The 161,918-nt window shown below is 41.3% G+C and carries 146 protein-coding genes, 5 tRNA genes, 1 rRNA gene, 4 pseudogenes and 1 riboswitch; of the genes and pseudogenes, 102 read left to right on the top strand and 54 right to left on the bottom strand.

What is annotated here, in order from left to right; all coding sequences use genetic code 11:
- The 4 genes and pseudogenes from rrf to ACE01R_RS08090 all read left to right on the top strand — a co-directional run.
- Window positions 1–111: ribosomal RNA gene (rrf, locus tag ACE01R_RS08105) — 5S ribosomal RNA — on the top strand; the annotation flags it as partial.
- 101 nt (window positions 112–212) lie between these two features.
- Window positions 213–671 (top strand): annotated as a pseudogene (locus ACE01R_RS08100) (Na/Pi symporter).
- A gap of 8 nt (window positions 672–679) precedes the next feature.
- Window positions 680–961 carry a Na/Pi symporter gene (locus tag ACE01R_RS08095; protein WP_395550298.1) on the top strand — a complete coding sequence of 94 codons (282 nt, stop codon included), beginning with the start codon at window positions 680–682 and terminating at the stop codon, window positions 959–961.
- 295 nt (window positions 962–1,256) lie between these two features.
- Window positions 1,257–1,484 carry a hypothetical protein gene (locus ACE01R_RS08090; RefSeq protein WP_395550297.1) on the top strand — a complete coding sequence of 76 codons (228 nt, stop codon included), beginning with the start codon at window positions 1,257–1,259 and terminating at the stop codon, window positions 1,482–1,484.
- Between the two features lie 214 nt (window positions 1,485–1,698).
- On the opposite strand, the gene ACE01R_RS08085 is transcribed toward ACE01R_RS08090, so the two are convergent.
- The 4 genes from ACE01R_RS08085 to ACE01R_RS08070 all read right to left on the bottom strand — a co-directional run bounded on the left by ACE01R_RS08085 (window position 1,699) and on the right by ACE01R_RS08070 (window position 5,299).
- Window positions 1,699–3,081 carry a dihydrolipoyl dehydrogenase gene (locus tag ACE01R_RS08085; protein WP_395550296.1) on the bottom strand — a complete coding sequence of 461 codons (1,383 nt, stop codon included), beginning with the start codon at window positions 3,079–3,081 and terminating at the stop codon, window positions 1,699–1,701.
- A gap of 80 nt (window positions 3,082–3,161) precedes the next feature.
- Complete coding sequence (locus ACE01R_RS08080) at window positions 3,162–4,340, bottom strand: hypothetical protein (RefSeq protein WP_395550295.1); 1,179 nt, start codon at window positions 4,338–4,340, stop codon at window positions 3,162–3,164.
- A gap of 205 nt (window positions 4,341–4,545) precedes the next feature.
- Window positions 4,546–4,971, bottom strand: coding sequence for a beta-lactamase hydrolase domain-containing protein (locus tag ACE01R_RS08075; RefSeq protein WP_395550294.1), 426 nt, complete (start codon window positions 4,969–4,971; stop codon window positions 4,546–4,548).
- Window positions 4,964–5,299: a TIGR01244 family sulfur transferase gene (locus ACE01R_RS08070; protein ID WP_395550293.1), complete on the bottom strand. Its 336-nt coding sequence runs from the start codon at window positions 5,297–5,299 to the stop codon at window positions 4,964–4,966. Before ACE01R_RS08070 ends, ACE01R_RS08075 begins: the two co-directional genes overlap by 8 nt.
- 124 nt (window positions 5,300–5,423) lie before the next feature.
- Here ACE01R_RS08070 and ACE01R_RS08065 point away from each other — a divergent pair, with 124 nt between their 5' ends.
- Genes ACE01R_RS08065 through ACE01R_RS08055 form a run of 3 tightly spaced genes read left to right on the top strand, consistent with a single transcriptional unit; the run spans window position 5,424 to window position 7,185 of the window.
- Window positions 5,424–6,320, top strand: a complete 897-nt coding sequence (locus ACE01R_RS08065; RefSeq protein ID WP_395550292.1) for an alpha/beta hydrolase — start codon at window positions 5,424–5,426, stop codon at window positions 6,318–6,320.
- On the top strand, window positions 6,321–6,758 hold the full coding sequence (gene trxC, locus ACE01R_RS08060; RefSeq protein WP_395550291.1) for a thioredoxin TrxC: 438 nt from the start codon (window positions 6,321–6,323) through the stop codon (window positions 6,756–6,758). It abuts the gene before it with no gap.
- Entirely contained in the window at window positions 6,739–7,185 is a 447-nt protein-coding gene (locus ACE01R_RS08055; RefSeq protein WP_395550290.1) for an acyl-CoA thioesterase, read from the top strand. Before trxC ends, ACE01R_RS08055 begins: the two co-directional genes overlap by 20 nt.
- A gap of 120 nt (window positions 7,186–7,305) precedes the next feature.
- Here ACE01R_RS08055 and ACE01R_RS08050 read toward each other — a convergent pair whose 3' ends face one another.
- Entirely contained in the window at window positions 7,306–7,806 is a 501-nt protein-coding gene (locus tag ACE01R_RS08050; RefSeq protein WP_395550289.1) for a DUF4442 domain-containing protein, read from the bottom strand.
- 31 nt (window positions 7,807–7,837) lie between these two features.
- On the bottom strand, window positions 7,838–8,326 hold the full coding sequence (locus tag ACE01R_RS08045; RefSeq protein ID WP_166171424.1) for a YajQ family cyclic di-GMP-binding protein: 489 nt from the start codon (window positions 8,324–8,326) through the stop codon (window positions 7,838–7,840).
- A 92-nt stretch (window positions 8,327–8,418) separates the two neighbouring features.
- On the opposite strand from ACE01R_RS08045, the gene ACE01R_RS08040 reads away from it, so the two are divergent.
- Window positions 8,419–8,733 (top strand): rhodanese-like domain-containing protein, encoded by a 315-nt coding sequence (locus tag ACE01R_RS08040; protein ID WP_395550288.1) that lies wholly within the window; start codon window positions 8,419–8,421, stop codon window positions 8,731–8,733.
- A gap of 156 nt (window positions 8,734–8,889) precedes the next feature.
- On the opposite strand, the gene mnmC is transcribed toward ACE01R_RS08040, so the two are convergent.
- From mnmC to ACE01R_RS08020, 4 genes are read right to left on the bottom strand one after another with little or no spacing between them, the layout of a single operon-like run.
- Window positions 8,890–10,791 (bottom strand): FAD-dependent 5-carboxymethylaminomethyl-2-thiouridine(34) oxidoreductase MnmC, encoded by a 1,902-nt coding sequence (gene mnmC, locus ACE01R_RS08035; RefSeq protein ID WP_395550287.1) that lies wholly within the window; start codon window positions 10,789–10,791, stop codon window positions 8,890–8,892.
- Window positions 10,792–10,849: 58 nt separating this feature from the next.
- Window positions 10,850–11,377 carry a hypothetical protein gene (locus tag ACE01R_RS08030; RefSeq protein WP_395550286.1) on the bottom strand — a complete coding sequence of 176 codons (528 nt, stop codon included), beginning with the start codon at window positions 11,375–11,377 and terminating at the stop codon, window positions 10,850–10,852.
- Window positions 11,378–11,381: 4 nt separating this feature from the next.
- Window positions 11,382–11,684, bottom strand: coding sequence for a YciI family protein (locus tag ACE01R_RS08025; protein ID WP_395550285.1), 303 nt, complete (start codon window positions 11,682–11,684; stop codon window positions 11,382–11,384).
- 26 nt (window positions 11,685–11,710) lie between these two features.
- Entirely contained in the window at window positions 11,711–12,325 is a 615-nt protein-coding gene (locus ACE01R_RS08020; RefSeq protein ID WP_395550284.1) for an inner membrane-spanning protein YciB, read from the bottom strand.
- A gap of 45 nt (window positions 12,326–12,370) precedes the next feature.
- Between ACE01R_RS08020 and ACE01R_RS08015 the strand changes: the two genes are divergently transcribed.
- The gene (locus ACE01R_RS08015) at window positions 12,371–13,222 is read left to right on the top strand and encodes a PHP domain-containing protein (protein ID WP_395550283.1); all 852 of its coding nucleotides are present in this window, start codon (window positions 12,371–12,373) and stop codon (window positions 13,220–13,222) included.
- Between the two features lie 83 nt (window positions 13,223–13,305).
- Here the strand turns inward: ACE01R_RS08015 and ACE01R_RS08010 are convergent, their stop codons facing one another.
- Together ACE01R_RS08010 and radC are read right to left on the bottom strand one after the other, a co-directional pair.
- On the bottom strand, window positions 13,306–14,217 hold the full coding sequence (locus ACE01R_RS08010) for a bestrophin family protein (RefSeq protein ID WP_395550282.1): 912 nt from the start codon (window positions 14,215–14,217) through the stop codon (window positions 13,306–13,308).
- A gap of 82 nt (window positions 14,218–14,299) precedes the next feature.
- On the bottom strand, window positions 14,300–14,983 hold the full coding sequence (radC, locus tag ACE01R_RS08005; RefSeq protein WP_395550281.1) for a DNA repair protein RadC: 684 nt from the start codon (window positions 14,981–14,983) through the stop codon (window positions 14,300–14,302).
- A 113-nt stretch (window positions 14,984–15,096) separates the two neighbouring features.
- Between radC and coaBC the strand changes: the two genes are divergently transcribed.
- Complete coding sequence (coaBC, locus tag ACE01R_RS08000) at window positions 15,097–16,362, top strand: bifunctional phosphopantothenoylcysteine decarboxylase/phosphopantothenate--cysteine ligase CoaBC (protein WP_395550280.1); 1,266 nt, start codon at window positions 15,097–15,099, stop codon at window positions 16,360–16,362.
- A gap of 157 nt (window positions 16,363–16,519) precedes the next feature.
- Window positions 16,520–16,897, top strand: coding sequence for a cytochrome b562 (locus tag ACE01R_RS07995; RefSeq protein WP_395550279.1), 378 nt, complete (start codon window positions 16,520–16,522; stop codon window positions 16,895–16,897).
- 184 nt (window positions 16,898–17,081) lie between these two features.
- On the opposite strand, the gene dusA is transcribed toward ACE01R_RS07995, so the two are convergent.
- A complete protein-coding gene (gene dusA, locus ACE01R_RS07990) occupies window positions 17,082–18,113 on the bottom strand; it encodes a tRNA dihydrouridine(20/20a) synthase DusA (protein ID WP_395550278.1) in 1,032 nt (343 codons plus the stop codon).
- A 133-nt stretch (window positions 18,114–18,246) separates the two neighbouring features.
- Here dusA and xerC point away from each other — a divergent pair, with 133 nt between their 5' ends.
- Window positions 18,247–19,395 (top strand): tyrosine recombinase XerC, encoded by a 1,149-nt coding sequence (gene xerC, locus ACE01R_RS07985; RefSeq protein ID WP_114182712.1) that lies wholly within the window; start codon window positions 18,247–18,249, stop codon window positions 19,393–19,395.
- On the opposite strand, the gene ACE01R_RS07980 is transcribed toward xerC, so the two are convergent.
- Window positions 19,379–19,651, bottom strand: a complete 273-nt coding sequence (locus tag ACE01R_RS07980; protein WP_114182713.1) for a pyocin activator PrtN family protein — start codon at window positions 19,649–19,651, stop codon at window positions 19,379–19,381. The genes xerC and ACE01R_RS07980 overlap by 17 nt on opposite strands.
- A 185-nt stretch (window positions 19,652–19,836) precedes the next feature.
- On the opposite strand from ACE01R_RS07980, the gene ACE01R_RS07975 reads away from it, so the two are divergent.
- Window positions 19,837–20,718 (top strand): hypothetical protein, encoded by an 882-nt coding sequence (locus ACE01R_RS07975; RefSeq protein ID WP_114182714.1) that lies wholly within the window; start codon window positions 19,837–19,839, stop codon window positions 20,716–20,718.
- An 86-nt stretch (window positions 20,719–20,804) separates the two neighbouring features.
- On the opposite strand, the gene ACE01R_RS07970 is transcribed toward ACE01R_RS07975, so the two are convergent.
- Window positions 20,805–21,749 (bottom strand): hypothetical protein, encoded by a 945-nt coding sequence (locus ACE01R_RS07970; RefSeq protein WP_180080763.1) that lies wholly within the window; start codon window positions 21,747–21,749, stop codon window positions 20,805–20,807.
- 175 nt (window positions 21,750–21,924) lie between these two features.
- On the opposite strand from ACE01R_RS07970, the gene ACE01R_RS07965 reads away from it, so the two are divergent.
- The 18 genes and pseudogenes from ACE01R_RS07965 to ACE01R_RS07880 all read left to right on the top strand — a co-directional run.
- Entirely contained in the window at window positions 21,925–23,715 is a 1,791-nt protein-coding gene (locus ACE01R_RS07965; RefSeq protein WP_114182716.1) for a hypothetical protein, read from the top strand.
- Between the two features lie 453 nt (window positions 23,716–24,168).
- Window positions 24,169–25,170 carry an inovirus-type Gp2 protein gene (locus tag ACE01R_RS07960; protein ID WP_180080761.1) on the top strand — a complete coding sequence of 334 codons (1,002 nt, stop codon included), beginning with the start codon at window positions 24,169–24,171 and terminating at the stop codon, window positions 25,168–25,170.
- Window positions 25,171–25,212: 42 nt separating this feature from the next.
- Complete coding sequence (locus ACE01R_RS07955; protein WP_180080759.1) at window positions 25,213–26,175, top strand: hypothetical protein; 963 nt, start codon at window positions 25,213–25,215, stop codon at window positions 26,173–26,175.
- Window positions 26,176–26,787: 612 nt separating this feature from the next.
- Window positions 26,788–27,048 (top strand): hypothetical protein, encoded by a 261-nt coding sequence (locus ACE01R_RS07950; protein ID WP_002058491.1) that lies wholly within the window; start codon window positions 26,788–26,790, stop codon window positions 27,046–27,048.
- Between the two features lie 17 nt (window positions 27,049–27,065).
- Window positions 27,066–27,644, top strand: a complete 579-nt coding sequence (locus ACE01R_RS07945; protein WP_395550277.1) for a hypothetical protein — start codon at window positions 27,066–27,068, stop codon at window positions 27,642–27,644.
- Window positions 27,645–27,655: 11 nt separating this feature from the next.
- Window positions 27,656–28,036 carry a hypothetical protein gene (locus tag ACE01R_RS07940; protein ID WP_002058070.1) on the top strand — a complete coding sequence of 127 codons (381 nt, stop codon included), beginning with the start codon at window positions 27,656–27,658 and terminating at the stop codon, window positions 28,034–28,036.
- A gap of 112 nt (window positions 28,037–28,148) precedes the next feature.
- Complete coding sequence (locus ACE01R_RS07935; RefSeq protein ID WP_002126054.1) at window positions 28,149–28,448, top strand: hypothetical protein; 300 nt, start codon at window positions 28,149–28,151, stop codon at window positions 28,446–28,448.
- Between the two features lie 111 nt (window positions 28,449–28,559).
- Window positions 28,560–29,597, top strand: coding sequence for a DUF932 domain-containing protein (locus ACE01R_RS07930; protein WP_395550276.1), 1,038 nt, complete (start codon window positions 28,560–28,562; stop codon window positions 29,595–29,597).
- 144 nt (window positions 29,598–29,741) lie between these two features.
- Window positions 29,742–30,815 (top strand): YqaJ viral recombinase family protein, encoded by a 1,074-nt coding sequence (locus ACE01R_RS07925; protein WP_395550275.1) that lies wholly within the window; start codon window positions 29,742–29,744, stop codon window positions 30,813–30,815.
- Between the two features lie 139 nt (window positions 30,816–30,954).
- Entirely contained in the window at window positions 30,955–31,857 is a 903-nt protein-coding gene (locus tag ACE01R_RS07920) for a hydrolase or metal-binding protein (protein WP_395550274.1), read from the top strand.
- 240 nt (window positions 31,858–32,097) lie between these two features.
- Window positions 32,098–33,828, top strand: coding sequence for a type I restriction-modification system subunit M (locus ACE01R_RS07915; RefSeq protein WP_395550273.1), 1,731 nt, complete (start codon window positions 32,098–32,100; stop codon window positions 33,826–33,828).
- On the top strand, window positions 33,818–35,221 hold the full coding sequence (locus ACE01R_RS07910) for an RNA-binding domain-containing protein (protein ID WP_395550272.1): 1,404 nt from the start codon (window positions 33,818–33,820) through the stop codon (window positions 35,219–35,221). The genes ACE01R_RS07915 and ACE01R_RS07910 overlap by 11 nt, the downstream gene beginning before the upstream one ends.
- Window positions 35,218–36,570 carry a restriction endonuclease subunit S gene (locus tag ACE01R_RS07905; RefSeq protein WP_395550270.1) on the top strand — a complete coding sequence of 451 codons (1,353 nt, stop codon included), beginning with the start codon at window positions 35,218–35,220 and terminating at the stop codon, window positions 36,568–36,570. Before ACE01R_RS07910 ends, ACE01R_RS07905 begins: the two co-directional genes overlap by 4 nt.
- Complete coding sequence (locus ACE01R_RS07900) at window positions 36,557–37,630, top strand: DUF4917 family protein (protein ID WP_395550261.1); 1,074 nt, start codon at window positions 36,557–36,559, stop codon at window positions 37,628–37,630. Before ACE01R_RS07905 ends, ACE01R_RS07900 begins: the two co-directional genes overlap by 14 nt.
- 10 nt (window positions 37,631–37,640) lie before the next feature.
- Window positions 37,641–40,742, top strand: a complete 3,102-nt coding sequence (locus ACE01R_RS07895; protein ID WP_395550260.1) for a type I restriction endonuclease subunit R — start codon at window positions 37,641–37,643, stop codon at window positions 40,740–40,742.
- A gap of 43 nt (window positions 40,743–40,785) precedes the next feature.
- Window positions 40,786–41,856, top strand: coding sequence for a hypothetical protein (locus ACE01R_RS07890; RefSeq protein WP_395550254.1), 1,071 nt, complete (start codon window positions 40,786–40,788; stop codon window positions 41,854–41,856).
- On the top strand, window positions 41,837–42,436 hold the full coding sequence (locus ACE01R_RS07885) for a hypothetical protein (protein ID WP_395550248.1): 600 nt from the start codon (window positions 41,837–41,839) through the stop codon (window positions 42,434–42,436). Before ACE01R_RS07890 ends, ACE01R_RS07885 begins: the two co-directional genes overlap by 20 nt.
- A 463-nt stretch (window positions 42,437–42,899) precedes the next feature.
- Window positions 42,900–43,261, top strand: a pseudogene (locus ACE01R_RS07880) (integrase); the annotation flags it as partial.
- Window positions 43,262–43,350: 89 nt separating this feature from the next.
- Here the strand turns inward: ACE01R_RS07880 and ACE01R_RS07875 are convergent.
- Window positions 43,351–43,557 (bottom strand): transposase, encoded by a 207-nt coding sequence (locus ACE01R_RS07875; protein ID WP_395550312.1) that lies wholly within the window; start codon window positions 43,555–43,557, stop codon window positions 43,351–43,353.
- A gap of 484 nt (window positions 43,558–44,041) precedes the next feature.
- On the opposite strand from ACE01R_RS07875, the gene ACE01R_RS07870 reads away from it, so the two are divergent.
- The 4 genes and pseudogenes from ACE01R_RS07870 (at window position 44,042) to wecB (ending at window position 49,451) form a co-directional block, all read left to right on the top strand.
- Window positions 44,042–44,872, top strand: a complete 831-nt coding sequence (locus ACE01R_RS07870; protein ID WP_395550245.1) for an ABC transporter permease — start codon at window positions 44,042–44,044, stop codon at window positions 44,870–44,872.
- Complete coding sequence (locus ACE01R_RS07865) at window positions 44,862–46,172, top strand: ABC transporter ATP-binding protein (protein WP_395550243.1); 1,311 nt, start codon at window positions 44,862–44,864, stop codon at window positions 46,170–46,172. Before ACE01R_RS07870 ends, ACE01R_RS07865 begins: the two co-directional genes overlap by 11 nt.
- Before the next feature lie 3 nt (window positions 46,173–46,175).
- Window positions 46,176–48,350: a methyltransferase domain-containing protein gene (locus tag ACE01R_RS07860; protein WP_395550242.1), complete on the top strand. Its 2,175-nt coding sequence runs from the start codon at window positions 46,176–46,178 to the stop codon at window positions 48,348–48,350.
- Between the two features lie 49 nt (window positions 48,351–48,399).
- A pseudogene (gene wecB, locus ACE01R_RS07855) lies at window positions 48,400–49,451 on the top strand (non-hydrolyzing UDP-N-acetylglucosamine 2-epimerase).
- Between the two features lie 196 nt (window positions 49,452–49,647).
- Here the strand turns inward: wecB and ACE01R_RS07850 are convergent.
- Window positions 49,648–50,745 (bottom strand): hypothetical protein, encoded by a 1,098-nt coding sequence (locus ACE01R_RS07850; protein WP_395550241.1) that lies wholly within the window; start codon window positions 50,743–50,745, stop codon window positions 49,648–49,650.
- Window positions 50,746–51,062: 317 nt separating this feature from the next.
- Entirely contained in the window at window positions 51,063–51,824 is a 762-nt protein-coding gene (locus tag ACE01R_RS07845; protein WP_395550240.1) for a glycosyltransferase family 2 protein, read from the bottom strand.
- 504 nt (window positions 51,825–52,328) lie between these two features.
- Between ACE01R_RS07845 and ACE01R_RS07840 the strand changes: the two genes are divergently transcribed.
- Window positions 52,329–52,973: a hypothetical protein gene (locus tag ACE01R_RS07840; RefSeq protein WP_395550238.1), complete on the top strand. Its 645-nt coding sequence runs from the start codon at window positions 52,329–52,331 to the stop codon at window positions 52,971–52,973.
- A gap of 54 nt (window positions 52,974–53,027) precedes the next feature.
- On the opposite strand, the gene ACE01R_RS07835 is transcribed toward ACE01R_RS07840, so the two are convergent.
- Complete coding sequence (locus ACE01R_RS07835) at window positions 53,028–54,221, bottom strand: MFS transporter (protein ID WP_395550237.1); 1,194 nt, start codon at window positions 54,219–54,221, stop codon at window positions 53,028–53,030.
- A 187-nt stretch (window positions 54,222–54,408) separates the two neighbouring features.
- The gene (locus ACE01R_RS07830) at window positions 54,409–55,335 is read right to left on the bottom strand and encodes a DMT family transporter (RefSeq protein ID WP_395550236.1); all 927 of its coding nucleotides are present in this window, start codon (window positions 55,333–55,335) and stop codon (window positions 54,409–54,411) included.
- 981 nt (window positions 55,336–56,316) lie between these two features.
- Here ACE01R_RS07830 and ACE01R_RS07825 point away from each other — a divergent pair.
- The 5 genes from ACE01R_RS07825 (at window position 56,317) to ACE01R_RS07805 (ending at window position 61,595) form a co-directional block, all read left to right on the top strand.
- The gene (locus ACE01R_RS07825; protein WP_395550235.1) at window positions 56,317–57,444 is read left to right on the top strand and encodes a Re/Si-specific NAD(P)(+) transhydrogenase subunit alpha; all 1,128 of its coding nucleotides are present in this window, start codon (window positions 56,317–56,319) and stop codon (window positions 57,442–57,444) included.
- A gap of 11 nt (window positions 57,445–57,455) precedes the next feature.
- A complete protein-coding gene (locus tag ACE01R_RS07820) occupies window positions 57,456–57,779 on the top strand; it encodes a proton-translocating transhydrogenase family protein (RefSeq protein WP_395550232.1) in 324 nt (107 codons plus the stop codon).
- A 3-nt stretch (window positions 57,780–57,782) separates the two neighbouring features.
- Window positions 57,783–59,237, top strand: a complete 1,455-nt coding sequence (locus ACE01R_RS07815) for an NAD(P)(+) transhydrogenase (Re/Si-specific) subunit beta (protein ID WP_395550230.1) — start codon at window positions 57,783–57,785, stop codon at window positions 59,235–59,237.
- 381 nt (window positions 59,238–59,618) lie between these two features.
- Window positions 59,619–60,953: an ammonium transporter gene (locus tag ACE01R_RS07810; RefSeq protein ID WP_395550229.1), complete on the top strand. Its 1,335-nt coding sequence runs from the start codon at window positions 59,619–59,621 to the stop codon at window positions 60,951–60,953.
- Between the two features lie 21 nt (window positions 60,954–60,974).
- Entirely contained in the window at window positions 60,975–61,595 is a 621-nt protein-coding gene (locus tag ACE01R_RS07805) for a hypothetical protein (RefSeq protein ID WP_395550228.1), read from the top strand.
- 119 nt (window positions 61,596–61,714) lie between these two features.
- Here ACE01R_RS07805 and rsfS read toward each other — a convergent pair whose 3' ends face one another.
- The 5 genes from rsfS to ACE01R_RS07780 all read right to left on the bottom strand — a co-directional run bounded on the left by rsfS (window position 61,715) and on the right by ACE01R_RS07780 (window position 67,700).
- A complete protein-coding gene (rsfS, locus tag ACE01R_RS07800) occupies window positions 61,715–62,116 on the bottom strand; it encodes a ribosome silencing factor (RefSeq protein WP_395550311.1) in 402 nt (133 codons plus the stop codon).
- A 77-nt stretch (window positions 62,117–62,193) separates the two neighbouring features.
- Window positions 62,194–62,988, bottom strand: a complete 795-nt coding sequence (locus ACE01R_RS07795; RefSeq protein WP_395550227.1) for a hydroxypyruvate isomerase family protein — start codon at window positions 62,986–62,988, stop codon at window positions 62,194–62,196.
- A 36-nt stretch (window positions 62,989–63,024) separates the two neighbouring features.
- A complete protein-coding gene (locus tag ACE01R_RS07790) occupies window positions 63,025–63,891 on the bottom strand; it encodes an NAD(P)-dependent oxidoreductase (RefSeq protein WP_395550226.1) in 867 nt (288 codons plus the stop codon).
- Between the two features lie 36 nt (window positions 63,892–63,927).
- Window positions 63,928–64,716: a crotonase/enoyl-CoA hydratase family protein gene (locus ACE01R_RS07785; RefSeq protein ID WP_395550216.1), complete on the bottom strand. Its 789-nt coding sequence runs from the start codon at window positions 64,714–64,716 to the stop codon at window positions 63,928–63,930.
- A gap of 173 nt (window positions 64,717–64,889) precedes the next feature.
- Complete coding sequence (locus ACE01R_RS07780; RefSeq protein ID WP_395550214.1) at window positions 64,890–67,700, bottom strand: ATP-binding protein; 2,811 nt, start codon at window positions 67,698–67,700, stop codon at window positions 64,890–64,892.
- Between the two features lie 153 nt (window positions 67,701–67,853).
- On the opposite strand from ACE01R_RS07780, the gene cysM reads away from it, so the two are divergent.
- The 23 genes from cysM to ACE01R_RS07665 all read left to right on the top strand — a co-directional run bounded on the left by cysM (window position 67,854) and on the right by ACE01R_RS07665 (window position 90,300).
- The gene (gene cysM, locus ACE01R_RS07775) at window positions 67,854–68,774 is read left to right on the top strand and encodes a cysteine synthase CysM (protein WP_395550211.1); all 921 of its coding nucleotides are present in this window, start codon (window positions 67,854–67,856) and stop codon (window positions 68,772–68,774) included.
- Between the two features lie 20 nt (window positions 68,775–68,794).
- The gene (locus ACE01R_RS07770) at window positions 68,795–69,616 is read left to right on the top strand and encodes a 3'-5' exonuclease (RefSeq protein WP_395550209.1); all 822 of its coding nucleotides are present in this window, start codon (window positions 68,795–68,797) and stop codon (window positions 69,614–69,616) included.
- A 6-nt stretch (window positions 69,617–69,622) separates the two neighbouring features.
- A complete protein-coding gene (gene rlmD / locus ACE01R_RS07765) occupies window positions 69,623–71,014 on the top strand; it encodes a 23S rRNA (uracil(1939)-C(5))-methyltransferase RlmD (RefSeq protein WP_395550207.1) in 1,392 nt (463 codons plus the stop codon).
- 29 nt (window positions 71,015–71,043) lie between these two features.
- On the top strand, window positions 71,044–73,350 hold the full coding sequence (locus tag ACE01R_RS07760; protein WP_395550198.1) for a RelA/SpoT family protein: 2,307 nt from the start codon (window positions 71,044–71,046) through the stop codon (window positions 73,348–73,350).
- Window positions 73,351–73,583: 233 nt separating this feature from the next.
- Window positions 73,584–74,222 carry a beta-ketoacyl synthase chain length factor gene (locus tag ACE01R_RS07755; RefSeq protein ID WP_395550197.1) on the top strand — a complete coding sequence of 213 codons (639 nt, stop codon included), beginning with the start codon at window positions 73,584–73,586 and terminating at the stop codon, window positions 74,220–74,222.
- On the top strand, window positions 74,207–75,016 hold the full coding sequence (locus ACE01R_RS07750) for a lysophospholipid acyltransferase family protein (RefSeq protein WP_395550196.1): 810 nt from the start codon (window positions 74,207–74,209) through the stop codon (window positions 75,014–75,016). Before ACE01R_RS07755 ends, ACE01R_RS07750 begins: the two co-directional genes overlap by 16 nt.
- Complete coding sequence (locus tag ACE01R_RS07745; RefSeq protein ID WP_395550194.1) at window positions 75,013–75,273, top strand: phosphopantetheine-binding protein; 261 nt, start codon at window positions 75,013–75,015, stop codon at window positions 75,271–75,273. The genes ACE01R_RS07750 and ACE01R_RS07745 overlap by 4 nt, the downstream gene beginning before the upstream one ends.
- 9 nt (window positions 75,274–75,282) lie before the next feature.
- Complete coding sequence (locus ACE01R_RS07740) at window positions 75,283–75,531, top strand: acyl carrier protein (protein ID WP_092820298.1); 249 nt, start codon at window positions 75,283–75,285, stop codon at window positions 75,529–75,531.
- Window positions 75,528–76,082 carry a septation protein IspZ gene (locus ACE01R_RS07735; protein ID WP_395550186.1) on the top strand — a complete coding sequence of 185 codons (555 nt, stop codon included), beginning with the start codon at window positions 75,528–75,530 and terminating at the stop codon, window positions 76,080–76,082. Before ACE01R_RS07740 ends, ACE01R_RS07735 begins: the two co-directional genes overlap by 4 nt.
- Window positions 76,083–76,094: 12 nt before the next feature.
- Complete coding sequence (locus ACE01R_RS07730; protein ID WP_395550180.1) at window positions 76,095–77,765, top strand: AMP-binding protein; 1,671 nt, start codon at window positions 76,095–76,097, stop codon at window positions 77,763–77,765.
- Window positions 77,766–77,777: 12 nt separating this feature from the next.
- Window positions 77,778–78,512: a glycosyltransferase family 2 protein gene (locus tag ACE01R_RS07725; RefSeq protein WP_395550174.1), complete on the top strand. Its 735-nt coding sequence runs from the start codon at window positions 77,778–77,780 to the stop codon at window positions 78,510–78,512.
- Window positions 78,513–78,567: 55 nt separating this feature from the next.
- Window positions 78,568–79,446 carry an acyltransferase gene (locus ACE01R_RS07720; RefSeq protein WP_395550310.1) on the top strand — a complete coding sequence of 293 codons (879 nt, stop codon included), beginning with the start codon at window positions 78,568–78,570 and terminating at the stop codon, window positions 79,444–79,446.
- Window positions 79,446–80,978: a histidine ammonia-lyase gene (gene hutH, locus ACE01R_RS07715; RefSeq protein WP_395550167.1), complete on the top strand. Its 1,533-nt coding sequence runs from the start codon at window positions 79,446–79,448 to the stop codon at window positions 80,976–80,978. The genes ACE01R_RS07720 and hutH overlap by 1 nt, the downstream gene beginning before the upstream one ends.
- Window positions 80,979–80,997: 19 nt before the next feature.
- Window positions 80,998–81,417, top strand: coding sequence for an acyl-CoA thioesterase (locus tag ACE01R_RS07710; RefSeq protein ID WP_395550166.1), 420 nt, complete (start codon window positions 80,998–81,000; stop codon window positions 81,415–81,417).
- Window positions 81,418–81,486: 69 nt separating this feature from the next.
- Window positions 81,487–82,071, top strand: a complete 585-nt coding sequence (locus ACE01R_RS07705) for an outer membrane lipoprotein carrier protein LolA (protein WP_395550305.1) — start codon at window positions 81,487–81,489, stop codon at window positions 82,069–82,071.
- Window positions 82,046–84,379, top strand: a complete 2,334-nt coding sequence (locus ACE01R_RS07700) for an MMPL family transporter (RefSeq protein ID WP_395550165.1) — start codon at window positions 82,046–82,048, stop codon at window positions 84,377–84,379. The genes ACE01R_RS07705 and ACE01R_RS07700 overlap by 26 nt, the downstream gene beginning before the upstream one ends.
- An 11-nt stretch (window positions 84,380–84,390) precedes the next feature.
- Complete coding sequence (locus tag ACE01R_RS07695) at window positions 84,391–85,689, top strand: NAD(P)/FAD-dependent oxidoreductase (RefSeq protein ID WP_395550155.1); 1,299 nt, start codon at window positions 84,391–84,393, stop codon at window positions 85,687–85,689.
- A 1-nt stretch (window position 85,690) separates the two neighbouring features.
- A complete protein-coding gene (locus ACE01R_RS07690; RefSeq protein WP_395550153.1) occupies window positions 85,691–86,257 on the top strand; it encodes a DUF3261 domain-containing protein in 567 nt (188 codons plus the stop codon).
- A 6-nt stretch (window positions 86,258–86,263) separates the two neighbouring features.
- A complete protein-coding gene (locus ACE01R_RS07685; protein WP_395550151.1) occupies window positions 86,264–87,469 on the top strand; it encodes a beta-ketoacyl-[acyl-carrier-protein] synthase family protein in 1,206 nt (401 codons plus the stop codon).
- The gene (locus ACE01R_RS07680) at window positions 87,466–87,903 is read left to right on the top strand and encodes a 3-hydroxylacyl-ACP dehydratase (RefSeq protein WP_395550150.1); all 438 of its coding nucleotides are present in this window, start codon (window positions 87,466–87,468) and stop codon (window positions 87,901–87,903) included. Before ACE01R_RS07685 ends, ACE01R_RS07680 begins: the two co-directional genes overlap by 4 nt.
- The gene (locus tag ACE01R_RS07675; protein ID WP_395550149.1) at window positions 87,900–88,625 is read left to right on the top strand and encodes a 3-ketoacyl-ACP reductase FabG2; all 726 of its coding nucleotides are present in this window, start codon (window positions 87,900–87,902) and stop codon (window positions 88,623–88,625) included. Before ACE01R_RS07680 ends, ACE01R_RS07675 begins: the two co-directional genes overlap by 4 nt.
- The gene (locus tag ACE01R_RS07670; RefSeq protein ID WP_395550147.1) at window positions 88,625–89,845 is read left to right on the top strand and encodes a beta-ketoacyl-ACP synthase; all 1,221 of its coding nucleotides are present in this window, start codon (window positions 88,625–88,627) and stop codon (window positions 89,843–89,845) included. Before ACE01R_RS07675 ends, ACE01R_RS07670 begins: the two co-directional genes overlap by 1 nt.
- A 20-nt stretch (window positions 89,846–89,865) precedes the next feature.
- On the top strand, window positions 89,866–90,300 hold the full coding sequence (locus ACE01R_RS07665; RefSeq protein WP_395550144.1) for an excinuclease: 435 nt from the start codon (window positions 89,866–89,868) through the stop codon (window positions 90,298–90,300).
- A 122-nt stretch (window positions 90,301–90,422) separates the two neighbouring features.
- Here ACE01R_RS07665 and secF read toward each other — a convergent pair whose 3' ends face one another.
- The 7 genes from secF to queA form a co-directional block, all read right to left on the bottom strand.
- Window positions 90,423–91,394 (bottom strand): protein translocase subunit SecF, encoded by a 972-nt coding sequence (secF, locus tag ACE01R_RS07660; RefSeq protein WP_395550138.1) that lies wholly within the window; start codon window positions 91,392–91,394, stop codon window positions 90,423–90,425.
- A 7-nt stretch (window positions 91,395–91,401) separates the two neighbouring features.
- Entirely contained in the window at window positions 91,402–93,303 is a 1,902-nt protein-coding gene (gene secD / locus ACE01R_RS07655; RefSeq protein WP_395550127.1) for a protein translocase subunit SecD, read from the bottom strand.
- Window positions 93,304–93,354: 51 nt separating this feature from the next.
- Window positions 93,355–93,684 (bottom strand): preprotein translocase subunit YajC, encoded by a 330-nt coding sequence (gene yajC, locus ACE01R_RS07650; protein ID WP_131288646.1) that lies wholly within the window; start codon window positions 93,682–93,684, stop codon window positions 93,355–93,357.
- Between the two features lie 102 nt (window positions 93,685–93,786).
- The gene (tgt, locus tag ACE01R_RS07645; RefSeq protein ID WP_395550119.1) at window positions 93,787–94,917 is read right to left on the bottom strand and encodes a tRNA guanosine(34) transglycosylase Tgt; all 1,131 of its coding nucleotides are present in this window, start codon (window positions 94,915–94,917) and stop codon (window positions 93,787–93,789) included.
- Window positions 94,918–95,164: 247 nt separating this feature from the next.
- A complete protein-coding gene (locus ACE01R_RS07640) occupies window positions 95,165–95,731 on the bottom strand; it encodes a LemA family protein (protein ID WP_395550118.1) in 567 nt (188 codons plus the stop codon).
- Window positions 95,732–95,760: 29 nt separating this feature from the next.
- Window positions 95,761–96,789 (bottom strand): hypothetical protein, encoded by a 1,029-nt coding sequence (locus ACE01R_RS07635; protein WP_395550117.1) that lies wholly within the window; start codon window positions 96,787–96,789, stop codon window positions 95,761–95,763.
- Between the two features lie 25 nt (window positions 96,790–96,814).
- Window positions 96,815–97,852, bottom strand: a complete 1,038-nt coding sequence (queA, locus tag ACE01R_RS07630) for a tRNA preQ1(34) S-adenosylmethionine ribosyltransferase-isomerase QueA (protein WP_395550113.1) — start codon at window positions 97,850–97,852, stop codon at window positions 96,815–96,817.
- A 194-nt stretch (window positions 97,853–98,046) separates the two neighbouring features.
- On the opposite strand from queA, the gene ACE01R_RS07625 reads away from it, so the two are divergent.
- A tRNA-Leu gene (locus tag ACE01R_RS07625) sits at window positions 98,047–98,133 on the top strand.
- A 132-nt stretch (window positions 98,134–98,265) separates the two neighbouring features.
- A complete protein-coding gene (locus tag ACE01R_RS07620; RefSeq protein ID WP_395550112.1) occupies window positions 98,266–98,910 on the top strand; it encodes a hypothetical protein in 645 nt (214 codons plus the stop codon).
- Between the two features lie 132 nt (window positions 98,911–99,042).
- Here the strand turns inward: ACE01R_RS07620 and ACE01R_RS07615 are convergent, their stop codons facing one another.
- Window positions 99,043–101,274: an NADP-dependent isocitrate dehydrogenase gene (locus tag ACE01R_RS07615; protein ID WP_395550111.1), complete on the bottom strand. Its 2,232-nt coding sequence runs from the start codon at window positions 101,272–101,274 to the stop codon at window positions 99,043–99,045.
- A 43-nt stretch (window positions 101,275–101,317) separates the two neighbouring features.
- On the opposite strand from ACE01R_RS07615, the gene ACE01R_RS07610 reads away from it, so the two are divergent.
- From ACE01R_RS07610 to ACE01R_RS07565, 10 genes are all read left to right on the top strand, one after another.
- Window positions 101,318–101,479, top strand: a complete 162-nt coding sequence (locus ACE01R_RS07610; protein ID WP_395550109.1) for a hypothetical protein — start codon at window positions 101,318–101,320, stop codon at window positions 101,477–101,479.
- A gap of 453 nt (window positions 101,480–101,932) precedes the next feature.
- The gene (locus ACE01R_RS07605; protein WP_395550108.1) at window positions 101,933–103,204 is read left to right on the top strand and encodes a sensor histidine kinase; all 1,272 of its coding nucleotides are present in this window, start codon (window positions 101,933–101,935) and stop codon (window positions 103,202–103,204) included.
- Between the two features lie 83 nt (window positions 103,205–103,287).
- Window positions 103,288–106,047 carry a bifunctional [glutamate--ammonia ligase]-adenylyl-L-tyrosine phosphorylase/[glutamate--ammonia-ligase] adenylyltransferase gene (gene glnE / locus ACE01R_RS07600; protein WP_395550104.1) on the top strand — a complete coding sequence of 920 codons (2,760 nt, stop codon included), beginning with the start codon at window positions 103,288–103,290 and terminating at the stop codon, window positions 106,045–106,047.
- Between the two features lie 18 nt (window positions 106,048–106,065).
- Window positions 106,066–106,992, top strand: coding sequence for a branched-chain amino acid transaminase (locus ACE01R_RS07595; protein WP_395550103.1), 927 nt, complete (start codon window positions 106,066–106,068; stop codon window positions 106,990–106,992).
- A 94-nt stretch (window positions 106,993–107,086) separates the two neighbouring features.
- Window positions 107,087–107,863: a GT-D fold domain-containing glycosyltransferase gene (locus ACE01R_RS07590; RefSeq protein ID WP_395550102.1), complete on the top strand. Its 777-nt coding sequence runs from the start codon at window positions 107,087–107,089 to the stop codon at window positions 107,861–107,863.
- A 41-nt stretch (window positions 107,864–107,904) separates the two neighbouring features.
- A complete protein-coding gene (locus ACE01R_RS07585; RefSeq protein ID WP_395550101.1) occupies window positions 107,905–108,786 on the top strand; it encodes a mitochondrial fission ELM1 family protein in 882 nt (293 codons plus the stop codon).
- A 12-nt stretch (window positions 108,787–108,798) separates the two neighbouring features.
- A complete protein-coding gene (locus tag ACE01R_RS07580) occupies window positions 108,799–109,827 on the top strand; it encodes a glycosyltransferase (RefSeq protein WP_395550100.1) in 1,029 nt (342 codons plus the stop codon).
- Window positions 109,824–110,579: a polysaccharide deacetylase family protein gene (locus ACE01R_RS07575; protein WP_395550301.1), complete on the top strand. Its 756-nt coding sequence runs from the start codon at window positions 109,824–109,826 to the stop codon at window positions 110,577–110,579. Before ACE01R_RS07580 ends, ACE01R_RS07575 begins: the two co-directional genes overlap by 4 nt.
- The gene (locus ACE01R_RS07570; RefSeq protein ID WP_395550300.1) at window positions 110,573–111,352 is read left to right on the top strand and encodes a glycosyltransferase family 2 protein; all 780 of its coding nucleotides are present in this window, start codon (window positions 110,573–110,575) and stop codon (window positions 111,350–111,352) included. The genes ACE01R_RS07575 and ACE01R_RS07570 overlap by 7 nt, the downstream gene beginning before the upstream one ends.
- Window positions 111,349–112,383: a glycosyltransferase gene (locus tag ACE01R_RS07565; RefSeq protein ID WP_395550099.1), complete on the top strand. Its 1,035-nt coding sequence runs from the start codon at window positions 111,349–111,351 to the stop codon at window positions 112,381–112,383. Before ACE01R_RS07570 ends, ACE01R_RS07565 begins: the two co-directional genes overlap by 4 nt.
- On the opposite strand, the gene ACE01R_RS07560 is transcribed toward ACE01R_RS07565, so the two are convergent.
- Window positions 112,384–113,268: a hypothetical protein gene (locus ACE01R_RS07560; protein WP_395550098.1), complete on the bottom strand. Its 885-nt coding sequence runs from the start codon at window positions 113,266–113,268 to the stop codon at window positions 112,384–112,386.
- 79 nt (window positions 113,269–113,347) lie between these two features.
- Here ACE01R_RS07560 and ACE01R_RS07555 point away from each other — a divergent pair, with 79 nt between their 5' ends.
- Window positions 113,348–114,109: a glycosyltransferase family 25 protein gene (locus ACE01R_RS07555; protein WP_395550096.1), complete on the top strand. Its 762-nt coding sequence runs from the start codon at window positions 113,348–113,350 to the stop codon at window positions 114,107–114,109.
- A gap of 13 nt (window positions 114,110–114,122) precedes the next feature.
- Window positions 114,123–114,893, top strand: a complete 771-nt coding sequence (locus ACE01R_RS07550; protein ID WP_395550094.1) for a glycosyltransferase family 25 protein — start codon at window positions 114,123–114,125, stop codon at window positions 114,891–114,893.
- A 104-nt stretch (window positions 114,894–114,997) separates the two neighbouring features.
- Here ACE01R_RS07550 and ACE01R_RS07545 read toward each other — a convergent pair whose 3' ends face one another.
- The 4 genes from ACE01R_RS07545 to ACE01R_RS07530 form a co-directional block, all read right to left on the bottom strand.
- Window positions 114,998–115,219, bottom strand: coding sequence for a hypothetical protein (locus ACE01R_RS07545; protein WP_395550091.1), 222 nt, complete (start codon window positions 115,217–115,219; stop codon window positions 114,998–115,000).
- A 121-nt stretch (window positions 115,220–115,340) separates the two neighbouring features.
- The gene (locus tag ACE01R_RS07540) at window positions 115,341–116,207 is read right to left on the bottom strand and encodes a lysophospholipid acyltransferase family protein (RefSeq protein WP_395550084.1); all 867 of its coding nucleotides are present in this window, start codon (window positions 116,205–116,207) and stop codon (window positions 115,341–115,343) included.
- A 290-nt stretch (window positions 116,208–116,497) separates the two neighbouring features.
- A complete protein-coding gene (gene aspS / locus ACE01R_RS07535) occupies window positions 116,498–118,288 on the bottom strand; it encodes an aspartate--tRNA ligase (RefSeq protein WP_395550076.1) in 1,791 nt (596 codons plus the stop codon).
- Window positions 118,289–118,415: 127 nt separating this feature from the next.
- Complete coding sequence (locus ACE01R_RS07530) at window positions 118,416–119,711, bottom strand: O-antigen ligase family protein (RefSeq protein WP_395550070.1); 1,296 nt, start codon at window positions 119,709–119,711, stop codon at window positions 118,416–118,418.
- A 425-nt stretch (window positions 119,712–120,136) separates the two neighbouring features.
- Between ACE01R_RS07530 and znuD the strand changes: the two genes are divergently transcribed.
- Window positions 120,137–122,245, top strand: coding sequence for a zinc piracy TonB-dependent receptor ZnuD (gene znuD, locus ACE01R_RS07525; RefSeq protein WP_395550069.1), 2,109 nt, complete (start codon window positions 120,137–120,139; stop codon window positions 122,243–122,245).
- Window positions 122,246–122,351: 106 nt separating this feature from the next.
- Window positions 122,352–123,815 carry a phospholipase D family protein gene (locus ACE01R_RS07520; protein ID WP_395550068.1) on the top strand — a complete coding sequence of 488 codons (1,464 nt, stop codon included), beginning with the start codon at window positions 122,352–122,354 and terminating at the stop codon, window positions 123,813–123,815.
- An 86-nt stretch (window positions 123,816–123,901) separates the two neighbouring features.
- Here the strand turns inward: ACE01R_RS07520 and ACE01R_RS07515 are convergent, their stop codons facing one another.
- The gene (locus tag ACE01R_RS07515) at window positions 123,902–124,354 is read right to left on the bottom strand and encodes a hypothetical protein (RefSeq protein ID WP_395550067.1); all 453 of its coding nucleotides are present in this window, start codon (window positions 124,352–124,354) and stop codon (window positions 123,902–123,904) included.
- A gap of 184 nt (window positions 124,355–124,538) precedes the next feature.
- Between ACE01R_RS07515 and ACE01R_RS07510 the strand changes: the two genes are divergently transcribed.
- A complete protein-coding gene (locus ACE01R_RS07510) occupies window positions 124,539–124,997 on the top strand; it encodes an RcnB family protein (RefSeq protein WP_395550066.1) in 459 nt (152 codons plus the stop codon).
- A 92-nt stretch (window positions 124,998–125,089) separates the two neighbouring features.
- Here ACE01R_RS07510 and ACE01R_RS07505 read toward each other — a convergent pair whose 3' ends face one another.
- Window positions 125,090–125,587 carry a phosphate-starvation-inducible protein PsiE gene (locus tag ACE01R_RS07505; protein ID WP_395550065.1) on the bottom strand — a complete coding sequence of 166 codons (498 nt, stop codon included), beginning with the start codon at window positions 125,585–125,587 and terminating at the stop codon, window positions 125,090–125,092.
- Between the two features lie 179 nt (window positions 125,588–125,766).
- Here ACE01R_RS07505 and ACE01R_RS07500 point away from each other — a divergent pair, with 179 nt between their 5' ends.
- On the top strand, window positions 125,767–125,976 hold the full coding sequence (locus tag ACE01R_RS07500) for a hypothetical protein (protein WP_395550064.1): 210 nt from the start codon (window positions 125,767–125,769) through the stop codon (window positions 125,974–125,976).
- A gap of 66 nt (window positions 125,977–126,042) precedes the next feature.
- Here ACE01R_RS07500 and ACE01R_RS07495 read toward each other — a convergent pair whose 3' ends face one another.
- The 3 genes from ACE01R_RS07495 to ACE01R_RS07485 all read right to left on the bottom strand — a co-directional run bounded on the left by ACE01R_RS07495 (window position 126,043) and on the right by ACE01R_RS07485 (window position 130,737).
- Window positions 126,043–127,824: an acyl-CoA dehydrogenase C-terminal domain-containing protein gene (locus ACE01R_RS07495; protein WP_395550063.1), complete on the bottom strand. Its 1,782-nt coding sequence runs from the start codon at window positions 127,822–127,824 to the stop codon at window positions 126,043–126,045.
- A gap of 170 nt (window positions 127,825–127,994) precedes the next feature.
- The gene (locus ACE01R_RS07490) at window positions 127,995–129,797 is read right to left on the bottom strand and encodes an acyl-CoA dehydrogenase C-terminal domain-containing protein (RefSeq protein WP_395550062.1); all 1,803 of its coding nucleotides are present in this window, start codon (window positions 129,795–129,797) and stop codon (window positions 127,995–127,997) included.
- Window positions 129,798–130,092: 295 nt separating this feature from the next.
- Complete coding sequence (locus ACE01R_RS07485) at window positions 130,093–130,737, bottom strand: hypothetical protein (protein ID WP_395550061.1); 645 nt, start codon at window positions 130,735–130,737, stop codon at window positions 130,093–130,095.
- 134 nt (window positions 130,738–130,871) lie between these two features.
- Between ACE01R_RS07485 and baeS the strand changes: the two genes are divergently transcribed.
- Both baeS and ACE01R_RS07475 read left to right on the top strand, forming a co-directional pair.
- Window positions 130,872–132,533 (top strand): sensor histidine kinase efflux regulator BaeS, encoded by a 1,662-nt coding sequence (gene baeS / locus ACE01R_RS07480; RefSeq protein WP_395550060.1) that lies wholly within the window; start codon window positions 130,872–130,874, stop codon window positions 132,531–132,533.
- A gap of 13 nt (window positions 132,534–132,546) precedes the next feature.
- On the top strand, window positions 132,547–133,233 hold the full coding sequence (locus ACE01R_RS07475; protein ID WP_395550059.1) for a response regulator: 687 nt from the start codon (window positions 132,547–132,549) through the stop codon (window positions 133,231–133,233).
- A gap of 74 nt (window positions 133,234–133,307) precedes the next feature.
- Here ACE01R_RS07475 and ACE01R_RS07470 read toward each other — a convergent pair whose 3' ends face one another.
- The 7 genes and pseudogenes from ACE01R_RS07470 to ACE01R_RS07440 form a co-directional block, all read right to left on the bottom strand.
- Window positions 133,308–134,021 carry a hypothetical protein gene (locus ACE01R_RS07470; protein WP_395550058.1) on the bottom strand — a complete coding sequence of 238 codons (714 nt, stop codon included), beginning with the start codon at window positions 134,019–134,021 and terminating at the stop codon, window positions 133,308–133,310.
- A gap of 38 nt (window positions 134,022–134,059) precedes the next feature.
- Window positions 134,060–134,423: pseudogene (locus tag ACE01R_RS07465) on the bottom strand (MmcQ/YjbR family DNA-binding protein).
- A 75-nt stretch (window positions 134,424–134,498) separates the two neighbouring features.
- The gene (locus tag ACE01R_RS07460; RefSeq protein WP_395550057.1) at window positions 134,499–135,944 is read right to left on the bottom strand and encodes a YdiU family protein; all 1,446 of its coding nucleotides are present in this window, start codon (window positions 135,942–135,944) and stop codon (window positions 134,499–134,501) included.
- Window positions 135,945–136,045: 101 nt separating this feature from the next.
- The gene (locus ACE01R_RS07455) at window positions 136,046–137,212 is read right to left on the bottom strand and encodes an acyl-CoA desaturase (RefSeq protein WP_395550056.1); all 1,167 of its coding nucleotides are present in this window, start codon (window positions 137,210–137,212) and stop codon (window positions 136,046–136,048) included.
- Between the two features lie 290 nt (window positions 137,213–137,502).
- Window positions 137,503–138,213 carry a glycerophosphodiester phosphodiesterase gene (locus ACE01R_RS07450; protein ID WP_395550055.1) on the bottom strand — a complete coding sequence of 237 codons (711 nt, stop codon included), beginning with the start codon at window positions 138,211–138,213 and terminating at the stop codon, window positions 137,503–137,505.
- Between the two features lie 335 nt (window positions 138,214–138,548).
- Complete coding sequence (locus tag ACE01R_RS07445) at window positions 138,549–139,127, bottom strand: cob(I)yrinic acid a,c-diamide adenosyltransferase (RefSeq protein WP_395550054.1); 579 nt, start codon at window positions 139,125–139,127, stop codon at window positions 138,549–138,551.
- A gap of 103 nt (window positions 139,128–139,230) precedes the next feature.
- Window positions 139,231–141,069 (bottom strand): TonB-dependent receptor plug domain-containing protein, encoded by a 1,839-nt coding sequence (locus ACE01R_RS07440; RefSeq protein ID WP_395550053.1) that lies wholly within the window; start codon window positions 141,067–141,069, stop codon window positions 139,231–139,233.
- 35 nt (window positions 141,070–141,104) lie between these two features.
- A riboswitch (cobalamin riboswitch) is annotated at window positions 141,105–141,309 on the bottom strand.
- A 145-nt stretch (window positions 141,310–141,454) separates the two neighbouring features.
- On the opposite strand from ACE01R_RS07440, the gene ACE01R_RS07435 reads away from it, so the two are divergent.
- From ACE01R_RS07435 to ACE01R_RS07415, 5 genes are all read left to right on the top strand, one after another.
- On the top strand, window positions 141,455–142,096 hold the full coding sequence (locus ACE01R_RS07435; protein ID WP_395550052.1) for a phosphoribosylanthranilate isomerase: 642 nt from the start codon (window positions 141,455–141,457) through the stop codon (window positions 142,094–142,096).
- Window positions 142,080–143,309: a tryptophan synthase subunit beta gene (trpB, locus tag ACE01R_RS07430; RefSeq protein WP_395550051.1), complete on the top strand. Its 1,230-nt coding sequence runs from the start codon at window positions 142,080–142,082 to the stop codon at window positions 143,307–143,309. The genes ACE01R_RS07435 and trpB overlap by 17 nt, the downstream gene beginning before the upstream one ends.
- An 82-nt stretch (window positions 143,310–143,391) precedes the next feature.
- Window positions 143,392–144,324, top strand: coding sequence for an FRG domain-containing protein (locus ACE01R_RS07425; protein WP_395550050.1), 933 nt, complete (start codon window positions 143,392–143,394; stop codon window positions 144,322–144,324).
- Entirely contained in the window at window positions 144,324–144,842 is a 519-nt protein-coding gene (locus ACE01R_RS07420) for a DUF1543 domain-containing protein (RefSeq protein WP_395550049.1), read from the top strand. The genes ACE01R_RS07425 and ACE01R_RS07420 overlap by 1 nt, the downstream gene beginning before the upstream one ends.
- A 171-nt stretch (window positions 144,843–145,013) precedes the next feature.
- Window positions 145,014–146,006: a DUF2804 domain-containing protein gene (locus tag ACE01R_RS07415; protein ID WP_395550048.1), complete on the top strand. Its 993-nt coding sequence runs from the start codon at window positions 145,014–145,016 to the stop codon at window positions 146,004–146,006.
- 68 nt (window positions 146,007–146,074) lie between these two features.
- Here ACE01R_RS07415 and ACE01R_RS07410 read toward each other — a convergent pair whose 3' ends face one another.
- Window positions 146,075–146,953 carry a metal-dependent hydrolase gene (locus tag ACE01R_RS07410; protein WP_395550047.1) on the bottom strand — a complete coding sequence of 293 codons (879 nt, stop codon included), beginning with the start codon at window positions 146,951–146,953 and terminating at the stop codon, window positions 146,075–146,077.
- Between the two features lie 135 nt (window positions 146,954–147,088).
- Between ACE01R_RS07410 and ACE01R_RS07405 the strand changes: the two genes are divergently transcribed.
- The 5 genes from ACE01R_RS07405 (at window position 147,089) to ACE01R_RS07385 (ending at window position 152,571) form a co-directional block, all read left to right on the top strand.
- A complete protein-coding gene (locus ACE01R_RS07405; protein ID WP_395550046.1) occupies window positions 147,089–148,126 on the top strand; it encodes an AraC family transcriptional regulator ligand-binding domain-containing protein in 1,038 nt (345 codons plus the stop codon).
- 440 nt (window positions 148,127–148,566) lie between these two features.
- Entirely contained in the window at window positions 148,567–149,370 is an 804-nt protein-coding gene (gene trpA / locus ACE01R_RS07400; protein ID WP_395550045.1) for a tryptophan synthase subunit alpha, read from the top strand.
- Entirely contained in the window at window positions 149,367–150,263 is an 897-nt protein-coding gene (gene accD, locus ACE01R_RS07395; protein ID WP_395550044.1) for an acetyl-CoA carboxylase, carboxyltransferase subunit beta, read from the top strand. Before trpA ends, accD begins: the two co-directional genes overlap by 4 nt.
- The gene (gene folC, locus ACE01R_RS07390) at window positions 150,260–151,543 is read left to right on the top strand and encodes a bifunctional tetrahydrofolate synthase/dihydrofolate synthase (protein ID WP_395550043.1); all 1,284 of its coding nucleotides are present in this window, start codon (window positions 150,260–150,262) and stop codon (window positions 151,541–151,543) included. Before accD ends, folC begins: the two co-directional genes overlap by 4 nt.
- Entirely contained in the window at window positions 151,540–152,571 is a 1,032-nt protein-coding gene (locus ACE01R_RS07385; protein WP_395550042.1) for an SPOR domain-containing protein, read from the top strand. The genes folC and ACE01R_RS07385 overlap by 4 nt, the downstream gene beginning before the upstream one ends.
- Window positions 152,572–152,589: 18 nt before the next feature.
- Here ACE01R_RS07385 and ACE01R_RS07380 read toward each other — a convergent pair whose 3' ends face one another.
- The 3 genes from ACE01R_RS07380 to ACE01R_RS07370 form a co-directional block, all read right to left on the bottom strand.
- The gene (locus ACE01R_RS07380) at window positions 152,590–153,168 is read right to left on the bottom strand and encodes a dual specificity protein phosphatase family protein (RefSeq protein ID WP_395550299.1); all 579 of its coding nucleotides are present in this window, start codon (window positions 153,166–153,168) and stop codon (window positions 152,590–152,592) included.
- Window positions 153,168–153,983 (bottom strand): MBL fold metallo-hydrolase, encoded by an 816-nt coding sequence (locus tag ACE01R_RS07375; protein WP_395550041.1) that lies wholly within the window; start codon window positions 153,981–153,983, stop codon window positions 153,168–153,170. Before ACE01R_RS07375 ends, ACE01R_RS07380 begins: the two co-directional genes overlap by 1 nt.
- A 374-nt stretch (window positions 153,984–154,357) precedes the next feature.
- Window positions 154,358–154,999 carry a peroxiredoxin gene (locus tag ACE01R_RS07370; protein ID WP_395550040.1) on the bottom strand — a complete coding sequence of 214 codons (642 nt, stop codon included), beginning with the start codon at window positions 154,997–154,999 and terminating at the stop codon, window positions 154,358–154,360.
- 339 nt (window positions 155,000–155,338) lie between these two features.
- Here ACE01R_RS07370 and secA point away from each other — a divergent pair, with 339 nt between their 5' ends.
- The 8 genes from secA (at window position 155,339) to ACE01R_RS07330 (ending at window position 161,730) form a co-directional block, all read left to right on the top strand.
- The gene (secA, locus tag ACE01R_RS07365; RefSeq protein ID WP_395550039.1) at window positions 155,339–158,071 is read left to right on the top strand and encodes a preprotein translocase subunit SecA; all 2,733 of its coding nucleotides are present in this window, start codon (window positions 155,339–155,341) and stop codon (window positions 158,069–158,071) included.
- Window positions 158,072–158,252: 181 nt separating this feature from the next.
- The gene (locus ACE01R_RS07360) at window positions 158,253–158,585 is read left to right on the top strand and encodes a hypothetical protein (protein WP_395550038.1); all 333 of its coding nucleotides are present in this window, start codon (window positions 158,253–158,255) and stop codon (window positions 158,583–158,585) included.
- A 161-nt stretch (window positions 158,586–158,746) separates the two neighbouring features.
- A complete protein-coding gene (argJ, locus tag ACE01R_RS07355; RefSeq protein WP_395550037.1) occupies window positions 158,747–159,967 on the top strand; it encodes a bifunctional glutamate N-acetyltransferase/amino-acid acetyltransferase ArgJ in 1,221 nt (406 codons plus the stop codon).
- 148 nt (window positions 159,968–160,115) lie between these two features.
- Complete coding sequence (nadA, locus tag ACE01R_RS07350; protein WP_395550036.1) at window positions 160,116–161,183, top strand: quinolinate synthase NadA; 1,068 nt, start codon at window positions 160,116–160,118, stop codon at window positions 161,181–161,183.
- 153 nt (window positions 161,184–161,336) lie between these two features.
- Window positions 161,337–161,413 (top strand) — tRNA-Pro (locus ACE01R_RS07345).
- Between the two features lie 44 nt (window positions 161,414–161,457).
- Window positions 161,458–161,534 (top strand) — tRNA-Arg (locus ACE01R_RS07340).
- Between the two features lie 39 nt (window positions 161,535–161,573).
- Window positions 161,574–161,649, top strand: a tRNA-His gene (locus ACE01R_RS07335).
- 4 nt (window positions 161,650–161,653) lie between these two features.
- Window positions 161,654–161,730, top strand: a tRNA-Pro gene (locus tag ACE01R_RS07330).
- The last annotated feature ends 188 nt before the right edge of the window (window positions 161,731–161,918 follow it).

Here is a 161,918-nt window from a genome sequence, read left to right as displayed (position 1 = left end):
GCGACCATAGCAAGAGTGAACCACCTGATCCCTTCCCGAACTCAGAAGTGAAACCTCTTAGCGCTGATGGTAGTGTGGGATTACCCATGTGAGAGTAAGTCATCGCCAGCTCATTATTCCTAAAACACCCTCAGTCAAACGACTGGGGGTGTTTTTTTTTATGCGTGGGATTTAACTAATAAAATATTTAATCCTTAATAAAAAATGATAGCTTGAAAGAAATTGCTGGGGAGCCCTTACGTCTTTGGATCGCGAAATTTACTGGCTCACCGATTAAAGCCATGAATTCGCGCATTATATTTACTTTAATTGTGCAATCTTCTACAGTAACAACACTTGCTACAATCGGGTTCGTGAGTGCTGGTGTGCTCATATTTAGCTAAGCCATCGGAGTTTTGGTCGGTGCAAATATAGGTACAACCAGTACAGGTTGGATGGTCGCTTTATTAAGGGTAAAGTTTTCTATCGGAAAAATTGCACTTGGTGCTTTGGCGAAAATTCTTACACATGGACGTGTAGCTTTATTTGGACTGGTTCTGGCTGGTTTTGGTCTCATTTTTTATGGCATTGAATTATTACAAATCGCCATGTCTAGATTGGCGGATAAGATTGATTTATCTATCTTTTCTACAAAGAAAGTGTATTTGATCAATTACTGTTGGTGCTATTGAGGATAGTGATGACGGTCATCCTGTACTCCTCTAGTGCTGCAATTACCACAACCATAGCGGAGCTTGCTACGCAGGTCATTCAACTTGAACAAGCCTTATTTTTGGTGATTGGGCAAAATGTAGGAACTGTTGCTACGGCTATATTGGCTGCAATCGGTGCGAATGCCAGTGCCAAACGTACTGCAGCTGTGCATGTGGCTTTTAATATGATGTATGCTATTTTGGCATTTTTGATCTTATCTCCTTTATTTTTATGGTTATATCAATCCAAGAATCTATTTCAGCTCTAGAACCTGTATTAGTTGTGACTGCATTTCATACTGCTTTCAGTTTGTTGGGTGCTGCAATTTTTCTTCCACTTGTTGAACCATTTAAAACTTTAATATCGCGTTTGATTCCTGATAAAGAAGATAATCTTTTACAGATTTTAGATTAATTAAGTTTATCCGTACCTGCTTTAGCAATAGCTACGGCAGAGCATGTACTGTATCAATTGATTTGGCAGCAGCAAGATTGGTTGAGAGTTTCAATTAGGGATGGTGTTCTATATCTGCCAATCAACTGAAACAGCACTAAACGTCGATTATGAAGCTACAAGATTATTTATCTAAAATAGATGTTTCAGAAGACAGTGCGTTATACCCACGATTATTTAATTTATTAAGAGCGCTGGTGTATTTAAAAGTCTTTAGACGTGATCTAGAATTTGCACTCATGCAATCTATACGAACGCAACCGATGCTGTATCAAGTGGCACTCGATTATAGCCATATTTTAGAGCAATACTGGGATGCTCTTGAAGATCGAATGTAGTTTGATCTGAATCAGCCTTTATTTGAAGAGCTACAAAGTCTTAAAAAATGGACTAAACAATCTCGATCAGAATTGCGAGAAGAGATTCAAGCCTATACAAAAAATCATCAGTTAAGTGCTGCTAAAACACTTCAATTACTCGCAGCACATCGTTGGTTAGACCGTTTAATTGCACATCATCATCGGTTTATGAATGTCTTAGTGGATACAAATGCTACTGATGAGGAAGCAGCTGTCGGCGTGCATGTTTAAGGGCTGTTCTTAGTCCTTCTTCTAAGGTTGGATGATAGTAAGGTTTAGATAATACCTCATCAATTGTCAGTTTTTCACCAATCATCCATGCCAAAAGATGCGCAAGATGCTCGGCTTGAGGGCAGAAAAGTTCAGCGCCTAAGATCTGTCTAGATTGGGGATCTATATAGATTTCTACAGCACCATGATTTTCAGCCTGAACAAGCGCACGACCTTGCTTTTCATATGAGACGTGGCCAGTAATAAACGGTATATGCTGATCTTGTAGTGATTTAAAGCTTTCACCCACGATGGCCATTTCAGGCTGACTAAACACAATGCCTAATTGGGGTAATTTAGGAATATTTTGAATATTTGGAAAATTGAGACAATTTTGGATTACACTTTTGCCAGCATATGCAGCTTCATGTTGAATAGGATTTTTCATGGCAGCATCGCCAACAATAAAAATAGGTAAATTTGCTAACTGTTTGCTTTGATGGTTTAAAGGCAGATTCTTTAAATCTTTAAACTGTAGATCGATATTTTCAAGAGCTAAGGTGTCAAGGTAACTGGTACGACCAGTTGCGGAGAGGACGTAATCCACCTCTATACTTTGGGCTTGTTCCTGCTCCTTAAAATGTACTTTGACCGCGTTATTTATCTTCTCATAATGATTAGGCAGCACTTTAAACTTAAACTCAAGCTCTTGACTGAGTTTAGATTGAGCTATGGTTTGCAGTTCGGGGCTGGTCAGTACACCTACTTTTTGGCTACGTGCAAAGATGGTCGTTTTTACACCCAATCTTTGCATGGCTTGTGCAAGTTCAATCGCAATCACACCACTGCCAATCACCGCTATTGCTTTTGGTAATTGGGGAATTTCAAAAATCTCATCCGAGCTAATGAGCTGCCGCCCCAGTTGTTGCTTGAGTTTTGGGTCAAGGGTTGGATAAGAACCGACAGCAAGTACAAAAGACTTAGATTGGTACTGATGACCATTTACTTCAACAGTGTTGGCATTGATAAATTTGGCATGACCTGAAAGTTTATGCTCTTCTGGCCATGAATTCACATCTTTTAACGTAGCACGGGTAAAGTGATCACGAAGCTCACGTACACGTATCATTACTTTAGATGTATCAACTTTAAATTCAATTGATAAAGCTAAGTCATTTGCATGTTTAACATCATGCATGCGATTAGCTGAAGCAATCAGTACCTTACTTGGCATACAGCCGACACGGGCACAGGTTGTATCCCATGGGCCATCATTAATAATTAGAATATTTTGGGTATATTTAATGGCTTCATTATATGCAGCAATACCTGCTGTACCTGCACCGATAATAATGATGTCGTACATATAAGGACCAATTTTAGAGAATATTGTTTTAACTATATAAAAAACCCTCAGTCATGAGGGCTTTATATCAATAAATAAAATTAATATTTAATGTTATTTGGCGAGATAAAGGTCGTCACAATCCCGGAATTTGTATTAGTTGATGTCCCTTCATAGGTAACACCATTGATTATATGCTTGAATTTTAAAATAGAATTTAATGCAGATTGTTTAAAATCAAGAATGTTTGGACCTTCTAGGAAAATACTACCCTTAAATTCTTTAGCATTTAGTGTCGGTTGTTCATGTTCTACCCGTGTTCCGGAAATTGTTACACTTGGTAAATTTAAAGTTTCAACACCATTTAAGATTTTATAGGTGCTAGGTGCTTCACCAGATTTAGAATCAATGCGAAAATTTATTGGTTCAGCAAAAGCAACATTAGTATTGTCATTAATTAATGTATTGAAACCAGAACCAGCTTCAGTTACGTAGTACTCGCTGTTATCGGCTGTGGGAACTTTATAAATGCTCAATGCACCCATGACTGTTCCAGTAGTTGCGCCTAGTTTGGTAACAGTTATTTTAAAATCGCTAGTAGCTTCATTGATTAGGATAAAGCGTTTTTGTAGTCCTTGTGCTTGTTGGAAAGGATGCGAGAATGCACCTGCAATTGTAATGTCTTGTAAGTTTTTTTGAGGATGTTCATTTTCAAATACTAATAGGTAAGTTTCACCATAGTAACTTTCTAGATTTGGTGTGATGTCAGCAGATTTTAAGCGAATATTTGCTAAATCATCTCCTAGAGTTTGATCATTTTGATTGTCCACTTTCCCATCATCTATAACGAAATCCCAAGAATCATATTTTGATCCTAGTAATTTGTTAATTTCATCCCCTATAAAAACATAACAAGCACGATAATCACTTTTACTTTCATCGAAACACTTCGCTTTACGGTTTGTTGTTTGATAAGCTGTAAAGTCAACATTTCTAATATCTTGTGAAATTTTTAAAATACTTTGAGCATACGCATCGATAGCGTGATCAATATAACCCTTTTGATTAGGATCTGACTGACCAAATAATGATGTTGCTTCTGTTTTAAGTGCATTAAAAGTTTTTTGAGCATCAACTGATGTTACATTACCTTCTGTAGGTGATTGATTAGAATTAACATTACTACCGTTATTATTGTAGTAACCCTCGCTACCGCCGCCGCCACATGCTGCTAAAGTTGCCGTAAGTGCTAAAGTCAGTGTCCCTTTAAGTAATTTCATGTGTACCCCGAAAAAAATAATTTTATGTATGAAATGTAGTTATATTGTGTAAAGATAACATACATAAAAAATGACGCAAAGAGCACCATTTATAATATTTATAGAAAATTAGATGGATGTTCCCACACTCACTCCAACCGTAGGTCGAACATTCATCGAGCTACATCCTACAACAACACATGAAATAAGTAATAGAAGAATGATTTTATTCATTGAGCAATCCTAATTTTTTTGCTTCATTAAATAATAGGGAAGAGCGTGTGCCACTTCGGCATATCATTAATATGGGTTTTGGAAGCTCATTATAATATTTTGCAAATTCAACCATGTCTGTTTCAGAAACTTTAGCACTGCTAATGGGTTGGTAAATTACGCTGATATGAGATTGTTCGGCAATATCGCGCAATTGATTGACTGTAACCAAATTTCCTTGTTCCTGATCGGGAGGATTGAAAATGATGGACTTAAAACCTTGATGTATTAAGGTTTTAAATTTTTCGGTCGTCATTTGACCTGTCACACTTAACGAGGAATTTAAACTGCGGGTTAAATCAGTCGTTTCCGCAAAAAGAGCTGTGCTACAAGTCAAACTTAAACTTAATAAAGCACTATAAACAACGTGCTTAATCATCCAATAAATCCATTTGTTTTGCGAGTTGATATAAGTTATTTGAGCGATTACCAGTACGGCAGAACATCAATACAGGTTTTGGCAGTTCATTAAAGTGATTGGCAAATGTACGGACATCAACTTCAGTAATTTGACCGGCAACCACAGGTTGGAACACATAGTCTAAACCAGCATTGCGTGCAGCTTCTTCAATTTGTGCACTTGTAGGCTGCTCTGGACCACCTTCCATATCCGGACGATTGTTGATAATGGATTTAAAACCTTTTTCAACAATTTGTGTTACGTGTTCTGGGCTAATTTGACCTGCAAAGCCGACATTTTCGCTCATTTTGTCACTCCATAATTTGCTAAATAGATATATGCTTTATGATAGCATTAAGCTGAAACCTGAGCTTAATCTGTTGAAATTTTTATAAGCGATTACAATCATAAAATAACGCACCGGAGCACGTATGCATTCCTATACGGTTGAACCACTCTATGTAAATAGTGGGCAAGAGGTTATTGCTGCGGATTTCTATCATCCCAAAACTGAACACAAACCTGCTGTCATTATTATGGCGCATGGTCTGGCTGCTTTACGTCAATTTAAACTGGTGCAATATGCCAAGCGTTTTGCCCAAGCGGGTTATGCCGTAGTACTGTTTGATTATCGTTATTGGGGCGGAAGCACCGGCCGTCCACGTGAGCTGGTCTCGATTCAATCTCAGTTAGAAGATTGGAGAACCATGATTGCGCATGTTGTAGCACGAAAATCGATTGATTCCAGGCGCATCGTACTTTGGGGAACGTCTTTAAGCGGTGGCTATGTTCTAGATTTGGCGGCACATTTAAAAAATATTCAGGCGGTAATGGTGCAAGTACCATTTGTCGATGGGACAGAAAGTGCCAAGCTGTATCCTTTACAACAACTGCCAAAAGCCCTAAAAATATCCAGTCAGGACTATATGGGGGCGAAAGTGGGGATGTCACCAAAAACATTACCCGTTGTAAGCAAAAAAGGCTTATGCTTTATACCGACAGCGGATAGTTATGAGGGATATCTATCCATTATTCATCCAGATTATTACTGGAGTGGCGAGATTCCTGCGCGAGTCTTCTTCAACCTGATTCGTTATCGTCCTATTCAGGATGTGCGTAAAATCAGTGTGCCAGTTTTATTTATAGCCTCTAAACAGGATAGTCTGATTCCAATAGAATCTAGCCGTGAAACAGCGACCAATATCGCACCTTATGTACAATACCATGAATGGGATATGCAACACTTTGATATCTATCATGGCCAATGGTTTGAAAAAGCCATATCAACTCAATTAGAATTTTTACACCAACATATTGGAGTGAGCTAAATGATTATTGTATGTCCTGCGTGTGGTGCTAGAAACCGAGTACCAGAAGATAAACTAGAAGCAAATCCAAACTGTGGTCAGTGTCAACATGCGCTAATTCCTCTGGCTCCAATAGAGTTGAATGAGCACAATTTCAGTAACTTCGTTACCCATAGCGAATTACCAGTGCTGATTGACTTATGGGCGGAATGGTGTGGCCCTTGCAAGATGATGGCACCGCATTTTGAACAAGTGGCAAAACAGAATCCGAGAGTTGTTTTTGCCAAAATTAATACTGAAGAATCGCCTCGACTCAGTGGTGCATTTAATGTGCGTAGTATTCCCACCCTGGTTTTGATGAATAAAACCAATGAAATTGCTAGAATAAGTGGTGCGCTACGATCTACAGAGCTACAACAGTGGCTGGATCAACATTTAAATGCCAATACTGGGAGTTAATGTGTCAGATACTCATGTAAAACCGGAAGGAACGCTTTCCCTTCAAACCATTGCAATGCCAGCAGATACCAACTGGAGTGGTGATGTCTTTGGTGGGTGGATCGTTTCACAAATGGACTTGGCAGGTGCAATTCACGCAGAGCGTTTTAGTAAAGGACGCTGTGCAACCATTTCAATTAATCAGATGACTTTTTTGGTGCCTGTAAAAGTCGGTGATGTGATTAGTTGTTATACCAAAATTTTAAAAGTGGGCAATACCTCAATTCAAATGCAAATTGAAGTATGGGATAGTCATGACAGTTCTCGTGAACCGGTTCGCGTAACAGAAGGGGTCTTTACCTTTGTCGCGGTAGATGTAAAAGGTGGAAAGCGTCAGATTCCTGAGGATGTCAAACAAAAATATTTAGCTTCCCAGCAAGCTAAATAATCCAAGAGTCAAAAAGCCCAATCATGATTGGGCTTTTTTATCAGTTTAATTTTTGAGCATGGTCTTTCATTGCTCAAAATGATTCATTTTTAGCGATAAGTGACTATGATTAAAATGACATTAGTTCTTTAACTGCGACTTGGATATCCAGGCCCAAAGCATTTCACATTGAATGGGCTCTTCACCTGATTCATCAGTTACCTGAACTTTAACCAGCGTTTCACCTTTTTCAGTGCTTTGTATTAATTTCTGCTGCTCATCCGTCAAGGTCGCGGTTGCAACCATTGCACCTTTGGTTGGCTTTTTAAAATCAACTTTGAAGCTTTTGATCAACATAATACAGGAGTCCGGAACATTCATTCCAGTGACAAAACCTGTGGCGGTTTCAGCAATTAAAGCCATGGCACAGGCATGTACCTGACCAATATGGTTTTGCATGGCCCGATGATTTTCAATCTTGACCACAACTTTAGAATGACTGACTTCCAGATAGCGTATATTGGCACTTCCGACCATCGGCACGACCCGACCAAACACTTTGCTCCACAAGGTACTGCGAATACCCTTAGGTAACTTGGAAGTGGCTTTTACCAGTTTAGATAAGCGATTGGTCGGTGTCATGCGGTTCCTCGACTGCGATTACATCACAGTATTAGTCTTTGAAATTGTTGAACTGTAAAGGCACACCAAATTGTTGTTCTTTTAAAAATGCCATCACTTGTTGCAAAGTATCGCGCTTTTTATCAGTCACACGAATTTTGTCGCCTTGAATAGATGATTGCACTTTCACGCCACTTTCTTTAATGGCTTTATTAATTTTTTTTGCGGTATCCGAGTCAAGTCCATCTTTAAGCTTGATCACCTGAATCACATTTTTGCCAGAAGCAGTCATTTTTTGCGGGTCAAGTGCCTGAATATCCACTTTGCGTTTAAAGAAATGGTTTTCCAGCATGCTATAAACTTGTTCGCACTGGAAATCACTTTCAGTGCTGATTTTGATTTCCTTGTTTTTTTCATTCAGCTCAATAGAAACATCTTGTCCGCGGAAGTCAAAACGGGTTGCAATTTCTTTTTGCGTGTTTTGAACCGCATGATTTACTTCAAAAATTTCTAATTCAGATACAATATCGAAAGAAGGCATGGTTTAGACCTTTACAAATGGAAAGAATATCTGAGATGCTAGGGATGTTTTCTTCATTTGCCAAGTGTTGTTTTACATCAAAGGAGTGCGCAATGATCCGTAAACAAGAAATTACAACATTTGAGTTCCCAGAAAATGCAATTATCTGGGATGTTCGTGATACAAAAGCCTTTGCTGAAGGTCATGTGAAAGGTGCTGTTAACCAGCCCATTGATGGCTTGACGGCAGACAGCTTAACTCAGGTGGAGTCGGATCAGCCTATTTACATTTTATGTGGTGGTGGAAGTAAAGCTCCACGTGCAGCTGAAAAATTAGAGGGTTTGGATAGCTCACGTGAATATGTCATTCTGATGGGTGGTACTCGTGCTGCTCGTGATGCGGGCATGCCACTAGAACAAGGTGCATAATCATCTTGTTAAAAAAAGCGCCGCAAGGCGCTTTTTTATTGGCAATGATTGAATAAAAGAATGCTCTCCCTAACTCTTACTTGCACATAATTTTAAAAGGAGTGCTTTAGAATCTTCAGCAGAAGGAAATACCTCCCTTTTTAAAAGGCAGGAGGATTAGACCTGAGGCTTAAAATATGGTTTCTTCATTTTCACTTTCTTTTCAAAGCGTTTTGCACTAAGTTTCTTTAGTAAATTTGATGACACTGGGCATGCCTCCCCCAACACCTGTGCGGCCAGAACTTCACTGCATAGTGGCGCAAATAAAAATCCTTTCGAACCCAAACCGGCAAAAGTATAAATTTCCTGATTATCTTTCACCTGTCCCACGACTGGAAAATAGTCCTGCGTTTGTGCACGTATTGATGCACGGCCTTGCCAAGTTTCGACCGGTGGTAAAGTTTTGGCATATTCAGGAAAAACACTGTGGATAAGTTCATAGTTATGCACATGATCTTCTAGCAGCACTTCTTCATCATCACGATTTGGATAAAACGATGCCCCTAAAATAAGCTGAGCTGCATCAAGCTGCATGCAATAACCGCCATAGCTGTAGGCTTGATGGTGATCTAGCGGCTGAGCAGCATTATTTACCCAGCTAACTTGGCCACGAATCGGTTTGAGCATAGGAAAATGTTCAAAGAAATGCTGGCTATTTCGTGCAGCACAGACAACCACATGATCAAATTCACCCAATAGTTGCTGTGAACTAGAAAGCACCCTCACTAAAGTTGCTTGTTTGATTTCAGCAACTTCCGCTTGCTGATATTCGATCAGTGGATGTTCGAGGATCTGATCACGTAATTGATGCGGTGAAACAGCACCAGCTTGCAAGAGATTCAGATTTGGATATAGCGTTGTGACAGCACTCTCTGTCGCTTGCTGGCTTTGAAGAATATCTTTCGGATATTGCTCTGCCAGTCCGAGTAACTCATCGGCATTTTTCAGTGCTAACTGGCTGACTTTAATCGGACGGAAGGCTTTAAATTTTGCATAATGATTTATGGCATGCTGCCAGGCCAGAGTCATTAAATGATCTGCACTTTGTTCAATCGGACAAAGTTTGGGATTCAGCAAGGCCAGAGGATTACCAGAGCCTCCGGAAAGCGGTGCTGACTGGTCATAGAGGGTCACTTGATGGCCACGCTGAGCAAATGCCCAGGCACAGCTTAAACCAGCGATTCCTGCGCCAATAATCGCAATCTGGCGCTGTTTAAAAATCGCAGCGCTTAGTTCAGTTTGTTTTTCAGTGAAATTTAAATCATTGCAAGATTCCACCTGATCTTCAGGCGCATTCCAGATGGCTTTAAGCATTTCCCGTTTATGCCCAAAACCGCGCGGACGGGAAATTGAAATGTCATGATTTTTCAGACCACGTTTCAGTACACCAGCCACACTGAATGAAGCAAAAGTGCTACCGAAATCTGATAAACGCACGATGTTGTTGAGAACGTTTTCTTCCCACATATCCGGATTGCAGGAAGGAGCGAAGCCATCTAAAAACCATGCGTTTACTGCTGCTGTTTTTTCCATGACGGGAAAGACATCATGGGCATCGCCTAGCCATAAATCTATGCTAAAACGCTCATCTGGAAAGGATAAACGATGACAGCCTGCTATCGGCATTGGGTACTGTGCAATCAGTTGATCAGCTAAAGGTTTCAGTTCCGGCCATGCATTTAAGGCACGAATCAGGTCAGCTTTGCTGAGAGGAAATTTTTCTACAGATACGGCATGCAGATGGCTATGATTGTCCGGACGAACCTGTTGCCAGAGTTGCCACAAGGCCAGAATATTTAAACCGGTACCAAAACCGGTTTCACCGACACAGAAATATTCGAAGTCATTCAGCTTGGCCAGGCGGGTCGATAAATCATTGCCATTTAAAAACACATGCCGTGTTTCAAGCAGGCCATTATCTTTAGAGAAATAGACATCGCCAAATTGTTTGGAAACGGGAACATCAATTCCATCGACGTGTTGCCAATCCAGATCGGCAGTTTGAATAGGACTAGACAAAACCTCAATAACCTTTAAATCAATCAGTAAAAACTAAATGAAGCCGTAAATGTAGCAATTACCACTGACGACGACGTTTGGTGTAAACGTAACTTGCAATCAGGAATCCCAGCAACACGCCGACAGCAATTGTCGCTGCGCCGTATAAAAACATCTGTGCACTGCGTTCGCTTTGCAATACTTGCACCTGAACGCCCAGGCTGTCATTTTTTAATTGCAGTTCCTGGTTCTGTGACAAGGCATCCAAATTGGCTTTTTCCAGTTGCTGTAAACGCGTGGCCTGATCTTTGACTAGCGCTTTCACTTTGGCATCTTGCACTGCTTTATTTTTTGCAATTTGTTCTGCGGTTAAAGGTTTCGCTTCTTGCGGTAAACCATTGGCATCAAGGCTAACAGCAGGAACAGTACCGGGTTTATTTGCCGGTAAAGTCTGTGGCTTTTGGGGCTGGGCAGGAGTAGGAGATGTTGCAGTCGTTGCTTGAGCAGCAGGGGCTACAGCAGGTGTTGGAGCAGGAGCGGGTTCTACCGCCCAAGCTGTTGAACAGATTAAAGAGAAACCCAATAAGCTTGAAACTACAACACGCATGATTTTATCCTTGAGGGAAAGCTTTATTAAAAGGTTTCACATCAATATGACCATATACGCCTTCTTTTAAGAAAGGCTCATCTTGCAGCCATGCATCCAGTGCTTCACGGGTTTCAAAGTCTACAATAATCGTGCTGCCATAAAAACCGGCTTGTGGATTGCCGGGATCTTTAGGCATAGCACCTGCCACAATTAAACGACCCTCATCATTTAATTTTTGCAGGCGTTCCAAATGTTTTGGACGGGTAGCTAGACGTTTTTCGACAGTACCTTCGTTATCAGTACACGTTACCACGAATAAAGGCATATTTTTTCTCTATCAGCTGACCTGAATTATGCTTCAGGCGACTTAAAATATTTGCGCAAGACAATAAACTGAACAATGATAAAGGAAAACATCACAATCATGTCACCAAATGCGGTAAATTCGCCCCAATATTTTCCGCCAGCAAATATAAATGCGAAAAAAACATGCAGGAACGACATAAACGCGAACATGCCGGCCCATGCGAAGTTTAAGTTTTTCCAGCCTTTGGCGGTTAAACTAAAAATGGGGCCAAATAAGCGCTGAATCAGCGGACTTTTATCTTTGGTAAAATAAGGCGAGAGCAGGAAGGCACCCGCAAAGACAATATTTAACAGGGCAGCTTTCAAGCGAATATAAAAGTCATCGCTCAGCATTAAGGTAATACCACCAAAAATAACGGTCATAAACAGCACAATCCATTGCTGCTTTTCTAAACGGAATTTCTGCTGGACAAATAAAACGCCATATACCACCAGCATTGAGATGATCAGACCCGCGGTAGCCACCAAAATGTTATTATTATCTACACCACCTGCCGAACCGATCAAATGTAATAGCGGATGTTCGGTATCCTTGGGATCAACAGTTTTATATAAATAAAAGAAAATAATGAGTGGCACAAAGTCTAAAAGTGCTTTCATGTTAGAGTATCTAAATCTGATCAAATAAATGACATAGTATAAGTGATGCAAGGCGTAGATTTACATACACATAGTAATATTTCTGATGGAACTTTGTCTCCAGAACAACTTGTGCATGCAGCTATAGAAAAAGGTATTCATACCCTTGCGCTGACGGACCACGATAGCATGGATGGCTTAAAACTGGCTGAAAAATTTGCAGAAAATTTAGCCCTGAAGATAATTTCCGGGGTGGAAATTTCCAGCCAATGGTCACGTCCGGCAACGAAAAAAAACTATGCTGTACATGTGGTTGCATTGAATATGCAAAATCCGCAACCATTGCTGACCTTACTGGAACAGCAAAAACAGATTCGGGCGATTCGTGCCAAACAGATCTGTGATTTGCTGATTCCGCTGATTGGTGAGGATATTTATGCCGATGTGATTGCCAAGGTGGATGGCATTGCAGACCGGATTACCCGCACGCATATTGCCAAAACTTTGGTGGAAAAAGGTTATGTGAGTCGTCCACAACAGGCCTTTGATAAATATATTAAAGAAGGCAAAAAAGCCTATGTCAAATTTGATGGCTTGGGCTTGCAAGAAACCATTCAGGTGATTCATGAGAGTCAGGGTTATGCAGTACTGGCTCATCCCACCCGTTATGATCTGTCTGCGACCAATATCCGCTATCTGATTGAAATTTTTGCTCAGTTTGGTGGTGATGCCGTGGAGCTTCCACCTGCGATTGAGCCGGCGTCCACTCGACAAATGGTCGATCGGATGATTGAACAGTTCGGACTCAAAGTATCGGTAGGCAGTGATTTTCATGGTGACAATATGCCGTGGATCAAGCTGGGCAATATTCCGCGCGTTAAGGAAGGACAGGTCGGGGTTTGGGAGAGTTTTGTTTAGTTATGTCCTCATTCCCTTGCAGAACAATATTCCTCATCCCAAAGGGAAAAGGAGTTCCCTCTCCTATAAGGAGAGGTCATAAATTAAAGCAGATTATTATCTTGTGCCTGAATAGGTGGCGGGGTCGGCTTACCTAAGGTGCTCAATAATTCAATCTCGATGGTGCGTACCAATGAATCTAAGGGCAGATCATTGCTTTGAGTACCAAACGGTTCTTCGATTTCTGAACTTAAAGCATCCAGACCTAGAAAGGTGTAGGCTAAAATACCGACCATTAAAGGCGTAGCCAAACCCAAGGTTGAACCCAGGCTAAACGGTAGCATAAAACAGAAAAAATACACGGTACGATTCAGCAGCACTGAATAGGCAAAAGGCAGAGGGGTGGTGGCAATACGATCACAACCGGTTTGAACCCGACTCAGTTCAGCCACATGCTGGTTCATTTGCGTATAAATAATATCGGAAATTTCACCTTCTTTAAGCGCCTGCATCAACTCCCATTGAATTAAACTCAAGGTGTATTGCGGTGCATTGGCCTGCTGGTACAGCTGGGTTATAGCCTGCTGGCTCATGCCGCTAGTTTCTACTAGTGCCGTAGGATTAGCTGTCTGGTGACGCAAACGGTCACGCAGTACATTGGCAAATACAATTACATGCTGAATCACACGTTCTCGGCGTCCTTGGCTGAGCATACGACAGTCACGATCAAAATGCCGGGCATTGGCAATCAGCATGCCCCATAGCTTACGGGCTTCCCACCAGCGGTCATAACAGGCCGTATTTTTAAAGCCCAGAAAAATCGACAGCACAACCCCAATTAAGGTAAAGCCAACCAGTGGAAGTTCTGGAAAATGAAAGTAACCAATATAAGACAGCCCGCCAATCACTGAGGAGATCAGCATGACCACACCTAAAGGCGGCAAAACCTTGGGCAGGATGGTCCCGCGCCAGGAAAAGAGCAGCTTGAATACACTAGGTTGATCACGAACAATCATGTTATTAGTATCATCAAAATTTTTTGTTGATCTTCAATGTTAGTAGGGCTTTTGTCAATATTTGTTACAATTATTGTTGAGCTTAAATCAGCCCAAGTTCAGCAAATGAACAGGTGCCTTCCACTGATACAATACAATGATCAATCAGGTTAATTTCCAATAATTGACAGGCAGTTAAAATGCGCTGGGTGAGTTCAATATCCGCACTGGATGGCTGAGGCATGGCAAAAGGATGATTATGCGCAATCACGATGCTACTGGCATGTTGATTGATCGCATGGCGCATCAACTGATTTGTAGAAATTTCACATGAATTAAGCGAACCGTAGAACATTTTTTTAAAGCTAATTTTTCTTAAATGCGCATCAAGGCAAAGTACCGCAAAAACTTCCTGCATTTCACCCAGTAATTCGAATTTCAAAAAATCCAGGAGTATTTTTGAATTGCTTAATTCTATTTTTTCTTGCTGTAAATGGGTGGAAATATAGCGTCGTCCCAATTCCTTCACTGCAATCAGTTGAGCATATTTGCTTGCCCTAATACCATGAAACTGGCTTAAATCCTGAAGTTCTGCATCAAAAATTGGGTTAAGGCCGCCAAAATGTTGCAATAACAGGCGGGATAGTTCCACGGCAGAATGTTGCTTGGAACCGGAGCGTAAAAAGATGGCCAGCAGTTCCGCATCTGACAGACTGGCAGCACCTTGTTGAATCAGCCTTTCACGTGGACGTTCCTGTTCAGGCCAGTGTTTAATCGATAAATTCATTATTTTTAGACTTTTTTGTTATTAGTGAGGGGTATTACCCCGAGTCACTGACTTGGGTATCACTTTATTTAATGCTATTGTGAGCGCCACTGCAACAGAAAGGTAGCCTGTTCGTGAGCTTCGATTTGAGTGTGATTCCAAATAAAAACATTGTTTTAGCGGTAACTGGCGGTATTGCGGCATATAAAAGTGCCATTTTGGTCCGTCGTTTAAAAGATGCGGGTTTTAATGTCCGTGTGGTGATGACGCAGGGGGCGCAAGCTTTTATTACCCCGCTAACATTCCAGGCTTTGTCTGGAAATCCGGTACATACTGAATTACTCAATCCTGAAGCCGAAGCCGGCATGGGCCATATTGAATTGGCGCGTTGGGCTGACTTACTGCTGGTTGCCCCGGCAACTTGTGACACGTTGGCAAAGTTTGCGACAGGTTTGGCTGATGATTTACTCAGTACTTTATATCTGGCAACCAAAGCACCGGTTTGGGTAGCCCCGGCAATGAATCAGCAAATGTGGGCAGCCAAAGCCACACAGCGTAATTTAAATACCCTGGTGGAAGATGGCGTGCATGTGATTATGCCGGATGCCGGTTCACAGGCCTGTGGCGATGTCGGTTTGGGACGTATGCCTGCACCGGAAGATTTAGCGCGACAAGTCACCGAGTACTTCCACAAGGCGCAGCGTGCGATTGCAGAAAAGTTTGGCATGCTGGCCGGTAAACATGTAGTCATTACTGCAGGACCTACACGTGAAGCGATTGATCCGGTCCGTTATATTTCAAACCATAGTACCGGTAAGATGGGCTTTTCCCTGGCTGCAGCCTGTTATGCAGCTGGTGCCAAAGTCACTTTGATTGCAGGACCGGTCAGCCTGGATACGCCGAATGGTGTGCGCCGTATTAATGTGCAGTCTGCAATGCAGATGCTGGAACATAGTATGGATCAGCTGGATAAAGGTTGTGACATCTTTATTGCCACGGCTGCGGTGGCAGATTACCGCGTGGCAGAAGTTGCCGAGCATAAAATCAAAAAAGCCGGTGATGAGCTGAATGTGGCTTTAATTAAAAATCCGGATATCGTGGCGACCATTGCCCAGCAACAAAAGCGTCCATTTATGGTGGGATTTGCCGCCGAAACCCGCAATGTCGAAGAATATGCAGCCGGAAAACTGGTGGCGAAAAAACTGGACATGATTGCCTGTAATGATGTTTCACGTCCAGACATTGGTTTTGCATCTGATGAAAATGCCATGATTGTGTTCTTTGCCGAGCAGTATCAGATGCAGCAGCGTGATCTGGAAAAAGCATCAAAACAGGAAATTGCCCAGCAGCTGGTGGAAGCGATTCATGATGCCTTGCATCATGAAATGCAACCTGTTTAAAACAAACTGACTTGATTCATAAAAAATGCAGCGAATCCGTTGCATTTTTTATAGGATTTACTCTATGTTTAAGGTTTAAAATTCAAATATAAAGAATAATTAAATAGCAACAACAATAGCCCTGGTTTTTGAAATGGATCTTTAAAAGGACATCAACATGATCAAAAAAACTTTAGTCACAGTGATGCTTTCTGTCGCTTTGTCGTTCAGTAGCCTGAGTTTTGCCGGTGCGCTTGAACAAAATATGATGACGCTTGGAAAAAACTTTAAAATGTTTAACAAGGCTGATAATCAGAAGGATGCACTAAAAGCACTGGATAATATGAAGGCTGCTACTTTAGATGCAAAAAAAGTGAAGTTAAAAGCTCATGATGCAAAAGCACCAAGCTCAGATGCTTTATACAGTCAATTGCTGGTGGAGATTGAAAAAACCAGATTATTGGTTCAAAGTGGTAAATTGGACCAAGCCAAAGTAGAAGGCAAAAAAATTGCTCTGGTGAAAGATCAGGGACATGCGGTTTATAATCATCACTAATTTAATGTACATTTACCGTTTAAGGTTTGGAAGGGTGAAGTTAGATTAAGCACATCGTTTTATCTCGTGATTGTCAGATGAACTGTGTAAATCTTGCTTTAGCAAGCCTCATGCATAATTTAAATAAAAAATGCCAGCCCATTGCTGAATGGACTGGCTTGGCTTTTTATGAAGATACTCGTGATTAATTTGCAGCCAGATTTGACTGATTTTCTCTGACATATTCTTCAGTACGTTGCATGGCTTCCTGAATATTGATCAAGGCTGTTTCGACATCTTTTAGGGTTTTGGCATTGCCACCACTTAAAGCCTGACGCCATTTTCGTGCACCCGGTAAATTCTGAAATAAACCTAGAATATGACGGGTAATAATCGAAAGTGGAGCACCTTCTTCCATACGTTTAGCAATATACGGCATCATTTGTGCCATAATCTCAAAACGGTCAGGGGCTTCCAGATTCCATAGTTGGCCTAGTTCAGCCAATAAATATGGATTGTGATAAGCCTCGCGACCAATCATCACCCCATCGACATGTTTTAAATGCGCTTGGGTTTCGGCAAAGGTTTTGACCCCACCGTTAATCTCAATCAGCAGGTTTGGACGTTCCTGTTTTAAACGGTACACATCTTCATAACGTAAAGGCGGAACATCACGGTTTTCTTTAGGTGACAAGCCCTGAAGCAAGGCAATACGTGCATGTACGATGAAATTGTCACAACCGGTTTTAGCTACGGTATCGACAAAATGCAGCATTTCTTCATAAGACTGCATGTCGTCAATACCAATACGGTGTTTTACGGTCACAGGAATATCCACGGCATTACGCATTTCAGCAATACATTCAGCAACCAGGTCAGGTTCTGCCATTAAGCACGCGCCAATTTTGTTGTTTTGTACGCGGTCACTGGGGCAGCCCACATTTAGGTTGACCTCATCATATCCCCAGTCTTGTGCCATTTTAGTACAAGTCGCGAGGTCTTTCGGATTCGAGCCACCAAGTTGCAGCACAATCGGGTGTTCTTCGTTGTTATAGTCTAAATGACGTGCTGCTCCGCCAAACAGAATGGCGCCAGTGGTAACCATTTCGGTGTACATAATGATATTTGGATTAAACAGGCGGGCAAAAAACCGGTAGTCACGAGTGGTCCAATCCATCATCGGGGCAACACTGATTCTCGGAGATTGAGTGTTTTCAATGTTTTTGTTAATAGTCATTAAAAATCATACCTTTAATCTATATTCTGCAACCTGCGAGAATTTGTTTGAACCTGTGTTTAGGTGGGTGAATCCGTTTGCATTTACACCAAATTTTACACCATAATAAAAAAAATAGCTTTTGGTGTAAATTATGGGTTCAATTACAGCAAGGAAAGGTGCAGATGGTAAAGTTAACTATCGTGCTGCGATTCGAATCACTCGAAAGGGCTTTCCTGCTTTTTCTGAAAGTAAAACATTTCACTCAAAGAAATTAGCTGAAAACTGGATTAAGAAACGAGAAGTCGAAATTCAAGAAAATCCTGATATTTTGCTTGGCAAAGAAAAGTTGATTGATCTGACCTTATCAGATGCCATAGATAAATATTTGGATGAAGTCGGGAGCGAGTACGGAAGGACGAAACGCTATTCTCTGCTCTTAATTAAGAAGCTACCAATTGCGCGCAATATTATCACAAAAATAAAATCAGTACATTTGGCTGAGCATGTGGCTTTAAGGAAGGGTGGAATTCCGTACCTCGATCTTGAACCTATTTCGACTAGTACACTGCAACATGAGCTTTTACATATCAGAGGTGTTCTTTCTCATGCTGCTGTTATGTGGGAAATGGATATTGATTTAAATAGCTTTGATAAGGCTACTGCTCAGTTAAGAAAAACACGTCAAATATCCTCCAGTCAAAAAAGAGACCGACTGCCTTCGAGAGATGAATTGATTGCATTGACGAAGTATTTTGCAGAACGATGGAAGCTAAATCGTTATGGCTCTAAATACCCAATGCATTTGATTATGTGGTTTGCAATTTTCTCATGCAGACGTGAAGCTGAATTAACACGATTGTATCTTCGAGATTATGACCCACATCATTCAACGTGGAAAGTGCATGATTTAAAGAATCCTAATGGTTCTAAAGGTAATCATAAGTCATTTGATGTACTTGATCCTTGTAAGGAGCTGATCAAAAGACTGAAACATTCAGAAGTTCGAGAACGGATGCTAAAGCTTGGACATAATGAAAATTTGTTATTGCCTTTGAATCCCAAAAGTTTGGGTAAAGAGTTTAGAGAAGCTTGTAAAATTTTGGGGATTGAAGATTTACGATTTCATGACTTGAGACATGAAGGCTGTACTCGATTAGCTGAACAGAGTTTTACTATTCCTGAAATTCAGAAAGTAAGTTTGCACGATTCTTGGGGGAGTTTACAGCGATATGTATCAGTGAAGGCGAGAAGGAATGTTATACAGTTTGAAGAGGTGCTACGCCTCATTGATGAAACGTAGCATAGTCTTTGGAAGCTTCGGAATACTTTTTGTCTAGAACATCTGCCAGATCTTTAACGTGTACTAGAAAGGGTGCACGTTTACTTTTATCTATTTTGAATACTGAGAAAGGGAATTGTTGATTATTCGCTTTTCTCAGTGCTTCGGCTTTGCTGAGGTGGGGGTAATAGTCAGAAACTACTGTCATTAGTTCAACGGTCATAGAACGATACTTTATAAAAAGTAGTTCGGTAGTATTAATTTGAAAGCAATTCATGAAGTGGGTATTCCATACATAAAACTTTTTTAATTTGAATGGGTCACCTTTGAAGTAAGGCTGACCATCCCTATGTCTTAATCTTATTTTTTTGATGTAGGTCTTTATGTAATACTAATAATTAGAAATAATATTTTACTAGAGTTGTAGTATAAAATATTGAAAACTATTATTTAGATTCATAAATGAAAAATTGCACACTTCTTGATTTTGAGCAATTGAAGGATGAAATTCTGAATTGCTTTTTGGATCATGCTGGACGTTTTTTAAGAGAACATAAAATAATAAGCGATACTGACCCAAAGAGTGAGTTTGAAGCGTCAGAACGCGAATTTTTGGTTGAACTGATGGTAGAGCATAGTCAAATGCAGTTCTTTGGTGAAACGTATTCGGTACAGGACTTGCTGAATTTGCTTGGTCAAATTAATACGGTAATAGAGGGGATTCGTGATTATAGACAGCAGCAGATTAATGAGAAATATTCTGAAATATTAAATAAATATATTGAGTTGGTTGTTGATGAAGGCGGGAGAGTCTACACCTATAACCCGAGTTTGAAGCGTAGAATCAATGGAATTTTGAATATAAGAAAACGATATGCACCGCTGTTGCATAAAAAGCTTGAAATATTCTATTCAGAATTAACTGGTTATGCTCAAAAAAATGGCAGATTTAAAAATGCTTCGCAGGCAGTACAACTGATTTTACCCACGCTGCAAATCAAGTTTAGAGAGTTTGATTTGCAATGGGTTCAAAGCAGATTAGAGACAAATAAACAGAAAATTTTAGATTTAACAGAAGCCAGAAAAAATAACGAAAATAAAGACACCTGCGAAGATGATGATTGTGGTGTGTCATTTAAAATTCAGGATAGAACCTATCTAAACCAGATCAGGGAATTACAGAATGAAAATAAAAAATGGGAACAGTTTCTACAGCATCCAGAGCGGTATTTTCCACAGCAAAAGCAACTCCCATTTAATACAGCATATTGCGATGAAGTGCTGGTCAATCACTTAAGGCGTCGTCTTGATTTATTGAAAGAGATTATCCAAGTTCCATTATGAATATCATTGAGGTGATGAGGGGGCTCGTTCTTAGGCAGCAAGTGTGCACTATTGCTGCTTGCTCCTAGAAATGAGTAACTGTTAGCTCAGGTTTGAGCTGGTACAACTTCATCGTCATTTTGTACGGTATTGCCATATTGATGATGCTGATCAAACCCTAAAGCATAATTGGTATTTGGTTGATTTTTGATTGTTAAAAATTGCTTTTGTTTTGCGCATTCATTTCTCAATTGAGCTTCAATTTCGCTAAGTGCTTCGGGTGCAAGAGTTTGGTTAATGCTTTGTTGATCTGCTTCGTTAATCTCGCCTAAAAAAGCTTTAATTTTCTCTAATTCAATGGTTTGATTTGTAGCCAATTGAATTAGATATTCCTCAAACTCTTTTGCAGATTTGCTCATGTTTTCGTGGATGAAATTTTTTTGGTGCACGAGCTCTTTTTCGAGTTCTGTAATTTTTTCATCCTTTAATTTCAATTCTTGCTTTAAATTAGAATCATGATTTAAAGTTTGCTCTTTTTTGAGTCTTGATATTATTTTATCTTTTTCACTTAATTTAAAATTATGTGCATCAATTAAAAATTCTAAGCAGTTATCTAGACTTTTAAACTTACAATTTTTTTTAATTTTCTCAAGTTGTTTTAATATATTTTCGTCCATTGTGATTTGTTTAGTGATGCGGTTGGATTTTTTTTTCTCAGAGTGGTATTTAAATAAAAGGAATTTCTTTTTTAAAATTGCAAAATGCTCATCATTAGTTTTAATAATAAAATTTTTTGTCTCACATATGAGGGGGTTTATAAATATTTCGTTTATGTGGGATGTCGTAGTCAGGTTTTGTACAGAATCTGATATTAAATTCTCATTTGATCTAGGTTGGGGGTGATTTGTAGATATGTAAAAAATCTTTTGGCCAGGTTTATCCTGCTTAGTTAATAGACTTTCCTTCATGTAGCTCTCTTGATCCAAGAAATCTTTTTTTAAGTCCGTGTCAGTTGATATCCATTTATCTAAGGTTAAATGTGGTCGTGCCATTTTAAAATTCATAAATATTTACTTAACATTTATATATCAATAATTAAATATTAAGTAAATGTTAATTATATAAAAACTGTTAAAAAATCAAATTTAAATTATCATTTCATGCCTATCATTATTACTGTAAAATACATATACCCAAAGGAGAACTTGGTGAGTGGGAATTTTTAGTATGAGTATTCAGGATTCTGAACAGCGATTTTTGGCACTATTTATGGCTTTCTATCAGAGGGTGGAGGGGCAAATTTCAGCCTATGCCTTTTGGGCATTAATCACGTTTATCAGAAATTTTGGAGTCGGAAGTACATCATTGCCACTCGGTGAATTATCAAAAGTGATCGGCATACAGGTTAAAAAATTACGGGGTGTATTGAATGAGTTGGAACAACAGGAAATATTAAAAATAGATTTTCCTGAAACTGGAAAAAGGTCTAGAGTTCGTCATTTACAACTTAATCTTACTTATATAAGGCTTGATTCAGCCACGTCTATTGAATGGTTAGAAAATAGTAATAAGCGTATGGTTAGGCTGATCCCTTTATTAAAATTAATTCAGACTTTATTGATAAAGAGTGATGGCATAAGTATTAACAATTTACCTAAAAAAATAGAGATCGACTGCTATCTTGATTATCGAAGTTATCTTGTTTTATTACGGTTGCTTTACGGTGCAGACTCGTTTGGGATTATTATAGGGTGTGGAATTGGTGAAATTGAGCGAGCCACGGGTTTAAGCAAACAATCTATTTATCGCGCTATACAGCAGCTTAAAAAAAACGGATTTATCCGCTGCCAAGCGGATGGCGCAATTCGAAATAGTTTTATTCAAACAGAGTCTCCAATATACGCTTTAAACCTTTCGCATCGGTTTTGGGGGGATGCTGCGATCTACGGCAAATTTTATATTTTGAAGTACCCCCAGCCGCATGTTTTTGAAGTTCAGAAAGTGGCCTCTATTTTTACCGTGCTTGATCAAAAGAGTGACTTGCTCCTAAACGATGGAAAAGACAACTCAAAAACTGGTTTGGAGGTATTGAAATATAAAAATAACTATTTGCTGCACGATCCTTTGTGTTGGATGAAGCCCATTCTATACAAAAAGAATAATGATTTTGATGTAATACAAAGAGCGGAAGTCATGAAATTCTTTGATCATTATTTAGAGTTAAAGCAGCTGCGTCCAGAAAACCCATTATCCACTACTTTTAATTTAAAGCCGCATGAAAATATTTTGAAGGATGAGGCGGTTTTGGATCATTTAGCATCTATCCAGCATACTAAACTCAGCGGGATGAACAACCGCTTAGGTCTTTTTCAAAGCTTGCTTGAGCAGTGGTGCTGCCAAATATACTGTCAGAATAAATCGCTTTTTAAAATGCTGAAAGAAGCTAACCCAGTAGTAATCGATGATGAAAGCTTTGAGCGTTTAGGGTGCACAGACTTTCTCTATCCGTATTCATTGCAAGCCACTCAAATCAAAACAATCAAAGAGGATATGACGCTAAAAAATGAGTCTGATAAAATTGAATCAATGATCACCTTCAAGTTAAATGCTGAGCAGTCCAGAATTCATCAGTTTTTAATGGCCCTTATGGATCTGATTGCATATAACCAAATTTATTTTTTTCAGCAATGTATGCGGAAACATTCTGATATTGACCAAAAGCTCAGTGCAACTAAAAGTAGTTTGGGAAGGGCATTGGTAAATGCAACTGAAATAGTGACGCCTTTTAGGATTTTACCTCGGTCATTTATACAGAACACATACAGCTGTTGCTTTGTCCCTGATCAGCATGCGGAAGCTAACAGGTATGTCTTAAGTGAATTGGCGTTTCAAGAACCCTTTCAGGATGGAACTCGCTTTGATTTTCCTACACAGCAAATAACAGAAATTTCACCAACACTGGCAGAACTTAAAGATTACGGACTGCTGCATCATCACTGTTTGTCATTATTCGAATAGTTTTTTTGCGCTAAGTTTTTTTTGAAAAAACCATTTTTCTGACTTAACTATCGTAACGCTAAGATATATAAAAAGCCGAGCTTAGCCGAAGGTTTGGAAATTCTGCTGATCGGCTGGGCTATGGTTATTGCTTTTGCGCTAAGACGGTTTTATATATTATTAATATATAGAGATTAATACTAATAATAGATTAATGACTATAGCGTATAGAACTATAAATACTAGATATATCAATACAATTACAATTACTCATACAGATAACAAGAACAGTTGGACATGTCATACATATCCCAATATGGATGATGCTATGGATCAATAGTTCATGCAGGATGAGAGCACTATTCGATATATGCGGATTGTGGATGACTTGTCCTTACTCTAGATAAGGACTCCATTTAAAAAAATAAGTCGATTGCTTAACTATGACGTGAATCATAGTTAAGGAAGTTCAACGTGTTTCGATTGGATCTAGATGATCAGGCAGGGGTGATGTATACCATTCATCGCTTTATAGATGTATGTCTTAATTTTGATATTTCAGACGAAGCATTCATTTTCAACTTAGAACGCTTGTATTGCGCATTTGAAGCGTTTAAACAAGAAGGGCTTGAGTATGCAGCATCGATTCGGGCATTTATTGCAGTCACTGAGCACGTCAATAGCCAGCGTGGCATGCTTAGCTTTGGTGAATATCTATCAGGGTTGTCTATAGGTGAAATTAAGGCATTAAGACGAATCCTGAATGCGTATCGAGGGTTGATACGTGATGAGATCAAAAGCTTTGCGAGACAGAAAGAATTGAATCGAGTGGCATTACTTGAGGAGTTCGAAGGTGCAATCAAGGGGTATTATTCGGTTCTAGTGATCAGAGTGGATTTGAGCTATAGCAAGGACAGCATGAGTGAAATTACAGTAAATGACTTCTATCAGCATATTGGAAAACTACGTGATTTGATCACTGATAAGAATGGATATTTTGATGCACTTTTGACCTATGCGATCGCACTGGAGCAGGGTATAACCAAAGGCTTTCATGCTCATTTAACATTGGTGATTAATAGATCGAAGCATCAGAGTGATTATAAAATTGCTGAGGGAGTGATCGATAAGTGGAAGGAAATCACATTCGATAAGGGTTTTGGGCGGAACATCAACACGACAGCGAATAAAGACAACTACGAGAAGCAAGGTCGTTTAGGTATTGGAGATATTCGTCGAACGACACCCGAACAAGGCAACAATGCTTTGGGTGCAGTTGCTTATCTCAGTGACCCTGATAAATACGAGCAGACGTTATTGGTTAAACCACGAGGGCGTAAAACGTTTTATAAGGGGGATTATCAGCATCATGGTCGCCCAATACCTGATACAGAAGAAAATAGAAGAATCAAAGAATGGGATGCGCAGACCGCTTTAGCAAAGCTGGAAGAGGAGATTTGGTTTAAAAAATTATGAACATGCCAGTTCTATGAAATCAATTCATTCATAGGACAACACATGAGCCATTCAGAGTTAGAGTTTGTTACAGCACCCCGATTAGAACAAGACGTTTTAGAGCATTACCAAACGATTCGCTTTGCTCCAATTCCAGAAGGTACTGATTACGAAGCTCATCAAAAAAATATAGATCAGGAGTTCAAGCGGAAACTGTCTGGTTATTTTTCAGCATGGCGCAGAATGATGGCCGTTGGCATTCATGAGCATTTGTCTTTTTCCTTTTGGGCAGACAAGTTCTTTCAGGCTTACTGCAGTGTATTACAGGAAGAGCAGATTCGGTTCTTTGAGGTCACGGCGCAAAGAAACGCTGGTTTTTATATCGATAAGATCGTAAAGCGGCTGAGAGTGCTGTTTGAAAGCACCAGCTTAACTGAAGAAATGCATAAGCTGAATGAGCGCTACGAAAAGCGGATTGAAAAGTTGAGAGAATCCTACCGTAATACAAGCCAGATCTATCCTGATGCAGCGGATTTAAAACTGGAACTAAGTCTAAATGAGGGTGGAAATGAAATTATCGATTTGCGACAGTTAGAGCGATTTTTATCAAATTTCCAAAAAAGTCTAGCGGCTGAGTATTGGTATGGAACACAAGCCATTTACCGCTTTTATCAAATTGTACGGGATGATGTTCAGCAGCGTTATGTGATCCACTTTTATCTGAGCTTTAACCGATCACTCTATTCTGATCCTTTGGGATATTGCAATGATATCAGAGAGCACTGGATGAGAGCGACTGGATATCTGGGCACATGCGTTTATCCAGAAATGCATCATCAGCTTTCCGATGCTGATGCACAAAAAGCGCTGAGGATTGATCGGATTATGCAAGAAGAAGCGGGCTGTCCTTTGGGTGCATTAAATAGCATGCCGGAAAATCAAACAGGAATGGGTGGACTTGCGAATAGAATCTGCATCTACCCCAAAAGGTTTAAATGGTTTGATGGAGCACCTGTACGGCGCTGAAAATTTATATCAGAGTCCTGCACTTGCTTGACGCTCTACAGCGTGCAGATTATCCTTAGCCTGCTGACCTACATCGTCAGTCGGTTTTGACAGACCGTTATCATCTAGCACATCAAAAAAGTAATTTTTTGGTGGCGAACTCGTTCGTCCCCCTTCGTTGCGGTAGGGCGAGGGAGGGACGCCTTGTGCGTGCCGGTTCCTAGATGACTGGTCTGTCAACCCTTTCTCGTTCTACCACCATTATTTGACAGTGATTTTGGTAGAACTTCTAAATCATCTAGGAGTACGCCATGCGCTTACATCAAGACCGTCTTTTATATTTCTCTTTTTTATGTGTGCCCGATCTACACCACAGGGGTAATGTGACCTGATGCTGTGTATTTCGTGCATTGCTGTGTCGATCACTTTCTAAGAATAAAACTTTTTCAAGTACATATTACCGATATGAAGATGAATCTCTCATGCTGTTTTTGAGGGGCATAGATTTGTGTGCTTTATCGTCTATAACACTTCAAAAAAACATAGATATTCATTCCAACATTTATGACATGGGGAACACTGTGTTTGATTAAGACCAAGACCAGTGATGCCTATAAAAAAGAGAAAATGATGATGTTTAAAACTTTCCTAAAAACGACCCTGATTTCATCACTACTTGCAGGCGCATCATTGGCGCAGGCAGGCTGGTTTGCACAAGCCAGTGAATCCTACCTTGTTCAAGCACGTCATACAGGCGGTGGGGTTTATCAATGTCTTTATAAAACCAATCCTGGCAACCGTGGTTGGCGTAATTTCACGGTGAACTTTCAAGGTGGTTGTCCACGCTTTGTTCACTTTAATGCGCAGAATGGTCAAGTCACTGTGCCCAACTAAATGAGGGGAACATTCAAATGAACCAAAAAACCATCTTGGGCTTGGCGGCAATCTTAGCCCTGACCTTGATCAGCATCGCAGGCTTCTACTTCTTTAGCCCTAAGCAAGTAACTGAAAAAACGGTTCAAGCCAACACTTCTGAGGTCAGCTCTGCACAACCTTTAGAATCTGCCAATTCAGAAGCAGTATCCACTGAGATTGCAGCAGCAGAAGTGGATGGGATTGATGTCAAAGAATTGACCACGGGAAGAAAAAGTCTAAGTCCATCAGATCATGAACCTGAATTGCTGAGTTTTGAGTTTGATCAAAACCTTAAGGCGGATACCTTACTGTCGATGCTGCCCTATGATCAACTGCCTGAATTTGAGCAGGACAATATAGACAAGTATCAACGCTATATCTTTGCCAAAGCCGCAAAAGATACAGGCAAATCAGTGCAAGACTTTAGCTTGCAAGAACATGGCGCACTGGAGTCGGAGCAAGCGGGTAATCGCTACTACGTTTATAAATTTGATAACGGCACAGACTGTGAAATCCATTTGGCCAGCATTGATTTAAATACAGGCGATTATGGCGTGAGCTATAACTACTGCTAAGGATGAACTTGATGAAGCAACTTTTAAAACCCTTACTCTTCGCAGTGACTACAACGACAGGCATCATGTTGAGTGGATGTAATGCAGGTCTTGATCCAAACACGTTTACGGTCGAACTCGATGTAATTGATACCAGTAACTGGTATGCCCAAAATCAATCCGCTACGGTATTGACCATCCGTTCCAATATTGCAGAGCCTATCGATGTCAGCCATGTTTCTGTCAATCATGGACAATGTCGTTATGAAGGCTATCGTCGATCATTGGAATATCCGCAGCATTTTAAGATGGGGCAACGTTTAAGACTGAAATTAACAGACTGTAGCTACAGTAATGTGGTGCAGGTTGATGTCGAAACAGATAAAGGCACTGCAAGCTATAGCTTTCAATAGCGACTCTCCTCGACAAAGCAAAATTTAAATCAAACCGTGTCCTCAATGGGCACGGTTTTTTTATGCCCTTCATTCAGCGCTTTGCACTGAATTCATTTCGCGAGGAATCCCCATGTCTTTTATTCGATGTCCCTACTGTCAGTCTACCCAGGTCAGACAAACCGATTCAGGTAATGCGCATGCCAATTATTTTGAGCAACTACAACGTTGTATCTCACCAACACAGATGGCGATGTTTGGCATGCAGGTCGCTCGCAAGTCAGGCTTTTCACCGCTCTTCGGTGCAGCTGTTGGGGTAGTGGTGGGTGGCGTACTGGTGGTGGTGAGTCAGTATGCCTTTGAAAAATACTACAGCAATGCCGAGCAGTATCTCTGTTTGGATTGCCAACAAGCGTTTGCATGGGTGCCGTAATTGCATCTCTGACTTTACACGGTTACATCTTTGAATAGATGGATTGTTTAAACCCTTACAGCACATTTCTGCATCTTTATATCTTTCACTTTTAATTAAGGAATAATCAAAATGGCACATCAAATTGAACAAATGGCGTATGTCGGTCAAACCCCATGGCATGGTCTAGGCAATCAACTTAGCCAAAACCAACCGATTGAAGTCTGGGCCAAGCAAGCAGGTATGGATTGGCGTATTGAATCATCCAATGTCAGCTACATGGCTAAAAATGATCGTGGACAAAGCATCATTATGCCCTATGAGGAACAGCGGGTATTGTACCGTTCAGATACTCATGCGCCTTTATCGGTGGTGAGTCAGCGTTATCAAGAAGTCCAACCGATGGAAATTCTGGAGTTCTACCGTGACCTGACCGAACAATCGGGGTTTGAGTTGGAAACTGCGGGTGTCTTAAAAGGTGGGAAAAAGTTCTGGGCCTTGGCACGTACAGGCCAAACAGCAGAATTGAAAGGTGGGGATGTCAGCAATGGCTATATTCTGCTAGCAACCGCATGTGACGGTACGTTGGCGACCACAGCACAATTCACCAATATCCGTGTGGTGTGTAACAACACTTTAGCCATTGCCTTGCGTGGACAGAGTTCCAATGCAGGCGTGGTCAAAGTACCACACAGCACCAAGTTTGATGCTGATAAAGTCAAAGATCAACTTGGTATTTCAGTGAAAACATGGTACGACCACATGTATGAAATGAAACAACTCACCCAGCGTAAAGTCACGCAGAAAGAAGCAGCGGCTTATTTTGATGCGGTATTTAACAACAATAGCCTAAGTGCTATGGAGCAGGAGGATAATATTATTCAGTACTACCGCAATGTTGCATCTCAAGCCAATCCACAACCCAATAAAACTGAACCGAATGGACGTGCCATGACCAAGGTCATGAATATGTTTAATGGGCAGGGACGTGGAGCAGACTTATCTTCAGCCAAAGACACCGCCTATGGACTACTTTGTGCAATTACAGAATTTGTGGATCATGAACGTCGTGCGATGAGTACCGATCACCGCCTTGATTCTGCTTGGTTTGGTGCAGGGGCAGCATTGAAACAACGGGGATTGGAGCAGGCTTTACATTTAGCCGCTTAAGCTTGATTTAATCTTTAGACTTTATCATTAGAGCATCTGATCAGCACGATCATGTGTCCTCCTCATTAACGATCCCTCTTTGCCACATCTTCGGATGTGGCTTTTTTTATGCCGTTTTAAAATCAATGATAGAAGGATAAACCCATGAATCAGATTATAAACCCAACAGTAATGTCTCAATCTCAGTATTTACCAACTGTAGCCAATGACAAGCTTAAACAAAGTCAATCAGGTTCAAAACGTAGTTTAAATGCCAAACGTCTGATCAACACCAAACAATTGGACTATCAGGCATGGCTGGAAGTGCGTAAGCAGGGAATAGGCAGCAGTGATGCCGCAGCCGCCTGTGGCTTAAATCCTTATATGTCGATGCTAGAACTGTGGATGATTAAAACAGGACGGGTACAGCAAAACATCGAAGATGAAAGCTCAGGGCATGCACCTTTATATTGGGGTAAACAGTTAGAACCCTTGGTCGCAGAATACTACAGCATGCACACCAATAATAAAGTCCGTCGGGTCAATGCGGTGTTACAGCATCCTGATCCTGATAAAGCCTTTATGTTGGCGAACTTGGATTATGCCGTGGTGGGCAATGAAGACGTGCAAATACTGGAATGTAAAACTGCAGGGGAATATGGCGCCAAACTGTGGCGAGATGGGGTGCCGTTATACGTGTTGTGTCAGGTACAACATCAGTTGGCGGTTACAGGCAAACAAGCGGCACATATTTGTGTGTTGCTGTGTGGGCAGGAAACCAAAATCTACAAAGTCAGTCGTAACGAAGCCCTGATTGAACAGATCATTCAGGCAGAACGGCTATTTTGGGAATGTGTTGAAAATGACGTTCCGCCTGCTGTTGATGCCAGTGAATCGGCAGCCAAAGCTTTACAACAGCTCTATCCTGAACATACCCCACTGAGCTGTGTTGATCTAACGGAGGTGAAACTTGCTAATGAACTGTTTGATCAGCTGATACAGGAGAAACAGCAGCTTGAACAGCACCAAAGCCAGTTTGATCTACTCAAACACCGAGTTCAGGCACTGATGCAGGAACATGAACGTGCTGTATTTCAGCAAGGTTCGGTGACATGGAAGAAGAGCAAGGACAGTATAAGTCTGGATACCAAGTCCTTACTTCAGCAGCAACCTGAACTCATCCAACAATACCCATTGCAGAAAGCAGGCAGCCGTCGTTTCAACATTTATCACGATTAGCTCAAAGTTTAGAGTTAATCACTCAGCAAGAAGCAATCTGAATTCCCGTGCAGCCCTGCATGGGATTTTTTTATGCCGATTTTAATTTAAGCAAACAGTGCAACACATCTAAACATATCAACGACAGAGGAATTTCAACATGATTAAAGGTCTAGCCATTACACCGCCAATTCTTGGGCGGATCAGTATCGGCAAGGTTGTCGAAAAGAATGGGAAACGCATCCCTGAAAAGGATGACCAATTCACCATTACCAGCCAAATCCAAAGCAAAGAGAGTGGTTGGATAAAACATCCACTGGATGAACAGCTTCGAGCGAATATTCTCAATCAAAAGTTACGCTCAATCCCGGTCAGAATGATCTTCAATGATCCTGACTTAAACCTACGTGCAGAATACAGCCTATTTGACCGTCAGACTGGACGGCCAGTCTGTGTCGGTAACGGTGAAACATGCCAGCGTTTAACCAATCAAGGCGTAGAGCAACATCCCTGTCCATCCCCTGATTTATGCCCATTGGCTCAAGGAGGGAACTGCAAGCCCTACGGTCGCCTGCATGTGAATTTGGATGATTCTGATGAATTTGGCACCTTTATCTTTAGAACCACAGGCTTTAACAGTATTCGGACTTTGGCTGCGCGACTGAGTTATTACCATGCAGCGTCTAATGGTTTGTTATCTTGCCTCCCATTGCAGTTGATATTGCGTGGTAAGAGTACGACACAGAGCTATCGTCAGCCAGTCTATTACGTGGATCTGACTTTAAGAGAAGGGATTAGCTTGAATGAGGCGATTATTCAGGCGAAGCAAATTGATGAACAGAGCAAGCAGGCGGGGTTTTATCAGGAAGCTTTAGACTTTACCGCAAGGAAGGGTTTTGCCAATGCACGGTTTGAAACGGATATAGAGGAAGGGTTAGAGGTGCTGGAGGAATACTACCCTGAACAAGAACAAAACCGTACGGTGGAGCAACAAGCTTCGCATGAAGGGTTTGTGCAGAATATTCAGCAGGGGTTGCAGCAATCAGTCAGACCCGTCAACTAATCGGTTGGTTGGAAAAGAGCAGCTTTCTAGTTTGCTCTTTTTTACGACAGTATTAGTCGTGGGAGTCGTCAAAGTACTATTTTAGCTATAGTTATCCCGTTAAAATAACAAGACTTAATTAGTCTCTATTTTTTTTGTTAAGTGCATGACTTTTAATAGGTCGTAGATATGCTAACTTAGCAACATTGTTTAACATTAAGTATAAAACCAAAGCGGTTGATCTTGGATTGAGGAAATAAAATGCATTCATTGGAACAAAAATTTCTAAATGACTTAGATGACAAGCTTTGGAAAGCCGCCGATAAATTACGCAGCAGTCTGGATGCCGCTAACTACAAGCATATTGTTTTAGGACTGATTTTCTTAAAGTACGTATCAGATGCTTTTGATGAACGGCAATCTGAACTCAAAGAATTGTTTGCACAAAAAGACGATCACAACATCTATTACATGCCGCGTGATCAGTACGACAGCGAAGAAGAATACCAACAGGCTATTGCTGATGAACTAGAAATACTGGATTACTACCAAGAAAAAAACGTATTTTGGGTGCCAAAAGCAGCACGTTGGTTAAGTATCCGTAATGCAGCAGCACAAGCGATTGGCTCTATCATTTGGCAGGATGAACAAGGGCAAGATGTCAAACTACGCTCTGTATCCTGGCTGATTGACAATGCCTTTGATGAAATTGAAAAAGCCAATCCAAAACTTAAGGGCATTCTGAATCGTATTGGACAGTACCAGCTGGACAATGACAAGTTACTTGATCTGATCAATACTTTTTCTGACACTAGTTTTACTAATCCAGAATATAACGGTGAGCAACTCAGTCTGCACAGTAAAGATATCCTTGGGCACGTCTACGAATACTTTTTGGGACAGTTTGCCTTGGCTGAAGGGAAGCAAGGTGGGCAGTACTACACGCCTAAAAGTATCGTCACCTTAATCGTTGAAATGTTGCAGCCTTATAAAGGGCGAGTATATGACCCGGCAATGGGGTCAGGCGGATTCTTTGTATCTAGTGAAAAGTTCATTGAACAACATGCACAGGAAAAGCATTACAAAGCATCAGAGCAGAAAAAGCATATTTCTATTTATGGTCAGGAGAGCAACCCGACCACATGGAAACTGGCCGCCATGAACATGGCGATTCGTGGGATTGATTTTAATTTTGGTAAAAAGAATGCAGACAGCTTTTTAGAGGATCAGCATCCAGACTTACGTGCTGACTTTGTGATGGCCAACCCACCTTTTAATATCAAAGATTGGTGGCATGCTTCGCTAGAAAGTGATGTACGCTGGAAATACGGTACACCGCCACAAGGTAATGCCAACTTTGCTTGGATGCAGCACATGCTACATCATCTGTCACCAACAGGCAGCATGGCACTTTTACTTGCCAATGGTTCGATGAGTTCCAATACCAACAATGAAGGCGAGATTCGTAAAAACTTGATCGAAGCCGATCTGGTGGAATGTATTGTCGTGTTACCGGGACAACTGTTTACCAACACACAAATTCCAGCTTGTATTTGGTTCTTGACCAAAGATAAAAAGAATGGCTTGTCTTTAGATAAAAAGAAAGCTAACCGTGAAGGCAAGACCCTGTTCATCGATGCCCGTAATCTAGGCTATATGAAAGATCGTGTACTGCGTGACTTTACCGATGCCGATATTGCCAAAATCACCCAGACCTTGCACGCATGGCAGCAGGGCGAGAACTTTGAGGGTGAAAAGTATCAGGATGAAAAAGGTTTCTGTTTCTCTGCTGAGCTCAAAGATATTCAGAAGCACGACTATGTATTGACTCCAGGACGTTATGTGGGTGCAGTCGAGCAGGAAGATGATGGCGAGCCATTCGCTGAGAAAATGCTGCGTTTGACTGCTCAGCTCAAAGAACAATTTGCTGAAAGTGCTGTCTTGGAAAGTGAGATTAAAAAGAATCTAAAAGGCTTAGGTTATGAGTTCTGATCATCCTTTATTGCAAGAAATTCAGAAGGGTGAAAGTCAAACCCTTGAATTTAAAGAGCAGTTACCGAAAGGGCAACAGGTCGCAAAGACCCTGATTGCTTTTGCCAATACCAGTGGTGGTAAATTGGTAGTGGGTGTAAGTGATGATCGCCAACTCGTAGGTATTCAAGATGATATTTTTGAGCTGCAAGATCAGATCACTTCAATGATCAATGAGCTGTGTGCGCCCAATATTCTACCTTACATTTATATCGAGAATATCCAAGGCATAGAGTTGCTAGTGATTGAAGTCAGCCGTGGTTCGTTATTGCCTTATTATCTCAAGCCGCAAGGCAAGGCACAGGGAACCTATATCCGTCTAGGTGCAAGTAATCGTGTGGCATCGCCTGAGTATATCCAGCAACTTGAATTGCAACGTCTGAACCAAACTTTTGATGAACAGCCGAATCCGCAATACAGTTTAGATGACATAGATTTACAGCCTTTAAAGCAAGCCTTTGCTGAGGTGGGTAAAGAGCTGTCTTTGCAAAAGATGCGGAATCTTAAATTGATCATTCAGCAGAATGGACAGGATTATCCTAGTCATGGGTTACTCATTTTGTTGGGGCTTTATGAGCAGGTTGAAATCAAATGCAGCCGCTTTAAAGGCACGACCATGACGGTGTTTTTGGATAAAAAAGAATACCGTGGAGACTTATTTAGTCAGTTAACGCAAACAGAGCAATTCATCAAAAACCATCTGCATCTACGTGCTGAAATTCTAGGGTTACAGCGTACAGAAAGTTATGAAATTCCAATCCCTGCTATTCGTGAAGCCTTGGTGAATGCAGTGTTGCATCGTGACTATAGCAATGCAGGGCGTGATATTAAGGTTGGCATTTATGATGACATTCTGAATATTGTATCGCCGGGTGGTTTGCCCAATGGACTGACTGAAGAGGATTTGGCGCAAGGTCGTTCTGAGATTCGTAACCGTGTTTTGGCGCGTGTGTTTAAAGAGCTGGGTTATATCGAGCAGTGGGGCAGTGGTATTGCCCGTATTAAAGATCTTTGTTTACAAGCAGGTAATGCAGAACCTCAACTGAAAGCACAAGGTGATTTTGTCGATTGGGAATTTTATCGTCCTTCGATTGAGCAATTAGGTGGCTCAATAGGTGGCTCAATAGGTGGCTCAATCAAAGAAACTATGCTGACAGATCGTCAAAAAGAGATTTTAGTTTTAATTCAGCACAACCCGAAAGTTTCCTATCGTACTATGGCGGAGCAGCTTGGTATTAATGAGTCAGCGGTAAAAAAGCATTTGAACCATTTAAAAAATGCAGGTCGGCTTGAGCGTGTGGGTGGAACTCGTGGCTATTGGATGATTAAAAAAGAATTTGGGGGTGAAGTGTGAGTGTAAGTTTTGAAAAGTTGCAAGATATTGCGAAGGTAATAGATTCATTACATAAAACCCCAAAATATTCTGAAACCGGATATTCAATGGTACGTTGTACTGATGTGAAATATGGGTTTTTAAATTTACAAGGGACATTCAAAGTATCTAAAACTATATTTGATGAGTTCTCAAAACGTTACGAACCAAGCCGAAATGATATAGTTATTACGCGAGTTGGGACTTATGGTGTAACAGCACTAGTTCAAGATACTGAGTTTTGTTTAGGACAAAATACTTCTGTAATTATTGCAAAGAATATTAATCCTAAATACTTATATGCTGTACTAAATTCTTCAATATTAAAAAATCAAATCGAAGCATCAGTTGTTGGTAGCACACAGAAAACGTTGAGTTTAAAAGCTATAAATAATTTTGAAATTCCTAGATTTTCTCCTGAAGTAGAAGATCAAATTGCAAAAATGATTTCAGAACTAGATGAAAAAATTCATCTAAATAACCAAATCAATCAAACCTTAGAATCTATTGCTCAAGCAATTTTTAAAAGTTGGTTTATCGATTTTGATCCTGTCCGTGCCAAAATTGCAGCTAAGCAGGAAGGCAAAGACCCTGAACGTGCTGCCATGTGTGCCATTAGCGGTAAAAGTGAAGTTGAGATTCAGCAAATGGCTGAAGATGATTTTGCAGAGTTACAAGCGACTGCTGCACTGTTTCCTGATGAGTTGGTAGAGAGTGAGTTAGGGGAATTGCCGAAGGGGTGGGTGGTTTCAACAGTTGGAGAACAAGTCCAAACAGTTGGAGGAGGGACGCCTTCAACTAAGAATGCTGATTTTTGGGATAATGGAATTCATCATTGGACAACACCCAAAGACTTATCAAATTTAACAGATAAAATTTTGTTAAATACAGAAAGAAAAATAACAGATATTGGACTGAAAAAAATCAGTTCTGGAATATTACCAAAAGATACAGTGTTAATGTCATCTCGTGCACCAGTTGGTTATTTGGCTTTAGCTAAAATTGAAGTTGCTATTAACCAAGGTTATATAGCAATTTTGCCAAATACGAAATATTCGGCTGAGTATTTAATTCAGTGGTGTGAAGCTAATATGGCTGAAATCAAAGGGCGTGCATCAGGTACAACATTTCAGGAAATAAGTAAGAAAAACTTCAGGGAAATTAACTTTATTAGCTCAGATGAAAAAGTGGTTGCTATTTATACTAGAACAGCTAAAACGCTATATGATGAAATTACATTAAAAGCAAAAGAAAATCAGAGTTTAATTAATTTAAGAGATACATTGTTGCCGAAATTGTTGTCGGGTGAGATTGAGGTTGAAAACCTTTGATATGCCAAAAATATATGAATGGTCTGAGATAAAAGACGAGTTTACGGACTCTTTGCTGGTAGGTAACGGTGGGAGTATGGCTTTAAGCAATAATTTTGTTTACGAGTCACTGTATGAAAAAGCCACAGAAAAAGAAAATTTAGATCAGGCGACCCAACAGGTTTTCTCTAAATTTTATAAAGATAGTCATGACTTTGAGAGAGTCTTGTATCGATTGTGGCAAGCTAATTATATCAATCATTTATTTAGTGTTTCTGATGAAGAAAAACAAAAAATAAAAGATGGTTATAACTTAATACAAAAAGCCTTGCTTAAAGCAGTTAAAGATATTCATCCTGATCATAGAGAATTAAAGGGTCAGCTTTTTTTGGTAGGTAAATATCTTTCTCATTTTAAGTCTGTATTTAGTCTTAATTATGATTTAATTATTTATTGGTCAATGTTGGAATATAATGATCAATATAAAAATGTCTTAAAAGATGGATTTATTACACCTGATTCATTAATTTCTAATTCTAAAGTATTTGCGAAAAGCAGAATTGAAATATTGAAAAAACCTTACAATGGTAATAATTCAGCTACATTAGTCTTTTATCCTCACGGAAATTTAATTCTGCATAGAACCAAAAGTAGAGAGGGGAAAATCCAAGGTCACAAAGAGAGTTATAACTCGATTTTAGAAACCATTGCAGATTTTTGGGAAGAAAATAATTCAATTCCACTGTTTGTTAGTGAAGGTACTTATCAGGAAAAGTTAGAAGTAATTAGCTCATCTAATTACCTTTCTTATGTTATCCATGAGGAACTTCCTAATGGGGGGGACTCTTTGGTTATTTATGGTTGGGGTATAGGTAAGCAAGACACACACATTCTAGAGCAGATTGCTAGAGGAACTTATCAACAGATAGCTGTATCTGTGTATAAAGGCAATAAAGAAGATGAACAAATAGGTCGAGAAATAAAAGAAATTGTAGAGAGAATAATATCTACTGCTAAGCATATGGATGAAGAAAATATTAAGTTTTTTAATGCCCAAAGTGTGGGCTGTTGGAATAATTAAGAGTTAAATCATGAATGAAACACAATTAGAAAATCTCTGCCTCGATTGGTTCGCTGAAAATGGCTGGGAAGTCGTTCATGGTATCGATATTGCACCCGACAGCAGTAATCCCCTACGCAAAGACTATAAACAGATTGTATTGGAGGCTGATGTTCAGGCCACCTTTGAACGCTTGAATCCGCACCTTCCTGCAAGCTGTTTTGAACAGGTTTTGCAAAAACTGAATCAGCCTGAAAGTCTGGATTTGGTGACCAATAACCGTGCCTTCCACCGTATGTTATTGGAAGGTGTGCCTGTCACCTATAAGAAACAAGATGATTGGGTACATGACCATGCCTTCTTGGTGGACTTTAATCATGTGCATCAAAACCGTTTTGTTACGGTCAATCAATTTACGATTCTAGGCACTAAACAACCTCGACGCCCTGACATCATCTGTTTTATCAATGGTATTCCGTTTGCCGTGTTGGAGCTAAAAAGCCCAACCGATGAAAATGCAGATATCTGGGATGCCTTTAACCAACTGCAAACTTACAAAGAAGAAATCTCGGATCTGTTTGTCTTTAATGAAGCTTTGGTAGTCAGTGATGGTGTAACAGCACGTGTCGGTTCACTGACGGCGAATCAGGAACGCTTTTTACCGTGGCGTACGATCAAGAATGAAGATGATAAACCCGTTTTAGAATGGGAGTTAGAGACAGTTATTCGAGGCTTCTTTGATCGAGAATTGTTCCTAGATTACATTCGATTCTTTGTGTTGTTTGAAACAGATGGCGAAAAGACCATTAAGAAAATTGCAGGCTATCATCAATTCCATGCGGTTCGGGAAGCGGTACATGCGACCATTGCAGCAGCCAATCCAAGTGGAGATAAGAAAGCAGGCGTTGTATGGCATACCCAAGGCTCGGGTAAAAGTATCTCCATGTGTTGCTATGCAGGTAAACTTTTACAGCAGCCCGCTATGCACAACCCAACCTTGTTAATCGTGACTGACCGTAATGACTTGGATGGACAGCTCTTTGAAACCTTTAGCAATGCTCAAGATTTATTAAAACAAACCCCACTTCAAGCCAATAACCGTGATGAGCTGAGAAGGTTTTTAGCTGAGCGTGAGTCAGGTGGCATCATCTTTACCACAGTGCAAAAGTTCGCATTACTGGAAGGTGAGAGTGAGCATCCATTATTGAATGGACGCCACAATATTGTGGTCATGTCAGATGAAGCACATCGTAGCCAATATGGTTTGAAAGCAAAACTAGGTAACGATGGCACGTACAAGTTTGGCTATGCCAAGCACATGCGCGATGCTTTAAAGAATGCTGCTTTTATTGGCTTTACTGGAACCCCGATTTCGAGTGAAGATAAAGACACCCGAGCTGTCTTTGGTGATTATGTTTCCATCTATGACATTCAGGATGCCGTCGATGATGGTGCAACCGTCCCAATCTACTACGAATCACGCTTGGCAAAGCTAGATATTAATCAAGCTGAAATCGAAGAGCTATCTGATCAAGTCGATGAGGTTGTAGAAGATGAAGAAGATGTTGGTAACCGAGAAAAGACTAAGAGCGAATGGAGCCGACTAGAAAAGCTGGTTGGTGCCACACCACGGCTGAAACAGATTGCTGCGGATTTAGTCGCACACTTTGAAGCCCGTACCGAAGCCACGGCGGGTAAAGGCATGATTGTGACCATGAGCCGCGAAATCTGTGTCCACCTTTACAATGAGATTATTGCCTTACGTCCAGATTGGCATGACCCTGATCCTGAAAAAGGCAAAATCAAAATTGTGATGACAGGTTCAGCTTCAGATAAACCATTGTTACAGCCACACATTTATAACAAGCAAGTCAAAAAACGTCTTGAGAAACGCTTTAAAGATGTGAATGATCCTTTGCAGTTAGTGATCGTGCGCGATATGTGGCTTACAGGTTTTGATGCACCATGCACGCATACCATGTATATCGACAAACCGATGAAGGGGCACAACCTCATGCAGGCCATTGCACGTGTGAACCGTGTCTTTAAAGATAAGCAGGGTGGACTAGTTGTTGACTATATCGGCATTGCTAATGAATTGAAGCAAGCCTTAAAAACCTATACCGATGCCAAAGGTAAAGGGGAACCTACATTACGTGCAGAAGAAGCTTATGCGGTTCTTGCTGAAAAGATGGATGCGATACGGGGAATGTTTGCCAAAACCAATGAACAGGTTGGCATGGATTTAAGTGCTTATGAAACTCAGGCACACCGACTGATTATCCCCGCAGCTAACTATGTGCTGAGCTTGAAGGATGGTAAAAAGCGTTTTCTTGATTTAGTCTTAGCAATCAATAAAGCCTTCTCTTTATGCAGCACCTTGGATGAAGCGAAGAACCTGCACAAAGAAATTGCCTTTTACTCAGCCATTAAAGCGGTCATTAGCAAGCATACCTCTGTAGATCGTAAACTGTCGCAAGCGGAAAAGGACAGTACGCTAAAACAGATTCTGGATAATGCTGTCATTGCTGATGGGGTAACAGATGTCTTTGCAATGTGTGGTTTGGATAAACCCAACATTGGCTTGCTTTCAGATGAGTTCTTAGAAGATGTAAGGCAGATGCCATACCGTAACTTGGCAATTGAGCTGTTGGAAAAGTTACTCAATGATGGCATTAAGGCAAAGACACGAAACAATGTGGTACAGGAAAAACGCTTCTCTGACCGTTTGCAGGAAACCTTGAGGAAATACAATAACCGAGCGATTGAAACTTCTCAGGTCATTGAAGAACTCATTCAAATGGCAAAAGAATTTCAGGCAGAGATGCAGCGTGAAGCTTCACTTGGGTTAAATCCAGATGAAATCGCTTTCTATGATGCTTTGGCAAACAATGAAAGTGCGGTCAGAGAGCTTGGAGACGATACGCTGAAACAGATCGCACGAGAGATTACAGAGAAGCTACGGAAATCAACGACGGTCGATTGGCAGGTTCGGGATAGTGTGCGTGCTCAGCTGAAAATATTAGTACGTCGTACTTTGCAGCGTTGGAAGTATCCACCTGATAAAGCAGCTGAGGCAATTGAATTGGTGATGAAGCAGGCGGAGACTTTGTCGAATGCTTGGACGAAGTAAGATAACTATATATTGTAGATTTAAATAAGCGAGTAGAGAGGGGATGATGACTACTTCTAGTAGAAAAGTAATTCATGACATTGCGTGTGCGTACTACAAATTAAGTTTTAAATGTGAAAAAAAACCCAATCAGCCAAGGGGGAAATTTTCCCATTATTTGAAAGTAGAAGATGTTTTTGACTTTATAGGACAAAATAATCATAAAAATTTAGTAGTTACTTCTGTCAAAGGTCGTTATGTATTTTCAATAAAAGAGATTAAGAAAAAAGGTAATAACCTTTTGTTGTTGATTGAGAGATCTGATAAAGAGCATGAAGATGTAAGAATTTATAACCGTCCAACAGACAAGACTAAATTGGTCCCATTTGAGGATGGCGATGAATTACAGCGATTTTTTCACGTAGTAGTTAATTTGGACACTAAAGCTCCTTATTCTTCAAATATTTTGGTTGAACAATATGCGGGTGGAACAGGCTATACTTTTGCCTATATACTCTCAAAGATATTAAGTGATTTTAATTTAAATCATACTCAACCAGACTTTTTTAAAGTCCCTTATGAAGGCGGTGGTTTAAATGAAGATGGTACACCTAGAGTGGTAGAGTTTGGAATTAAAGCGCATGTTGATAATGTTGCTGGTATATCTTTACTAGATCGTGCTGCTGAGGGTAATTTACTTAGTATAAGTGCAATCGAGGAAACAAAAAAAAGTAGAATTGAAAGTGAACCCATGCTGGTCATTGCCAAGAAAGAATTCAAGTATATCCCGCAACAAACCGTTTTTTTAGATCAAAATGGACAAATTCTTGAAAGAGGGCTTCTTGCACAGGCAATGAATTCTATTTTATCCAAAATTAAGCAAGATGCAGCTTTGGGTGATGATTTTTTCTATAGAGTCCGATGTAAAGAAAAATCGCGCACTATGAGTGTAGACATTAAAGGTGACTATACTGAGTCGGATTTTGGTGTAAAAATAGATTTTGTTGAGCAATTTGAACGTCAGGCTGTGACGCAAGATGTAAAAGTTGATGAGCGATTATTTGATAAAATGATTACGCTATTAGATGCACATGTTGTATCGGAGAGTTTAAGCGATGAAGGAACTACTCCTTAAACCGATAGCATATTTATACATTAAATGGGCTATTGATGATCTAAATGGGAAAAATAGAAAGCCGATTTTTGATTGGTATTTACCAATTCTTTGTGCAGCTTTAGTGACATTTTTTTTCGATTTTACTTACTCAGAATCTTTGGATGATTTTAAAATTTTTTTTGAATCTAAAGGATTTGAGGTGTTAGGAAACTTTATATTGGCGTTACCTGGTTTCTTATTTGCTGCGCTAACAGCGGTAGTATCTTTTGGTAATAAAGAATTAGATATTACTGCAAAGGTAAATCCACCCATTAACGGTGATGGTCATGAAATTTCTAGGCGTAGATATTTGGCTAATGCTTTTTCGTACTTAACTTTTTTAAGTTTGTTTTTGCTCTTTGTAACAACATTTATAAATTATTGTTACAGCGCAAAAGTCTTAGGTGTTGTAGCCGAATTTTACAAAGCTAGTTATTTGCTTCTTAGTTTTTTTTATTTTACACTCGTATTTCAATTGTTTTTTATTCTCTGTATTACTCTCTACTATATAGGAGATCGTGTTCATCAACCAATGAACTACGATCAAAAAAATAACTAATAGCTCTTTTTTAACCAATGATGTTTATCTTATAAAAATTACACCATTTTTACGCCATGATGATGACTTTGTGGATGTATGTTTTTGATATTTATAACAAATGTTTATTTATTTGTCCAATCCATCATCGGTGCAACTGAAATGCGAGGAGTTAGGGATTGGATAATAGACATAAAGTAGACCTGATTACACGAACAACAAGAATGCAAATTATACGGTGTTTAACAAAAAAATCGACCATTTGGGTGAATTGATTAATTTCAGATTGCATCATGTTGAGAGGAGATAAGGTACGTAAGGTTATTTAGGGTGTTTTTTTTTTTGAAAAAACTATGAAATAGCCACTTAAATTCTGAACATAGATAACTATCTTTTAATGGCTCTTTTTATAATTCTAAAGGGGGCGTGTTGACCATTGGGTTATGTCTGCGTTTTGAATTGTAGGATATTTTATTCAAATTAGTTAGCTGAAAATTGGATTAAGAATAGAGGAGTCAAAATCCAAGAAAATCCTGATATTGTACTAGGCAAAGAGCAACTCATTGAGCTGACCTTATTAAATGTCAGAGATAATATTTGGATGGAGTCAGAAGCGAGTACGGAAGGACAAAACTCTATTAGCTGTTCTTAATCAAGAAGCTACCAATCGCGCGCAATTATCACAAAAATAAAATCAGTACATTTATTAGGGCATTCGCTTTGAGAAAAGGGGGGAATTCCTCATCTCAAACTGGAACCCATCGCTACTAGTACGCAACAATATAAGCTATTACAATCCGTAGTGTGCTTTCTCATGCTGCTGTAATGTGGGAAATGGATATAGATTGAAGGCTTTCACCACCTGAGCCATAGCAGTATCCATACTTGACATATGTCCATAGGCTAGGTAGAGAGCCTGATATCATCGATACGAATTATGTTGCTAGCACCTTGATTAATTCTGCTAAGGCAAGCGTTTCTGATGCCTGCCATTGTAACTCAATAGTGCTGTTGGTATTAATGCCATGCTGTAAAGCTACTGAGGTGATTGAGGTTTTTAGATCCTGATAGACTTTGAGAATGTTGATTTTGAACTCAGTGCTGTATTTTCTTCGTTTTTTGGGAACGGATACAGTGAACAGAAGATTTGTCGATGGTCATGGACTAAGTTCCCACTGAAAAAAAACAGGTGATAACTAAACATAAAACGGATTGGATCACTTGATAAGGAGGTACTTTACTGGATGCTTACCTTAGTCGAGTATTCGCTTTTAGATCGCTATGCTATTCAGTACAATACAGTGAAGTAAATAATGTTTGTGAAATGGAGGATTTTGATTTATCTACTCCCAAGAATCATGGATCATTCTTGCCATTGGGGGTATCTTCCTGAATTAATTCATAGAATTAAGGATGTTAGGGTTGAGTTTTGATACAATTTTGTTTGTGTAACAAAGCTAATTTATGTTGCTACTTATACACGATTAAGATGGTTGCAAGTTTGAAAGAATTCGATTTTATAATAAAGCATGTTATTATTTAATCCTTAAAAATATGTTTTTTAAAATAAAGTGCTAGTTAATAAATTCACAGTAATTTAGTTTACAAAATGAAAATGGAGTATTGTTGTTGAATCCGCATGCAAGTCCTTCTACTTCGCTCTTGGCTTTGATTAGAACAGTTATTATCAATAAAAATCTTATTTGGAGTTTAATTAAGCGAGAAGTTGTTGCGCGCTATCGTGGATCAATATTTGGGCTACTTTGGTCTTTTTTTAACCCAGTCTTAATGTTAGTCGTTTATACTTTTGTTTTTAGTGTTGTGTTTAAAGCAAAATGGATAGGCGGGTCGGATTCTAAAACTGAGTTTGCTTTAATATTATTTTCTGGATTAATGATATTTAACCTTTTTTCAGAATGCATTAATCGCTCTCCAAACTTAATATTAAGTAATGTGAATTATGTTAAAAAAGTTATTTTTCCTCTTGAAGTTCTCCCCATTGTAGCTTTAGGTTCTGCAACTTTTCACTTTTTAATTAGTTTTTTTGTGTGGATTATTTTTTATACCATATTTATGGGTATTCCTCACATTGAAATATTCTTATTTCCATTTGTTTTATTACCTTTAGTGATGTTGATTTTAGGATTTTCTTGGTTACTTGCTTCAATAGGGGTTTTTTTGAGAGATGTATCACAAATTGTGGGAGTCTTTACTACACTACTAATGTTTTTAACAACAATTTTTTACCCAATAACGGCTCTACCTGAAGCATACCAATCTTTAATGCAGTTAAATCCATTAACATTGATAATTGAACAAGCACGTGATGTCCTAATTTGGGGTAAAGGAATTAACTGGATTGAGTGGTTAATCCAAGTTATCTGGACTACTATATTTGCTTGGTCAGGTTTTGCATGGTTTCAAAAAACCCGTAGGGGATTTGCTGATGTTATCTAATTATGCCATTCGAGTAACTGATTTAAGTAAATGTTATAATATTTATGAAAAGCCACAAGATCGACTCTTTCAAATGCTAAGTTTTGGCAATAGAAAAAAGCCTCGCCAATTTTGGGCATTAAAAAATATAACATTTTCTATAAATCGAGGCGAAACCGTAGGAATTATAGGTCGTAATGGGAGTGGAAAATCAACCCTACTCCAAATGATCTGCGGTACAGTCACTCCGACAACTGGTAGTATTGACACAAATGGTCGTGTAGTCGCTCTGCTGGAGTTAGGAGCAGGCTTTAATCCAGAATTTACTGGATATGAAAATGTACTTCTAAATGCAGCTATTTTAGGATTTCCCAAAGACGCAATAGAACAAAGAATGGCTGACGTGCTTGAATTTTCAGAGCTTGGTGATTTTTTAGACCAGCCTGTTAAAACCTATTCTAGTGGTATGTATGCTCGGCTCGCATTTTCAATAGCCATTCATGTTGAACCCGAAATTCTCATTGTTGATGAAGCGCTATCTGTAGGTGATGCTCGATTCGTAGCGAAGTGTATGAAACGCATCAAGGAAATCCAAGAGCGTGGAACAACCATTTTATTTGTTAGTCATGATGTTGGTGTAGTTCGGACACTTTGTGATAGAGCAATCTGGCTTGATAAAGGTATGCTTGTTAAGGATGGAGACGTTTTTCCGGTTACTGGTAAGTATATGGAATATATGTTCCAAGATGAATTATCCGAGGAAAAGGGACTACATCAAAATATTAAAAAAAATATAGCAAATCAGACGGTGACCGACTCTTTAGAACAGAATGATCAGCAAATTGTACAAAACCATCATGCTTTGGATGCTCGTCCTGTTACCCATTGGGGGGCACGTAAGGGATTAATTCTTGGAGCATCGGTATGTGATCAACATGGTACTAGAAGTGATGTTATTGCTTGGGGCGAGCCTATAGAAATTGTGGTGCAGGTACATGTGCCTTTGGATATTCCTCGCAAGCATTTAAGTATTGCCTGTTCAATTAAAGATCTTAAAGGGACTGATCTAATTGTTTCAACAACACATGACAACGGAGATAGTGAGCTTCCTGAGCAGGAGCAATTTAGTATACGTTTTCGTATGAGTAATCCGTTGGTGACTGGGAAATACCTCTTGGTTGTTGCAGTAGAAAATCGTGCAGATTTAGATATCTACTATTATGAATATCTTGAGGGTGCTCACTATTTTTCATCTTTGTCTGAGCAGCGATTTTTTGGAATTTTTCAGCCGGCGATTGAGCAGAAAGCACAGGTTTTATAATAAATGTTATCAACTATTAATTCAGATACTTATTGGGATAAGCGATTTATCGAAGATTGGGAGGTTTATGAAGGACCGCGCCAATCTCGCTTTTTTGCACAACTTGCACTTGAAAATTTACCAACTTGGTTAATTGAGCAAATTCGGCGAGAATCTCTTACAGTTGTAGACTGGGGGTGTGCACAAGGGGATGGAACTGATATTTGGGCGAGTTATATAAATTCACAGCAGTTGTTTGGTGTGGATTTTTCAAAAATAGCGATTGAGCAGGCCCGTCAGCGTTATCCAGTGATTCAGTTTTTTTGTGAGAATTGGCTGGAACCAGATTCTGAGATTACACAAAGCTATGATGTGGTTTTTTCATCTAACACACTTGAACATTTCCATAATCCATTTGAAGTGTTGGCAACTTTAAGTACAAAAGCTAAAAAAGCCGTAATTCTTGCTTTACCTTATCGAGAGATTAATCGTATTGCTGAACATTTCTCAACTTTTTTGTCAGAAAATATTCCTTTGGAGTTAGACAATGGTTTTCGGCTAGTATGGTCCAAAGTTTTAGATTGTTCACATATTCCTTCTACACAATGGAGTGGTGATCAGGTTTTTTTAGTTTATGGCGATTCCTCTTGGATTCATTCACTTCAGCTTAGATTAAGTGATTGTGAACTAGAAAAAAATGATTTGAATACTGAGTTTAATATTCTAAATCAAGTTGTACTTGAACGAGACATACAAATTGCAAGTCTAACGCGGACAGTGACTGATAGAGATATACAAATTTTAAATCTAACACAGGCAGTGATTGATAAAGATATACAAATTGCCAGTCTTAAAAAAGATTTAATAGACAAGGAATCACAAGTTGTAGAGTTATATAATTCAACATCTTGGAAGATAACCACCCCCATGAGATTTTTAATGACATTTTTTCGTTCACCTTTTAGCCTATTATATCGCATGCTGAAAGTAGTTTATTGGAATTTACCTTCACCTATTCAACAGACTATTAAATCTACTCGGATGCTTTTATTAAATAAAAGAAATAATATAGAAAAAACATATAATGATATGTCATGGTATGATTTTAATTCAACAATTCTTTCTAATAGAAAAAAGTATAGGGGGATATTTATTCAGGAGTTAGTGATTGATTGGAATGTACCTCTATTCCAACGACCTCAACATATTGCAGCAGCATTTGGTCGATTAGACTATCTAGTAATTTATAGAACAGATAATTGGGCTGGAGATAATGTTAATGGGTTTAGAGAGGTATGCCCAAATGTTTGGATTACTAATTCTTCTAAAGTAAAAAATATAGAAGGGGCGGTACATTCTTTATATTCTACAGCTTATGCCAATACTGTAGATAAAATAAAAGATAATAAAAATGGAATATGGGTTTATGAATATATTGATCATATTGACCCAGAAATTAGTGGGGACAATGAAAATATTAAAAGACTTTTAAAGTTAAAGAATTTTGCTTTTAATGGGGGGGTAGATTATATCGTTGCTTCTGCTAAAAAACTTTATGATGAAGCTGTTCAGGCCGTAGGTGAAGAAAAAGTTGTTTTAGTGCCTAATGGTGTCGATACAAAACATTATCGTAATTCTATTCATCAGGTTACTGAAATACCAAATTTATTAATTGACTTCAAAAAGAAATATAAAAATGTCGTTGGCTATTTTGGAGCATTAGCCCCATGGCTTTGGTATGAAGCAATAAGCGAGTTAGTTTCTACGCGTAAAGATCTTGGATTTGTTTTTATTGGACCTGATTATTATGGAGGTGCTGAAAAGTTACCTGTAGGCGAGAATATATTATATTTAGGAAGTGTTGATTATAAAATTTTACCTGCTTATGCACAGCAATTTGATATTTGTTTTATTCCTTTTAAACCCGGTGAAATCGCACGTACTACCTCACCTCTTAAACTTTTTGAGTATTTTGCGCTAGAAAAACCAGTAGTTGTTACCTCAGAAATGCTTGAGTGCATTCAATATTCTGAAGTATTTAAAGGAGGGACTGTTGATGAGCTGAGTCAAGCATTTGATGTAGCAATCAATTTAAAAGATGAGACTGAATTTAAGAATCGATTAGCTAAGTTAGCTGATGAAAATGATTGGACGCAAAGAGCTCTAGTAATGACTAAATGTTTTGAGAATCTAAAATGAACCAAAAAAAATATTAGCCGTAATAGGTACCCGCCCTGAAGCCATAAAAATGACACCAGTAATTTTAGCTCTAAAATCTGAGCCATGGGCGGAAGTACGAGTCTTGGCAACAGCTCAACATAGACAAATGCTTGATCAAGTTAATCAATTTTTTGGTATAGAATCAGATATTGATCTTAACATTATGTGTCCAATCAAGCACTCACAACTTTAACTGCGCGATTATTATTAGATTTGGATGAAGTTTTACAAGCGGAAAAACCTGATGCAGTTTTAGTGCAAGGCGATACGACTACAGTTATGACAGTAGCTTTAGCCTGTTTTTATCATCGTATCCCTATTGGCCATGTAGAAGCAGGATTGCGAACTTGGGATATGCAAAATTCATTCCCTGAGGAGGCAAACCGAGTTGTTGCTGGAAAGTTGGCAAGCTGGCATTTTGCACCGACTGAAGGTTCTCGGCAGAATTTGCTAAAAGAAGGGATTCCAGATACAGATATTGTGGTCACAGGTAATACAGTTATTGATGCATTGCTTATGACTGCAGCCAAAGATTTAAAACTACCTATTGATATTGAAGAAAATAAACGTCTAGTACTTATAACTTCACATCGTAGATAAAATTTTGGAGAACCATTCCGAAATATTTGTAAAGCATTACGTACTTTAGCTAAAAATAATTTAGATGTTCAATTTCTTTACCCAGTACATCCAAATCCAAATGTCAAAGATGTAGCTCATGAATTTTTAGCAGAATTACCTAATGTCATTCTATGTGAACCTTTGGACTATGCACCATTTATTGCTGTAATGAAACGAGCATATTTGATTTTAACAGATTCGGGGGTACAAGAGGAAGCTCCTGCATTAGGCAAGCCGGTACTTGTACTACGTGATGAAACAGAGCGTCCAGAAGCAGTAGAACAAGGTGTAGTGAAATTAATTGGACCAAATTACGATCGAATCATTGAAGAAGCTCAGCGATTACTTGATGATGAGTCAGCTTATAAGGTGATGGCTCGTGGTGTTTCTCCGTATGGTGATGGTCATACAGCGGAGAGAATAGTTGAAATTCTTAGAGAATATTTTGATGTTCTTTAAATATCATCAGTTGCATGAGACACAATATTTTCTAAAGTTGGCTTGAATGGGGTTTATTGTGTAACCAACTGAATCATCATTTTCTAGCTATTAAAGTATTTAATAGTGTCCACATAATCATGTGGACACTTCTTTATTAATCTAAGATAGAATAACGTGCTTTTATTAATATTTGTAAAATATTGCTTAATCTTAATTAAGACTTCATTTTTTTAATGATTTTACCATATATACCTAAATATACGTCTTCATAGTAATTTTTATAGTGGTTTTCCCATATTTTTTTTGCATTTATTGACTTTATTTTTATCTGCTCTTTATCAACTAAGCTGTGAAAGAAATCATTTAAACTATCTTCTCCTTCATGAATGGACCAGCCTGTATTAAATTTTTCAGTTTTAATACCAGGAGGAATATCTTTAGTTGTAAGAAAAGCCTTACCTAGCATTAAATGTTCATAATATTTATTTGGTGCTGCATATAAATGATTTAATACATCTTTATAATACATACCAACTATAATATCCATTCTAGACATAATGGAAAGCCCTTTTTTTGATGATGCAGAGCCATAAAAAATGATATTGTTATTAGATTGATTAATAATAAAATTATCTAAAGGACCATATCCTATAATATGAAGCTCTAGATTATTTATTTTTCTTATTGCATTTACCAAATCTTCAATACCACGATGTTTTTTCTCTAAGACTCCAAAATAACCAATTTTAATTTTAGAGTTATCTTGAATATTTGAATTTATATTTGATATATTTATTTCTTTTGGTACATTTTCTATTACGATAATGTTAGTTAAATCAATACCATGTTGTTTTTTTCTTATTTCATCGGCTAAAATGCATAAATCACTTTGTTTTATAAGGTGATTTTCAACTTTATCTAAAATTTTTTTAAATTTCCCTTTTATCCTATGAGTGTCGGTATATTTATCATAAATATCAAAAATCATTTTTTTAGAAAAAATTTTACAAAAGACAAATGCTGTAAGTGCGGTATCTAGATCAATAGCTTGAACTATACTAATTTTTTTATGATTTTTGCATAAGGTGATAAAAATAAAAATATTCCATAGGATAAGGTTAAAAAAATTTTTTAAACCTCCACCTATATAACCCTTTTTTTTAAAAAGAATATTTTTATCATTACTTTTACTTTCACCTATACGATCCCAGCCAATAAAACGATACGAAACATCTAGGGTGTCTAAAACATTAAAGTATTTTTGAATTTTACCATCAAAGTCAGGTATATATGATCTAATAAAAAATAGCATATTATTAACAAAAAAAGAAATTTTTTAATTGTAAATAGACCTTCTTCTAAAGTCTACTTTTTTCTACAAAGTAGTTAATTTATTAGAATTCTGCTTAAGAACGTAGAATAATTAATTTAACACTATGAACAACTATTTTTAATAAAACCTTAATTTGATCTTATAGTGTTAAAAATTATTCCTATCTTACTTTATGAAGTTGTTATTAATTTATTAATCTAATTTACTTATAAAATATCATAAATTCCTAGGGGCTAAAATTTATAATTTAATAAAACTATTCATCAAGCGAATTTATTTATTTTTAAAATGCATGACTAAAGTTTATGTTTTATAAATGCCTTAATAGCATAATGAGAAAAATAATAGCAAGATTTAAGTAAACTTATTTTTAGAATATTTCTATAAACTTTCCACTGCCATTGTGCTGATTTTATTTTATTTCCTGAGAGGGATTCAGTTGATATTGTATAATTACATAAAGGTTTTTTGGTGATAACTTTAATAGCTTTTTCTGTACTTGATAATAGTTCAAGCCAGAATATATAATCTTCATGTCCGTGTTTTATAAATCTACTATTTTTAATAAGCTCTTTACTTACCATACAAGTTAGTGTTCCAATACAGTTTGATTTTAATAGACTATTTCGATTACATTCTATGGGAGGAATAATATTTTTAATAAATTTCCCTTTATCATCAACATGCCGATAGTCCATATAGCTTATTGAACATTTATGTTCATTCATATATTGAAACTGTAGCAATAATTTTTCTTCTAACCAAAAATCATCAGCATCAAGAAAGCAAATATATTTTCCTGATGCTAAATCTAATCCCTTATTTCGACTTTCTGCTACACCTACATTTTCAAAGTTATTAACTAAGATAATTTTAAGATGTGCTTCAATAATAAATTTTTTTATCAACTCTTCAGTTCCATCATTGGAATGATCATTAATAATAATCCATTCAAAGTTTTTAATTTTTTGATTTTTAAGAGAATTATAGGTCCTAGTGATAAATTTTTCAGCATTGTAGGCTGGTGTTATTACAGAAATATCAATATTTAGATCCATGTTATATATTTAACAAATTAAAAAAATATAAACTTATTCTATTGCTTTTTTTTAAGTTGGGCGAGTTAAATCATATAAAATTTAATAGAATTTTTTACCCCATTTTTAGTATAAATATTTGAAAGTTAAAGAAGTCTTCAATAGAGCCAAATTTAAGCTATGAGAAGCATTGCTTCGCAAGGGTAAGGTATATAGATCTGCCTAATCTGCTTCCTGACCTTGCCACCATACCAATCAGTACCTTACTTTCAAATTCACTTAATCTGCTCAGTATAATGTTGATTATGTAGATCTCGTTTTTATCACTTTTTTAGGTTATTTGTAAGATCCTGTTGTCGGTAAGAGGTCGATGGGAAATCCGTAAGATTTTACAGATCGACAGTAGCTTGCAGCAATGGTTGTCTTTTCATGAAGTTTGAAAATTAACTGTGCAGTCAGCTCAGAATTTGTATGTAATTTAATTTTTTAGTATTTTGAAGATATGACCACAGCAGGGAAAGTAATATGTTGGTTCTAGAAGAAATATATAGAAGTAAAAAAAATGAACATTCCATGTCCTTTAATTTACGTATCCAGCGCAGTTTAAGCTGGTTGAAAAAAGCACTGGTATTTCATGATGATCTTGATCTACAGTTTATTATGGTCTGGGTGGCATTTAATGCATTGTATGCGCAGGAGCAAGCTGCCGATCAGGAACAGCACACTTTAAAACAGTTTCTCAGCTTGATGTGCCATAAAGATGGTGATCAAAAAGTATTTCGTATTCTTTGGGAAAAAAAGCAGCCAATTATTAGATTACTCCTGAGTAATCCATATCTGTATCAAAGTTTTTGGGACTGGCGTAATCAGAAAATCAGTGAGGCAACATGGCGCTCAGACTTTGACACAGAAAAACAGCAGCTCCAGCAAATCCTGCAAGACCATGATTCAGTCAGTTTGTTGGTATCTCTATTTAGCCGTTTAATGACCTTGCATCGACAGTTAAGCCAAGGCGGAGCGACTTACAATAGTGCCATTAACCGGACGCAATTAGCCAATGCTTGCAGTGTTTTAGCGGTATTGGTGCCAACCTTTATCCAAATTTTATTGGAAAATGTCGAAAACATAGATTTTAGTAAACCTTTTTATCCTGTGGTACAAGTCTGTTAGGTCCTATCTTGCAATCAAGCGATTAGGGTAGAACATCCTTTATTTGCTAGCTTCTTATGTCTGAGTTGAAGGAGCAGCGTAATAATGCATATCCAGAAATGCAAAAAAGGCAGCGCAGAGCACCAGACTTAATCCTGCAATACAGGTCATGCTCCAGCCGCCATGATGCCATGAATAAACCCCGAGAGCCGAACCACAAGCCCCACCAATAAAGTAAGAGGTCATGTAGATCGAATTAATTCGTGATTTTGCCTCTGGATGTAAACGGAAAATAATACTCTGATTGCTGGTATGAACGATGGTCAAACCCAGGCTGATGATACCGTAACCCACAATATAGCCCCATAAAGCCTGTCCGCCAATATAGAAAAACAGCCAGCTGATCATCAGTAATGACAGGCCGATCCAGGTGAGGGCTAGGGTATGTCCCTGATCAGCAATCTTGCCAATTTTAGTGGTCGATAATGCTCCAAACACACCAATCAAAGTCACCACGCCAACCAGTACATCGGACAAATGAAACGGCTCGGCGCTGAGTAAAATGGCAATGGTAGAAAACAGGATACTCATGGCAGCAAAAATAAAACCGCCTATTAAAGAGCGTAATCCTAAACGTGGTTCCTGTTGCAGTAACACGGCCATAGATTTAAAAATCTTGGCATAACTCATCTTTAGAGTTGGAATATGGGGAAGCCTGCTTTTAAGCAGAAATGCCACCACTAGCATTAACAGGGCGCTGACCACATAAATGAGTTTCCAGTGAAACAAGTTGGAGAGTAAGCCTGCCAGACTGGTGGACAGCAGCAAACCGACGAGTAGCCCACTCATCAGAAAACCGACCACTTCACCGGTTTTTTCCGGTTTGACGGCCATGGTAGCTAAGGGAATCAGGACCTGTGCAGCAACAGAAAAAAGTCCTGCAATAATGGTTCCCAGCCACAGCATCGGCAGGTTGACTGCAAAAGCACAGAGCAATAAACCCATAGCGGCCAGAAACATGAGCAGGGGAATGAATTTGGTTTTATTGACAATGTCACCTACCGGAACAATAAACAGCAATCCCAGTGCATAAGACACCTGAGCAAAAGTCACCGTTAAGGCCACTTGCGATTCAGCCACATGAAAATCTTGCTGAATGGAATGGATTAAAGGCTGGCAGTAATAATTGGCTCCCGCACATAGGCCACACGCCATGGCCATCAGCCAAAGCAATGATTTATCCTGGCTAATGTCGAGAGAAGTTTTCATAACAGTCCTTGTTTTATTTCAGGCAAGCAAAGTTTGCCGACATTGCAATGTACATGCAAAGTATAGCAAGCCCTATCGGCCTGAACGTGTAAATATGTGGAAAAAGCAATCTTTGAGAGGCTTGCTATGGCTATTTCCCAGCCACACTTTTTAGGTTTTGGTAGGATTGAATCAGACTGAGCAAATATTAATGCGAGAATTTTTTTTTCGACAGGGTAATCATCATCACCCCAATAATATTGAGCACACAGCCTAGCCACTGAATGGCATTTAAATGCTCACCCAGAAAAATGGTGGCTAAGATAATGGTCAAAATCGGGCCAATCGAAGCAATCATGGCCGACTGCGCCGCGCCTAAGCGGGCAATACTTTGAGCCATCAGGATAGTCGGTAACACTGTGACCAAAAGGCCTAAGGCAATGCCGTACCAAATCACACTGACAGGCAGCTGGGTTAATAAATGCAAAGGCTGTGGCGTAGCAATCATGTAATGGGTTAAGGTACCTATACAGGCAATACTCAGCGCCAAACCGGTAAAGTTCCATGAACCAAAACGTTGAATCAGTCGAGGAGTAAGCAATAGATAAGCGGCAAAACATACAGCACTGGCAAATATCAGACTTGCCCCAAGCCAGAAATGACCTTCATGCGGAACATTGCTTTGTTCCTGTAACATCACGATGACCGTACCGCCATAACTTAACGCTATGGCAAACAGGCTTTTAAAGCTCAAGCGTTGTTTATAGATCACGCTGGAAGCCAAAACGGTCAGGGTTGGATAGAGAAATAAAATAATTCGTTCCAGAGATGCACTGATATACATCAGGCCGACAAAATCCAGCCAGCTTGAAAAATAGTAACCGATTAGCCCTGCAACAATTAACAGACCCCAGTCTTTCGCTGCCAGCTCTTTATTGTGATGACGGTTGAACCAGCAAAGCAGCAAAAAAAACGGTAAGGCGCTGGCCATTCTTAAAGCCATCAGTACCGTGCCATCGACCAACGGCGACAGGGCATAGGTTTGCTTAATAAAAATGGCTTTGGTACTAAATAGGAAAGCAGCACAGATCGCAAACAATGAACCTAGTTGTGTTTTAGTTAGACTCAGTTTCATTTTATCTACTTGATGAAGGCGTTTGATCTGGAAAGATAAGGTACTAAGCGTAAATTATAAAGTTTTTAGCTGTAGGGGTTAAATGCAAAAATATGATGGCTATGATTCCAATATGGAATGATTGATGGCAACACATTTGTCTGATTGCTGCCGGTCGCAATGATTCTTAGCGATGTTAAAAATCAACAGCTGAACTATTGAGTGAATTTTATGCAGACAATACTTATTCGAGGCACGCATTGCACGAATCATCAGTATTGAATTACGTAAAAAGTCGGAAATAAGCCTAAAAGTTGATTGTTTGCACTAAGTTGGTGCAAAAATACTCAAATTACGCTGACTAAGATTAAAACATCATCACGCGAAATGGTGATGAAAAAAATATTTATCCATTTTATTACCCTATTAGACTTATGATGAATAAGCATAAAACTACAAAAAAAATATAAAAATGAGGAAAATAAATATTTTTTACAGCAGAACAAATCTTTATTTTCAGCGAAAGCGGGATTTCTTCCGGCTATTATTATTTGCGCTCAAAAAATGGTCTAAATCTGTCACCTCGGCCAATCAGGTAAAGACAAGCATTTAAATTTAATAATTTTATAGATAAATCAGGTAACTTTGCCGCCTTATATCAAATGTCTCTGCATATCTGCGTTTGTCAGAAAGATCAATTGTAGACTTTGACCTGATATAGAACCTCAGCTTCCATCATTTAAACGGTATAGCCCTGTTGATTTTGAAACTGGCATATAAAGTCAGGACGACTGCTGCAAATAAAAGTTAAAGTAATAAATGAGCTATTGCGCAATTATTTTTATGAATCACCAGTTCAAAATATGGGTATTTATTAAATAAATATTGGGTGGTAATTTAAAAAAGTTCAATTAGAATCCAAAAATTCAACAAAAACGCATCCTGGGGGAAACATTGCTTACCGCGATGTTTACTTAAGAAAAATTAGCTTGAGGAACGCTCATGCAGATCGGAATCCCAACTGAAACTGTTGTCGGTGAAAGTCGTGTGGCTGCAACGCCAGAAACAGTAAAGAAGTTGATCAGTGCTGGTCATACTGTAGTCATTGAACGTAGAGCGGGTGTAAAAGCCGCTTATATTGACAGTGCTTATGAACAGGTCGGTGCCAAAATTACGGATGATGCCTATACCGGCAGTCAGATTATTTTGAAAGTTCGTGCCCCTCAAGGTGATGAAATTCAAAAACTTGCTCCAAATAGCGCAGTTATTGCAATGTTTGACCCGTATCGCAATACTGAACTTGATCAGTTTGCATCACAGCAGGTTTCTGCATTTGCATTAGAGCTTTTGCCTCGTACGCTTTCCCGTGCCCAAAACATGGATGTGCTGTCTTCTCAGGCTAACTTGGCTGGTTATAAGTCGGTACTTTTGGCGGCAGCAGAATATCAACGCATGTTCCCAATGCTCATGACTGCAGCCGGTACGGTAAAACCAGCTCGTGTTGTCATCATGGGTGTAGGTGTTGCCGGTCTGCAAGCAATTGCGACTGCAAAACGTTTAGGTGCTGTGGTTGAAGCAACCGATTTACGTCCAACTGCACGCGATCAAGTGGAATCACTTGGCGGTAAGTGGCTAGACGTACCAATGTCTGACGAAGAAAAGCAGAAAGCTGCTGACGCTGCTAAAAATGGTTATGGATGGATGCCAGGTGAGCAATACATCAAAGATCAGGCGGTCATTGTCGACAAAGCTGTTTCTAATGCGGACATCGTGATTACTACTGCGCTTTTACCAGGTCGTGATGCACCTCGTCTAATCAAGGCTGAAACTGTGGCCAAAATGAAACCAGGTTCAATCATTCTGGATATGGCGGTTGAATCAGGCGGTAACGTTGAAGGTTCTAAGTGCGGTGAAAACATCGTGACAGATAATGGTGTGACTATTTTGGGTATTCCAAATATTCCGTCGACAGTTGCGACTGAAGCTTCAGCACTGTATGCACGTAACGTCTTTAATTTCCTCGATACACTGTTTGATGCAGAGAAAAACTTTGCCATCAACCCGGAAGAAGAAATTCAAAAAGCCCTTCTAGTAACTCATGGCGGTCAAGTACTGCTGAAGCGTGGTTAAGGAGATAGATCATGGTTGAAACGATTACAATTTTCGTCCTTGCCATCTTCGTAGGTTACTACGTGGTTTGGGGCGTAACACCTGCTTTACATACGCCATTGATGGCTGTAACCAATGCATTGTCTTCGATCATTGTTGTCGGTGCGATGATTCAAACCGTAGGTTTGCCAGTGATTGGTGTCGATGCCAACGTTGCTTTTCAAAGCGTGAACATCGTGAGCATTTTAGGTGCGGTTGCAGTGTTCTTGGCAAGTATCAACATTTTCGGTGGTTTCGCCGTGACTGCACGTATGCTTGAAATGTTTAAGCCAAAGCAAAAGAAGAAAGAGGGCTAATCAATGGAATTTATTCGAGAATATGCCAATTGGTTCTACTTGATCGGCGCCATTCTTTTTATCTTGACCCTGCGTGGCTTGTCAGGTCCGAAGACTGCGATTGCTGGTAACCGTTACGGTATGATCGCAATGGCCATTGCCGTGATCACTACTTTCTTTGTTGCAGATCATCCTGTGGTCTGGATGATTGTTGGGGCGATGGTGTTGGGTGCGATCGTGGGTATTGCCCGTGCACGTACCGTTCCTATGACGCAAATGCCAGAAACTGTGGCATTGATGCACTCATTAGTAGGTTTGGCAGCTGTTTTAATTGCCATTGCTGCCATTCTGCATAATAACCAGTTAACTGCTCTATTTGCACAAAATGAAGCTGCCTTAACAGCTGCGGGTGTTGAACATGCCCACATGAGCAGCGTTCATTTTTTTGAATTGTTTGTGGGTTGCTTTGTTGGTGCGATTACATTCACCGCATCTGTGTTTGCTTACGGTAAACTGGCTGCGAAGAAATGGGCAAAAACCATTTCGGGTAGCTGGGTAAAACCGGTACAGGCAATTATTTTCCTGGCAATGCTTGGTTGTGGTTTTGTGTTCTTCTCAACTGGCAATATGCAGGCGTTCTGGGCAATGACTGCTCTGGCACTTGCGTTCGGTTGGGTATGGATTGCACCAGTCGGTGGCGGTGATATGCCGGTTGTGGTATCGCTTCTTAACTCGTTCTCTGGCTGGGCAGCTGCAGGTATTGGTTTCACGCTTGAAAACAATATGTTGATTGTTGCGGGTTCGCTGGTAGGTTCTTCAGGTGCGATTCTGTCTTACATCATGTGTAAAGCCATGAACCGTTCAATCATCAACGTTTTGTTTGGTGGTGCAATGGGTGGTGCGGCAGTTGCTTCTGGTGAGAAGGGTGAACAGGTTCAGCGTAACCACCGTTCAGGTTCGGCAGATGACGCGGGCTTCCTGATGTCAAATGCAGACAGCGTCGTGATTGTTCCGGGTTATGGTATGGCTCAAGGTCGTGCACAAAATGCCGTGAAAGAATTGTGTGAAATTCTGAAAGAACAAGGCGTGAAAGTACGTTTTGCGATTCACCCGGTTGCAGGTCGTATGCCTGGTCATATGAACGTATTGCTTGCTGAAGCGGACGTGGCTTATGAAGACATTTTGGAAATGGACGAAATCAACTCTGATTTCCCGGCAACTGACGTGGTACTGGTGATTGGTGCAAATGACGTGGTTAACCCGGCAGCGAAAGATGATCCAACTTCACCAATTTATGGTATGCCAATTCTTGAAGCGCATAAAGCGCGTACTATTATGGTGATCAAGCGTTCTATGGCAACAGGTTATGCAGGTCTGGACAATGACTTGTTCTATAATGAAAAAACCATGATGATCTTCGGTGATGCCAAGAAAGTTGTGGAAGACATGACTAAAGCCATTAATGGCGGCGGTCACTAAATCCACGCTTCAAAAGTCCCTCTTTATGAAAGAGGGATTTAGGGAGATTAAAACCACCTTCGGGTGGTTTTTTGTTTTTTAGAATAGATGATTTTCAATGGATGGAGGGGATGCAAAATAATGACGCATTCTATTGGACTGTAATCCGGGTTTTATCTTGTTTGGTGCAATATTGAATGGCGGTAGGACTACTATGCCTTATAAAGTAACATTTAAGTATTTATTTTCATTAATCATTTAAAAATAGAATTTCTTTTCAATTTAAACAACCAATATGGTCTTCAGTTAAGCGTGTTTCTTAGCATATTTAAAATAAAAAATATATCCAGAGAAATTGGCATTTGTTTTGCATTTTTGTGAGCGAGTTTTAGGGGACTGTTCATGAAAATAATAAAGTGTCTAGCGTTACTGCTATGCGTGTGTGCCTTACCTGCATTTGCAAGTGAAGCTGCGACAAATACAGCAAACATTCAAGAAATACGTTTATCACTCGACAGTGTCTGGGTGGTGATGGGCGGTATATTGGTGTTCTTTATGCAGGCTGGTTTTGCACTGGTGGAAAGTGGTTCTGTGCGAAGTAAAAATACCGTGAATGTATTAATGAAAAACTATATGGATGCTTGTCTGGGGGGATTGGTCTTCTGGTTAATCGGATTTGGTTTGATGTTTGGGGTTAACACTTCAGGTTGGATTGGCACCAGTCATTTTGCACCCGATGTGATGGATGGCTGGCATTGGAATCTATTGTTTTTTCAAATGATGTTTGCTGCAACGGCGACAACTATTGCCAGTGGTGCCATGGCTGAGCGAATTCATTTTGTTGCTTATGTGGTCAGTGCTGCCGTGGTCAGCGGTCTGATTTATCCTATCTTTGGCAGTTGGGCATGGGGCAGTATTTTTGAAGGTTCAGGCTGGTTAAAAGCAATGGGCTTTATAGACTTTGCTGGTTCAACCGTGGTGCATTCAATCGGTGGTTGGGTGGCATTGGCCGGCATTATCGTATTAGGTCCGCGCTTGGGGCGTTTCGGGCGTAATGGACAAAGTCATCATCTGGCAGGACATAATCTACCCTTAGTTGCTTTAGGCGGTTTTATTCTCTGGCTGGCATGGTTTGGTTTTAATGCCGCATCAACCGTCAATGCCAGTGTCAGTATCGGCCGAATTGCCTTGAATACCCATCTGGCGGCCTGTGCGGGAGCTGTCGCTTATATGTTCTATGCCTTAATTCGAGGCAAGGCGATTCTCATGAAGACCACCATTAATGCTTCATTGGGTGGTTTAGTTGGAATTACTGCGGGTTGCGCAACCATGTCTCCCATCTTTGCAGTCGTTACCGGTGCAATTGCAGGTTTGCTTGTGAGTACCTTACCCGTCTTGATGGAGAAATTAAAACTTGATGATGTGGTCGATGCGGTGACAGTGCATGGTTTTTGTGGGGCATGGGGAACAGTGGCTGCAGGCCTGTTTTTTGAAACCGATATGTTTAATTCACAAATTATTTCGATTCAGGTTTTAGGTGTGTTGGCAGCATTTGCCTGGGGCTTCGGAATCGCGTTTATCACCTTTAAAGTGCTGGAAAAAATCTTGGGTGGCTTACGAGTCAGCACGCAACATGAACAACGTGGTTTGGATTATACCGAACATGCCGAGCTGTCTTATCCCGAATTTCAGCGTGATGTGACTTTTGAAACAGATGATATTACCAAACGCCACTAAACCAAGAAGGGGAGTTTAGCTATGCCGAATAAATTACTCACTGTGATGCAAAAGAAACAGGCGATTGAACGCGGTTTAAGTCATTATTTGCAAGGAACTGTACTGGAACGGGTATTGAGTTACTGGGAACAGGAGTATGGCGACAAACCTTCATTTGTACTCAACCGTTTTATGAATGACATTTGTAATACTGATGAATTGCGTGTTCATCGCAAAGAAATGTTAAAACAGGTGTTATGTGAGATGTCGGCGGTTGAAAAACAGGTGCTACTGGATACCAAGCCGAAAAAGCAAACAGAAGTGCAGACTGAGGTGCTGATTTCCGCCGATTTTGCCGATGCCTTTTTTGATCTAATTAATGGGGTGGTACAGACAGTCGCTGCAGCTGATCTGAATAATTTTAATGTGGAAGTCAAAAATCATGTCCAAGCCTTGGGCATTGCGATTGAGAAATCTGCAAATCTGAATGATGCTGCTTTTGCAGAATGTTTACCTTTAACCAGTTATGCGCAGGTGATTACCGCATTATATGAATGCTATTGTGAATTCTATGGTCCAACCAAGGCCGATCAAGTCTATGCACGGGTGAAAATGGACATCAAGAGCAAATATCCGTCGGTGGACTTGCATCACTTATTATAGTGGGAATCAATTTTCATTGGATGGACGTTCAGACTTAACCTAAACTTAAGGCTGAACGTCACAATAAAACCGGCAGCACAAAAAAAGCGACCTGAAGGTCGCTTTTTTACTTTAATTTTTTAAGCTACTGATTCTGGTGTAGCGCGCCATAAGCTTTCCAGGTCGTAAAATTTACGCGCTGTTGGAAGCATAACGTGAACCACAACAAAACCAAGATCGATGAGGATCCATTCAGCATCACGTTCGCCTTCAACGCCGAGAGGGCGGAAACCCGCTTTACGTGCTTCTTCAGCAACATTGTCTGCGAGGGCTTTAATGTGACGGGTTGATGTGCCGCTTGCAATCACCATGGCATCTGCCACATTGCTGATAGAGCTGACATCAAGTTCTAGAATATCTTTTGCTTTTACATCTAATAGGGCTTCATGTACAACTTTCAAGCAAGCTTGTACATCTTTAGCATGAGTATTCATTGCGTGTTCGAGAGAATTAGAAGCGCTGGGCGATGGTTCTAAATTCATAAAAGGTTTAATTTCCGGACAATATCTCACTGTGTAATATAGCGGTTTTGGCGCTGAATTTCAAATCTGTTCATAATTTAACTTTGCGGATGTTTTGCAAAATATTTATCTTTCCAGGCAAAAGAATGGCTGGAATGCGCTTGTGGCCGGTATTCTGCTGCAGTGAAACCTGTATAGGTACTTTGGTTTAACCACTGAAAAATTTCTGCATAGGGAATTTGTGCAGTATCAGGCTGATGACGTCCCGGACAGTCTGCAAACTGGATGTGTCCAATATCCTGAATATTTTCCTTTAAGCCTTGTAGTACATCTTCACCCATCATCGCCATATGATAGCAGTCATATTGCATTTTTAGCGCCGGGTGTCGTACTGCTTCCAGCATTTCCTGGGCTTGGGCAATATTTTGTACCAGAAAGCGTGGCATGTCGGTGCCATTAATCATTTCAAACACCGGTTGAATATTGTGTACAGTAAACATTGAACACGCCAGTTTTAAATTTTTTGCCAGTGTATTTAGGCAAGGCAATAAATCTGAATCGAGCGGTTGCTTACCGGCCAAAATATTGACATTCGGTACATTGAGTCCAGTAGCGTATTGAATTGCCTGTTCCAAGGCACGATGAAACTCAATTTCTTGACCCGGGACACCAGCCAGACCATTGCCACCTTGCATCAGGTCGCCTGCAGGCACATTAATCAGGCACAAGCCCAGATCATGCAGGGTCAATTGAGTCTGAATCTGTTCGATGCTGAGTTCATAGGGAAACTGAATTTCAACATATTGAAACCCGTGGGCACGCGCCAGAGCAAAACGCTCAATCAGAGGCACTTCAGTAAAAATCATAGATAAATTGACCGCCAGCTTAATCATGCTTTTACTCCTCGCTCACTAAAGAAAATGGGCTGCTCAAGATTCAACAAGTTGAATGACAGTTGCCAGGTCAGCTTCAGCATAGCCTTTATTTTGGTGGGTTTTCAATTGTGAAAGTGCCTGTTTTGCGACAGGAATATTTAAATTGAACTGTTCAGCCAGCTGCACGGCGTTATTCAGGTCTTTGGACAGGGTTTGCACCTTCCATTGCACCGGCTCAAAAGTATGCGTCGCCATACGCGGAGTTAAAATCTGGAAAGGTTTCGAGTCGGCAAAACCGCCGGCGAGAGCAGGGGCAAGCAAGGTGGTATCGACACCGGCTTGCGCCGCTAAGGCCACTGCTTCAGCAATTAAGGTACTGTTCGCTGCAACAATCAGCTGATTGCAGATTTTAGTCGCTTGCCCGGTACCTGTTTCGCCCATACGCGTCACACGTTGCGAAAGCACATTATAAATCAGGGATAAATCCTGGATAGTTTGCATATCCCCACCGGCAAAAATCACCAGTGTGCCCAATTCAGCGCCGGCAGTTCCACCTGATACGGGGGAGTCAATCCACTGTACTTGGCAAGTTTTTGCCTGCTCTGCCAAAGTCTTGGTTTTATCCACAGACAAGCTAGAAAAATCAACAATAACTTGACCAGCAGTGAGTTGATCCTGGATTTGATCAAACACAGCCTGCACGGCAGTATCATCCGCCAGACAGGTCAAAATAACAGGATAGTTTGCAATCTCTTGCAGGTTTAAAGCTGTAGCACCCATGTCAATCAGCACATCACAGGCCGATACTGTTCTGTTCCACACTGCCACGTCAAAACCGGCCTGAATCAGCCGAGTCGCCATTCGGCTGCCCATCAGTCCCATGCCTAAGAATGCAATTTTTGTATTACGGTCAAAACCCATGTGTTTTTCTCTGGACAATGCTGTTATTTCACTATTTTACTTATATTGGCGCGGTAAAAACTGAACTTCCGGGTTCTTGTCTTTTTTACGCGCCAATTTACTGTTTTTGCCTAACAGTAATTTTAATTGCCAGATTTTCTCCAGACGTAACGATTTCTTCGGTTGATGTTCCATGGCATCCAGTACATGTTTGGCAGCAGCAAGTGCATCCGGAGAGCGTTGCAGCATTTCTTCTGCAATCGCTTGGGCTTTGCTCATCGGTGATTCATCCAGATGCGTCACCAAACCAATCTCTTTGGCATAATTGGCATCAAAAATACGTCCGGTCAAGGTCAGTTCTTTGGCTAGATCGATACTGATAATACCTTTAATCGAGCGGGTCAGCCCCATGTCTGGCACCAGTCCCCAACGGCTTTCCATAATCGACATTTTGGTCTCTGGATGGGCGATGCGAATATCTGCAGCCAAAGCCAGTTGCATACCGGCACCCAGGCAATAACCTTCAATTGCCGCAATGACCGGAACAGGCAGTTCCTGCCAGATTAAAAAGGCTTTTTGAAACAGGCTTTGTCCCGGTTTGAGCAGTTCCCAAGCCGCGTAAGCGGTATTTTTTGGTGCGTTTAAATCTGCCAGATCAATGCCGGCGCTAAAGACCTGCGCTTCGCCGGTTAAAATGACACAACGAATGGAACGGTCTTTTTTTATCTGTTTGGCTGCATTGACCAGTTCGTGTAATAAAGCAAAGCTCATGGCATTACGCTTTTCTGGACGGTTTAAAGAAACGGTTGCGATGCCATTATTTTTTTCTATGCGAAGTAACGCCATGAGGGTAGACCTGTATTTTTCTATAGTTTTGAGCATAACATGGGTATTTATGCGATACATGACAGCAGAGTCACATCTAAAGATGGACGCTACTGCCAAAAATTGGATAAGTCATGATTAGGGGCTGTTGCCATTTTATAAATGGCAGACATAGACGAAGTGTCAACCGGACCCTAGATACTTTGTTTGTTTAAAATTTGCTGTGAAGCCTGTTCAACCTGCTGAATGACCGACTGTAATTCATCAAATCGTTGCAGGGTTTCCTGAATGAAGGCTTCATCCGCCTTGCGGCGTTCTTTACGTAAAGCAGAAACAAACTGTTCGAATCCACCGGTGACTTCCTGAAGGCGAGGAACACCCACATAACGGGTTGCCCCATATAAACGGTGCAGCACATGTTCCAGTTGAGGGAAATCTTCCATCTCAATCAACTGCTGCATTTCATCCAGTTCTGTAGGGAAACTGTCGATCAGCATTTTCAGTAGGTCGATGGCCAGATCTTCTTTATTGGCTGCCAGTTGCAGACTTTGTTGCCAGTCCAGAATATTCGGATCCAGTGCTTCAATTAGAATAGCCTTTTCAACACTTTTGGCTTTTTTAAAGCTTTCCGAGGTCCAGTGGGTCAGAATCTGAATAATCTGTTCCATTTGAATCGGTTTGGTGACGTAATCATCCATGCCGACCTGCAACAGTTTCTGCTTTTCATCGGCCAAGGCATGTGCAGTTAGAGCAATAATCGGCAAGCGTTTATGGTTCTCTAAAGTGGACTCTAGCGAGCGAATGGCGCGGGTAGTATCAATACCGGACATCACCGGCATTTGAATATCCATAAACACCACATCAAATGCCGGTAAATCCTGTTCTATACGCTGCTGAATGATTTCAATCGCTTCCTGACCACTTAAGGCCTTGGTGGTGGTGACATTGAGTTCTGCGAGCAGCGCTTCCAGAACAATCAGGTTAGGCAAGTGGTCATCAACGGCCAATACATGCAGACCTTGTCCATTAAACTCTTCATGCACATCCTGCTCGAAAACAGGCTGATTGCTGAGCAGCTGAATTAAGGCGCTACGGCTGAGTGGTTGATACAGTGGACGGGCCCGGTACTCGTTCAGCATGTTTGGATCGAGTGCCATCTGGTAGCCATACACAGCAATATTGCCATGATAGCGGCTACGGATTTCTTTTAGCAGGGCTTCACCGTCACCACTATGATCGACAATCAGCCAGGTATTTTCATCGCTTTTCGTGATTTTATTCAGCTGGCTGAACAGGTCCAGAATCGAGCTGGTCTCGACATGATGCACACCATAATTTTCCAGATAATGGCGCAAAATGTTGGCTGTGGCAGGATGGGCCAAATAGGAAACCACCTGCATCTGTTCAAAGTGCGGATGTACAATTTCAATGTCTTCATCGACCACAAACATCGCAGTAAACCAGAAGGTCGAACCTTTTTCCGTCGGTGCACGTTCCTGGTTGTCTTCAAAGCCGATTTGCCCTTGCATCAAATGCACCAGCTGTTTGGAAATGGCCAGACCGAGTCCGGTACCGCCAAACTGACGGGTCACGGAAGCATCACCTTGCGAGAAGGACTCAAACAGTTTTTTGCGGTCTGTACCACTCAGACCAATACCGCTGTCCTGCACGCTAAAGTGCAACAGGCATTGACCGATATCATCATGTTCCATGCGGGCACGAACAATAATTTCCCCATCCGGGGTAAATTTAATCGCATTGGAGATCAGGTTGGTCAGAATCTGCTTGAAGCGTAAGGCATCGCCAATCACTTCCGTTGGAATATTGTCGGCATAGTAAAATGCCATATCGATATGTTTCTGTGCCGCTAAAGGCGAGAGCATATCCATCACATCAAAAATGGCTTCTTCCAGATCAAACGGTGCAGTTTCCAGTTCCAGTTTGCCGGCATCAATCTTGGAGAAATCCAGTACATCATTGATCAGTGCAAGCAGATGGGCAGAAGATTTACGAATAGTTTGCAAATACAGGTTCTGCTCATTGCTCAAGTTGCCTTGACGCAGCAATAAGTGAATAAAACCATCAATACTGTTCAACGGAGTACGTAACTCATGACTGATATTGGCCAGAAACACCGACTTGGACTGGTTGGCTGAAATTGCCTGGTCACGTGCCTGACGATAGGTAATGTTTTGCACTTCCAGAGTATCTAAAGTACGGCGTAAGTCATCTTCAGTCTGTTCGGTATGTTCTTTCAGTTCCAGAAAGCTGAAGTGCAGGCGTTTCACCACATTGGCAATATCGCGCTGCAATAAACGCAATTCACCGGTACTGTTAATCACCATGTGCTGATCAAGGGTGTCTGCATTCAGGCGTTGTAACTGCATCCGGATTTCGTACATCGGTGCAATCCAGCGCCGTGAATAGAAATTCAGGCACAGTAAAAGCAGTAATAAAGTCAGTAGACCGGTCGCGATCAGCACAATCATGACCCGGTAATGTGCAATTTCTAAGGGCTGGTTATCCAGCTCAATCACCAGTCTGGCTGGGTTATCCGTATGTTCATTAATTTTTAAGGCATAAATATGATTGTGATTATGCAGGATTGGGCCGACAAAATCGGCTTTAGAGTCAATCGTGGGCCAGGCTTCCTGGTCTTGAAAACCAATACTTAAACGGTTTCTGCCTTGGGGGTCGATAATTGCGGCACGGATTAAATGTTTTTCATCCAGCATGACCTGCAGGGTGTTGCGGGCCTGATCATACTGCCAGGGATAGCGGTTGAGCAGATCGAATGCGGCTTCGGCGGTCAGCTGATAGCGGGTTACAATAGCAATGGCCATCTGACGTTGCTGCGCCCGTGATGCATTTGAGGTTTCGGATAAAACCAGCACTGCCCCCACACATGCCAAAACCATAATGGGGACAAAAATCATGGCGATGAGTTGTCCATAAGCATGATTTAAGTGTAGACGCTTAAATAACTTTTTATTGATATTTGACATGGTTAAAGCAGTTTATTCCCTATGCTTTGCATATTAGCATGCTTTATTTAAAACTGACTGTGCTTTAATCACTTTCAATAAAAAGCCTGCTAAATGGGTGCAGGAGGAAGCATTTTTCCATACAATAGGCGCACCTCGATATAGGTGCAAATAATGAGTAATACCACCCCTGATTTCCAAGCTGACGAATTTTTACTGGACCATTATGTAGGAAAAACTCCTCTGGTGCGTTTACAGCGTCTAGCAAGTCACACTCAAGCAACAGTATTGGCTAAACTTGAAGGAAATAATCCTGCAGGTTCGGTAAAAGACCGCCCAGCGTACAACATGATTATGCAAGCTGAAAAACGTGGTCAAATTAAGCCGGGCGATACATTGATTGAAGCGACCAGCGGAAATACAGGGATTGCCTTAGCCATGGTTGCAGCCATGCGTGGCTATAAAATGAAACTCATTATGCCTGCAGGTTCAAGTCAGGAACGCAAAGATGCCATGCGTGCTTATGGCGCTGAACTGATTGAATCTTCCAGTATGGAAGAAGCGCGTGATATGGCGCAGCAAATGCAAAAAGAGGGTAAGGGGCTGGTATTGAACCAGTTTGGTAATCCGGACAATGTTGAAGCACATTACATGACGACCGGTCCAGAAATCTGGCAACAAACCGGCGGTAAAATTACCCACTTCGTCAGTTCCATGGGAACCACGGGTACGATTATGGGGATTTCCAAATACCTAAAAGAACAAAATCCTGATATTCAAATTGTCGGTTTACAACCTTCGGAAGGTTCAAATATTGCCGGGATCCGTCGCTGGCCACAAGAATATCTGCCAACCATTTTTGATCCAAAACGCGTTGACCGCATTATGGATATTCCACAAATTGAAGCGGAAAAAACCGCGCGTCAATTGGCACGTAAAGAAGGCATCAGTGCCGGAACATCATCAGGCGGGGCGGTTTGGGCTTCCATTAAACTGGCTGAAGAAAATCCGGGTGCCGTGATTGTCTGCATCGTCTGTGACCGTGGTGACCGTTACCTGTCTACCGGGTTATTCTCTGTAGTAGACCCTGAATAATTAAAAAACTGTGAGATAAAATGCGCTTACCTGTCTTAATTTTTGATATCGAAACCCTGACCGATTTAAAGTCAGGTGCGCATTTATATCATCTGGATTTGCCCGAAGCAGATCTGGAACAGGCACTGACAAAATTGCGCCGTCAGGAATCGGGTCTGGATTTTCAGCGTTTGCCGCTGCATGAAATTGTCTGTATTTCCGGACTGTGGATTGATGAAAATGGCGCGATGAAACTGTTTTCATTTAGCCGCGAGCGATATAGCGAAGCAGAGATTTTAAAAAAATTCCTGTCCATTTTTGATAAACGTCATCCAACCCTAGTCAGCTGGAATGGTTCACAGTTTGATTTGCCAGTGATTTTATTCCGTGCCATGTATCATGGTCTGTCGGCACCAAGTTTGTTTGATCAGGGCGAAATTGATCAGCAAAAGCGCTATAATAATTACCAGAACCGTTACCATCAGCGTCATGTCGATTTAATGGATGTCATGGCCATGTTCAATGGTCGTCACTTCCAGAAGCTGGATGATGTTGCACACTTACTCGGTTTTCCGGGCAAGCGCGGTGATGGTGCTTACCATGTTCCGGAATATGTCCGTGAGCAACAGTGGTCAAAATTGACCAGCTACTGTGAAGGTGATGTGCTGAATACCTGGCTGATCTATTTGCGCTGGTTATTGCTGAAAGGTCAGTTGCTGACAGAAGATCACCGTTACTGGATTCAAACGACCATTCAGTATTTACAGCATCAACCGCAACACGCAGATTTTCTTCAGGTATGGCGTGAAACTTCACAACATACCGAATTTACCGCTACAGATTTTATTTCTCCCACACTCTAGGTATTCATGAAACATAGAACCAAGCCACGTCCAGCTCAGCATCCGATTTACACTTTCCAGGTTGAGTCTCTTTCACATGAAGGACGGGGAATCGCGCACTATGGATCACATCCCGATCACCCAAGTGACAAGCAAGGTAAAAAGGTCTTTATCAGTTATGCCTTGCCTGGAGAGACAGTCAAAGCGCAAATCACCAATGTGGTGAAACGTTTAGAAGAAGCGGATAGTCTGGAAATCCTCAGTGCACCTTCTGCTTTGCGTGTGCAACCGCCATGCCCACATTTCGGTGTCTGTGGTGGTTGTAATATGCAGCACATTCAAGAAGATGAGCAGATTCGACTTAAACAGGACGTGTTAAAATCACATCTGGAACATTTTGCCGGCATCCAACCCGAGCAATGGCTCACGCCGTTACGCTCACAACGTGCAGACTACCGTCGTAAAGCACGTATCGGGGTGCGTTATATTCCGGCTAAAGATCAGCTGGTGGTGGGTTTCCGTGAACGTCAGAGCAATAAATTGACCCCGATTGATCGCTGTATGGTACTGGATCGTGAGTTCGGTTCTATTACTGTATTGAAACAGTTACTCGAAAGTCTAACGGCCAAAGCAGCCATAGGTCATGTAGAATTGGCCATGGGAGATCATGAAATTGCCCTGGTGGTGCGTCATACTGAAAAATTGTCATCCGATGATGTCAACCGATTAAAACAGTTTGCGTTAAACAAAGAGTGGCAATTGTATTTGCAGCCTGCAGGTAGCGACAGTTTACATCGTGTCGATGATCCGACAGCTGCCATGCGTTTGCATTACACTTTAGATGAGTTTGATGTGGAATTTGGCTTTAATCCGCTTGATTTTACCCAGGTCAATTCGACCATTAACCCGCAGATGGTGAAGCTGGCATGTGATTTGCTTCAATTGCAGCAAGGTGAGCGCGTACTCGACCTGTTTTGTGGTTTGGGTAATTTTTCCTTGCCGCTGGCTCGTTGTGTCGGTGAAACCGGTCAGGTGGTCGCTGTTGAGGGGAGTGAAGAAATGGTTCGACGTGGTGCAGAAAATGCCGAGAAAAACGGTATGCGTCACGTAAAATTTTATTCACAAGATTTAACAAAAGATTTTTCGCATCATTCTTGGGCAAATCAGGGATTTGATGCATTATTGATTGATCCTCCACGCTCAGGGGCGGAGGAAATAATGTATTATGTGCCCAAATTCGGTGCAAAAAGAATCGTTTATGTATCATGTAATCCTGCCACACTGGCGCGAGACGCGGGTGTGCTGGCGAAACATGGTTATCGATTAAAAAAGGCTGGGGTAATGGATATGTTTACCCATACGGGACATGTTGAATCTATTGCCTTATTCGAAAAATACAACGAAATAAACGATCTATAATATGAAGTGTAAAAAAGTAGGAGTAGGGTATGGTCACAGTACGTGAGCAGCTTCCTGGACGTCTCAATGAGTTGTCGGAGGAAGCGACTGTAGAACATGCCGAACAAGCTCGACATGATTTGGCTGAATGGCTAAATCGGGTTCGTGGCATATTAGATGATACAGCGCTAAAACAACTCGAAGATGTAGCGCATTTAACTTTACAGAAAGAACTGCAAAGTACGGTTAACCATCGTTCCAACACCTTTTATACCGGCATTGAAATGGCCGATATTTTGGCGCATCTGCATGTCGATGAAGCGACCTTGTCTGCCGCAATGCTGTACCGTAGTGTGCGTGAAGGCGTGATGACGCTGGAAGAAGTGCAGGAACATTTTGGTGAGCAAGTCTATAGCCTGGTGCAAGGGACACTGGCGATGGGTAAGCTTTCCGAGCTGATTGAAAAGAACAAGCGTCTGGAAGATCATTTTAATAATAACCAGCGTGAACATTTAAGCGGCATTTATAAAATGCTGATTGCCGTGACTGAAGATGTTCGTGTGGTACTGATCAAGCTGGCAGAACGTACCTATGCTTTGCGTGAGCTGACCCAAGCCTCTCGTGAACGTCAGGAACGTGTTGCGCGCGAGATTCTAACCATTTACTCGCCTTTGGCGCATCGTCTGGGGATTGCCCAGCTTAAATGGGAGCTTGAAGATCTTGCTTTCCGTTATCTGGCACCAGAACGCTATAAAGAAATTGCATCGCTACTGAATGAAAAGCGCTTGGAGCGTGAACAATATATTCAGTTTGTGATTGATAAGCTGAAAACTGAATTGGGCAGCTACGGGATTGAAGCTGAAATTACCGGACGGGTGAAGCACATTTATTCGATTTATCGAAAAATGAAAAGCAAAAACTTAAGCTTTGACCAGCTGTATGATATTCGTGCGGTGCGGGTTTTAGTTAAAACTGTACCCGAATGTTATCACTCCTTGGGTATTGTGCATCAAATCTGGCGCCATATTCCGCATCAGTTTGATGATTACATTACCAACCCGAAGGCCAATGGCTACCGTTCATTGCATACTGCCGTGATTGCCGAGAACAAGTCGCTTGAAGTGCAAATCCGAACCAAGGATATGCATGAAGAAGCCGAGCTTGGAGTATGTTCGCACTTCAACTATAAAGAAGGCGCCAAAAATACCGACCATTCCTTCAATCATCGTTTGCATTCATTGCGTGCCGTACTGGAACATTATCAGGAACGTAATGATGCCAGTGCGCATAAAGTAGAGGATGAACCAGAAAATTTTGAACAAATTCAAGATTTTGAAGGCTTTGAAAAAATTTATGTGTTTAGCCGTGATGGCGATATCAAAGAGTTACCGCGTGGTTCGACTGTTTTGGATTTTGCTTATCACGTGCATACTGAAGTGGGTAACAAATGTTATGCAGCACGCGTCAACCAGCGCTATGTGCCTTTAACCTATACCTTAAAGACTGGTGAGCAGGTTGAAATCTTAACCAAGAAAGACCGTGAACCGAATCGCGACTGGCTGGTGAATTCGCTGGGTTACATTAAAACAGCCCGCGCACGGGATAAGTTACGTCACTGGTTCAGACAGCAAGATCGCAGTAAAAATCTGGAAGTGGGTCGTGAAATTCTCAACAAAGAACTTTCACGTCTGGCGATTCATCCCAAAAGTATTGATTTAAGTGACTATTGCAATCATTTCAATGTCAAATTGGGTGAAGACATTCTGATTGGTCTGGTGAATGGCGACATTAGCCTGCACGCCCTGATCAATCAGGTCAACCGTCATATGCATATCGGTCAGGACGAGCCTGAACTGGTACTCAAACCGACCTTAAATCCGCGTGCCAGTCATACCTTGTCGGCACATGGCATTTTAATTGACGGTTTGGACAATGTGGAACTGCATATTGCCCAATGTTGTCAACCGGTGCATGGCGAATCGATTGGCGGTTATATCACCCTGAATCGTGGGGTCAGTATTCATAAGGTTGCCTGTCCGGATTATGTGCGCATGATTTCCCAGGAACCTGAGCGTGCCGTTGAAGCCGATTGGGAAATGCAGCCGACCCGTGGTCAAAGCGTACAGATTGTGGTGGAAGCTTATGACCGCCGTGGTCTGCTTAAAGACCTGACCCAAGTGATTTTCTCGGATCAGATCAATATTCGTCAGGTTAATACCATTTCTGAAGCGGATGGTATTGCTAACATGAAGCTGTTGATTGAGGTTAAAGGTTTGGCCCAGTTATCACGTCTGTTGGCGCGTTTGGAGCAGCAACCAGGCATTATTAGTGCGCGTCGTTTGGTACAAGGCAATTAATCTAACGCGGCACTGATAGGGTAAAAACCAGCAACATGTGTTGCTGGTTTTTTTATGCCTGATCAGTTTTTAAAGGTTTTTTAAATAAAATATACAATGAAATCAAAACTATAAATTTAAATAATTAATATTATACAAGATACATTTTGTGTAATTTTTATTACAAATGCTATAATCCGGCAAATTAAAATAGCCTCGAGCTAAAATATTTTAGGGTATGGAAAATTAGGGCAATGCTTCAAATCAATGTGTCACAACTGTGCATAAGTCGTGCCGATGAAACCGTTGCCGCCTTAGAACAAATTCCAGCCATGCAGCGCAGACGTTTGTCTGGGATTGCCAAACTCGCTTTAAGCAGTGCTATTCAATCGCTAAATGGTGAATCGGCAGATTATATCGTCTGGACTTCGCAATATGGCGATGAACATAAGACTCTGAAAATTCTGGCCGATGTGCTGCAAGATCAAACCCCGTCACCGACCCAGTTTTCCACCTCAGTGCATAATGCCATTGCCGGTTTGTATTCCATTTTATGTCAGGATGCCACGCCCTCGACCAGTTTGGCGGCTTCGTGGAGCGAAGCGCTGATTGAAGCCTATGCTTGGTTAAAAACCACAACGCAACCAAATCCACGCGTTCTGGTGGTGTATTACGACGAGGCATTACCCGCACTTTATCAGGAAGCTGAGCCTTTTACAGCCTTTGCCATGTCGGCAATTGTTGGTCTTGACGCACCCAACCTGCAACTGGATATGCAAGTACTAGGCAATCATTGCCATAAATATAAAGATGCACTCAATTTTCATGATTTCTGGCAGCAATCTGCACAGAGTCAAGTTCACCTGCATACTCAGGCGTGGCAAACATGTTAAAACCAGATCAACTTAAACAAAAAGCCAACTACCTGTGGCGTGTGGGTGCAACCGGGTTTAGTTTTGCCAGTTTCGGCATTGGGGGCGTGGCCATTGGTGGTTTAATTGCTCCTCTGGTGAATTTATCCACCCAAAATCCAAATTTACGTCAGCAGCGCACGCAAAAAGTGATCAAGCATAGTTTCAAAGGCTTTACCGAAATGATGGTAAAACTGGGAATTATGACCTATGACATCGAGGGGCTGGAAAAATTACAGCACAGTCAGCAGGAACTGGTGATTGCCAATCATCCGACACTGGTGGATGTGGTGGTGCTGATTGGTCTGATGGAACAAGCCAATTGCGTGGTCAAGCAGGCACTCTGGTCCAACCCGTTTACCAAAGGCCCGGTACAAAATGCCGGTTATATTTTAAATGCAGGTTCTGAACAGTTTATTCATGACTGCGTTGAAAAATTAAAGCAGGATCAGGCTGCCTCTTTGCTGATTTTTCCGGAAGGAACACGGACTGCAAAAGGCGAGTTGCTGAATGAATTTCAGCGCGGCGCTGCGAATATTGCGATTCGTGCCAACGTGCCGATTCGTCCGGTGCTGATCAGCTGTACGCCTTCAACCTTAACCAAGAATGAAAAATGGTATCACGTACCTTCCAAACCGTTTCATATTCATGTGAAGGTGCTGGATGCCATTCAAGTCGATGATCTGCTGGAGGATGCAACGGTAAATCCGAAACATGTGCGTCAGCTGAATCATCAATTACACCAATTTTTTAACCAAGAGTTATCTAAAAAATGAGCAATCTTGCTGATGAATTAAAGCAAATGATTATTGATGTTCTAGCCCTTGAGGACATCAGCACAGATGATATTGAAACCGAAGCCCCTTTATTTGGCGATGGACTGGGTCTGGATTCCATTGATGCTTTGGAACTGGGCTTGGCGCTAAAAAAACGTTACAACATTCATTTGAATGCTGAATCGGCAGAAACCAAACAACATTTTAAATCAATTCAAAGTCTGGTGGCTTTGGTTGAAGCACAGCAAAAGGCATAAGAGGTCGTGATGCTAACTCAGGAACAAGTACTTGAAAAATTAAGAGAATGGATGGAAGATCTGTTTGAGATTAGCCCTGAAGATGTGCAACTGGATGCAAATTTAGCCACTGATCTGGATGTCGACAGTATTGATGCGATTGATCTGGTGGTCAAAATTAAAGAATTGACCGGTAAACAGGTCAATCCTGAAGACTTTAAAAGTGTACGCACAGTGCAGGATGTGGTGACTGTGATTCAGAACATGTCTGCTGCATGAAACTGATGTTGAAAGGGATAGTGGCAATCGGACTGATTCTCTATCCCTTTTTAGTGGGCTATAGTCTGGCCCATGGACACTATGTCTGGGTCAGCAGCCTGCTGATTGTATTGGGACTATTGCGCCTGTTTAGTAAGGGCAATGCCTTGCTGTGGCCATTAACTGGCTTTGCCATTTTATGTGGTAGTTTGAGCCTGATTTTAAAAGATCATGCCTGGCTGAAATTGTATCCGGTATTCATGAGTGTAGGGGCATGTATGATTTTTGCCTCGACTTTAATTCATCCACCGTCAATGATCGAACGTTTTGCCCGATTGGCAGAACCGGACTTACCCGAAGCAGGCGTGATTTGGACCCGTAAAGTCACCATGGTGTGGTGCGGTTTTTTTATATTGAATGCCTTGATTGCCTTGGCGACTGTGCTCTTTGCCTCTATGCAGACCTGGGTGTTATATAACGGCTTTATTTCCTATGTATTGATGGGGCTATTGCTACTAGGTGAATTTATCTTGCGTAAGCGGCAACAGCGCTTAAATCAACTTCAGGAATAAAAACAGAATATTATGTTGTGTCATTTTCAAAATCATCTTAATTCACTGAAACCGCTGTGCATTCAGCCTGATTTAAGCCAAATCCGCTTTCGGGATTTTTGGCAGGATGTGATACAACAAAGCCATGCCATTGAGTTTCTGGAACAAGAAAGTTGGGCCTTATGGGAAGCTGACAGTTACCAGTTTTTAGTGCTGCTGTTTGCGGCACTGTTGGCCAAAAAACAGGTATTGTTGCCTCCGCATCGTGTTAGCGATTTAGAAAAAGAACTGGCTGAACAGAACATTTATTTTTTACAGCGCCAGCCTGTATCTACTCCCCATAACCAGCCGATTGAACTGAATCTGGATGATGCTTTTTTAAATCAGGCACAGCTCTATTTTTATACTTCGGGTTCAACTGGTCAGCCGAAGAAAATTCCGCGCACCTTGCATCAGTTGCTCAATGAAGTGCAGGGGCTGAATGCCAGTTTTCAGTTGCCTGAACAGGCGATTGCGATTGCTACAGTGAGCCATCAGCATATTTATGGTTTGCTGTTTAAGTTGCTCTGGCCACTGGCAAGCGGTCGCTGCTTTTATCAGGCACAGCGGGCATTTCCTGAAGATGTGGCGGATATCCAGAAAAAACTAAGCACTTTCAAGATTGATAATTATGTGATTTCCAGTCCGGCCCTGTTAAAGCGCTGGACCAGTGACGTTGTATTGCAAGATTGCATCACAGTTTATTCATCCGGTGGGAAACTGGAATCCGGTATACGACCGTATCTGAACCGGCCGATTAGCGAAGTGTTTGGCAGTTCGGAAACCGGGGGGATTGCCCATCGTCAGCAGGATGATGCTTTATGGACACCCTTTGCCAATGTGGATATTCAGGCCAGTGAACAGCAGGAACTACAAGTCAGAACCAATCATGCGTTTAGTGAAGACTGGATTTTCACTGGCGATAAAGTTGAAGTGATTGACCCGGACAATTTAAAAAGTTCCTTCCGTTTGTTGGGGCGCTTAGACCGGATTGTTAAACTGGAAGAAAAACGCTTAAGTCTGGATGCCATCGAGCAGAAAATTGTTGAGCTGGATGGCATTGAGCAATGCCATGTACTAATTCTGGAACGGGAACATCGTCAGATTTTAGCCTGTGTGGCAGTATTGTCTGAGCCGGCCAGACGACAATTAAAACAAGGCACTAAAGCGCAATGTGTGGCCGCCATCAAAGCACAGTTAAAGGCCAAGCTGGAAAGCATTGCCATTCCAAGACAGTGGCGATTTTTGACACAATTACCGCAAAATGCCCAATCTAAGCTGAATAAACAATACATGAAATCCTTATTTCAACCTATGTTGTTGCCTATAGTACTGGAACAGCAAAATGAGCCAGAGCAGGTGTTCTATCGTCTGGAGTTTTCTCCTGAGCTGGAATGCTTTAAAGGGCATTTTCCAGGTCACCCGATATTCCCTGGTGTAGGGCAAATCGGTTTTATTCAGCATTTTGCCCGTCAAACCTGGGCAGACCTTGAATGGTGCAACGGTTTTGAGCAGCTCAAATTTCAGGATTTGATTCAGCCTTGTATGGTACTGCAGTTAAAAATGTCGAGAAAATTGCACAAAGTCAGTTTTGAAATCACCCATGCAGAGCAGACCTTGGCCTCTGGACGATTGTTGTTTCATACACAAAACGATCCGATTTAAAGGTAAATGTAGATGCAGCAATGTTTTGTCATTCCAGTTTATAACCATCCTCATTATATTGAGGCGTTAGTGACTCATCTGGATCAGTTTCAGTTACCAATCATTATTGTGAATGATGGCAGTGATGCAGAATGCACGGCACTTTTACATGAGATTGTTACCAAACATCCTCAAGTTGATCTGGTTGAACATACTCATAATCAGGGCAAAGGTCAGGCGGTGATGAGCGGTTTGCGCCATGCCCATAAGCTTGGTTTTAGCCATGCCTTGCAGCTCGATTCTGATGGTCAGCATGACTGGCAGGATGTGGCAAAATTCCTGCAAATCTCTCAACAATATCCGGATGCGATGATTATCGGTCAGCCCATTTTCGATGAGTCTGTGCCGAAAAAACGCCTTTATGGACGTTATGCTACCCATATCTGGGTGTGGATTAACAGCTTGTCTTTAGATATCAAGGACAGCATGTGTGGCTTCCGGGTTTATCCTCTAGCCAAGACCATTCAAGTACTAGATTCAGCAAAATTTCAGCCACGTATGGGTTTCGATAGTGAGATTCTGGTGCGTTTAAAATGGGCCAATGTGCCTTTTATTAATGTGCCGACTAAAGTGATTTATCCTGAAGATGGCATCTCGCATTTCAATGTATGGCGAGACAATCTGGGGATGAGTCAGGCGCATGTACGCCTGTTTGGCGGCATGCTGCTGCGCTTGCCCAAATTGCTGTCACAGAAAGTGAAAGGTTGATTTTGTGGCTGAGCTGAATTCAAGCAAATGGAGTGATATTCAAGAACGTGGCGGGATGATGTCACTGAACTTGGTGCTGGCTTTCTATCGTCTGGGCGGTCGCTGGCTGTGCCGTGTAGTGATGTATTTTATTATTTTGTGGTTCTGGATTTTTTCAGTCACGGCGCGTCAGGCCTCACAACGCTATTTAACCAAGTTGCATCATTTTGCAGGTTCAGATTCACCATTTAAAACTCCACCGGGTTTAACTCATAGCTATCTGCACTTAATGCAGTTTGGTGAATGTATTCTGGATAAAATTGAAGGCTGGCTGGGGAAAATCCCCGAGCAGCAATTGCAGTTGCATGGACACGAACATTTCCGCGCGCATTATCAAAAAGGTGCGGTGATTGTGGTTTCGCATTTTGGCAATATCGAGTTGCTGCGCGCGATTAAGTCGGAACATCCACAAAAAATTAATGTGCTGGTCTATCAAAAGCATGCCACTAAATTTAACCAGTTCCTGAAAAAACTGAATGATCATGCCGATGTCAATCTGGTTTCGGTGGATGAATTGGGGATTGAAACAGCCTTGATTTTGCAGGATAAACTCGATCAAGGAGAGTGGGTGATTGTGGCAGCAGACCGCGTACCGGTGCAGTCAGACCGGGTTCAATCAGTTTCATTTTTAGGTGAACAGGCGAATTGGCCGCAAGGGGCGTGGATTTTAGCCAGTCTGCTAAAAGTGCCAGTACTGGCCGTGTTTTGTTATCGGGTAGGTCATCGTTTTGAAGTACATATTCACTCCATTGCGGAAAAGCTGAATTTTCCGCGCAAAAACCGTCTGCACGCCATGCAAACGACCATCCGTGAATATGTGGCTTTACTGGAACAGCACTGTATTCGTGCGCCGTATCAATGGTTTAATTTTTATAATTTTTGGAACAAAGATTAATGCAAGTTTTAGTTATTGGGGAAACACCACTTTCAATTGAAGATGTGGTGGCTGTTGCACGTCAGGAAAAATCAGTCGCTTTACCAGCCAGTGCAGAATGGCAGGATTTGATTCAGCGCGGTGCCGATTTTCTGGATCAGTTACTGCAAGATGAAGGCGTGATTTATGGAGTGACCACCGGTTATGGTGACTCCTGTCTGGTGGAAATTCCCGCGCATCAAGTCAATGAACTGCCTTTGCATTTATCCCGTTTTCATGGCTGTGGCCTGGGTCAAAATCTGGATTTAATTACTGCTCGTGCGGTGGTGGTGACACGTCTATGTTCATTGGCACGTGGTTATTCGGGAGTTTCGCATGCGCTGCTGGAACGTCTGGTCTGGATGCTGAATGAAAATGTCATTCCGGTGATTCCATCCGAAGGTTCAGTTGGGGCCAGTGGTGATTTAACGCCATTATCTTATATCGCGGGTGCTTTGGTCGGTGAACGAGATGTTTATTACCAAGGTCAGATTGTTCCTGTCAGTGCTGTGTATGCAGAAAAAGGCATGCAGCCCTTAGTGATGCGTCCCAAAGAAGGCTTGGCACTGATGAATGGCACTGCCGTGATGACGGCAATTGCCTGCCTAAACTATAAAAAGGCCGAACAGATTAGTTTAGCCAGCACCTGTATTACCGCGCTGAATGTGTTGGCTCTCGAAGGTAATCCAAGTCATTTTGATGAAGTGCTGTTTGCACAAAAACCGCATCCGGGGCAGCAACATATTGCCGCACAATTACGTGATTGGCTAAACAGTGAAGTGCAAACCGAACATCAGAGTTCACGCTTGCAAGACCGTTATTCGCTACGCTGTGCGCCGCATATTATTGGCGTGTTTGAAGATTCTAAAGTTTGGTTACGTCAGTTTATTGAAAATGAATTGAATTCCAGTAATGACAATCCGCTGATTGATCCGGTGAACTTACGCGTGTTGCATGGTGGCCATTTCTATGGCGGCCATATTGCCCAAGCCATGGACAGCCTGAAAATCATGATCGCCAATATTGCCGATTTAATGGATCGTCAGTTGGCACAACTGGTGGACTATAAAATGAATAATGGTTTGCCGCGTAATTTAACCGGGGCGACCGATGAGCGTCTACCACTGAATCATGGCTTTAAGGCCGTACAGATTGGGGTGTCAGCATGGACAGCAGAAGCCTTGAAACAGACGCTTTCAGCATCGATTTTTTCCCGCTCGACCGAATGTCATAACCAGGACAAGGTCAGTATGGGTACTATTGCGGCACGTGATGCCAGTCGTGTGATTGTACTGACCGAACAGGTGATTGCAGCGCTGTGCTGTGCCAGTGTACAAGCCATTCATTTAAAAGGTCTGGATGGCAATTTGGCAGAAGTATTGACTGCCTTTAAAGCGTGGGTCTTGCAGACTTTTGATTATGTGGTCGAAGATCGTCCATTGCAAAATGAATTGCAGCAACTGGTCGACCGCTTGGAAAATTTAGAATTATTAAGCAGTGACCTTGTTCACTAAACAGATCAGGAAACAGACGATGCATGCCGATGTGATTATTGAAGTGCCATTTCATGATGTGGATACCATGGACGTGGTCTGGCATGGGCATTATTTGAAATATTTTGAAATTGCCCGCTGTAAGTTGCTAGACCAGTTTCATTATAACTATAAACAGATGCGTGATTCTGGCTATGCCTGGCCGGTGATTGAAAGTCATGTACGTTATGCGCATGGCATCCTGTTTGAACAGAAAATTCGGGTGCGTGCCATTTTAAAAGAATGGGAAAACCGCCTGAAAATTGAATACCAGATTTTTGATGCCCAAAGTGGAAAAAGGCTCACCAAAGGCTATACCTCACAAGTGGCGGTAGATATTGCCAGTCGGGAAATGTGTTTCCAGTCACCGCAAATTTTATTGCAGCGTTTAAACGCCTGGTCTGAGTTTAAGCCGGAGTAAAGCAAGATGATATCTCTCAATCTACAACGTGCAGCAGGATTATTACTGGCAGGACTGCTGTCTCTGCTGATGATGCTGTCGCAAGCGGTGCATGCACAAAATCCGCAGCTCAGACAAATCTTCAGCCAGCTATCCGAAACGACAACAGTACGGGCCAATTTTGAACAGCAAAAAAAGCTGGCTGCAATGAATAAAACCTTTGTTTCTAAAGGCACGGTTTTATTTTCCAAATCTCAAGGTGTGATCTGGAAAATCCAGCATCCGGTCAAAGCAGACCTGATTGTCACTCCGCGTAAACTGGTGCAAAAAACCCAGCGCACGCATAGCCAGATTGCAATTGATAAATCACCGTATGGTTCGGTTGCCACTATGTTCTTGCAGCTGATGTCGGGTAATGAAGCGGCTTTGGCCAAAAACTTCAATATTGTTTCTGCCAGTTATAGCCCGGCACAATGGAATGTGGCTTTAACGCCAAAAAGCAGCCTGTTTAAAAAGTTATTTGTTCGTGTCGACGCGCAAGGCCAGCGCTATGTCGATCGTATCGTGATTCGTGAAAAAGCCAATAATAGCACCACCATTCGCTTTAGCCAGCAAATCACTCAACCCCAAACTTTAACGGCTGAGGAAAATGCACTTTTCCAACTGGCAAAATAAATTTACGGCGCTATGGCTGATTGTACTCGGCGTGATTGCCATCGCGCTGGGTACGGCCTGGCTGAAAAAAGATATTCATATTCAAACCAATATCTTTGCCTTATTGCCGGAAGCCCATCATGATCCACGGTTGGAGCGGGCGCAGCAACATGTCAGTCAGCAGCTGAATGACAAAGTGTTTATGGTACTAAATGCCAAAGATGATGTCGCCTTAGACAAAGCCACCGCCACCTTTAAACAAAGTGTGGCCGCAACGGATTTATGGCAACCGCTACATGCACAGCTGGACAGTGAGAAGTTTGCTCAGGTGTTATATCAGCATCGTGCCGGTCTGCTGTCATCCGCAGATCAAAAGCTGCTGGAGCAACAGGATTATACCGCGCTGAACGAACAAGGCCTGTTGCAGATCATGAGTCCAGGTATGCCGGTCACAGCAGAGCTGTTACAACAAGACCCGCTCTTATTATTTCCACGTTATGCCGTGGGCTTGTCCAGTTTACAGGCGAACCCGGATATTACGCTGGAACATGGTTTTGCCACTATTCGCGATGAGCAGGGCATTTCACGACTTGTGGTGCTGGAACTGAAAAGTAGTCCCTACAATATCGATTATCAGGAAAAAACTTCCGCATGGATTGAGCAGTTAAATTTAAAGCTGAAACAGATGCAGGTTGAACCGCATTGGACTGGCACCTTGCTGTTTGCCCAGTTCGGCACCACCTCGGCGGAAAAAGAAATTTCCACCATTGGCCTGGGTTCGACCCTAGGTATTTTCCTGCTCGTACTGTTTGGTTTCCGTTCGGTTCGTCCGATGCTGACCGAAATGATTGCCGTAGGTACCGGCTGTCTGGTGGCCTTTGCCATCACCCATGCGGTGTTTGGGGAAATTCACCTGATGACTTTGGTGTTTGGTGCCAGTCTGGTCGGAGTCTGTGTCGATTTTTCTTTTTACTTTATGGCCATGCAATCACAGCATCGGCATATTGACGGTTTTGCGGTATTAAAGCCATTATTGCCCAGCCTGTTTATGGGCCTGATGACCACCTTGGTCGCTTATATTTTCTTAAGCTTTACCCCATTCCCGGGCTTTAAGCAGATTGCAGTCTTTTCAATGGTCGGGTTGGCTGCGGCATGGATCACCAGCGTTTTATTGTTGCCGAGATTGCCACCTTTAAATGCTGAACCGGCCATTCGCCATTTAAGCTTTATTGGCAAAGCACGAGGTTTTGTACAGTCGAGAAACCGTCTGCGTTATGGCCTGATCGCCTTAATTGCTGTGGTCGCCGGCAGCAGTTTGATGTTTCTGCAAAGCAATGATGATATCCGTAACTTGCAAAGTATGGATCAAAAATTAAAGCAGGAAGATCAGTACGTACGTGAACGTTTTATGCAGCAGCAAAGCAGTGAATACTTTGTGGTGCATGGCAACACGGCGCAGGAACTGGAAAAAAATGAACAGAAACTGTTAGAAAAACTGCAAGTTTTGCAGACACAAAACAAACTGGATAGTTTTCAGGCTCTCGGTCAATGGCTGCCATCCAAAGCGCAGCAACAACACAATATTCAGTTACTGCAAGCCATTCCAGCCAGTGCCTTACAGGACTATGCCGCCGCATTGCAGCTCAATCCGGCAGAGGTGTTGGCTTGGCAAAAGCAACTGGCCCAGCAGCCTCTACTCAGTCCTGCTGAAATGAGCCAACATCCTTTGGCTTTTTTACAAATGAGCCCAACCGAGCGTCTGGTGCTGCTGCAAAATGCGCATGATGTGGCTGCCTTGCAACAGCTCAATACTCCGCAGGCACAGCTATTACGTCCGGTCAATCAACTGTCCGAATTATTCCAGCAGCATCGTATACAGGCACAGTGGTTACTGGTTTCGGCTTTAATCTGTTTGATGATTGGCTTAGGCATCATTTATGGCCTGAAGTCTATTTTGCCTTTGGTGCTACCGGTCAGTCTGGCTTTAATGACCACCTTTGCGATTCAGGCCTGGCTCGGTGTGGAAATCAATTTATTCAGCATCATGGGTACTTTCCTGATTATCGGGATTGGCGTGGACTATGCCATTTTCTACCGTCACGGACATGATCATCCCCAAGTGGTGGGCATGGCCTTATTCCTATGTATGATGTCGACCTTGCTGGGTTTCGGGTTATTATCCTTTAGCCAGACTTATGCCATTCACTGTTTTGGTCTGACGGTTTTACTTGGGGTAATTTTTTCATTTATCTATGCAACATTGTTTACGTCATCCGATGCCAAACATGTTGTGCTTCAACAGTATCAGCCAAAAGAGCTGAGAGAATAAGGTACAGTGCAATGAGCACCATGCAACACACAGATGTATTAATTATCGGCGCAGGGCCATCGGGGAGTTCGGCAGCAGCATTACTGCGCCAGAAAGGCTATCAGGTCACGATCATTGAAAAACAATATTTTCCACGCTTTTCCATTGGTGAATCATTGCTGCCACAGTCGATGGTGTTTTTGGAAGAAGCAGGCTTGCTGGACACCGTGCGTGAGCATGTAGAAGAATTTGCCTTCCAGTTTAAAAATGGCGCTGCCTTTTTAAAGGGCAAGCAGCGCAGTTTTTATGATTTCCGCGAGAAATTTAGTGACGGTCCCGGCACCACCTGGCAGGTGCGCCGTGCCAATTTTGACCATTTGCTGGCACAGCAGGCAGAAAAATACGGTGCCGACATCCGTTTCGGTCATGAAGTGATTGATGTTGATGTGGCACCAGAACAGCCGATTTTAACGGTCAAAGACGAACAGCAGCAGGTCTATCAGATTCAGGGCAAATTTTTACTCGATGCCAGCGGTTTTGGCCGAATCTTGCCAAAATTTCTTGATCTGGAAAGCCCGTCTGATTTTCCGGTACGCCGCGCCGTGTTTACCCATATTGAAGATGGCATTCTGGATGACCCCGATTTTGACCGGGAAAAAATCCTGATTACGGTACATGCCAAAGATCCACGTGCCTGGTACTGGTTGATTCCATTTGCCGATGGTCGTTCATCTTTCGGGGTGGTGGCCGAACAGGATTTCTTTGAGCATTATGGCTTTGATGACAGTGCTGACTATGATTTAGATGCCTTGTTGAAACGTATTTTGGCAGATGATGAAAGCCTGTCACAGGTACTTCGCAATGCCAAATTTGATACTCCAGTACGTACCCTGGTGGGTTACTCTGCCGATGTCAAACATCTGGCAGAATGTAACTATGCTTTATTGGGCAATGCCGGCGAGTTCCTTGATCCGGTATTCTCATCTGGTGTGACTATTGCCCTGAAATCTTCAAGTCTGGCTATTCCACTGGTTGATCAGGTGCTGCAAGGTCAGCCGGTGAACTGGATGGAACAGTACGAAAAACCGCTACGTGCTGGCATTCAGGTATTCCGTGCCTATGTGGAATCCTGGTATAGCGGTGAATTTCAGGATGTGGTGTTCTCGAAGAATCAGGATGAGAAAATCCGTCGCATGGTGTCTTCGTTACTGGCCGGTTATGCCTGGGATAATAGCAACCCGATTCATAAAAATGCCAAAAAGCGTTTAAATACTTTGGCGGAATATTGCCGGGATCCAGAACCGGTTCACACTGATCTGAGTGGTGTCTGATATGCAACTGAAATGGACGGGGATGATACTGAGCACCGTGTTGCTTTGTAGTGGCTGTCAATCAATGTTGCCTAAAGCACAGGGTTTGGCAACGGCAACCTGGACTGCACAGAATTATCAGCGTCAGGATCAGTTGGAAGTGCAATGGAAAGACCAAAGCTTCAGCTTTTTACTGTATCAGCAACAAAAAGGTCAAAAGCTGGAAATGCTGGCTTTGACCTTGACCGGGCAGCAGTTATTTAAGCTCAGTTTTGATGGTCATAAAGTCCATGTCGAACAGCGCATCGAGCAAATGAAGCTGTTGCCATTTGAATTTGTAGTGCGCGATATTCTCTATGCCACTTATCCAAATTTTGCCAGCTTACAGCAGCAAAATGTCAAAATTGAAACTTCAGCTCAGACACAAAGTATTTTTATTAATCAACAGCCTGTGTTAAAAATTTTGCATCAGGATGATGCGATTGAATTGAATAATCTACAGGTCCCTTATCAAATGGTGATCAGTGCTATCAGCGAAGGCCTGACCAACACAGATGGAGAAAACCCAGATGTGCAAAGCACTGAATAAAAGAGGATGATTATGGGCAATAACATGACCACAGCACATCCTGCGGTCGGCATTCAGTTGAGTGTGGGTTTGTCTGCACTCGGCAATACGGCTGAACAGACCAAACAGGCACTCACCACACAGCAAAATACTTTGAGTTTTGTTTCAGGATTTATTCCGGAAAAACAGGTCTGGGTGGGAGCATATCCACATGCCTTGATTGAAAAAGTACCTGAGTTTTTAAATGATGTCGATTCACGTAATTTACGGTTTGCCTTAACGGCGTTAAGGTCAATTGAAGCTGAAGTGCGGGCTTATACAGCGCAATTTGACCCTAAACGTCTGGCGGTGATTCTGGGCACATCGACCTCAGGCATTGCCGACAATGAAAAGCTGCTCAAACAATATTTTGTCAATCAGGCAGATATAGAAATTCAGCATTACAAACAGGAAATGGGCAGTTTGGCCAAAGGCCTACAAATGTATTTGGGCTGGGAAGGTCCAGCATACACCATTTCAACGGCTTGTTCTTCCAGTGCTAAAGCCATGGCAGCAGGCCAGCGTTTGCTTAATGCCGATCTGGCTGATGCCGTGCTGGTCGGTGGTGTAGACACCTTATGCCAGCTAACCTTAAACGGTTTCGATAGTCTAGAAAGCCTATCCAACGCTCTGTGTCAGCCTTGTGGGGCACAGCGCGGTGGCATCAATATTGGCGAAGCGGCGGGACTGTTTTTATTGTCCAAAGAAACTGCACCAGTGATGTTGATGTCAGCGGGTGAATCCATGGATGCCTGGCATATTTCCGCACCGCATCCGGAAGGAAAAGGCGCTGCGGAAGCCATGCAAAAAGCCTTGCAGATGGCTGGAATCACGTCTGACGAGATTGGCTATTTAAATATGCACGGTACGGCAACTCCGCAGAACGATGCTATGGAAATTAAAGCGGTTCAGACGGTATTTCAAAACTATGATGTGCCGATCAGTAGCACCAAACATAAGACCGGACATTGTCTGGGCGCAGCAGGTGCAATTGAAGCGGCGATTTGCCAGCAGGTGTTAGTCGATCAGTCCTGGCTGCCTTTGCATCAAGCAGGTCCTATTGATCCTGAACTGGACCAAGCCAACTATGTGCTAAATGTGCAGTTGCAACAACCGATAGAATATGTCATGAGTAATTCTTTTGCCTTTGGGGGCAGCAATATCAGCCTAATTTTTGGAACAAAATTGAAATGATGGATGTAGTACAGTTTATCCCGCATGAACAGCCGATGGTTTTTGTCGATCATCTGATTGAAGCCAATGATGTGTTTGCGATTGCCGAACTGGTGATTCGTCCTGAACTGATGTTTTGTGAAGCTGAAGGTTTACCGACCTGGACCAGTATTGAATTGATGGCACAAACCATTAGTGCCTATGCAGGACATAAAGGTCAGATGTCAGGCTTGCCGCCAAAAATTGGCTTTTTATTGGGTACACGCAAAATGCAGTTGCCTGTGCCTTATTTTGCTTTAGGGGAAACCGTCAGGATTAAAGCAGAACAGGGCTATCTGCATGAAGGCTTAGGGCAGTTTCACTGTGAAATTGAATATCAAGAACACCGTTTTAGTGCCATGTTGAGCGTCTTTGAACCGGCAGAAATTGAAGAAAATATTAGGGATACAGTGTGAATAGAAGAATTTTAGTAACAGGTTCAAGCCGTGGAATTGGTAAAGCCATTGCCTTGCAATTGGCACAGTCAGGTTTTGATGTCACCGTGCATGCACGTTCCAGACAGCAAGAAGCCGAGCAGGTGGTAGAGGAAATCCGAGCTTTGGGACAAGCCAGCCATGCACTGTTATTTGATGTGAATGAGCGCGAAAAAACCATGCAATTGCTGGAGCAAGATGTTGCCGAACATGGCGCATTTTACGGCGTGGTACTCAATGCTGGTTTAACCCGTGATGCGGCATTTCCGGCTTTAACTGACAGTGACTGGGATGAAGTAGTTTCGACTTCACTAGATGGTTTTTATAATGTGCTCAAACCTTTGGTGATGCCGATGATTCGCCTAAAACAGGGTGGACGCATTGTGACTTTATCTTCAGTTTCAGGTTTAATGGGCAATCGGGGACAGGTCAATTACAGTGCGGCTAAAGCGGGCTTGATTGGCGCGACCAAGGCTTTGGCACTGGAACTGGCGAAAAGAAAAATTACCGTCAACTGTGTGGCACCCGGTTTAATTGAAACTGAGATGGTCACTGAAGAAGTGAAAGAACATGCCTTAAAAATGATTCCATTACAGCGCATGGGGCATGTCGATGAAGTGGCCAAAGTGGTGAAATTTTTGTGTAGCGATGATGCCAGCTATATCACCCGACAGGTGATTTCTGTCAATGGGGGCTTGATTTGATGAAACGTGTTGTAGTCACGGGCATGGCGGGAATCACCTCTTTAGGTGAAACGGCAGATCAAATTTTTGCACAATTTGAACAGGGTAAAAGCGGCATTCGCTATATGCCGGACTGGGAAGTGTACACTGACTTACGCAGCAAACTTGGTGGTCCTGTCGAGTCCTATACCATTCCCAAGCATTTTAACCGTAAAGTGACCCGCGGCATGGGTCGGGTGGCTCTGATGTCAACGGTCTGTGCTGAAAAAGCACTGGAAGATGCAGGCCTGTTAAATGACCCGATTTTAAATAGTGGTCAAACAGGTGTAGCCTTCGGTTCATCCGCAGGCAGTGTCGACGCAATTGGCGAGTTTGGCAGCATGTTGATTGACAACAACATGAATAAGCTGAATGCCACCACGTATATCCGCATGATGTCGCATACCAGTGCCGTCAACATGACCGTTTATTTTGGCTTAAAAGGCTTAACTTTGCCGACCTCCAGTGCCTGTACTTCAGGTTCCATGGCGATTGGTCAGGCTTATGAAGCGATTAAATATGGCAAGCAAAGCGTGATGCTAGCCGGGGGCGCTGAGGAACTCAGTGCCGCAGGTTCTGCGGTGTTCGATGTGCTGATGGCTACCAGTAGCCAAAATGAACATCCGGAAAAAACGCCGCGTCCATTCGATAGCAAGCGTGATGGCTTGGTGGTCGGTGAAGGTGCAGGCTGTTTGATTCTGGAAGAATATGAACATGCTAAGGCTCGCGGTGCCAAAATTTATGCAGAAATCATTGGTTATGGCAGCAACACCGATGGTCAGCATGTCACCCGTCCAGATTCGGAAATGATGGGACGCTGTATGCAACTGGCTCTGTCAGATGCGCAAATTGCAGCAGACCAGATTGACTATGTGAATGCACACGGTACATCGACTGATCAAGGGGATATTGCGGAAACTCAGGCTACAGCACGTATACTGGGTAAAAAACCGATTAGTTCTTTAAAAAGTTATTTTGGGCATACGCTCGGGGCGTGCGGAGCAATTGAGGCGTGGCTGAGTATCGAGATGATGTCACGAGATACCTTCATCCCGACTTTAAATCTGGATGAAATTGATGCGGCGTGCGGCGATCTGGATTACATCGTCAAACAATCAAGAAATATGCATACCGACGTTATTATGAGTAATAATTTTGCTTTTGGAGGGATTAATACCTCCCTGATTTTTAAACGTGTCTAACAACAACTAGAGGGTACATCATGTTCATCAAGAAATTAGCACTTACAGCTGCATTATGTTTCGGTGGGGTAGTTTCAGCTCAGGCTGCAGATCAAATGCATGACTTCAACTTTCAGGAAGCGGTGAGTCGTGCCGTGGCTGACGGTACGCTAGATGGTTCGGTTAAATTTTATTTGGCTGGAACCAAAGCGGGTGGCAAAGTAATTAAAAAAGGTTTGGTCACCAACAAGAAAACCAACGGTTTTGCCAAATCTGCTGAAAGCTCATGTGATCATGTATTACGTTCAGCTTTAATCCAGTTCCAGAATACGGCAAAAGCCAACGGTGCTAATGCGGTCACCAATATTGTGAGTTTCTACAAGTCTAACGAAACCAAGAGCACCACGACGTACAAATGTGCCAAAGGTATGGCTGTTGCAGGCGTAGCTTTAAAAGGCGATCTTGCAAAGCTATAAGCTTGATTGGCATCTGATTTTTAAATATCGAGTTGAAGCGATAGCTTTTTGTATTTTTAGCTCAGATAAAAAAGCCCATCATGTGATGGGCTTTTTTATGCAATTTAAAGAAAATATAGAAATTACTTTGGAATTTCCTGTTCTTCATCAAATTCAGGTTTCACCTGTACAATAAAGTCTTGACGGTTTAGACCACGCCATAATGCAAATGCAGTACCGATATAAATTGAAGAATAGGTACCCACAAATACACCAATAAACATTGCAATCGAGAACCAGTGTAGACCTTCACCACCCAGGAACATCATTGCTACAACGACCAGCAATAAAGTCATGGAGGTGTGGATGGTACGACGTAAAGTTTCCGTTAAGGAAATATTGACAATTTCACGTGGGGTTGCACCACGGATCTTGCGGAAATTTTCACGGATACGGTCGGATACCACAATGTTATCGTTTAACGAGAAACCTAATAGCGCAAGAATTGCCGCCAATACCGTTAAATCAAACGGCCATTGCATCATGGCAAAAATACCAATGGTGACAACAACGTCATGGAATAACGAAAGCACTGCACCTACGGCCAGTTTGAATTCAAAACGAATGGTCACGTAAACTAGCATTAACAGTAATGCCAAGGCTACGGCACCTGCCGAACGAACATAAAGCTCATTACCGACTTGTCCACCGACAGAATCGACTTTGTGGACTACTGCAGGGTTATTCGGTAATTGTGCCGCTTTGGTGATGGCGTTATTCAGATCTTCTACTTCAATGTCTTGAACAGGCATACGAACCAAAAGGTCTTTGTTACTGCCGAGGGTTTGTACGACCGCATCTTTAAAACCTGCCTGGCTCAAGGCCTGAACAACTTCGACCTGGTTTGCAGCTTGTTTATAGTTCAACTCGGCAGAGACACCACCGGTAAAGTCCAAACCGAGGTTTAGACCTTTGGTAGCAATAAAGAAAATACTGGCGAGAGTCAGGATGATAGAGATGATTGCCGCTGGTTTGGCAATCTTCATAAAGTCAATGATGCGCTCATCATCAGGGCGACCGTATTTCTTTTTCGGTTGAGTCATATCAGTCATCATCGATCTCCTAAATGCTCAACTTTTTCAAGTTACGTTTTTTGCCATAAATAATCTGTACGATTGCACGTGTTACAGTAATTGCTGTAAACATCGAGCAGACAATACCGATCATTAAGGTCACCGCGAAGCCTTTAATTGGGCCTGTACCGATGGCAAACAGAATGAACGCAACCAGGAATGTGGTTAAGTTCGAGTCAAAAATGGTGTTATAGGCTCGATCATAACCGGCGACAATCGCCTGTTTGGGCGAGGCTCCCCATTTCATTTCTTCTCGTATTCGCTCACAGATCAGTACGTTGGCATCGACTGCCATACCAATGGTAATGACGATACCGGCAATACCCGGAAGGGTAAGAGAAGCGCCAATCCATGACATAACGGTCAGGATCATAGCCAGGTTAAACACCAGTGCAAAGTTGGCAATTACACCGAACAGACGGAAGAACACCACCATCCAGATCGCGACCAGAAGGAAACCGATTTGAGTCGATAATACACCTTTGTCAATATTTTCCTGACCTAGGCTCGGACCAACCACACGTTCTTCAACGAAGTACATTGGCGCAGCCAGTGCACCGGCACGAAGCATCAAGGCAAGTTCAGCCGCTTCCTGTGGTGAATCCAGACCGGTAATACGGAACTGGGAACCCAATACCGCCTGAATGGTTGCAGCGTTAATGATGACTGACTCAGCATAAGGAGTACGAACTTCGGTTTGCGCACCCGTCACCGGATCTGGAACATAGCTGATCTTCTGCTTGTTCTCGATGAACAATACCGCCATGCGTTTACCAACCGCATTACGGGTGGCATCTGCCATTAACTTACCGCCAGCGCTGTCCAAAGTAATGTTTACTTCAGCACCACCAGTATCCTGGCTAAAGCCGCTAGAGGCATTTTGAACACGTTCACCGGTCAGAATGCGGTTACGGTTCAATAATAATTCACGACCGCTATCCAACGATTCATAAGCAAAAGCTTCAGTACCCGGAGGTAGGGCCTGAGCTGTAGACTTGCCGGTATACGGATCGATGTACTGGTCATTCAAATCGGAAACCAGACGGAATTCCAGGTTGGCTGTACGGCCCAAGACGCGTTTCGCTTCAGCAGTGTCCTGAACACCCGGAAGTTCAACCACAATACGGTTGCTGCCTTGAGTTTGAACCAATGCTTCCGCTACACCTAACTCGTTAATACGGTTACGTAAAGTAGTTAAGTTCTGGTTAACGGCATAAGACTGAATTTCCTGCTTGCGCACGTCGGTATAGTTCAGACGTAAAGTTGAACCGGACTCCGAGGCAATCGCTTGCTGGTTGAATTCATTGCCATTACGACGCAAGAAATCCATTACAGCTTCACGGTCGCTATTATTGGCGAACTGAACGGTAATGGTATTGTTATTCAACGACAGGCTGTTGAATTTCAGCTTGTTATCACGCAGTTGCCGACGCAAATCAGTTGCCGATGTTTCCATACGTTGACTGATGGCCTTGTCCATATCCACTTCAAGCAGGAAGTGAACACCACCACGTAAATCCAGACCCAACTTCATTGGCTTGGCACCAATTTTTTGCAGCCATTCAGGTGTGGTTGGCGCGAGGTTTAATGCAACAACATAATTATCACCCAATCCGCGACGCAATACTTCTTTGGCTTTTAACTGTGCTTCAGAAGAGTCGAGACGTAAAAGGGCAGCATTATTGCTAAAGCTGTTGTCATGGCTTGTAATTTTTTCACTTTGTAATAATTGCTCTGCTTTTTGCACGATGCTCTGGTCAATTTGGGTACCAGCTTTGGCACCGGAAATTTGAACAGCAGGTTCATCGGGGTACAAACTAGGCAGGGCGTATAATGTACTGACCACCAAAACCACGAGGATCAGCAGATATTTCCATGCTGGGTAACGCATCTGTTTTCTTCTTAAAATGAAAAAGTCGTGCTAGAGCACGACTAATTTTGATTAGAGATTATTTAATGTGCCTTCCGGAAGAACCGAAATCACACTTGCACGCTGAATTTTTACTTCTACGCCACGGCTTAATTCAACCACGGCAAAATCACCTTCGATTTTAGTGATTTTACCCATTAAACCACCGGCAAAAACCACTTCACTACCTACACCTAGGCTTTCAACTAGTGTGCGGTGCTCTTTAGCGCGTTTTGCTTGAGGGCGCCAGATGAGGAAATAGAAAATTGCGACAAATACTGCAATCATCAAAAGGTTGGTTACCAAACTTGGCTGGGCTGCAGCTTCACCTGCTGCGTGAGCAGTAGAAATAAAAAGGCTCATTTCATTTTCCTAAAATAAAAAACTGTATATCAACAATATGATAATAAACTAACTTGTTCAGCAATTTACCTTGTCTTTTTCCTCAGCGCAAATGCTGATGGATTAATCTTCAGGACAAGGTGGCACTTCTAGACCACGACGCGCATAAAAATCCTGCACATATTCATCAAAAGTACCATTATCTAACGCATCACGGATGTCTTGTGTAAACCTTTGGTAATAACGCAGGTTATGAATAGTACCCAGCATGGAACCCAGCATTTCGCCACATTTTTCCAGATGGAACAGATAAGCACGGGTGAAATTTTGGCAGGTATAGCAGTCGCAGTCTGGATCGAGCGAACTTTGGTCATGACGATATTTGGCATTACGAATCCGCACCAAACCGTCTGTCACAAAATAATGACCGTTACGTGCATTACGCGTTGGCATGACACAGTCAAACATATCCACACCACGGCGGATGCCTTCCACGATATCTTCAGGCTTGCCGACACCCATCAGGTAACGTGGCTTGTCTTCCGGCATTTTCGGTGGAAGATGATCCAGAATTTTGATCATTTCTTCTTTCGGTTCACCGACAGAAAGACCGCCAATAGCAAAGCCATCAAAGTCGATTTCTTTTAAGCCTGCTAGCGATTCATCACGCAGGTCTTCATACATACCGCCCTGAATGATACCGAACAGGGCATTTTTATTTTTTAACACATCATGGTGATGGGTTTTACAGCGTTTTGCCCAGCGCAGTGACAGCTGCAAAGATTTCTGTGCTTCTTCACGTGTGGCCGGGTAAGGCGTACATTCGTCAAAAATCATCACGATGTCTGAATTCAAGGTATGTTGAATATCCATTGAAATTTCAGGTGATAAAAAGACTTTTGAACCATCAATCGGGGAGCGGAAGGTTACCCCTTCTTCTTTAATTTTACGCATGGCACCGAGGCTAAACACCTGGAAGCCGCCTGAATCGGTTAAAATCGGTTTGTTCCATTTCATGAACTCGTGCAAACCGCCATGTTCACGAATCACGTCCAGGCCGGGACGTAAATAGAGATGGAAGGTGTTACCTAAAATAATCTGGGCTTTAATATCTTCTACATCACGTGGGAGCATGCCCTTGACTGTACCGTAGGTACCGACAGGCATAAATACTGGGGTTTCCACCACGCCGTGTTCCAGTGTTAAACGACCACGACGGGCACGGCCCGACTGACCTAATTTTTCAAACTTCATAAAATATCCTGAACAAGAGCAAAGCACTGCTTTGCTTGCAGTGCAAGAGCGAAAAAACAGTTCGCCGCTAAAAGTTCGCTATTTTCCTTGATTACGCACATAAACGCCAGTGTTGTCGGATTTTAACCCGATTCTTTTTGCTGAAGAAAATAAGCTAAAAGTGTGGCTGTGCTTGACCTGCGGAGGGGCATGCAGAAATGATGCTTTTCTGCATACCGATATTTTGATTTATTATAATATTAACGACTTAAAAATTCGGTCGATAGTCAAAACTCTGTGTAGCTGCCAGATCGCGAAAGGGACGAATGGCTTTCTTACTCAGGGTCATGGTGTTAACAATATTATTCGGAAAGATCTGAATATGGTTGTTAAACAGCTCGACATTGCGGTTAAAAATACTAATGGCTGCCCCGACATTTTCATTTTGCTCTTCAATTTCATTCATCATTTTTAGATAAATTTCATTGGCTTTCAGTTCTGGATAGTTCTCTACCACAACATTAAGACTATGCATCAATTCTTTATTGAGGCTTTCAATACGTTGTAACTGGGCAACATCAGCATTGTTTAAATTGAGGTTTAAAATATTCTGGCGCAGTTCGGTGACTTTTTCCAAAGTGCCTTGTTCAAAATTGGAATATTGTTCAACCAAGGGTTGCAGGCCATCCAGAATCTTAAGTTTCTGACGCTCATAGGTTGCTACATCTGACCAGGCACGAATAGAAGCATTGTGATGACGCACAATATTATTGCGAATCATGATACAGGCTACAATCACGGCAATAATCAACAATAAAAAAATCAATAGCCCCATTTATTTGTCCCCAAACATTTACAAGATTGTTATTTTAAAAACTGTGTTAAATCACGCTGTAAGCTTTCCAGATACGGTAATTTAAAAGTACGTAAGTGTCCACGTAATGCGGAAATATCTTGAATTTTTTTTGCCCGGCTTGAAATGTGAAATAAATCGGCAGGCCCTAAAAAACATAAGATATGACTGTCGGGATGGAAGATTAAATCACCCTGACGCTGGGCAAAAAATTCATCCAGCTTCAGAACAAATGCAGGAGTGAGCTGTTTTGCCATCTGCATTTCATCACTGCCAAAAATATTGAGTTTCTGATTGATTTGTATATCACTGGTATGCCAGGGAAAACTGTAAGGATAATAAAAGTCCTTGTTGGCCGTGGTGACAGCCAGCCCCTGTGTCTCGACATCAAAAACAAAGACACCCCATAAATCTTTGTGTACTTCCCTGACCTGTACTTCATTACCGTCTTTATTACGAATCCGGATTTCATTGACATAATGATATTGAAACACCATGACCTGATGCTGTTTGCCTTCATCATCCGTCCATTGGGTACTGGCGTAATAGGGAAAGTCATTTGAAATGCTGCCCTGGTTAAAAACCGGAAACAGGCGCTTTAAATGAGCAATAAACAAAACCGGTTGCAGGGGAACAGAAATATGCTGCGGCTGTTGCTGGAAGGCAAGATTGTATTTTTTAGCAATGCTTTGCTGTTCCAGATATTCGATCACTTCATCAACGGGCTTGCTTTCTTCGTAGCTAATATAGGCCCAGAAAATCATAAAGAAACCGCTAATCAAACTGATCTGAATCCAGATATTGCCTGGGTTGATAAAAATCAGCAGGATAAAAAAAAGTCCTGTAGCTGCCAGAAGCAGCGGGAGGACATTTTCAAATTTGAGCACGATCGGGGCATTCCAGGGATGCAGGGCATCTAAAATATCCTGATGCGTTTGCGCCTTGCGGGCAATGTCCCAAAGCCGCGCAATATTATTAAAGACCCGTTCATTTTTTTTACGTCGAATATGAATCGAATGTTTAACAGTGTCGAGCGGCATGGCGTGCTTCTTTTATCGGCAATAATTAAGGTGTGATTTTATCAACCAGCATGGCATCGCCATAACTGAAGAAACGGTACTTGGCTTCTACAGCATGATGATAGGCAGCTAAAATATTATCACGATTCGACAAGGCCGAAACCAGCATCAATAAAGTAGATTCAGGAAGATGGAAGTTGGTAATCAGACGATCAACCACTTTAAATTCGTAGCCTGGATAAATGAAAATTTGCGTATCACCCGTCCAGCCTTTTAACTCACCGCCATTGGCCTGCGCTGCGCTTTCAGTGGCACGGGTTGCTGTAGTACCGACAGCAATGACTTTATTGCCACGGGCTTTGGTTTCTTTGATTAGCGCCATAGATTCATCAGACACATCACACCATTCACTGTGCATGATATGGTTTTCAATATCGTTGGTCCGTACCGGAAGGAAGGTTCCTGCACCGACATGCAAGGTCACAAAGGTTTTCTGGATGCCTTTTTCTTCAAGTTTTTTCAACAAAGCTTCGTCAAAATGCAGGCTGGCGGTAGGGGCCGCAACACTGGCCAGTTTGCTTGGATCATTAAAGACAGTTTGATAACGCTCGGTATCAATCGATTCTGCTTCACGGTTGAAATAAGGCGGAATTGGCAAAGCACCATATAAATCTAGAACATTTAAAATGGGCTGAGAAAACTCGACAATGAACAGGTTTTCATGACGGCCTTTGACTGTGACTTTAACTTCATCTGGACCAATGAACAGTTCTGCACCTTCTTTTGGCGAGTTGCTGGCTTTAATATGGCAATGCGCAATGAACTTGTCCAGCATGCGTTCCACCAAAACTTCAACCGCACCCCCAGTGGCACGTTTACCTTTCAGACGTGCTTTCATGACCTTGGTGTCATTTAAAACCAGCAAATCACCTTTATTCAGTAAATCTAGAATATCTGTAAATTGATGGTCATGATATTGACCTTGAGCATCAAGATGCAAAAGGCGTGAAGCACTACGGGTTTCAAGTGGATAACGGGCGATCAGCTCGTCAGGGAGATCAAAGTTAAAGTCAGAAAGTTGCATCTTCAATGTATTGAAATAAGAAAAACATCCGCATTATAGGCTGGAAATGCACAAAACTGATGATATGTGATGTTTTTTAAAACAAAGTTTTTGATTTTGATTTAAAATTGAGCGATCGGTTAATTTAGATAATTGACAATTTCAAGTTTGAGAGTAATATAGCCACCACAAGCTGATCAGCTTGCAACACCTTTCCCGAGGTGGTGAAATTGGTAGACGCGGCGGACTCAAAATCCGCTGTCAGAGATGACGTGTCGGTTCGAGTCCGACCCTCGGGACCAAGATTTTAAAGAACCCCAAGCATATTAAGTCTTGGGGTTTTTTATTGCCTGATAAAAAGTGTGGTAGTCGCATTTAAAGCATTGATGGAGTTTATGTTATTCTTTTAAAAATATTTTTTTATTTTTATGAAAATGATAACGATTGATTTATTAATTAAAATTTTGCCAGTATTTCTAGCTATTGTCCCTTTTTTAGTCTGGCTTGATAAAGCTAAGCGTTTTACGCATCGGCGGAAATTTTATTTGAATCGCTTGGAAGCGGTTAAGGAATACTTGGATAATTATTATAATTCGGACAAAAATAAATTGGAGAAGGATTGCGCTGCACAAGCATTAGTGTGTTCTGAGAAAATTGGACATTTAGAAGTGGATTATGTAATTAAAGAGTTTCCACAACGTTTTTTTATAATTGCTAAAAAATTAATTACTGCACGCCATTTTATAAAAGCATTTATTGCAGATGATAAAATAATTCTTGTGGCGCATTCCTCTAAAGAAAATTATAAAAAGAAAAGAATGATTTTGGTTGGGATGTATTTGTCTTCAATTATTATTATTCCTCTAAATAATATTTTGGTCTTTCTGATCAAAAAAATAGGCTGGTTTCCTTTATTTGATGTGTCGGAATGGGTGGTGGTAGCAGGAGGGTTCTGTACTCTTGTTATTGGTACAATTATTGCTATTATCTCTGGTCTTCTATTTCACGCGATTGATGCTGTTATAGAAATTTATGATGATTTACACGTAAGCTGTATTTCTAAAAAACAAGAAAACTAGACTTTCCTTTAAGCCCAATGATTTATCCTCTGAGGTGATGGGGAATTGTAGATTGTGTTGTAGGATTTAAAAAAAACCGGCATCTAAACGCCGGTTTTTTACATCACTAACTTTCGTCAGTTTTAGAAAAGCTTAGATTGAAGCAAGAGCAGTATTAAATGTAGCACTTGGACGCATTACTGCATTTACTTTCTCTTGATCAAGAGCGTAGTAACCACCGATGTCTACAGCCTTACCTTGTACTTGAGCAAGTTCAGCAACGATTTTCTCTTCGTTTTCAGCAAGTGCTTTTGCAAGAGGAGTAAACTTCGCTTTAAGCTCAGCATCTTCGTCTTGTGCAGCAAGCGCTTCAGCCCAGAATTTAGCCAGGTAGAAGTGGCTGCCACGGTTATCTAGCTCACCAGTACGACGTGATGGAGACTTGTCATTGTCAAGCAAGATACCGGTTGCTTTATCTAAAGTTTGAGCAAGAAGTTTCGCACGAGCATTGTTTTCTTTAATGCCCATTTCCTCTAATGACACTGCAAGTGCCAAGAACTCACCTAAAGAATCCCAACGCAAGTGGTTTTCTTCTACAAGCTGTTGTACGTGTTTAGGTGCAGAACCACCAGCACCAGTTTCGTACATGCCGCCACCAGCCATTAACGGCACGATAGAAAGCATTTTCGCAGAAGTACCAAGTTCCATAATTGGGAACAAGTCAGTCAGGTAGTCACGTAGGATGTTACCAGTTACTGAAATAGTATCCAGGCCACGTGCTACACGCTCAAGCGTATAACGCATTGCACGAACTTGAGACATGATTTGGATATCCAAACCAGTGGTGTCGTGATCTTTCAAGTATTTTTGTACTTTCTTGATCAGTTCGTTTTCGTGTGGACGGTACGGGTCAAGCCAGAAGATTGCAGGCATGCCTGAGTTACGTGCACGAGTTACTGCAAGTTTCACCCAGTCACGGATCGGTGCATCTTTCACCTGACACATACGCCAGATGTCGCCTTCTTCCACGTTTTGAGACATCAACACTTCACCTGTTTCAAGGTCAGTGATGTTCGCAACACCTGCTTCAGGAATTTCGAATGTCTTGTCGTGTGAGCCGTATTCTTCAGCTTTTTGCGCCATCAAACCAACGTTTGGCACAGTACCCATAGTACGTGGGTCGAAGTTACCATTCCATTTACAGAAATTGATCATTTCCTGGTAAATACGTGCGAATGTAGATTCAGGCATTACTGCTTTAGCATCATACTGTTTACCATCAGCACCCCACATTTTACCACCAGCACGGATCATTGCAGGCATAGAAGCATCTACAATGATGTCGTTAGGAGAATGGAAGTTGGTGATGCCTTTAGCTGAATCAACCATCGCAAGTGCTGGACGGTGTTCTTGGCAAGCATGAAGATCTTCGATAATTTCTTCACGTAATGAGGTAGGTAGTGTTTCGATTTTCTCGTAAAGACCAGCCATACCATTGTTGATGTTAATACCTAATTCATCAAACAGTTTGCCGTGTTTTTCAAACGCTTCTTTGTAGTAAATTTTCACACAGTGACCGAATACAATCGGGTGTGAAACTTTCATCATCGTTGCTTTAACGTGTAAAGAGAACAAAATGCCCGCTTCGCGACAATCTTCAAGTTCTTTCTCATAGAAATCGCAAAGCGCTTTCTTGCTCATGAACATTGAGTCAATGATTTCGCCGTCTAGAAGTGCAACTTTTGGCTTAAGAACGATTGTTTCACCATTCTTGGTGATGAGTTCCATTTTTACATTGCGAGCACGGTCTAAAGTCATTGATTTCTCACCGTGGTAGAAGTCACCTTCTTCCATGTGTGAAACGTGAGTTTGCGACCATTGTTTCCACTCGCTCATAGAGTGCGGGTGTTTTTTCGCATAGTTTTTCACTGCGGCAGGCGCACGACGGTCAGAGTTACCTTCGCGCAGTACCGGGTTTACAGCAGAACCTAAACATTTGCTGTAACGTGCTTTAATTGCTTTTTCTTCCTCGGTTGCCGGGTTCTCCGGATAGTCAGGAAGAGCATAGCCTTTCGATTGAAGTTCCTTGATACAAGCTGTCAACTGGCCAACTGAAGCACTAATATTTGGGAGTTTAATGATATTAGTGTCTGGGTCTTGTGTGAGATTGCCAAGCTCTGCCAGGGTATTCGGTACTTTCTGCTCATCGCTTAGGAAGTCCGTAAATTCTGCAAGCACACGTACAGCCACAGAGATGTCTTTTTTAACAATCTCTACACCAGCTGGCTTGGTAAAGGTCTCAATGATCGGCAGCAGGGAGTAGGTCGCCAACAATGGCGCCTCGTCGGTCAATGTGTAAATGATTTTTGACTTTCCACCAGCCATATATAGCCCCTTGCTTTGGATTGAGTTTTTAGGCACCGAGCTTGTGGCTCAGTCCCGCGAACCGGTTTGCTTAAATAAAACATTAAAAAGTATCGGTGCTTATTGCACCTCAGCCGAACAGCAATATCTTGCATATTGGTCTTTGGCTGAAAATTTGTATATATCAGTGTTGTTCACCAATCCTTCTATTCTACGTGAAATTTAGTCATTTTTCGAATCGGGATGGGGCCGCCAGTCTCTTATGTGGCAGTGACCCACACTTTGTCATATAAGCAGAGGTTTTGAGTCAATAGAAAATATAATTTATTATTATCAATAGCTTATTTTATTTTTGTGACTCTTGGTTGAAAAAAAACCAACTGGTTTTTATTGCCGATTTATAAAGTAATTACTTAAAACATGTTGGGTATCATGGAAATAAATTATCTAGCAGGGAATAAGAAGCAAATTTCTTTCCTTTTAAGGTCGAAAAAAAGTATTTTTGATGTAGGTGATGGAGATATTTCGATCTGAATTTGGCTTAAACTGCCCTAAATTGTCACTTTTTATTTGTCTGTGTCTTTCTTTATTGTATTGGATGTGAAATTTTGTTAATAAAGTTAATTGTAATAGTGGGTTTTTAACTATAGGGGTATCTACACACTCTAGAGAGGCAAATATGGCAATGCAATTACTCGAAATAGGCTCAACTACAGATCAGCTTAGTGCTTGCAAGTTATCATTGTTGCTTGGTGTTTTTACCTCAAATAATCGTGTTGAAGGTTTTTTAAAATTTGCACGCGGCATTCTGCAGGCAGATTGCGGCATTCTATGTTTTCATGATGAACCTTATATTTGGCATTCTTCAGCCGAAGGCTTTAAAGTATTTCAAGCAAGTGCAGAAGCCAATTTAGCCTCATTTTTTGCAGGCGATACCATCCTTAGTTCAACACATAAAAATTACCCAACTTTTTCCCGGCATATTCATGATTTAGGCGTTAAGCATCGCCGAATTGTAGGCTTTGACTTAAAAGTTAATAAAAATCAATCTATTGGGCAAATTATTTTGTTCGATAACCAGCTTGATCCATTTAACGGAAATAATCTGGAGCTGGTTCATGAATTTGCCATGAGCCTGATTAGCATTATTGAGTTACGTTCAGACTATGCTGAACTTAAAGAATTATATGAACAGCAATTGGCGCTAAATTTTAGTAAAACCAAGTTTTTTCAAATTATTGCCCATGATTTACGCGCTCCATTTCATGGCTTGATTGGCTTTTCCGAAGTGCTTGCTCAAGAGCGTGATACGCTGGACGATGCAAATATTCAGGATATTGCAGATTATTTGCTGGACACTTCTCAATCGACTTATAGTCTTTTAGAAAGTTTGCTGAACTGGGCAATGGCAGAAGGCGGACGCTTTGTTTATCACCCGATTAATTTTAATTTAAAACAGTCTTCAAGCATTGTTTATTCGGTCTTGAACAGCTTGGCAAGCAAGAAAAATATCCAGCTGATTGATCAGGTGCCTGAAGATTTAAAAGTCCATGCCGATATCAATATGGTCACTTCGGTTTTGCAGAATCTGGTCTCCAATGCGCTGAAATTTACCCATATGGATGGCACAGGAAAAGTGACCATGTATGCTGAAAAATCAGAAGGCTATGTTGATGTTTACATTCAGGATACTGGCTTGGGCATGACACAGGCCCAGATTGATGAACTTTTCCAGCCGCGTTTGACTATCAGCTTTAAGGGAACTGACGGTGAAAAAGGTACCGGGCTGGGATTGGTACTCTGTCAACGGTTTGTGGATTTGAATCAGGGTAAAATTTCGGTGCAGTCAAAAGAAGGTGTAGGTACCACATTTAAGGTCTCTTTACCCATAGCTGACCATGCTCATCAAGCTCTCTCTTTAGACAGGATGAAGCAGGCGATTGCTGAATAAATCAGAACAGAAACTAAATTTCTTTTCCACTATCTCTTTTCAGCTGCTATAACTAGAAAAAAAATCAGGCTGAAGGTTTTAAGATGAATGCGGAACAATTGCAGAACACATTGCGAGCGAGTCAATATGCAGAACAGGTATTGGGAAAACACAGCGCTTTATTAGAACAAGATTATGCAATTGATCAATTTATCCTTCCTTTAACGACCATTCAAATCCAGAACTTTGTTCATGACACGCTAGAGCAAATTGCAGATGAAACCACATGGATGCAGGCCATTCGTGTACTTCGCGCGCGCTTGATGTTCCGCTGGATTTGGCAGGATGCCAATCGGCTGACTGATGTAGTTACCCTGACCCGTGAGCTTTCCGATTTTGCCGATGCTGCCATTTGTGCGGCGAAAGATTTTGCCCGTGTGCCTTTGGTGGCCAAGCATGGTGAGCCGATCGGCTACGGTGGGGCTGTGCAGGATTTAATTGTGGTGGCCATGGGCAAGCTCGGGGCACAAGAGCTTAATCTTTCAAGTGATATTGATCTTATTTTTGCCTTTGATGAACAGGGCGAAACTGATGGTCGCAAATGTATCGATGTACAGCAGTTCTGTATTTTGTGGGGACAAAAACTGATTTATCTGCTGGATCATATGACCGCAGACGGATTTGTATTCCGTGTTGATATGCGCCTGCGTCCTTGGGGCGATGGTTCAGCTTTGGCGATTAGCCATGTTGCCCTGGAAAAATATTTAAGCCAGCATGGCCGTGAATGGGAGCGCTATGCATGGATTAAGGCACGTATTGTGACTGGTGGTAAAGAAGGTGCAGAACTGCTGGAGATGACCCGTCCATTCGTATTTCGCAAATACGTGGATTACACCGCCTTTGAAGCCATGCGTGAAATGAAGGCGATGATTGAACGCGAAGTACAACGCCGTAATATCGAAGATGATATCAAGCTTGGAGCAGGGGGAATTCGTGAAGTCGAATTCATCGTTCAAGTCTTTCAATTAATTTATGGTGGCTCAAAACTTGAATTACAGGATCGCCAGTGTCTGGTCAGCCTGCATCATTTGGGGGAAGTGGGGCTTCTTGAGCAAAATGCCGTATTTGAACTGGAAGATGCCTATCTGTTCCTGCGCCGGATTGAACATGCCATTCAGGCACTCAATGACCAGCAGACCCAATCCTTGCCCAATGAACCTGATTTAAGAAATCGTATGATTGAAACGCTGGGTTTTGACAGTTGGGAGCAATTTTTAGCCTTACTGAATCAAAAGCGTGCCAAGGTCATTTACCAGTTTGAACATCTGATCAAGGAAAAGGAGCCTGATCCTTTAATTGAAAGCTTTACTCAATTAGAGAAACAGCTGAATGAGGTTCTGGATGAAGACGCCAAAAATCTGGTACATGAGTTCTGGTATGGGCATGCGCTGAAAAAATTACCTGCCAAAGCTGTACAACGCCTGAAAACTTTCTGGCCACACCTGATTGAAGCTATTTTACAATCCGATAAACCACAAGTCGCATTACTGCGTTTAATGCCTCTAGTCGAATCGGTCCTGCGCCGTACTGTGTATCTGGTGATGCTGATTGAAAGTAAGGGTGCACTGCAGCGCTTGGTGAAAATGGCAACGGTGAGTCCATGGATTTGTGAGGAACTGACCCATTATCCGGTACTGCTGGACGAATTTTTATCGATGGATTTTGAATTGCCGAAACGTCAGGATCTGGAAGATTCACTGCGCCAGCAACTGTTGCGCATTGAGATTGATCAGGTTGAAGATCAGATGCGCGTGCTGCGTTTATTCAAGAAATCCAATGTATTGGCTGTGGCAGCCAGTGATGTTCTGGCAGAAAGCCCATTGATGAAAGTCTCCGATGCATTAACCGATATTGCAGAAGTTTCAGTGAATGCGACGCTAAATCTGGCTTATCAAATTACTGCTAAAAAGCATGGCTATCCTTTAGATGCAGAGGGGCAGCGCTGTTCACTCAATCATATGGCATTCGCGGTCGCAGGCTATGGCAAATTAGGCGGTATTGAGCTGGGTTATGGCTCGGATCTGGATCTGGTATTTATTCATTATATGAGTGAGCAGGGCGATACCGATGGCATTAAACCGATTAGCGGTTTTGAGTTTGCCATACGCGTAGCACAAAAATTCATGTCGCTGATGACTACCCAGACTTTAGATGGGCGCGTTTATGAAATTGATACACGTTTACGCCCATCTGGTGAAGCGGGATTGCTGGTCACTAGCTTGAAAGCCTTTGAACAATATCAATTAAAAAGTGCCTGGGTGTGGGAGCATCAGGCGCTGGTTCGTGCCCGATCCATCGCAGGTGAAGTTTCACTGCGAGAAAAATTTGAAGATTTACGCTGCCGCATTTTGACTCAACCACGGGATGAGGCGAATGTTCGAGCAGAAGTGCTAAAAATGCGTCAGAAGATGAAAGAGCATCTGGGTTCTTCCAAAGAGCAGCAAAAAGATGGGATTTTTCATTTAAAACAGGATACAGGAGGTATCGTTGATATCGAATTTATGGCACAGTATGCGGTATTAGCATGGAGTGGGTCGAATCCTGATCTCGCCCATTACTCCGACAACGTACGAATCCTTGAGGATGCCGCAAAAACGGATCGCTTATCCAGCGCCGACGCGACAGCATTGATTCAAGCTTATCTCAGTGAACGAGCCGAGAGCCACCGTTTAGCCCTTGCAAATCAATCCATGCAAGTTTCAGCTGACGACTGGCACGATACCCGAGAGGTCGTTTGCAAGTTATGGCAAAGATTAATTGATCCAAGTGCAGCTGTTGCCTTGGATAAAAATGACTGTGTATAAAAATTTGGAGTGTGTGCCATGAATTTGGCTGATCGTGATGGTTTTATTTGGCAAGATGGACAAATGGTTGACTGGCGTGAGGCGAAAATCCACGTCCTAACTCATACATTACACTACAGTATGGGTGTCTTTGAGGGTGTCCGTGCTTATGAAACACCAAATGGTACCGCGATTTTCCGTCTCCAAGATCATACAAAACGTTTGCTTAACTCTGCAAAAATTTATCAAATGAATGTTCCATTTGATCAGGCAGCACTTGAGCAGGCTCAAATTGATGTAGTACGTGAAAATAAATTAGCTTCATGCTATTTGCGTCCAATTATCTTTATCGGTTCGGAAAAACTCGGTATTGCTGCAACAAATAATACCATTCATGCGACTGTAGCTGCATGGGGCTGGGGTGCTTACCTTGGTGAAGAAGCAATGGCGAAAGGTATTCGCGTGAAAACTTCATCATTTACCCATCACCATCCAAACGTGACCATGTGTAAAGCAAAAGCGTCTGGTAACTATACTTTGTCTATTCTTGCACATCAGGAAGTGGCACATTCAGGTTATGATGAAGCGATGTTGATGGATCCGCAAGGTTATGTATGTCAGGGTTCTGGCGAAAACGTATTCTTGGTAAAAGATGGTGCATTGCATACGCCTGATATCGCTGGCGGTGCTTTAGATGGTATTACCCGTCAAACCATCATTACCATTGCTAAAGACTTGGGCATTGAAGTGGTTGAACGTCGTATTACACGTGACGAATTCTATATCGGTGACGAAGCATTCTTCACTGGTACTGCGGCTGAAGTAACGCCAATCCGTGAATATGATGACCGTATCATTGGTGAAGGCTGTCGTGGTCCAATTACGACAAAAATCCAAAAAGCATTCTTTGATGCAGTTCAGGGTAAAGATCCTAAATATGCACACTGGTTAACTTACGTAAAATAAGTTGATCGGTTAAGATGAGGAGGCGGAACGAAAGTTTCGCCTTTTTTGTATTTAATAGATATTCTGCAGGTGTTTAATGACATTTGAGTCGGCTATGCGTAGATTTAAACTGCGCATGAAAAAAAGAATGTACAAACTGGATAAAAAACGCTGGTTTTCGAAAAATCAGTCAGATTTACAATATTTTGAAGACAAATTGCTATATTCCATGCCGGAAACTTTGCAGCAGGTAGCACAAGGTAAATCACTAGCGCGTTTTGGTGATGGTGAAATCACCCTAATGGATGGTGATGATATTGATTTCCAGAAAAGTGATCCTACACTCGCAATGGAACTGGAAGATATCTTAAAAAACCAAGATGAAAAATTGTTGGTATGTTTGCCGACCATGTTGACAGCTTGCGACGACGATGAAGTCAATTGGTGGCTAAAATTTTGGTATGTACGCTGGAAAGACTTAAAACAAAAACTGAGCCTTGAGCATATGTATGGACATTCTATGGTGACACGTCCAGATTTTTTCATCATGTATCCAGAGCAAGCGGTGCAAGCGTGGAAATCAATCTGGCAGAACCGTAAAGTTGTTTTAATTACAGGTGAGGGGTCTAAGCTAAATTTAGAACACATGCTGTTTGATAATGTTTCAGCGCGTCAAATAATTTATTCGAAAGCGACGAATGCTTATGCTGATGTAGATAGGATTATTGCGGAAGTGCGAAATACTGCTGAGCAAAACAGTTTGATTTTGATTGCTTTAGGCCCTACTGGTACGGTTTTAGCCAAACGTTTTTCCGATATTGGCTATCAGGCATTGGATATTGGTCACATCACTAGTTCATATGACGCGGTTTTTCAGCAGAAAGCTGTTTGATTAGCAGTCAATTTAGTCCGTACTTGTGAGGATTTGTCCCTATGCATATTGTCTACGTCAGTGATGGAAAAGCGGGACACCGTTCGCAAGCAGTCGGTTTATATAAGGCCATGCAGCGCATAAGCAATATCGAAGTGAATTTTCAGGAAATCTCCATTCAGAAATTGCCAATTTTCACGCTGTTAAAAGGTATGTTGAGTCATCAATTGGCATTGTTTGAAAAAAAGCCAGATTATATTTTGGGGGTAGGTAGTCATACCCAATCACGTGTTCTGCTGCTGGGAAAAGTATATCCTCAGGCGAAAACTGTCATTTTAATGAAACCTAATTTTCCATTTGCCTGGTTTGATTACGCCATCATCCCTGAACATGATGGTGTGCCTGAATCCAGGCATGTCATCACCACTAAAGGTGCTTTAAACCCGATTGTCGATGAACAGCGCCATCAAGCCAATCGTATTTTGATTGCTTTAGGTGGTTCTTCCAAACGTCATCAGTGGAATGAAGAAAAGGTGCTGGAGGTGATTCAGAATATTGTGCAGCACAATCCACAAGCTGAAATTATTTTAACCACTTCACGCCGTACCCCGAAAGAATTTCTTGAACATTTATTTGCACAGCCTTATGCAAAGCAGTTACAGATTTTTCCAGTTGAAGATACGCCACAAGGCTGGATTTTTGAGGAAATGCAAAAGGCCGAAGCGGTTTGGGTCACTGAAGATAGTGTCTCCATGATTTTTGAGGCTTTAACAGCGGGTTGTAAGGTGGGGATTATGGCGATAGACCGTTTGAAATCTGATAGAATTACCACTTTGTTAGATCAGCTTTTATCGACAGCATTGTCAGATCAACAACATCACAATTTATTGAATTTAAAACTGAATGAAGCAATGCGAGTTGCTGATATATTATTGAAAACATAGAGTTGTTTTTTCATGAAAATTTTACATATCGCGAATTTTGGCTTTAATAAACAAGGCGCGCATTTTTACTGTACAGACCGCAAAATTTCAGCGGGTTTAATTGAAAATGGTCATTTTGTTTATGATTTCAGTTTTCGTGATATGGCGCGTATGGGCACGGTATTCAAAACCAAAAAACTTGGTGCGAACTGGGCCAATAAAGAAATTCTAAAAATTGTGGATAATATTGAGCCGGATCTGGTTTTGGTGGGGCATAGTGACTTGATGAGTCCAAATGTGCTCAAGGAAATCAAGCAGCGTTATCCCCAAACGAAAATTGCCTTTTGGTATGTGGACCCACTGTATCTGGAACAGAAACTCGGTTTTGTGCGTGAATTTTCACCCTATCTGGATGCCATTTTCTGCACCACGGGTGGTGAATATCTGAAAAAACTCAAGCAGCCGCATTTAAAAGTGGCTTATATGCCCAATGTCGGGCATCGTAATGTTGAGCAATTAAAACAGTTTGAATCAAGCAAGATTGATAAGGAATTTATTTTCTGTGGCGTAGTGTATAAAGAGCCAGAACGTGAAAAATTCCTTAAAGATTTGGCGGATACCTTAAAGAATAATCACATTCAATATCAGTATTATGGCTGTTTTGAACAACCGGGCGTATATGGTAAAGGCTATTATAAAGTGTTGTCTGAATCGCGTATGGGACTGAATTATTCACGTAAAAATGATGTCACATTATATAGCTCCGACCGGATTGTGCAGCTCACAGGCAACGGCTTGTTAACATTTAGCCCACGAATTCCAGGCTTCGATAAACTTTATACTGATCAAGAAATCGTTTACTTTGATGACCAGTTTGATTTGGCTGAAAAAATTAAATTTTATGCAGAACATCCTGCTGAGGCAAAACGTATAGCAGAAGCGGGTTGGCAAAAAACGCGCAACAGTTTTAATGCTAAACGAATTAGCCAGTTTATGCTTGAAGTGACGTTTGATCAGCCTTTATCTGAAGCTTATGAATGGTCACATGAGGTATATGCATAATGTGGTTACTGTATGTGGTATTAGGTCTAGTCGTCTTTGCGGCAGTATTATATCTATTGGGAAATTATACGTTTTGGCTGCCATTTCGTAGCGCCAATTTGCCAAGAATAGTCATGCTGCACCAAGTCACGCCACATGCAGAAGCTTCAGGCATGAATATGCCACCGGCCAAGTTTGAGCAACTGCTACAGTATTTGAGCAAAAAGCAGTCTACATTCTGTTTTGTTTCGGAACTGGACCAGTTTCAAGGGCAAAAAAATATCGTGGCATTATCCTTTGATGATGGCTTTTTAGATAATTATCAATATGCCTATCCTTTGCTGAAAAAATACCAGGCCAAGGCGACTATTTTCCTGGCCACACAAATCGAAGGCATTGAAAAACTCAGTCCTGAACAGATTCGAGAAATGTCTGATTCGGGCATTATCGAGTTTGGTGCGCATACACAGCATCATGTCAATTTGCTGAAACTGTCTGACGAACAGGCTTTTGCAGAAATGCAGGCCTCCAAACAGGATGTAGAAAAGTTGGTGGGGTGCTGTCCAAGTTTTGCTTATCCCTTTGGCCGTTTTAATGAAAAGCATCAGCAAATGGCCAAAGAAATCGGCTTTAAAAATGCAGTGTCTACACGCAAAAAAGTCGAAGCTTATACAGCGGAAAATCAATTTAATATTCCTCGTGTCAGCACACACGGGGCAATGAATACCTTACAAATGCGTATTGCCTTAGCCAAAGGACGTTATAAATTATGAGTATTCCATGTAGTGTTTATATCGTCACTTTAAATTGCGGCGCATGGCTTGAAGATACATTAAATAGTGTACGTGATTTTTCTGAAGTGATTATTCTGGATTCTGGCAGTACAGATGATACCTATACCATTGCTCAGTCATTTCCTAATACGCGTATTTCGCACCAGGATTGGCAGGGTTATGCCGGACAAAAAAGTCTGGCTCTGGCGCAGTGTAAAAATGATTGGGTGCTGAATCTGGATGGTGATGAAGTTTTGTCAGCCGAGTTGAAAAATGAAATTGACCAGACCATTCAAGCCAATCAGATTGATGCCTTAATCACGCCAATTAATGATGTATTCTTGGGTGTGCCGAACAGCAAACACACAAAAAAACATGCCAAAGTACGCTTTTTTCGTAAAAGCAAAGGGCATTATGACTTGGAAAATAAGGTCCATGAAAATGTGATTGTCGATGGTCAAAGTGTTCGTGCACAAGGTGATATTTATCATTACGGCGAATCAAGCATCTTCGTTAAAGTAGAAAAAAATAACCAGTATTCCAATTTGAAAGCTGCCGAGAAATTTCAAAAAGGCAAAAAGCCAAGCTTGCTAAAATTGAGTTTGGTCATGCCTGTCACTTTCTTGAAATCCTATTTTATCCGCCGTAGTTGTTTGAATGGCTGGCGTGGTTTTGTGAACAGCATGATTAATGCATTTTATGCTTTTTTAAAAGAAGCCAAGCTGTTTGAACAGTATCAAAATGCGTCCAAGAATAAACAGGACAAGACATGAAGATTGTTCAGGTTCTGGCAACCAGTGGTGGTATCGGTGGCCTGGAACAGCATACGTTTAACTTGGTCAATGAAATGTCATTGCAGCATGAGGTGCATATGATTGCGCATCCGTGTTATGCAGAAAAGTTTAATCAGCATGTGCATTTTCATGCTGTAGATTTTGCCCGTAGTCGCTGGAATGTCTTTTTATTGTGGCAATTGAAATCACTCATTCAACAGATCCAGCCCGATATCGTGCATGCGCAGGCCGGAAAGGCAGCGGAGCTGATTTCCCGGATTCGAACATTTTTAGCAAATATCAAAGTGGTGACGACTGTTCACGGTACAAAAAAGAATAAATCTGCTTATCTGGTGGGAGATGCAGTCATTGCCGTGAGTCAGGCATTAACACAAGGGATTCCTGAGTCGAAAGCCCATGTGGTTTATAATGGGGTATATGCGCAGCCCAGCCTGACAAATGCACAAAAGCAGGTTTTGAAAGCAGACATTGATAAGAATTTTCCTGCCTTAGATGCGGGTAAAAAAAATGTGATGTGTATTGGCCGTTTAGAGCCAGTCAAAAATATTGCATTATTGATTCAGGCCATGCAGGGGGTAGATGCCAACTTGTATATTGTCGGTGATGGTTCGTTACGCCAGGTACTTGAACAGCAAGTTGCTGAATTGAATATGCAAAATCAGGTCGCATTTTTAGGCTTTCGAACCGATGCACGCGATCTGGTGCAGTTGGCTGATGTAGTGGTGCTTTCATCAGATCGGGAAGGTTTTCCCTTGGTGATGGTAGAAGCCTTGCAGGCGGATAAAGTCATGGCTGCAACGAAGATTAATGGTGTGATTGAATGGCTGCCTGAAGCCTATTTAGCTGAAATTGGCGATGTACAGGGATTACGGCAGGCCATTCAAAATGCGTTGAATGCCAATGCCCAGCAGGATTTTCTGCCCTTATTTGCTCAAGCCAAAGCGGAATTGACAGTTGCTGCAATGACACAGCAAACACTCAATATTTATGAGCATTTGCTGAAAGCTTAACTACTGTTTAGCAGATAAACGAATGGCATCAAGTACCACAAAGTTATTTTCGGCATTAATGGTGTGACAGCCATCGTCTTCACTCTTCCAGTCTGGCAATATCACTTCTAAAAGCTGCTCTTGATAAACTGTCGGGCTCAGCTGAATAATTTCTTTCAGCTCAATATTGCCACCATAGCGTTTGAGAGAATCCTGACTCGGTCGAACCAGTTTGCCATTGTAAATAAAAGGTTTGCCTGCCATACGGAACTGCTGCTGGCCTTTGCACACCGGGTTTTGTGGATGTTCTTGCCAGTTTGGGTTGAGAATATCTTCAGTAAAGAACAGGTCCAAACGGTCACCAAACTTTTTACAGTTTCTGCGTGTCGAGCTAAACAGGTACCATATGCCTTCATGGTAAAAAGGTGTGCTATCGACTGCTTCAATACCTTCTAGAATATTGGAATGCTTTTCCCATTTTAAAGGGAACTCGATACATTTCCACAGTTCTATGGTCTTGTTGGCACAGGTTTCAGGAATCATATACCAGTCATTTTTAATTTTAAATACACATGGGTAAGACAGGTGATAATCCAATTTTAAAATGGTCCGGGGTTGGGTGTGTGAACCATCTTTAAATACTTCTAAAACTGAAAGAAAACCAACGGGATGGGTATCATCCACTTCTTCAAAGAAAATAAAATGACGATCATTTTCCTCTACATAAAAACAGTCTGCAAAGGTGAATTTTCCAGGCGAATGGATTTCAAATAAATCATGTAACTGATCTTGGCTTTTTAATGGTTGATCAAGCCAGCCAAAGCGCATGTACCAATGAGAATTAAACTTTTTGAGCTGTTGGTTTTGTTGAAATTTGTACCACTTCTTTAAAATTGTACGCATCATATAAGTAAGGAAACATATAAGGCTATCTATCCAATTCTACATTAGATATTATGCGATGAGGGTAAAAGCGGTACATTTTATGAAAACTTACATCATTAGTATTGAAGAAGATAATTCTCCTCGCTTAAATAAATTATTTAGCCAGCCTTTTTTTAAAGATGGGCAGACTAAATTCTGCAAAGTAGGTATCAAGGGGGGGGATTTATCTGCTAAACAATATTTTGAATTGGGCGTAAAAGGCCGGTCTAAACCATTATCACCTAGCATGGTGGGATGTACTTTGTCTCATTTAGAAGCGTTAAAAGCCTTTTTAGCTACGGATGATGAATATGCTCTTGTCATTGAAGATGATGCAATTTTTCCTGAAGATCTAACGATTGAAAAATTATCAGCGCAATTAACTCGGCTTAAGTTGCCTAAAAATACCTTGTTTAGTATAGGGGGCATTCGTATGAAAGAATGCCGAAAAGTTCGTGGTACGATTTTAGATCAAGAGTTTTTATCGCAAAAAATTTTAAAAGTATCACCAGATTTTTATCAGAGAATTTGTTATGCCGTTGCCTATATTGTCGATCGAGAAATTGCGCAAACCTTGATTGATTATCACCGTCCTTTGCGTGCTGCAGATGATTGGCGATGTTTAACTGATTTCAATCAAACAGCATCAATTTTAATGACAGCAATTGTTGATCATCCAGTCATTCTTGCAGGTGAGCAAGATAATCAGTTGAGTTCGATTGAAAATGAAAGGGTGGGTAGCTCGGATGTGCCAGTAAGCTATTTTGGTACACCTTTAAGGTATAATATTGCGAAATTTTTCTATAAAAAATATCCTAAGTAAAATTTGTAAATAAATGAAAAAGTATTTAATTAGTATTGAGAGTGTTGATAGCAAGCGTTTAAACAATCTTTTTGAACAAAGTATTTTTAAAAGCTATAAAGATGAATTTATAAAAGTAGGAGTACGCGGAATTGATTTACCGATATTAGAATATTACAAGATGGGCGTTGCAAGGCAAATAGAACCTTTAAGTCCTGGCGAGCTTGGATGCACTTTATCACATGTCAAATCCTTGAAAGATTTTATAAAATCGAACGAGAAATACGCATTAATAATTGAAGATGACATAATTCAAATAAATCATTTTGATTTGAATTCTTTGGAAGAACAGATAGAAAATCTCAATCTATCCGAATGCTTCTTATTCAGTCTTTGTGGTATTCAATTGAAAATAAACAATCAAGTTAGGGGTACTAAATTAGAAAAATTAATATTTGGAAAACATATTTTGAAATTGCACCCTTATTATATCTCAAAATTTTCATATGCTTGTGCTTATGTTATTGATAAGTCAATGGCAAAGTTATTAGTTGATTATCATGAAATTCCCCGTATCTATGATCACTGGGGAGAGTTAAGATATTTAAGTAAAAATTATAATTTTTATGCAACGCATTTATTTGAGCACCCTGAAATAACTGAAAATTATTTGTATCAAAGCTCTTTAGAGTCTGAAAGATTATTTAAGGGGTTCAAACCAAAAGTTAAAAAGAATAAATTAAATAAATTTCTTGATTCATTAATGAAATTTATATTAAAAAAAATTAATTCTACATATTATTAAGTGATTGATAATAAATTAAATTTTATGTTTTATAGAGTAAAAGTAGTCACAAAAAAACTGATCAAAATTTGAAATTGATCGGTTTTTTTAAATTTAATCTAGGTTCAGTTTCCTTCTTCTTGATTTCCTTTCAAAACCATATAGATCAAGCCGACAAAAATAAGTAAGGCCCCGCCTAAACTACTTACACAAAAATATAGAATGCGTTCATTGGTGTCCATGTTAAGTAAGCCATTTGCTAGGATATAGCGCATAAATAGCCACTGCACAACAGAAAATACAATTAACATAATGCCACGATTACGAACGGCAGGACGCATAGCCATAGCTTGCTTAACTCAATAATAGAAAAACAGGACTATTATGCCATTAGCAATCAGCAATCTCAATTTATTCCATATTAGTGTTTTGTTTGCCTAACTTAAGATGTGAAAGGAAATATGATATTTAAACTCTATAGGGATTAACATTTCCATAACAATTTCTAAAGCGTTTATAAGACCAAATATACTGCTCTGGCATTTTTGTAATCATGAGCTCCATCTCTTGATTTAAGCATTCAACACTTTTCTGCAGCTCTTTTGATAAAATTTCCGTCGATAGAGGAATACATTGAATGTCGAAACTTGAAGTATCGGGATTTCTTGTACAGCTTAAGCCAACTACATTACACTGAGTTTTATGTGCTAATTTAGAAACAATGGTAGCGGATAGGGTATTTTGCTGAAAAAAATGAGCATAAATACCTCCCGAAGATTTAGGTAGATGATCGGGAAGAATTACCGTAAGACCACCTTGCTTTAAGTATTTGAAAATAGAACGTACACCAGTTTCATCGGCTGGAACCAATATTGCATTAGTCTTTTGACGTGATTCTAAAATATAGCGATTTATGCCTTTTATCTTATTTGGCTTATACATAATCATTGGTTGAGTATGTGTACAAAGCCAAGCATTTAATAGCTCCCAACTACCAAAATGTGGCACGACTACAATAACGCCTTTTTGATTGGTCAAAGCTTCTGTTAAGTAGTTTGCACCATGAATTTTATTTAAGAGTTTTAAACTGTATTGAGGCGACATGCCCCAACATTTAATACATTCTACATAACTTAAGCACTGGCTGCGAATGCTGTCATGGATCAGATTTGATCTTTGTACTATTGTCAGCTCTGGATAAGCAAGCTTTAAATTAATACAGGTTATGCGTTTAAAGGATGAATTACTTATGTACAGTAGCCATGCTAAAAAGAAGGCAAAATTCTGTAATATACGTAAAGGCAACAGGGCTAAAAGTTTTAAAATAAAGTACATAATTTTTTTGGACAGACTTTTGAAATATTAGGTGGATTGAAATTTTGACAACAGTCTAAAAATCTAAAATAGAGCTAATCAAAAAGAAGAAAGTATTAAGAACAAAAGAGGATGAACTAAATCAATGTAATATTGCGCATGGATTTAATTGCTAAGCAAGATATCACAGAGAGTTTATGGATTGAAGCACTATCAAAAATTATTAAAATTTCAGTCATTTTCTATTCTATCTTTGTAATAATAAAAAAACCCTGCCTAAGCAGGGTTTTTGTCACTGAATTAATAAAACATCAAACTTCTTGTTTAGTTTCAGCTTTAGGTTTTTCACGTAAGCGAATACCCAAATCACGTAATTGGTTGCCTTCAACTGGAGCAGGTGCTTGAGTCAATGGACATTCAGCAGTTTTTGTTTTCGGGAATGCAATCACATCACGGATTGAAGATGAACCAGTCATCAACATCACTAAACGGTCAAGACCGAAGGCCAAACCACCATGTGGAGGTGCACCGAATTTTAATGCATTTAACAAGAAGCTGAATTTCTCTTCCGCTTCTTCTTCAGAAATACCAAGCGCTTCAAAGATTGCTTTTTGCATTTCTAGGTTGAAGATACGAAGTGAACCACCACCGATTTCAGTACCGTTCAATACCATATCGTAAGCAACTGAAAGTGCTGCACCTGGGTTATTCTTCACTTCTTCAACGCTTGATTTAGGTAGTGTGAATGGGTGGTGAACAGAAGTCCATTTGCCATCATCAGTTTCTTCAAACATTGGGAAGTCAACAACCCAAAGTGGAGCCCACTCACAAGTAGCCATGTTCATATCATGACCAACTTTAATACGTAAAGCACCCATTGCATCATTTACAACTTTTGCTTTGTCCGCACCGAAGAATACGATGTCGCCATTTTCAGCACCAACACGTTTCAATAGATCAAGCACGATTGGCTCGATGAATTTAACGATTGGAGATTGAAGACCTTCAATACCTTTTTCAAGTTCGTTAACTTTGATGTAAGCCAAACCTTTCGCACCGTAGATACCCACGAATTTAGTATATTCGTCGATTTGGCTACGTGGAAGAGCGCCAGCACCTGGTACGCGAAGTGCAACGATACGGCCTTTAGGATCTTTAGCAGGACCTGCGAATACTTTGAATTCAACGTCTTGCATCATGTCTGCAACGTCAACAAGTTTCAAAGGAATACGCATATCTGGTTTGTCAGATGCATAGTCACGCATTGCATCTGCATAAGTCATACGAGGGAATTTGTCGAATTCAACGTTTAGAAGTTCTTTGAACATCTTAACGGTTAAACGTTCCATTAAATCCATGATGTCATCGTCACTCATGAACGATGTTTCAACGTCGATTTGTGTAAATTCAGGCTGACGGTCAGCACGTAAGTCTTCATCACGGAAACATTTAGCAATTTGGTAGTAACGATCAATACCACCAACCATCAACAACTGTTTGAACAGCTGTGGAGATTGTGGAAGCGCATAGAAGCTACCATTTGATACACGACTTGGTACTAAATAGTCACGTGCACCTTCTGGAGTCGCACGAGTTAAAATCGGTGTTTCAACATCTAAGAAACCATTTTCTTCGAAGTAGTTACGAATCAGGTTGGTTAACTTAGAGCGGAAACGAAGACGCTCTAGCATTTCTGGACGACGGATGTCCAAGAAGCGGTATTTCAAACGAACTTCTTCAGAAATATTGGTGTTTTCGTCATTCAATGGGAATGGCGGAGTTTCAGAAGCAGCAAGAACTTCGATTTCTTTACCAAGAACTTCGATTTGACCGCTAGTAATATTCGCGTTTTCAGTACCTGCATAACGACGACGTACACGGCCTGTAATTTTTAATACGAATTCTGAACGTGATTTGTCCGCAGTTGCGAATGCTTCAGGCGTATCTGGGTCAATAACCACTTGAACAAGACCGTCACGGTCACGCATGTCTAGGAAGATAACACCACCGTGGTCACGGCGACGGTGAACCCAACCGCATAATGTTACGGTTTGGTCAATTTGGGCTTCAGTTAATGAGCCGCAGTAATGAGTTCGCATCATAGCGTAAAAAATCCAACTATATGGGTTAAGGTCAGCGTATACGTAAACAGCGTACCGCTTTTTTCGAATGTTGAATTATGCCTCTTTATCAATGTCGTCACAAGGATACGCATTACTAAATTCTTACTCACTTACTTTCTGCAAAAAAAATTGATGATTCACGTTGATGAATTTTTATGATCAGAGACATTAAAGTAAATATTACAAGATAATAAAGTATAGTTTGACGTGGAGCATAAAAATAGAAGTCAGTTAAACCACAGATGGTGATGTAAACAATAAAAGAAATACCCGCACAACATAGAAGTCTTATCTCTTCATTGTCAGAATTTTTTCTGAGCGATTGTATAAAAAATTGAATTGGAAGAATTATAAGTATTAATAAAGCTAAAAGCCCTAATAGTCCATGTGTGGCTAGGACTTGAAAGAAAATATTATGAGCATGAATTGTACATTCTCCAATTTTTCCTTGTTGGTTTAATTCACAGATATCTTCTTTAAACTCTACAATTCCTATTCCAGTAATTGGGGCCTCTTTGAATTTTTCTAAAGAAAGCTTCCAAAGAGATAATCGAGTACCTACACTGGAGTTATAATTCTGATTATGTGTAATATTATATTCATCTGACTTAAATTCTTGTAGTCTCTTTTGTATTGGATTATTAGGTATCATTAGTGCAACTACTATTAGTAATAAGCTTACACTCAAAATTGTTAAAATTTTAAAAAAACATTTCTTGTAAAAAAAACTAAAAATTATAAGAAAGCTAATTGGTATACCTAGCCATGAACCTCTAGAGCCATGGAGACAAATTAATAAAATGTTAATCAAACTTAAAGATATAAAAATGTAGGCTGTTTTATTATTTTTATAGAATCCATAACATAATGTTAATAAACTTATGGCAATTAAAGAATAGTCATAAAGAATTACAGGGTTAAGTTCTTTAGCAATTAAATCTCTATTGAAATTAAAATTGAAATTTATATAAAAGTTAAATGAAATTGATATTATAATATTGATATTAATTATTTTAAAAAAAACTTCGCTAGAGAATTTTGTATTTAATATTAATGATGGTAGAAAAAGAAAAAATAATGTGTATATAAATTGAGATTTATATATTTTTGAAGTATATGAAAACCACGCTAATTGAGTGCTGGGAATAATATCTTTATTTAAGATTATTTCATTTAAGCTAATAAATACAAATGGAGTAATTGTAATTAGAATAAAATATAGATTGGTAGAGAATTTAATCTTTCTAATAAAGAATAATAAAATAGCTAAAAATGCAAAAAATTTAAGTAAAGAACTGTCAGAACCATCATTTATGGTTAAATTAAAGAAAAAAATTAAATAAAGGGAGGTAGTGAAAAAATAAATAAAATTTTCAGTCTCAAAAAATTTAGAATGTAACATCGCACATTTTTAGTTAAAAAAAATATTTTAACTGTTTTTAAATCTAATTCAACCGATTATTATTTTATTTTAATTTAAAAAATATTATACAATTCAATTACTTGTTTTTATTTTGGTTTTTTGGGGTAATCTTAAAATATGTAGTGTATGAATGGCTGATAGGGTAAGTATCTTAATTGTATGATGATACTTTAGACAATAAATACCAAAGAACACGAAAAATTAATTCAATTCATAAGCAAAAATGGATCAGTGATCCTCATAAATGTGTGGTATTAGAATTTTCCTAAGTAAATAAGCGGTATAAATCTGACTCTATTGTGCTAATTGCAACTACAGCATGTGGAAGAAAATGTTTTTCTTGCAAAGAAAATGAAATGTTATATTATAACATTATTCAGAAATTGCAGCCTTGAGTCAGTTCCATGCTTCTTCATAAGAATTTAATTACACTTTCTATTTTTGCCGTCATTGCCCCGGCTGTTTTTGCTGATGAGGATAGTCAAACTCAACAACTAGCCACTCTCAAATTACAGGCACATCCACTGGTACAAACAGCGGCGGATTTTGCTGTGGCTGATCAGGTCATTGATCATAAAAAGCTTGCCGAAGGCAGTACGACCATTGGTGATGCTTTGGCAGGTGAGCTGGGGGTGTCTTCGAACCAGTATGGCTCAGGTTCAAGCCGTCCAGTAATCCGCGGGCAAGATGGTCCACGGGTCAAGGTCCTGCAACATGCCTCTGAAACGGCTGATGTCTCGACTTTGTCGCCTGACCATGCCGTGACGGTTGATCCGATTCTGGCAAAACAGGTTGAGATTATTCGTGGACCATCGACTTTGTTGTATAGCACAGGAACAGTCGGTGGACTGGTCAATGTCACAGATAATAAAATTCCAACGCAAATGCCTGAAAAGGGTTATGAAGGTCAGGTAGGTTTACGTTACAACACGGGCAGTGATGAAAAGCTGGCCAGTGCGGGAGTAACGGCAGCAGTTGGTGAAAACTTTGCCCTGCGCGTAGAAGGTTCGAAACGTAAAGCTAATGACTATATTGCACCAGATTATTTTCATGAACATGAGGGTGAGTTAGAGAAAGAACGCCGAGTCGCGAATACTTTTTCTGAAGGCCAGACGGTGAATATCGGGGGGTCATGGATTCATGACCGCGGTTTTGTCGGACTTTCTTATAGCAACCGTCAGGATGAATATGGTTTGCCGGGACATAGCCATGAATATCATGGTTGTGTATTACATGGTGATCATTTTCACGGTTGTCCAACGCCAGATCCAGATGCGCTAGCACATGAAGAAGACCATGGTGGACCATGGGTGGATTTAAAGTCTGAGCGTTATGATCTACGCACCGAACTGAATAATCCATTTGGCGGTTTTGAGAAACTGCGTGCCCATGCCAGCTTTACCGATTATGAGCATGATGAACTGGAAGAAAATGAGGTCATCAGCAACTTCAAGAGCAAAGGTTATGATGGCCGTTTGGAGCTTGTCCATGTTCCTGTCGCAGGCTGGGAAGGCGTGATTGGAACCCAGTATAGTCAGCAGAAAATTGATCTTGCTGCATCCGAACATGATGATCATGTAGAGGGTGATGAAAATGATGAAGAGCATCATGTACATGGTTCAAGTGTGGTGATGCCGAACACAAAAACTGAAAAATACAGCCTATTTGCCTTGGAACATAAGCAGCTAGGTGATATTCATGTGGAGCTGGGTGCCCGTGTTGAACATCAAAAAGTCAAAGTAGAGTCCGAGCAAAAAGATTATTCGGGAACTGGTGTATCGGCTTCTGCAGCTGCCAACTGGGCATTTGCACCAAACTATAAATTGTCATTGGTTGGTTCACATCAGCAACGTTTGCCGCTGGCTCAGGAACTCTATGCAGATGGTATGCATTTTGCCACCAATACCTATGAAGTCGGTAATCCGGATCTGGATAAGGAACGTTCCAACAATCTGGAACTGGGTCTGCACTATGAAGGCGATAAACTTGACTATCATGTGCATGTTTATCATAACTGGTTTGATGATTATATTTATGGTGCGACGGTTGCAGAACAAGGCAACCTGCGTGGTATTAATTACACCCAAGATAAAGCCAAATTTTATGGCACTGAAGCACAAGCTGGTTATCAAATCAATGACATATACAAGCTGAGTGTATTTGGTGATTATGTGCGTGGCAAAATCGAGAGTGAAAATGCACCTCGTGTTCCAGCAGGTCGTCTAGGAACCAAAGTGGACGCAAGCTTTGATGATCACTGGTCGGGTCTGGCGGAGTTTTACCATGTGTTTAAACAAGACAAAATTACCAGCTATGAACAGGAAACCAACGGCTACAACATGCTGAATCTGGGACTTTCTTATGCTGGTCAATTGAAAGATCGCAATGATTACCGTGTCTACTTTAAGGCCAATAACCTGCTGGATGATCAAGTCTATTCACATGCTTCATTCCTGTCGAATATTCCGCAAGTGGGTCGTAACTTTACCGTTGGTTTGGAATTTGGTTTCTAGGCCAAAGTGATCTGAGTTCGGACCATTCAAGCAGGGAAAACAGAAATCCTCTTGAAAAATAAAGCAATAAAACCTAGTCTGATGGCATTGGACTAGGTTTTTTGTTATGCGTATTTTTCAACGAATTCATCAGAAACTGAATTGGTCACGCCATCGCTATGTCAGTGTGATCATCGGTTTGCTGGCTTTGGGATATCTCTCATCAGCTATTTATCATACCTATAAACCTTTGCCTGAAGGTCTGAATTTTACCGGTAAGTTGCGTCATGCCGAGGTGAAGTTCATCGCAGATCAAACCTATCTGGATGCAAGTGGGAAACAGCAGCAAGACCATCATATTTTTAATGAAATGTTAAAGTTGATTGATGAAGCGCAAACGACCATTGTACTGGACATGTTTTTATTCAATAGCGAAGTGGGGGAATCGACAATAGCTCATCAGGCATTGGCACAACAACTCACGGATGCCTTGATTTTAAAACGTGGTGTACAGCCCAATATCGAAATTAAGGTGATTACTGACCCGATTAATTCAGTCTATGGTGGGATTGCCCCCGAGCATTATCGTCAGTTACGCAACGCAGGCATTGATGTGATTGAAACGGATTTAAGACCACTCCGTGCATCCAATCCATTATGGTCGGGCTTCTGGTATCTCTGTTGTCAGGATGCCGGCAATAATCCTGAAAAAGGCTGGTTGAGCAATCCGTTTGGTCAGGAAAAAATTACCCTGCGCAGTTATTTTAATCTGTTTAATTTCAAGGCTAATCATCGTAAAACCTTAGTGGTAGATACGGCTCAGGGCTGGAAAGCTTTGGTAACTTCAGCCAATCCGCATGATGGCAGTTCTCGTCACTCCAATGTTGCCTTGCTGGTGTCGGGAAATACAGCCATTGATGTATTGAAGACTGAGCAAGCAATCGGCCGAATGTCTAAAGGTGACATTCCAATGGTTATTATTGGTGAGTTTGAGGGGGATCAGTCTTTGCCTCAGGTTCAGGTACTGACTGAAAAAGCAATTTACGATGCAACACTCAAACTGATTGAAACTGCCAAGCCCAAAGAGCAGATTGATTTAGCCATGTTCTATTTGTCTGAACGTCATATTGTGAAGGCCTTAATCGCAGCGCATCAGCGTGGGGTAAAAGTTCGTGTCTTGCTCGATCCGAATAAGGATGCTTTTGGGCGTCAGAAAAATGGTATTCCTAACCGCCAGGTGGCTTCTGAACTGAATGATGCGGGTGTGCCGGTACGTTGGTGTAATACCCAAGGTGAGCAATGTCATAGCAAGATGATCATTAAATCAAATGCACAGCAGTCTGACCTGATTTTGGGGTCTGCAAATTTCACTGCACGGAACATCAAAAATTATAATCTGGAAACCAATTTGCGGGTAGTCGGTTCATCACAAGCCTCTGTATTTACTGATGCTCAAGCTTATTTTGATAGTGTTTGGTCAAATTTGGATGGCAAAAAGATGAGTGTGGATTACAGTCAATATGCAGATGAATCGAAACTGAAATATGTGATTTATCGTTTTATGGAGTGGAGCGGGTTGTCGACGTTTTAAGTCCCTCATCCCAACCTTCTCCCTCTGGGAGAAGGGGTTCCCTCTCCTTTCAGGAGAGGGTTAGGGAGAGGTAATCAAGCGATTTTTTATTGTTGCGGATTAGGCGGAATCATTTTATCCAGATCTTTGTCAGAGAGTTTATCCAGCTCATGCAAATCCGTTTTAATTTTCCACTGGTTTTCATCTTCAACCGGCTGGGGCAAACGCGCTTCTAACCAGTCACAGACCACATCGGGTGAAAAATCGGGATGATTGCACTGAATGACCCAGGCCAAAAATTCTTTGGCTTCACCATTCATATAAGGTGGAGGAGATACGGGTAAAAACTGGGTCGGTAAACGTTCATTTTTGGAAATGTAATTCAATACATGACCCAGTTCCTGCACTGTTTGCCATGCTAGAGGATGTTCAACATTGATTTGAAATTTAAACCACCAAGCATGATGACCATCTGAACCATAGGCATTAATTAAAGATTCTTGAATACTTGGAACCTTGCAAAAGAATTGATGTAGGCGGTCAAAACTTAAATCAGACACTCTGTTTGATCCCATAATAAAAAACAGCATTTTAGCATATTCATTATTTGAGCCGGGATGTGTCTCAGGAGAAAATCCGCGAAATATTTCATTTACAAAACGTTGCATTTGTTGTTTTTTTATTCATTTTTTATCCTAAACTAGGGATTAAAATAAGTTTTATACAGTATGTTGGGTGGCTCTTATGAAATTAGCAGTTCTTTATGCTTTGAGTGGCATGATGCTCTTGGGGGCTTCTGCAACAACGCAGGCGGAAAACCGCTGGTCAAATTATCGCGGGGTAGATACCACCAGGTATCAGCATCGTCCCCATTACCCACAAAACAGTTATCCTCAAAATCACTATCCACATCAGCAGCAACATTATCCACAGCACTATCCGAATTATCCGCAGCGTCCACCGCATCATCAGAATTATCCGACCATTCAGAATGGCATTAGCATTCAATATCAGGCACCCACGACCATCACACACAATTCTCAAAGCTATAGCTGGGTGAATGGAGATCCGAGAACGGCCCGAATTGAAAGTTCAAACACGACTTTTATCAGTGATTGGCAACGTTTAGGTTTGCCTGCACCACCGACTGGCAGCCATTGGATATTTGAAAATGGTCGTTATGTGCTGGTGCCGAATCGTTGATTTGCTGATTTTAAACCTCTCCCTGACCCTCACTTGCGCTTCACTTTAAAAGCAGTGCTTTAAAGTGCGCTCAGGAGAGGGAACAAATAGCATTACGCCAGTTCATCATCTTGCGGTTGTGGTGTTTTACCTTCAGGTAATGGCTTTTCTGAGTGTTTATCTCGAATCACCGATGGATAAGTCCAAGAGGCATAACGAACCACTAAAATGGAAAAAGCTAAAATCAGAATCGAACCGGTAATAATAACCAAGTCCATATCGGCTTTATGGTCATGCTGGATATCTGAAATAAGTAAACGGGTCAGGGCAGTAATGGCAATATAAATTAAAAAACGTACCGGCATATGATTGGTTTTAAAATAAATACCGACCATGGCACCCAGTTCCAGATAAATAAATAACAGTAAAATATCGTCGATGGTTGCAAACTGTTTAATGGTTAAAATTTCAAATACCGTATGTCCGGCAGACCAGATCACCATACAACCAATAATGAACAGGGCAATATAATGAAAGCTTTCTACGGCAATATTTCCGAAACGGTCGAGGAGGGTTTCAATTTTTTCAACTTTGCTATCTGGTTTTGGCATCTTTTCCTCCTGTATCTTGAATGATTGTTTGTATGAAATTGATTATTAAATAGTATGCAAGTTTCATGCACATTAAAGAATAAAAAATGAAAGATGATAAAAAATTAAGTGATTGTATTTTTTTTATACGAAATTCATGTAATGTATGAAGGGTTATTTCATTGATCAGGGAAAAGAAAATGTTAGAAACAATTCAAACAAAAATTAATAATTTACAAAATGGTAAAAAACTTATTTTAGGTTCAGGGATTAAAATGGATGAAATGCAGAAGCTGATTGCGTTATGCGAAAATTTACAAGCTGATGGTGTGATTAAAATTGTGAAACTTAATCAAGATGCGCAGAGTAATAAAAAAGTTTCAGATTCTATTATTGTCGAAAAGATCTAAGCAATTTTAGACATAAAAAAACGCCTGCATATGCAGGCGTTTTTTATAGCTTATTTTTGTTCAAAATTAAGCCTGGTTAGTAAAGTAGTCTTCAGAAAAGTTCATCACCACTTCAGCACCAGCTTTTACTTTAGTAATACGTAGTGCAAGTTCAGGCAGAATGCGTTGTACAAAGTAAAGTGTAAGTGCAAGTTTGTTTTGATAGAACTCGCCATCTTTGGCTTTCGCTGCGTTGGCAATTTTTGCAAACATGTAAGAGAAGCTAAGCAGACCCACTGCATGCAGATAATCCACTGCTGCTGCATTCGGGAAGTCGATATTCTCTTTGCTGGCTTGCAGAATATATTGCGTTACCGATTCAACTTCTGCTGCTGCATCTAAAGTGGCATCTTTGATGAAGTTAAGATCAGCATCTAGGCCATTGGTAAAATCACGAATTTCCTGGATGTATTCTGCAATGAATGTACCGCCACATTTAATGGTCTTACGGCCGATCAAGTCTTGAGATTGAACACCGTTGGTCCCTTCGTAAATCTGTGAGATACGCAAGTCACGGATACACTGTTCCATGCCCCATTCACGAATGAAGCCATGACCACCAAACACCATTTGCGCATCTAAAGTTGCGTTAAATGCAGTGTCAGTCAGGTAAGCTTTTGCGATTGGTGTTAATAGCGCAACACGGTCATTGGCTTTTTTCACCGCTTCGGCATCAGTCGAGAACTTGGTGATATCCAGCTGTTGACCCACGTAGACAGCGAAAGCACGAGATGCTTCATTATTGGCACGCGCATTGAGCAACATACGGCGCACATCGCCGTGTACTAAAATGCTGTCCGCAGGTTTGTTTGGAGACTGAATGCCAGAAGCGCTACGGCCTTGTAAACGATCTGTCGCATATTGCGCAGCGTTTTGGTAAGCAAATTCAGAAGCACCTAGACCTTGAATACCCATCGATAAACGTTCATAGTTCATCATTATGAACATGGCAGCCAAGCCTTCATTTTCTTTACCGACCAGATAACCTTTAGCGCCATCAAAGTTCATCACGCAAGTCGCAGAGGCTTTAATGCCCATCTTGTGTTCGATTGAACCTGGGCCTGCGGCATTGCGTTCACCTAAAGAACCATCTTCATTCACCAGGAATTTCGGTACGATGAACAATGAAATACCACGTGAACCGGCAGGTGCATCTGGAGTTTTCGCAAGGACCAGATGAATGATGTTTTCAGCCAGATCATGGTCACCCCCGGTAATGAAAATTTTGGTACCGGTAATGTTGTAAGTACCGTCTTCATTACGTTCTGCTTTGGTTTTGATAATGCCTAAGTCAGTACCCGCATGTGGCTCGGTCAAGCACATGGTACCTGACCATTCGCCAGAGTAGATTTTAGGTAGATAAGTTTCTTTTTGCTCTTGGGAAGCATAGCTGTTTAATGCCATACCTGCACCGACAGACAGAAGCGGGTAGAGCATGAAAGATGGGTTGGTTGCAAACAGCATTTCATCAGAAAGTACGGTCAGCATTTTTGGCATTTCCTGACCGCCCCATTCAGCGTCAGCACCCAGGCCAATCCAGCCGCCTTCGGCATATTGTTTGAAGGCTTCTTTAAAGCCAGCAGGGGTAGTCACATTACCGTTGCTATATGTTGCACCTTCTTCATCACCGGTACGGTTCAAAGGCAAAGTCACGTTTTGCGCAAATTTCGCCATTTCTTCAAGAATGGCTTCTGCTGTTGCTGCATCAACATGAGCAAGATTTTCATTGTTTTGCCAGAATTGTTCTGCATTAAAAACATCATTAAGGATGAATTTCATATCCGCAAGAGGCGCATTATAGATTGGCATAGTGAGTCACCTGTTTATTGTTTGATTCAGTTCGGTTTCATGAGTCTATTACATGAAAATTCATGTTGTTAGACGACTAAAGATTAATTTTGGTCTTGTTTTGATAAAGAAAAAGGACTGTCAAAAGCATGACCGTCCTTTTTCTCACATCAGTTTAAAACATCATGCTCTTAGAATGCGAAGTGTTCAGCATCTAAAGACATTAATGGCTCAACACCACCCGCAATCACGTCAACGTGTGAGCGAACGCGTGGCAGAATTTTCTTGAAGTAGAAACGTGCAGTGGTCACTTTCGCATTGTAGAAATCTACATCAGTCGTACCAGCAGCCAATGTTTCTTTAGCAACAAGCGCCATGCGAGCCCATAGGTAAGCAAGCGTTACATAACCAGAGAAGTATAGGTAATCGACTGCAGCAGCGCCCACTTCATCCGGGTTTTGCATTGCACGCATACCAATCTGCATAGTCAAATCACCCCACTCTTTGTTTAGAGTAGCAAGTGGTTCAACAAATTCTTTCATTGCAGCATTGTCTTTGTTGGCTTCGCAGAATTTGTGGATGACCTTGGTGAAGTCTTTCAACATTGCACCTTGAGTACCCAAAACTTTACGGCCTAACAAGTCAAGCGCCTGAATTTCAGTGGTTCCTTCGTACAAGCAAGCGATACGTGTATCACGTACAATCTGTTCCATGCCGTGTTCAGAAATGAAGCCATGACCACCGAAGACTTGAACACCGTGTTTCGCAGATTCAGAACCAGTTTCAGTTAAGAATGCTTTCGCGATAGGGGTAAGCAATGACAACATGTTGTCTGCAGTCTTGCGTTCTTCTTCAGTTGCACCTTGCTCTACAATGTCAGCATAGAAGGACAATAAGTAAACCAATGCACGACCAGCTTCCGCAAAAGATTTTTGCGTCAACAGCATGTTACGTACAGCAGGGTGAACAATAATCGGATCCGCTTCTTTTTCTGGCGCTTTAACACCTGAAAGTGAACGCATTGCCAAACGGTCTTTGGCATAAGCCAATGCACCTTGGAACGCGCCTTCAGAAGCAGAAAGACCTTGTACCGCAGTACCAATACGGGCAGTGTTCATGAAAGTGAACATGCAGTTTAAGCCGCGGTTTTCAGGGCCAATCAGGAAGCCTTTTGCGTTATCAAAGTTGATTACACACGTTGCGTTACCATGGATACCCATTTTGTGTTCAATTGAACCACAACGTACGGCATTGCGTTCGCCAAGCGAACCGTCGGCATTCACGTTAAACTTAGGAACGATGAATAGTGAAATACCTTTAGTGCCTTTAGGTGCACCTGGAAGACGCGCTAACACGATGTGAACAATGTTGTCCGCCATGTCGTGTTCACCAGCAGAGATAAAGATTTTCTCGCCAGAAATTGCATAGCTGCCATCTGCATTTGGTTCAGCTTTGGTACGGATGATACCTAGGTCAGAACCTGCGTGAGATTCTGTTAAACACATGGTACCTGTCCAAACACCTGAAACCAGGTTAGGCAGGTAAGTGTCTTTTTGTTCTTGAGAACCGTGATGTTCTAAAGTACGCACGGCACCGTGTGAAAGGCCAGGGTACATGCCCCATGCCCAGTTTGATGTACCGACCATTTCAGAGATCACGTTGCCTAAAGAAACAGGCAATGCTTGACCGCCATATTGTTCTTCAGCAGAAAGTGATGGGAAGCCCAATTCGATATATTTTTGGTACGCTTCTTTAAAACCAGTCGGAGTAGTAACAACACCGTCGTTCCAGGTACAACCTTCGCGGTCGCCCACCTGGTTCAAAGGCGAAAGTTCATTTTCACAGAAATCAGCAGCAGCTTCTAAATATTGATCAACCAATTCACGGCTTACGGTTTCTTGAAATGCAGGTAAGTTTGCATAATGTTGTTCAGCATTTAACAATTCATGTAGCACAAATTGCATATCACGTAAGGGCGCTTTGTATTGTGGCATATCGGTTTCCTCAATACTGGTTTAACCAGCTTATAATCCTAATAAACATTGAAACGTGCCTTCTATGACACGTATTTGTATGGCTTAATCGTGCAACATCTTCTTACTTGGTACAAGCGTTTGCATACGTTTTCTTGGTGACTGTAAAGTCAAAGATTTCTGCTTTAAAAGTGCTAAGTGTATTGAGTGTAAATGCTTTTATGTTTTATTCGATGTCATAAATAGTCAAATACGTAAAATTTTATGAATAATAAAAAAGGCGCAGAGTTGCGCCTTTTTTACTTCGGATAGATTTTTACGATGCAGGTTTTGCTGTAGCAGGAGCGACAGGTACTTTAGGCTGGAAGCGAACTTCACATTTGCCATTCATGCTCTGGGTCCCGACTTTGACTTGGACAGCCGTACCATTGGCCTTGCCTTGGCAGGCTTTTAACATGGCCTGTTGATGCGCTTGGTGTTCTGCCAGACGCTGATCAAATTGCTTGGTCAATTCTGCACGTTTGGCATCAGTCAGTGGTTCACCGTGATGCATCATACGCATACCTTTCATTTCACCCTGCATAGGATGATGGTCGCCTTTCATTTGCTGATGTTCGCGTCGCATTTTCTTCATCTCTGCACGATCAGGATTGAATTGCATCACGCAAGTCCCATCAATGGCTTTTTCACCTGCCTTGATTTGCACCGCAGAACCGACCGCTTTACCGTCACAGGCTGTTTGAATGCTTTTCATCATTTGCTGGCGTTCGGCACGGGCTTGCTGGAATTGCTCACGCTGCTCGGGTGTCATGTTACGCTCATGCTTTTGATGACGATCCTGCATCATGCGCGGGTGGTGGCTGTCTTTGTCTGGAACTGTGTTGGTCGACTGGCAGGCTGTCAAAGCACCCATACTGAGTACGCTTGCACCGACTAAAGCCATTTTTGTCATGGAATTCATTGTTGTTATCTCCAATGAAAAAACGAAATTTGATAAGTTAAAGATTAAACAATAATGATGAAGAAACAATGAAGAGTATTTTTTTAGCAGGTTCGTTACAATGATCCATTGAGAAAGAGATTGAGACTGAGCTTTTGAAGATTCGCCGTGTTCCTATTGCCTTGCGCCTGTTTTTGACCGTATTACTCACGACTTTAGTGATTACCACGGTCAGCCTAGGGGTATTGCATTGGACCATGCAAAAGAACTTCGCCCGCTATGTCGCGGATGTGGAAATGCAGAAGCTGGACCATGTGATCAGTAATCTGGCTGGTGTCTATTCGGTTTATCATGACTGGGGTAATGCCATTCAGGCGCAAATTCTGCAAATAGAAGGCAATGCTGCACCGGATGACTATGACCGTTTGTCTCGCTGGTGGTTACGTCGTCAATATGATATTGCCTTGCAGCAGCGTTATTTTCAGGAAAATACCCTGCTCAGTGTTTCTCCGGGTTTAAATAAAACCGAGCAGAGCAAACCGATTTTAGATGCAGAAGAATTGCGCCTCATCGAGTTGAATTTACCTTCAGAGTATCAGCCTTTTGAGGGACTGAAATTTCCACTCAGCTCCAATCAAAATATTTTTCGCTCTGACCGAAAAGCTGAAGATAAACCAGTCGATGCAACCTCCAGTCAAGGCAAGAAAAAGCAGTTTATATCCTTGCCTGACCGTTTGGGCTTAAGTTCTCGCTTGTCGCTGTATGATGCCAAGAAACAGTTTGTCGTGGGTGAGCCATCCGATATTCCAGTGTCATATCGTCCGATTATGGTGAATAACAAAGTGGTGGGTTATTTAGGTTTGAAGCCGGTACTGGATCAGGATGATGCTTCAAGTATTAACTTCTTTAGTAATCAAAAACGTTATTTATTATTGGTGTATGGCTTAACTTTCCTGACCAGCCTGATCGCAGCGCTATTGTTGGCAACTTATTTTAAAACGCCCATTCAGCGCTTACTGCAAGGTACACGCGAACTGACCAAAGGAAATTTCCAGCATCAGGTGACCGTTAACCGCAATGATGAACTCGGTGATTTATCGACAGAGTTAAACCATCTTGCGGTCATTCTGGATCAGCATGAACAGTCACGCCGTCAGTGGGTGGCAGATACTTCACATGAATTAAAAACACCATTGGCGGTGCTGCAAGCGCAAATTGAAGCGATGCAGGATGGTATTCGCAAACCGACGCCGGAACATTTTGAATCGATGCTGCGTCAAGTCACCAGTTTGAAAAAACTGACCCAGGATTTGGCCGATTTAGCTCAGGCTGAAGCACAGCAATTGAAATGCTACATGGCGCAAGTCAATCCGTGGAACGTGGTGTTACAGGAAGTGGAAAACTTTAAACCTAATTTTGCTCAAGCTGATCTATCTGTTTCAGTGCAGGGTGAAGGTGCGAATTTACAATTAGATATAGATCGTTTTAAACAAATTATGGTCAACTTGCTGGGTAACAGTATTCGTTATACTGAGGCAGGCGGTGAAGTTCATATACATACCGAGCAGTCTGAAACGGAGTGGAGCGTGATTGTTGATGACAGTCCACTGGGCTTAAGCGACGATCAATTGGCACGTTTAGGCGAGCGTTTTTATCGTGTGGATGATTCGCGTACCCGTAGTACTGGTGGTACAGGTTTAGGCTTGGCATTATCTGGTAAAATTGCGCAGGCAATGGGCGGACAGTTGAGTTTTGATCATTCTCCATTAGGTGGTTTGCGTTGCAAACTGACTTTTCCGAAACAATTGAACAAATAAAGGAATAACATTCATGAAGCATGTCATGCTGGTAGAAGATGAAGTTGAACTTGCACAATTGGTGCGGGACTATCTGGAAGCTGCGGGTTTTGAAGTCAGCATGTTTCATGATGGGCAAGAAGCCTATGACAGCTTTTTGCAACGTAAGCCCAGTTTAATGATTCTGGACCTGATGGTTCCACGTATGGATGGTTTGACCATTTGCCGTAAAGTGCGTGAACAGTCCGATTTGCCAATTATTATGGTAACTGCACGTACTGAAGAAATTGACCGCGTCTTGGGCTTAAATATGGGTGCAGATGATTATATTTGTAAGCCTTTTAGCCCGAAAGAACTGGTGGCTCGTGTACAAGCGGTGTTACGCCGCCTAGACCGTCATGCAGAACCTGAACAGAACAGCTTGTTCCGTATGGATAAGGCACAGCAACGGATTTGGTATCAACAAAAAACCTTGAACCTGACCCCGACTGAATTCCGTTTGTTAGAGTTGTTTCTGGAGCATGTGGGGCAGGTATATTCACGTGCGCAATTGCTCGATCATATCAATCCGGACAGTTTTGATGTGGCAGACCGGGTGATTGACAGCCATATTAAAAACCTGCGCCGTAAAATTTCCGATGCGGCGGAAACGGGTAACCGTCATGAGTGGATTCAGGCGGTGTATGGAGTAGGTTACCGTTTTGAATATCCTGAAGATTAAGAAAGAAAACTGTTATTAATACCCAATAGCGAATAAAAATTTATTCGCTATCGGTTTTTTATAATTTTAAATATTCAATCTAAATGCTTCAAAATCTGAAGCTCTGGAAATTCTTGAGTACAAAACAATTTAATTTGTTGAGCTTTTATAGAGTCATCTAAATCATGTCCCCATAAAGCTAAATAATAGTTTAGCTCTTCATTTTCATGATAGATAATCCATTCACCTGTTAGATGCTTTTTATAAACATTTTTTTCAGGAGCTAGCCGATCTATATAGGGAGTCCAAAGATTTTTTCCAATAATGGCCAGAGCTTGATAAATTGTAATCTCTTTATCTTGTAACTTTTCAAGTTCAGAAGCTCCTTCTCTAATTTTTTCCTGTACTGTTGGCTTTTTTATTTCATCTAAACAATTCTTTTTTAAACTCTTTAAGCTATCTTGATGATAGTGTTTCTTTTTGAGTCCTTTGAGATATTGTCCGCTCAATATTTTCGGTTCACCTGTAAGAGATTTATATTCAACAACATTTTCAAGTATTTCAATTTCATTAATGATTGAAACTACAGACATAGGAGAAAATGTTTGAGGATATAATTCGATTAAATCTCTAATAAAAAGCCAACTAAATCTATTGCCAACTAAATTCAGCCAATTTTGCCTTTTTAATAAAGCTTGTACTTTGTAGTAACTATCTTCGATCTTTATCTGAGTTAATTGATCATCAAATTTAAAATTTAGAAATTTATTGGCTTCTTGAAAATTTATGTCATAGAGTTTTGTTTTCATATATTTAAATAAAATTGATTGTATTGTTTATAGCAATATCATTTTAAAAGATTAAGTTTCAATCTCTGACACTTATTTAATTTATTCACTACCAGCTCATAAGAATTTTCTACCAAATCCTGAATCAAAGCTTCATCCAGGTTTTCATCTTCATAAACAGTTACCCAATGCTGTTTATTCATATGCCATCCAGCACGAATATAGGGATAAATATCCCGTAGCATTGCACCATCATCGGGGGATAACTTTTAAGTTAATAGCTGCTTTGCCTTCTAAATGAAAACTCAACATAAAGACTTTATCCATGACTTTAAACACATCACAGCCATCGCCAAAAGGTTGGGTAATCGTTACTTCAGGTAGCTTTAAAGCAGTTTGGGAAGCAAGATTGTGTAAAGTCATAAGTTTGAATAATCCAAAACAAAACTGTGGATAATGCTTAAATTATCCACAGTTTTGTTGGTGGTTGTGAATAAATTAAGATGAACAACTTACCATCACTTCCGGAACATCACTTGGCAATGGGGCTAAATCTTCAGCTTGCTCGAGATCAGTCTGTTTGGTAAATGGCTGACTTAATAATTTAAACAGACGTTCGACTTCAGAAAAATCATCCCGTTCTGCCAGTTCAATCGCTTTTTGCGCCATGTGATTGCGCAGAATATATTGCGGATTAGCTTTGGCCATTTCGGCATCCAGTACATCGCTATCCTGATTTTCCCGAATACTTTCATATTGAGTCAAGAAACCTTCAAACTGGCGTCGATCTAGACAGTCATCTTTAATCGCCTCGAATTGTTTATTCTGAAGTCGAATAAAGCTTTGGGTGTAGTCGAGCTGTTCGCTTTGTAAAATGCGCAGGAAAGCCATACCACAATCAAAACTGTCTTTATGGAAACTTGGCAGTCCCATTTTTTGACACAATCCAAGGGTGTAATGCTCGAGGAAAGTGGTTTCAAAATGCTCTAAACATTTAGCCAAATCTTCTTTGAACTGTTCTTTTTCAGCAGGATCTTTTTTTAGTCGAATCAGGTTGTTCAGCCACATCCATAAGTTCCAGTGACCAATACTTGGTTGCTGCTGGTAGGTATAACGACCTTGGTAATCCGAGTGGTTATTGATCCAGTTCGGGCGGAAACGTTCCATAAATCCATAAGGACCGAAATCTAGGGTGGAACCGGTGATATTCAGGTTGTCAGTATTCATCACCCCATGAGCAAAACCGACCAGCTGCCACTTGGCAATCATCACCGCAGTACGCTGAATGACTTGAGTGGCAAATGCCAAAACCGGCTGTTCAGCTTCCAGGCATTCAGGGTAGTGCCATTCCATACATTTCTGTACAAAATCTGCTAAAAGGTCGGGCTGATATTGATTAATCCATTCAAAATGTCCAAAGCGAATATGGCAGTCTGACGTCCGCAGCATCATGGCACCAGGTTCCATTTTTTCCCGTTGTATGCCTTGGGTAGAAGAGGTGAAACCAACGGCATTACTCGATGCAATGCCCAAAGCATTCAGGGCATGACCGGCTAAATATTCACGAATCACCGAGCGTAATACCGCACGACCATCACCCATACGAGAGTAGGGGGTTGAACCTGCGCCTTTTAAATGCAGGTCGATGGTTTGGTTATTTTGATCCAGAATTTGCCCAATCAGCAAACCGCGACCATCGCCGAGCTGTCCTGCCCATTGTCCAAACTGATGTCCTGCATAGACCATGGCCAAAGGTTCAAATTCGGCAAAGGTTTTTTGTCCACTACAGATTTCCACCCATTGAGCTTTGTCTTGTTCTGACCACTGTAATTGATGGGCCAATGCCTCATTAAAATGACCCGCTTTGGCTCCTTTTAACGGAACAGGCATTTGATGGTGATAAAGCTTGGGATTGAGTGAAGGATAACGCGAATTAAATTGCATGGGACAATCTAAAAAATGGGGAGATGTGATCACTATAGCAAATTTACACCACAAAAATGAATAAAGCCCCAACAATGGGGCTTTATCAATCGCATCAGATTTTATTCTGAAACTGGATTCTTTTTAATATCGCGAACCAAGATTTTCAAGGTATCACGATGATGTACAAGACGTTGTTCAACCAGTTGGAAATCCACTTTCAACTTGTTGTCGATCTGGTGAATCTTTTCAGCAACAGACGCTTTTTTCGCTTGAATTTCCTGTTCTTTCAGCTTGGCCCAATCATTTAAAGTTTGGGTAAACGCCTCATATTCCTGAGCAATACGAAGTTTAGCCGCTGCCATATCTTCATTGACATTGTGACCATACACTGCCAAATCTTGTTCAGCATATTTAAAGCGCATTGCCAATTCAGCTTTCTTGATATTAAAGCTTGGAATACGGCGTAAATTTTTAGCCAAACCTACTTTTGAACATGACCAGATCAACCATTTTGTAGGATCGTACTGCCACCATTTCACCCCATTACGGTAATCGTATTGGAAAATGTGATGGTAGTTGTGATAACCCTCACCCCAGGTTGCAATCGCTAAAACAAAATTGTCACGAGCAGTGTTTTCGTCAGTATAGGGACGCTTGCCCCACATATGACAAAGTGAGTTAATAAAGAAAGTGACATGATGGCTCAAGATCAGACGAAGTAAACCGCCTAATAACACGACGCCCCACATATCACCCACAGCCCAGCCTACAGTAGTCAGAATGACTGCATGTACGACAATGACCAGCGGAATGTAGTATTTGTCCTGAAACATCACCACCTTGTCATTTAACAAGTCAGGTGCGTTTTTATAGTTTTTTTCTGCTGCTGGATAGTTACGAAGCATCCATCCAATATGCGCATACCAAAAGCCGTTATTAATTGAATATGGGTCTTTCTCGACATCATCAACATGACGGTGATGAGTACGGTGACCTGAAGCCCAGAACAAAATACTGTTCTGAACAGCAAAGGTACCCATAATCATTAAAATAATTTTTAATGGAAGAGTTGCTTCATAAGCACGGTGTGCCCATAAGCGGTGATAACCCGCAGTAATCCCTAAACTGCTAAAACCAAGCAGTACAAATAAGCTGATCCATGCGCCTAAGCTAAAATCATGATGATAAGCATATAAAGGGATAGCGATTACAGCCACAATTGGCAAGAATACCAATGCGAATACTGCAATCCAGTTAATTGGGGCTTTGGGTAAGGGAGCATTCATCTCCAACAGCACTCCTAGAACCTTTTAAAAGGTAAAGGTAAGGTATAAACGAATTCTTAATTCAATATAGTTTATAAGGATTAAGACTTCTTTCAATATTAGCATGAGCGAACAAAGCTTCACTAGCATTATTGTACAGGTGTATTGTACTAAACAGTAACAGAATACGCGGGTAGGTTAATTGATTTTATCGAAGGTTAAAGCTGCTTCCGTCAACAGCAACGATGTGAGTCATTTTTGAGTAAATAAATAGCTAATTGAGTCACAAAAATGGGGACAAAAAATTTCTTTTAAAGTTGTTCGAGCATCATTTTCGGAAAATCGGTAATCAATCCGTCTATTCCCAAACTTTGCAAATGTTTGGCACGTTCAACATCATTGATGGTCCAGACACTGATTTTTAAATGGGCTTGTTGGGTAGCCTGAATGATGTCATCGCTTGCCAACTGGTTCATCCAGCCAATCTGGCAACAACCGAGTTCTAAAGCCTGTTCAATCGCTTGCTGTTTGATATCATCTTCAACCAGTAAGCCACGTTTAAAGATGGAATACTGCTGTTTTAAAGCCTGATGAATTTTTAAATCAAAACTGGTAATGACAGCTGTTTCTTCAAAGCCGTGTAATTGTCTTTGTAATTCTAAAACCAGTTTTTCGGCTTCCGCCATGGTCTCTACCGTTTTGACTTCTACTTCAATATGTTCAAAGTCATGAATAATGCTCAGGGCTTGGCGTAGGGTCGGAGTAAGCTGTTTTTCCCAGTCCATCCAGATATGGGCCTGATTATAAACTTCAAGCTGGTGACTGTTTAATTCATAGAGGGCTTGATCTGTCCCCGTGGTTCTTAAGAAATTGTCATCGTGCATGAGGATGAGTTCACCATCTTTGAGCTGACGCACGTCAAATTCGACTGCCCGAATGCCCAAGTCATGGATATATTGAAAACCGCCCAAGGTATTTTCAGGGGCTTCTCCGCGTGCACCGCGATGTCCGATGATTCTCATAATGAACTCTTTTTCTAGATTGAACTGTGAAAGTGAATCACTGCTTTTATCGTACCACTCAATTCATGTTAAGTATTGGAGTTTAGGGTTTACTTGTTCTAAATTGCAGTAGAGATTTTGAATTGATTTGTATAGGTGATTTCTTACTTTTTAAAGATGAAAAGTAAGAAAAATCTTTTGTCTTGCAAAAGGTTCATCCCTGAAACCTTTGCCAGACGGCGATATCCTTGTCGCCTGGCGCGGTAACGGTATACCGGTACTCTGTTTTTAGAAAGAGCAAGGAGTTGTCATTTTTTTATCAGGGAAACCAGTGACAATTTTGAATTAACAATAAGTTAAATCGTCTCATTAATATTCTTTTGCCAAAGCACTTCAGATCCACCTTCAGCGCGTTGCAAAGTACGTGAAGCGACAAATAACCAGTCAGAAAGACGGTTTAACAGTTGCAATGAAGCCGCCTGAATATTTTGATCGCGGGTGTGTACGGTCATCAGGCTGCGTTCGGCGCGACGGCAGACGGCACGGGCTTGATGTGCATAACTGCAAGCTAAAGTTCCAGCAGGTAAAATGAAGTCTTTCAGCATCGGTAATGCTTCGTTCATGCGATCAATTTCATTTTCCAGAAACTCAACGGAAACAGGTAAGACCATGTTGTAGTTGGGAATGCAGACTTCACCGCCCAGATCAAATAGCCAGTGTTGAATCAGGCTGAGCGATTTATCCCAAGGCGCTTTGTCTTCAATACGACTGGCGGCAATTTGTGCACGTAAAATACCAATGCAAGAATTTAGCTCGTCGACATCACCTAAAGCGGCAATACGCAAGTCATCTTTGGCAACACGTGAACCATCACCTAATCCTGTGGTCCCGGAGTCGCCAGTGCGAGTATAAATTTTACTTAAACGGTGGCCCATGTGTGTTCCTTGAATTTTTAACGAATACAATAAAAAAGGATAATGTCGGTCATAACATTATCCATAAACTGCGCTGTTTTAAAGTTTTTTTGCTGTTGAGAGCTTAGTATTTAAATGTCACACCGGCAGAAGCTAAACGGCCACCGTTGACATAGTAATAACCTTGGTCTTGGTATGCAGTCTTATATTCAACATCCCCAATATTTTGAATATTGGTAAATAGTTTCACATTTGGGTTTACATTCCAGAAAGCATTTACATCAACCGTCGCATAGCCCGGGTTCTTGTAGTTTTTATCCCAATCTTTAGATTTGGATTTAGCGACCAAAGATGCACTAATACCATATACTTCGTTTTGTAAGCCAGTTGTTAAGGTAAAACCTTGACGAGGGCGACGATTTAAATCTTGATGAGTTGCTTCATTTTGAGGTTTAACGTAGCTATAGGTTGCTTTTGCAAATAAATCATCTTGCTGCCAGCCTAAATAAGCCTCACCACCTTGATAAGTAGCCTTTTGAATATTTGTCAGTTTGCCATTGCTGCCTGAGGCGATCAAATCTTCAACTTCTGTGTAGTAAGCAGATAAACCTGTTTGCAAACCATAAGCCAGATTTTGGTCAAAACCAATTTCATAAGATGTACTTTCTTCAGGGTTCAGATCAGGGTTGCCATTCCATGAATTATAAAGTTCATTCAAGGTTGGAGATTTAAATGCTGTACCTACATTTACATATGCGCTGGTTGATGGCAGCAATTGATAGCGAGCAGCAATTTGACCTACAGTATGAGTCCCATATTTTTCATTGTCTTCTACACGAACACCCACTTGGGTGTTGAGTTTAGTTCCGTTAAATTGATGCTGAACATAATATCCAGTTGAGTCCACATCTTCATCATAGGGTGTGCCATAAGACAGAATATCGCTATCCAGATTGCGATGAGTCACACCTGTAAGTAAAGTCTGCTGAGGCATGAAGTTCCATTTACCATAGAGTTCTGCTTCTTGAGTTTTACCATGTACAAAGTCGGTTGAATCTTTTTGGTCGACTTCATCTGTAAATTGAGATAAACGTGCATTCAGTTCAAATTGATCAGTCAGGTTTATACGACCACGAAGATTGATAATTTCATTTTCAAAGTCTTGTTTCAGCAATGCACCATTAAATGAATAAGCATCATATAAGCTGGTGCCTTTATTGGTACTGTAGTCAATTGATGTTGCGAATTTTTCTTTTTCCACACCAAGTTTAGTACTAAAGCCTTTTTGATCAAAAGAAGCAGTTTCATTGCTGCTGGTTTTTTGGTTGGTTACTTTTGTTGCATCAGATTCTAATCGTTGGCCGCGAATTTGAGCATAAAAACCATCTTCATATAAATCAGCACCGATGACAGATTTATAGGTTTGATGTTCTCCTATTTCACCAGTAACGAACGCACCTGTTTTTTCAGGTTTTTTTGAAATCAGTTGAACCACACCGCCAATAGCATCTGTACCATATAGAACAGAAGCAGGGCCTTTTAGAATTTCGATTTGTTTGATATCTGTGGTATCAATAAAAGCAAGGCTTGCTGTACCCGAAGATGCATTATTTAATCGTATGCCATCACGTAAAATCAAAGTATGGTCTGATTCAGTACCACGTAAATAAATATCGGCAAGTTGCCCCATACCGCCACTTTGAACCATGTTGATGGTAGCATCATGTTTGAGCAAATCAGGAAAAGAGGCAATTGGTGATTGTTCAACAATTTGGGGTTCAATAATTGAAATACGCGCAGGCACATCTTTAATCTTTTCTTCAGAGCGTGTTGCGGTAACGACTAAAGTGTCTAAAGAAGCATTAACAGTCGTTGTATTGTCTTGTGCAGAAACAGATGCAGAGAAACCCATCGCAATAGCGATTGCGCCCACTAAAGCTGTAGGCTGAAATTTAATCGTCATGATTTAAGCTCCATACATTCACCCCCCGTGAATGATTGAGTTGAGGGGCAACAAGCAGGTCTCCGGACTCAAATGTGACATTTATAAATGTGCTCTATCTTCACCTTCCCACAGATTGCTGCAGTGGCGTAAATCAAATGATTTAAAAAAGATATTTTTCATTTTTACCGTTGCGGGGGCAGTGTTGGGATTGCACCAACTTCCCTAAGCCTAAGCTTAACTTGTTGCAAGTGGCGCAGAGTATAAAGTTAGTATCCTTTATAAACAACTTTATCTAAGAATAATCGGGTTGAACTTCACTCAAGTTAGAAAAATTGCATTACAATGTTTTGCCCTCATATTTATAGATAGGCTATGAATAGGGCGGAGTTAGAGCCACAAAAATATGCGAACCCGTGCCAAAATTTGCGGAATTACACGTATTCAAGATATCCAGTCCGTTGTTGATGCAGGTGCAGATGCCATCGGATTTGTCTTTTTTCCGCCAAGTCCGCGCAGCGTCACTGCAGAACAAGCCCACGCACTGATTCAAAAAGTGCCTGCTTATGTGCAAACCGTGGGGTTGTTTGTGAATGCATCGCTTGATGAAATTGCCAACATCTTAAAACAAGCGCCGGTGGATATTTTGCAGTTTCATGGTGATGAGACTGCTGAGCAGTGTCAGCAGATTTCCAAACAGGTCGGCCGCCGCTGGTACAAAGCCATCCAGGTGAAACCAGGTTTAGATATTCAAGCCGAAATTCAAAGTTATCAGGATGCAGGGGCAGGTGCTGTGCTGTTAGATGCCTGGCATCCAGATTTAAAAGGGGGCACCGGGCATAGCTTTGACTGGACCACTTTCCCAAAATTAAATATTCCGCTCATCTTGGCAGGGGGCTTAAACCCTGACAATATCGAGCAGGCAATTCTCACCACACAAGCCTATGCTGTGGATGTGAGCGGCGGTGTCGAGTCCGCAAAAGGTATAAAAGACCAACAACTCATCGAACGCTTTATGCAAGGAGTCCTACGTGGATCAGCAAAATAATGTGATTGACTATACCCAATTCCCTGATGCAAAAGGGCATTTCGGTATCCATGGCGGACGTTTTGTGTCAGAAACCCTGATGGCAGCTCTAAAAGACCTAGAAAAGCTATATTCCCGTATGAAAAATGACGAACAGTTTCTGGCAGAATTCGACCGTGATCTCGCCTACTATGTAGGTCGTCCTAGTCCTTTATATTATGCTGAGCGATGGTCAAAAGAGTTGGGTGGTGCGCAAATTTACTTAAAACGTGAAGACCTGAACCATACCGGCTCACATAAAATCAACAACACCATTGGTCAGGCCTTGCTAGCTAAACTTTCCGGTAAAAAACGTATTATTGCGGAGACCGGTGCAGGTCAGCACGGCGTGGCAACAGCGACGATTGCAGCGCGTTTAGGCCTGGAATGTGTCGTGTATATGGGTGCCGAAGACGTGAAACGTCAGGCCATGAATGTGTACCGTATGCGTTTGCTGGGTGCCAAAGTGGTACCGGTAGAAAGCGGCTCTAAAACCCTGAAAGATGCACTAAATGAAGCAATGCGTGACTGGGTAACGAATGTAGACAGTACTTACTATATTATCGGTACAGTGGCGGGTCCTCACCCGTATCCGATGCTGGTACGTGACTTCCAGTCGGTGATTGGTCGTGAAGCACGCCGTCAGATTTTGGAACAGGCAGGCCGTTTGCCGGATGCATTGGTGGCTTGTGTGGGCGGTGGCTCGAATGCGATTGGTTTGTTCTATCCATTCCTGAATGATCAGGACGTGAAAATGTATGGTGTGGAAGCAGCAGGTTTGGGGATTGAAACCGGTAAGCACTCTGCACCTTTAAATGCCGGTCATGTCGGTGTATTGCATGGTAACCGCACTTATCTGATGTCAGATGAGCAAGGTCAGATTATTGAAACCCATTCAATCTCTGCGGGTCTGGACTATCCAGGCGTTGGTCCTGAACACAGTTTCTTAAAAGATATGCACCGTGTTGAATATGTGCCGATCAATGACCAGGAAGCATTACAGGGCTTCCGTGATTTAACCCAGATTGAAGGGATTATTCCTGCACTGGAAAGCTCGCATGCGATGGCTTACGTGACCAAACTTGCGCCAACCATGTCTAAAGATCAAATTATTATTGCAACGGTTTCTGGTCGTGGTGATAAGGACTTGATGACTGTTGCACGTATTGATGGCGTGGAAATGGTAGAGATGTAATTTTATATTATGAAAGAAAGCTCCTAAAATAGGGGCTTTCTTTTTATATGGTTGGTGAAAAGTAGAGAATGGAAAAGTACTGATGGAAATTCAAGAGGGTTTGGGATTTAAAGAATTAATTGTTGATACAGTAGAAGAGTTTATTGAATTAATTCGACCTGATAAAAAGAATGTTAAAGAATATTTGGGAAGTGTAAATGATCAATATATTTATAGAGGACAAGCAGATTCAAGTTGGGAGTTGACTCCAAGTTTATATCGAAATATATCAAGAGAGGAAATCTTCTCAGATACATATGATGGTATCTGTTTTATGCATTGGGTTCACTTGAAAAATTTTGTGCGTGGATGTGATCTAAATTCATCAATTGTACCTTTTGATTCATTCGAATTTCGTTCTGAATGGTTAGAAGATTTTGATGATAGGGTTGTTAGAGATAGTACTAAATGGCCTGATACTAAATTATATGAATTAATTGCTTATGCACAGCATTATGGTGTGCATACAGAGTTTTTAGATTGGACTAAAAATTCTTTAATTGCCTGCTATTTTGCGGCATCTCAAGTTGTAAAAATGAGGAAGTTAGATGGGCTCATGTCGATATGGATTTTTGATACGGAGAAGAAGAACTTACTAAATGAATATAATGAAAAAGTATTTGAAATCATTGAAGTGCCGAAAAGTATAAATCAGAATATTTCTTCCCAACAAGGTTGCTTTACTTTAGTCCGTCAAAAAATTATGAGAGGGGCTAGATTAACTTTTGATGAGAATTTAAGTAAATATGAACAAATTCAAAACTTAAATGAATTGGCAGCAGAGAAAAAGGTTAACTTACTGATTAAAGTTTCAGTCCCATGTAAATGGGCTATTGATATCTTAAAATATTGCGATGCCTATACTGTTAATGCGGCTACTGTTTTTAGAGGAATTAGTGGAGGGGCAATGTATGTACAGGAAGGTTTAGAAATTATGGAATATAAAAAGTTAGTAGGTGCTGAGCAGGTAAATTAATGTCAAATTTATATATGGTTATGCTCGGTGGTCGTCATGCACGTGCCAATACAGAAGTCCATGATGTGGTTTTAGCCGTCGGTGAAACTTTGCAAGAAGTCTATCCACAACTGAAAAATGCATGGTTCGGCGAACAAAAAGGGCTGCATATCGATGCCTGGGCACAGATCAACGGTGTGGAATTCGAAAGTAAAAAATATCAAATCCAATTTAATGATGCAGCTCCGAATTCATCTTCAGAACATCTGTTTTTAATTAATCTGGGTGGCTATGATGCCCAGGAGTTTGGAGAACTGCATCGTTATGTTTTGGTCGTGGCACAAAATGCCATGCTGGCAAAAAAACAGGGTAAGGCTTATTTTGCACAGCATTGGCAAAAGCAACATACCGACCGGGTATTAGATGTGGATGACTGCATTGCGATTGATCATATCCATGGGCGTTATGTACAGCTGGTCGAAGGCGAGTTTTCTGTAAACCACTGGGAAAATACCTATTTAATCTTAGATGAGAGTTAATTTATATCTATTTGATTAATAGATTATATTTATTAAATATTATACTAAGGTAAAGATTATATATTTTTGTATTTTTTCGATGAAATATGCTTTTTGCACTTTCAAGTTCCGCTTATATAGGCATAATAACGTTAAGGATTTGTTATCTCTTGGCTAGATGGAATTTGATAAATGGATTTGATTCAATCAAATGGACAACCGAATTATGGACGTTTTGCAGCTCTCCCAAAAACCATCGATTTAAGTAAATACCAGTATAAAACTCCCTATGGTGATGTCTTAACTGGCTGGCGCAAGCGATTAAAATATAAGAAGTTTAAATTTTGCTGTATCCAGCATGGACACTATACCATTGGTCTGGCCATTGCCGATATTGCATGGGCCGGGCACGGCTTTTTCTATATTTATAACCATCAAAACCATGAGGTTTTAGAGTGGAATGCCATTAACCTGTTATCACGTAATACAGTCGTAGATGAACAGCCACTTTATAATCAGAGTTTTTTTTCTAAGTCACCTTTTCAGATTGATATCCAGCATGCCAATGGCGTGCGTTATATCCATGTCACCAAATATGGCGAAATTAGGCTGAGTGCGCGAATTTTCTGTGCAGGTACAGACCCGCTCAGTATGTGTAGCCCGACGGGGATTAATGGCTGGACCTATACCCAAAAACTGACGACTTTGGCGTGTGAAGGTTTTTTTATCAATAAACAGGGTGAAACCATCCAGTTTAATGAAAGAACTTTTGCATCACTGGATGATACCTGTGGTTTTCTGCGTCCGGAAACGGCATGGTTCTGGTTATCTTGTAATTTTTGGGATGCACAAAACAATCGGATCGGTTTGAATCTGGCTTCAGGGGTCAATGAAAGTTTTGGCAACGAAAACTGCTTATGGGTGAATGGCGTGTTGTATCCGGTAAGTGATGTTTTATTCCAGCATCAGGATGAGGGACACTGGAAGATCCGCTCACTGGATGAAAAGTTAAATCTGGATGTAAAAACGGGCTGGCGACGCTATGAAAATCTGAATTTAAGACTGGTCGGCAGTCAGTTCAGTCAATGGCAAGCCAAAATTAGCGGGATCATTCAGCAGGATGATCAGGAAATTGTCTTGATCAATGAATATGGCTTGCTCGAACAGCATTATGCCAAGTGGTAACACACTGACTAAAAAACCAAGTCGAGATTAATCTGGACTTGGTCAGTTTGAACTCAATCAATAACGGTCTAATCTTTGGCTGCCTGCCAAAATGCCTCTCCAGCCTGGATCGGATCGCCAGTTTGTTCCAGGGTTTTGACCCAGACATCATATTGGGCAATCACTGGATGCTGGCTGGGATGAAAATCCTTTTTAAACCAGTCACGATATTGTTTGCTCATTTTGGTGAGCGTACCCTTTCTACCAAAGAACCACGGTAATCCGCGAATATTCATTTGCAGACGTTGCAATGGCGTAAAACCATCATGCCTTAACATGATATTGGCGCGGTAAATGGTAAAGCCAAACATTAATGCGGTGGTCCAGGCCAGAACAAATTTACGGGTACTTTCAGGCACATTGCCGACCTGTTTCATAACATCAAATGCCACATCCCGGTGTTCCATTTCTTCAATCGCATGCCAGGCAAACAATGCCCGTACATAGGGATGGGCATCACGTAAGGTTTCTTTTTTACTGTAAAAGGTTTCTGCCATTAAGGCTGTCAAGTGTTCATCGGCGGCGGTCATGGCAATATTATATTGTGGAGAACGTTTTTCCAGTTCGAATTTAAAAATTTTATTTAAACGCTGAATAAACTGATCGACCGGCATGCCTTGTTCTTTCATGACCTGATTCATTTTGTCATGCGCGATGCCGTGCTGTGCTTCCTGACGAATAAAGTCCGCTACACGCTGTTTTAAATCCGGGTCGCTAATCTGGTCGCGAAACAGACGTACTGACTGAATAAAATAACGTTCACCATCCGGGAAAGTGAGGCTGAGTGCATCAAACATCCGGGTCATAAACGGGTCGCCGCCGAACCAGAAGCGTGGCACTTCATTCAGCTTGAAATCCAGATTGCTGCGGACCACAGGTTCGACTTGATGATAGGCAATGGCATTCATATTGTTTTATTCAAATAGCCTTGGATAATTGCAGTATGTCGGGATTTTTATCTTTTGTTTTGACAGTAATTGCCAATTTTTATACATTTTACGCCAAAGTGAAAATATAGCATGTCAAAATATAAGTGAGTCGCCATGCAAGAATTACAAATACCGAATGGTTATTTTCAGCTTTGGAATATGTATCTCTTAGAACAGGGACTCGATTTTCACACGCTAGAATTTTTAACCCCTTATTGGGATGATCTGGAGCATATACTGCAATTGCCCATAGATACCCAGTCACCATTTTCTTTTTTTCACATTATCCTGCAACTCACACGTGAGCAGCTGGATTGCCCGCAGTTGATCACTGAAATGGCCAAGCGAATTCGTCCTGAACATTTTGGCGTACTTGGTTATATGGCCACTCGAAGTAATAGTGTGGCTGAAGCATTGCAGTATGTGATGCGTTTCAGCCGTCTGGTGATTGATGGTGCTGATGCAATCCCGATGCAGATGCATCAGCAGGGCAATGAAATCTGGCTGACCTGGCCATTCTTAGATGAAAAATATGCACTGTTGAATGAAATGACCATGGCTGCCATGGTGCATTTGGCCAAGCAAATCTTTCCGGATCAACCGAAATTTCTAAATATCCAGATGGCCCATCGACCACAAATGGCCCAGTATCATTACCAAAAATTTTATGGCTGTGAGGTGTTGTTTGATCAACCACGTTACGCCTATGTCATGAGTGTGGATAGCTTAACCTTGAAGTCGGTGCTGGCTGATCCGTCACTGATGCAGCTATTGCTCAAGCAGGCGGAGGAGGCTATTGCACTCAAGCCGCGTTATGAGGGTGTATTACCGCAAATCCATGCCACCGTAGCGGAATACTTAAGACTGCACGCCGTAGCTCCAAAAATTGATCAGATTGCAGATGAATTGCATGTTTCTACACGTACGTTACAACGACAATTGCAACAGTTTGAAAGCTCATTTAAAGCTGTGCTGGAATCGGAGCGGATGAAACGCTGTGAACAGTTGTTGCAGCAAAATAGCAGCCTGACTGAAATTGCCATGTGCTTGGGCTATTCAGATCAGTCGGCTTTGGCGCGTGCTTATAAAGCTTATAGCGGTCAAACTTTATTACAGCGAAAACAACAACTGAAAGCACAATCCGAACTATAAAAATGTCCCATTCAGGTCGTTTTTTTAATCAATTGCAATACGGGGGCATACACTTCAGCTGAGGATTCGGGAATCCTATAACGTAAAAAAACAAAAGCCTGGGTAGTGCAGTGCAGGTTTTTGCTATTGCATCAAACTTTAAATTTAAAAGACAACATATTTATTTTTATCAATTTTTTATCAATAAGAATAAGTTTATCTTCATCAGGGATATTTTTTTACATAGCAAAATTAGGCATCTTTGATCATTGAGAAAAAATCGTAAATATCAGTAAATGGTGTTCTCGGATTGTTCTGAAAAAATGAGATGCTGAGTCGAAAGTAGCGCAAAATGCTCAGGCTCTATTCAATGAGTAAAAAATAGCGTTACAATGCGTTGTCTTGTATTTCTACAAAGCCAACTCCTCAGTTTTTTAATAATTCAAGGAAAGTACAACCCTATGTCACGTTTAGCCACTCGTTTTGGACAGCTTAAATCTCAACAGCGTAAAGCGCTCGTTTCGTATGTAATGGCTGGTGACCCTCATCCACAAGTAACCGTTCCATTGTTACATCAAATGGTTGAGGCTGGGGTAGATGTAATTGAACTTGGTCTACCATTTTCAGACCCTATGGCAGATGGTCCCGTGATTGCCCTTGCAGCAGAACGCGCATTAGCAGGTGGAACCAATACGCTGGATGCTTTGAACATGGTGAAAGAGTTCCGCCAAAAAGATACAGAAACACCGGTGGTTTTGATGGGTTATTTAAACCCTGTAGAAGTAATCGGTTATGAAAAGTTTGTATCGTATGCCAATGAATGCGGTGTTGATGGTGTTCTTCTGGTTGATTTACCACCTGAAGAAGCCAAAGATTTAGATGATGTGTTGAAGAAATTCGACATGGATCAAATTTTCTTGCTTGCACCAACCTCTACCGATGAACGTATTCAGCATGTGGCGAATCAGGCCAGTGGCTTTATCTACTATGTATCCTTGAAAGGGGTTACAGGTGCTGCAACTTTAGATGTTGCTGAAGCGGCAGCCCGTATCCAGAAAATTAAAACTGTGACTGACGTTCCTGTGGGTGTCGGTTTTGGGATTAGCGATGCTGCCTCGGCAAAATCCATGGGTGTAGCGGCTGATGCTGTGATTGTTGGTAGTGCATTTGTAAAACAGTTTGCGAACTTAGCGCCAGAACAAGCCGTTGTCGAAACGGTCAATAAAGTCAAGGAGCTTCGAGCTGCGCTCGATGAGTTAGTATGAATCAAGAAGTGAAACCAGGCAAAATTCTTAGCCCAGCGCAGCCGTGGACGGAACGTCATGTTCCGGGTATTCACACGCCCGATGAGCAAACTGCACTCAAGGCAACCTTTACTGAACCAACAATTGAGTGCCCTGAATGTCATGCACTGGTTACACGTACAGCGATGACATTTAACGCCTATGTTTGTCCACAATGTGATGAACATTTGCGTATGAAAGCGCGAGACCGTCTGAACTGGTTCTTTGACCAGGTTCAAAACGAATTGGGTCAGGAATTTACGGCGAAAGATCCACTACATTTTGTTGATAGCAAAGCCTATCCGGACCGTATGTCTGAAGCGCAAAAGAAAACCGGTGAAACTGAAGCATTGGTCGTGATGCAGGGTTTATTAAAAGATATTCCTTTAATCGCATGTGCTTTTGAATTCGATTTTATGGGCGGTTCAATGGGCACTGTAGTGGGTGACCGTTTTGTGCAAGCAGCTGAACGTGCCATTAAAGAGAAACAGCCTCTTATCTGTTTCGCGGCCTCAGGTGGTGCGCGTATGCAGGAAGGCATGTTGTCATTAATGCAAATGGCGCGTACTTCAGCAGCCATTCAAAAAATGAAAGACGCTGGTCTGCCATATTTAGTCGTATTGACTCATCCGGTGTATGGTGGAGTAACAGCATCATTGGCAATGTTAGGTGATGTACATATTGCTGAGCCTAAAGCCATGATTGGTTTTGCCGGTAAACGTGTAATTGAGCAAACAGTACGTGAAAAACTGGAAGAACCATTCCAGCGCGCAGAATATTTGCTTGATCATGGTGTAGTCGATCAAATTGTTCATCGTCACGCATTACGTGATACTGTATATCGTATTGTAGCGAAACTGATGAATTTGTCTTGAACACAGCACCACTTGCAACAGACTCTTTAAATACATGGCTCGATTATTGGGGCCATGTTCACGTTACGGGTATTGATTTAGGTCTGGAACGGGTTATTCCTGTGGCTGAAAAGCTGGGGGTAACACGTCCGCAGGCCAAAGTGCTGACGGTAGCGGGAACCAACGGTAAAGGTTCAACCACCACTACTTTGGCTGCCATTTTAAATGCGCAAGGCTATCAAGTAGGATTGTATCAATCACCGCATATTTACCGTTTCAATGAACGGGTGAAACTGGCCGGGATTGAAGTGGATGATCAAAGCCTGGTGGATGCCTTTGTGCAAGTGGATCAGGCACGTCGTGACTGTGATTTAACCCTGTCTTTCTTTGAAGCCACCACACTGGCGGCTTTTGTCATTTTTAAAGCCAAGCAATGCGATGTCTGGGTGCTTGAAGTCGGACTGGGTGGTCGTCTGGATGTGGTCAATGTAATTGAGCCAGATGTCGCCGTGATCACCAATATCGGTTTAGATCACACCGACTGGCTGGGCGATAGCATTGAAAAAATTGCCTTTGAGAAAGCCGGTATTATTCGTCCGAATATTCCCGTGATTTTTGGCGGTTTACAAGCGCTTCCTCAAGCCATTCAAAACAAAGCCGATGAATGCAAAGCGACATTATATGCGGCAGGGCGTGATTATTTCTATCAATATACGGATGATGGTCAAGCCTGGATATTTGCCTCATCAGGCAGCACTTTAAAACTTCCCCTCGGTGCTTTGGCACTGGAAAATATTTCTACAGCCGTTGCCGCGATTTTAGTCAGTGGTTTAGAAGTGACTCAGGATGCCATTGCTCAAGGTATTCAAAATGCAAAATTACCAGGTCGCTTTGAAATACGTCATATTCAAGATAAAACTGTTATTTTTGATGCCGGGCACAATCCTCATGGCGTTGAATTTTTGTTAAATCAGTTGCGAAAATTTTTAGAATACAATAAACAATACACAGAAGTGATCAGTGTTTTTTCCATGTTGGCGGATAAAGATATTAAATCGGTCGTAAATTTATTGAAAGATACTGTTTTAACATGGAAAATTGCACCATTAACCGTTCCGAGAGCAGCCGCAATAGCGCAGCTTGATGAAGCGTTACAGGGTGAAACAGTACAGCACTTCAACAGTGTTCAATTGGCTTTTAAATCAGCGCTAAATGAAACAAAAAATAATCAGTTGATCTTGGTATGTGGTTCATTTCATACCTTAGAAGCGGTATGGGAGTATTTGGAAGAATGTCAATGAATAGCAAACAACGCTGGATGGGAGGCGTTGTTTTATTAGGTGGTGGTGTTTTATTGGCAGCATTGCTTCTAAAAGGTAAAGAAGAAATATATCAGAACGAACTAAGAACCCCGGATTTAGCCGCTCAAGTTGAGCAAAAAAAGTCGGTGGCAGATGGGGGAATGGTTCAGTTGCAGCCTTTAACGGTTGATGTGGAAACAGAAAAACGTTTACTTGAAGAACAACGCCGGGCACGTGAAAAAGCGGTTGCAGAACAAGAAGCACGCGCAGCCGAATTTTTAGCGATGCAGCAACAGGCTGAGGCAGATGCGGCACGTAAAGCAGCTGAAGAGTATGCTGCTTTAAATGCGCTTCGTAGTGGGGCACAGCAGAGTTCGGATAATATTCCGCCTGAACTGGTGGAGGATGAAAAAGTCAAACAAAAGCGTCTGGCTGATGAAAAGCTGCTCGCCGAAAAAAAGTTACAGCAGCAGACAGCTCAACAACAACGAACTGATGCTGATAAAAAAATAGCTGAAGATAAACGTAAAGCCCAAGCTGAAGCTGAAAAGCAGTTAGCCGCAAAGCAAGCAGTAGCGAAAAAAGCAGCTGAAGACAAGGCAAAGCATGAAGCTGAATTAAAACGCAAAGCAGCTGAAGCCGAAAAACAGTTGGCTGCTAAAAAGGCGGAGGAAGCCAAGAAAAAAGAACAAGCACAGCGTGAATTAGAAGCGAAGAAAAAAGCTGAAGCCAAGAAAAAAGCAGAAGCTGAAAAAGCGCGTGATTTGTTAGAAAATGGCGATAAACAGTGGATGGTTCAAGTGGCACTGGCGGCCAATGAAGCTAATGCAGATGCCTTGGCTTCCAAGTTGCGAGCCAAAGGTTATAAGGTCACCAAGAGCCCAACATCGAAAGGGGTTCGCATTATGGTTGGGCCATCGAAAGACCGTGATGCCGCTGATGCTGCACGCAAGAAAATTACCAGTGATGCAAGTTTGGGTATGAAGTCGGCATGGGTGATTGACTGGGTTCCGCTCGATAAGCGCTAAACCTGGCTTGAAGCTGAACTAAGGTGGATTCAACAGTTGCTGTTGAATCCATTTTACGTTTTCAGGACTGAATATTTTTTCAATATGAATCCAGACGGGGTGAAAGCCGTAGCCACCATGTTTCATTTCATTGAGTGCATCTTCAATCGGCCAGTTTTCAAAAATAATCCGGTACATGGCAATACTTGCACCGGTACGGTCTGAACCGTGATAACAATGAATCAGTACTTTCTGATTGAGTGCTTTAGCTTGCTGAATCTGCCGCATCACCTGTAATAAATCTTCACGTGACATTGCCCAAGTGTGAATCGGTACATGAACGAGTTTAAAATCTGTGGAGGGCAGGACAGCCAGATCCTTGTTTCTCGATCTTAAATTAATGACCACATCAATATCATGTACCTTTAATTGAGGAATCAGTTCAGCATTGGGTTGTTCACTACGAAACACATGCTCACTAATTTGATAAAAATTATCTTTTTGATTAAGTAATGCTCCCCAGTGTTGAGGACGCTGTTCAGATGAAAGTGTAGGTGAGGTTATACATCCTCCCAAACTTGAGCTACTCAGTAAAATGGCAAGAACTGTTCTTTTCATCATGAGAGATAGCGCGCCAATTCAATCGGATCGTGGGCACAGATAAAGTCGATATTTGGATTTGTTTGTGCGAGCTGCTGAATTTTATGTAAGTTATCTATGCGCATCTGGTTATTTTCAGCAAAGAAGCGTTCCAGTTTATCTAGTGTTCTCAGTCTGTTTTTGGGGTTGAGTTGCAAGTGTGAGTAATAGGCATCTCCACAGAAAAAAAGCCAGCCATCATGCTGTTTAATGGCAATCCCGCAATGACCTTGGCTATGACCTAGAAGGGGAATCATTAAAATTTCATCCTGAAATAAGCGGAAGCCTTGTACTTGATGCAGATTAAACCATGCTTCACCCTGATCTGGTTCTATAAAGTTCCAGTGTCGGTGCTGCTTGAATTGTTGTGTTTTATAACGGGCTTTATTCTTCAGTGAGAAAAAACTTTGTGTGGCATTGTATTCACTGGATAGCACATGAACTGTGGCATGTGGAAAATCGGAAATACCACCGGCATGATCAAAATCAAGATGAGAAACCAGAATATGCCGCACATCTTGAGGACTAAAGCCTAGATTCTGAATCTGGGCAATGGCCGTGAGTTCTAAATTATTTTCAATGCGGCCTAGCCGTGAAACCATATTGCCTAAGCGGGCTTTGGTATGTAGATAGTCCTGTATCCCCAAACCGGTATCTACCAGAACTAAGCCTTGATCGGTTTCAAGCAGTAGGCAATGACAAACCACTTTGGCATGTAAGCCCTTTTGTCCAAACAATGGACCACAAACTGGGCACATGGTGCCACAGTGCAAATGATGAATGTTATAGATCACAATATTTATTCTTAAGATGATTAAGCCTCTTTATAAACTGAGACTCAAAACAACATCAACATGATTTTGTAATTCAATTTTTGAGCAGAATAAAAAAGCCTGTCATCAGACAGGCTTGAACAAGATCAGGATTGGCTCGTCATCGTCATCCTGTATTTGCATTATGGTTGTAATACAGTTTTGCACCTTCTTGCGAGGTATATTCCTCAGGATGGAGTAGTGCTCCCTTCATCCTTTACTACGTACTTCGAAAAATAAAAGCAGTGTTTTTTATATTTTGCGCTCACAGCCCAGCTGTGAGCCTTGCGCAAGGGCAGAGCAGTGCTTTTGATACTATGCGCTTCGCTTGTCTTGCGAAAAACTAAAGCAGCGCTTTAGTTTTTCTCAGGCTGTGGCGTTAAGCGTAAGTATGGTGTTACAGCTTTATAGCCTTTAGGAAAACGTTCTTTAATTTCCGCTTCATCTTTAAGAGAAGGCACAATCACCACGTCATCGCCATGCTGCCAGTTTGCCGGTGTAGCCACTTTGTGATTATCAGTCAGTTGCAGCGAATCAACCACACGTAAAATTTCATGGAAGTTACGGCCTGTCGAAGCGGGATAGGTAATAATTAAACGTACTTTTTTGTTCGGATCAATAATCACCAAAGAACGAACGGTCAGGGTTTCACTGGCATTTGGGTGGATAAAGTCATAAAGGGTGGATACTTTACGGTCTTGATCGGCAATGATCGGGAAATTGACTGAAGTATTTTGAGTTTCATTGATGTCGTTAATCCAGCCCTTGTGTGATTCAACATCATCAACCGACAGCGCAATGGCTTTGACACCACGTTTTTCAAATTCATCTTTCAGTTTTGCGGTATAGCCCAATTCAGTTGTACATACTGGCGTGTAATCGGCAGGATGAGAAAATAAAATCCCCCAGCTGTCACCCAAAAAGTCGTAAAAATTAATGCTGCCTTCGCTTGAGTCTTGCACAAAATTCGGTGCGGTATCGCCTAAACGTAATGTCATTTTTATAGCCTCATATGATTTGTTATGTATGTTGATGCGATCTAATATGGCGTATTTTTTTATGCAATGAAAATAGTGTTTTTGTATTTCTTTATGAGTAAATGGAATATAAAAAACTGGTTTGATATGTAAAAACATTATGAATGGTCATGATTATGACTATATTGGCTGTTTAAAATTTGTTACATTGTTTGGCCTTAGCTGTCACGTGCTAGAACGAGTGAGCAGAATTTTTTTATTGGTTTTGTGCAAAACCCTTGTACTTCAAATTTCTAGCACCATAATAACGACTGAGAAAAAATTTATTCATTCGACAAGCAAGATTTAGAGAGTCTATTCATGTTGGCAAGTCTGATCGGAGGAATCTTCGGTACTAAAAATGAGCGCGAACTCAAACGCATGCGTAAAATCGTAGACAAGATTAATGCGCTCGAGCCGACGATATCTGCACTAAGCGATGCAGACTTATCTGCAAAAACTGAAGAATTCAAACAACGATATAACAAGGGCGAAAGCCTGGATAAATTATTGCCTGAAGCATTTGCTGTTTGTCGTGAAGCGGCTAAACGCATCATGGGGATGCGCCATTATGACGTCCAGTTGATTGGTGGTATTACGCTTCATGAAGGTAAAATTGCAGAAATGCGTACCGGTGAAGGTAAAACCCTGATGGGTACCTTGGCTTGCTATTTGAATGCCATTAGCGGACAGGGTGTGCATGTCATTACCGTGAACGATTATTTGGCACAGCGTGATGCCGAGTTAAACCGTCCCTTATTTGAATTCCTGGGTCTGAGCATTGGCATCATCTATTCCATGCAGGATCCAACGGAAAAAGCTGAAGCTTATCGCGCCGATATTACTTACGGTACCAATAACGAATTCGGTTTCGACTATCTTCGTGACAACATGGTGTTCTCTCTAGCCGAGAAAAAACAGCGCGGTTTAACCTATGCCATTATCGATGAGGTCGATTCGATCCTGATTGATGAAGCACGTACTCCGTTGATTATCTCGGGTCAAAGTGATGACTCATCACAGCTTTATGCTGCAATCAACAGCATCCCACCAAAACTTCATGCGCAAAAAGAAGAAAAAGTGCCGGATGGCGGTCATTTCTGGATTGATGAAAAACAGCGTCAGGTCGAAATGACTGAAGTCGGTTATGAAGCCGTAGAAGACCAATTGATTCAGATGGGCTTGCTTGCTGAAGGTGAAAGCTTGTATTCACCATCTAACCTGAACCTGGTTCATCATGTTGCTGCAGCAATTCGTGCACACTTCCTCTATCAACGCAACGTGCACTACATCATTCATGATGGTGAAGTGATTATTGTTGATGAAAACACTGGTCGTACCATGCCGGGTCGTCGTTGGTCAGAAGGTTTGCATCAAGCGGTTGAAGCGAAAGAAGGTCTGGAAATTCAACCTGAAAACCAGACCTTGGCAACCACGACTTTCCAGAACTATTTCCGTCTTTACAAAAAGCTTTCAGGTATGACCGGTACTGCCGACACTGAAGCTGCGGAAATGAAAGAAATTTATGGTCTGGATGTGGTGCTGATTCCAACCCACCGACCAATGATCCGTAATGACATGAACGATTTAATTTATTTAAATCGTAATGGTAAATACAACGCGATTATTCAAGAAATTCAAAATATTCACGAAGCAGGTGTTGCGCCGATCCTGATTGGTACCGCAACTATCGAAGCTTCGGAAATTCTTTCTGAAAAATTGAAAGAAGCCGGTATTGCCCATGAAGTGCTCAATGCGAAGCAACATGAGCGTGAGGCCGACATTATTGCCCAGGCAGGTTCACCAAATGCAGTGACCATTGCCACCAACATGGCCGGTCGTGGTACCGATATCTTGCTGGGGGGTAACTGGAAAGCCTTGCTGGCCAAAATTGAAAATCCAACGCCTGAAGATGAAGCACGCCTGAAAGCTGAGTGGGAACAAAACCATGAAATGGTGTTGGCTTCTGGCGGTTTGCATATCATTGGTTCCGAACGCCATGAATCGCGCCGTATCGATAACCAGTTGCGTGGTCGTGCCGGTCGTCAGGGTGACCCGGGTGTTTCACGTTTCTACCTGTCGCTTGAAGATGACCTGATGCGTATCTTCGCTGGTGATCGTGTGGTTGCGATGATGCGTGCGATGGGCTTGCAGGAAGATGAAGCCATCGAACATAAGATGGTGTCGCGTTCGATTGAAAATGCACAACGTAAGGTAGAAGCACGTAACTTCGACATTCGTAAGAACCTGTTGAAATACGATGACGTGAATAACGAACAGCGTAAAATCATCTATTCACAACGTGATGAAGTGCTTGCTGAAAGTACGCTACAAGATTACATTGAGGAAATGCATCATGAAGTCGTGAAGGGAGTGATTGCTAACTACATTCCACCTGAATCGATTCATGACCAATGGGATATCGAGGGTCTGGAACGTGCTTTGCGTGAAGATCTAGGTATTGATTTACCCGTCAATCAATGGCTTGAAGAAGATCGTCGTTTAGACGAAGAAGCTTTGGTAGAGCGTATTTCTGATGAAATCGTAGAGCGCTATCGCACTCGTCGTGAACAAATGGGGGATGAATCAGCAGCAATGCTGGAACGTCACTTCATGTTGAGCGCTTTGGACCGTCACTGGAAAGATCATCTGGCAGCGATGGATTACTTGCGTCAGGGGATTCACTTGCGTGGTTATGCGCAAAAGAACCCTGAACAGGAATACAAGAAAGAAGCCTTTAATCTGTTCGTCAATATGCTGGCTGTGATCAAGTCAGATGTGATTACAGATCTTTCACGTGTTCATGTTCCTACAGCTGAAGAGCTGGCTGAAATGGAAGCGCAAAAGCAGGCTCAAGCCGAAGCTATGCAATTGAATATGATGCATGCAGAATTTGATAATTTGTTAGCGGGTGATTTAACCGGTACTGAAACTGTAGAAGTTGAGTCGGGCTTTAGCCCGGCAGAGCAAACATTTGCACCACCTGCAAGCCGTAATGCACCTTGTCCATGTGGTTCGGGTCTAAAATACAAGCAATGTCACGGTAAGATTTAATCTTATCTAAAACATCTAGCCACTTTATATATTTCTTTTCCTCGGGATTTGAATATATAAGGTGGTTTTTTATTGCAACAAAATATAGGGTTTATTTTTGCAAGATGTGAATATGTTTGCAGAGCGCTGAATTAAGTGGTATTTAGTGCATATTGATGAACATTGAGAAGCGGAAAAGACAATGAAAAAAGTATTACAACCATTGATGATTTTAGCTTTAGCTATTCCTGGTTTGGCTTTTGCAAATGAGCCATCGAAAACCAAAGCGGCGAAGGGTGCAGCACCTGCAGCAGTGAATGAAAACATCACGGTCATGAGTCCGCGTACTGGAATCCGCTATACCTTTGCTAATCCGCAGCAACGTCCTGTGGTATTAAAAACTGCAGCGATAACACCGGCAAATGCAGCGAGTGTGAACCGCATTGTGGCTTCAAATCCGGCTTTATCTGCAGCAAGTCAGGAAAAAGCCAAACAGGCTCTATTGTCTGAATCGACTCAGTTGGCATCTAACTAAACGTCCTGTTTTTTAAATTCAAACCAGTCTGCGGACTGGTTTTTTTGTGTTAGAAAATCCGAATCGGATAAAAAATAAATCAAACTTGGTGTTCTGCTCGATTTTTTAGTCAATTTCTACTAAGCTGTCTTTTTATCACGAACTTATTTGGAAGTTTAAAAATGGCGGTGGGCGACGTAACAATGCCACAGATGCATGTGGTTAAAGGTGTAAAAATTGGTTCAGCTGAAGCATATGTGCGCTATCAGAACCGACGTGACCTCGTTATTTTTGAATTTGCTGAAGGTTCCAATGTAGCTGGTGTATTTACCCAAAATGCATTTTGTGCTGCACCTGTGCATGTCTGCAAGGCACATCTTCAAGTTGGCAATCCACGTTATTTAGTGATTAACACCGGCAATGCCAATGCGGGTACTGGTAAAATCGGTATGGTCAATGCAGAAGCAACCTGTGCGAAATTGGCTGAACTGGCGGGTGTATCAACCAGCGAAATTTTGCCTTTTTCTACCGGTGTAATCGGCGAGCAATTACCTATTGATCGTTTGATGAATGGTTTGCAACCCGCCCTCAATTCTTTACGTGAAGATGCCTGGTTAGATGCTGCAACGGGTATTATGACCACGGATACCTTGCCTAAAGGGGCGTCAGAGCAATTTGAGCTGGATGGGGTGACGTATACCATGACCGGTATCTCCAAAGGTGCAGGCATGATTCGTCCAAACATGGCAACCATGCTCAGCTATGTGGCGACCGATGCTCCAATCAGCCGTGAACTGGTACAACAGCTATTAAAAACTACTGTAAATGTGTCGTTTAACCGTATTACTGTAGATGGTGACACCTCAACCAATGACTCCTGTATTTTTGTTGCGACAGGTCAAGCTGGTGGTACAGAAATCACCTCGACTGATGATGCACGTTATGCTGCAGTTTTAGAGGTTTTAACCCGCGTGATGAAGCGTTTGGCGCAACTGATTGTTCGTGATGGTGAGGGTGCGACCAAATTTATTACCGTTGCGGTCGAAGGCGGTGCGGATACTCAGGAATGCTGTGATATTGCTTATAGTATTGCCCATTCACCTTTGGTCAAAACTGCAATTTTTGCTTCAGATCCAAACTGGGGACGTATCCTGGCAGCGATTGGTTATGCCGGGGTGAAAAATTTAGATGTTGAAAAAATCCAGGTTTGGTTAGATGATGTACAGATCTGCAAAGATGGTGGTGCGGCAGCTGACTATACGGAGGAAGCTGGTGCACGGGTGATGTCGCAGGCTGAAATGACCATTCGGGTTGATTTAGGCCGAGGGCAGGCCAAAGATACGGTCTATACCTGTGATTTGTCCTATGATTATGTCAAGATCAATGCAGATTACCGTTCTTAAGTTAAGTTGAATAAAAAAAGCCTCCGTTGGAGGCTTTTTATCATGCAGGGTTTTTAATGACCGGTCAAAAAAGCATGATGCCATTCTGACCGGTGAGTTGAGTGTATGGCTTGTTGAATAACAAGTTTTAAGGATAGAGAAGACGTTTATGAATGATGCGACCAATTTAATAGCCAATGACGCTAAATCGATTGTGCAGGCGCATTTAGATCGTTTAGGTGAGCCTAAAGATATTCATTTGAGTGATGAGGTCAAGCAGGAAAAATTTGCACAAATTCTAGCAGAACTCAAAAAACGCGATGCTGTCCTTGTCGCTCACTACTATTGTGATCCTGAAGTGCAAGAGATTGCTGAACTGTCTGGCGGCTGTGTCTCTGATTCCTTGGAAATGGCGCGTTTTGGCCGTGACCATCCTGCATCAACCTTAGTGGTTGCCGGGGTGAAATTCATGGGGGAAACAGCAAAAATCCTGTCTCCTGAAAAAACCGTACTTATGCCAACACTGGAAGCGACCTGTTCGCTGGATTTAGGTTGTCCGGTGGATGAGTTTACTGCATTTTGTGATGCGCATCCTGATCATACCGTGGTGGTTTATGCTAATACCTCAGCTGCTGTTAAAGCCCGTGCAGACTGGGTGGTAACATCAAGTTGTGCGGTGGAAATTATTGAACATCTAGATAGCTTGGGTGAAAAGATTATTTGGGCACCCGATCAGCATCTTGGACGTTATATCCAAAAGAAAACCGGTGCAGATATGTTGCTGTGGGATGGGGCATGTATTGTGCATGAAGAATTCCGTGCACGCGGTATTGCCAATATGAAAGCACTTTATCCAGATGCAGCCGTTTTGGTACATCCTGAATCACCCGAATCGGTGGTAGACATTGCCGATGCAGTAGGAAGTACCTCGCAACTGATTAAAGCAGCACAAACCCTTCCGAATGAGCGTTTGATTGTGGCAACTGACCGTGGCATTTTCTACAAGATGCAACAAGCCGTTCCAAACAAGATCCTGATTGAGGCTCCGACAGCAGGTGAGGGGGCAACTTGTCGCTCATGTGCACATTGTCCATGGATGGCAATGAATGAATTAGATGGAATTTTAGAAGTTTTACAAAAGGGTGATCAAGAAATACACGTTGATCCTGCTCTTGCAGAACGTGCTAAATTGCCACTTGATCGTATGTTAAGCTTTAGTGCGAGTCTAAAACGCTAATTTTGATCAAAAAATACCTAAAATGCTTGATAAATAAGCGGTTGAAGCGATTTTTTGAGTTTTTTTGAATATAGGTGTTGACGTCTCTGGGCGTCACGCCTAAAATGCACCCCGTACCGCACGATGTGCGATACACTAAAAGCTGAGATGAATCGGAGTATGGCGCAGCTTGGTAGCGCATCTGGTTTGGGACCAGAGGGTCGTAGGTTCGAATCCTACTGCTCCGACCAATTCTTCAAGGCGAGTATCGCATGATAGTAATATCATCGATCATGCGCCTGTAGCTCAGTTGGATAGAGCATCCGCCTTCTAAGCGGATGGTCACAGGTTCGAATCCTGTCAGGCGCGCCATTTGGTAGTCTGGTATTATAGAGCCAAAATGTTGTAACGGTGGATGTAGCTCAGTTGGTAGAGCCCCGGATTGTGATTCCGGTTGTCGTGGGTTCGAATCCCATCATTCACCCCAATTTCGGAGTATGGCGCAGCTTGGTAGCGCATCTGGTTTGGGACCAGAGGGTCGTAGGTTCGAATCCTACTGCTCCGACCATTTTAAGTTTAAACTTAAAAATAAATGATCCGCTTAAATGCGGTTTTTTTATGCCTGAAATTTGATAATAACATTCAACATTCAACATTCAACATTCAACATTCAACATTCAACATTCAACATTCAACATTCAACATTCAACATTCAACATTCAACATTCAACATTCAACATTCAACATTCAACATTC

This window comes from Acinetobacter sp. BSP-28, assembly GCF_044130285.1.
GTDB lineage: Bacteria > Pseudomonadota > Gammaproteobacteria > Pseudomonadales > Moraxellaceae > Acinetobacter.
Note: the sequence above shows the minus strand (reverse complement) of the source record. Positions and strands in the feature narration are given on the sequence as shown.

Excerpts from the sequence above, each read along its gene's own strand:
- ACE01R_RS08095 (WP_395550298.1), top strand. The coding sequence starts at position 680 with ATGACGGTCATCCTGTACTCCTCTAGTGCTGCAATTACCACAACCATA.
- ACE01R_RS08090 (WP_395550297.1), top strand. The coding sequence starts at position 1,257 with ATGAAGCTACAAGATTATTTATCTAAAATAGATGTTTCAGAAGACAGT.
- ACE01R_RS08085 (WP_395550296.1), bottom strand. The coding sequence starts at position 3,081 with ATGTACGACATCATTATTATCGGTGCAGGTACAGCAGGTATTGCTGCA.
- ACE01R_RS08080 (WP_395550295.1), bottom strand. The coding sequence starts at position 4,340 with ATGAAATTACTTAAAGGGACACTGACTTTAGCACTTACGGCAACTTTA.
- ACE01R_RS08075 (WP_395550294.1), bottom strand. The coding sequence starts at position 4,971 with ATGATTAAGCACGTTGTTTATAGTGCTTTATTAAGTTTAAGTTTGACT.
- ACE01R_RS08070 (WP_395550293.1), bottom strand. The coding sequence starts at position 5,299 with ATGAGCGAAAATGTCGGCTTTGCAGGTCAAATTAGCCCAGAACACGTA.
- ACE01R_RS08065 (WP_395550292.1), top strand. The coding sequence starts at position 5,424 with ATGCATTCCTATACGGTTGAACCACTCTATGTAAATAGTGGGCAAGAG.
- trxC (WP_395550291.1), top strand. The coding sequence starts at position 6,321 with ATGATTATTGTATGTCCTGCGTGTGGTGCTAGAAACCGAGTACCAGAA.
- ACE01R_RS08055 (WP_395550290.1), top strand. The coding sequence starts at position 6,739 with ATGCCAATACTGGGAGTTAATGTGTCAGATACTCATGTAAAACCGGAA.
- ACE01R_RS08050 (WP_395550289.1), bottom strand. The coding sequence starts at position 7,806 with ATGACACCGACCAATCGCTTATCTAAACTGGTAAAAGCCACTTCCAAG.
- ACE01R_RS08045 (WP_166171424.1), bottom strand. The coding sequence starts at position 8,326 with ATGCCTTCTTTCGATATTGTATCTGAATTAGAAATTTTTGAAGTAAAT.
- ACE01R_RS08040 (WP_395550288.1), top strand. The coding sequence starts at position 8,419 with ATGATCCGTAAACAAGAAATTACAACATTTGAGTTCCCAGAAAATGCA.
- ACE01R_RS08030 (WP_395550286.1), bottom strand. The coding sequence starts at position 11,377 with ATGCGTGTTGTAGTTTCAAGCTTATTGGGTTTCTCTTTAATCTGTTCA.
- ACE01R_RS08025 (WP_395550285.1), bottom strand. The coding sequence starts at position 11,684 with ATGCCTTTATTCGTGGTAACGTGTACTGATAACGAAGGTACTGTCGAA.
- ACE01R_RS08020 (WP_395550284.1), bottom strand. The coding sequence starts at position 12,325 with ATGAAAGCACTTTTAGACTTTGTGCCACTCATTATTTTCTTTTATTTA.
- ACE01R_RS08015 (WP_395550283.1), top strand. The coding sequence starts at position 12,371 with ATGCAAGGCGTAGATTTACATACACATAGTAATATTTCTGATGGAACT.
- ACE01R_RS08010 (WP_395550282.1), bottom strand. The coding sequence starts at position 14,217 with ATGATTGTTCGTGATCAACCTAGTGTATTCAAGCTGCTCTTTTCCTGG.
- radC (WP_395550281.1), bottom strand. The coding sequence starts at position 14,983 with ATGAATTTATCGATTAAACACTGGCCTGAACAGGAACGTCCACGTGAA.
- ACE01R_RS07995 (WP_395550279.1), top strand. The coding sequence starts at position 16,520 with ATGATCAAAAAAACTTTAGTCACAGTGATGCTTTCTGTCGCTTTGTCG.
- dusA (WP_395550278.1), bottom strand. The coding sequence starts at position 18,113 with ATGACTATTAACAAAAACATTGAAAACACTCAATCTCCGAGAATCAGT.
- xerC (WP_114182712.1), top strand. The coding sequence starts at position 18,247 with ATGGGTTCAATTACAGCAAGGAAAGGTGCAGATGGTAAAGTTAACTAT.
- ACE01R_RS07980 (WP_114182713.1), bottom strand. The coding sequence starts at position 19,651 with ATGAATTGCTTTCAAATTAATACTACCGAACTACTTTTTATAAAGTAT.
- ACE01R_RS07975 (WP_114182714.1), top strand. The coding sequence starts at position 19,837 with ATGAAAAATTGCACACTTCTTGATTTTGAGCAATTGAAGGATGAAATT.
- ACE01R_RS07970 (WP_180080763.1), bottom strand. The coding sequence starts at position 21,749 with ATGGCACGACCACATTTAACCTTAGATAAATGGATATCAACTGACACG.
- ACE01R_RS07965 (WP_114182716.1), top strand. The coding sequence starts at position 21,925 with ATGAGTATTCAGGATTCTGAACAGCGATTTTTGGCACTATTTATGGCT.
- ACE01R_RS07955 (WP_180080759.1), top strand. The coding sequence starts at position 25,213 with ATGAGCCATTCAGAGTTAGAGTTTGTTACAGCACCCCGATTAGAACAA.
- ACE01R_RS07950 (WP_002058491.1), top strand. The coding sequence starts at position 26,788 with ATGTTTAAAACTTTCCTAAAAACGACCCTGATTTCATCACTACTTGCA.
- ACE01R_RS07945 (WP_395550277.1), top strand. The coding sequence starts at position 27,066 with ATGAACCAAAAAACCATCTTGGGCTTGGCGGCAATCTTAGCCCTGACC.
- ACE01R_RS07940 (WP_002058070.1), top strand. The coding sequence starts at position 27,656 with ATGAAGCAACTTTTAAAACCCTTACTCTTCGCAGTGACTACAACGACA.
- ACE01R_RS07935 (WP_002126054.1), top strand. The coding sequence starts at position 28,149 with ATGTCTTTTATTCGATGTCCCTACTGTCAGTCTACCCAGGTCAGACAA.
- ACE01R_RS07930 (WP_395550276.1), top strand. The coding sequence starts at position 28,560 with ATGGCACATCAAATTGAACAAATGGCGTATGTCGGTCAAACCCCATGG.
- ACE01R_RS07925 (WP_395550275.1), top strand. The coding sequence starts at position 29,742 with ATGAATCAGATTATAAACCCAACAGTAATGTCTCAATCTCAGTATTTA.
- ACE01R_RS07920 (WP_395550274.1), top strand. The coding sequence starts at position 30,955 with ATGATTAAAGGTCTAGCCATTACACCGCCAATTCTTGGGCGGATCAGT.
- ACE01R_RS07915 (WP_395550273.1), top strand. The coding sequence starts at position 32,098 with ATGCATTCATTGGAACAAAAATTTCTAAATGACTTAGATGACAAGCTT.
- ACE01R_RS07910 (WP_395550272.1), top strand. The coding sequence starts at position 33,818 with ATGAGTTCTGATCATCCTTTATTGCAAGAAATTCAGAAGGGTGAAAGT.
- ACE01R_RS07895 (WP_395550260.1), top strand. The coding sequence starts at position 37,641 with ATGAATGAAACACAATTAGAAAATCTCTGCCTCGATTGGTTCGCTGAA.
- ACE01R_RS07890 (WP_395550254.1), top strand. The coding sequence starts at position 40,786 with ATGATGACTACTTCTAGTAGAAAAGTAATTCATGACATTGCGTGTGCG.
- ACE01R_RS07885 (WP_395550248.1), top strand. The coding sequence starts at position 41,837 with ATGAAGGAACTACTCCTTAAACCGATAGCATATTTATACATTAAATGG.
- ACE01R_RS07865 (WP_395550243.1), top strand. The coding sequence starts at position 44,862 with ATGTTATCTAATTATGCCATTCGAGTAACTGATTTAAGTAAATGTTAT.
- ACE01R_RS07860 (WP_395550242.1), top strand. The coding sequence starts at position 46,176 with ATGTTATCAACTATTAATTCAGATACTTATTGGGATAAGCGATTTATC.
- ACE01R_RS07850 (WP_395550241.1), bottom strand. The coding sequence starts at position 50,745 with ATGCTATTTTTTATTAGATCATATATACCTGACTTTGATGGTAAAATT.
- ACE01R_RS07845 (WP_395550240.1), bottom strand. The coding sequence starts at position 51,824 with ATGGATCTAAATATTGATATTTCTGTAATAACACCAGCCTACAATGCT.
- ACE01R_RS07840 (WP_395550238.1), top strand. The coding sequence starts at position 52,329 with ATGTTGGTTCTAGAAGAAATATATAGAAGTAAAAAAAATGAACATTCC.
- ACE01R_RS07835 (WP_395550237.1), bottom strand. The coding sequence starts at position 54,221 with ATGAAAACTTCTCTCGACATTAGCCAGGATAAATCATTGCTTTGGCTG.
- ACE01R_RS07830 (WP_395550236.1), bottom strand. The coding sequence starts at position 55,335 with ATGAAACTGAGTCTAACTAAAACACAACTAGGTTCATTGTTTGCGATC.
- ACE01R_RS07825 (WP_395550235.1), top strand. The coding sequence starts at position 56,317 with ATGCAGATCGGAATCCCAACTGAAACTGTTGTCGGTGAAAGTCGTGTG.
- ACE01R_RS07820 (WP_395550232.1), top strand. The coding sequence starts at position 57,456 with ATGGTTGAAACGATTACAATTTTCGTCCTTGCCATCTTCGTAGGTTAC.
- ACE01R_RS07815 (WP_395550230.1), top strand. The coding sequence starts at position 57,783 with ATGGAATTTATTCGAGAATATGCCAATTGGTTCTACTTGATCGGCGCC.
- ACE01R_RS07810 (WP_395550229.1), top strand. The coding sequence starts at position 59,619 with ATGAAAATAATAAAGTGTCTAGCGTTACTGCTATGCGTGTGTGCCTTA.
- ACE01R_RS07805 (WP_395550228.1), top strand. The coding sequence starts at position 60,975 with ATGCCGAATAAATTACTCACTGTGATGCAAAAGAAACAGGCGATTGAA.
- rsfS (WP_395550311.1), bottom strand. The coding sequence starts at position 62,116 with ATGAATTTAGAACCATCGCCCAGCGCTTCTAATTCTCTCGAACACGCA.
- ACE01R_RS07795 (WP_395550227.1), bottom strand. The coding sequence starts at position 62,988 with ATGATTAAGCTGGCGGTCAATTTATCTATGATTTTTACTGAAGTGCCT.
- ACE01R_RS07790 (WP_395550226.1), bottom strand. The coding sequence starts at position 63,891 with ATGGGTTTTGACCGTAATACAAAAATTGCATTCTTAGGCATGGGACTG.
- ACE01R_RS07785 (WP_395550216.1), bottom strand. The coding sequence starts at position 64,716 with ATGGCGTTACTTCGCATAGAAAAAAATAATGGCATCGCAACCGTTTCT.
- ACE01R_RS07780 (WP_395550214.1), bottom strand. The coding sequence starts at position 67,700 with ATGTCAAATATCAATAAAAAGTTATTTAAGCGTCTACACTTAAATCAT.
- cysM (WP_395550211.1), top strand. The coding sequence starts at position 67,854 with ATGAGTAATACCACCCCTGATTTCCAAGCTGACGAATTTTTACTGGAC.
- ACE01R_RS07770 (WP_395550209.1), top strand. The coding sequence starts at position 68,795 with ATGCGCTTACCTGTCTTAATTTTTGATATCGAAACCCTGACCGATTTA.
- rlmD (WP_395550207.1), top strand. The coding sequence starts at position 69,623 with ATGAAACATAGAACCAAGCCACGTCCAGCTCAGCATCCGATTTACACT.
- ACE01R_RS07760 (WP_395550198.1), top strand. The coding sequence starts at position 71,044 with ATGGTCACAGTACGTGAGCAGCTTCCTGGACGTCTCAATGAGTTGTCG.
- ACE01R_RS07755 (WP_395550197.1), top strand. The coding sequence starts at position 73,584 with ATGCTTCAAATCAATGTGTCACAACTGTGCATAAGTCGTGCCGATGAA.
- ACE01R_RS07745 (WP_395550194.1), top strand. The coding sequence starts at position 75,013 with ATGAGCAATCTTGCTGATGAATTAAAGCAAATGATTATTGATGTTCTA.
- ACE01R_RS07740 (WP_092820298.1), top strand. The coding sequence starts at position 75,283 with ATGCTAACTCAGGAACAAGTACTTGAAAAATTAAGAGAATGGATGGAA.
- ACE01R_RS07735 (WP_395550186.1), top strand. The coding sequence starts at position 75,528 with ATGAAACTGATGTTGAAAGGGATAGTGGCAATCGGACTGATTCTCTAT.
- ACE01R_RS07730 (WP_395550180.1), top strand. The coding sequence starts at position 76,095 with ATGTTGTGTCATTTTCAAAATCATCTTAATTCACTGAAACCGCTGTGC.
- ACE01R_RS07725 (WP_395550174.1), top strand. The coding sequence starts at position 77,778 with ATGCAGCAATGTTTTGTCATTCCAGTTTATAACCATCCTCATTATATT.
- ACE01R_RS07720 (WP_395550310.1), top strand. The coding sequence starts at position 78,568 with ATGATGTCACTGAACTTGGTGCTGGCTTTCTATCGTCTGGGCGGTCGC.
- hutH (WP_395550167.1), top strand. The coding sequence starts at position 79,446 with ATGCAAGTTTTAGTTATTGGGGAAACACCACTTTCAATTGAAGATGTG.
- ACE01R_RS07710 (WP_395550166.1), top strand. The coding sequence starts at position 80,998 with ATGCATGCCGATGTGATTATTGAAGTGCCATTTCATGATGTGGATACC.
- ACE01R_RS07705 (WP_395550305.1), top strand. The coding sequence starts at position 81,487 with ATGATGCTGTCGCAAGCGGTGCATGCACAAAATCCGCAGCTCAGACAA.
- ACE01R_RS07700 (WP_395550165.1), top strand. The coding sequence starts at position 82,046 with ATGCACTTTTCCAACTGGCAAAATAAATTTACGGCGCTATGGCTGATT.
- ACE01R_RS07695 (WP_395550155.1), top strand. The coding sequence starts at position 84,391 with ATGAGCACCATGCAACACACAGATGTATTAATTATCGGCGCAGGGCCA.
- ACE01R_RS07690 (WP_395550153.1), top strand. The coding sequence starts at position 85,691 with ATGCAACTGAAATGGACGGGGATGATACTGAGCACCGTGTTGCTTTGT.
- ACE01R_RS07685 (WP_395550151.1), top strand. The coding sequence starts at position 86,264 with ATGATTATGGGCAATAACATGACCACAGCACATCCTGCGGTCGGCATT.
- ACE01R_RS07680 (WP_395550150.1), top strand. The coding sequence starts at position 87,466 with ATGATGGATGTAGTACAGTTTATCCCGCATGAACAGCCGATGGTTTTT.
- ACE01R_RS07670 (WP_395550147.1), top strand. The coding sequence starts at position 88,625 with ATGAAACGTGTTGTAGTCACGGGCATGGCGGGAATCACCTCTTTAGGT.
- ACE01R_RS07665 (WP_395550144.1), top strand. The coding sequence starts at position 89,866 with ATGTTCATCAAGAAATTAGCACTTACAGCTGCATTATGTTTCGGTGGG.
- secF (WP_395550138.1), bottom strand. The coding sequence starts at position 91,394 with ATGATGACTGATATGACTCAACCGAAAAAGAAATACGGTCGCCCTGAT.
- secD (WP_395550127.1), bottom strand. The coding sequence starts at position 93,303 with ATGCGTTACCCAGCATGGAAATATCTGCTGATCCTCGTGGTTTTGGTG.
- yajC (WP_131288646.1), bottom strand. The coding sequence starts at position 93,684 with ATGAGCCTTTTTATTTCTACTGCTCACGCAGCAGGTGAAGCTGCAGCC.
- tgt (WP_395550119.1), bottom strand. The coding sequence starts at position 94,917 with ATGAAGTTTGAAAAATTAGGTCAGTCGGGCCGTGCCCGTCGTGGTCGT.
- ACE01R_RS07640 (WP_395550118.1), bottom strand. The coding sequence starts at position 95,731 with ATGGGGCTATTGATTTTTTTATTGTTGATTATTGCCGTGATTGTAGCC.
- ACE01R_RS07635 (WP_395550117.1), bottom strand. The coding sequence starts at position 96,789 with ATGCCGCTCGACACTGTTAAACATTCGATTCATATTCGACGTAAAAAA.
- queA (WP_395550113.1), bottom strand. The coding sequence starts at position 97,852 with ATGCAACTTTCTGACTTTAACTTTGATCTCCCTGACGAGCTGATCGCC.
- ACE01R_RS07620 (WP_395550112.1), top strand. The coding sequence starts at position 98,266 with ATGATAACGATTGATTTATTAATTAAAATTTTGCCAGTATTTCTAGCT.
- ACE01R_RS07615 (WP_395550111.1), bottom strand. The coding sequence starts at position 101,274 with ATGGCTGGTGGAAAGTCAAAAATCATTTACACATTGACCGACGAGGCG.
- ACE01R_RS07605 (WP_395550108.1), top strand. The coding sequence starts at position 101,933 with ATGGCAATGCAATTACTCGAAATAGGCTCAACTACAGATCAGCTTAGT.
- glnE (WP_395550104.1), top strand. The coding sequence starts at position 103,288 with ATGAATGCGGAACAATTGCAGAACACATTGCGAGCGAGTCAATATGCA.
- ACE01R_RS07595 (WP_395550103.1), top strand. The coding sequence starts at position 106,066 with ATGAATTTGGCTGATCGTGATGGTTTTATTTGGCAAGATGGACAAATG.
- ACE01R_RS07590 (WP_395550102.1), top strand. The coding sequence starts at position 107,087 with ATGCGTAGATTTAAACTGCGCATGAAAAAAAGAATGTACAAACTGGAT.
- ACE01R_RS07585 (WP_395550101.1), top strand. The coding sequence starts at position 107,905 with ATGCATATTGTCTACGTCAGTGATGGAAAAGCGGGACACCGTTCGCAA.
- ACE01R_RS07580 (WP_395550100.1), top strand. The coding sequence starts at position 108,799 with ATGAAAATTTTACATATCGCGAATTTTGGCTTTAATAAACAAGGCGCG.
- ACE01R_RS07565 (WP_395550099.1), top strand. The coding sequence starts at position 111,349 with ATGAAGATTGTTCAGGTTCTGGCAACCAGTGGTGGTATCGGTGGCCTG.
- ACE01R_RS07560 (WP_395550098.1), bottom strand. The coding sequence starts at position 113,268 with ATGATGCGTACAATTTTAAAGAAGTGGTACAAATTTCAACAAAACCAA.
- ACE01R_RS07555 (WP_395550096.1), top strand. The coding sequence starts at position 113,348 with ATGAAAACTTACATCATTAGTATTGAAGAAGATAATTCTCCTCGCTTA.
- ACE01R_RS07550 (WP_395550094.1), top strand. The coding sequence starts at position 114,123 with ATGAAAAAGTATTTAATTAGTATTGAGAGTGTTGATAGCAAGCGTTTA.
- ACE01R_RS07545 (WP_395550091.1), bottom strand. The coding sequence starts at position 115,219 with ATGGCTATGCGTCCTGCCGTTCGTAATCGTGGCATTATGTTAATTGTA.
- ACE01R_RS07540 (WP_395550084.1), bottom strand. The coding sequence starts at position 116,207 with ATGTACTTTATTTTAAAACTTTTAGCCCTGTTGCCTTTACGTATATTA.
- aspS (WP_395550076.1), bottom strand. The coding sequence starts at position 118,288 with ATGATGCGAACTCATTACTGCGGCTCATTAACTGAAGCCCAAATTGAC.
- ACE01R_RS07530 (WP_395550070.1), bottom strand. The coding sequence starts at position 119,711 with ATGTTACATTCTAAATTTTTTGAGACTGAAAATTTTATTTATTTTTTC.
- znuD (WP_395550069.1), top strand. The coding sequence starts at position 120,137 with ATGCTTCTTCATAAGAATTTAATTACACTTTCTATTTTTGCCGTCATT.
- ACE01R_RS07520 (WP_395550068.1), top strand. The coding sequence starts at position 122,352 with ATGCGTATTTTTCAACGAATTCATCAGAAACTGAATTGGTCACGCCAT.
- ACE01R_RS07510 (WP_395550066.1), top strand. The coding sequence starts at position 124,539 with ATGAAATTAGCAGTTCTTTATGCTTTGAGTGGCATGATGCTCTTGGGG.
- ACE01R_RS07505 (WP_395550065.1), bottom strand. The coding sequence starts at position 125,587 with ATGCCAAAACCAGATAGCAAAGTTGAAAAAATTGAAACCCTCCTCGAC.
- ACE01R_RS07500 (WP_395550064.1), top strand. The coding sequence starts at position 125,767 with ATGTTAGAAACAATTCAAACAAAAATTAATAATTTACAAAATGGTAAA.
- ACE01R_RS07495 (WP_395550063.1), bottom strand. The coding sequence starts at position 127,824 with ATGCCAATCTATAATGCGCCTCTTGCGGATATGAAATTCATCCTTAAT.
- ACE01R_RS07490 (WP_395550062.1), bottom strand. The coding sequence starts at position 129,797 with ATGCCACAATACAAAGCGCCCTTACGTGATATGCAATTTGTGCTACAT.
- ACE01R_RS07485 (WP_395550061.1), bottom strand. The coding sequence starts at position 130,737 with ATGAATTCCATGACAAAAATGGCTTTAGTCGGTGCAAGCGTACTCAGT.
- ACE01R_RS07475 (WP_395550059.1), top strand. The coding sequence starts at position 132,547 with ATGAAGCATGTCATGCTGGTAGAAGATGAAGTTGAACTTGCACAATTG.
- ACE01R_RS07470 (WP_395550058.1), bottom strand. The coding sequence starts at position 134,021 with ATGAAAACAAAACTCTATGACATAAATTTTCAAGAAGCCAATAAATTT.
- ACE01R_RS07460 (WP_395550057.1), bottom strand. The coding sequence starts at position 135,944 with ATGCAATTTAATTCGCGTTATCCTTCACTCAATCCCAAGCTTTATCAC.
- ACE01R_RS07455 (WP_395550056.1), bottom strand. The coding sequence starts at position 137,212 with ATGAATGCTCCCTTACCCAAAGCCCCAATTAACTGGATTGCAGTATTC.
- ACE01R_RS07450 (WP_395550055.1), bottom strand. The coding sequence starts at position 138,213 with ATGAGAATCATCGGACATCGCGGTGCACGCGGAGAAGCCCCTGAAAAT.
- ACE01R_RS07445 (WP_395550054.1), bottom strand. The coding sequence starts at position 139,127 with ATGGGCCACCGTTTAAGTAAAATTTATACTCGCACTGGCGACTCCGGG.
- ACE01R_RS07440 (WP_395550053.1), bottom strand. The coding sequence starts at position 141,069 with ATGACGATTAAATTTCAGCCTACAGCTTTAGTGGGCGCAATCGCTATT.
- ACE01R_RS07435 (WP_395550052.1), top strand. The coding sequence starts at position 141,455 with ATGCGAACCCGTGCCAAAATTTGCGGAATTACACGTATTCAAGATATC.
- ACE01R_RS07425 (WP_395550050.1), top strand. The coding sequence starts at position 143,392 with ATGGAAATTCAAGAGGGTTTGGGATTTAAAGAATTAATTGTTGATACA.
- ACE01R_RS07420 (WP_395550049.1), top strand. The coding sequence starts at position 144,324 with ATGTCAAATTTATATATGGTTATGCTCGGTGGTCGTCATGCACGTGCC.
- ACE01R_RS07415 (WP_395550048.1), top strand. The coding sequence starts at position 145,014 with ATGGATTTGATTCAATCAAATGGACAACCGAATTATGGACGTTTTGCA.
- ACE01R_RS07410 (WP_395550047.1), bottom strand. The coding sequence starts at position 146,953 with ATGAATGCCATTGCCTATCATCAAGTCGAACCTGTGGTCCGCAGCAAT.
- ACE01R_RS07405 (WP_395550046.1), top strand. The coding sequence starts at position 147,089 with ATGCAAGAATTACAAATACCGAATGGTTATTTTCAGCTTTGGAATATG.
- trpA (WP_395550045.1), top strand. The coding sequence starts at position 148,567 with ATGTCACGTTTAGCCACTCGTTTTGGACAGCTTAAATCTCAACAGCGT.
- accD (WP_395550044.1), top strand. The coding sequence starts at position 149,367 with ATGAATCAAGAAGTGAAACCAGGCAAAATTCTTAGCCCAGCGCAGCCG.
- ACE01R_RS07385 (WP_395550042.1), top strand. The coding sequence starts at position 151,540 with ATGAATAGCAAACAACGCTGGATGGGAGGCGTTGTTTTATTAGGTGGT.
- ACE01R_RS07380 (WP_395550299.1), bottom strand. The coding sequence starts at position 153,168 with ATGAAAAGAACAGTTCTTGCCATTTTACTGAGTAGCTCAAGTTTGGGA.
- ACE01R_RS07370 (WP_395550040.1), bottom strand. The coding sequence starts at position 154,999 with ATGACATTACGTTTAGGCGATACCGCACCGAATTTTGTGCAAGACTCA.
- secA (WP_395550039.1), top strand. The coding sequence starts at position 155,339 with ATGTTGGCAAGTCTGATCGGAGGAATCTTCGGTACTAAAAATGAGCGC.
- ACE01R_RS07360 (WP_395550038.1), top strand. The coding sequence starts at position 158,253 with ATGAAAAAAGTATTACAACCATTGATGATTTTAGCTTTAGCTATTCCT.
- argJ (WP_395550037.1), top strand. The coding sequence starts at position 158,747 with ATGGCGGTGGGCGACGTAACAATGCCACAGATGCATGTGGTTAAAGGT.
- nadA (WP_395550036.1), top strand. The coding sequence starts at position 160,116 with ATGAATGATGCGACCAATTTAATAGCCAATGACGCTAAATCGATTGTG.